The organism is Paracoccus sp. SCSIO 75233, assembly GCF_027912675.1.
In the GTDB taxonomy this organism is placed as follows: domain Bacteria; phylum Pseudomonadota; class Alphaproteobacteria; order Rhodobacterales; family Rhodobacteraceae; genus Paracoccus.
The window spans coordinates 738950-965633 of the sequence record NZ_CP115757.1 but is presented as its reverse complement, the minus strand read 5'-3'; the positions used below and the strand labels follow the sequence as shown (position 1 = coordinate 965633).

The 226684-nt window shown below is 62.2% G+C and carries 214 protein-coding genes, 3 tRNA genes and 5 pseudogenes (2 of these 222 cut by a window edge); 110 read left to right on the top strand and 112 right to left on the bottom strand.

The window, feature by feature from the left end; genetic code table 11:
• The 5 genes in view from sufC to coaBC are tightly spaced (at most 26 nt apart) and all read right to left on the bottom strand, a layout consistent with a single transcriptional unit that may run on beyond the window.
• Positions 1-101: the 5' end (the start) of a Fe-S cluster assembly ATPase SufC gene (gene sufC, locus PAF12_RS04625; protein WP_271108826.1), read on the bottom strand. It extends 655 nt beyond the left edge of the window; only the first 101 of its 756 coding nucleotides appear in the window; the start codon lies at positions 99-101; its stop codon lies off the left edge, out of view.
• A 20-nt stretch (positions 102-121) separates the two neighbouring features.
• On the bottom strand, positions 122-1765 hold the full coding sequence (locus PAF12_RS04620) for a glycosyltransferase family 2 protein (protein WP_271108825.1): 1644 nt from the start codon (positions 1763-1765) through the stop codon (positions 122-124).
• Between the two features lie 22 nt (positions 1766-1787).
• The gene (gene sufB, locus PAF12_RS04615; RefSeq protein WP_271108824.1) at positions 1788-3308 is read right to left on the bottom strand and encodes a Fe-S cluster assembly protein SufB; all 1521 of its coding nucleotides are present in this window, start codon (positions 3306-3308) and stop codon (positions 1788-1790) included.
• Between the two features lie 26 nt (positions 3309-3334).
• Positions 3335-4381 (bottom strand): cysteine desulfurase family protein, encoded by a 1047-nt coding sequence (locus PAF12_RS04610; RefSeq protein WP_271108823.1) that lies wholly within the window; start codon positions 4379-4381, stop codon positions 3335-3337.
• Positions 4381-5610 carry a bifunctional phosphopantothenoylcysteine decarboxylase/phosphopantothenate--cysteine ligase CoaBC gene (gene coaBC, locus PAF12_RS04605; RefSeq protein WP_271108822.1) on the bottom strand — a complete coding sequence of 410 codons (1230 nt, stop codon included), beginning with the start codon at positions 5608-5610 and terminating at the stop codon, positions 4381-4383. Before coaBC ends, PAF12_RS04610 begins: the two co-directional genes overlap by 1 nt.
• Positions 5611-5746: 136 nt before the next feature.
• On the opposite strand from coaBC, the gene PAF12_RS04600 reads away from it, so the two are divergent.
• On the top strand, positions 5747-7270 hold the full coding sequence (locus PAF12_RS04600) for a YifB family Mg chelatase-like AAA ATPase (RefSeq protein WP_271108821.1): 1524 nt from the start codon (positions 5747-5749) through the stop codon (positions 7268-7270).
• 12 nt (positions 7271-7282) lie between these two features.
• Here PAF12_RS04600 and gshB read toward each other — a convergent pair whose 3' ends face one another.
• The 3 genes from gshB to rsmI form a co-directional block, all read right to left on the bottom strand.
• A complete protein-coding gene (gene gshB, locus PAF12_RS04595) occupies positions 7283-8230 on the bottom strand; it encodes a glutathione synthase (protein ID WP_271108820.1) in 948 nt (315 codons plus the stop codon).
• Between the two features lie 72 nt (positions 8231-8302).
• Positions 8303-8626 (bottom strand): YraN family protein, encoded by a 324-nt coding sequence (locus PAF12_RS04590; protein WP_271109649.1) that lies wholly within the window; start codon positions 8624-8626, stop codon positions 8303-8305.
• A gap of 134 nt (positions 8627-8760) precedes the next feature.
• Positions 8761-9624 carry a 16S rRNA (cytidine(1402)-2'-O)-methyltransferase gene (gene rsmI / locus PAF12_RS04585; protein ID WP_271109648.1) on the bottom strand — a complete coding sequence of 288 codons (864 nt, stop codon included), beginning with the start codon at positions 9622-9624 and terminating at the stop codon, positions 8761-8763.
• Between the two features lie 128 nt (positions 9625-9752).
• Here rsmI and PAF12_RS04580 point away from each other — a divergent pair, with 128 nt between their 5' ends.
• The 3 genes from PAF12_RS04580 to murJ are packed head-to-tail and all read left to right on the top strand — an operon-like array spanning position 9753 to position 15271.
• Positions 9753-10943: a penicillin-binding protein activator gene (locus PAF12_RS04580; RefSeq protein ID WP_271108819.1), complete on the top strand. Its 1191-nt coding sequence runs from the start codon at positions 9753-9755 to the stop codon at positions 10941-10943.
• A gap of 43 nt (positions 10944-10986) precedes the next feature.
• A complete protein-coding gene (locus tag PAF12_RS04575) occupies positions 10987-13740 on the top strand; it encodes a [protein-PII] uridylyltransferase (protein WP_271109647.1) in 2754 nt (917 codons plus the stop codon).
• A 4-nt stretch (positions 13741-13744) separates the two neighbouring features.
• On the top strand, positions 13745-15271 hold the full coding sequence (gene murJ, locus PAF12_RS04570; RefSeq protein WP_271108818.1) for a murein biosynthesis integral membrane protein MurJ: 1527 nt from the start codon (positions 13745-13747) through the stop codon (positions 15269-15271).
• Here murJ and PAF12_RS04565 read toward each other — a convergent pair.
• The 8 genes from PAF12_RS04565 to PAF12_RS04530 form a co-directional block, all read right to left on the bottom strand.
• Positions 15268-16011 carry a cytochrome c biogenesis CcdA family protein gene (locus PAF12_RS04565; protein ID WP_271108817.1) on the bottom strand — a complete coding sequence of 248 codons (744 nt, stop codon included), beginning with the start codon at positions 16009-16011 and terminating at the stop codon, positions 15268-15270. The two genes, murJ and PAF12_RS04565, sit on opposite strands and share 4 nt — an antisense overlap.
• Before the next feature lie 105 nt (positions 16012-16116).
• Positions 16117-18969, bottom strand: coding sequence for a ribonuclease E/G (locus PAF12_RS04560; RefSeq protein ID WP_271108816.1), 2853 nt, complete (start codon positions 18967-18969; stop codon positions 16117-16119).
• Between the two features lie 435 nt (positions 18970-19404).
• Positions 19405-20733: a sigma-54 dependent transcriptional regulator gene (locus tag PAF12_RS04555; RefSeq protein WP_271108815.1), complete on the bottom strand. Its 1329-nt coding sequence runs from the start codon at positions 20731-20733 to the stop codon at positions 19405-19407.
• Between the two features lie 16 nt (positions 20734-20749).
• Positions 20750-22471: an ATP-binding protein gene (locus tag PAF12_RS04550; protein ID WP_271109646.1), complete on the bottom strand. Its 1722-nt coding sequence runs from the start codon at positions 22469-22471 to the stop codon at positions 20750-20752.
• Between the two features lie 148 nt (positions 22472-22619).
• Complete coding sequence (purQ, locus tag PAF12_RS04545) at positions 22620-23288, bottom strand: phosphoribosylformylglycinamidine synthase subunit PurQ (RefSeq protein ID WP_271108814.1); 669 nt, start codon at positions 23286-23288, stop codon at positions 22620-22622.
• Between the two features lie 276 nt (positions 23289-23564).
• Positions 23565-24725 carry a Hint domain-containing protein gene (locus PAF12_RS04540; RefSeq protein ID WP_271108813.1) on the bottom strand — a complete coding sequence of 387 codons (1161 nt, stop codon included), beginning with the start codon at positions 24723-24725 and terminating at the stop codon, positions 23565-23567.
• A 594-nt stretch (positions 24726-25319) separates the two neighbouring features.
• On the bottom strand, positions 25320-26531 hold the full coding sequence (locus PAF12_RS04535) for an NADP-dependent isocitrate dehydrogenase (protein ID WP_271108812.1): 1212 nt from the start codon (positions 26529-26531) through the stop codon (positions 25320-25322).
• Between the two features lie 149 nt (positions 26532-26680).
• Entirely contained in the window at positions 26681-27340 is a 660-nt protein-coding gene (locus PAF12_RS04530; RefSeq protein WP_271108811.1) for an alpha/beta hydrolase, read from the bottom strand.
• A gap of 165 nt (positions 27341-27505) precedes the next feature.
• Between PAF12_RS04530 and PAF12_RS04525 the strand changes: the two genes are divergently transcribed.
• From PAF12_RS04525 to ampH, 4 genes are all read left to right on the top strand, one after another.
• Positions 27506-27970: an Rrf2 family transcriptional regulator gene (locus PAF12_RS04525; protein ID WP_271108810.1), complete on the top strand. Its 465-nt coding sequence runs from the start codon at positions 27506-27508 to the stop codon at positions 27968-27970.
• 228 nt (positions 27971-28198) lie between these two features.
• On the top strand, positions 28199-29038 hold the full coding sequence (locus tag PAF12_RS04520; RefSeq protein ID WP_271108809.1) for a ferredoxin--NADP reductase: 840 nt from the start codon (positions 28199-28201) through the stop codon (positions 29036-29038).
• 301 nt (positions 29039-29339) lie between these two features.
• Positions 29340-31361 carry an OmpA family protein gene (locus PAF12_RS04515; protein ID WP_271108808.1) on the top strand — a complete coding sequence of 674 codons (2022 nt, stop codon included), beginning with the start codon at positions 29340-29342 and terminating at the stop codon, positions 31359-31361.
• A 175-nt stretch (positions 31362-31536) separates the two neighbouring features.
• Positions 31537-32676, top strand: a complete 1140-nt coding sequence (ampH, locus tag PAF12_RS04510) for a D-alanyl-D-alanine-carboxypeptidase/endopeptidase AmpH (protein WP_271108807.1) — start codon at positions 31537-31539, stop codon at positions 32674-32676.
• 30 nt (positions 32677-32706) lie between these two features.
• Here the strand turns inward: ampH and PAF12_RS04505 are convergent, their stop codons facing one another.
• The 3 genes from PAF12_RS04505 to PAF12_RS04495 form a co-directional block, all read right to left on the bottom strand.
• Complete coding sequence (locus PAF12_RS04505) at positions 32707-33330, bottom strand: DNA-3-methyladenine glycosylase (protein WP_271108806.1); 624 nt, start codon at positions 33328-33330, stop codon at positions 32707-32709.
• Positions 33327-33950, bottom strand: coding sequence for a GntR family transcriptional regulator (locus tag PAF12_RS04500; RefSeq protein ID WP_271108805.1), 624 nt, complete (start codon positions 33948-33950; stop codon positions 33327-33329). The genes PAF12_RS04505 and PAF12_RS04500 overlap by 4 nt, the downstream gene beginning before the upstream one ends.
• A gap of 78 nt (positions 33951-34028) precedes the next feature.
• Positions 34029-34493 (bottom strand): MarR family winged helix-turn-helix transcriptional regulator, encoded by a 465-nt coding sequence (locus tag PAF12_RS04495; protein ID WP_271108804.1) that lies wholly within the window; start codon positions 34491-34493, stop codon positions 34029-34031.
• A 228-nt stretch (positions 34494-34721) separates the two neighbouring features.
• Here PAF12_RS04495 and ectA point away from each other — a divergent pair, with 228 nt between their 5' ends.
• The 4 genes from ectA to PAF12_RS04475 all read left to right on the top strand — a co-directional run bounded on the left by ectA (position 34722) and on the right by PAF12_RS04475 (position 38515).
• On the top strand, positions 34722-35252 hold the full coding sequence (ectA, locus tag PAF12_RS04490; protein ID WP_271108803.1) for a diaminobutyrate acetyltransferase: 531 nt from the start codon (positions 34722-34724) through the stop codon (positions 35250-35252).
• A gap of 55 nt (positions 35253-35307) precedes the next feature.
• Entirely contained in the window at positions 35308-36597 is a 1290-nt protein-coding gene (gene ectB, locus PAF12_RS04485) for a diaminobutyrate--2-oxoglutarate transaminase (RefSeq protein WP_271108802.1), read from the top strand.
• 6 nt (positions 36598-36603) lie between these two features.
• Positions 36604-36999 (top strand): ectoine synthase, encoded by a 396-nt coding sequence (locus PAF12_RS04480; RefSeq protein WP_271108801.1) that lies wholly within the window; start codon positions 36604-36606, stop codon positions 36997-36999.
• 82 nt (positions 37000-37081) lie between these two features.
• Positions 37082-38515, top strand: a complete 1434-nt coding sequence (locus PAF12_RS04475) for an aspartate kinase (RefSeq protein ID WP_271109645.1) — start codon at positions 37082-37084, stop codon at positions 38513-38515.
• Between the two features lie 83 nt (positions 38516-38598).
• On the opposite strand, the gene PAF12_RS04470 is transcribed toward PAF12_RS04475, so the two are convergent.
• Positions 38599-39198 (bottom strand): outer-membrane lipoprotein carrier protein LolA, encoded by a 600-nt coding sequence (locus PAF12_RS04470; protein WP_271108800.1) that lies wholly within the window; start codon positions 39196-39198, stop codon positions 38599-38601.
• Positions 39199-39428: 230 nt separating this feature from the next.
• Here PAF12_RS04470 and PAF12_RS04465 point away from each other — a divergent pair, with 230 nt between their 5' ends.
• Positions 39429-40994 (top strand): alkaline phosphatase, encoded by a 1566-nt coding sequence (locus PAF12_RS04465; RefSeq protein WP_271108799.1) that lies wholly within the window; start codon positions 39429-39431, stop codon positions 40992-40994.
• 344 nt (positions 40995-41338) lie between these two features.
• Positions 41339-42199: a D-amino-acid transaminase gene (locus tag PAF12_RS04460; protein WP_271108798.1), complete on the top strand. Its 861-nt coding sequence runs from the start codon at positions 41339-41341 to the stop codon at positions 42197-42199.
• 51 nt (positions 42200-42250) lie between these two features.
• On the opposite strand, the gene PAF12_RS04455 is transcribed toward PAF12_RS04460, so the two are convergent.
• The 4 genes from PAF12_RS04455 to PAF12_RS04440 form a co-directional block, all read right to left on the bottom strand.
• Entirely contained in the window at positions 42251-42703 is a 453-nt protein-coding gene (locus tag PAF12_RS04455) for a DUF411 domain-containing protein (RefSeq protein WP_271108797.1), read from the bottom strand.
• Between the two features lie 71 nt (positions 42704-42774).
• Positions 42775-43113 carry a hypothetical protein gene (locus tag PAF12_RS04450; protein ID WP_271108796.1) on the bottom strand — a complete coding sequence of 113 codons (339 nt, stop codon included), beginning with the start codon at positions 43111-43113 and terminating at the stop codon, positions 42775-42777.
• 83 nt (positions 43114-43196) lie between these two features.
• Positions 43197-44396 (bottom strand): MFS transporter, encoded by a 1200-nt coding sequence (locus PAF12_RS04445; protein WP_271108795.1) that lies wholly within the window; start codon positions 44394-44396, stop codon positions 43197-43199.
• Between the two features lie 108 nt (positions 44397-44504).
• Positions 44505-45539 carry a LacI family DNA-binding transcriptional regulator gene (locus tag PAF12_RS04440; protein WP_271108794.1) on the bottom strand — a complete coding sequence of 345 codons (1035 nt, stop codon included), beginning with the start codon at positions 45537-45539 and terminating at the stop codon, positions 44505-44507.
• A gap of 96 nt (positions 45540-45635) precedes the next feature.
• Here PAF12_RS04440 and PAF12_RS04435 point away from each other — a divergent pair.
• Together PAF12_RS04435 and PAF12_RS04430 are read left to right on the top strand one after the other, a co-directional pair.
• A tRNA-Arg gene (locus PAF12_RS04435) sits at positions 45636-45712 on the top strand.
• 52 nt (positions 45713-45764) lie between these two features.
• On the top strand, positions 45765-46754 hold the full coding sequence (locus tag PAF12_RS04430) for a P1 family peptidase (protein WP_271108793.1): 990 nt from the start codon (positions 45765-45767) through the stop codon (positions 46752-46754).
• 162 nt (positions 46755-46916) lie between these two features.
• Here PAF12_RS04430 and PAF12_RS04425 read toward each other — a convergent pair whose 3' ends face one another.
• Positions 46917-47663, bottom strand: a complete 747-nt coding sequence (locus tag PAF12_RS04425) for a DUF1013 domain-containing protein (RefSeq protein WP_271108792.1) — start codon at positions 47661-47663, stop codon at positions 46917-46919.
• A gap of 273 nt (positions 47664-47936) precedes the next feature.
• On the opposite strand from PAF12_RS04425, the gene PAF12_RS04420 reads away from it, so the two are divergent.
• Entirely contained in the window at positions 47937-48578 is a 642-nt protein-coding gene (locus tag PAF12_RS04420; protein WP_271108791.1) for a ribonuclease T2, read from the top strand.
• Between the two features lie 12 nt (positions 48579-48590).
• Here PAF12_RS04420 and PAF12_RS04415 read toward each other — a convergent pair whose 3' ends face one another.
• Both PAF12_RS04415 and PAF12_RS04410 read right to left on the bottom strand, forming a co-directional pair.
• Positions 48591-49583, bottom strand: a complete 993-nt coding sequence (locus tag PAF12_RS04415) for an NAD(P)H-quinone oxidoreductase (protein WP_271108790.1) — start codon at positions 49581-49583, stop codon at positions 48591-48593.
• Complete coding sequence (locus PAF12_RS04410; protein WP_271108789.1) at positions 49580-50224, bottom strand: COQ9 family protein; 645 nt, start codon at positions 50222-50224, stop codon at positions 49580-49582. The genes PAF12_RS04415 and PAF12_RS04410 overlap by 4 nt, the downstream gene beginning before the upstream one ends.
• Positions 50225-50320: 96 nt before the next feature.
• Between PAF12_RS04410 and rpsU the strand changes: the two genes are divergently transcribed.
• From rpsU to PAF12_RS04395, 3 genes are all read left to right on the top strand, one after another.
• Positions 50321-50527 carry a 30S ribosomal protein S21 gene (gene rpsU, locus PAF12_RS04405; RefSeq protein ID WP_090524370.1) on the top strand — a complete coding sequence of 69 codons (207 nt, stop codon included), beginning with the start codon at positions 50321-50323 and terminating at the stop codon, positions 50525-50527.
• Positions 50528-50737: 210 nt separating this feature from the next.
• Positions 50738-51181, top strand: a complete 444-nt coding sequence (locus PAF12_RS04400; RefSeq protein ID WP_271108788.1) for an META domain-containing protein — start codon at positions 50738-50740, stop codon at positions 51179-51181.
• Between the two features lie 22 nt (positions 51182-51203).
• Positions 51204-51563, top strand: coding sequence for an META domain-containing protein (locus PAF12_RS04395; RefSeq protein ID WP_271108787.1), 360 nt, complete (start codon positions 51204-51206; stop codon positions 51561-51563).
• Here PAF12_RS04395 and recO read toward each other — a convergent pair.
• Both recO and PAF12_RS04385 read right to left on the bottom strand, forming a co-directional pair.
• Positions 51550-52263: a DNA repair protein RecO gene (recO, locus tag PAF12_RS04390; RefSeq protein ID WP_271108786.1), complete on the bottom strand. Its 714-nt coding sequence runs from the start codon at positions 52261-52263 to the stop codon at positions 51550-51552. The two genes, PAF12_RS04395 and recO, sit on opposite strands and share 14 nt — an antisense overlap.
• Positions 52263-52730, bottom strand: a complete 468-nt coding sequence (locus PAF12_RS04385) for a YbaK/EbsC family protein (protein ID WP_271108785.1) — start codon at positions 52728-52730, stop codon at positions 52263-52265. Before PAF12_RS04385 ends, recO begins: the two co-directional genes overlap by 1 nt.
• 40 nt (positions 52731-52770) lie before the next feature.
• Between PAF12_RS04385 and PAF12_RS04380 the strand changes: the two genes are divergently transcribed.
• Both PAF12_RS04380 and PAF12_RS04375 read left to right on the top strand, forming a co-directional pair.
• The gene (locus PAF12_RS04380; protein WP_271108784.1) at positions 52771-53097 is read left to right on the top strand and encodes a hypothetical protein; all 327 of its coding nucleotides are present in this window, start codon (positions 52771-52773) and stop codon (positions 53095-53097) included.
• A gap of 103 nt (positions 53098-53200) precedes the next feature.
• Positions 53201-54463, top strand: coding sequence for a lytic murein transglycosylase (locus PAF12_RS04375; protein ID WP_271108783.1), 1263 nt, complete (start codon positions 53201-53203; stop codon positions 54461-54463).
• Positions 54464-54560: 97 nt separating this feature from the next.
• On the opposite strand, the gene PAF12_RS04370 is transcribed toward PAF12_RS04375, so the two are convergent.
• The 5 genes from PAF12_RS04370 to dusB form a co-directional block, all read right to left on the bottom strand.
• Entirely contained in the window at positions 54561-55943 is a 1383-nt protein-coding gene (locus tag PAF12_RS04370) for a sigma-54 dependent transcriptional regulator (protein WP_271108782.1), read from the bottom strand.
• Complete coding sequence (locus PAF12_RS04365) at positions 55940-58204, bottom strand: PAS domain-containing sensor histidine kinase (protein WP_271108781.1); 2265 nt, start codon at positions 58202-58204, stop codon at positions 55940-55942. Before PAF12_RS04365 ends, PAF12_RS04370 begins: the two co-directional genes overlap by 4 nt.
• An 84-nt stretch (positions 58205-58288) precedes the next feature.
• Positions 58289-59725 carry a sigma-54 dependent transcriptional regulator gene (locus tag PAF12_RS04360; RefSeq protein ID WP_271108780.1) on the bottom strand — a complete coding sequence of 479 codons (1437 nt, stop codon included), beginning with the start codon at positions 59723-59725 and terminating at the stop codon, positions 58289-58291.
• 3 nt (positions 59726-59728) lie between these two features.
• Positions 59729-60838 (bottom strand): nitrogen regulation protein NR(II), encoded by a 1110-nt coding sequence (locus tag PAF12_RS04355; protein ID WP_271108779.1) that lies wholly within the window; start codon positions 60836-60838, stop codon positions 59729-59731.
• A complete protein-coding gene (gene dusB, locus PAF12_RS04350; protein WP_271108778.1) occupies positions 60835-61863 on the bottom strand; it encodes a tRNA dihydrouridine synthase DusB in 1029 nt (342 codons plus the stop codon). Before dusB ends, PAF12_RS04355 begins: the two co-directional genes overlap by 4 nt.
• A 270-nt stretch (positions 61864-62133) precedes the next feature.
• Here dusB and PAF12_RS04345 point away from each other — a divergent pair, with 270 nt between their 5' ends.
• From PAF12_RS04345 to PAF12_RS04335, 3 genes are all read left to right on the top strand, one after another.
• On the top strand, positions 62134-62739 hold the full coding sequence (locus tag PAF12_RS04345; protein ID WP_271108777.1) for a COG3650 family protein: 606 nt from the start codon (positions 62134-62136) through the stop codon (positions 62737-62739).
• Positions 62740-62889: 150 nt separating this feature from the next.
• The gene (locus tag PAF12_RS04340; RefSeq protein ID WP_271108776.1) at positions 62890-65025 is read left to right on the top strand and encodes a YjbH domain-containing protein; all 2136 of its coding nucleotides are present in this window, start codon (positions 62890-62892) and stop codon (positions 65023-65025) included.
• Entirely contained in the window at positions 65022-65732 is a 711-nt protein-coding gene (locus PAF12_RS04335) for a YjbF family lipoprotein (RefSeq protein ID WP_271108775.1), read from the top strand. Before PAF12_RS04340 ends, PAF12_RS04335 begins: the two co-directional genes overlap by 4 nt.
• A gap of 187 nt (positions 65733-65919) precedes the next feature.
• Here the strand turns inward: PAF12_RS04335 and PAF12_RS04330 are convergent, their stop codons facing one another.
• From PAF12_RS04330 to PAF12_RS04315, 4 genes are all read right to left on the bottom strand, one after another.
• Positions 65920-66135 (bottom strand): hypothetical protein, encoded by a 216-nt coding sequence (locus tag PAF12_RS04330; protein WP_271108774.1) that lies wholly within the window; start codon positions 66133-66135, stop codon positions 65920-65922.
• A 190-nt stretch (positions 66136-66325) separates the two neighbouring features.
• Positions 66326-67114: a metal ABC transporter permease gene (locus PAF12_RS04325; protein ID WP_271109644.1), complete on the bottom strand. Its 789-nt coding sequence runs from the start codon at positions 67112-67114 to the stop codon at positions 66326-66328.
• The gene (locus PAF12_RS04320; RefSeq protein WP_271108773.1) at positions 67104-67856 is read right to left on the bottom strand and encodes a metal ABC transporter ATP-binding protein; all 753 of its coding nucleotides are present in this window, start codon (positions 67854-67856) and stop codon (positions 67104-67106) included. The genes PAF12_RS04325 and PAF12_RS04320 overlap by 11 nt, the downstream gene beginning before the upstream one ends.
• On the bottom strand, positions 67856-68332 hold the full coding sequence (locus PAF12_RS04315) for a Fur family transcriptional regulator (protein WP_271108772.1): 477 nt from the start codon (positions 68330-68332) through the stop codon (positions 67856-67858). Before PAF12_RS04315 ends, PAF12_RS04320 begins: the two co-directional genes overlap by 1 nt.
• Positions 68333-68409: 77 nt before the next feature.
• On the opposite strand from PAF12_RS04315, the gene PAF12_RS04310 reads away from it, so the two are divergent.
• Together PAF12_RS04310 and hemP are read left to right on the top strand one after the other, a co-directional pair.
• Positions 68410-69345, top strand: coding sequence for a zinc ABC transporter substrate-binding protein (locus tag PAF12_RS04310; RefSeq protein WP_271108771.1), 936 nt, complete (start codon positions 68410-68412; stop codon positions 69343-69345).
• A 77-nt stretch (positions 69346-69422) separates the two neighbouring features.
• On the top strand, positions 69423-69599 hold the full coding sequence (hemP, locus tag PAF12_RS04305) for a hemin uptake protein HemP (RefSeq protein ID WP_271108770.1): 177 nt from the start codon (positions 69423-69425) through the stop codon (positions 69597-69599).
• Between the two features lie 27 nt (positions 69600-69626).
• Here hemP and PAF12_RS04300 read toward each other — a convergent pair whose 3' ends face one another.
• Positions 69627-71426, bottom strand: coding sequence for a pseudouridine synthase (locus PAF12_RS04300; protein WP_271108769.1), 1800 nt, complete (start codon positions 71424-71426; stop codon positions 69627-69629).
• 117 nt (positions 71427-71543) lie between these two features.
• Here PAF12_RS04300 and PAF12_RS04295 point away from each other — a divergent pair, with 117 nt between their 5' ends.
• Positions 71544-71996: a nucleoside deaminase gene (locus tag PAF12_RS04295; protein WP_271108768.1), complete on the top strand. Its 453-nt coding sequence runs from the start codon at positions 71544-71546 to the stop codon at positions 71994-71996.
• A gap of 477 nt (positions 71997-72473) precedes the next feature.
• Here the strand turns inward: PAF12_RS04295 and PAF12_RS04290 are convergent, their stop codons facing one another.
• Positions 72474-74663 (bottom strand): primosomal protein N', encoded by a 2190-nt coding sequence (locus PAF12_RS04290; RefSeq protein WP_271108767.1) that lies wholly within the window; start codon positions 74661-74663, stop codon positions 72474-72476.
• A 122-nt stretch (positions 74664-74785) separates the two neighbouring features.
• On the opposite strand from PAF12_RS04290, the gene fsa reads away from it, so the two are divergent.
• From fsa to PAF12_RS04265, 5 genes are all read left to right on the top strand, one after another.
• Positions 74786-75442, top strand: coding sequence for a fructose-6-phosphate aldolase (fsa, locus tag PAF12_RS04285; protein WP_271108766.1), 657 nt, complete (start codon positions 74786-74788; stop codon positions 75440-75442).
• Positions 75439-76131 carry a DUF484 family protein gene (locus tag PAF12_RS04280; protein WP_271108765.1) on the top strand — a complete coding sequence of 231 codons (693 nt, stop codon included), beginning with the start codon at positions 75439-75441 and terminating at the stop codon, positions 76129-76131. The genes fsa and PAF12_RS04280 overlap by 4 nt, the downstream gene beginning before the upstream one ends.
• Complete coding sequence (locus PAF12_RS04275) at positions 76128-77057, top strand: tyrosine recombinase XerC (RefSeq protein ID WP_271108764.1); 930 nt, start codon at positions 76128-76130, stop codon at positions 77055-77057. The genes PAF12_RS04280 and PAF12_RS04275 overlap by 4 nt, the downstream gene beginning before the upstream one ends.
• A 133-nt stretch (positions 77058-77190) precedes the next feature.
• Positions 77191-77886, top strand: coding sequence for a phosphatidylcholine/phosphatidylserine synthase (locus PAF12_RS04270; protein WP_271108763.1), 696 nt, complete (start codon positions 77191-77193; stop codon positions 77884-77886).
• A gap of 132 nt (positions 77887-78018) precedes the next feature.
• Complete coding sequence (locus PAF12_RS04265; protein WP_271108762.1) at positions 78019-79491, top strand: ABC transporter substrate-binding protein; 1473 nt, start codon at positions 78019-78021, stop codon at positions 79489-79491.
• Between the two features lie 52 nt (positions 79492-79543).
• Here the strand turns inward: PAF12_RS04265 and PAF12_RS04260 are convergent, their stop codons facing one another.
• From PAF12_RS04260 to uvrA, 4 genes are all read right to left on the bottom strand, one after another.
• The gene (locus tag PAF12_RS04260; RefSeq protein WP_271108761.1) at positions 79544-80467 is read right to left on the bottom strand and encodes a lytic transglycosylase domain-containing protein; all 924 of its coding nucleotides are present in this window, start codon (positions 80465-80467) and stop codon (positions 79544-79546) included.
• Positions 80468-80572: 105 nt separating this feature from the next.
• The gene (locus tag PAF12_RS04255; RefSeq protein ID WP_271108760.1) at positions 80573-81394 is read right to left on the bottom strand and encodes a hypothetical protein; all 822 of its coding nucleotides are present in this window, start codon (positions 81392-81394) and stop codon (positions 80573-80575) included.
• A 142-nt stretch (positions 81395-81536) separates the two neighbouring features.
• Positions 81537-82313, bottom strand: a complete 777-nt coding sequence (locus PAF12_RS04250) for a L,D-transpeptidase (protein WP_271108759.1) — start codon at positions 82311-82313, stop codon at positions 81537-81539.
• Between the two features lie 176 nt (positions 82314-82489).
• A complete protein-coding gene (uvrA, locus tag PAF12_RS04245) occupies positions 82490-85378 on the bottom strand; it encodes an excinuclease ABC subunit UvrA (RefSeq protein WP_271108758.1) in 2889 nt (962 codons plus the stop codon).
• Between the two features lie 98 nt (positions 85379-85476).
• Between uvrA and PAF12_RS04240 the strand changes: the two genes are divergently transcribed.
• Positions 85477-85827, top strand: coding sequence for a GFA family protein (locus PAF12_RS04240; RefSeq protein ID WP_271108757.1), 351 nt, complete (start codon positions 85477-85479; stop codon positions 85825-85827).
• A gap of 57 nt (positions 85828-85884) precedes the next feature.
• Here the strand turns inward: PAF12_RS04240 and lpdA are convergent, their stop codons facing one another.
• The 5 genes and pseudogenes from lpdA to map form a co-directional block, all read right to left on the bottom strand.
• Positions 85885-87276 carry a dihydrolipoyl dehydrogenase gene (lpdA, locus tag PAF12_RS04235; protein WP_271108756.1) on the bottom strand — a complete coding sequence of 464 codons (1392 nt, stop codon included), beginning with the start codon at positions 87274-87276 and terminating at the stop codon, positions 85885-85887.
• Between the two features lie 39 nt (positions 87277-87315).
• Positions 87316-87888: a DUF924 family protein gene (locus PAF12_RS04230; protein WP_271108755.1), complete on the bottom strand. Its 573-nt coding sequence runs from the start codon at positions 87886-87888 to the stop codon at positions 87316-87318.
• Between the two features lie 360 nt (positions 87889-88248).
• Positions 88249-89448 (bottom strand): annotated as a pseudogene (locus tag PAF12_RS04225) (MFS transporter); the annotation flags it as partial.
• Positions 89445-90503, bottom strand: coding sequence for a tRNA preQ1(34) S-adenosylmethionine ribosyltransferase-isomerase QueA (queA, locus tag PAF12_RS04220; protein ID WP_271108754.1), 1059 nt, complete (start codon positions 90501-90503; stop codon positions 89445-89447). The gene queA and the pseudogene PAF12_RS04225, both read right to left, overlap by 4 nt.
• 343 nt (positions 90504-90846) lie before the next feature.
• Positions 90847-91650, bottom strand: a complete 804-nt coding sequence (gene map, locus PAF12_RS04215) for a type I methionyl aminopeptidase (RefSeq protein ID WP_271108753.1) — start codon at positions 91648-91650, stop codon at positions 90847-90849.
• A 96-nt stretch (positions 91651-91746) separates the two neighbouring features.
• Between map and PAF12_RS04210 the strand changes: the two genes are divergently transcribed.
• Positions 91747-92487: a molybdopterin-binding protein gene (locus PAF12_RS04210; RefSeq protein ID WP_271108752.1), complete on the top strand. Its 741-nt coding sequence runs from the start codon at positions 91747-91749 to the stop codon at positions 92485-92487.
• Positions 92484-93194, top strand: coding sequence for an N-acetyltransferase (locus PAF12_RS04205; protein WP_271108751.1), 711 nt, complete (start codon positions 92484-92486; stop codon positions 93192-93194). Before PAF12_RS04210 ends, PAF12_RS04205 begins: the two co-directional genes overlap by 4 nt.
• Here PAF12_RS04205 and PAF12_RS04200 read toward each other — a convergent pair whose 3' ends face one another.
• The 3 genes from PAF12_RS04200 to cls form a co-directional block, all read right to left on the bottom strand.
• Entirely contained in the window at positions 93195-93572 is a 378-nt protein-coding gene (locus PAF12_RS04200; protein ID WP_271108750.1) for a hypothetical protein, read from the bottom strand.
• Between the two features lie 58 nt (positions 93573-93630).
• Entirely contained in the window at positions 93631-94416 is a 786-nt protein-coding gene (locus tag PAF12_RS04195; RefSeq protein WP_271108749.1) for a DUF6478 family protein, read from the bottom strand.
• Between the two features lie 203 nt (positions 94417-94619).
• The gene (gene cls, locus PAF12_RS04190) at positions 94620-96050 is read right to left on the bottom strand and encodes a cardiolipin synthase (protein WP_271108748.1); all 1431 of its coding nucleotides are present in this window, start codon (positions 96048-96050) and stop codon (positions 94620-94622) included.
• 94 nt (positions 96051-96144) lie between these two features.
• Between cls and accD the strand changes: the two genes are divergently transcribed.
• The gene (gene accD / locus PAF12_RS04185; protein ID WP_271108747.1) at positions 96145-97095 is read left to right on the top strand and encodes an acetyl-CoA carboxylase, carboxyltransferase subunit beta; all 951 of its coding nucleotides are present in this window, start codon (positions 96145-96147) and stop codon (positions 97093-97095) included.
• A gap of 15 nt (positions 97096-97110) precedes the next feature.
• A complete protein-coding gene (locus tag PAF12_RS04180; RefSeq protein WP_271108746.1) occupies positions 97111-98385 on the top strand; it encodes a folylpolyglutamate synthase/dihydrofolate synthase family protein in 1275 nt (424 codons plus the stop codon).
• Positions 98386-98388: 3 nt separating this feature from the next.
• Here the strand turns inward: PAF12_RS04180 and zapE are convergent, their stop codons facing one another.
• From zapE to PAF12_RS04155, 5 genes are all read right to left on the bottom strand, one after another.
• Positions 98389-99492 carry a cell division protein ZapE gene (gene zapE / locus PAF12_RS04175; RefSeq protein ID WP_271108745.1) on the bottom strand — a complete coding sequence of 368 codons (1104 nt, stop codon included), beginning with the start codon at positions 99490-99492 and terminating at the stop codon, positions 98389-98391.
• Complete coding sequence (locus PAF12_RS04170) at positions 99492-100238, bottom strand: glycerophosphodiester phosphodiesterase family protein (RefSeq protein ID WP_271108744.1); 747 nt, start codon at positions 100236-100238, stop codon at positions 99492-99494. Before PAF12_RS04170 ends, zapE begins: the two co-directional genes overlap by 1 nt.
• On the bottom strand, positions 100238-100693 hold the full coding sequence (locus tag PAF12_RS04165) for a RidA family protein (RefSeq protein WP_271108743.1): 456 nt from the start codon (positions 100691-100693) through the stop codon (positions 100238-100240). Before PAF12_RS04165 ends, PAF12_RS04170 begins: the two co-directional genes overlap by 1 nt.
• 75 nt (positions 100694-100768) lie before the next feature.
• Positions 100769-101329, bottom strand: a complete 561-nt coding sequence (locus PAF12_RS04160; protein ID WP_271108742.1) for an NADPH-dependent FMN reductase — start codon at positions 101327-101329, stop codon at positions 100769-100771.
• Between the two features lie 137 nt (positions 101330-101466).
• Positions 101467-104916, bottom strand: coding sequence for a chromosome segregation SMC family protein (locus PAF12_RS04155; RefSeq protein ID WP_271108741.1), 3450 nt, complete (start codon positions 104914-104916; stop codon positions 101467-101469).
• A gap of 255 nt (positions 104917-105171) precedes the next feature.
• Here PAF12_RS04155 and PAF12_RS04150 point away from each other — a divergent pair, with 255 nt between their 5' ends.
• The 3 genes from PAF12_RS04150 to PAF12_RS04140 are packed head-to-tail and all read left to right on the top strand — an operon-like array spanning position 105172 to position 107361.
• Complete coding sequence (locus PAF12_RS04150; RefSeq protein WP_271108740.1) at positions 105172-105525, top strand: CidA/LrgA family protein; 354 nt, start codon at positions 105172-105174, stop codon at positions 105523-105525.
• Entirely contained in the window at positions 105518-106234 is a 717-nt protein-coding gene (locus PAF12_RS04145; RefSeq protein WP_271108739.1) for an LrgB family protein, read from the top strand. Before PAF12_RS04150 ends, PAF12_RS04145 begins: the two co-directional genes overlap by 8 nt.
• Positions 106231-107361 (top strand): GNAT family N-acetyltransferase, encoded by a 1131-nt coding sequence (locus PAF12_RS04140; protein WP_271108738.1) that lies wholly within the window; start codon positions 106231-106233, stop codon positions 107359-107361. The genes PAF12_RS04145 and PAF12_RS04140 overlap by 4 nt, the downstream gene beginning before the upstream one ends.
• A gap of 3 nt (positions 107362-107364) precedes the next feature.
• On the opposite strand, the gene PAF12_RS04135 is transcribed toward PAF12_RS04140, so the two are convergent.
• A complete protein-coding gene (locus PAF12_RS04135) occupies positions 107365-108123 on the bottom strand; it encodes an N-formylglutamate amidohydrolase (protein WP_271108737.1) in 759 nt (252 codons plus the stop codon).
• A gap of 89 nt (positions 108124-108212) precedes the next feature.
• Between PAF12_RS04135 and pyk (PAF12_RS04130) the strand changes: the two genes are divergently transcribed.
• From pyk (PAF12_RS04130) to rplT, 4 genes are all read left to right on the top strand, one after another.
• Complete coding sequence (pyk, locus tag PAF12_RS04130; RefSeq protein ID WP_271108736.1) at positions 108213-109658, top strand: pyruvate kinase; 1446 nt, start codon at positions 108213-108215, stop codon at positions 109656-109658.
• Between the two features lie 30 nt (positions 109659-109688).
• Positions 109689-109898, top strand: coding sequence for a hypothetical protein (locus tag PAF12_RS04125; RefSeq protein WP_271108735.1), 210 nt, complete (start codon positions 109689-109691; stop codon positions 109896-109898).
• Positions 109899-110008: 110 nt separating this feature from the next.
• Positions 110009-110209 (top strand): 50S ribosomal protein L35, encoded by a 201-nt coding sequence (gene rpmI, locus PAF12_RS04120; protein WP_271108734.1) that lies wholly within the window; start codon positions 110009-110011, stop codon positions 110207-110209.
• 15 nt (positions 110210-110224) lie between these two features.
• Entirely contained in the window at positions 110225-110584 is a 360-nt protein-coding gene (gene rplT / locus PAF12_RS04115) for a 50S ribosomal protein L20 (RefSeq protein WP_271108733.1), read from the top strand.
• 53 nt (positions 110585-110637) lie between these two features.
• Here the strand turns inward: rplT and PAF12_RS04110 are convergent, their stop codons facing one another.
• A complete protein-coding gene (locus PAF12_RS04110) occupies positions 110638-112041 on the bottom strand; it encodes a carboxylesterase family protein (RefSeq protein ID WP_271108732.1) in 1404 nt (467 codons plus the stop codon).
• Between the two features lie 127 nt (positions 112042-112168).
• Between PAF12_RS04110 and nspC the strand changes: the two genes are divergently transcribed.
• The 5 genes from nspC to PAF12_RS04085 all read left to right on the top strand — a co-directional run bounded on the left by nspC (position 112169) and on the right by PAF12_RS04085 (position 117494).
• Positions 112169-113266, top strand: coding sequence for a carboxynorspermidine decarboxylase (gene nspC, locus PAF12_RS04105; RefSeq protein WP_271108731.1), 1098 nt, complete (start codon positions 112169-112171; stop codon positions 113264-113266).
• Between the two features lie 17 nt (positions 113267-113283).
• The gene (locus tag PAF12_RS04100; RefSeq protein WP_271108730.1) at positions 113284-114507 is read left to right on the top strand and encodes a saccharopine dehydrogenase family protein; all 1224 of its coding nucleotides are present in this window, start codon (positions 113284-113286) and stop codon (positions 114505-114507) included.
• 111 nt (positions 114508-114618) lie between these two features.
• A complete protein-coding gene (locus tag PAF12_RS04095) occupies positions 114619-115989 on the top strand; it encodes an AI-2E family transporter (RefSeq protein WP_271108729.1) in 1371 nt (456 codons plus the stop codon).
• Positions 115990-116086: 97 nt separating this feature from the next.
• Positions 116087-116440 carry a heat shock protein HspQ gene (gene hspQ, locus PAF12_RS04090; protein WP_271108728.1) on the top strand — a complete coding sequence of 118 codons (354 nt, stop codon included), beginning with the start codon at positions 116087-116089 and terminating at the stop codon, positions 116438-116440.
• A 28-nt stretch (positions 116441-116468) separates the two neighbouring features.
• Positions 116469-117494, top strand: coding sequence for a lysine-2,3-aminomutase-like protein (locus PAF12_RS04085; protein ID WP_271108727.1), 1026 nt, complete (start codon positions 116469-116471; stop codon positions 117492-117494).
• Here PAF12_RS04085 and PAF12_RS04080 read toward each other — a convergent pair.
• Positions 117491-118399: an AEC family transporter gene (locus tag PAF12_RS04080; protein WP_271108726.1), complete on the bottom strand. Its 909-nt coding sequence runs from the start codon at positions 118397-118399 to the stop codon at positions 117491-117493. The two genes, PAF12_RS04085 and PAF12_RS04080, sit on opposite strands and share 4 nt — an antisense overlap.
• Before the next feature lie 256 nt (positions 118400-118655).
• On the opposite strand from PAF12_RS04080, the gene glgX reads away from it, so the two are divergent.
• The 3 genes from glgX (at position 118656) to PAF12_RS04065 (ending at position 123111) form a co-directional block, all read left to right on the top strand.
• Entirely contained in the window at positions 118656-120779 is a 2124-nt protein-coding gene (glgX, locus tag PAF12_RS04075; protein WP_271108725.1) for a glycogen debranching protein GlgX, read from the top strand.
• Positions 120745-122376 (top strand): alpha-D-glucose phosphate-specific phosphoglucomutase, encoded by a 1632-nt coding sequence (locus PAF12_RS04070; RefSeq protein WP_271108724.1) that lies wholly within the window; start codon positions 120745-120747, stop codon positions 122374-122376. Before glgX ends, PAF12_RS04070 begins: the two co-directional genes overlap by 35 nt.
• 90 nt (positions 122377-122466) lie before the next feature.
• Positions 122467-123111 carry a trimeric intracellular cation channel family protein gene (locus PAF12_RS04065; RefSeq protein WP_271109643.1) on the top strand — a complete coding sequence of 215 codons (645 nt, stop codon included), beginning with the start codon at positions 122467-122469 and terminating at the stop codon, positions 123109-123111.
• A 194-nt stretch (positions 123112-123305) separates the two neighbouring features.
• Here the strand turns inward: PAF12_RS04065 and PAF12_RS04060 are convergent, their stop codons facing one another.
• The 7 genes from PAF12_RS04060 to PAF12_RS04030 all read right to left on the bottom strand — a co-directional run bounded on the left by PAF12_RS04060 (position 123306) and on the right by PAF12_RS04030 (position 129764).
• Entirely contained in the window at positions 123306-124529 is a 1224-nt protein-coding gene (locus PAF12_RS04060) for an NAD-dependent epimerase/dehydratase family protein (RefSeq protein WP_271108723.1), read from the bottom strand.
• A gap of 148 nt (positions 124530-124677) precedes the next feature.
• A complete protein-coding gene (locus tag PAF12_RS04055) occupies positions 124678-125337 on the bottom strand; it encodes an LUD domain-containing protein (RefSeq protein ID WP_271108722.1) in 660 nt (219 codons plus the stop codon).
• Positions 125334-126755 carry a lactate utilization protein B gene (locus PAF12_RS04050; protein WP_271108721.1) on the bottom strand — a complete coding sequence of 474 codons (1422 nt, stop codon included), beginning with the start codon at positions 126753-126755 and terminating at the stop codon, positions 125334-125336. The genes PAF12_RS04055 and PAF12_RS04050 overlap by 4 nt, the downstream gene beginning before the upstream one ends.
• Positions 126755-127510 (bottom strand): (Fe-S)-binding protein, encoded by a 756-nt coding sequence (locus PAF12_RS04045; RefSeq protein WP_271108720.1) that lies wholly within the window; start codon positions 127508-127510, stop codon positions 126755-126757. Before PAF12_RS04045 ends, PAF12_RS04050 begins: the two co-directional genes overlap by 1 nt.
• Before the next feature lie 51 nt (positions 127511-127561).
• Positions 127562-128158, bottom strand: coding sequence for a phosphoribosylglycinamide formyltransferase (purN, locus tag PAF12_RS04040; protein ID WP_271108719.1), 597 nt, complete (start codon positions 128156-128158; stop codon positions 127562-127564).
• Positions 128155-129201, bottom strand: coding sequence for a phosphoribosylformylglycinamidine cyclo-ligase (gene purM, locus PAF12_RS04035; protein ID WP_271108718.1), 1047 nt, complete (start codon positions 129199-129201; stop codon positions 128155-128157). Before purM ends, purN begins: the two co-directional genes overlap by 4 nt.
• 77 nt (positions 129202-129278) lie before the next feature.
• Positions 129279-129764 (bottom strand): hypothetical protein, encoded by a 486-nt coding sequence (locus PAF12_RS04030; protein ID WP_271108717.1) that lies wholly within the window; start codon positions 129762-129764, stop codon positions 129279-129281.
• A 121-nt stretch (positions 129765-129885) separates the two neighbouring features.
• Between PAF12_RS04030 and PAF12_RS04025 the strand changes: the two genes are divergently transcribed.
• Positions 129886-129961: transfer RNA gene (locus PAF12_RS04025), tRNA-Ile, on the top strand.
• A gap of 120 nt (positions 129962-130081) precedes the next feature.
• Here PAF12_RS04025 and clpX read toward each other — a convergent pair.
• Together clpX and PAF12_RS04015 are read right to left on the bottom strand one after the other, a co-directional pair.
• Positions 130082-131344 carry an ATP-dependent Clp protease ATP-binding subunit ClpX gene (clpX, locus tag PAF12_RS04020; protein ID WP_271108716.1) on the bottom strand — a complete coding sequence of 421 codons (1263 nt, stop codon included), beginning with the start codon at positions 131342-131344 and terminating at the stop codon, positions 130082-130084.
• Between the two features lie 127 nt (positions 131345-131471).
• Positions 131472-132104 carry an ATP-dependent Clp protease proteolytic subunit gene (locus PAF12_RS04015; RefSeq protein WP_271108715.1) on the bottom strand — a complete coding sequence of 211 codons (633 nt, stop codon included), beginning with the start codon at positions 132102-132104 and terminating at the stop codon, positions 131472-131474.
• 163 nt (positions 132105-132267) lie between these two features.
• On the opposite strand from PAF12_RS04015, the gene pth reads away from it, so the two are divergent.
• Entirely contained in the window at positions 132268-132972 is a 705-nt protein-coding gene (pth, locus tag PAF12_RS04010; protein WP_271108714.1) for an aminoacyl-tRNA hydrolase, read from the top strand.
• A gap of 112 nt (positions 132973-133084) precedes the next feature.
• A complete protein-coding gene (locus PAF12_RS04005) occupies positions 133085-133456 on the top strand; it encodes a DUF2237 family protein (RefSeq protein ID WP_271108713.1) in 372 nt (123 codons plus the stop codon).
• A 50-nt stretch (positions 133457-133506) separates the two neighbouring features.
• Here the strand turns inward: PAF12_RS04005 and trpB are convergent, their stop codons facing one another.
• Positions 133507-134736: a tryptophan synthase subunit beta gene (trpB, locus tag PAF12_RS04000; RefSeq protein ID WP_271108712.1), complete on the bottom strand. Its 1230-nt coding sequence runs from the start codon at positions 134734-134736 to the stop codon at positions 133507-133509.
• A gap of 98 nt (positions 134737-134834) precedes the next feature.
• On the opposite strand from trpB, the gene PAF12_RS03995 reads away from it, so the two are divergent.
• The 6 genes and pseudogenes from PAF12_RS03995 (at position 134835) to PAF12_RS03975 (ending at position 138421) form a co-directional block, all read left to right on the top strand.
• Positions 134835-134924: transfer RNA gene (locus tag PAF12_RS03995), tRNA-Ser, on the top strand.
• A gap of 145 nt (positions 134925-135069) precedes the next feature.
• Complete coding sequence (locus tag PAF12_RS03990; protein ID WP_271108711.1) at positions 135070-135366, top strand: Arm DNA-binding domain-containing protein; 297 nt, start codon at positions 135070-135072, stop codon at positions 135364-135366.
• Positions 135367-135462: 96 nt separating this feature from the next.
• Entirely contained in the window at positions 135463-136278 is an 816-nt protein-coding gene (locus tag PAF12_RS03985; protein ID WP_271108710.1) for a site-specific integrase, read from the top strand.
• 170 nt (positions 136279-136448) lie between these two features.
• Positions 136449-137233 (top strand): annotated as a pseudogene (locus PAF12_RS03980) (AAA family ATPase).
• Between the two features lie 272 nt (positions 137234-137505).
• Positions 137506-137601 carry a DUF3223 domain-containing protein gene (locus PAF12_RS18990; protein WP_368045161.1) on the top strand — a complete coding sequence of 32 codons (96 nt, stop codon included), beginning with the start codon at positions 137506-137508 and terminating at the stop codon, positions 137599-137601.
• Positions 137602-137663: 62 nt separating this feature from the next.
• A protein-coding gene (locus PAF12_RS03975) for an IS5 family transposase (protein WP_271107826.1) occupies positions 137664-138421 on the top strand; the annotation gives its coding sequence in 2 pieces (ribosomal slippage) (positions 137664-137988 and positions 137988-138421; 759 coding nt in all).
• Here the strand turns inward: PAF12_RS03975 and PAF12_RS18985 are convergent.
• The 3 genes from PAF12_RS18985 to PAF12_RS03970 all read right to left on the bottom strand — a co-directional run bounded on the left by PAF12_RS18985 (position 138416) and on the right by PAF12_RS03970 (position 140608).
• Positions 138416-138613: a hypothetical protein gene (locus PAF12_RS18985; protein ID WP_368045168.1), complete on the bottom strand. Its 198-nt coding sequence runs from the start codon at positions 138611-138613 to the stop codon at positions 138416-138418. The genes PAF12_RS03975 and PAF12_RS18985 overlap by 6 nt on opposite strands.
• A gap of 231 nt (positions 138614-138844) precedes the next feature.
• Positions 138845-139120 (bottom strand): hypothetical protein, encoded by a 276-nt coding sequence (locus PAF12_RS18980; RefSeq protein WP_368045160.1) that lies wholly within the window; start codon positions 139118-139120, stop codon positions 138845-138847.
• Between the two features lie 102 nt (positions 139121-139222).
• Positions 139223-140608 carry an IS1182 family transposase gene (locus tag PAF12_RS03970; RefSeq protein WP_271108708.1) on the bottom strand — a complete coding sequence of 462 codons (1386 nt, stop codon included), beginning with the start codon at positions 140606-140608 and terminating at the stop codon, positions 139223-139225.
• Between the two features lie 478 nt (positions 140609-141086).
• Here PAF12_RS03970 and PAF12_RS03965 point away from each other — a divergent pair, with 478 nt between their 5' ends.
• The 8 genes and pseudogenes from PAF12_RS03965 to PAF12_RS03930 all read left to right on the top strand — a co-directional run bounded on the left by PAF12_RS03965 (position 141087) and on the right by PAF12_RS03930 (position 148005).
• Entirely contained in the window at positions 141087-142337 is a 1251-nt protein-coding gene (locus tag PAF12_RS03965; RefSeq protein WP_017469024.1) for an IS256 family transposase, read from the top strand.
• Between the two features lie 964 nt (positions 142338-143301).
• A complete protein-coding gene (ccoS, locus tag PAF12_RS03960; protein ID WP_271108707.1) occupies positions 143302-143490 on the top strand; it encodes a cbb3-type cytochrome oxidase assembly protein CcoS in 189 nt (62 codons plus the stop codon).
• A pseudogene (ccoN, locus tag PAF12_RS03955) lies at positions 143487-145142 on the top strand (cytochrome-c oxidase, cbb3-type subunit I). The gene ccoS and the pseudogene ccoN overlap by 4 nt, the downstream one beginning before the upstream one ends.
• Positions 145143-145179: 37 nt before the next feature.
• Positions 145180-145923: a cytochrome-c oxidase, cbb3-type subunit II gene (gene ccoO / locus PAF12_RS03950; RefSeq protein WP_271108706.1), complete on the top strand. Its 744-nt coding sequence runs from the start codon at positions 145180-145182 to the stop codon at positions 145921-145923.
• A 3-nt stretch (positions 145924-145926) separates the two neighbouring features.
• Positions 145927-146097, top strand: coding sequence for a cbb3-type cytochrome c oxidase subunit 3 (locus PAF12_RS03945; RefSeq protein ID WP_271108705.1), 171 nt, complete (start codon positions 145927-145929; stop codon positions 146095-146097).
• Positions 146088-146966 (top strand): cytochrome-c oxidase, cbb3-type subunit III, encoded by an 879-nt coding sequence (gene ccoP / locus PAF12_RS03940; RefSeq protein WP_271108704.1) that lies wholly within the window; start codon positions 146088-146090, stop codon positions 146964-146966. Before PAF12_RS03945 ends, ccoP begins: the two co-directional genes overlap by 10 nt.
• A complete protein-coding gene (locus tag PAF12_RS03935; RefSeq protein WP_271108703.1) occupies positions 146963-147160 on the top strand; it encodes a hypothetical protein in 198 nt (65 codons plus the stop codon). Before ccoP ends, PAF12_RS03935 begins: the two co-directional genes overlap by 4 nt.
• The gene (locus PAF12_RS03930; protein WP_271108702.1) at positions 147154-148005 is read left to right on the top strand and encodes a DUF2189 domain-containing protein; all 852 of its coding nucleotides are present in this window, start codon (positions 147154-147156) and stop codon (positions 148003-148005) included. Before PAF12_RS03935 ends, PAF12_RS03930 begins: the two co-directional genes overlap by 7 nt.
• A 54-nt stretch (positions 148006-148059) precedes the next feature.
• On the opposite strand, the gene PAF12_RS03925 is transcribed toward PAF12_RS03930, so the two are convergent.
• A complete protein-coding gene (locus PAF12_RS03925) occupies positions 148060-148467 on the bottom strand; it encodes an Rrf2 family transcriptional regulator (RefSeq protein ID WP_271108701.1) in 408 nt (135 codons plus the stop codon).
• Between the two features lie 223 nt (positions 148468-148690).
• On the opposite strand from PAF12_RS03925, the gene PAF12_RS03920 reads away from it, so the two are divergent.
• Positions 148691-150904: a TonB-dependent receptor gene (locus tag PAF12_RS03920; protein ID WP_271108700.1), complete on the top strand. Its 2214-nt coding sequence runs from the start codon at positions 148691-148693 to the stop codon at positions 150902-150904.
• 56 nt (positions 150905-150960) lie between these two features.
• Here PAF12_RS03920 and PAF12_RS03915 read toward each other — a convergent pair whose 3' ends face one another.
• From PAF12_RS03915 to PAF12_RS03865, 11 genes and pseudogenes are all read right to left on the bottom strand, one after another.
• The gene (locus PAF12_RS03915) at positions 150961-152244 is read right to left on the bottom strand and encodes an NnrS family protein (RefSeq protein WP_271108699.1); all 1284 of its coding nucleotides are present in this window, start codon (positions 152242-152244) and stop codon (positions 150961-150963) included.
• Entirely contained in the window at positions 152241-152990 is a 750-nt protein-coding gene (locus tag PAF12_RS03910; RefSeq protein ID WP_271108698.1) for an ABC transporter ATP-binding protein, read from the bottom strand. Before PAF12_RS03910 ends, PAF12_RS03915 begins: the two co-directional genes overlap by 4 nt.
• Positions 152987-153799, bottom strand: coding sequence for an ABC transporter permease (locus PAF12_RS03905; protein ID WP_271108697.1), 813 nt, complete (start codon positions 153797-153799; stop codon positions 152987-152989). The genes PAF12_RS03910 and PAF12_RS03905 overlap by 4 nt, the downstream gene beginning before the upstream one ends.
• Before the next feature lie 8 nt (positions 153800-153807).
• Positions 153808-154803 carry an ABC transporter substrate-binding protein gene (locus tag PAF12_RS03900; RefSeq protein ID WP_271108696.1) on the bottom strand — a complete coding sequence of 332 codons (996 nt, stop codon included), beginning with the start codon at positions 154801-154803 and terminating at the stop codon, positions 153808-153810.
• Between the two features lie 347 nt (positions 154804-155150).
• Entirely contained in the window at positions 155151-155555 is a 405-nt protein-coding gene (locus tag PAF12_RS03895) for a hypothetical protein (RefSeq protein WP_271108695.1), read from the bottom strand.
• On the bottom strand, positions 155552-156874 hold the full coding sequence (locus tag PAF12_RS03890) for a recombinase family protein (protein WP_271108694.1): 1323 nt from the start codon (positions 156872-156874) through the stop codon (positions 155552-155554). The genes PAF12_RS03895 and PAF12_RS03890 overlap by 4 nt, the downstream gene beginning before the upstream one ends.
• A gap of 87 nt (positions 156875-156961) precedes the next feature.
• A pseudogene (locus PAF12_RS03885) lies at positions 156962-157409 on the bottom strand (DUF2924 domain-containing protein).
• Between the two features lie 453 nt (positions 157410-157862).
• Positions 157863-158747, bottom strand: coding sequence for a hypothetical protein (locus tag PAF12_RS03880; RefSeq protein WP_271108693.1), 885 nt, complete (start codon positions 158745-158747; stop codon positions 157863-157865).
• A complete protein-coding gene (locus PAF12_RS03875) occupies positions 158747-158857 on the bottom strand; it encodes an AlpA family transcriptional regulator (RefSeq protein ID WP_271108692.1) in 111 nt (36 codons plus the stop codon). Before PAF12_RS03875 ends, PAF12_RS03880 begins: the two co-directional genes overlap by 1 nt.
• Before the next feature lie 201 nt (positions 158858-159058).
• The gene (locus PAF12_RS03870) at positions 159059-159244 is read right to left on the bottom strand and encodes a hypothetical protein (protein ID WP_271108691.1); all 186 of its coding nucleotides are present in this window, start codon (positions 159242-159244) and stop codon (positions 159059-159061) included.
• Positions 159245-159698: 454 nt separating this feature from the next.
• Complete coding sequence (locus PAF12_RS03865; RefSeq protein WP_271108690.1) at positions 159699-160595, bottom strand: LysR substrate-binding domain-containing protein; 897 nt, start codon at positions 160593-160595, stop codon at positions 159699-159701.
• A gap of 177 nt (positions 160596-160772) precedes the next feature.
• Here PAF12_RS03865 and PAF12_RS03860 point away from each other — a divergent pair, with 177 nt between their 5' ends.
• The 11 genes from PAF12_RS03860 (at position 160773) to PAF12_RS03810 (ending at position 171267) form a co-directional block, all read left to right on the top strand.
• Positions 160773-161783, top strand: coding sequence for a hydroxyacid dehydrogenase (locus PAF12_RS03860; protein WP_271108689.1), 1011 nt, complete (start codon positions 160773-160775; stop codon positions 161781-161783).
• 2 nt (positions 161784-161785) lie between these two features.
• Positions 161786-162466 carry an RraA family protein gene (locus tag PAF12_RS03855; protein WP_271108688.1) on the top strand — a complete coding sequence of 227 codons (681 nt, stop codon included), beginning with the start codon at positions 161786-161788 and terminating at the stop codon, positions 162464-162466.
• A gap of 26 nt (positions 162467-162492) precedes the next feature.
• A complete protein-coding gene (locus PAF12_RS03850; RefSeq protein WP_271108687.1) occupies positions 162493-163446 on the top strand; it encodes a tripartite tricarboxylate transporter substrate binding protein in 954 nt (317 codons plus the stop codon).
• A 65-nt stretch (positions 163447-163511) separates the two neighbouring features.
• Positions 163512-163973 (top strand): tripartite tricarboxylate transporter TctB family protein, encoded by a 462-nt coding sequence (locus PAF12_RS03845; protein ID WP_271108686.1) that lies wholly within the window; start codon positions 163512-163514, stop codon positions 163971-163973.
• 7 nt (positions 163974-163980) lie between these two features.
• On the top strand, positions 163981-165489 hold the full coding sequence (locus PAF12_RS03840) for a tripartite tricarboxylate transporter permease (protein ID WP_271108685.1): 1509 nt from the start codon (positions 163981-163983) through the stop codon (positions 165487-165489).
• 2 nt (positions 165490-165491) lie between these two features.
• Positions 165492-166535, top strand: coding sequence for an amidohydrolase (locus PAF12_RS03835; RefSeq protein ID WP_271108684.1), 1044 nt, complete (start codon positions 165492-165494; stop codon positions 166533-166535).
• Positions 166532-167476 (top strand): tripartite tricarboxylate transporter substrate binding protein, encoded by a 945-nt coding sequence (locus tag PAF12_RS03830; RefSeq protein WP_271108683.1) that lies wholly within the window; start codon positions 166532-166534, stop codon positions 167474-167476. The genes PAF12_RS03835 and PAF12_RS03830 overlap by 4 nt, the downstream gene beginning before the upstream one ends.
• A gap of 39 nt (positions 167477-167515) precedes the next feature.
• A complete protein-coding gene (gene dctP, locus PAF12_RS03825) occupies positions 167516-168490 on the top strand; it encodes a TRAP transporter substrate-binding protein DctP (RefSeq protein WP_271108682.1) in 975 nt (324 codons plus the stop codon).
• 1 nt (position 168491) lies between these two features.
• Complete coding sequence (locus tag PAF12_RS03820) at positions 168492-169013, top strand: TRAP transporter small permease (RefSeq protein ID WP_271108681.1); 522 nt, start codon at positions 168492-168494, stop codon at positions 169011-169013.
• On the top strand, positions 169013-170305 hold the full coding sequence (locus tag PAF12_RS03815) for a TRAP transporter large permease (protein WP_271108680.1): 1293 nt from the start codon (positions 169013-169015) through the stop codon (positions 170303-170305). Before PAF12_RS03820 ends, PAF12_RS03815 begins: the two co-directional genes overlap by 1 nt.
• Positions 170306-170310: 5 nt before the next feature.
• Positions 170311-171267 (top strand): SMP-30/gluconolactonase/LRE family protein, encoded by a 957-nt coding sequence (locus PAF12_RS03810; RefSeq protein ID WP_271108679.1) that lies wholly within the window; start codon positions 170311-170313, stop codon positions 171265-171267.
• 91 nt (positions 171268-171358) lie between these two features.
• On the opposite strand, the pseudogene PAF12_RS03805 reads toward PAF12_RS03810, so the two are convergent.
• From PAF12_RS03805 to PAF12_RS03785, 6 genes and pseudogenes are all read right to left on the bottom strand, one after another.
• Positions 171359-171813 (bottom strand): annotated as a pseudogene (locus PAF12_RS03805) (IS3 family transposase); the annotation flags it as partial.
• Between the two features lie 234 nt (positions 171814-172047).
• A complete protein-coding gene (locus PAF12_RS03800; protein WP_271108678.1) occupies positions 172048-172992 on the bottom strand; it encodes an IS110 family transposase in 945 nt (314 codons plus the stop codon).
• A gap of 60 nt (positions 172993-173052) precedes the next feature.
• The gene (locus PAF12_RS18975; RefSeq protein ID WP_368045159.1) at positions 173053-173397 is read right to left on the bottom strand and encodes an IS3 family transposase; all 345 of its coding nucleotides are present in this window, start codon (positions 173395-173397) and stop codon (positions 173053-173055) included.
• Between the two features lie 42 nt (positions 173398-173439).
• Complete coding sequence (locus tag PAF12_RS03795; RefSeq protein WP_271108677.1) at positions 173440-173751, bottom strand: transposase; 312 nt, start codon at positions 173749-173751, stop codon at positions 173440-173442.
• A gap of 202 nt (positions 173752-173953) precedes the next feature.
• The gene (locus tag PAF12_RS03790) at positions 173954-174646 is read right to left on the bottom strand and encodes an anti-sigma factor (RefSeq protein WP_271108676.1); all 693 of its coding nucleotides are present in this window, start codon (positions 174644-174646) and stop codon (positions 173954-173956) included.
• Positions 174643-175188: a sigma-70 family RNA polymerase sigma factor gene (locus PAF12_RS03785; protein ID WP_271108675.1), complete on the bottom strand. Its 546-nt coding sequence runs from the start codon at positions 175186-175188 to the stop codon at positions 174643-174645. Before PAF12_RS03785 ends, PAF12_RS03790 begins: the two co-directional genes overlap by 4 nt.
• Before the next feature lie 145 nt (positions 175189-175333).
• On the opposite strand from PAF12_RS03785, the gene PAF12_RS03780 reads away from it, so the two are divergent.
• The 5 genes from PAF12_RS03780 to PAF12_RS03760 all read left to right on the top strand — a co-directional run bounded on the left by PAF12_RS03780 (position 175334) and on the right by PAF12_RS03760 (position 179917).
• Positions 175334-175855, top strand: a complete 522-nt coding sequence (locus PAF12_RS03780) for a fasciclin domain-containing protein (protein ID WP_271108674.1) — start codon at positions 175334-175336, stop codon at positions 175853-175855.
• An 86-nt stretch (positions 175856-175941) separates the two neighbouring features.
• The gene (locus tag PAF12_RS03775) at positions 175942-177228 is read left to right on the top strand and encodes an NAD(P)/FAD-dependent oxidoreductase (protein WP_271108673.1); all 1287 of its coding nucleotides are present in this window, start codon (positions 175942-175944) and stop codon (positions 177226-177228) included.
• The gene (locus PAF12_RS03770; RefSeq protein WP_271108672.1) at positions 177225-178016 is read left to right on the top strand and encodes a DUF1365 domain-containing protein; all 792 of its coding nucleotides are present in this window, start codon (positions 177225-177227) and stop codon (positions 178014-178016) included. The genes PAF12_RS03775 and PAF12_RS03770 overlap by 4 nt, the downstream gene beginning before the upstream one ends.
• Positions 178009-179166: a cyclopropane-fatty-acyl-phospholipid synthase family protein gene (locus tag PAF12_RS03765; protein WP_271108671.1), complete on the top strand. Its 1158-nt coding sequence runs from the start codon at positions 178009-178011 to the stop codon at positions 179164-179166. The genes PAF12_RS03770 and PAF12_RS03765 overlap by 8 nt, the downstream gene beginning before the upstream one ends.
• Positions 179159-179917 carry an SDR family oxidoreductase gene (locus tag PAF12_RS03760; protein ID WP_271108670.1) on the top strand — a complete coding sequence of 253 codons (759 nt, stop codon included), beginning with the start codon at positions 179159-179161 and terminating at the stop codon, positions 179915-179917. The genes PAF12_RS03765 and PAF12_RS03760 overlap by 8 nt, the downstream gene beginning before the upstream one ends.
• A 9-nt stretch (positions 179918-179926) precedes the next feature.
• Here the strand turns inward: PAF12_RS03760 and PAF12_RS03755 are convergent, their stop codons facing one another.
• From PAF12_RS03755 to PAF12_RS18950, 3 genes are all read right to left on the bottom strand, one after another.
• The gene (locus PAF12_RS03755; protein ID WP_271108669.1) at positions 179927-180589 is read right to left on the bottom strand and encodes an SDR family NAD(P)-dependent oxidoreductase; all 663 of its coding nucleotides are present in this window, start codon (positions 180587-180589) and stop codon (positions 179927-179929) included.
• Entirely contained in the window at positions 180586-180984 is a 399-nt protein-coding gene (locus tag PAF12_RS03750) for a DUF2177 family protein (protein WP_271108668.1), read from the bottom strand. The genes PAF12_RS03755 and PAF12_RS03750 overlap by 4 nt, the downstream gene beginning before the upstream one ends.
• Before the next feature lie 433 nt (positions 180985-181417).
• Entirely contained in the window at positions 181418-181549 is a 132-nt protein-coding gene (locus PAF12_RS18950; protein WP_302475058.1) for a transposase, read from the bottom strand.
• Positions 181550-182371: 822 nt separating this feature from the next.
• On the opposite strand from PAF12_RS18950, the gene PAF12_RS03745 reads away from it, so the two are divergent.
• Positions 182372-182626: an addiction module antitoxin gene (locus PAF12_RS03745; protein ID WP_271108667.1), complete on the top strand. Its 255-nt coding sequence runs from the start codon at positions 182372-182374 to the stop codon at positions 182624-182626.
• 4 nt (positions 182627-182630) lie between these two features.
• Entirely contained in the window at positions 182631-182909 is a 279-nt protein-coding gene (locus tag PAF12_RS03740) for a type II toxin-antitoxin system RelE/ParE family toxin (RefSeq protein ID WP_271108666.1), read from the top strand.
• Between the two features lie 551 nt (positions 182910-183460).
• On the opposite strand, the gene eno is transcribed toward PAF12_RS03740, so the two are convergent.
• From eno to PAF12_RS03720, 4 genes are read right to left on the bottom strand one after another with little or no spacing between them, the layout of a single operon-like run.
• Positions 183461-184735, bottom strand: a complete 1275-nt coding sequence (gene eno, locus PAF12_RS03735) for a phosphopyruvate hydratase (protein WP_271108665.1) — start codon at positions 184733-184735, stop codon at positions 183461-183463.
• A gap of 24 nt (positions 184736-184759) precedes the next feature.
• Entirely contained in the window at positions 184760-186163 is a 1404-nt protein-coding gene (pyk, locus tag PAF12_RS03730) for a pyruvate kinase (RefSeq protein WP_271108664.1), read from the bottom strand.
• Positions 186164-186181: 18 nt separating this feature from the next.
• Positions 186182-187438, bottom strand: coding sequence for a glycerate kinase (locus PAF12_RS03725; RefSeq protein WP_271108663.1), 1257 nt, complete (start codon positions 187436-187438; stop codon positions 186182-186184).
• Between the two features lie 8 nt (positions 187439-187446).
• The gene (locus tag PAF12_RS03720) at positions 187447-188520 is read right to left on the bottom strand and encodes a tartrate dehydrogenase (RefSeq protein ID WP_271108662.1); all 1074 of its coding nucleotides are present in this window, start codon (positions 188518-188520) and stop codon (positions 187447-187449) included.
• A 170-nt stretch (positions 188521-188690) separates the two neighbouring features.
• Here PAF12_RS03720 and PAF12_RS03715 point away from each other — a divergent pair, with 170 nt between their 5' ends.
• A complete protein-coding gene (locus PAF12_RS03715; protein ID WP_271108661.1) occupies positions 188691-189620 on the top strand; it encodes a LysR family transcriptional regulator in 930 nt (309 codons plus the stop codon).
• A gap of 134 nt (positions 189621-189754) precedes the next feature.
• Positions 189755-191020 carry an SLC13 family permease gene (locus PAF12_RS03710; protein ID WP_271108660.1) on the top strand — a complete coding sequence of 422 codons (1266 nt, stop codon included), beginning with the start codon at positions 189755-189757 and terminating at the stop codon, positions 191018-191020.
• 108 nt (positions 191021-191128) lie between these two features.
• Here the strand turns inward: PAF12_RS03710 and PAF12_RS03705 are convergent, their stop codons facing one another.
• From PAF12_RS03705 to PAF12_RS03665, 9 genes are all read right to left on the bottom strand, one after another.
• Positions 191129-191317: a hypothetical protein gene (locus tag PAF12_RS03705; protein ID WP_271108659.1), complete on the bottom strand. Its 189-nt coding sequence runs from the start codon at positions 191315-191317 to the stop codon at positions 191129-191131.
• Positions 191318-191668: 351 nt separating this feature from the next.
• The gene (gene pta / locus PAF12_RS03700) at positions 191669-192688 is read right to left on the bottom strand and encodes a phosphate acetyltransferase (RefSeq protein WP_271108658.1); all 1020 of its coding nucleotides are present in this window, start codon (positions 192686-192688) and stop codon (positions 191669-191671) included.
• A gap of 189 nt (positions 192689-192877) precedes the next feature.
• Positions 192878-193900 carry a YeiH family protein gene (locus PAF12_RS03695; protein WP_271108657.1) on the bottom strand — a complete coding sequence of 341 codons (1023 nt, stop codon included), beginning with the start codon at positions 193898-193900 and terminating at the stop codon, positions 192878-192880.
• Positions 193901-193963: 63 nt separating this feature from the next.
• Positions 193964-195745 (bottom strand): sulfoacetaldehyde acetyltransferase, encoded by a 1782-nt coding sequence (gene xsc, locus PAF12_RS03690; RefSeq protein WP_271108656.1) that lies wholly within the window; start codon positions 195743-195745, stop codon positions 193964-193966.
• A 12-nt stretch (positions 195746-195757) separates the two neighbouring features.
• Positions 195758-197149: an FAD-binding oxidoreductase gene (locus PAF12_RS03685; RefSeq protein WP_271108655.1), complete on the bottom strand. Its 1392-nt coding sequence runs from the start codon at positions 197147-197149 to the stop codon at positions 195758-195760.
• Between the two features lie 14 nt (positions 197150-197163).
• Positions 197164-197559 carry a nuclear transport factor 2 family protein gene (locus PAF12_RS03680; protein WP_271108654.1) on the bottom strand — a complete coding sequence of 132 codons (396 nt, stop codon included), beginning with the start codon at positions 197557-197559 and terminating at the stop codon, positions 197164-197166.
• A gap of 14 nt (positions 197560-197573) precedes the next feature.
• Entirely contained in the window at positions 197574-198914 is a 1341-nt protein-coding gene (locus tag PAF12_RS03675) for a TRAP transporter large permease (RefSeq protein ID WP_271108653.1), read from the bottom strand.
• Positions 198914-199474, bottom strand: a complete 561-nt coding sequence (locus tag PAF12_RS03670; protein ID WP_271108652.1) for a TRAP transporter small permease — start codon at positions 199472-199474, stop codon at positions 198914-198916. The genes PAF12_RS03675 and PAF12_RS03670 overlap by 1 nt, the downstream gene beginning before the upstream one ends.
• A gap of 64 nt (positions 199475-199538) precedes the next feature.
• Complete coding sequence (locus PAF12_RS03665) at positions 199539-200495, bottom strand: TRAP transporter substrate-binding protein (RefSeq protein ID WP_271109642.1); 957 nt, start codon at positions 200493-200495, stop codon at positions 199539-199541.
• A gap of 163 nt (positions 200496-200658) precedes the next feature.
• Here PAF12_RS03665 and PAF12_RS03660 point away from each other — a divergent pair, with 163 nt between their 5' ends.
• Positions 200659-202140 (top strand): PLP-dependent aminotransferase family protein, encoded by a 1482-nt coding sequence (locus tag PAF12_RS03660; protein WP_271108651.1) that lies wholly within the window; start codon positions 200659-200661, stop codon positions 202138-202140.
• 615 nt (positions 202141-202755) lie between these two features.
• Here the strand turns inward: PAF12_RS03660 and PAF12_RS03655 are convergent.
• The 5 genes from PAF12_RS03655 to PAF12_RS03635 form a co-directional block, all read right to left on the bottom strand.
• Entirely contained in the window at positions 202756-203523 is a 768-nt protein-coding gene (locus tag PAF12_RS03655) for an ABC transporter ATP-binding protein (protein WP_271108650.1), read from the bottom strand.
• On the bottom strand, positions 203520-205496 hold the full coding sequence (gene fhuB, locus PAF12_RS03650; protein ID WP_271108649.1) for a Fe(3+)-hydroxamate ABC transporter permease FhuB: 1977 nt from the start codon (positions 205494-205496) through the stop codon (positions 203520-203522). The genes PAF12_RS03655 and fhuB overlap by 4 nt, the downstream gene beginning before the upstream one ends.
• Positions 205493-206320, bottom strand: a complete 828-nt coding sequence (locus tag PAF12_RS03645) for an ABC transporter substrate-binding protein (protein ID WP_271108648.1) — start codon at positions 206318-206320, stop codon at positions 205493-205495. The genes fhuB and PAF12_RS03645 overlap by 4 nt, the downstream gene beginning before the upstream one ends.
• Positions 206321-206394: 74 nt before the next feature.
• The gene (locus PAF12_RS03640) at positions 206395-208482 is read right to left on the bottom strand and encodes a TonB-dependent siderophore receptor (protein WP_271108647.1); all 2088 of its coding nucleotides are present in this window, start codon (positions 208480-208482) and stop codon (positions 206395-206397) included.
• Between the two features lie 177 nt (positions 208483-208659).
• Positions 208660-209748 carry a siderophore-interacting protein gene (locus tag PAF12_RS03635; RefSeq protein WP_271108646.1) on the bottom strand — a complete coding sequence of 363 codons (1089 nt, stop codon included), beginning with the start codon at positions 209746-209748 and terminating at the stop codon, positions 208660-208662.
• Between the two features lie 152 nt (positions 209749-209900).
• Here PAF12_RS03635 and PAF12_RS03630 point away from each other — a divergent pair, with 152 nt between their 5' ends.
• From PAF12_RS03630 to PAF12_RS03545, 18 genes are all read left to right on the top strand, one after another.
• A complete protein-coding gene (locus PAF12_RS03630; RefSeq protein ID WP_271108645.1) occupies positions 209901-210785 on the top strand; it encodes an iron-siderophore ABC transporter substrate-binding protein in 885 nt (294 codons plus the stop codon).
• Between the two features lie 17 nt (positions 210786-210802).
• Complete coding sequence (locus PAF12_RS03625; RefSeq protein WP_271108644.1) at positions 210803-211774, top strand: iron ABC transporter permease; 972 nt, start codon at positions 210803-210805, stop codon at positions 211772-211774.
• Complete coding sequence (locus tag PAF12_RS03620; protein ID WP_271108643.1) at positions 211771-212745, top strand: iron ABC transporter permease; 975 nt, start codon at positions 211771-211773, stop codon at positions 212743-212745. Before PAF12_RS03625 ends, PAF12_RS03620 begins: the two co-directional genes overlap by 4 nt.
• Complete coding sequence (locus PAF12_RS03615) at positions 212738-213550, top strand: ABC transporter ATP-binding protein (RefSeq protein WP_271108642.1); 813 nt, start codon at positions 212738-212740, stop codon at positions 213548-213550. The genes PAF12_RS03620 and PAF12_RS03615 overlap by 8 nt, the downstream gene beginning before the upstream one ends.
• Positions 213551-213684: 134 nt before the next feature.
• A complete protein-coding gene (locus tag PAF12_RS03610; RefSeq protein ID WP_271108641.1) occupies positions 213685-215823 on the top strand; it encodes a TonB-dependent receptor in 2139 nt (712 codons plus the stop codon).
• Positions 215824-216421: 598 nt separating this feature from the next.
• Complete coding sequence (locus tag PAF12_RS03605; protein WP_271108640.1) at positions 216422-217636, top strand: hypothetical protein; 1215 nt, start codon at positions 216422-216424, stop codon at positions 217634-217636.
• Positions 217637-218102: 466 nt separating this feature from the next.
• The gene (locus PAF12_RS03600) at positions 218103-219731 is read left to right on the top strand and encodes a cytochrome ubiquinol oxidase subunit I (protein WP_271108639.1); all 1629 of its coding nucleotides are present in this window, start codon (positions 218103-218105) and stop codon (positions 219729-219731) included.
• Between the two features lie 5 nt (positions 219732-219736).
• A complete protein-coding gene (gene cydB, locus PAF12_RS03595) occupies positions 219737-220900 on the top strand; it encodes a cytochrome d ubiquinol oxidase subunit II (protein ID WP_271108638.1) in 1164 nt (387 codons plus the stop codon).
• 19 nt (positions 220901-220919) lie between these two features.
• Positions 220920-221060 (top strand): cytochrome bd-I oxidase subunit CydX, encoded by a 141-nt coding sequence (gene cydX / locus PAF12_RS03590; protein ID WP_271108637.1) that lies wholly within the window; start codon positions 220920-220922, stop codon positions 221058-221060.
• Positions 221061-221099: 39 nt separating this feature from the next.
• On the top strand, positions 221100-222401 hold the full coding sequence (locus PAF12_RS03585) for an NAD(P)/FAD-dependent oxidoreductase (protein WP_271108636.1): 1302 nt from the start codon (positions 221100-221102) through the stop codon (positions 222399-222401).
• Between the two features lie 12 nt (positions 222402-222413).
• Positions 222414-222785 carry a DUF5368 domain-containing protein gene (locus PAF12_RS03580; RefSeq protein WP_271108635.1) on the top strand — a complete coding sequence of 124 codons (372 nt, stop codon included), beginning with the start codon at positions 222414-222416 and terminating at the stop codon, positions 222783-222785.
• A gap of 27 nt (positions 222786-222812) precedes the next feature.
• Positions 222813-223298: a bacterioferritin gene (locus tag PAF12_RS03575; RefSeq protein WP_271108634.1), complete on the top strand. Its 486-nt coding sequence runs from the start codon at positions 222813-222815 to the stop codon at positions 223296-223298.
• A gap of 19 nt (positions 223299-223317) precedes the next feature.
• Positions 223318-224277, top strand: a complete 960-nt coding sequence (locus PAF12_RS03570; RefSeq protein WP_271108633.1) for an SLAC1 anion channel family protein — start codon at positions 223318-223320, stop codon at positions 224275-224277.
• A 143-nt stretch (positions 224278-224420) separates the two neighbouring features.
• Complete coding sequence (locus PAF12_RS03565) at positions 224421-225095, top strand: Crp/Fnr family transcriptional regulator (protein WP_271108632.1); 675 nt, start codon at positions 224421-224423, stop codon at positions 225093-225095.
• 102 nt (positions 225096-225197) lie between these two features.
• Positions 225198-225410, top strand: coding sequence for a DUF2892 domain-containing protein (locus PAF12_RS03560; protein WP_271108631.1), 213 nt, complete (start codon positions 225198-225200; stop codon positions 225408-225410).
• Positions 225407-225841: a YeeE/YedE family protein gene (locus PAF12_RS03555; RefSeq protein ID WP_271108630.1), complete on the top strand. Its 435-nt coding sequence runs from the start codon at positions 225407-225409 to the stop codon at positions 225839-225841. The genes PAF12_RS03560 and PAF12_RS03555 overlap by 4 nt, the downstream gene beginning before the upstream one ends.
• 4 nt (positions 225842-225845) lie before the next feature.
• Complete coding sequence (locus tag PAF12_RS03550) at positions 225846-226280, top strand: DUF6691 family protein (RefSeq protein ID WP_271108629.1); 435 nt, start codon at positions 225846-225848, stop codon at positions 226278-226280.
• A 29-nt stretch (positions 226281-226309) separates the two neighbouring features.
• A protein-coding gene (locus tag PAF12_RS03545) for an MBL fold metallo-hydrolase (protein WP_271108628.1) crosses the window boundary here: on the top strand, positions 226310-226684 show its start. 573 nt of this gene lie beyond the right edge of the window; only the first 375 of its 948 coding nucleotides appear in the window; the start codon lies at positions 226310-226312; its stop codon lies beyond the right edge, outside the window.

Here is a 226684-nt window from a genome sequence, read left to right as displayed (position 1 = left end):
ATCGCATGCACCTCACCCGCCGGAACCTCCAGCGAGACCCCTTTCAGGATCTGCTTGTCTTCGTCTTCAAGCTTGGCGTGCAGGTTGTTGATTTTCAGCATATTTTGTCCATTTTTAACATTCAGCGGGAATCCACATAGGACCCCGCGACACGAGTTAGAGCAGTGCTTGGCAGAGGCTTAGGTTCAAGCTGGAAAACCGCCATACGGCCAACCATTTTTTGCGGCGGACAGATTTCTTCGACCCAATGATAGTACGTTCTGTCTTTATAGTCGTCGAAAAGAACCGTCACCTGACGATCAATGCGAAGCGCAGTCGTTGCGAAGCAGGATGCACGGAAGCGCCCGTCAATCAGGACAATGTCCGGGTGTAAGAAGCCTGACAAATCCCATGCTGCGTTTGCGTATAGATGGTATCTGGCATACGCCTCGCCGCTCACCGGCTTACCCCAAGCTTTGGTACGACCGATATCCGCGTAAACTATCTCGTAGCGGTCACGCGAAAACTCTCCCGCAAGCGTTTCGGTAATTTTTTTTGCCCAACTCGCATCGCTTTCGGTAGAGTAGACCATCTTCGCACCGCGACGTAGTGCTTCGAAGGTTGATCCCCCACTTCCGTATTCTAGAACGACCCTGTCTTCGCCAAGCACAGACTTTACGAACTCCGCTTCTTCGTCAGGCAGCGTCAAAGGAAAGTCGCTATGAGCATTACCGGAAGCCTCGGCTGCAACCTTCGGCTCAACTAGGCGATCAGATTCTTTCTGATCAATAAGCCCAAGCGCAGATCGTGTCCGTCTCAGACCATCTTCATGGGCAAGACGAACGGCATCGATCTGGAAGATGCGTGCCATCTCTTTGCTTGTGGCATCTTCAAATCTCAGAATGGAACGATCCTCGCACTCATTGCGGTTCATGAAAGCGTAGAATTGGCTCGTGTGGCGATCATTGGAACCACTTTTCTTTAAGTTTGCGTAGCCCCGTCCGCGTTTTGCCTTCATTTTGTAAAGCGCCGGCGTTCTTACAAGATAGTGATTTATTTGAGCGGCGTTGCCTTCAGCCTCCGACAACCGAATCCGACAACTTCTACCTGTGTCGCCCCCGGCGGCCCAAAAGCGATGCGGCTTAAAACCAGCATCCAAAGGATCCCCATCCCCGTTCCTGAAGCGCTGCAGGATATCATCCCGCCTGCCCCCCCGGACAACCGGTCGATGCAAGGATTTTTCACCGAAACCTATCACGCAGTCATCCATCCGAAAAAGCGTCTTCACCTGCGCCTGTTCGGGAAATCTACCGGTCTGCTCCGGAAAATAGGAACCGGCTGCGCGAGAGAACTCTTCAGAGATAAAACGCTTGGGCAGTCCGTCGTTCCCGCCGTCTCCAAAGATCCGCCAAGGCACCAACATACCCGTATTGTCACCAAGATAAAAAATCAAATCATCAAGATGGCCGGATTCGACGTGAATATTGAGGAACTCATCCGCATCAAGCCACAAAACCCAATCACCACTGTCAGCAACCGGCAAGCCCTCATTTCGAAACCGTTCCGCGGCGACCAATTGAGGCGACTGCCCAGGCACAATCTTATTCAGGAAATGCCGGATTTCTCCGGCCTGATCCAGCGCATCCAGCAATTCAGTTGTGCCATCATCTGAATCGTTCGAACAAATATAAAACTCTTCAAAACCAATCGCACGGTGGTAGGCAATCCACTCAACAATGAATGGTGCCTCATTCTTCACCGCAGTGAAAAGTTGCTTTCTTGCCATCATAATTCTCTTTTTAATCTATCTATCCAACGGATCCTTCCAAAGAAATTGCTACCAAAGACTGTGCCTCCATCGCAAACTCCATCGGGAGCGCTTGCAGCACTTCTTTTGCGAAACCGTTTACGATTACTGCGACGGCCTCTTCCTCGCCCATGCCGCGCTGGCGGCAGTAGAAGAGCTGGTCGTCGTCGACCTTGGATGTCGTCGCCTCATGCTCCACGCGGCTGGAGCTGTTCTTGACCTCGATATAGGGCACGGTATGCGCGCCGCATTTGTCGCCGATCAGCAGGCTGTCGCACTGGGTGTAGTTCCGGCTGTTTGTCGCCCGCGGATGCATCGACACCAGACCGCGATAGGTGTTCTGCGCCTTGCCCGCAGAAATTCCTTTGGAAACAATGCGCGAGCGGGTGTTCTTGCCAAGATGGATCATCTTGGTGCCGGTATCGGCCTGCTGGTGGTTATTGGTGATCGCGATCGAGTAGAACTCACCCTGGCTGTCATCGCCGCGCAACACGCAGGACGGGTATTTCCACGTCACGGCAGAGCCGGTTTCAACCTGCGTCCACATCACCTTCGCCCGCGCCTCGCGGCAATCGGCGCGCTTGGTGACGAAGTTGTAGATGCCGCCCTTGCCCTCGTCATCGCCGGGGAACCAGTTCTGGACGGTGGAGTATTTCACCTCCGCATCCTCCAGCACCACGATCTCCACAACCGCCGCGTGAAGCTGGGCGGTGTCGCGCTTAGGCGCGGTACAACCTTCAAGATAGCTGACGTAAGAGCCCTTATCCGCGATAATCAGCGTCCGCTCGAACTGGCCGGTGTTTTCGGCGTTGATGCGGAAATAGGTGGACAACTCCATCGGGCAGGTCACGCCCGGCGGGATGTAGACGAAGCTGCCATCCGAGAACACGGCGCTGTTCAGCGTCGCATAGAAATTATCGCTCGGCGGCACGACGGAGCCGAGATATTTCTGGACGAGTTCCGGATGCTCGCGGATCGCCTCCGAGATCGAACAGAAGATGACCCCCGCCTTGGCAAGCTCGTCCTTGAAGGTGGTGCCGACGCTGACGCTGTCGAACACGGCATCGACGGCGACCTTGCGGGCATCGGCAGGGGCGGCATCCGCCCCTTCGACCCCGGCAAGGATCATCTGTTCCTTCAGCGGAATGCCCAGCTTTTCATAGGTGGCGAGCAGTTTCGGATCGACCTCGTCCAGCGATTTCGGCTTGACCTCCATCGACTTGGGACGGGCGTAGTAATACTGATCCTGAAAGTCGATTTCAGGATAATTGACCATCGCCCATTTCGGCTCGGTCATCGTGACCCAGCGACGATAGGCCGACAGACGCCACTCCGTCATCCATTCGGGCTCGTCGTTTTTCTGCGAGATCAGGCGGACGATGTCCTCGGACAGGCCTTTCGGGGCGTAGTCCATCTCGATCTCTGTATCCCAGCCATATTTATAGCTGCCCATATTGGCGACGGTTTCGACCGTTTCGCGGTCGACACCTTCGCGCACCTCAAGATCGGTGGTAGAGCTCATCTCGTGTCCTTCCTTCGGCCCGGCTTTCAGGCCTGACCATTCCTGTCGCGCCAGCGTCCATACGCGGATTCCCATGCATCCGCAAATCGGTTCATCTGATCGTCACCCAAAGCCGGGCTTATCGAGATACGGATCGCCGATTGCGCCGTTTTGTCTTCATAACCCATAGCCTGAAGCGTGCCGCTCGCCTTGACTTTTCCGGAGGAACAGGCCGAACCGGCCGAAATCGCAAATCCTGCCAGATCCATCTGCATGACCTGAGTTTCACCCTTCCAACCCGATGTAAGAATGCAGGTGGTGTTCGGCAAGCGGCGGCTGTCCTTGCCGGCAATCACCGCACCGGGCGCCGAATCGAGCAGACGTGCCTCAAGCGCATCGCGCCGCGCGGCAACCTCGTCCCACAATCCGGCCTCCAGATCGCGCTGCGCCGCCGTCGCCGCCGCCGCAAAGCCCATGATGCCGATCAGGTTTTCGGTCCCCGCACGGCGCCCCTGTTCCTGCCCGCCACCTTTCAGCATCGCCTCGATATCGGTGCCCTTGCGCAGGATCAGCGCCCCGATCCCCTTCGGGCCGCCCAGCTTATGCGCGCTGACAAAACCTGCCGTGATGCCCAGCCAGTTGAAGGCGAAGGGGATTTTCCCGAATGCCTGCGTCAGATCGCTCGATGCCAGCCCCTCGGGCAATTTCTGGATCACCCCGGTTTCGCTGTTGGCAAGCTGAAGCGTTGCCCGCGACGGGTCCGGCACGGTCACGATCCCCTGCCCGTCAACCGCCAGATCCTGCGTGCACCAGACCTTGATCGCGCTGTGTTCAACCGGCGCGCAGGAGATCTGCCGTCCGGCCAGAACCATTGCCGCAGCCTCTGTGGTGCCGGATGTGAAGATCACATCCGCCCCCTCAGCACCCAGAGCCGTCGCGATTTCTTCCCGCGCGCGCTCCATCGCCATTTTCGCCGCCCGCCCCTCGCTATGGACGGAGGAGGGGTTGCCGCTGATCTCCATCGCGTCGATCATCGCCGCCTTCACCTCCGGCCGGAGCGGCGTGGTGGCGTTCCAGTCGAGATAGCTGCGCATCACAGCGCCTCCGCAATGCGTTCGGCCAGTTTCCGCGCCACCTCATCCTTGCCCATGCGCGGCCATGCGTCGGCACCGTCCTCGGAAATCAGCGTGATCGTATTGTTTGCGCCGCCGAACGTGCCGGTTTCGGGCGAGACATCATTGGCGAGGATCCAGTCACAGCCTTTGCGGAGCCGCTTGGCTTCGGCATTGGCAACGACATCATTGGTCTCGGCAGCAAAACCGACCACGAGCGGCGGCCTGCCTTCGGCAAGCTGGCTGACCCAGGCAAGGATATCGGGGTTCTCGGCAAATTCCAGCACCGGCATGCCGTCCGCGCCCTTCTTCATCTTGCGATCGGCGGCATTCGCGACCTTCCAGTCCGCCACGGCAGCGGCCATGACGGCGGCATCGGCAGGCAGCGCGGCCTCGACCGCCGCGCGCATCTCATCGGCCGTATTGACCCGGATCACCTCCACCCCGTCAGGCGGCGCAATCCGGGCCGGGCCGGTCACGAAGCTGACCCGTGCGCCCAGATCCCGCAGCGCCTCGGCAATCGCGGTCCCTTGCGCGCCGGAGGAGTGGTTGGAGATGTAGCGCACCGGATCGATCGGCTCCCGCGTCGGGCCTGACGTGACGATCACATGCCGGTCGCGAAGCGGTTTTTCGGCAACCTCCGGCCCCAGCAGCAGCGGCCCGGAACCAGTCGACCCGAGTGCTGCGCGGATCGCACTGGCAATAGCCTCCGGTTCGGCGGCACGACCCGGACCGAACTCGCCGCAAGCCATATCGCCCTCATCCGGGCCAACGAACAGAATGCCATCCCCACGCAGCACCGTCAGATTGCGCTGCGTCGCCGGATGGGTCCACATCCGCACATTCATGGCAGGCGCGATCAGCACCTTCTTGTCGGTCGCCATCAGCAGGGTCGAGGCCAGATCGTCGGCGTGTCCGCCCGCCATCTTCGCCATCAGATCCGCCGTCGCCGGGGCCACGACGACCAGATCGGCATCACGCGACAACTGGATATGCCCCATCTGCGCCTCGCGCGTCAGATCGAACAGATCGCGATGCACCTCCTCCCCCGCCAGTGCGGCGACGGAAAGCGGGGTGACGAACTCCTCCGCCGCGCGGGTCAGCACCGGCACCACCCGTGCGCCCTCACGCTTCAAATCGCGGATCAGGGTAAGCGATTTATAGGCCGCGATCCCGCCGCCAATCACCAGAAGAATACGGCTGCCCTGCATCGGTGCCCCCTAAAAAGCTGCGCCCCTGAGATATGCGACCGGAGGCCGCGCGGCAAGGAAAGCCGTCCGAACAGGCTCATTAACCCCATCTTAATTCCGGCCCTGCTACGCTCACCCCCGTCATTCAGGGGTCAGCATGGTCGCAATCGCCTATACCGTCGCGTTCGAGGGCGTCGAGGGCCGGCTGGTCGAGGTGCAATGTTCGGTCGCGCCCGGGCTTCCCGCGTTCTCCATCGTGGGGCTCCCCGACAAGGCCGTGTCAGAGGCGCGCGAGCGGGTGCGTGCGGCCTTCACGGCACTTTCTATCGCCATGCCGTCGAAAAAGATCACGGTGAACCTGTCACCCGCCGATATTCCGAAGGAAGGCTCGCATTTCGATCTGCCGATAGCGCTGTCAATTCTGGCGGAGCTGGGAATATTGCCCGCCGAATCACTGGCCGGGGTGGTGGCTCTGGGTGAATTGTCGCTTGACGGGCGGCTTGCTCCGGTGATCGGCGCCCTGCCCGCAGCCATGACAGCGGCAGAGGATGAAAGAGCGCTGATCTGCCCGGAACAATGCGGGGCCGAGGCGGCATGGGTCGGCGCGGTCCCCGTCTTCGCAGCGGCTCAACTGAGGCAGGTCATCGACCATCTGAGCGAGCGCGCACCCCTGCCCTGCGCCAGCCCCGGCGCGATCAGCGATGCAGCACCGCGCGGCGATCTGCGCGACGTCAGGGGGCAGGAACGTGCGAAACGCGCCTTGGAAATTGCCGCCGCCGGGCGGCATCATATCCTGTTGGTCGGCCCGCCCGGCGCGGGCAAGTCGATGCTGGCGCAGCGCCTGCCGGGGCTGATGCCGCCGCTGACCCCGGCAGAGGCGCTCGAAACCGCGATGATCCACTCGCTCGCCGGGCTGCTGAAAGATGGCGGCATTCCGCGCCACGCCCCATATCGCGACCCCCATCATACCGCCTCGATGGCGGCGATTGTCGGCGGCGGGCGCGGCGCAAAACCCGGAGAAATCAGCCTCGCCCATAATGGTGTGCTGTTTCTGGACGAGTTGCCGGAATTTTCGCGCCCGGTGCTGGAAACGCTGCGCCAACCCATCGAAACCGGCGAGGTCGTCGTGGCACGGGCGAATGCGCATATCCGCTACCCGTGCCGCTTCCTGCTGGTCGCCGCCGCCAATCCCTGCCGCTGCGGCCACCTCGCCGATCCGGCTCGGGCCTGTGCGCGCGTTCCCGGCTGCGGCGAGGATTATCTCGGCCGCATATCCGGGCCGCTGATGGATCGTTTCGATCTGAGGATCGAAATCCCCGCCGTCGGCCTCAATGCGCTGGACCTGCCGCCTGCGGGCAAGTCCTCGGCTGAAGCAGCACAGCAGATCGCTGCCGCGCGGAGCCTGCAATATCAGCGATTTTCCGATCTCGAACCCGGCGGCACACTGCGCTGCAACGCCGATGCACCACCTGCCATCCTCGACCGGATCGCCACACCTGACCCGGAAGGCCGTGACCTGATCCGCCGTGCGGCTGACAGATTCGGGCTGACGGCGCGGGGCTATCATCGCATCCTGCGCACCGCCCGCACCATCGCCGATCTGGCGGGCAGTGAGCAGCTGCGCTCCGATCACATCGCCGAAGCCATCGCCTTCCGCCTGCCCTTTATAAGCGGCGGATGACCGCGCGCGGCATCACCGCGCCGCGATCTTGCGCTCGATGGCATCCCAGATCAGCGCCGCACCGTTGACCCCGTCGAACCGCTCCAACTCCTGCAGGCCGGTTGGCGAGGTCACGTTGATCTCCGTCAGCCAGCCATCGATGACGTCGATGCCCGTGAACAGCAGATTGCGTTCGCGCAACATCGGGCCAAGCCGTTCGCAAATCTGACGCTCCCGCTCGGTCAGCCCGGTTTTCTCGGGCCGCCCGCCGACATGCATATTGGACCGCGCCTCACCCTTGGCAGGCACCCGGTTGATCGCCCCGATGGGTTCGCCGTCAACCAGAATGATCCGCTTGTCACCGTGCTGAACCGCAGGCAGGTAACGCTGCGCAATCACCGGCTCACGATTGAGGCCCGAAAACATCTCCATCAGCGAGGACAGATTGGGATCGTCGGGGCGCAAATGAAATACCCCGGCCCCGCCATTGCCGTAAAGCGGCTTGAGGATGATATCGCCGTGACGCTGCCGGAAATCACGAATTTCGCCGATATCGCGCGTAATCAAGGTCTCCGGCGTCAGATCCGGGAAATCGAGCACCAGCAGCTTTTCCGGGCAGTTGCGGACCCAGAAGGAATCGTTGACCACAAAGGCCTGATCGCGCACCCGGTCGAGCAGATGGGTCGAGGTGATGTAGCCCATATCGAAAGGCGGGTCCTGCCGCAGCCAGATGACATCGAAATCGGTCAGTTCAACCGTCGCCCAGTCGCCGAAATCAACATGATTGCCCTGTTCGCGCCGAAGCGTCACCGGCCTGCCGGTGGCATAGACCGATCCCGCGCGATAGCTCAGCCGGTCAACCGTGTATTGAAACAACCGATGCCCGCGCGCCTCCGCCTCAACCGCGATCCGGAAACTGCTATCCGCATCGATTGCGACATCCTCGATAGGGTCCATCTGAAAGGCGACATTCAGGCTCATCACAGCAATCTCCGCTTTTGCGGCGTTGTGAGGCCTTATTCGCCGCGTTTCAAGCGGGATCAGCCAATCGCATCAATCCGCCGCGAAAGCGCTTTCCAGAATCTCCACGCGACCGAACTGATCTACCAGTGCCGCATCCAGCCGCATTTCGGTCATTTGACCGCTCGGCAAAGTCGCACAGAATTCACAAGCCGCATTACAGATACGATCCATCTGACGGCGATTGATCCTTTCGGCGGCGGATGAAAAATCGGCAGCAGACTTGACTTCAGCGAAGACATATTGCGCGCCACGGCGCAAAATAAGGTCGATTTCACCTGACCGGCCCCGCCAGCGCCTTGCGATCACGTCATATCCAGCCAGTCGATATTCCTCGGCAACCGACGCTTCCGCCATCAGGCCGGATTGGAAAGCGCGCTGCCCCCGCCGGCGGCGACCGGAAATCTGCGGACCGGACGGTATCGCCTGCCCGAAAGAGGCAACGGGCACAGGCGTAACCGGCACGCGGTCGAAATCGAAGCAAAGCTGCATCAGCCGTCCTTTCCGAGCGACAACGCCAGCTGATAAACATCCCGCCGCGCGATGCCGAATTTTTCTGCGGTTTCCGCAGCGGCGTCCCGCACCGACATGGTCTGCAACGCATCCCGAAGAGCGGCTTCTATCATGTCATCATCCGGGACCGCAGAAGTCGGGCGATCAAGAAGAAGCACCACTTCGCCTTTCAATCCGGCATCCGGTATGCGTTGTGCGAGTTCCACCGCGGTTCCGCGCATTGTTTCCTCGAATTTCTTCGTCAGCTCCCTGCAGATCACTGTAGTCCGATTCGGCTCATTTTCGCTCAACATTTCCACAGTATGCTTAACGCGCCTGGGGCTTTCGAAGATGATCACGGTTGCATCTATGGCCATCACCTCCTGCAACCAGCTTCGTCTTGCGCCGGCGGCCTGTGGCGGGAAGCCTGCGAACAGGAAACGGTCGCTCGGCAGACCCGCCACCGTCAGCGCCGCGAGTGCTGCGGATGCGCCGGGGACGGCATGGACCCGGATACCGTCCGCCACAGCATCCCGCGCCAGCCGGAAGCCCGGATCGGCGACCAGCGGCGTACCCGCATCCGAACAGTATGCGACAGAATGCCCGGCCTCCAGCGCCGCGTTGATGGCCGGGCGTTGCCGGTCGGCGTTATGATCGTGATAGGCAAGAATTCGCCGCCCGCGCAGCGGCACCCCGTGAATATCCATCAGGTGCCGCAGGGTCCGTGTATCCTCGGCGGCAAGCATATCGGCGGCATTCAGCACATCGAGCGCCCGCAACGTGATATCCCGCGCCGTGCCGATCGGCGTCGCGACCAGATACAGGCCGGGGTCGAGTTTCGGTGCGTCGATCCGCGCGGTCAGTTGTCTCGGGGGCTCGTTCGAATTTGTCAATTTCTGCTCGTCCTGTGTTTTCGGCAAGTTGCCAATAGCGGGCGTGTTGAATACCCTCCGGCCAAACCCATGTGACCTGACAATAGGGAATCAATTTCATGTACACCATTGCCAAGCGTTTCACGCGCCGCGCCGCGCAGGCCGGTCTTTTGGCGGCAGGAATCGCGCTTGCCGCCTGCCAGCCGACCAGCCTCGGAAGTTCCGGCCCGGCCATCGGGCCGCAGATCAATCCATCGGAACCGGTTCAGGTCGCCATGCTGGTGCCGGGCGGGACCGGCAACCCCGATCTTGACCGGCTGGGCCGGTCTCTGGCCAATGCGGGCCGGATGGCCGCAGCCGATGCGGATGGTGCAAAGATCGACCTGCGGATCTACACCGCCACGCCGGCTGAATCCTCCGCCGTGTCGGCAGCGGAACGCGCCGCATCCGAGGGTGCAAAGATCATCATCGGCCCGCTTTTCGCGGATTCGGCCAATGCGGTCGGCAATGCCATGAAGGATAACAATCTCAACGTCCTGTCCTTCTCGAACAACACCCAGATCGCAGGCGGCAATGTCTATGTGCTGGGCAACACCTTCGACAATATCGCCAATCGTTTGGTCAGCTACGGCGTGGATCAGGGCCTCAAGCGCTTCCTGATGCTGTACGAAAACGACGCCGCCGGCCAGGTCGGAGCCGCCGCCATCGAGTCCGCCATCGCCCAGAACGGTGCCACGCTCAGCGCCCGTCAGCAGCATGCCCTGTCGCAGGAAAGCATCGACGCGATCATTCCGGCCGTCACCAAGGCCGCGAAAGGCAAGGAGATCGACGCGATCTTCGTCACCGCCAACCAGCAGGCGGTTCTGCCCTACCTGACCAACCAGCTCAACAATGCAGGCGTGACCTCGGCGGATGCGCAGATGATGGGCCTGACCCGCTGGGACATTCCCGCCGCGCGGCTTCAGCTTCCGGGCGTTCAGGGCGGATGGTTCGCGCTGCCCGACACCGCGATGCAGCAGCAATTCGCAACCCGCTATCGCAGCGCCTATGGCGAGGCACCGCATGATCTGGCCTCGCTCGGCTATGACGGCGTCGCGGCGATTGCGGCGCTGGCAGGCTCGGGCAACCGCAACGCGGTCAACACGGTCGGGCTGACCCGCCCGGCAGGGTTCACCGGCGTCAACGGCGTGTTCCGCCTGCGCCCGAACGGCACCAATGAGCGCGGCATGGCCGTGGCGACCATCAATAACGGTCAGGTCGTCGTCATCGACCCGGCACCGCGCAGCTTCAGGCGCGGTTTCGGGTTCTGAGTTGAGCTCTGATAACGAGTTGCTGCCTCAGAGCGCCCCGGCACTGCCCGGGGCGCATTCCTTATTCGACCCCGAGACATTTCTGCCCGAACTCGCCGCCGAAATCGACGCCGCCCCCGATGCGCGATCCAAACGCGCAGCGACCGTCGCGGCGCTGCAAACCGCCCGGAACGCGGCACTTCAGGACATTATCGCTGGCTTTGAAACCCATCCCCGTGCGGCGCGCGAAACCGTGCGCGCCATCGCCAGCCTGACCGACGCGGTCGTCACCACGGTTCATCACGTCGCCACCACCTATCTGCATCCGCTGCAAAGCCCGACCGATGCCGAACAGCTGGCAGTGCTGGCGGTCGGCGGCTACGGGCGGGCGGAAATGGCACCGCACTCCGATGTCGACCTGCTGTTTCTGACCCCGTACAAAACCTCAGCCTGGGCAGAGAGCGTCGTTGAATCGATGCTGTATATGCTCTGGGATCTCAAGCTGAAGGTCGGCCACGCGACCCGCAGCATCGATGATTGCCTGCGGCTGGCAAAGCAGGACATGACGATCCGCACCTCGATGGTGGAGCATCGTGCCGTCGCAGGTCAACTGTCGCTGGCGGAAACCCTGCGGGAGCGGCTGTGGTCCGAGCTGTTCGAAAACTCCATCCCCGAATTCATCGAAGCGAAGCTGGCCGAGCGCGATCAGCGGCATGAAAAACAGGGCGGACAGCGCTACGTTCTCGAACCCAATGTCAAAGAGGGCAAGGGCGGGTTACGCGATCTCCAGACGCTGTATTGGATCGCCAAGTATATTCACCGTGTCGAACGTGCCGCCCAGCTTGTCGAGTTGGGTTTTTTCACCCGCGACGAGCATCTGGCCTTCTGGCAGGCGGAGGATTTCATGTGGGCCGCCCGCTGTCATCTGCACCTGATCGCAGGCCGTCCGGTCGATATTCTGAGCTTTGACATGCAGGTCGAGGTTGCGCGCCGCATGGGCTATCACGACCGTCCCGGCAGACGCGGCGTGGAGTTGTTCATGCAGGAGTATTTTCTGCACGCCACGCGCGTGGGCGAGTTGACACGGGTGTTCCTGACCGCGCTTGAACGGCAGCATGTCTTTCAGCAACCGCTGCTGAAACGTATCTTCCGCCGCCGCAAGAAACTGCGCGACGGCTTTGCCGAGGAATCCGGTCGCCTGACCTTTGCCGATTTCAACACGGCACTTGACGATCATCTCAATATCCTGCGGCTTTTCGAGGAGGCGCTGCGGACCGGCATCCTCATCCACCCCGAGGCCATGCGGCTGATCGCATCGAATCTCGACCTGATCGACGAGGAGATGCGGAGCGATCCGGAGGCCGTGCGTATCTTCCTCGACCTGCTCCTGAAACGCGGCAACCCGGAACGCGCCTTGCGCCGGATGAACGAGCTGGACGTGCTGGGCGCGTTCATCCCGGAATTTGAGCCGGTCGTGGCGATGATGCAGTTCAACGTCTATCACAGCTATACGGTGGACGAGCATACCATTCAGTGCATCGTCGCCCTGTCGGAGATCGAGCAGGGGCACGAGGTCGAGGATTTGCCGATCGCCAGCCGCATCATGGCCGGCGACATCAACCGCAGGGTTCTGTATCTGGCGCTGTTCCTGCACGATATCGGCAAGGGGCGTCCCGAGGATCATTCCATCATCGGCGCCCAGATCGCCCGGCGCGTCACCACGCGTTTCGGTCTTGCCTCCGACGAGATCGAGACCATCGAATGGCTGGTCCGCAATCACCTGCTGATGTCGGACGTAGCCCAGAAGCGCGATATTTCCGATCCGCGCACGATCCGCGACTTTGCCAAGGCGGTGAAAACGCGCAAACGGCTCGATCTGCTGCTGGTGCTGACCGTCTGCGATATTCGCGGCGTCGGGCCGGGGACATGGAACAACTGGAAAGCCGTGCTGCTGCGCCAGCTTTACGAACAGACCGCCAGCGTTCTGGAAAACGGGATGGAGGCGCTGAACCGCGATCAGCGGCGCAATGACGCGAAACGCGCGCTGCGCCACCGGCTGATTGCCGAGGGCTGGGATGCGAAGGCGATCCGCGAGGAAACCGCACGGCATTATGCGAATTACTGGCAGGGCCTGCCGACGGAGACGCACGCCGTTATCGCCGGTCTGCTCAAGGATCTGGGCGAGGATGAAATCCATATCGACCTGCACCCCGATCCCGACCGCGACGCCACCCGCGCGATTTTCGTGCTGTCGGATCACCCCGGCATCTTCTCCCGCCTCGCTGGCGCGCTGGCTCTGGTCGGGGCGAATGTCGTGGATGCGCGGACCTATACGTCGAAAGACGGGTTCGCCACGGCCGTGTTCTGGGTTCAGGACAGCGAGGGCCACCCCTATGAGGCGGAACGCCTGCCGCGCCTGCGCCGGATGATCGACCGGACGCTGAAAGGCGAGGTCGTGCCGCGTGATGCATTGGCCGACAAGGATCAGATGAAGAAGCGCGACAAGGCGTTCAAATTCCCGACCCATGTCACTTTCGACAATGAGGGCAGCGATATCTACACGATTATCGAGGTGGATACCCGCGACCGCCCCGGCCTGCTGTACGATCTGACCCGGACGCTGGCCGCAAACCATATCCGCATCGCAAGCGCCGTGATCGCGACTTACGGGGCGCAGGTCGTGGATAGTTTCTATGTAAAAGACGCCTTCGGCCTGAAACTGCAACAGCCGGGCCGCCGTGAGGCCTTGGAAAAGAAACTGCGGCAGGCCATACGCGAAGGCGCGGAGCGCGCAGGCTCGGAGCAGGCAGGAGCATAAACCGATGAAAAACGGAATGGTGCGCGGCTTTCTGGCCGTGGGAAGCTGGACATTCCTGTCCCGCCTGCTGGGCTTTGTCCGCGATCAGATCATGGCGGCATGGCTGGGTGCGGGACCGATGGCCGAAGCCTTCGCCATCGCGTTGTCGCTGCCCAATATGTTCCGCCGCTTCTTCGCGGAAGGTGCGTTCAATACCGCCTTCGTGCCGATGTTCGCCAAGCGGCTGGAGGACCGGAAAGAGGCGATGCGCTTTGCCTCCGAAGCGTTTTCGGGGCTGTTCGTCACCGTGCTGCTGCTGTCGGCCATTGCCATGATCTTCATGCCGGTCATGGTCCTGCTGATGGCGTCCGGCTTCGCGGGTGATGAGCGTTTTGCGATGACCGTCGAATATGGCCGCATCACCTTCCCTTATATCCTGCTGATCTCGCTCGCCTCGATGATCTCGGGCGTGCTGAACGCGAATGGGCGCTTCACGGCCGCCGCCGCCGCGCCGGTGATCCTGAACGTGCTGTTCATCATCGCCATGCTGCTGGGCCGCTGGCAGGGCTGGGATCTGGGGCTGACGCTGGCCTGGGCAACGCCGATCACCGGGATCGCTCAGCTTGGCCTCGTCTGGTGGGACGCGCACCGGACCGGCTGGACCTTCTTTCCGAAGCGTCCCCGGCTGTCGCCTGATATGCGCAAGCTGGTGATCGTCGCCCTGCCCGCTGCGTTCGCCGGCGGCGTCGTGCAGATCAACCTGCTGGTCGGGCGGCAGGTCGCCTCGCAATTCGATGGCGCGGTCGCGTGGCTGTATTACTCCGACCGGCTTTATCAACTGCCGCTCGGCGTGGTTGCAGGTGCCGTGGCGGTCGTGCTGCTGCCGGAACTGGCCCGGCGGCTGCGCGAAGGGGATGAGGCAGGCGGTCAGTCAGCCTTTTCACGCGCGACGGAGTTCGGGCTGTTCCTGACCATGCCCTGTGCCTTTGCCATTGCCGTCATCGCCGTGCCGATGGTCGACACGCTGTTCGGGCGCGGCCAGTTCACCGATCATGACGTGCTGCAAACCGCCCGCGCGCTTGTCGTCTATGCGCTTGGCCTGCCCGCCTTCGTGCTGCAGAAAATCCTGCAACCGCTCTATTTCGCCCGCGAGGATACCCGCTCACCCGCCCGCTACGCCCTGATCGCCATGATCGTCAATGCGGCTGTGGCCTTCGGGCTGATGGGCAGCATCGGCTTCATGGCCGCTGCAATTGCGACCTCAGTGGCGTCATGGGTGATGGTGGTGCAGCTCTGGCTGGGCACGCGCAGCATGGGTCAGGCGACCCGCTGGGATACGCGGCTGCGCCGTACCGCGCCCCGCATCATGCTGTCATCGGCGCTGATGGCCGCGGCACTCTGGGCGACGCTGCGCTGGACCGACAGTATCGGCATGGCGCGGATCCCGGAGCTTGCCTTGCTGGTGATCGGCGGTGCTGCGCTTTACTTCGCGCTCAGCTTTGCAACCGGCGCTGTGTCGCTGTCCGATCTCAAACGCAATGTGAAGCGTTAGCCCAGCGTGGCGAGGAAGGGGAACGTCTCCAGCATCCAGTAGGACAAATCCGCCATCCGCCCGCTGAGCAGCAGCACACCGACCACGATCAGCAGCACACCCATGGCCCGCTCGATCACCTTCAGATAGGGCTTGATCCGGTTCATCAGCCCCATTGCGCGGTTGATGAAGATCGCAGACAGCAGGAACGGAATCCCCAGCCCGAACGCATAGACCGCCAAAAGCCCGGTGCCGCGCCCGATCTGCGCCTCCGTCGCGGCAAGCGACAGAATCATGCCAAGCTGCGGGCCGATGCACGGCGTCCAGCCAAAGGCGAAGGCCAGCCCGAGGATATACGCCCCGAAGGCAGAACCGCCCTGATCGCCGGTTTCCAGTCGCGCTTCCTGATCCAGCATCGGGATGCGGAACACATGCAGGAAATGCAGCCCCATCACGATCACCGCGACTCCGGCGATCCGGGTCAGCCAGATCTGATATTCAAGGAACATCCGCCCAAGGGCCGATGCCGCAAACCCCATGACCAGAAACACGGTCGACAGGCCAAGCACGAACATGATCGCCGCAGGCACCGCGCTGCGCTCGCCCGATTTCAGCCCGCCGACACTGATCCCGGTCATATAGGCCAGATAGGGCGGCACCACCGGCAACACGCAGGGTGAAAGAAACGACAGCACCCCCGCCAGCAGCGCCACAATCGCCGCTGGCATGAAACCGGCATCTATCAGGTCAATTCCAAACATGCCGCGACCTTAGCCAATTTGCAGATTTACGCCAGAGGCCACCGCGTCACAGTGACGTGGGCGCTACGAAAAAGGCCCGCCGCAATCCGGCGGGCCATCTGTCTGTCAGCCGATGGACCACCAGCCGCGGCGCTTGGGACGCGACGGCTTGTCGTCGCGCGCCTCCACCACCTCTGCCGGTTCGGCAGCTTGCTCGGGTGCGGGTTCCGGTGCGGCTTCCGCCTCAACCGGCGCTTCGGTGCTGGCGACAGGCGCTTCTGCCGGGACTTCCGCGCTCTCGGACGCCTCAGCGGGCTGTGCCTGCGCCACATCATCAGCGGCATCAACAGCGACCGTATCAACGGCAACCGGCTCAGGAGAGGTCTGCGCCTCTGCCGCGTCAGGTGCCTGCATGGCGGGCGCGTCTTCCGGCTTTGCCGTAACCTCGACCGGCTCGGCAGGCTTGTCGCGCAGATCCACGACCTCCGCGCTCGCCGTTACGGCAAGATCGGCGGCAGCTTCCGCGACCGGGGCTGCGCTGTCTTGCGCCGCGTCCTCCGTCACCGGCTCTGCCTTGCGGCGCGAGCGGCTGCGGGAGCGGCTGCGCGATTTCGGCTTCTCCGCAGGCTGCCCGTCTTGCGTATTGGCGTCCTGATCGCCATTCGCCGCCTGATCGTCCTGCGCGTCATCGCCGCGATCACGCGATTTCGCGGCCACCGCCCCGTCATCGTCATTGTCGCCCTGTGCGCCATTGTCGCCCGACGACTCATTGCCGTCATTCCGATCCCGGCCACCCCGGCGACGCCGGCGGCGGCGGCGTTTGGAGCGGTTGCCGCCCTCACCCTCGCCATCACCGTTATCGCTGGCTTCGACCTCGTCGGTGCTTTCCTCCTCGACCGGGTCTTCGTCATCGTCGATCTGCGCCATAAGCTGCGCATCGACAGAGACGACCGGGCTCAGCACATCGGGCACCGTCCGGGTCGCGGTCTTGAACTTCTCAAGCGCGAAATCGGGGGAAATCAGCATCGGATCGGCCTCGACCCGCACGGACATGCCATAGCGCGCCTCGATCACGGCGATATGCTCGCGCTTGCCGTTCATCAGGAAGTTCGCGACCGCAACCGGCGCCTTGACCAGCACCTCGCGAGAGCGCTTCCGCGTCCCCTCCTCCTCGATGGCACGCAGAATGGTCAGCGCCAGGCTGTCGTCAGAGCGGATCAGCCCGGTGCCGTGGCAATGCGCGCAAGGCTGAGTCGTCGATTCCAGCATGCCCGGCCGCAAACGCTGCCGCGACATCTCCATCAGGCCGAAGCCGGAAATCTTGCCGACCTGAATCCGCGCGCGATCTGTCTTCAGCCGGTCTTTCAAACGCTTCTCGACAGCGGAGTTATTCTTCCGCTCATCCATGTCGATGAAGTCGATCACGATCAGCCCGGCAAGGTCGCGCAGGCGCAGCTGGCGGGCAATTTCATCGGCGGCTTCAAGGTTGGTCTTGGTCGCCGTATCCTCGATGGAGCCTTCCTTGGTCGCACGGCCCGAGTTCACGTCGATGGCCACAAGCGCCTCGGTCACGCCGATGACGATATAGCCGCCGGATTTCAGCTGAACGGTCGGGTTGAACATGCCGCCCAGATAGCTTTCCACCTGATAACGGGCGTAAAGTGGCATCGGATCGGTGTAGTGTTTCACATTGCGGGCATGGGACGGCATGATCATTTTCATGAAGTCCTTGGCCACGCGATAGCCCCGGTCGCCCTCGACCAGCACCTCGTCGATCTCCTTGCTGTAGAGATCGCGGATCGAGCGCTTGATCAGATCGCCTTCCTCGTAAATCGGCGCAGGTGCGGTCGATTTGAACGTCAGGTCACGGATCTGTTCCCACAGCCGCATCAGATATTCGTAGTCGCGCTTGATCTCCGTCTTGGTGCGCTGGCTGCCCGCCGTCCGGATGATCAGCCCCGCCCCCTGCGGCACTTTCAGGCTGGAGGCGATGTCTTTCAGCTTCTTGCGGTCCGAGGCATTGGTGATCTTGCGCGAAATCCCCCCGCCCCGCGCCGTATTCGGCATCAGCACGCAGTAACGTCCGGCGAGGCTGAGATAGGTCGTCAGCGCCGCGCCTTTATTGCCACGCTCTTCCTTGACCACCTGGACCAGCATGATCTGGCGGACCTTGACGACCTCCTGGATCTTGTAGCGCCGGGGCCGGGGTTTCTTGGGGACGCGAATTTCCTCGCTGACATCCTCGTCAGCCACGGATTCGATATTTTCGTCCTTGGCGGAGGCATCCGCCGGTTCGGCGTCGCTCTCGCTGTCATCGCCTTCACCGTCATCCGCGTCACCGTCATCAGCGTCACCGTCATCAGCGTCACCGTCATCAGCGTCGCCGGCCGCGTCGGCGTCCTGACGGGGGGCGTCCTGCTGATCCGACGCCTCCGCCCGATCCGCGTCCACATGACCGGCTGACGCGTCGGCTTCATCGGTCGCATCAGCAGTATCGGCGGGCGCATTCGCCACGCCCTCGTCATTGTGGTCGACGACTTCCATGCCCGGAATTTCGTCCGAGCTGACCGCCTCGTCCCCGGTCTCCACCTTTTCCGGCTGGGCCTGTTTGGAGGATCTGCGGCGGGAGGATTTGCCACCCCTGCCGGAAGATTTGCCGTTTTCCGCCTCCTCAGCCGCGACGGCCTCGGCATAGGCGCGTTCCTCGTCAAGCAGCGCCTGGCGATCCGCAGCCGGGATCTGGTAATAATCCGGGTGAATTTCCGCGAAGGCGAGGAAACCATGACGGTTTCCGCCATAATCCACGAACGCGGCCTGAAGCGAGGGTTCGACCCGCGTCACCTTCGCCAGATAAATATTGCCAGCAAGCTGCCGCTTGTTGACCGTCTCGAAATCAAATTCCTCGACTTTGGTTCCATCCACCACGACGACGCGGGTCTCTTCCGCGTGCGTCGCGTCGATTAGCATTTTCTTTGCCATTTGGTTTTCTTTCGCGCAGCATTCCGTCCCGGCCTGAGGCCGGAGGCGTGATGTTACTGCGGTGTGCTGGGGACGCGGTTGCGATGATACAGGGCGCAGCGGAGAGCGATCCCCACCTGTTTCCGGCCAAACTATATCCCGCGCGATGCATCGCGTCTGTTACCTCTTGGCCCCGGACCAAAGCCACGGGGCAGCTAATATCGGCCCCTGAGCGTATTACGCCTCGGGACGGTTTTCTCGGCAGGAGTGACGGCTTGTGGCGCGTCAGCTTCCGCTGCGAAACTGATGGCGCGGTCATTCAGTCAAATGAAAAGCTCCGCGCATAGTCCGAACATAAAGGCGAGAGGCGAGGAAGTTCAATGGGCAATCGCATTTTCCTCGCGCGCAGGTAAATTCCGGCTTAATACGCGCAGCCGCCGGAACCGCCGCCCCTGTTCAGCGATAATCGCCGCGTTGCAACCCGTATTTCGCCATTTTCTCGTTCAGCGTGCGGCGCGGCAGGCACAGCTCGTCCATCACAGCGGCTATCGAACCCTTATGGCGGCGCATGGTGTTGTCGATCAGCATTTTCTCAAAACTCTCGACATATTCCTTGAGCGGCTTGCCCTCGGTCGTGGTCGCCTGCGGCTGCTCCTCATCCCCCTCGGCCATCAGCAGGGAGGTTATGGAACCCGAGCCGCGCCGGTTTTGCAGCACCGCCCGCTCCGCGACATTGATCAGTTGCCGGACATTGCCGGGCCAAGGCGCCTGCAAAAGCTGCGCCGCCTCCTGCGCGTTCACCTGCGGCGGATCACAGCCATATTCATCAGCGAATTCCTCCGTCATGCGGGTGAACAGCGCCAGAATATCCTCGCCCCGGCTGCGCAGCGGCGGCACGGTGATCTGAAGGGCGGACAGGCGGTAAAACAGATCGGGACGCAGCGAGTCCTCGGGCTTGTGGCCCCCGCCCCTTGCATTGGAAATGGCGATGATCCGTGTCTCCGCCGGGTTACCCTGTTCTGAGATAAAGCCCAGCAGACGCGCCTGCAGCGCATCGGGCAGCGCCTCGATATCCTCCAGACACAGCGTGCCGCCCCGGGCCTCCTCAACTGCGGGAAGCCCGTCTTCCAGAGGGCCGAATAATCGCGCGCCGAGTTGCTCTGCGTCGAATGCAGCGCAGGCAATGGGGACAAATTTCTTGCCCGCGCGCGGTCCGACCGCATGAAGCGCATGGGCGACCAGCGTCTTGCCGACCCCGGTTTCCCCGTCGATCAGCACATGACCATCAGCCTGCCCGAGATCGAGAATATCCTCCCGCAGCCGCTCCATCGCCGCAGACTGGCCGACCAGCTTCGACATGACCTGCTGTCCTTCCGACAGATCGCGGCGGATGGCGCGGTTGTCCAGCGTCATCCGGCGGGCATGGGTCGCCTTCTTCGCCAGCTCGGTCATCCGGTCCGGCTTGAAGGGTTTTTCCATGAAATCCATCGCCCCGATCCGCATCGCCTCCACGGCCATCGGCACATCGCCATGTCCGGTGATCATGATGACCGGCAGTGCGGAATCGATATTCATCAGCCGCTTCAGAAACGCGATCCCGTCCATACCCGGCATGCGAATATCCGTGATCACGACGCCGGGCCAGTCCGGGCCGATTTCCTTCAGCGCATCCTCCGCCGAAGCGAAAGTCACCGTATTGAACCCCGACAATACCAGCCACTGGCTGATCGATTCACGCATATCCGGCTCGTCATCCACGACGGCAATCCGCAATGTCTTGGTCATGCTCTGCCTTTCTTTTTCATTCTGCGGCCAGAGGCGCCTGATTTCGCCCATCATCGGGATCGTAAAGTGGCAAGGTCAGTTCGAAAACCGCGCCGGTGCCATGTTCGGCATTATGCGCGGTCAGCCTGCCGCCGAAATCGGAAACGATCCCGGATGAAATCGCAAGCCCCAACCCGGTGCCCTCTCCGGGCTTCTTCGTGGTGAAGAACGGTTCGAACAGCTTGTCCAGATCGCTGACGCCGGGTCCGTTGTCACGAATCGTCACAAGGGCTTGAGCCCCGGCCTCGATCGCGATTTCAATCTCTGCATCTTCCTGCGACTTGGTGGCGTCAATCGCATTGCGCAAGAGGTTGATCAGCACCTGCTCCAGCCGGATCTGGTCGCAATACACCATCACCGGACGGCGCGGCAGGTTGCGGATGATGCGGATCGGGCGGGTGCGAAGCTGCGGCTCCATCATGGTCAGCGCGTTGGACAGGGCGTGGCGCAGATCGACCGGCTCAAACGCCTCGCCCCCCTTGCGAGCATAGGATTTGAGCTGCCGGGCAATGGCCCCCATCCGGTCGACGAGATCGTCGATACGCTGAAAACTCGACAGCGCCTCTACCGCGCGACCCCGTTCGAGCAGCAGCCGCGCGCCCGCCAGATAGGTCTTCATCGCTGCCAGAGGCTGGTTGAGTTCGTGACTGACGCCTGCCGACATCTCCCCCAAAGCGGCGAGTTTTGAGGATTGCTGGACCGTCTGCTCCGCCACCCGCAATTCGCGCTGCACCCGCTCCCGCTCCGCGATCTCGCGCGTCAGCCGGGAGTTCAGCGCCCTGAGATCGGCGGATTCGCGCATATAGGCGACACTGCGACGCTGCGCCCTTCGTGACAGCAGGTAAAACACCACAGCCGCCAGCACGGCAAATATCATCGCCTCCAGCGCCAGAACCGCCAGAATCCGCTCCCGCACCGACTCATAGGTGGTGAAGTTGAACATCCGCCAGCCACGGAACGGAATACGGGTTTCGGTCTGCATGACCGCCCGGCCCTTTACCCAAGCGTCAATCGGCGTATTCGTCCAGTCCGAGGTGACCGCAAAGGCACGCTCGATGGCGCTTGGCACCGGGCGCACCGACAGCGCCTCGTCCAGCGGCAGGCCGAGCCAGCGGCTTTCGGTCGACAGGATCACCTGCCCGGTCGAATCCGTGACCGCCACGGCTTCGGCAATCCCGGCCCAGCTTTGTTCGAGACGCGAAAGATCGGTGCTGACCACGATCACGCCAAGCGTACCGGAACTGTCCGCAATCGCGCGTGAGTAGACGAATTCATATCGCCCGCCCTGATCTTCCGGCGCGACGGTGAACACCGTATCCCGCGCCCGCATGGCGTCGACGAAATACGGTGCGGAGACATAATTCGTGCCCAGCAACTGCCGGTCCGTCGCCGCGACTGTGCGCCCCGAGGCATCCAGCAGCCGGATGGAGGCGACACCGATTTCCTTCTGCGCCGAGATCAGACGGGCGGAGGTGAACGCATAATCATCCGATGCCAGCGCCGAAATCACCGCCGGATCGCGGGCCAGCATCATCGGCACGACGGCATTGCGCTGCAATTCAGACTGCAACTGCCCGGCGTACAGCGTCGAGCGCAGTTCGGCCCTCACCCGGGTATTTTCGGAAAACCGATCGCTCAGCCAAAAACTGGTCGCCCACAAGACCAGCCCGGCGAGAATGAGAAACAGCAGCGTCGCCAGGCGCGCAACCCAGGGGCTGGGCGCAGCCTCTTTACCGGAACGAGCCGGCAGGTCATCTTCGGGCGCGTCAATTCTCACAAGGCGCAATCCGCAACGGCTTCGATACAGGAAATCTAGGCAAACCGACGCATTCTGCCAAGCTTTTCACTCAAACCGCGGCAAGCGCTCCGGCGAGGGAGGCGAACATCGCGGCCCCATCCGTGCCGCCATGATCGTCATCGACCGCGCGCTCCGGATGCGGCATCATGCCCAGAACCCGCCGGTTTTCTGACAGAATCCCCGCAATATCGTCCACCGAACCGTTGATACCGGCGGCATAGCGGAACGCGATCCGGTCCTGATCCTTCAGTTCCGCCAGCCCTTCAGAGTCGATCTGATAATTGCCGTCATGATGCGCCACCGGGACATTCAGCCGCGCGCCCGTGTTATATCCGGATGTGAAATCACATGCGGTCGTAACAACCTCCAACGGCACCTGCCGGCACAGGAAGGTCAGCCCGGCATTGCGCATCAGCGCACCGGGCAACAGACCCAGCTCGGTCAGCACCTGAAACCCGTTGCAGATGCCCAGCACATAGCCGCCCCGCTCGGCATGGGCGCGAATGGCCCGCGCAATGGGAGAGTTCGCGGCAATCGCCCCGCAGCGCAGATAGTCCCCGAAGGAGAACCCACCCGGCACCGCAACCAGATCCGTCCCCGCGGGGAAGGTTTCGTCCTTGTGCCAGACCTGCACAACCTCGGCACCGGCGCGCTGAAACGCGACGCGCAGATCACGGTCGCAATTCGAACCGGGAAAAGTGATGACGGCGGCTTTCATGCGGGCAGGCTCCGTATCAGGGCAATGATGGACAGCCGATAGCGGATTCGGTGCAGGATGGGAAGTCGCGCCGAAAACGGAAGGGCGCCCCGGCAGATTCCCTGGATCCCCAGGACCACCGGAGCGCCCGTGAAAAATGGACCGGCGCCAGATCCATTTAAAAAATATATTCCAGAAACGTCATAAAATCGACATGTACATTTTGGTGAGTTGCAACGATTCGGAATGATCGCGGCATTAATGCAACTTTCGCCGACTGTTGGTTTAAAGCGTGGCTTACTCGGGATGCGGCCAGCCCGACAGCAGCGGCTGTCCGACCTGAGATTGCCGTTCCATGAACAGCTTCAACCGTTTGCCGTCAGGGATCTGGCGAACCGGCTCGGCCAGGAAACCGGATGCGAAAAACTGCGGAAACAACATCTCGATTTCTTCCCGCGCCTCGGGGGAGAGGGTCTTCAGCATCTCAGGCCCGGTAAACAGGCTTTCCGTCGGCATGCCCTCGGAAAAGATGACCTCGTGCTGGTCAAACAGAATATGCCAATAGATGACGCCGACCCGCTGCTCTTCGATCTCGACCCCATCCAGCGCGGTCAGCTTGATGGCAGGGACCAGAATTTCATCCGCCCCGAACATGTCCGGCACCAGCGGCGAGCGGACAAGCACGCGATGCTGACGACTGACGACAAGATCGCGCTCAGGCAACCGCTGCCCCAAAGCTCCGGCCCGGATGCGGATCGGGCGCAGTTTCGGATTGGCAGTCAGATCGTCGCCCGACAGGCGTGTCGCGCCGATCCAGCGAATTCGCTGATACCCATGATCCAGCGTGCGCAACTCTGTCCCGATTTTAAGCCGCTCGACCGGCACCATACCTGCACGGGTCTCGATCAGCGTCCCGCTGGCGAAGCAGAAAATATCGCTCTGGGCCGCCATCGTTGTGTTGTCCAGGGGGTCGGCCCCGAAACTGTTCACCGTCAAAGAGACGATCTTGCGCCCCGGGGCCGCATTTTTATACGCGGTGATCGCCGTGCGAACACTGTTCACGGGGTTGACTACCACATCCCCGGTCAATGTGTTGACGCCGGTTCTGGCTATAACAAATGTACGCGCCCCGCCCGCATAGGTTTGCGAGGTGCCATCGCTGAAATTGACGGTGATATTCGTGTGGAACATCGACTGGACAAAATATGTCGTCCCGTTGATCTGCAGACGGTCGCCGTTTGTCCCCGTTTCACCACTCATTCCAGTATGGACTTGTTCGTGATCGTTCAGATCCCCGTCGCCATTGCCGTCGATGAAGTTCATCCGGTCGAGCTCCCCGGGGATCGCGTAGGTATTACCCAGGATTTGATTAGGCTGATAGTTATTGTTCTGATCAACGGCGATCGTCGGCACCACGCCACTAAGAATGAAAGTCTGGATATCGCTGATGTTTGCCATTGGCCGCGCCTGCCCGCCCTATGCTGATATACAATAATTAGATGTAATAAGATAAATATATAGTACCCTAGGTTGTTATCCCTGAACGCTAGCATGCGATTATGACGCCGGGTATCCGGACAGCGTTCGTTTAGAGAAAATTTTCAAGTGATTTAGACAAATTTACGCAAAGCAGGATGAGCCCTTCGGGACAGGGCTTCGATGATCTTCCTGTCAACATATTGATTTTAAATTATAATAATGAAGACACAGTCACGCCGAGTCGCCAGCTCCAGATATTCATCCGATCTCGTCCCGACCTGACAGAACAGCGTCGCCGCGCAGCACAACTGATTTCTGGAAGCTGCATAAGCTCGAAAAATGCGGCGATCTCGCCGCCTATTCATCCTGGTTATGAATCTGCGCAGCCTGCAAACCGTTCACGACGCAGGATCCGCCCACATCGGTAAGCGCAGGCATCCAGAGGCCCTGTCCATCCAGCAGCCACCCCGGGCCCACCTCCGACACCGCACCCGCCACACGCACGAAAAAAGGCCGGGCAGATCGCCCGGCCTTTGCCACTGTCAGTCGCTTAGCTTGCCGCCGTCAGGCGCCTCAGCTCAGCGCCTTGTTCAAATATTCATCGACCTTCTCAAGGAAGCCCATCGTCGACAGCCATTTCTGATCCGGCCCGACCAGCAGCGCGAGGTCTTTGGTCATGAACCCATCCTCGACCGCGCGCACCGTGACCTTCTCCAGCGTCTGGGCGAAAGTCATCAGCGCTTCGTTCTCATCCAGCTTGGCGCGATGCTTCAGACCGCCGCTCCACGCATAGATCGACGCGATGGAGTTGGTGGAGGTCTCATTGCCCTTCTGGTGCTCGCGATAATGGCGGGTGACGGTGCCATGCGCCGCCTCGGCTTCGACCGTTTTCCCGTCCGGCGTCATCAGAACCGAGGTCATCAGCCCCAGCGAGCCAAAGCCCTGCGCGACCGTATCCGACTGCACGTCGCCGTCATAGTTCTTGCATGCCCAGACATAGCCGCCCGACCATTTCAGCGACGCCGCCACCATGTCGTCGATCAGGCGATGTTCGTAGGTGATACCGGCCTTCTTGTATTCGTCAGCGAACTCCGCGTCGAACACCTCCTGGAACAGATCTTTGAAGCGCCCGTCATAGGCTTTCATGATCGTGTTCTTGGTTGACAGGTAAAGCGGGTATTTCCGCTGCAACGCATAGTTCATCGAGGCGCGGGCGAAATCGCGGATCGATTCGTCGAGGTTATACATCGCCATCGTCACGCCGGAGCCCGGCGCCTGGAACACCTCATGCTCGATGGTCTCGCCATCGTCACCGACGAATTTGATCGTCAGCTTGCCCTTGCCGGGGAATTTGAAATCGGTGGCGCGGTACTGATCGCCGAACGCATGACGGCCGACAACAATCGGCTTGGTCCAGTGCGGCACCAGACGCGGCACGTTCTTGCAGATGATCGGCTCACGGAAGATCACCCCGCCGAGGATGTTGCGGATCGTCCCGTTGGGCGAGCGCCACATTTTCTTGAGCCCGAATTCCTCGACCCGCGCTTCATCCGGGGTGATCGTCGCGCATTTGACGCCGACGCCGTATTCCTTGATCGCGTTCGCCGCGTCCACGGTGATCTGGTCATCGGTGCGGTCCCGCTCCTCAATGCCCAGATCGTAATATTTCAGATCGATGTCGAGATAGGGCAGGATCAGCTTCTTCTTGATGAAATCCCAGATAATCCGGGTCATCTCGTCGCCGTCCAGCTCGACGACGGGGTTGGCTACCTTGATCTTCGACATGAGGCATCCCTTCGGTTAGGTTGGCTTTGCGCGCGGTATAGCGGTTCCGGAACCGGAACGGAAGTCAGTATGCCATTGTATGCTTTTTGTCTGCATTTTCTGCGCAGGCGACCCGCATACAGATCATCCGGCACCCCGGAAAAGCGCTTCTACCGCGTCGTCTCCGTCAGCCTGCGGCGGACATAGGCCTGCACGGTGGAGATCATCGGCTCCATATGCGCCTCATCGTCGCGGAAGAAGTGGTCGGCACCCTCGATCACCTCGTGGCTGATGGTGATGCCCTTCTGCTCGCGCAGCTTGCCGACCAGCCCATCCGTGTCCTTCGGCGGCGCGACGCGGTCGGCGGTGCCGTTGATGATCAGCCCCGAGGCCGGGCATGGCGCGAGGAAGCTGAAATCATACATATTCGCCGGCGGCGCGACACTGATGAAGCCGGTGATCTCGGGCCGGCGCATCAGAAGCTGCATCCCGATCCAGGCACCGAAGCTGAACCCAGCAACCCAGCAATGCTTGGAGTTCGGGTTCATCGCCTGAAGATAATCCAGCGCGGCGGCAGCATCGGACAATTCACCGACGCCCTGATCGAACTCACCCTGCGAGCGTCCGACACCGCGGAAATTGAACCGCATCACCGTAAAGCCGATCTTGTGAAAGGCGTAATGCAGGTTATAGACGACACGATTATTCATCGTCCCGCCAAACTGCGGATGCGGGTGCAGAATGATGGCGATCGGCGCATCGGGGTTGGATTGGGTATGATACCGCCCTTCGAGGCGGCCATCGGGACCGGGAAAAATCAGTTCAGGCATCGCATTCCTTCGCGAAACGGTTTTCTTGACGCAGCCAAAGGCGGCATTTATCTCCAGTCACCGAAGATGTGGGCCAGCCCCAGCCTGCGCAAGAGCAGCCAAGTCCGGCGCAGTTAGCCCAGACCCTGCACGCTCGTCAATCTTTTCGGGCCAGAGGAGCAGAGCATGAAACTTTCCACCAAGGGCAGATATGGCATGGCAGCGCTTGTCGATCTGGCACTTCAGCCGACGGAGTCGCTGACCTCGCTGGCCGATATCGCTGAACGGCAGAGCATTTCGCTGCCCTATCTGGAACAGCTTTTCGTGCGCCTGCGCCGCGCCGGTCTGGTCGAATCCGCACGCGGTCCTGGGGGCGGCTACAAGCTGTCGCGCCCGGCGACGGAAATCCGCGTCTCCGACGTGCTGGCCGCCGTCGATGAAACCGTCAGCGCGCTGCATGTCGGCGCGGGCGCATCGGGCGGGCTGTCGGGGTCGCGCGCGCAGACGCTGTCCAACCGGCTGTGGCAAAGCCTGTCGGCGCATGTCTATGTGTTCCTGCATAATGCAACGCTGGCAGATGTGGCGCATAACCAGTTGCTGCCCTGCCCTGCGGTGCCGGATATCCTGTCGGTGGTGGACGATAAATCCTGATAAGGCGAGAGGGCTCGTCAGGCTGGTTGCGCACGACGCAGGAGAACGGGACAATTCCCCTGCGAGAGCCACACAAGCCCGATAATTTCCTTATCGACCGCGAACCCCTGCAATATTCGCGGAAAATATTCTAATTATCACGCGAACCAGCCTGATCGGGACAATCTGACGCCCCGACCGGGCTTCACCCACGCGCCGTGATGGCATAGAGAACCCGCAGGACCGCAGATGACACTGGATATTGCCGTGACCCAAGCCCCGAACCGCGAAAAGCCGACCCTGCCGGATGCGCAGACGGTGACGGCTGTGAAGCATTGGACCGACCGGCTGTTCTCTTTCCGCGTGACCCGGCCCGCCTCGCTGCGCTTCCGCTCGGGCGAATTCGTGATGATCGGGCTTCTGGGCGATAACGGCAAACCGCTGCTGCGCGCCTATTCCATTGCGTCCCCGAACTGGGATGACGAGCTGGAATTCTATTCCATCAAGGTGCCGGACGGGCCGCTGACCTCGAAGCTCCAGCATATCAAGGAAGGCGATCAGATCATCCTGCGCCCGAAACCCGTCGGCACGCTGGTCCTCGACGCGCTGCTGCCGGGCAAGCGACTGTGGTTTCTCGCCACCGGCACCGGCATCGCGCCCTTTGCCTCGCTGATGCGCGACCCGGAAAGCTATGAACGCTTCGAGCAGGTGATCATGATGCATACCTGCCGCACCGCCGACGAGCTGAATTATGGCCGCGAACTGGTCGAAAACCTGCGTAACGACCCGCTGCTGACCGAGCTTTACGGCGAAAGCTTCGCCGACCGGTTGCTCTACTACCCGACCACCACCCGCGAGGATTCGCCGCTGATGGGACGGATCACCGACAATATGACCTCCGGCAAGGTGTTCGCCGATCTCGGCCTGCCCGCGATGAACCCCGAAGAGGACCGCGCCATGATCTGCGGCAGCCTTGCCTTCAACGTCGATGTGAAAGCGGTTCTGGAAGGTTTCGGCCTGCGCGAGGGCGCAAACTCCGAGCCGAAGGAATTCGTGGTCGAGAAAGCCTTCGTCGGCGACGGCATCTGATCCTGTCGTGAGGGGCTTTGCCCCTCTTGCCGCTACGCGTCAATTCACCCCAGGATATTTCCGCCAGGCTGAAACGGCGCGGCTCTCACGCTGGCGCAAATATCCTCGGGGGAGTCCGGAGGACGGGGGCGGAAGCCCCCTTTTCGCTTGCGGCATAACCGCGTCTGTTCCTTGACAGCCAAACCCGCATCGCCCGTGCGGGATTTTTCTTTGCTCACAGATCGCTCACGCAGATTTTGGGAACGATGCGTGCGGGCTGCCGTTACTGTGCAGACCAAACCAGATCGTCAGGGAGGACCCTATGGGCCGCTTCACCGCCAATTCCACAGCCATTGCCGCATTCTTTTCCTTCGGCCTCCTCACCCCGGCCCATGCCGAGATTATCCTGCCGCCCGAGGAATTCACCGCACAGGCCGGACCACGGGCCGAGCAGATGCCGCCGCTGAACAGCATCCTTCAGGCCGAACGCCGCGCGGGGCTGACCCAGGAGCAATTGAGCTGCCTTGACGGATCGGCGCGGCCCTGTGCCGATGACATGCCGCTGATGACACCGGCTGGCGTATCGGTGCAGCTTAACTCCGATGGCCAGATGATCCTCGCACCGCAGAACCTGCAACCGTTCACGGTACAGAATGGTCAGCCGATGGTCCGTGGAAACGATCTTGCTGAACTGGCGGAAGCACGGCTGGCCGCTGCGCAGGCCCGTGCCGCGCAGGTGCAGGCTGAAGCGGATGCACCCGAGGATGAAGCCGATGACAGCGCCGCCGACGACACCGCTCAGCAGAACCAGCAGGCTGAGGCGACGGCAGAACAGACCGCCGAAGCCGCCCGGGAGGCAGCCGAACGCGAGGCCGAAATCGCAGCCCAGATCGCGGCGGCGCAGGCGGCGGAATCGGTGCTGGATGACGAACCTGCCGCACCCGCGATCAGCGACAGCTACGCCAATGACGAACACCGTGTCGAACCTCGCTTTGCCGATCAGTATCACCGGGAGCGGGCCGAACATATGCCGCAGCTTTCGGCGCTTCTTCAGCAGGAAATCTCCGAGGGCCTGACCGCCGACGATCTGGTCTGCGCGGATGGTGCCGACCGGCCTTGCGCCGAGGGGATTTCGCTGCTGAGCCCGCGCGGCGTGGCGGCGGAGGTGACCGAGGACGGACGGATCATCATGGGCCGCGCCGTCCAGCAGGTCTATGTCGTGGGCGAAGACGGAAAGATGCGCGCCCGCGGCTCCAACACCGAAGCGGCCCGCGAAGCCGCCGAGGCCGCGGCCCCGACCGCCGCCGCCCTGACCGCGCAGCAGGGTGAGGGCGAAACCGTCACCGAAACCGTGGCCGAAGACGAGGCGCGCAGTTCGTCCGAGGATTTCGCCACCACTCTGACCGATGCGATCCGTCAGGCCAGCGAAGGCGGCAGCGGGGCATCGGATGACGGCGATAACGACAGCAACGATCTCGCCCGCGCCGCTCTGGTCGGGCTTGGCGCGCTCGCCGTCGGGCAGATGCTCAACGGCAATCGCGAGGTGGCGCTGAACACCGGCGACCGGGTCATCGTCACCCGCGAGGATGGCAGCCAGCAGGTGCTGAAGGACGACAACGCCCTGCTGCGGCAGGCCGGCAACGAGATGCAAACGGAGAATTATTCCGACGGCTCCTCCCGCACTATCGTGACCCGTCCCGATGGCTCGCAGATCGTGACCATCCGCGCCGCCGATCTGTCGGTGCTGCGCCGGGTTCATATCGCCCCGGACGGGACCGAAACCGTGCTGATCGACGAATCCGTCGAAGTGCCGCCGGTCGAGCTGGCCGAGTTGCCGCAAGCGCCGGCACCAAGCGCCGATACCGCGCCGACGACCGAAGCCGCGCTGCGCGAAGCGCTGGCGCGCGAGGCCGCCATCGACCGGCGTTTCACCCTGACTCAGGTGCGCTCCATCCCCGAGGTCCGCAATCTTGTCGCCCCGGTCGATATCGACGCGATCACCTTCGACACCGGCTCTGCCGCGATCAACCCCGATCAGGCCCGCCAGCTGGCAACGCTCGGGTCGGTGCTGGAGGAAAGCATCGCGCAGAACCCCCGCGAAATCTTCCTGATCGAGGGGCACACCGATGCCGTCGGCAGCGCGACCTATAATCTGGCCCTGTCGGATCGCCGCGCGGAATCTGTGGCGCTGGCGCTGTCGGAATATTTCGATGTGCCGCCGGAGAACCTTGTCGTGCAGGGTTACGGCGAGGAATATCTGAAGATCCCGACGCTGGCGGATGAGCGGGAGAACCGCCGCGCCTCCGTCCGCCGGATCACCGATCTGCTGGCCTCGGCGCAGTAACGCAGGACAATATGAGGAAGGCCCGGCTATATCGCCGGGCCTTTCGCGTTTGAAATCCGTAACGCCATGAAGCCACGGCATTTGCCTTATTGATCATATTGTCGGATGTTACGGTATCGGCGTCGTCACCCTGTGCCGGTGCGGCATGTTCAACTTTCATCGGCAGCGATCATTCATGCAGATAAACAAATTCCTCCGGCGGGCGTTTCTTCCTGTTTTGCTGCTGGCGCATCCGGGTTGGTCCGCCCCCGCGCAGGCTCAATCGGCACTGCTCGACGACACGGTATCCTTCACCGGGCAGGTGCTGTTCCTCGAAACCGGCGTGCCGGGGCTGGTGATCGGTGCCGTGCAGGGCGGGCAGCGCGTGGTATTCGGCTTCGGCGAGACCAGACGCGGGAATGGCGAGACACCCGACGGCGACACGCAGATGCGGGTCGGCTCGATCACAAAGGTGTTCACCGGCGCAGTTCTGGCCGATATGGCGGCTGAGGGCAGCATCGGGCTGACCGACACGCTCGCCTCGCATCTGCCCGACATCGACGTTCCCCGAAAAGGCGACCGGCCGATCCGGCTGATCGACCTTGCCACCCATACATCGGGACTGCCAAGGGAGCTGGAGCGGGAGGTGGACGAGGATGATCCGTTTTCCACCATCACGCTTGACGCCTATTTCGCCGCGCTGTCCGACGACAAGCAGCTTTTCCCGGCTGGCACCGGCGGGCTTTATTCCAATTTCGGCTTCGACATGCTCGCAGCGGCACTGGGCGGGGCTGCGGGCGAGCCCTACCCCACGCTGCTGCAAAAGCGCATTCTCGATCCGCTGGGCCTCGACAGCACCGGCTTTGCGGGGATGGAGGGGCGACGCATGATGTCCGGCCACGGTTTCGACGGCGAAGCACTGCCCGATGTGCCAAGCGGCCCCGCGATGGCCGGGGCAAGCGGGCTATACTCCACGGCCAACGATATTCTGACCTGGCTGGAATGGCACCTCGATGAGGGTGACGCGTGGGCCGAAACTCGGCTTCTGGATCACGCCCCATATGTGAACCGGGACGGGCTTTCGCCGGTGTTCGGCTTCGATGAATCCGGCGAGATGGACGCTATGGCGCTTGGCTGGATCGTCATGCAGCCGGACGGCAACCGACCCCTGATCCTTCAGAAGGCGGGCGGCTTGCAGGGGATGTTCCTTTATCACGCCTTTGCACCCAGCGGGGATATCGGGGTCTTTGTGGCGGTCAATCAATTCGACTTCGCGGCATCCGCGCTGATTGCGCAATTCGCGAATGATCTGATCACCCAGCTCGCCGCGCGGTAAGCCCTTGCGACCGGCGGATGACGGTGGCGATTACGACCGCACGCCCTCGCGCCCTTTCGCGACCCGGTAATAGGCCCAGAGCCCCCGCGCCGCGACCGAGCGCCAAGGACGCCACGGCTCCGCCATCGCCTCAAGCGCCTTGGGTGCGGGGCGTTCGTCGAGGCCGTAGAGCAGCTTCGCCGCCTCCTGCAAGGCCAGATCGCCCGCCGGGAACGCGTCGCTCCGGCCCAAAGCGAAGGCGAGATAGATCTCCGCCGTCCAGCGCCCGATGCCGGGCAGCGCGACCAGTATCGCAATCGCCTCCTCATCCGGGGCGTTGCGCAGCGCGGCCCAGTCGGGTTCGTTCTCCACAATGCCCAGAAGATAGCGGATCTTCGGGCGCGACACGCCACAATCGCGCAGCCCGTCCGCGCCCGCAGCCCGGATCGCCGCCGGTTCGGTCAGCCCCGCCGCCTCCAGCCGCGTCAGGATCGCCGCCGCCGCCGCAATGGAAATCTGCTGCCCGATAATCGCATCAAGGATCGCGCCGAACCCGTCATCGCGTCGGCGAAGCGGCAGATCCAGCCCCGGCAGCGTCGCGGCCCAGACCGGACAGACGCTTGCCAGATGTGCCGCCCCCTCGGCCAGATCGGCGTTGTCCGCGATCACCCTCACCGGTCGCGCCGCGCATCCTCACGCAGCCTTGTCTCGAACGCGCGCGAGATATGGTTGCGCAGCGCCTCCTCCGCCGCCACCCCCTCGCCGGATTTCAGCGCATCGACAATCGCCTGATGCTCCGCCAGCGCGGTCTTGCTGCGCCCTTCGACCGCAAGCGAAGTACGCGCCATCAGCGCCATATTGCGATGCACCATATCAAGCTGCTGCACGAGATAGCGGTTATGCGAGGCGAGATGGATCTGATGATGAAAGCGCCGGTTCGAGCGCGCCAGCGCATCGGCATCGTCAAGCCGGGTCATGTCCTCGTCGATCATGGATTGCAGCACCCGGATTTCCTCCGGCGTCGCGTGGCGGGCGGCCAGCCGCGCGGCCAGCGCCTCCAGCTCCGTCCGCACGATATACAGCTCCGACAACTGGTTGTGATCCAGCGTCGAGACGATCAGCGAACGCCCGTCCCGCTTGACCATCGACTGAGTTTCCAGCCGCTGCAAAGCCTCGCGCACCGGGGTTCGGGACACCCCGAACCGCTCAGCCAGCTCGGCCTCCACCAGCCGGTCACCGGGCTGATACTCCCCGGCATCCATGGCATCGACAATCAGTGAATATGCGTCTTTCATAACCGAAACCTGCCGGGATTTCCAAACCGAATGCAAGCGCGAAGACCGGGCGTTTCATTCCGGCCTATTATCGCGCCTTCAGAGTTCGCCCGGATAAAGCACCGCCCCCTGCCCGCCTTCCGGCATGTCCAGCATCAGCGCGACACGTTCCAGCACCGACACGATCATCGCCTGCTCCCAATCCGGCAGCGCCTCGAAATCCGCGGCGAAGCGCTGCTGCAAGGCGTCCGGCGCTCGCTCCAGCGCCGTCCGGCCCTGTTCGGTCAGCGCAATCAGCGTCTGGCGGCGATCCGTCGGGCTGGGCTGGCGCGTGACATGGCCTGCCCGTTCCAGCTTGTCGATCATCGCCGTCACCGTCGCGGGCGCCACATGCATCCGCTTGGCGATGGCCCCGCCGGTGCTGGTCCCGGTCTCCGCCACGATCTGCACCACCCGAAGCTGCACGGGCGTCATCCCCGCCGACTGCGCCAGTTCCTTGCCATGCAACTCCGCCGCGCGCAGAATCCGCCGAAGCGCGATCAGGCAAACATCTATGCGGTCCAAGCAGTTAACCCCTCCGATAACCAGCCTGACCATATTCCGCATTCTTCCGGCCCGGTCAATCACCGCGTTAATCATTCGAGTTACAAAAAATTAACTTTCCGAAACATCCAGCAATAGCTGCACGAAATCGCCTTTAAACCTGCTGTGAACGCGTGAAATGCGGTTCTGCGGTTGCAAAATACGCGCGGAATGTTATTTAGCTACTCGAAGTAATTTGAGGCTCACGGCATGAAAGACATGATCGACAGCAACACCCCTGACACGCTGACCTTCCGCAAGCCGGAATCGGAGGACGGCAGCAATATCTGGGAGCTGATCAAGTCCTGCAAGCCGCTGGACGAAAACAGCATGTACTGCAATCTGATCCAGTGCGATCATTTCGCAGATACCTGCATCCTGGCAGAGCGTAACGGCGTAGCGGTCGGCTGGATCTCCGGCTATCTTCTGCCCGATGCGCCGGACACGCTGTTCGTCTGGCAGGTCGCCGTTTCGGAAGAGGCGCGCGGTCTCGGCCTTGCTGGCCGGATGCTGGACAAGCTTCTGTCGCGCGACGACATGGCGGGCGTGCTGCATCTCAAGACCACGATCACCCGCGACAATGATGCAAGCTGGGGCCTGTTCCGCAGCCTTGCGGAGCGGCACAATGCGCGGCTGACCGACGAGCCGCATTTCAGGAAAGACGACCATTTCGACGGCGAGCACGCCACCGAACACATGGTCACGATCCACTTTCCGGCCCCGGTGGCGCAGGCGGCCTGATCCGGCCCCGCCGCCGATTACTCCTCCCCCTTTTCAAAACTCCCGAGGTAACTCCATGCCGACTGACAAGACGGCCGACACCGCTATTTTCGAGCGCCGCGAATCCGAGGCGCGTTCCTATTGCCGCAGCTTTCCGACCGTGTTTACCCGCGCGAGCGGATCGGTGATGACGGATGCGGACGGGCGTGATTATATCGACTTCCTCGCCGGGTGTTCTTCGCTGAATTACGGCCATAACGACCCCGACATGAAAGCCGCGCTGATCGAACATGTCAGCCAGGACGGAATCGCGCATGGGCTGGACATGTTCACCACCCAGAAGGCCGCATTTCTTGAAACCTTCGAACGGCTGATCCTGAAGCCACGCGGCATGGACTACAAGGTCATGATGACCGGCCCGACCGGCACCAATGCGGTTGAGGCCGCAATCAAGCTGGCCCGCAAGGTGACGGAGCGGCGCAATATCATCGCCTTCACCAATGCGTTCCACGGCATGACGATGGGCAGCCTCGCCCTGACCGGCAATGCCGGCAAGCGCGAGGGCGCGGGCGGCGGCAGTCTGGCCGATGTGACCCATATGCCGTTTGAGAACGCAATGGGCGAGAATGACACGCTGGAATATATCGAATGGGCGCTCGACAACCCGTCAAGCGGCATCGATGCGCCCGCCGCCTTTATCGTTGAGCCGGTGCAGGGCGAAGGCGGGCTGAACGCCGCCAGCCGCGACTGGCTGCAAGGCATTCAGCGCATCGCCCGCAAGCATGGCGCGCTGTTCATCATCGACGATATTCAGGCCGGGATCGGCCGGACCGGGACGTATTTTTCGACCGAGGAATACGGGCTCGACCCCGACATGATCACGCAGGCCAAGTCGTTCTCCGGCATGGGCCTGCCCTTCGCGGCACTGCTCATCAAGCCGGAACATGACATCTGGAAACCGGCGGAGCATAACGGCACCTTCCGCGGCAACACCCATGCCTTCGTGACCGCCCGCGTCGCGCTAGAGAAGTTCTGGGCCGACGATGCCTTCGCCGCCGAGGTGCAGCGCAAGGGCGATCATCTGCGCGACCGGCTGGAGGCGATGGCCACGCTGATTCCGGGTGCTGCGCTGAAAGGCCGTGGCATGATGCGCGGCATCGACGTCGGCAGCGGCGATCTGGCCGGCGAGATCTGCGCGATTTGTTTCGAAAACGGTCTCATCATCGAAACATCCGGCGCGCATGACGAGGTGGTCAAGGTGCTCGCCGCCCTGACCATCCCTGACGAGATTTTCACCAAGGGTCTGGATATTCTGGAGGCCGCGATCCGCGCCGCCACCAACAAAAACCAGATCGCAGCGGAGTAAACCGATATGATTATTCGTGATTTCAACAAGCTGAAGAACACCGATCGCGACGTGAAGGATGCTCAGTGGTCCTCGGTCCGCATGCTGCTGGCCGATGATAAGATGGGCTTCTCCTTCCACATCACCACGCTGGAAGCCGGTTCGGAACACACGTTCCATTACAAGAACCATTTCGAAAGCGTCTATTGCATGTCCGGCAAGGGCTCGATCACCGATCTGGCCACGGGCGAGACGCATGAGATCACCCCCGGCGTCATGTATGCGCTGAACCTGCACGACAAGCACACGCTGCGGGCCGAGGAAGAGCTGGTCATGGCCTGCTGCTTCAACCCGCCCGTGACCGGGACCGAGGTGCATCAGGCCGACGGCTCCTACGCCGCACCCGCGACCGAAGACGCCTGAACCCGCGCTCCGGCGCGCAATAACAATAACACCATCAGAGGCCCGGCCCCGGCAACGCGGGCCGGGAGAGCGATTGACCGATCTGAATTTCCCCGCGCATACCGTCGAGAAAATCGGCGGCACCTCGATGAGCCGCCTGAACGAACTGCGCGACACGCTGCTGATCGGCGGGCGGAAAGGCGAGGATCTGTATCACCGGATCTTCGTCGTCTCGGCCTTCGGCGGCATCACCAATCTGCTGCTCGAACACAAGAAAACCGGCGAGCCGGGCGTCTATGCCAGCTTCGCCAATGCCGCCGACGATCAGGGAGGCTGGCAGAACGCGCTCAACCGCGTCTCGGACGCCATGCGCGCGGCGAATGCCGATCTGCTGACGCATTCCGCCGACCGCAATCAGGCCGATGAATTCGTCCGCGAACGGATCGAGGGCGCGCGCTCCTGCCTGTTCGATTTGCAGCGCCTGTGCAGCTACGGCCATTTCCGGCTGTCGAAACATATGATGGTGTTTCGCGAATTGCTGTCCGGTCTGGGCGAGGCACATTCCGCCTTCGTCGCCACGCTGATGCTGAACCGCGCCGGTGTCGCCGCGCGCTATGTCGATCTGACCGGCTGGCGGGACGAACGTGAACTGACGCTGAACGAACGCCTGCATGCCGGGATGGAGGGCATCGACCTGACCACCGAGCTGCCTATCGTCACCGGCTATGCGCAATGCACCGAGGGGCTGATGGCTGAATTCGACCGCGGCTATTCCGAGGTGACGTTCTCGCGGCTGGCAGCGCTGATCGGCGCGAAGGAGGCGATCATTCACAAGGAATTCCACCTCTCCTCCGCCGATCCGGGGCTGGTCGGGCTGGATGCGGTGCGCACGCTCGGTCACACGAATTACGACGTGGCCGACCAGCTTGCCAATCTGGGGATGGAGGCGATCCACCCGAAAGCCGCCAAGACCCTGCGCCAGAACCAGATCCCGCTGCGGGTGACAAACGCGTTCGAGCCGGACCACCCCGGCACGCTGATCGACGAGGCCCCGGCGGATGCCCCCGGCGCAGAGATCGTGACCGGCCTGCCCGTGGTGGTTCTGGAACTGTTTGAACAGGACATGGTCGGCGTGAAGGGCTATGACGCGAAAATCCTTGAGGTGCTGGCGCGGCACAAGGCGTTCATCGTCTCCAAATCCTCGAACGCGAACACCGTCACCCACCATCTCGCTACCTCGCATAAGCGCGCCCGCCGGATCGAGGCGGAACTGGCGGAGATCTATCCCGCCGCACAGGTCGCCGCCCGCCCTGCCGCCATCGCCTCCGTCATCGGGCGCGACCTGAACGGCCAGCATATCCTGATGCGGGGGCTTCAGGCGCTTGCCGATGCCGGGATCGAGGTGCAGGCGGCACAGCAGCCCAGCCGAAATGTCGACGCGCAATTCGTGCTCAGCCGCGACGATCTCGACGCCGCAATCGCGGCGCTGCACAGCGCCCTGATCGCACCCGAGCAAACCGGCAGGATCGCCGCCTGACTCGGCAGACAACGCCATGACAAAAGGGCCTCCGAAAAACCGGAGGCCCTTTCGCATCTCAGCCTGTCATGTCGTGGCGCGGATCAGTTCCCGCGACGGGCGATCTCGTTCTCCACCACGAAGGTCGAGGAGCTGAAGCGCACGCCCTTTTTCATCTCGCCCAGAATAACCGTGGTTTTCTTGCCCGCATCGTCGGTCACGACCCATTGCCGCAACTCCGTCGGGGAGGTGAAGACCATCTGGATATTGCCGTATTCCGGATGCGCCGGGTCCTGCGCGGTCACGACCGTGGTATTTTTCACCTCGCTATGCCCGGTCACCATCCCCGCCTGCGCAAGGTTCACATTCGCCGCCAGAATGATCGACAGCGGGGTTTTCGACAGCGGATAGATCTGCGGCCCCTGATTCGACTTGGCGTCAAACACGGCTACCTGCCCGCCGGAGGCCAGCATGAGCTGGTTGGAATTCTTGTACTCGAACCGGACCCGGCCCGGTCGCTGGATGTAAACCGTCCCGGCCGAAATCGTGCCATCCGGGTTCACCTGCGTGAATTCCGATTGCAGCGTGCTGAGGCCGTTCAGGTAGTTCGAGATATTGTTGAGCGGTATCTTCTCGGCCAGAGCCGCCGGGGCGGAGACCAGAAGTGCGATGACGGGCGCGAGTGCGAGTGCGAGTTTTTTCATGCGTCCTTTATGACCATCTTTCCAATGACATGCACATCACCTGTTGGCGATTTTCGCAAGCCGAACGCACACGGCTGGTTGAACGTTCCGACACGGTTTCGGGAATGGGTTGTGAACGGCACCGAATGCCGGCAAGACCCCGCCCGCCGTTACCGAAGCGCCACATTCGCGACCTATCCTTGCCCATGCCCGCCTTTGTTTTCGGGCAGTTAGTCAGCAAGGAGCCAGCTATGTCGTCCCGCCTCATCCTGCCCCGCCTGTCGCGCCGCGCCGTTCTCGGCACCGGCGCCGCCTTCGCCGCATCGCTCGCCATGCCCGCCATCTCGCGGGCGCAAAACCGCCCGGTCTTCGGTCATGGCGTGCAATCCGGCGATCCGACCGCCTCCAGCGGCGTCGTCTGGACCCGGCCCGACCGCCCCTCTCGCGTGGTGCTGGAAATGGCCACCACCGAAAGCTTCGACAACGCCACCCGCGTCGCCGCGATGGACGCGCTGCCCGATTCGGACATGGCGGTCAAAGCCATGCTGACCGACCTGCCCGCCGATCAGCGGATCTTCTACCGCTTCACCGCCGCCGATCTGTCCGACATCAACAATGTCTCCGAACCCGTCATCGGCCAGTTCCGCACCGCGCCGACCGAAAAGCGCAATATCCGCTTCGTCTGGTCGGGCGACACCGCCGGTCAGGGCTGGGGCATCGACGAAAACGGCATGCGTACCTACGCCACCATGTCGCAGCACGAGCCCGACTTTATGATCCATTCCGGCGACACCATCTATGCCGACGGCCCGATGACTGAGGAACAGGAATATGACGGCGGCGTATGGAAGAACACCGTCCTGACCGACGAGGTCCGCAAGGTTGCCGAAACCCTCGACGAATATCGCGGGCGCTACAAATACAACATGCTGGACGAACATGTCCGCGCCTTCAACGCCATGACCCCAATCTACTACCAGTGGGACGACCACGAGGTCACCAATAACTGGTCCCCGGGCAAGGATCTGTCGGGCGACGACCGCTATACGGAAAAATCCATCGCCCTGCTCTCGGCCCGCGGCGGCCGCGCCTTCCACGAGATGAACCCGATCTCCTACACCCCGGCGGAACCGGGCCGCGTCTTCCGCAAGATGTCCTACGGCCCCTCGCTCGACATCTTCTTCCTCGACCTGCGCAGCTACCGCCCGGCCAATAATGACGGCATGCAGGAAGAGATCACGCCGGAAGCCATCGTGCTGGGCCAGCGTCAGGTCGCCTGGCTGAAGGATGCGCTGAAGACCTCCACCGCGACGTGGAAAGTCATCGCCTGCGACATGCCGATCAGCATCGTCGTCTGGGACAATTTTGCCGATGCCTCGGGCGTCGAAGCCGTCGCCAATGGCGAGGATGGTCCCGCCAAAGGCCGTGAGCTGGAATTCGCCGATTTGCTGCGCTTCATCCGCGACGAAAGCATCCGCAACACGGTCTGGCTGACCGCAGATGTCCACTACACTGCCGCGAATCACTACAGCCCGGACCGCGCCCAGTTCCAGGAATTCAATCCGTTCTGGGAATTTGTCTCCGGCCCGTTGCACGCCGGCACCTTCGGCCCGAACGCGATGGACATGACTTTCGGCCCGAAAGTGGAGTTCGTGAAGGCCCCTGAGGAGGGTCAGGTCAACCTGCCGCCCTCCGCCGGTTTGCAGTTTTTCGGCATCGTCGACATTGACGGCGAGAGCGAACAAATGACCGTTCGCCTCATGGATGTCGCGGATTCGGAGCTGTGGTCGATCACGCTAGACCCTGAAATGGCGTAACTTTTCTACCCTCAGCCGTCCCCGCCCGGTGCGGGGGCGACCCCTGCGGACAGCGCGCAAATCCGCGCCACCCGACCGGCCCGGCCCTGCCCGCAGGCCGCGTCCGCCAAAACGAAACAGACCCTCCGCCGTAAAGCGAAGGGTCTGTCTCCTCCCGCATTCGGGTGTCGGGCCTCCCCGCCTGAACACCCTGCGTTTTTCGTGGCCGGACATTTTGTCGCCCGACAATGGATCACTTCTGCATGATCCAAGGGCAAGCTGTCAACTATCTGTCAAAATCTCGCCGCTTGACGGAGGCCGGGCAGCAGCGCATGACAGGCCCCAGGTCAGAGAAGGAGCCCGCCATGTCCCGCATCGTCTATCTCAACGGCGACTATCTTCCCGAACAGGACGCCAGGATTTCGATCTTCGACCGTGGCTTCGTCATGGCCGATGCCGTCTACGAAGTTGTCAGCGTGCTCGGCGGCAAGCTGATCGATTTCGCCGGCCATCAGGCGCGGCTCAAACGCTCCCTCGACGCGCTGGAGATCGGCAATCCGCTTCCCGATGACGACTATCTGGCGATGTTCCGCGAGCTCGTCACCCGGAACGAGATCACCGACGGCATGATCTATCTTCAGGTCACGCGCGGCAATCCCGGCGACCGCGATTTCGCCTACCCGCCCGCCGACACCCCGCAGACCGTCGTTGCCTTCACCCAATCGAAACCCGGACTTGCCGACAGCCCTGCTGCGGCAAAAGGCTGGAAGGTCGTGACCGAGCCCGACGAACGCTGGGGCCGCCGCGACATCAAGACGACCCAGCTCCTCTACCCCTCGATGGCGAAGATGGCGGCCAAGGCAAAAGGCGCTGACGACGCTTGGCTGGTGGAGGACGGCAAGATCACCGAAGGCACCTCCAACAACGCCTATATCGTCAAGGGCAACACCATCATCACCCGCGAACTCAGCCGCGACATCCTGCACGGCATCACCCGTGCCGCCGTGCTGCGCCTCGCCCGCGAGGCCCAGATGCAGGTGGAGGAACGCGGCTTCACCCCCGAAGAAGCAAGCGAGGCGGACGAGGCTTTCGTCACCTCCGCCTCCGCCTTCGTGATGCCGGTCGTCGCCATCGACGGCAAACAGATCGGCAATGGCGCACCGGGCAAAATCGCCGCCCGGCTGCGCGAAATCTATCTCGATGAGATGCGCAAAACCGCAATCTGACCGTCAGAAACGGCAAGCAGCGGCGGGGCAACAGACCCCGCCGCCGCCCGATTACTTGCCGACCCGCTGATAAAGCGCGCCCCGGCCCGCATCGCCGCCAAAGGCGACCACGTCATAGCGCGCGGCAGGGTCATCCCCCATCCCCGGCGATCCGGCAGGCATGCCCGGAACCGCGATCCCGGTGATCTCCGGGCGCTCTTCCAGCAGGCGCGCCACGGCGTCGAACGGCACATGACCTTCGATCACATAGCCGTCGATCTCGACCGTGTGGCAGGACCAGAACTCCTCCGGCACGTCCAGCCCGTCCTTGATCGAGACCATGTCGTTTTCCACGACGGTCTCGACCGCGTAACCGGCCTCCTCCGCCAGATCGGCCCATGCGGTGCAGCAGCCGCAATACGGGTCTTTATGCACCACCATCTCGGTCGCCTCATCCTCGGCACCGAACACAGGCATCGCCAGAACGACCAGAACAGCCGCGATTCCAACAGTTTTCTTTGTCATGTCATTTTTCCCATAGATTTGACTTCACATGCGCCACACCGGGCGCAGATCATATTTTTATGATTTCAAAATCAGATCGTTATGGGCGGTTTCTGCGGAAAATCCGGGTTGCGTCCCGCCAGATTTTCTTCCGAGAACCGAAGCCGCGCCGCGCCCTTGGCGGCGATCCGCAACGATGCCGTGTTATCAAGGCTCAGCCCGGTCAGCAAATGACAGGACACGCTTTGATGCGACGCCGCCTCGCAGCAATCCTGTGCAACCTCCGTCAGCCCGGCGATCATGTCATCCGGGACAGCCGTCGCCTCAGCGCCGCCATCCATGCCCGCCATGCCGGTTTCCCCGGCACTCATCAGATGAGCCGGGGCCAGCATCAGCGTCACAACAAGGATCAGGCGCAGGATCAAGGTCATGGGCGTTATGTAGCGTCGGCACAGCGCCCCGGCAACGCCTCCGATGTCGCACCCGGTCACGGTTGGGAGAGTTCGCCGCGACGTTACTTCCCCGAATGCGCCGGTGCCACCCGCAAAAGCGGCGCCATCAGCACCGCCCCCAATACCAGCAGCGCCAGCAACCCGAAGGACGCCCGCAACCCGGCAAGCTGGGCCACGAAGCCGACCACAGGCGGCCCCAGCAGCAAGCCGCCATATCCCACGGTCGCAACACTCGCCAGCGCCGGACCGGGCGCAATCTCGGGATCGTTCGCGGCGCGGGAAAACACCAGCGGCATCAGCACCGCATAGCCGATCCCGACCAGCGCAAACCCGGCCAGCGCCACCCACAGATTGCCGGTCAGCATCACGATCACCAGCCCGATACAGGCGATGATCCCGCTTGCCCTTGTCGCGCCGACCGGCCCGAAGCGCTGCACGACCGCGCCCCCGGCCAGCCGAGTCAGCACCATCGTCACGCTGAACACGGCATAGCCAAGTGCTGCCTGCGCCTCGGTCGCCGTGGTGAAGGCTTCCAAAAACACCGCACTCCAATCCGCCATCGCCCCCTCTCCCATCGAAGAGGCAAATGCGATCAGCCCGACCAGCAGAAGCCGCCCCTTCGGCAGGATGAAGATATTGCGTGTCCCGTCCTCTGCCGCGCGCCGCGCGGGCATCTCGCCGCGCTGCGGGATCATCAGGAGCAGCGCGGATACCCCGCCGATCAGCGCGACGAACAGGAAATGCGGAAACGGGGCGAGCCCCATTTGAACCGCGACAAACCCGCTCGCCGCACCCAAGCCGGCGCCGAGGCTGAACATGGCGTGAAAGATCGACATGACGGATTGTTCCAGCCGCCGCTCCACCCGCGCCGCCCAGCCATTCATCGCCACATCCATCGCCCCATGCATGGCCCCGAAAACGAACAGCGCAGCACCGAAGAGCAGCGGCGTCGGCGCAAGCGACAGCCCGACCAGCGCCGGGCAATAAATCATCGCGCAGCCGATGGTGACCCGCTCCGGCCCCCAGCGTTCCGTCAGCGCGCCGGAAAACGGAAACGCCACAATAGCGCCACCCGCCAGCGCCAGCAGCAACAGCCCGAGCGTGGCGGGATCAAGCGCAAAGCCCTCCTTGAACACCGGCACCCGCGCGGCCCATGCCCCGAACAGCAAACCGTTCAGCATGAAGGCCGCGGTGACCGCCCACCAGCCCGCATCTCTCCAGAACCGGGCTTTCGCGCCGGGCCGCGTCGTCCTGTCTGACATGAATGCTCCCCTTCGCGCTTGGCGACCCGGCAGGCTGGCCGGAGGCGGCGCGGTGTACGATCTGTGTACGTCCTGTGTACAGGCTGTGTACGCGCTGTGCGGCGGTTTTCAGCCCGGCTGACGGTCCCCTCTGCGGATCGTGTCGCCCGGCAGGAAATGCGGCGTCAGCGCGATTTTTCCATCCTCCGGACGCGGATCGCGCCCCGCCACAATCCGCGCCGCGCGGCGACCGATATCGTCCCGCCTTGCATCTGTCGTCGCCAGCCGGATCGGCAATCCGTCCAGCAAATCCACGCCATTAAAGCCCGCAAGCCCCAGATTTCCGGGGATGTCGTAACCTTGTTCAAGGCACCAGATCAGCCCGCCCGCGCCAATCATGTCGTTGGAGTAATACAGGAAATCCAGATCCGGCACGCGGGTCAGGATCCGCTCCGTCAGCTCCCGCCCCTTCGCCAGCGACGAACCACCCTGATAAAACTCCCGCGCCGCCAGTTTCACCCCCGCCTCCGCCAGCGATTCTTCCAGCCCCGCAAGGCGTTTCTTGGCCCGATGGTCCTCCGGCATATGGGTGCCGATAAAGCCGATCCGGCGGTATCCCGCGCCCAGAATCTCCGCCGCCATCTGCCGCCCTGCCGCGAGATGCGAAATCCCGACCGCACAGTCGATCGCATCGCCATCGACATCCATGATCTCCACCACCGGCACCGAAGCCGCCGCCAGCATCGCCCGCGACGCCTCGTTATGCTCCAGCCCCGCCAGGATCACGCCCGAGGGCCGCCAGGACAGCATGTCATAAAGCACCGATTCCTCGCGCGAGAGCGAGTAATTCGTGACCCCGATCACAGGTTGCAGCGGCGTATCGTCCAGCTCGGCGGAAATCCCGGTCAGCACATCAGGAAACACCAGATTGGACAGCGACGGGATGACGATGGCAACCAGATTGACGCGCTGACTGGCCAGCCCGCCGGCGATCATATTCGGCACATAACCAAGCGCCTTCGCCGCATTCAGCACCTTCTCGCGCGTCGTGGCAGAGACATCCCCGCGATTGCGCAAGACCCGGCTGACCGTCATTTCCGACACACCCGAGGCCTCGGACACGTCACGAAGCGTCAGCGGGCGATTTTTATTGCGTGGCGACATGTTAATGATCCAGTTGACCAGCCAGAGTTAGCGCATGACATGCCAACAGGGCAAGCATCTTGCCAAACGCCGCCGAGACCGTCAGAAAGCACCCAAGGCCCCGTGGCTCAACTGGATAGAGCAGCCCCCTCCTAAGGGGCAGGTTGCAGGTTCAAATCCTGCCGGGGTCACCAACGCTATTCCTGAGCCGCCCTCAAGGACGCCACCTATCCAGACGGAGCGCATATGAAGCCCGGAGCACGAAATCTGATCACCGATGTCGCAGGCCTGCGGGTCGGGAATGCCGGTGACGGCGATTTGCGGTCGGGGAGCACGGTTCTGACCGCTGACGAGCCCTTCGCGGCCTCGGTGCATGTGATGGGTGGGGCGCCAGGCAGCCGGGAGACGGATCTGCTCGCACCCGACAAGCTTGTCGAAGGGGTGGACGCGATTTTCCTGTCCGGCGGTTCGGCCTTCGGGTTGTCAGCGGGCGATGGCGTGATGGAGGGGCTGCGGGCCATGGGGCGCGGCTTTGCCGTCGGTGATGTCCGGGTGCCGATCGTGCCGGGCGCGATTGTGTTCGACCTGTTGAATGGTGGCGACAAGGCATGGCGGCAGAACCCCTACCCCGCACTTGGCCGGGCGGCCCTTGACGCGGCGGCGAGTGATTTCAGCATCGGCAGCGCCGGTGCCGGGATCGGCGCGATGACCGGGCGGCTGAAAGGCGGGCTGGGCTCTGCCTCTGCCGTGCTGGACAGCGGCATCACGGTCGGGGCGCTTGTGGTGGTGAACGCGCTCGGCTCCGCGACGGTCGGGGGCGGGCGGCATTTCTGGGCCGCACCGTGGGAGATGGACGGGGAGTTCGGCGGTCTTGGTCCGGCGCAGCAGCACATGCCGCAAACCGAACCCTTGCCGGAGAAACGGCTGGGCGAGGCCACCACCATCGCCATTGTCGCGACCGATGCAGCACTCAGCAAACCGGCGCTGAAGCGGCTCGCGACCGTGGCCCATGACGGCATGGCCCGTGCCTTGGTGCCCAGCCATACGCCGTTGGACGGCGATCTGATCTTTGCGGTTTCGACCGGGGCGCGGCAGATGCAGGACCCGCTGGCCGATCAGTTCGGCCTCGGCCACGCCGCGGCAAGCTGTCTGGCGCGCGCGATTGCGCGCGGCGTTCATGCGGCGACATCAGCCCCGGGCGACCTGCAACCTTGCTGGGGTGATCTTCAAACCTAAAAAGACGGGACCGGTGGCCCCGCCTTTCCGAGACGCTAAGAGGGAACTCAGCGTTGCCATAATAACGCATACCGGCGAGATCGGGTTCAAAATATGCAGAAAATTTAACATATCCGAACGGTTACGCGGCGTTTCTTACCCTCCGACTCAGTTATAACGATCTTAATCCTCGTCTTCGTCGTCCTCGTCCTTGTTCGGAAGCGAGAAGAAGCTTTCGGCATCCAGTTCACGCTCTGGCTGCTGATCCTCGTCATCCTTGGACAGCGAGAAATTCTCCAGCCCGGCGATGGCGCTTGGCAGGCGCGGCTCGTCCTCCATCGAGAGCGAGGTTTCCGTGGACACCAGCTTGCGCCGCTCGTCATCGGACATCACGCCGCCCTCGGCCTCGCGCTTCTTCGCGGCTTTCTGAACCGCCGCATCAAGCTCCGTCTGCTTCGCCAGTCCAAGCGCGACCGGGTCGATCGGCTGGATATTCTGGATGTTCCAGTGGGTCCGCTCGCGGATCGCCTGAATGGTCGGTTTGGTCGTTCCGACCAGCTTGGCGATCTGGGAATCGGCCAGTTCGGGATGGAACTTGACCAGCCACAGGATCGCCGCAGGGCGGTCCTGGCGCTTCGACAGCGGCGTATAGCGCGGGCCGCGACGCTTTTCCTCGCCCTCGGCTGCGGGGTTGTGCTTCAGTCTCAGCTTGTAGGCGGGGTCCTTCTCGCCCTTGTCGATCTCCGCCTGATCGAGCTGGTGCGAGGCGATCGGATCGAAGCCTTTCACACCCGTTGCCACGTCGCCATCGGCAATGCCCTGCACCTCAAGCTCATGCAGCCCGCAGAAATCGGCGATCTGCTTGAAGCTGAGCGTGGTGTTATCTATCAGCCAGACGGCGGTGGCTTTGGCCATCAGCGGTTTGTTCATCGGATCACTCCTTACGCATATCTCTCCCGGCCGGGAAAACGGCTTTTTGGCGGCTGCCAGTCCACGTTTTCGGAGGGAATTGCGCGACTATATACGCGCTCACCCGGTCGAGGAAAAGGCCCTTTCGCGCTTAAAACGCCGCTTTTGCCCGTTCATCCTGGCACAAATATCCATCTCGCCAGCACAACCCGTCTTGTGCATAAACCACATCAGACAGCGATAGCCACAAGCCCCTTCTGCCGCTAAGACGACAATGCCCGACCGGAGTTTCCCATGCGTTTGCCCGCCCTGATCGTCGCCCTGACCGCCATGCTGACCCTGCCCGCCATCGGGCAGTCGCACCGGGCGGGGGAGTTCGATTACTACGTCATGGCGCTGAGCTGGTCGCCAAGCTGGTGCCGCTCCGCCGGGGATCAGCGCGAGGCGACGCAATGCGATGCGGGCCGCAAGGTCGATTTCGTGCTGCACGGGCTGTGGCCGCAATACGAGGACGGCTGGCCGGAGAATTGCCGCACCAGTGAACGCGACCCGTCACGCCGCGACAGCCAGGCAATGGAGGATATCATGGGCTCTGGCGGGCTGGCCTGGTATCAGTGGCAGAAGCATGGGCGTTGCAGCGGGTTGTCGGCCTCCGGCTATTACGCGGCATCGCGCGAGGCGTTCAACTCCATCACCCTGCCGGAATATTTCGTCGATCTCGACAAGGATATCTCTATCCCGCCGGAACTGATCGAGCAGGCATTCATCGAGTACAACCCCGATCTGACCGCCGACGGCATCACCGTGACCTGCCGCAACGAGGACCTGCAGGAGGTCCGCATCTGCCTGACCCGCGATCTGGAGCCGCGCGAATGCGGGCAGGATGTGCGGACCGATTGCAGCCGCGACGCGGTCATCATGGAAAAGGTGCGTTAAGCCTCCCCCGGATCAGTCGCCAGCCACGCGCAGCAGGATCTTGCCGATGTGATCGCTGCTTTCCATCCGGCGATGCGCTTCGGCGGCGTCTGCCAGATCGAATTCGCTGTCGATCAGCACCCGGACCTTCCCGGCCGCGATCAACGGCCAGAGATTGCCGCGAAGCTCCCGCGCGATCCGCGCCTTGGCCGCATCCGACTGGGGCCGCAGGGTGGAGCCGGTGATGGTCAGCCGCCGCATCATCAGATGGGCGAAATTGATCTCCGCTTTCGGGCCTTGCAGGAAGGCGATCTGCACCAGCCTGCCGTCCATATCCAGCGATTTCAGGTTTTTCGCGATATAGTCGCCCCCGACCATGTCGAGGATCAGGTTTGCGCCCCCCGCATCGCGCATGATCTTGACGAAATCCTGCGTGCGGTAGTTGATTGCCGTCGCACCCAGCCCCTCGCAGGCGGCGCATTTTTCGTCGGAACCCGCCGTCGCCCACACCCTTGCACCAAGCGCGACCGCGACCTGTATCGCCATCGTGCCGATCCCCGATGATCCGCCATGGACCAGAAACCGTTCCCCGGCCTGCAACCCGCCGCGCATGACCACGTTTGACCAGACCGTGTATGCCGTCTCCGGCAGGGCGGCGGCGTCCTTCAGCGTCATACTGTCCGGGATGGGCAGCGCATGGCTGTGGTGGCAGGCGACATATTCCGCATAGCCCCCGCCCGGCAGCAGCGCACAGACCTTGTCGCCGGGCTTCCAGCCGCTGACGCCGCTGCCGATGGCGACGATTTCGCCCGCCCCTTCCAGCCCCGGCAGATCGGAGGCACCGGGCGGCGGCGCGTAATTCCCCTGCCGCTGCGCCACATCGGGACGGTTCACCCCGGCATAAGCCAGCCGGATGACGATCTGGCCGTGACCGGGCATCGGGACAGGCCGCCGGACCTCCTTCAGCACATCCGGCGCGCCCGGCTGAGTTATTTCGATGGCACGCATGGAATCGGGCAGGCTCATGATTTCGGCTCCGTCCCGGTCGATTTGGGGGCACGGATCCAGCCGGTTGCCAGATCCGCCATCATCGCGACGCCGGGGATTTTACGCGCCGAGGCCTTTATTTTTTCGAACCGCATCACCCCGTCAATCCGGCGGTCGATGAATCCGCGCGTGTCGGCATGATCCTCCGACAGATCGCCCAGCCAATAGAGCACGCTGGCCGAATAGACCGCCGACAGCGTCGCCCGTTTGGAATACCAGTTCACATCGCGCGAGGTGTCGTCCAGCCCGCTCCAGATCGTATCGGCGGTTTCCCAGACCAGCTTCGCCGCAAGCGGCTGGTTCTGCGGCAGCGCCAGCAGCGATGAGGCCGCGCGCACCAGCTCGGCATCCGCAATCGCCAGCCGCTGCCAGATGGCAGAAGCGATCCGCTCCCGTATCTTGCCGGGCGGGGCGGTTTCCATCCACGCCGCCAGTTCCGCATCGCCGCGACGGTGGATCCACGCCGCCAGATCCGGCCCGCCATTCGGAAAGAAGGCGGGGACCACATCTTCGGACATCCCCAGATCACGCGCCGCCGCCCGCAAGGCAGCCGCATTCATTCCATCAAAGGGCACATGCGCAATCGCGGCCTCGGCAAGTCTGTCGCGTGTGTCGGTCATCGTTATCTCCGGACTGGACAAGCAGGGATATTCGCACTATATGAGCGCTTCCTGCAATTTCGATCAACTCTAACCTAGGAAGGTGGTGACAACCACATGCAGGTGAACGTTCGCGACAACAACGTCGAACAGGCGATGCGCGCCCTGAAGAAGAAACTTCAGCGCGAAGGCGTGTTCCGTGAGATGAAGCTTCGGCAGCATTTCGAGAAACCGTCCGTCAAGAAGGCCCGTGAAAAGGCCGAGGCCGTGCGCCGCGCCCGCAAGCTGGCCCGTAAAAAGGCACAGCGCGAAGGCGCTCTGTAAGGCGAAGCGAACCGATTTGAGGTTCAAAGACCCCCGCTGGCCCGGCCTGCGGGGGTCTTGCTTTTGTGGCCGGATGGCTGGGCAGCGTCTACCCTTGCGGGCGGTCGGACGCTGACCGGCGGCGCGTGCCGCGCCTTGTTACCGGGCGAGGAGAATCCCGGGCGGGGCAAATCACGGGTGATCTGGTTTTCCCCCGCAGGCGAAGCGGCTATGATCCGCCAAACGACTGGATACCGCATGACCCGCCTGACCTGCCTTGCAACCGCCGCGCTGTTGAGCGCCTGCACCGCCGCGACCGTGCCGGAGGGCGAGCGTATCGACGGGATCGACTGGAAAATGACAAGGCTCAACGGCTTACCTTGGGGGCATGACGTCTCGTTGCGCATCGACGGCGACCGGCTGACCGGGGTTCTGCCCTGCAATGTCTATTCCGGCGCGCAATCCGGAACCCCGCCCGCTTTCGGGGCGCGCGCGCTTTCGGTGACGGAACTCGCCTGCGCCGATCCGGCGCGACAACGGGCAGAGGCGGAGTATCTGGCGCTTTTGCCGCGCGCGGAGGTGATCGAACGTGACGGCAACCGCCTTGTGCTCAGCGGTCCCGATCTGCAAATGACATTTGAACCAAGAGAGGCAAGAGGCGATGACGTTTTTTAAACTGACAGCAGCAATTGGCATTATGGCTTTGGCAGCATGCAGCGACACCGACACGACCAGCGGTCCGACAGCGGCCGATCTTCAGGGCAGTTTCAATCTGGTCGATATCGACGGCGCACCGATCACCGGCTCCGCGACGCTGGAGATCGAGGGCGCGCGGCTTGGCGGTCAGGGGCCGTGCAACGTCTATGGCGCGGATAATATGGCGGAATGGCCCGCCGTCGACCTCGGCCCGATTGCCGTGACGCGCCGCGCCTGCATCGACATGACCGGCGAGGCGATTTTCCTCAACGCGCTTGAGCAGGTGGATAAGGTCGAACTCGGCGCAGACGGGCTGACGCTGTCCGGCCCCGATCACGTCATGCGGTTCAGCCCCGCGTAAGCCGGGCCACCAGCCGGTCACGGGCGGCTGGCAGGGGTTTGCCAACATGCGACCCCGCCAGCCAGCCATGCAAAAAATGCCCGGTCAGGCGCAGCGCATGTGACATATCGTCATTGCTGGGCGGCCCGCCGAGCATTTGCGGCAGGCGCAGCAGGCGCGGCGCATATTCGCCTGCCGCCTCAGCCGTGACGGCGCGCCCGGAATTGGGGCTGACATAGGACAGCCCCTGCCGCGCGCCGGTCACCGCGCATTGCGTGAGGTCGAGACCGAAGCCCATCTCCTCCAGCAGCCGCATTTCCCAATGCACATAATCCCCCGCCCAGTCGGCCCCGGCATCCATTGCGTCCCAGAGCGCCTCTGACGTTCGGGCCAAAACCGGATGCGGATCGCGTTCCGGCAGGGCAAAGCGCAGCAGGGCTGCGGTCGCGTTCATCCCGTCCAGAGCCGCGGCATTTTGCAGCAGCCCCGGCCGCGCCCCGGCGGGTTCGGCGGAGAATGTGCCAAGCTGATCCTCGTTCCGTGCCCGCCAGGTGACGGCAACGCGGTTTCCCGGCTGCAACACGGCCGCCCGCTTCCGCGAGGCCCCGCCCGGCACCATGCCGCTGACCCGCCCGGCGTCCTCGGTGAGAATATCCAGCAGCACCGCATGTTCCCCATGCGGCCGGCGCGAGATCACCGTGCCCTCGCCCCGCCACTCCATCAGGCGGTGAAATCCGCCATTTGCGCGGCGCTGACGCGGATCAGATCGGCGGGCGAGATCGCAAAGACATGTCGCGGGGTTCCGGCAGCGGCCCAGACCACGTCGAACTCGGTCAGGCGCGGGTCAAGATAGGCGGCGATTTCGGACAGATGCCCAAGCGGCGCGACCCCGCCAATGGCAAAGCCGGTCTCCGCCCGGATCAGCGCGGCATCCGCCTTGCCAAGCTTCTGACCCGCAATCGCTGTCGCCTTCTCCGCATCGACCCGGTTGCCGCCAGCAGTCAGAAACAGCACGACATGGCCGCTGTCTTCACCACGGAAAATGATCGACTTGGCGATCTGGTCGATCCCGCAACCAACCGCCGCCGCCGCATCCGCAGCCGTGCGCGCATCGCCCACCTCGCGGATTTCGGTCTCGATCCCCGCATCCTTCAGGGCCGCTTCGACCCTTGCCAAACTCTTGCTCATCCAGCACTCCCTTGTTGAGGGCGAAGTTAAGGGGACGCGGATGGCGCAACAAGTCTATACGCTGCTGGTGCAGGTCGGGCGCACGAAAGAGGACGGCCTGCCGAAAGGCGCGACCGGGGCGGCGCTGCTGTGCTACGCCTCCGGCATCGACGAGGAGGAGGCGGTGCGCGAAACCGTCGCCATACTGAAACAGGCCGATCTGGCCCCGCTGGAGGTCACCGGCTACGGCACTGTCGCGGAACGCGAGGCCGAGGGGCACGAGATCGGCGCGGAGGATCGCGACCTCATGCAGCGGGCATTGGATGAAAATTCCGTCATCATCGCGCAGATGGACCCGCTCTTCGACAGGCCGGACAAGCAAAAGTGATACGCGGCATTCCGCCCGGCGGGCCTCAGCCGAACCAGAGTGTTTTCCTTGTGACGCGGCTGCGCTATCGTGGCGGCAAATCACCTTCAACGGGCAGGAAGCAATGAAAACAACCTATCTCAGACTGACGATGTCGGCGGCAGCCGTCGCTGTTCTGGCAGCATGTGGCGCAGCACCGGTCGGCTCCGTCTCCACAACCGGCGCGGGCACGGTGCCGGACCCGATCCCGCAGGCCTCCCCGGCGTCCGAGGCCGGTTTGCAGAACTGGATCCGGGGCTTCCGGTCGCGCGCCATCTCCTCCGGGGTCAGCCCGGCGGTGTATGACAACGCCATGAGCATCGCGCGCTACAACCCCGAGGTTATCCGGCTGGATCGCCGTCAGGCCGAGTTCAACCGACCCGTCTGGGAATATCTCGACAGCGCCGCCTCTGACAGCCGCACGACGAAGGGTCGCGGGCTGGCCGGGACCTATGCCGGGCTGCTGAACCAGATCGAAAACCGCTACGGCGTCGATAAATATATCGTCATGGCGATCTGGGGCATGGAGTCCAATTTCGGCGGCAATCGCGGCAAGATGCAGATCATCCCGTCGCTGGCAACGCTGGCCTATGACGGACGGCGGGGCGAGATGTTCTCGAACCAGCTGATCGCGGCGCTGAAGATCATTCAGGCGGGCGATGTGAACCCCTCGGGCATGTTGGGAAGCTGGGCCGGGGCCATGGGGCACACCCAGTTCATGCCGACCTCCTATCTGGCCTATGCGGTCGATTTCAACGGCGACGGACGCCGCGACATCTGGTCGGACGACCCGACGGATTCGCTGGCCTCGACCGCTGCCTATCTGAAACGCTCCGGCTGGGTCACCGGCCTTCCCGCTGTCGTCGAGGTGCGCTTGCCGCAAGGCTTCAATTACGGCCAGACCGGGCGCAGCAACACCAAATCGGGCAGCGCATGGGCGGCTCAGGGCGTGCGCGCCATCGACGGGCGCAGCCTGCCCTCGGGCGGGATCATCGCACCGGCGGGGCAGCAGGGTCCGGCCTTCCTCGTGACCCGCAACTTCATGGCGCTGCGGGCCTATAACGCCTCCGACAATTATTCGCTGGGCGTGGCCATGCTGGCCAACCGGATCAGCGGCGGGCCCGGCATCGTCGGCAGCTTCCCGCGCGCGGCGGGCTCGCTCACCCATAACCAGAAGGAAGAGGTGCAGCGGCGGCTGAACCGTCTGGGTTATAATGTCGGTGAACCGGACGGGGCCATCGGTGAAAACACGATTGCCGGGATCAAGGCATTCCAGCGCCGGATCGGGGTGGAGCCGGATGGTTACGCCAACACAACCCTGCTGAAGCAATTGCAGGACCGGACCTGAGACCGCAGGACCGGGGGCGCTGCCCCCGGACCCCCGGGATATTTCCGCCAGGATGAAGAGCGAAACCGGCGCGGCGTCATTGCCGCGCCGGTTTCGTTCAGGCGTTTTCTTCTTCCATGGCGCGGCCACCGACCACGCCGAGCGATTTCAGCTTGCGATGCAGCGCGCTGCGCTCCATGCCGACAAACTGGGCGGTGCGGCTGATATTGCCGCCGAAACGGTTGATCTGGTTGACCAGATATTCCCGCTCAAACAATTCGCGCGCTTCACGCAGCGGCAGGGCGGTGATGCGCGGACCGAGGGTGAGCGTATCCGCGCCCTCGCCCTCGGCGCTTTGTCCCTGCAACTCGGCGGGCTGGATCGGGCCGCTGTCTTCGGCCAGGATCAGCACCCGTTCGATCACGTTGCGAAGCTGGCGGATATTGCCGGGCCAATCCATTGCCTGAAGCGCGGTTTCGCTGTCCTCGGTCAGTTCGCGCACCGGCAGGCCCTGCTCCTCATGCACAAGCTGCATGAAGTGGCGGGCGAGCGACGGAATATCCTCGCGCCGTTCCGACAGCGACGGCACTGCGAGCGGGACGACATTCAACCGGTCATAAAGCTCCTGCCGGAACCGGCCCGCGGCGATTTCCGCGGGCAGGTCGCGATTGGTCGAGGAGATCACCCGCAGATCGACCCGCACCTTGTCGGAGCCGCCGGCGCGGGCAAATTGCTGTTCGGTCAGCACGCGCAGGATCTTGGGCTGGGTGCCGAGCGGCATATCGGCGACCTCGTCGAAATAGATCACGCCGCCATGCGCCTGTTCCAGCAGCCCCGGCTCCACCCCGCGATCGGGGGTTTCGCGGCCGAACAGCACCTCCTCCATCCGCTCCGGCTCGATCGTGGCGCAAGGGACGACGACAAAGGGGGCCTCTGCGCGCGGGCTGTGGGCGTGGATATAGCGGGCCGAGAGCTCCTTGCCCGCGCCGGGCTGGCCGGTCAGCATCACCCTGCCATTCGATTTCGACAGCTTGTCGAGCTGATCGCGCAGCCGCCGGAACGCCGCCGACGCGCCGAGCATCTCTGCCGGTTTCACATCGCCGCGCTTAAGCTGGGTGTTTTCGCGGCGAAGCCGGTTCGCCTCCATCGCGCGATTGATGACGACGAGAAGCTGGTCGATGTTGAAGGGTTTCTCGATGAAGTCATAGGCGCCCTGCCGGATGGCGGCGACGGCGATCTCGATATTGCCGTGGCCGGAGATGATGATCACCGGCACATCGGGGTTGTTGCGTTTGACCTGTTTGAGAATGTCGATCCCGTCCATCCGGCTGTCCTTCAGCCAGATATCGAGGATCATCAGCGCCGGTTCGGCCTCGTTCAGCGCCTCGACCGCCTCGTCGGAATTGGCGGCGAGGCGGGTGGCGAAGCCCTCGTCCTGAAGAATATCCGCAATCAGCTCACGGATATCCTTTTCGTCATCCACGATCAGAATATCGCTCATGTCACGTCCTGCTCTTTGTTTTTGCGCGCAATACGCACGGGGTTGCGTTCACGGGGCAGGCGCAGTTCGGCCAGCGCGCCGCGTTCTGGTGCATCGGTCAGAACAAAGCTGCCGCCATGTTCCTCGACGATCTTCTTGACGATTGGCAGACCCAGCCCGGTGCCGCCGGATTTCAGCGTCACATAAGGCTCGAACAGCCGGGTGCGGTCCTCGGGCAGTCCGGGGCCGTTATCGGTGATGCGGATCGCAACCGCATCGGGGCTTTCTTCCAGCGTGATATCGATGCGCGGCGACCACCCCTCCGGCGGTTCATCGCGCAGATCGTCAATCGCTTCGGAGGCGTTTTTCAGCAGATTGGTAAAGACCTGCGCCATCATCGTCGCATCGCAGTCGATCCGCACCGGGTCGGTCGGAATATCGGTGACCAGTTCGGCCCGCAGCGCGTCCTCCTGCAACAGCACGGTGTCGCGCAGCAGCTTGGCAATGTCGGTCTCGCGCCGGTCGGGTTCGGGCATCCGTGCGAAGCGGGAGAATTCGTCGATGATCCGGCGCAGATCGTTGGTCTGTCGGATAATCACTTCGACATAGGAATCGACCGACGCGCGTTCTTCCCCCTCGGGCACGATCTTGCTGAATTTGCGCCGCATCCGTTCGGCGGAAAGCTGGATCGGGGTCAGCGGGTTCTTGATCTCATGCGCAACCCGGCGGGCGACATCGCCCCAGGCCGCCATGCGCTGCGCGCTGACCAGTTCGGTCACATCGTCGAAGGCGACCACATAGCCCTCCAGCCCGCCATCGGCACCGTGACGCATCGCCAGCCGCACCAGCAGGCTTTCCATATGCCCGTCACGGACCAGCCGGATTTCGTCCTGCACCGAGTCGTTGACCGTGCCGGACAGCCGTTCCAGAAGCGGCGCGAATTCCGGCACGACCTCCCCCAGCGGACGGTCATGATCCCGCGCCGGATCGACCCCGACCATCCGCATGGCGGAGCGGTTCATGAAATCGACCTCGCCATTTTCATCCAGCCCGATAACGCCGGCGGTGATGCTGGACAGAACGGAATCGAACAGCCGCCGCTGTTCTTCGCTGGCCCGGTGCCCTTCGACAAGCTGATCGCGCTGCGCCTTGAGCTGGCGGGTCATGCGGTTGAAGCTTTGCCCGAGGGTCTGGATTTCATCGCCGGTATCCGCCTCGGGGATTTGCAGATCGAGATCGCCCTCACCGACACGCTCCGACGCCTCCGCCAGCCGCCCGATGGGCCGCGACAGCCGTTCGGCAAACCACAGCGCCAGCCACATGGCCGCCGCGATCAGCAGCAAAGCGAAACCCAGATAGACCAGCGAGAACTCGAACAGCAGCCGCCCGCGATCCTGCTCAAGCTGGCGGTATTCGCTGATGGTCTCGCGCGTGTCATCAAGCAGGCTCAGCAGCCGCCCGTCCACGTCACGCGCGACATACAGGAACCGGTCCGCCAAAGGCGGCAGCGCGACGAGGGCGCGGAAGGCGTTCTGGTCCCAATCCTCGATCAGCACCAGCCCGTCAGCCCGCGCACGGTCGAATTCCTCCGGCGAGGGACGCACATACCAGAAATCATAGGACCGCTCGCCGCGCGCATGAATGCTGCCCGCTGCATCGATCACATAGGCCTCGCGCAGGCCGCGCTGCGTGCCGGATTGCTGGGCGGTCATGATGACCCGCAATTCGCCATCGTCGATCAGCGGGTCAGCCGTGGCCGCGCGGCGCAGGACGGCGGCAATGTTCAGCGCGTCCTCGCTCAGGTCCTCGCGGTGCTCCTGCTGATAGGCAATCGCGGCGGATTGGGCGTTCGTCACCACCTCGCGCACGCGGTTGGAGAACCAGCCCTCCAGCCCGATATTGATGACCAGCCCGGCAAACAGCGCCACCAGCACCGTCGGCACCATTGCGATCAGCGCAAAAATCCCGACCAGCCGCGAATGCAGCCGCGATCCCGCGCGGGAGCGCCGCCGCGCCGCCGCCATCTGCGCCAGCCGCATCAGCACCAGCCCGAGAAGCACCAGCATATAAGCGAAATCGAGCACCAGCACGAAGCTGAGCCAGCGCGAACCGCCGGTGATCCCGACCGTGCCAAGCACGATGATCGTCAGCAAAGCCAGCACCGGCGCAGCAACGACCAGCACCAATGTCGCAGCGGTTCTCAGCCGCCGCTGGGCCGCGACCCGCGCCAGACGGTCAGCCAGACGCGATGCGCGCAATGTTGTCAGGCCGGATGCCGCCATGCCCCACTCTGCTCGGTTCTGCGCCGCTTCGGACCGGCGTCTTGTTGCAAAGGAGCGACGGATTACACGCCCCCTGTGACCGTTTTACATCACTCGGCGGCGGCGTGTCACCTGAATATTCAGTTCGCTGAGTTTCTTACGCAGCGTGTTCCGGTTGATCCCCAACAACTCGGCGCAGCGAAGCTGATTTCCCCCGGTCGCATCGAGCGAGATTTCCAGCAGCGGCACCTCGATTTCGCGGAGGATCCGGTCGTAAAGCCCCGGCGGCGGCAGGGAATCTCCGTGCAGGTCGAAATAGCGCTGCAGATGCTCCGCCACCGATCCCGAAAGCTGCGAGGCGCTGCCGCCCTGACCATCTGCTGCCTGCCGCGCCGCCGGATGACGCTGGGTGGACACGGTTTTGTGAAAAGCCGGCGGCGCGTCCTGCGCGCGCAGCTCATTCAGCTCCGCCAGCGTGACCGGCCCGGAACCTGTCAGGGCGAGCCGCCGGATCAGGTTTTCAAGCTGCCGGACATTGCCCGGGTAATCCATGTTGCGCAGTTCGGCCAGCGTGTCTTCCGGCAATTCCCGCGCCGCCAGCCCCTGACCGGCCGTGCGGGTCATCAGGTGCTGGGCCAGTGCGGGAATGTCATCGCGTCGGGCCGAGAGAGGTGGCACCGGGACCGTCGCCCCGGCGAGGCGGTAATAGAGATCGGGACGCAGCCGGTCCTCCTGCACATCGTCTTGCGGATCGGGTCCGGCGGTCGAGATCAGCCTTGGCCCGGTGCCGCGCCCGTCGGATTGCTCCAGCAACGCCAGCAATCTGGTCTGGGCGGTCGGTGAAAACCCCGCCGGGTTCTCGACCAGAAGCGTGCCGCCCTCAGCCTCGGCCAGGGCAGCGGACAGGCTGTCCGGCGCGCCGTCGGCTGGCGTGATGACGACAAGATTGGCATGGCTGCGTTCGGAAAACTCATGCAGGGCGCGCGCGATCGTCGTCTTGCCGACACCCGCCTGCCCGATCACCATGACCGGCAGATCGGCGTTGAGCAGCTTGGCCACCAGCCGGAACAGCGCCTGCATGGACGCCGCATGACCGATCAGCGGGAATTCGGGGTCGGCGGTTTCGGGATTGCGTGGCTGGGTCGGTTTCGGCTCCACCGTTAGTTCCGATTTCCGGGGGCGGCGCGACAGCGCCTCGCGCGCGCGCGCCAAAAGATCCGGCAGATCGAACGGTTTGGGCAGGTAATCGAACGCCTCCGCCTCCGTCGCGCGGATGGCCGTCACGATGGTGTTCTGCGCCGAGATCACGATGACCGGCAATTCGGGGCGCACACGGCGAATGCCCGGTATCAGGTCGATCCCGTTGCCATCCGGCATCATCACATCGGTGACGACCAGATCGCCCCGGCCCTCCTCGACCCATTTCATCAGTTGCTGAAGACTTCCTGTCGCATGAACCCGGCACCCGGCGCGGCTCAGCGCCTGGGTCAGCACGGTCCGGATGCTCCGGTCGTCATCTGCGATAAGAATGGTTCCGTCCATCGGTCAAGCCTTTGCCAGAGAGATGCGAAATACCGTCCGGCCCGGTCGCGACTCCACGCGCAACCAACCGCCATGATCGGTGATGATTTTGGAGACGAGGGCGAGGCCCAGCCCGGTGCCGTTTTCCCGCCCCGATACGAAGGGTTCGAAGATCTGCGCGGCGATGGCGTCGGGAATGCCGGGACCGTCATCCTCGATCTCCACCTGAAGCGGCAGCGCGCGGCCACGCGGACACTCGGCACTCGGCGCCAGCCTCAGCGCCCCGTCATAGAAGCTGCGGATGCGGATCAGCCGCCCATGACCGCCCTGCCCAAGGGCTTCTGCCGCGTTCTTGAGCAGGTTCAGCGCCACCTGCATAAGCTGATCGTCATCGCCAAGCGCGTGCGGCAGGGACGGATCATACTCCGTCACCACCTCAAGATTGCGGGCAAAGCCCAGCTCTGCCGAGCGGCGTGCGCGCTCCAGCACATCATGGAGATTGACCGGGCGGAGATCGGGGGCCGTGGTGTCCCCGAACCGCTCCACCTGATCGAGAAGCGAGACGATGCGCCGCGATTCCGCCACGATCAGATCGGTGAATTCGCGATCCTCCTCCGCCGCGCTCATCGACAGAAGCTGCGCCGCGCCGCGTATCCCGGCCAGCGGGTTCTTGATTTCATGGGCCAGCATATCCGCCATGCCGATGGCCTGACGCGCGGCCTTGCGGGCGGCATGTCCCGGCTCCATCCCGTCGGCGGCATCGGTCGGCGCAATCAGCACCGTAACGCCGTTTTCAACCTGATCCGGCGCGGGGCCAAGATGCACATCCCCGAAACGCGGGCTGTGACCGCCTGCCCGGTCGCCAAGCTCGAACCGGACGCGGGGCCGTCCCATCTGGCCCTGCTCCGCCCGCACACGTTCGATCAGCGGGCACAGGGCGGGGGTGACACGCATCCGCTGCTCGATCACCTCGTCACGCAGCCGATGACCAAGTGCGACGCGCCGCGACAGGTTCAGCCAAAGCTCGGCGGCATCGTTGATCCCGACCAGCCGGTCATCGCCGTCCAGCATCAGCCCGGGCAACGGAAGCGCATCGAAGCTGGGACCGGGCAGAAATGTCGCAGGCGTCGTCATGCGGCAACTTCCGCGCAAACAGAGGTCCCCGCACCCGGAGCATCCGCAAAGACATCCCGGATCAGGCGCAATGTTGCCGCCGGGGACGGCGCGCGGAACAGGGCCTGCTTGCCATCCGCCACGCCATTGGCGTCCGCATACCAGCCCAGATGCTTGCGCGCGACGCGCAGCCCCGGATCGGTGCCGTAGAACCCGATCATATCCTCGTAATGCGCCGCCACCAGGTCAGCGAGTGCAGCACCCCGCGGCACCTCCGGCGCTGCCGTGCCATGCAGCAGATGCGAAATCTCTGCCAGTTTCCACGGCGCACCCTGCGTGCCGCGCCCGATCATCACCGCCTCCGCCCCGGAGGCCGCAAGCGCCGCGCGGGCAGATTTCGCATCAACAATATCGCCATTCGCAACCAGCGGCGGACGACCGGGCAAATTCGCCACCTCCCGGATCGCCGCCCAGTCAGCCCGCCCCTTGTAGAACTGCGCCCGCGTCCGCCCGTGAACGGTCAGCATCTGCACACCCGCATCGCGCGCCCGCGACGCCAGCTCCGCCGCGTTCCGGCAATCGTCGTCCCAGCCAAGCCGCATCTTCAGCGTTACCGGCAGATCGACAGCGCCGACCACGGCGTCTATCAGCCCAAGCGCATGATCCAGATCCCGCATCAGCGCCGCACCGGACAGCCCGCCGGTCACCTTCTTGGCGGGGCAGCCCATATTGATGTCAATGATCCGCGCGCCCATTCCGGCGACGATCCGCGCCGTCTCGGCCATCGCGGCGGCCTCGCGCCCGGCGATCTGGACCGAGACCGCCGTTTCACCCTCCGTCAGCGCCTTTGCCCGCACGGAGGCGCGCGGCGAAGGCCGGCTGGTCACCATCTCGGTCGAGGCGACCATCTCGCTCACCACCAGACCGGCCCCGAAACGGGACACCACCCGGCGGAACGGCAGATCCGTGATCCCGGCCATCGGTGCCAGAAAAACCGGCGCGCCGAGTGTCACCTCCCCCAGGCTGATCGCGTGAAAACCGTTCATAGAACCCCTTGACCTATAGTTTACCTAACGCAGCCTGATGGGCGCGGTTGCAAGTTTATCGTGCAAATAACAGCAATCATGCCTGAGCAAACGCATATAAGTGATGAATATATGTGCAATTCAGGCAAATTGCACCCATCTTGTGCAGCGGCGAATTGCCGGACGTGCTATGGCGGAACCCGACCCGCTTGCCGGAACCGCCGGTTTAACGCTATTGCGGTAGAGAACAATGCGATGCACCGCCAACGAGATAAACCGAAGGACAGAATCATGAAGTTCCGCCTTGCCATAGCGCTTCTGCCGCTCGCGCTCGCCGCCTGCGACGAACAGGCCATGCAGGATATTCGCCTGCCCTGGGACCGGCCGCTCGACGCAACGCCGGCGACCGGCGACGCGGCGGCAGCTGCTGAAGCCGCCCCTGCCGCCGATGCCCCGCTGGTGGCGCCCGCCGTTGCGCCCACGGATGTCCCGATCGAGGCCGAGGGCACACGCACCCGCGTCGCGACGGCGGAGTCGGAGACGTTGAACACGATGGCCTTTACCGCCCGCGGGAACGAGCCTTTCTGGCGCGTCGACATCGCCAATGGCGTTGCCCAGTACAAGACGCCGGAAAACCAGTCCGGGCGGAATATCCCGGTCAATCGGATCGTCTACCGCTATGGCGTCGAATATATCGGCGTGCTGAACGGTCAGCCCTTCAGCGTGAAGATCAATTCCAGCGATTGCGCCGACACCATGTCGGGCGAGCGTTTCCCGATGACGGCAAGCCTGCGCGCCGGCTCCACCCGTGTGAATGGTTGCGCCGGACCGGCGGAACCGGCGGCAAGCGCCAGCGACACCGTATCATCCGAACAGCGGCCACCGTCGCGGGGATGATGACAATATGGGCGGGCAGATGCCCCGCCCATGTCCCGAACCGGAGCATTCTCAACGGCGACCAGCAGTTTCCGCAGACAAAAATCAATCTGCCCTTTTCTCAGTCGTAGTGCATTACAGTCGTCAAAACCTATCGCAGAGGAAACATCCATGCGCAGCCATCTCCGCCCGCTGCTTATGACCTCCACAGCGCTGCTGACCGCTTCGGTCACGGCACTGGGTGGGGCGTCGCAGTCGCAGGGCCAGACACTCAACAGCTACGGCATGCCCGGCGCAATCGACACACCGATCGCAGCCCCCCTGCCCGAGGCCGAACTCGTCGGCACGATCAGCTACAGCGATTACGGTCGCCGCCTGACCATGAGCTTTCAGCCGGTCCCCCGCCTGACCACGACCCTGCGCTATTCCAAGATCGAGGGGATCGACACCAAGCGCGACGCGCTGAAGGACCGCAGCTTCGATCTGCAATACCAGCTTCTGAACGAAGCTCAGGGCTGGCAACCCGCCCTGGCCGTGGGCCTGCGCGACTTCATGGGAACCGGGGTTTATTCCAGCGAATATATCGTCGCCACCAAATCCCTGTCGCCGCGACTGCGTGTGACGGGCGGCGTCGGCTGGGGCCGGCTGGCAGGTGCATGGCGGCGCACCGACTACACCGACGAGGGCGGCAAGCCGAACGTCGATGACTGGTTTACCGGCGACGCCAAACCCTTCGCCTCGGTCGAGTGGCAGGCGACGGATAACCTTTCGCTCCTGGCCGAATATTCGCATGACGACTATCAGCCGGAGGTCGAGGGCGGCGGCGCGGATGCACCGGACGCGAAATGGAATCTCGGCGTCAATTACAAGATCGGCGATGTCTATCAGGTCGGGGCCTATACCGTCGGCGGAGAGGTCTTCGGCATTCGCGGCTCGGTGGCGCTGAACGCACGGGAATCGCAATTCCCCTCCGGGCTTGAACCGGCACCGGCACCCGTCCGCCCGCGGCCCGCGCCGTCGGCCGATCCTGACGGCTGGTCGGGCGCATGGACCGCCGATGCGACCGCGCGGCCGGTGATCCAGAACGCACTCAGCAAGGCGCTCGCCAATGAGGGGCAGACGCTGGAATCCCTTGCGCTGTCCGCCAACCGGGCCGAGGTTCGGATCCGCAATGGCCGTTACAATCTCCAGCCCGAGGCGATTGGCCGCACCGCTCGGCTGATGACCCGTGCCCTGCCCCCTTCGGTCGAAACCTTCGTCATAACATCGATCGAATCCGGCATGCCGGCATCGTCGGTCGTGTTGCAGCGCTCCGACATCGAGCGTCTGGAAAACACCGCCGCTGCCCGGATCGCGCAGGAAGCACAAATCCTGAACGCCGATCCCCGCCCCGGCGATCTGGTCATGACCGAGGGGCTGTATCCGAAATTCTCCTGGAGCCTGCGGCCCTTCGCCAGCCTTGGGCTTTGGGATCCCGACGAGTCCTGGCGCTACGAACTCGGTGCCGAAGCCAAGGCGCGTTATGAAATCCGTCCGGGTCTGGTCCTGTCGGGATCGCTGCGCCAACGCCTCGTCGGTTCCGCCGATCAGGAGGCACCGGATGAGCTTACCCCGGCGGAATATCTCGCCGATGGCAGCGACACCAACGAAGCGGGCGTGCCGCGCGTCCGCTCTGACGGGCGCATGTATTCCGGCAACAGCGACCCGTTTATCCCGGAACTGACGCTGGCCTGGTACGCCAAGCCGACGCCGACCACCTATAGCCGGGTCACGGTCGGCCTGATCGAACGCGCCTATGGCGGCATCTCGGCAGAGGCGCTGTGGAAGCCGGTCGATAGCCGGCTCGCACTCGGCGTCGAGGTCAACCGCGTCCGCAAGCGCGATTTCGACCAGCTCTTCAAGTTCCGCGACTATGAGGTCACCACGGGCCATGTCTCCGCCTATTACGACTTCGGCGGCGGCGTTTGGGGACAGCTCGACGCGGGCAAATATCTCGCCGGAGATGTCGGCGCGACGGTCACGCTGCATCGCGAGTTCGAGAATGGCTGGCGCATCGGTGCCTATGCCACCAAGACCGATCTCAGCGAGGAAGAATTCGGCGAGGGCTCCTTCGACAAGGGCGTCCTGATCTCGATCCCGTTGAACTGGGCCACCGGCACGCCATCGACGAAAACGGTCAAGGCCGATATCCGCTCGCTTTCACGCGACGGCGGGGCGCGGCTGCGCGTGGACGGACGGCTGTATAACGCGGTCCGCGACAGCCACACTGGAGAACTTTACGACGGATGGGGGAAATTCTGGCGATGACTCGCGTAATCAAGACCGGGCTGGCGCTTGCTGCCGCTGCATTGGCACTGACCGCCTGCGGCTCGCCGGATCAGGAGGCGGATAACACCGTCCTCGGACAACTCCGCCAGACAGCGGCCCCGGCCCTGTCGCGGGTGACAGGTGGCGGCGATGGCGGCCAACAGGCAGCCGCCGCCCCCCGCACGGCCGAGGAGATGGCCGCCCGCGCGCTCGCCGCGAACCCGGCGCCGCTGATCCTGGTCAATCTGGAAAGCACCGGCGCCACACAGGTGATGGCGATGGTGGGCGAAAACAACGGGATGCGCACCTATATGACGCCGAACGAGCAGGCGTTGATCATGCGCAACGGTATGCTGATCGGCACCAAGGGGCTGGGCAATGACCTCTCCGTCGCCGAGGCGGGGAATTCCGCCGCCCTGATCCGCTCCCGCCGTTCGGGCAACGCCAGCCGCACCAATCGCTATATCGGCGGGGACTCGGTCGAGCGCCCGCTGCCGATGAGCTGTACGGTCGCTTCGGGCGAAACCAAAAGCTTCGCTTTCGCCGGGCGCAACTGGTCGGCCACGCAGATGGTTGAAAGCTGTGAGGCGGGCGGCGTGTCGGTGCAGAACAGCTATCTGGTGTCACCGTCGGGTCAGATCCCGGTGTCGCGCCAGTGGATCAGCCCGGATCTGGGGTATGCCACGATCCAGACCATCCGTCCCTGACAGGGTCGCAATCACAGGAATGACAAGGGCGCCCGTCGTAAGACCGGCGCCCTTTGTATTTTATCATGACCGTATCGCGAAAACGGATCGGGCCGGCAGCACATCCTTGCCAAGAAAGAAGGACCGCCAAAAGGAAAAGGGCTGACCAATGGCCAGCCCTTCGCAATCAAGTCCTTTCGGACAGCGATTACGAGTCGTCGTCGTCGTCCGAAGCGACAGCGGCGATAACGCCGAGCAGCAGCAGGGCCGGGACAACCAGGCCAGCGTTCGAGGAAGCCGGCTCAGCGGCGTCAACGACAACCGGCTCGACTTCAACAACGGGTTCAACATAGCCGCCGGCCAGAGCCGAAGAAGCGGTGAGGCCCAGGGCCGCAGCGAAGGTAGCAAATTTGGTCATGATCATGCTCCGTTTGGTCTTGTGAAAGCTGCCGTTCAAAGCAGCATCGCAGCGACAGTCTCACAATACGCAGTGGTTTGAAAGCAGGATTAATCCTAATGAAGCGCGGCTTTGTGTGAACTGTTGCATATTTCACAACATAATGCGCATTGCCCCGCGATTACCGGCCCCGTCCCGCCATTGCCCTATATCAAGGCTAGGCAGAAACCCGCCGCAGGCCCAGCATACACAGGAAAATAACTGCGGAGGACGCGATGATCGACGGGCCTGCCGGGGTATCGGCCAACAGGCTCGCAACCAGTCCTGACGCTACGGAAACCGCGCCGATCAGCGTCGCAATCACAGCCATGTGTTCCGGATTGCGTGCAATCGGCCGCGCGCTGGCCGCCGGAATCACCATCAGCGCCGACACCAGAAGCGCCCCAACCACTCGAATCGCGATTGCCACGGTCACCGCCATCGCAAGCGTCAGGATCAGCCTTTCCCGCGCCGGAGAGATGCCCGAGGCCATCGCCAGTTCCTCATTCACCGTGGCCGTCACCATCCCCTGCCAGCGCCAGATCAGCAGCGCCAAAACCAGCAGCGCGCCGGTCCAGACCCAGACCAGATCGCCGCGCTGCACCATCAGAATATCACCGAACAGCCAGATATTCAGATCGCTGCGCAGCCCCGGCACGAAGCTCGCAGCCACCAGCCCGAAAGCCAGCGCCCCATGCGCCAGCACCCCAAGCGCCGTATCAACCGCCTCGCCCCGCCCGGCCAGATGGGCGACAAACCAACCCATGGCCAAGGCGACGGCCAGCGTCCCGACATAGACCGGGGCCGATACCGCAATGCTCAGCGCGACACCGAGGATCGCGGCATGGGCCGTCGCATCCCCGAAATAGGCCATCCGCCGCCAGACCACGAAACAGCCCAGCGGTCCCGCTGCCAGCACGACGCCCAGCCCGGCCAGCAGGGCGCGGATCATGAAATCATCCAGCATGGTCATGCGCCTCGCCGTGGATATGACCGTGATCGTGGTCGTGGTGATGACGGTAAAGCGCCAGCGTCTGCGCCGAATCCGCGCCGAATAACGCCTGATATTCTGGTGCCTCGCTGACCGCCTGCGGGGTGCCGTGGCAGCAGACATGCCCGTTCAGGCAGATGACATGGTCCGAGGCCCGCATCACCACTAGCAAATCGTGGCTGACCATCAGAACCGCCGCCCCGGTCTCGCGCCGGATGTCTTCGATCAACTGATAGAAGGCGACGATCCCCGGCTGATCCAGCCCCTGCGTCGGCTCGTCCAGAACCAGCAATTCGGGCGTATGCAGCAGCGCCCGCGACAGCAGGACGCGCTGGAACTGCCCGCCCGACAGCCGGGTGATCTGGCGGTTCTGCAACCCGTCCACCCCGGTCCGCGCCAGCGCCGCCGAGGCCTCCGCATCGCTGACCCGGCGCGGCAATGACATGAAGCGCCGCACCCGCATCGGGATGCGATCATCGACATGAACCCGCTGCGGGACATAGCCGATACGCAGCCCCGGCTTGCGCATCACCTCCCCCGCCTCGGTCGCGACATGGCCCAGAACGGCGCGCACCAGCGTCGATTTGCCGGACCCGTTCGGGCCGACCACGGTGACGATCTCACCGGGGGAAATCTGAAAATCCACATTCTGAAGGATCGGCACATCCGCGCCCGGATGACGGACGGTCAGCCCGCGCGCCGTAATCAAAGCCGCCATCATCCCGCCTCCGCACAGGCGCTGCACAGCCCGAGCGCCTCGAAAGTTGCACGCTCCAGCCGGAACCCTGAGGGCGCGGCCTGCTGCGCCATGCTCTCGCGCAGCGCCGCTGCATCCAGCTCCGCCACACTCTGGCATTCGCGGCAGATCAGAAAGGCCGGGGGCGCACCCGCGTCATGATGCGCCTGACAGGCGGTAAAGGCGTTCAGCCGCTGCACCCGATGCGCCAGCCCGTGTTCCACAAGGAACTCAAGCGCGCGATAGGCGACCGGCGGCTGCTTGCCCAACCCCTCCGCCGCAAGCCGCTCCAGCACCTCATATGCGCCAAGCGCCCGATGGCCCTCGAGCAATATCTCCAGAACCCGACGGCGCACCGGCGTCAGACGCAGCCCTTGCGCCGCCGCCAATTCATCGGCGCGGGCCAGCGCCTGACCGGCGCATTCGCTGTGATCGTGGCGTTCGAATGCTTTTTCCATGTTATGATATAACATTCCTCTTGACCTGTTATGTTATTACATACAGTTTCCCGCGAGTTTCACAAGGAAGACCTCACATGCACCTCACCCGCCCCGTTCTCGCCGGTTTCTTCACCCTCAGCCTGACGGCATCACCCGTCGCAGCAGAGCCGCCGCAGATCCTCGCCGACATGCCCGTCACCGCATCGCTCATCCAGCAGGTGCTGGGCGATCTGGGCACGGTTGAATTGCTGCTCGACGAAGGCAGCGATCCCCATGATTTCCAGCTTCGGCCCTCACAGGCCCGGGCGCTTGACGATGCGGATCTGCTGATCTGGGTCGGCCCGGAGCTGACACCGTGGCTGACCCGTGCGGCGGAACAGCGTGACCCGGCAAGCAGCCTGTCGCTGCTGCACCTTCCCGGCACGCATCTGCGCTCATTCGAGGACGATGACGCAGATGATCACGATCACGATCATGCAGAAGACCACCACGATCACAGCCATGACGGCACCGATCCCCATGCGTGGCTGGACCCGGAAAACGGCGCCTACTGGCTCAACGCCATAGCGGACAGGCTCGCAACCGCCGATCCGCAGAATGCCGAAACCTACAGCGCCAACGCCGCCAGCGCCATTTCCGCACTGGAGACGGACATCACCGCCATTCGCGACACACTGACCCCGGCCCGCGACAAGCCGATTGTCGTGCTTCATGACGCCTATGGCTATTTCACCGAGAGCTTTGATCTGCCCGACGCCATCGCCGTCTCGCTGGGCGACGCCACATCCCCGTCCGCCGCGCGGCTGCGCGACGTTCAGGCCGAGATCGCAGCCTCGGACGCCCTCTGCGCATTCCCGGAGGTCAACCAGCCACCGCGCATGATCGAATCGGCGATTGAGGGGACCGGGCTTGCCGTCGGTGCGCCGCTATCGCCCTCGGGCCTCGGCCTCCCGGCAGGAAAAGACCTTTATAACAATGTCCTGACAGAAATCGGACGGGCGATTTCCGCCTGTATCAGCGCGGAAAATTAATTTCCAACAAAAATACTTTGACATCGGACGCAGGGTCACGCAGTTTAGCGTCGACAGGTACTTAGAAAGGAAACGCGATGACTGCGACCCGCCCAGCCGAGTTCGACCGCGCCGGTATCACCCCGGTGAATAATCTGCCCGTCCACGAAGCTATTGAGCTGACAAAGGGCGGCAATCAGGCCCTGATCGCATTGAACGATCAGGTTTATAACCTGCGCATCACCCGTGCCGGTAAGCTGATCCTGACCAAGTAAGCCACCCGCCATTCCTGCGGGCTGAGATCAGTCTTTCGGCCTGCGGGGCCCTTTCGGGCCAGTCCCGCCCGGTCGCCCGCCGCCCGGGCGCGCGAATCCGCCGCCGGGCTTGCCGGTCCCTCCGGGCTTACCGGAACGCGGCCGGTCGCCGGGCTTGCCGCCGCGCTTCGGTCCCGGACCGCTGGACTTGAACCCATCACGATCCCGGAAACTGCGCGGCCCATTGCCCGCACCCTCGCCGCGGGGTCTGTCACTGCGCGGACCGTCCCCACGGGGCCCGTCACCACGCGGGCGGTCGCCGCGCTTGCCGAAGGGCTTGTCGCCGCGAGGCCCATCACCACGCGGTCCATTGCTGCGCGGTCCATCACCCCGAGGACGCTCGCCGCGCTTTTCAAACGGTTTATCACTGCGCGAGCGGAACGGCCTATCGCCCCGATCAGCCCCGTCCCGCGCCGGTTGCGCATCGGGTTTGCGTTTCATGCGCGGTTTGCGGCCCTCGGGCTTTCCGCCCTCGAAACGCCGCCCCTCGCCACGCTCGCCATCCTCGGCGCGACGGCCATAGGGTTTGCGCTCGCCGCGCGCATCGCCACCCGCCTCGTCCCGGCGACCGTAAGGCCTGCGCTCACCGTCATCGCGACGGCCAAAACCGCGACCCTCGCCATCGCCGCGGCGCGCGAAAGGTTTCCGCCCGCCGTCATCATCCCGCCGGAACGGCTTCCGCTCGCCGCGCGCATCGCCGCCCGCCTCGTCACGGCGACCGTAGGGCTTGCGCTCGCCGTCATCGCGACGGCCAAAACCACGGCCCTCGCCATCGCCACGGCGCGCGAAAGGCTTCCGCCCGCCTTCATCATCACGCCGGAACGGTTTCCGGTCGCCGCGCGCCTCACGCGGGCCGCCATCCCGGCCCGTATCGTCGCCACGGCGTCCGCCGAATTTGCGCGGCCCGCCCTCGCGGCGTTCATCGTCACGACGACCGCCCCGCCGGTCATCACCACGCCGGTCATCGCCACGCCTGCCGCGCTCGTCATCATCAGCACCGCGCGCGCGGAATGGCCGTTCCTTTTCCTCCATCTCGCCGGTCAGCAAACCACCCAGCTGATCCTTCAGCACCCGGCGTTTGACCTCACGAACCTCGTTCTCCTCCATCCCGGTCAGCTTGAACGGACCGTAACCGATGCGGATCAGCCGGTTCACCTGCAACCCGACATGGGCCATCGCCCGCCGGATCTCCCGGTTGCGGCCTTCGCGGATGCCGACCGTCAGCCACGCATTCGCGCCCTGCTGGCTGTCCAGCTTGATTTCCATCGGGGCGAATTCCTCGCCCTCGATGGTCACACCACGGCGCAGCGGATCGAAGGTCAGATCGTTCGGCTGACCGTTCACCCGCACCCGGTAGCGGCGCAGCCAGCCGGTTTCCGGCAATTCCAGCCGCCGCTTCAACTCACCATCATTGGTCAGCAGCAGCAGCCCCTCGGAGGTCAGGTCGAGCCGCCCGACGCTCATCACCCGTGGCAAATCGCGCGGCAGCGCATCGAAAACCGTCTGCCGCCCCTTCTCGTCACTCTCGGATGTGACCAGCCCGACCGGCTTGTAATAGAGCCAGAGCCGCGTCTCCTGCGGGTCCTCCAGCTTCTTGCCATCAACGGTAATCCTGTCCGACGGCAGCACGTCAAGCGCCGGGCTGTCGATTTTCTGCCCGTTCACGGTCACGCGACCCTCGACGATCATGCGCTCCGCCTCACGGCGCGAGGCCACGCCTGCACGCGCAATCACCTTGGCGATGCGGTCAGCTTCTGCGGGTTTTTCGGGATTCGGGGTGTCGGTCATGGCGATTCTCCTGTGGCGCATCTCTGCGGCAAAAAACGCTGTCTAATCGCAACCGGCGGCAAAGGAAAGAACTTCCGCACCGCTTGCCAGAAATGCCGTGCCGCGCGACAAGAGGATATGACCGCCTTCACCTCACATATGCCGCTCGCACTGGAAGAAGCCCGCGCCGCCGCCAAGCGGGGCGAGGTGCCCGTGGGCGCTGTGATCACAAACCCCGAGGGCCGCATCGTCGCCCGCGCCGGCAACCGCACGCGTGAGTTGCACGACCCGACCGCCCATGCCGAGATCCTCGCCATCCGCGACGCCTGCGCCCTGCTGGGCAGCGAGCGCCTGCCGGGCCATCGCCTCTGGGTCACGCTGGAGCCCTGCCCGATGTGCGCCGCCGCCATCTCAGCCGCGCGGATCGAGGTGCTGTATTTCGGCGCAGATGATCCCCGCATGGGCGGGGTACGGCATGGGGCGAAGGTGTTCGACCACCCCCAATGCCATCACCGGCCAGAGATCCATGACGGCATTGCCGCTGCGGAAAGCAGCGCGATATTGCGCGAGTTTTTTGCTGAGAGGCGCTAACACCGCTTAACAATGGGCCAAGTGCTTCGCTGTGAGCGCGAAAAGCCAATCCCTCCGGTTTCCCTCAAACAGATCAACACAGGGTAGCGCCCGACCGCGGGCGGGCGTATCCAGCAGTCCACGCAAAGCGCTTTATCCCTCAGCCCCGCTGAACAACCGCACGGCACGGACCGGCAAAGAAGCGCCCGCCCCTGGGGCGGTCGGGCGCTGCCCGGCGGCGCTGCGCGCCTTGATTCCGGGCGTGTCGCAGCGGCCAACATGCGAAGCCTGCACGCCGCCACATCGCCCCAAAAGCCTAACACAGGGCAGCGTCTGGCCGTCGGGTGGACGTTGCGGCCTTCGAGCGTTGCGCTTTATCCCGCATCCCCGCTGAACAACCGTCCAGCACGGATCGGCACAAAAGCGTCCGCCCGAGGGGGCGGCCGGACGCTGCCCGGCGGGGCTACGCCCCTTGATTCCGGGCCGGGATAACGCCTCTCAAAGAAAACTCTGCGGATCAATATCCACCGACAGCCGCATATTCACCGGCAGCTTCACCGGCCCCAGCCAGTCGGAGATCGCCCGTTGTAGCGCCGCCTGACGTGGCGCGCGGATCAGCATCCGCACCCGGTGCCGTCCCCGGATGCGCGCGATCGGCGCGGGCGCAGGCCCCCACAGCTCCGCGCCCGCCTCCCGGATCGGCGCGGCGCGGCCCGCCAGATGCCGCGCGAATTCCGTCACCACACCCGCCTCCGGATGCGACAGGATGATCCCGGCCAGCCGCCCGAAAGGCGGCATGCCAGCCTGCTGGCGCATCGCCGCCTCGGCATCCCAGAAACCTTCGTCATCCCCGGCCAGAATTGCCCGGATCACCGGATGATCCGGCTGATGGGTCTGAAGCAGCGCCAGACCCGGCCGCGCCCCCGCCACGCGCCCCGCACGTCCCGCCACCTGCCGCATCAGCTGAAACGACCGCTCGGCAGCGCGCAGATCCGCGCCCTGCAACCCCAGATCGGCATCGATCACCCCGACCAGAGTCAGACGCGGGAAATTATGCCCCTTCGCCACCAATTGCGTGCCGATGATGATGTCGGTGTCACCCCCGGCAATTTCGGCAATCGTCTCCTTCAGCGCGCGGGCTGAGCCGAACAGATCCGATGACAGCACCGTCGCCTTGGCATCGGGAAACCGCGCCGCAACCTCCTCCGCCAGCCGTTCGACCCCGGGCCCGACAGGGGCGAGCTTGCCCTCCGCCCCGCAGGACGGGCATTCAACCGGAATAGGCCGCGATTCCCCGCATTGGTGACAGACCAGCCGGTTCTGAAACCGATGCTCCACCATCCGCGCATCGCATTGCTGACAGCCGATCTGCTCGCCACAGGCGCGGCACACCGTCACCGGCGCGTAGCCCCGGCGGTTCAGGAACAGCAGCGACTGTTCGCCGCGCGCCCGCCGTGCCTCGACCGCGCTTGCCAGCGTCGGAGAGATCCACTGACCGCCCGGCATATCCTCCGCCCGCAGATCGACAGTCGCCATCTCCGGCAACTCCGCCTCGCCATAACGCGCGCGCAGATCCAGCCGGTGGTATTTCCCCGACGCCGCATTCACCCAGCTTTCGAGGCTGGGCGTGGCCGAGGCCAGCACCACCTGCGCCGAGGCCACGGCCCCGCGAAGCACCGCCATATCGCGGGCTGAATAATAAACCGTATCTTCCTGTTTATACGATGAATCATGCTCCTCATCGACCACGATCAGCCCCAGATCGCGAAACGGCAGGAACAGGGCCGAGCGCGCGCCGACCACCAGCGAAACCTCACCCTGCCCGGCCATATGCCACAGCCGCCGCCGCTCCGTCCGGCTGATCCCGGAATGCCATTCGCCGGGGCGCGCACCGAACCGCGCCTCCACCCGGTCGAGGAACTCCGCCGACAGCGCAATCTCCGGCAGCAGCACGAGCGCCTGCCGCCCGGCACGCAGACAGGCCGCGACCGCCTCCAGATAAACCTCGGTCTTGCCGGAACCGGTCACCCCCCGCAGCAGCGTCGTCCCATAGCTGCCAGTGCCGACCGCGACGCTGAGCGCCGCTGCCGCTGCCGCCTGATCGGGGGCGAGCAGCTTGCCCGGCAGATCGGGGTCAAGCCGTGGATAGGGCGTATCGCGTGGTGCCGTCACCTCGACCAGCGTTCCCGCCGCCACCAGCCCCTTGACCACGCCCGCACCGACCCCGGCCAGCTGCGCCAGCTCCCCCGGTGCAAACCCCGCCCCGCCGTGATCGTCCAGCACCCGCAGGACAGCCGACCGCGCCTCCGTCATCCGCGACGGCTCCGGCCCGGCACGATGGATGATCTTGCGCTCGGCGGGCGGCTTGCCCAGATCCGGGGCGCGCATCGCCATGCGCAGCATCGCGGGCATCGGCGTCAGCGTATACTCCGCCGCCCGCGTCAGAAACTCCCGCAACTCAGCCGACAGCGGCGCCGCATCGACCGCGCGCACGACCGGGCGCAGCCTGGCCAGATCGAACGACCCTTCGCCCGGCCCCCAGACCACACCCATGACCCGGCGCGGACCCAGCGGACAGATCACCACCTGCCCCTCGGTCACCCCGCCATCGGGTGCCAGATAGTCAAGCAGACCGACCGGCTCCGTCGTCATGACCCCGATGCGCTGGCCCTGTTCGTAAAACCCCAAATCCTGCCCTCTCGCGAAGTCCCGCAGACTTGGCCCGTCCGGGCGCGAAAAACAAGCGCCGACACCTTCCTGTGCGGGACAGATTGCGCTATCACTCGGCCAACGCAAATCTGGAGAGCACCATGAAATTCTTTGTTGATACCGCCGATGTCGATGCGATCCGCGAACTGAACGATCTGGGCATGGTCGATGGCGTGACCACCAACCCGTCGCTGATCCTCAAATCCGGCCGCGACATTACCGAGGTCACCCGCGAGATCTGCGAGATGGTCGATGGCCCCGTCTCTGCCGAAGTCGTGGCCGAAAAAGCCGACGACATGATCCGCGAAGGCAAGATCCTTGCCGAGATCGCACCGAACATCGCCATCAAGGTTCCGCTGACCTGGGACGGGCTGCGGGCCTGCCGCGCCTTCGCCGATGACGGCCATATGGTCAACGTGACGCTCTGCTTCTCTCCGGCGCAGGCGATCCTGGCCGCGAAAGCCGGTGCGACCTTCATCAGCCCGTTCATCGGTCGTCTGGACGACATCCATCTGGACGGGATGGAGCTGATCGCCGATATCCGCGAAATCTACGACAATTACGGGTATGAGACGCAGATCCTCGGCGCCTCCATCCGCTCCGTGAACCATATTGTCGAGGCAGGCCGGATCGGTGCCGATGTCATCACCGCCCCGCCCGCGGTCATCAAGTCGATGGCAAACCATCCGCTGACCGATAAGGGTCTGGCGCAGTTCAATGCCGATTGGGCGAAAACCGGCCAGAAGATCGGGCAATGACGGAAACCGGCCTCAGCCCGGAACAGCGTCAGGCCCTGCTGGACGATCCCAGTGCGATCCTGATGGACCGCGATCTGATGCGCGCCATTGTCGGCGCGCATGAGGACGGCGTCGGCGCGAATGTCATCGACATTCGCGGCCGCGCCATGACGGCGCTTGAGGCGCGGCTGGACCGTCTGGAAGCGGCGCATGAAAACGTCATCGCCGCTGCCTATGAAAACCAGTCGGGGATGAACACCATTCATCGCGCCGTGCTGTCACTGCTTCAGCCGGTCAGCTTTGACGATTTCCTCGACAATATGCAGGCCGATCTGGCCGATATACTGCGCGTCGACACGCTGGTGCTGGTCATGGAAACCGCGACCAAGGAAGGCGCGCCGGAGCTTGGCGGGCCGTTGACGATGGTGCCGGAAGGCACGGTCAGCCGCGCCATCGCCGCAGGCCGCCGCGGCCAGCAATCGGGCGAGGTGATCCTGCGCCGCGCCACCCAGATCTGTTCCGGCCTGCACGGGGCAGAGGTGGCCTCCGAAGCCCTGATCCCGATCGATCTCGGCCCGACCCGGATGCCCGCACTGCTGCTGATGGGCTCTGCCGAGCCGGGGCGGTTTTCCGCCGCGCATGGCACCGATCTGCTGCGCTTCTTCGGGCAAAGCTTCCGGCTGGTCCTGCTTCGCTGGCTGGAGGAATGAGCCAGCCGCTCGCGCTTGCCCCCGCGATGGCGGATGCGCTGGCGCTCTGGCTGGAGGTGGAGGCGGGCACCCGCGACCGCTCGCCCCACACAATCACCGCCTATCGCGACGACACGATTGCCTTTCTGTCCTTCCTCGGCGGCTATAACGGCCAGCCTGCGACGCCGAAATCGCTGGCCGCGCTGAAACAACCGGATATGCGCGCATTCGCCGCAGCCGAGCGGGCGCGCGGCCTGTCGGCCCGGTCGCTGGCCCGCAGGCTGTCCGCCGTGCGCAGCTTCCTGCGCTGGATCTCGGATCGGGAGGGATATGACCTCTCCGCCGCGCTCTCGGCCCGCAGCCCGAAATATCAGCGCTCCCTGCCCCGCCCGCTTGCGCGGGATCAGGCGCGGGACCTGCTGGACTACGCCGGCACCCATCACCCCGAACCCTGGATCGCCGCCCGCGATGCCGCCGTGCTGACCCTGCTTTACGGCTGTGGCCTGCGCATATCGGAGGCGCTGTCGCTTCAGGGGCGTGACTGGCCGCTTGGCGAGGCGCTGAGGATCACCGGCAAGGGCGGGCGCGAGCGTATGGTCCCGGTCCTGCCCGTCACGCGGGAAGCCATCGCCGAATATCTGCGCCTCTGCCCGTGGCCATCCGAACCCGACGCCCCGCTGTTTCGCGGCAAGCGCGGCGGCCCGCTGCGTGCCGGGGTGTTTGAAAAGGCGATGGTCCAGATGCGACAGGCGCTCGGCCTGCCGCCAAGCGCCACCCCCCACGCCATGCGCCACAGCTTCGCCACACATCTGCTGTCGGCGGGCGGCGATCTGCGCAGCATTCAGGAACTGCTCGGCCATGCCAGCCTTGCGACCACGCAGGTCTATACCGGGGTCGACGACGCGCATCTGATGGAAGTCTACCGCAAGGCCCATCCCCGGAAGTGACCCTGCCCCTGCGGCAGCGACCCGCAGAGTTATCCACAGCCTGCCTGTGTACATCCGGTGTACAGGCTGTGTACGCCCTGTGTACGGTCTGTGCGTGCTTGCACAGGCCGGGCGCTGATGCGAAAACCCCGGCATGGAAATTCGCTTCAAGGCCCTTTTCGTCCACCTGCTGACCGCCAGCGGTGCCGTATTTTCAATGCTCGCCATGCTCGCCGCCGTCGAGGATCGCTGGTCGCTGATGTTTTTCTGGCTGATCGTCGCGCTTGTCGTCGACGGCATCGACGGCCCCCTTGCAAGGCGCTATCGGGTGAAGGAAAACTGGCCGAACTATGACGGCGTTCTTATGGACCTGATCATAGATTTCCTGACCTATGTTTTCATTCCGGCATTCGCCCTGTTCAAATCCGACCTGCTGCCCGGCTGGACGGGATGGTTTGCGATCATCGTCATCACCTATGGCTCGATCCTGTATTTCTCCGACACGCGGATGAAGACGCTCGACAACTCATTCGCCGGATTTCCCGCCTGCTGGAATATGGTCGTGCTGGTCCTCTTTGCGCTGAAGCCGAATTTCTGGGTCATTCTGGCGATTGTCTCGGTGCTGACCGTCGCCATGTTCACCAATGTCAAATTCATCCACCCGGTCAGGACCGAACGCTGGCGGGCGATCTCCCTGCCGATGGCGGCAGCTTGGGTGTTTTTCAGCGTCTGGGCCATAGCGGTCAATTTCCATCCGGCAAGCTGGGCGAATTGGGGGCTGGTCATAAGCAGCCTGTGGTTGCTTCTGGCGGGCCCTGCCCAGCAGCTGACCGAAAGAAACAGCCGCTAGTTATGCCCCCGCACGGACGCCCCGCCCCCGGCACCCGCCAAGGTAAGTCGCGTCAAACTTGAGGAATAACCTTGATCGCCGGGGATTTCCGACCATTATCGGCCCGGTCAACTTTACCGTCCGGGGGGAAATATGAACCGCTACTGGAAAACCACGACCGCAGCCCTGGCGCTGCTCGCCTCGCCTGCGCTTGCCGCCGAAGACACGATCACCCTCGGCATGGTCCTCGAACCACCCAGCCTCGACCCGACCGGCAACGCCGCCGCCGCCATTGACGAGATCGTTTATGCCAATGTTTTCCAAGGCCTGACGCGTTTCGGCCCGGATGGTGCGATCCTGCCTGCGCTGGCCGAAAGCTGGGAAACGGAGGAGGACGGCAAGGTTTACGTCTTCAAGCTGCGGCAGGACGTGACCTATCACGACGGCGCGGAATTCGGGGCCGATGATGTGGTCTTCTCGCTCGACCGGGCACGGGCTGAGGATTCGACCAACCCGCAGAAAACCCTGTTCGCAGGTATCGAATCCGTCGAAGCCGTCGACCCGCTGACCGTGCGCGTCACGCTGAGCTCGCCGGACGGGATGTTCCCGTTCAAGATGGCCGCGGGCGATGCGATCATTCTCGACGAAGCCTCCGCCGCCGACGCCGCCACCAACCCGGTCGGCACCGGCCCGTTCCGCTTTGCCAACTGGCGGCAGGGCGATTCGATTTCGCTGGAGGCGTTCGATGGCTATTGGGGCGAAAAACCGGCCCTGACCTCCGCCACGTTCCGCTTCATCGGCGATCCGACCGCCGCCTTTGCCTCGCTGATGGCGGGGGATGTCGACGCCTTCCCGATCTACCCGGCCCCGGAAACGCTGGCCCAGATCGAGGCCGATCCGCGTTTCAATGTCATCGTCGGCACGACCGAGGGCGAGACGATCCTGACCATGAACAAGGCCTCAGCGCCGCTCGACAACGTGCAGGTGCGCGAGGCGATTGCCCATGCGATCAACCGGCAGGAGCTGATCGACGGGGCCATGTTCGGCTACGGCACCCCGATCGGCACGCATTTCGCGCCGCATCACCCGGATTATGTCGATCTGACGGAGCAATCCGCCTATGACCCGGAGCGGTCGCGGGAGTTGCTGGAGGAAGCCGGGATCAGCGACCTGACGCTGCGCCTCGCCCTGCCACCGACGCCCTATGCCCGCCGTGGCGGCGAATTGCTGGCAGCCCAGCTTCGCGAAGTCGGGATCGAGACCGAGGCGACGAATATGGAGTGGGCGCAATGGCTGGAGACCGTGTTCACCGGCAAAGATTACGACCTGACCATCATCAGCCATGTCGAGCCGATGGATATCGGGATTTACGCGCGCGATGACTATTATTTCAACTACAGCAATGACGAGATGAAAGAGGTCATGGCGGAGGTCAATCTGACCACAGATGACGCCGAGCGTTCCGAGTTGCTGAAGCGCGCACAGCGGATCATCGCTGATGATTTCTCGAACGGCTACCTGTTCCAGCTTGCCAAGACCGGCGTCGCGGATGCCCGGATCGAGGGGCTGTGGGAGAACGCGCCGACGCCCGCGAATGACCTGTCGGAGGTCCGCTGGACCGAGTGATCTGATTGCACCGGGCGTGGAGGGGGATGCGTCCCGCCACGCCCGGTTGCGTTCAGTTTCGCAGGACGATGCAGTTGATCCCGACCGTGCGTGCCTTTTGGCAGAAGCGGTTCGCCTCACCACGCGAGTTCCAGCCGACCTGTGCGGTATAGACCCGACGACCGCTGAGCGGACGGCGGACATAGCCGACCTGTTTGCCGCCGAGGATCGGGCCCAAGGCACGATTGAGCCGGTTGATCTTGCCCTGCACCCCGTTGCGGGTCGGATGCGAGGCGAGGATCACGCCCCACGGCAGAACCGGCGCGCCCCGCCCGGTGGTTCCGAATTCGCGCAATTCGCGGTTGCCAGCCAGCCGCGTGCAAGCCTCAAGGAACGGCGCATCGCCATCCAGCCGCAAGTCCAGCTTGTCGTCACCCGGCGGGTCTTCGCGCCAGCGCCAGGCGTTGAACCCGGTGATCGCCTCGACATAATCCTGCGTTTCATAGGGCAAGGTTCCGCCCGATTGCAGGAAATTCGCGGCACGGGTCTCCCCACCATTATAGGCAACCGCAGCCAGCCCGATGGAGCCATAAACGTCGCGCAGGTGGCGCAGATATCGGGCGGAAACCTGTATGGCTTCGGCGGGGTTGAACGGGTCGTGCAGCCCAACGATCTGCGCGGTGCTGGGGATGAACTGGGCGATACCCTCGGCTCCGGCGGGGGAAATCGCGCTCGGCTCAAACCGGCTTTCCTTCCACAGCAGGCGGGCGAAGAAATTCTTGTCCAGCCCCTCGCGCGTCGCCGCCCGCTCGATGGAGCGGCAGACATCGGCCACATAGCTCTGGCGATAGATGCAGTAAAGCCCGTCCGACGTACAGCGCCAGTCGTCGCTTTGCCCGGTCGGCGCAAGCCCGTAGACCGCGTCGACAGCCGGACGCGCAGATGCCGAATTCGCGGCCAGAAGTGCCGCCGCAATCATAGTGAGAAATCTGCGCATCCGCCCGCACCAGTCTGCCATCACGCCCCAAACCGAATAGCAAATCGGAGGGGCGGACGGAACCGCCAATAGGCGCATTCGGCGGGTTCAGGCCCGCCGGAACGATCAATGCAGTTCGGCTTCGGCCTTGCGCGCCTGACGCGCCACCTTGCGGGCCTTGCGCCGTGCCTTGAGGGCTTTCTCCTCAGCTTTCTCGGCCTCTTTCCGCAGCTTCTTGCCGCCTTTCTTTTCGGCCCGCTGCGCCGCTTTTTCAGCTCTCAGCAGCGCCTTTTCAGCCTTCTCCGCCCGCTCCGCCGCTTTCTGCGACAATTTCTGGACGCGGGCTGTGGCCGGATCGACCGGATTCGGCGGAACCTGCGACACTATGGCAGCCTCAGCGGCAACGCCGTTATCCGGGGCGGGATCGGCAGGCTTGGCCTGTGCCGCTTCGGAGGGCTGGCCGGGCTGGGTGTCCTCATCTGGTGTCGACGGTATTTCCGCGAACACCACCAGCGGGCCATCGCCGAGCCGGATCGGGCCGGGCTTCGCAGCCTCGCCCGAATCGGGTTTACCGGCCGCCTTTGGTTTCGTGGCAGGTTTATCGCCCTGAGTCGCTTCCGGAGCTGGCTGTTTGTCCGCAGTGTTCTTTCGCTGGCGGCGCTCGGCCGTGGCGCGGCGCAGTGCGGCGTTCAGGTATTTTTCCCTGCTGTCCTTGCCTGCGTCCTCCGCTGCGGATGCCGCTTCGGGCTGGGCATCCTCACCCTGCGCAACAGTCGCCTGTTCATTGCCACGCGCCCGTGCCTTTTCCCGTGCCGCACGCAGCCGGTCGATGAGCCTGGATAGTCCTGAGTTCTGTAACATTCCCAATCGCGGCTGACGCGCCTCCGTCACCAGATCCAATTCCTCGCCCGAAAGGGCATGGCGTTCTTCCTTTGAAAAATTGGGCATGATTAACCTCTGTAATTCTTGTGCATTATATTAAACAAAACTGACATGTATGAAAAGTTTCTTTTTAAAACAACATTTTAGCACGACAAACCCCGGCAAAGCGCCGGGGTTAATGACGTTGCAACTGTAGGTCCGGCTTAAATCAGCCCGCGACAGCGCTTTCGACCGGGCTGACCGCTGTGCCGTCGACCGTGGTGGTCTGGGTCTGGTTGACCGGGATCGCGTAACCTTCGGGCGATTCCGAAACCGGGCCTTCATAGCGGACGCTTTCCGCTTCGGAGCGGACATGGACGAGCGTGCCGTTCGGGACGCGGTTGAACAGATCCATGATGTCCTGGTTGAACATGCGGATACAGCCAGCCGAGGTCGCCTTGCCGATGGAGGACGGGTCCATCGTGCCGTGGATGCGGTAATAGGTGTCACGACCGCCACGATACAGATACAGCGCGCGCGAGCCCAGCGGGTTGTCCAGACCACCGGCGACACCGCCACGCAGCGGGCCGTAGAGTTCCGGCTGTTCGGAGACCATGTTGGCGGTCGGCGTCCAGCTTGGCCACGCCACCTTGCGCTGGATCGTCGCATCGCCGGTCAGGGTCTTGCCGGCCTTGCCGACCGCCACACCGTAACGCTCTGCCATGCCGCCCTGCTGAACGTAGTAGAGCAGGCGCGCATAGGGGTCGACAACGATGGTGCCGGGGCCTTCGGGACCGTTATAGGGGACATTTGTCCGCATCGTCCGCTCGTTCAGATAGGCGGATTTGACGGCGGTGATGTCGACGGGCTCCCCGTTCGGGCCGGTATCGGTCCGGCCTTCGTAATAGGACGGCACGAATTTCGACGGCGCGGAAACCACGGTTTCGGTCGGGGTACAGGCCGCAACGCCGAGCAGGGCAGCGAGCGCGATTGGAATGATGCGCATCATGAGTTCCTTCCTTTGCGCCGCGGGAGCAGCCCGGCGACGAACGAGATCAGAGAGGGCGTTTGGTGACGCCATATATTAACGGGCTATCGCCCTGTGACGGGGTCAAAAGCAAGTTAACCGCCTGCGAGTTCCCGAATATGTGAAGAATTTTCGTAGTTTGCAGCCTATGCGTGTCACTTTTGCCGCACTCGCTTTCGGGATGTGCGTTCCGGCAGCATCGGGGCCAGATAACGCCCGGTATGGCTTTCCTGAACCAGCGCCACATCCTCCGGCGTGCCGGTCGCCACGATCCGTCCGCCGCCATCGCCGCCTTCGGGGCCGATATCGATGATCCAGTCGGCGGTTTTTATCACGTCAAGATTGTGTTCGATCACCACGACCGTATTGCCCTGCTCGACGAGGTGATGCAGCACTTCCAGCAGCTTGCGCACATCCTCGAAATGCAGCCCGGTCGTCGGTTCATCAAGGATATACAATGTCTTGCCGGTCGACGCACGGCTGAGTTCCTTGGCCAGCTTGACCCGCTGCGCCTCGCCGCCCGACAGCGTCGTCGCCTGCTGACCAACCTTCACATAGCCCAGACCGACCTGCATCAGCGCATCCATCTTGCGCCGGATAGAGGGCACCGCCTTGAAGAATTCCTGCGCCTCTTCGATGGTCATCGCCAGCACATCGGCGATGGATTTGCCCTTGAACAGCACCTCCAGCGTTTCGCGATTATAGCGCTTGCCGTGGCAGGTTTCGCATTCGACGTAGACATCGGGCAGGAAATGCATCTCGATCTTGATGACGCCGTCGCCCTGACAGGCCTCGCAGCGCCCGCCCTTGACGTTGAAGCTGAACCGGCCGGGTTTATAGCCACGCGCTTTAGACTCCGGCAGGTTGGCGAACCAGTCGCGGATATGGTCATAAGCGCCGGTATAGGTGGCCGGGTTCGACCGGGGTGTCCGCCCAATGGGGCGTTGGTCGATGTCGATGACCTTGTCGAGGTTTTCCAGCCCCTTGATCGTCTCACAAGGAGCCGGTGCCTGCCGCGCGCCGTTCAGCCGTTGCGAGGCGGTCTTGAACAGGGTTTCAATCGTCAGCGTGGACTTGCCGCCGCCTGAGACGCCGGTGACGCAGACGAATTTGCCGAGCGGGAACTCGGCTGTGACGTTCTTGAGGTTGTTGCCGGTCGCGCCGACCACGGTGACGGATTTGCCGGTGCCGTCGCGGCGTTCCTGCGGGACGGCGATTTCGCGGATCCCGGCCAGATATTGCCCGGTCAGGCTGGCGCTGTCGGCGGCGATTTCCTCTGGCGTTCCCTTGGCGACGACCCCCCCGCCATGCACACCCGCACCCGGCCCCATGTCGAAGACGTAATCAGCGTTGCGGATCGCGTCCTCGTCATGTTCGACCACGATCACCGAATTACCCTGATCCCGCAGCCCTTTCAGCGTGGTAATCAGCCGGTCATTGTCCCGCTGATGCAGGCCGATGGAGGGCTCGTCCAGCACATAGAGCACCCCGGTCAACCCGGACCCGATCTGGCTCGCCAGCCGGATCCGCTGGCTTTCACCACCCGACAGCGTGCCCGCCGCACGGCTGAGCGTCAGGTAATCCAGCCCGACATTGACCAGAAAGCCCAAACGCTCGCGGATCTCCTTCAGGATCGCGGCGGCGATTTCGTTTTTCTGCTTGCCCAGATGGTTCGGCGCATCGGTGATCCAGTCAAGCGCCTCGTGGATGGATTTCTCCACCACCTGCCCGACATGGTGATCGGCGATCTTGACCGACAGCGCCTCGGGCCGCAGGCGATAGCCCTGACAGGCGGCGCAGTGACGGTTGTTCTGATACCTCTCCATCTCCTCGCGGACCCAGTTGCTGTCGCTCTCGCGCAGGCGGCGCTGCATATTGGGGATGACGCCTTCGAACTGACGCGTCACCTCGTAGATGCGGCCGGCATCGTCGAAGCGGAATTTGATCTCCTCCTTGCCGGAGCCATAGAGGAACAGCTTGCGGATATTATCCGGCAGGTCGCGCCACGGGGTTTTCTTGTCGAAGCCGTAATGCTTGGCGAGCGCGTTGATGGTCTGGGTCAGATAGGCGGATTTCGACTTGGCCCAGGGCGCAATCGCCCCGCCCGCAATCGACAACGCCTGATCCGGCACGACGAGATGTTCGTCGAAGAACAGCTCCACCCCCAGCCCGTCACATTCCGGGCAGGCACCCATTGGGGCGTTGAAGGAAAACAGCCGCGGTTCGATCTCCGGCAGGGTGAAGCCGCTGACCGGGCAAGCGAAATTCTCGCTGAAGGTGATGCGTTCGGGTTCGCCCCCGCTCTCCTCATCCCCGGACCCGCCCGGAGCGGTTTCCAGAATGGCGATGCCGCTGGCCAGATCGAGCGCGGTGCGCAGTGAATCCGCCAGCCGCGTCTCCATCCCCTTACGCACGACAAGGCGGTCGACGACCACGTCGATATTGTGACGATATTTCTTGTCCAGCTCTGGCGGGGTGTCGATTTCGTAGAACTCGCCATCGACCTTGACCCGCTGGAAGCCCTGTTTGCGAAGCTCCAGAAACTCCTTCTTATATTCCCCCTTCCGGTCGCGCACGATCGGGGCCAGAAGGTAGCCCCGCGTCCCCTCCTCCATCGCCATGATGCGGTCCACCATGTCCTGCACCTGCTGCGCCTCGATGGGCAGGCCGGTGGCGGGGCTGTAAGGGGTGCCGACGCGGGCAAAAAGCAGGCGCAGATAATCGTAGATCTCCGTCACCGTGCCGACGGTGGAACGCGGGTTTTTGCTGGTCGTCTTCTGCTCGATGGAGATCGCCGGGCTTAGGCCGCTGATATGGTCCACATCCGGCTTGCCCGCCATGTCGAGGAACTGCCGCGCATAGGCCGAAAGGCTTTCGACATAGCGCCGCTGCCCTTCGGCATAGATCGTGTCGAAGGCCAGCGAGGATTTCCCCGACCCCGACAGCCCTGTGATGACCACAAGCTGATCGCGTGGAATATCCATATCCACGTCTTTAAGGTTGTGCTCGCGCGCGCCGCGAATTTCGATGAACTTCTGTTCCATGGACATGTCCCGCCGTTCTGGCCCCAGCCGCATCAGATAATCATGGCGTCGGAAAGCACAAGCTGTTAGAACATTAGCAGAACAAGCGGGAGAGTAAAATGGCTGTTCAGCATTATTCAGGAAGCTGCCAATGCGGCGCCATCGCGTTCGAGGTGGATGCCGATCTGGATCAGATAAATGCGTGCAATTGTTCACGCTGTCGCAGGCTTGGCTGGGTACTGACCTTCGTGCCCGAATCGGCGGTGAAGATAATCAAGGACGGGCCGACGACCGAATATCTGTTCAATAGCGAGAATATTTCGCATCGCTTCTGCCCGACCTGCGGGATCGAACCCTATGCGAAGGGCGAACAGGGCGACAACATGATCTATGCGATCAACGTCAACTGCCTTGACGGGGTCGATTCGCGCGCCCTTTCACCGAATCTGGTGGACGGGGCAAGCAAATAACGTCAAAGGGCGGCCGGAAAACCCGCCGCCCTTTTTTGGCTCTGACGCAAACGCGCCTCAGAAATGGATGGCGCGTCCGTAGGCGTCCAGAACCGATTCGTGCATCATCTCCGACAATGTCGGGTGCGCGAAGATGGTTTCCATCAGTTCCGCCTCTGTCGTTTCCAGCGTCTTGCCGACGACATAGCCCTGAATGAGCTCCGTCACCTCGGCCCCGACCATATGCGCGCCCAGAAGCTCGCCCGTCTTGGCATCGAACACGGTCTTGATCATGCCCTCGGGTTCGCCCAGTGCGATGGCCTTGCCGTTGCCGATGAAGGGGAAGCGACCGACCTTGATGTCGTAGCCCGCCTCCTTCGCCTTGGCTTCCGTCAGCCCGACAGAGGCGACCTGCGGGTTGCAATAAGTGCAGCCGGGGATGGAGTTCGGCTTGATCGCGTGGACTTTCTGCCCCGCCACCAGTTCCGCCACCATCACGCCTTCATGGCTGGCCTTATGCGCAAGCCACGGTGCGCCGGCCACATCGCCAATCGCATACAGCCCGTCAACACCGGTGCGGCAATATTCATCGGTCACGACATGGGTGCGGTCGATCTTCACACCCAGCTTTTCAAGGCCGAGATTTTCGACATTGCCGACAATCCCCACGGCAGAGATCACCGTGTCGAATTCCATCTTCTCGGTCTTGCCGCCGGTTTCGATGTCGGCAATGACCTTGTCTGCCTTGCGGTCCAGCGACTTGACCGTCGCCTTCTCCATGATCTTCATGCCCTGTTTTTCGAACTGCTTCTTGGCGAGTTTGCTGATTTCGGCATCCTCGACCGGCAGAACGCGGTCCATCACCTCGACCACGGTGGTATCCGCGCCGAGCGTGTTGAAGAAGCTAGCAAATTCGATCCCGATGGCACCCGAGCCGATCACCAGCAGTTTTTTCGGCATATGCGGCGGCTTGAGCGCATGTTTGTAGTTCCAGACCCGCTTGCCATCCGGCTCCAGCCCCGGCAGTTCCCGCGCCCGTGCGCCAGTAGCCAGAACGATATTCTTCGCGGTCAGCTCCTCGCTGCCCTTGTCGGTTTTCACCGATACCTTGCCGGGGGCGGGAATATTCGCCTCCCCCATGATGACGGTGACCTTGTTCTTCTTCAGCAGATGTCCGACGCCATTCGACAATTGCTTGGCGACACCGCGGGAGCGGTCGACAACCTTGTCGATGTCGTAGCCCAGCTTTTCGGCAGACAGGCCGAAATCCTTCGCCCGCTCCATCAGATGATATACCTCGGCAGAGCGCAGCAGCGCCTTGGTCGGGATACAGCCCCAGTTGAGGCATATCCCGCCGAGATGTTCGCGTTCGACGCAGGCGACCTTCAGGCCCAGTTGCGCGCCACGGATCGCCGCGACATAGCCGCCCGGCCCTGCCCCGATCACGATCAAGTCGAAATTCTGCGCCATAAGCACCTCCTCGGCAAATATAGTTCAGCGTTAAACCAATTATTCAGGGTCAGCAAGCGACAGGCTGCCCTTGACCATCGCCGCATAGCCGCCTTGCGCCAGAAACTCCGCCTCCTGCTCGGTCGTCTCGCGCCCAACGACCGCGTTTCGCCACGGGAAGCGGCCGAATCTGCGGATCACGTCGCGATGCATCTTCGCGTGGCGGATATTGTCGCCGGGCTGTCGTTCTTCGAACAGCGCCACTGCACGGTTCTGATCGCTCATTTCCTCGGAATGCATGAACGGCATGTAGAAGAACTGCCGCGCCGGCCCATCCGTCTGCATATCGAACCCGGCGGAAATCGCATCATCCGCCACCTGCCGCGCCAGCTTGTCGGTTGCGAAGCTGCGCGGATCGTCGCGGAACATATTGCGGGGCAGTTGATCGGTCAGGATCAGTGTCGCAAGCGCGCCCTCGGCCGTGCCGGACCATTCACCGGCAAGCGCCTCTGCACGTTCCCAGGGCTCAAGAAACCTGTCGCGACATTGCGCGTCGAGCGCGTCGGTCGCGTTATACCAGCCCTTCTCGCCGACCTCGTCCAACCAGAAACTGTTTACCTCTTGCGGCGTCATGGCAGCACCTCCTGTGAGCGCCTGCATGGTTGCAGCGCCCGGGACAGACCGCAAGCGGGTTTTGCGTCGGGATCAGCGCAGCGTGCCGGGGCCCGATGGGCCGTGACCAGGTTCGTCGCTTGTCGCGGCGTCGTCACCCTCCGAGGCGGAGATGGGCGCCTGTTCGCCGCCGGCCTCCGCGCCGTCGTCCTGATCGCTGATGCCATAATCCTCGGGCGCGATCAGCTCGTCCTCATCTACGGCATCCGGCGTTTCATCGCCGAGCGTCATGTCACCTGAGTCCAGTGCCGCATCATCAGTCGCCGGAATATCTTCGCTGCCAGCCTCTTCCTCATCCTGCACCGCATCAAAGGAGTACTCGACCGCAACCGGGCTGGCGGACGGGGTGATGACCGCAAAGCCGCCGGTTTCCGTCAGCGTTCTGGTGTCGCGTTGCAGCATCCGCCATCCGGTATAGATCGCCAGCAGGGACAGCAGCAGGCCGACATAAATCCAGTATCCGTCAGGCCCGACCACGCCCATCAGACGCCCCACGATCAGCGGCCCGCCGACGGAGCCGAGCCCGTTGAGGAACATCAGACCGGCGGAGGCCGAGGCCATATCCTCCGCATCAACAAGGTCATTGGTATGCGCCAGCAGCAAGGCATAAACCGGGTTCGCAACCCCGCCGATGACCGCCGCCGCCGCCAGCGTGCCCCAGATCCCGAAATCGAAGCTCAGCACCAGTGTCACGGCCAGAACGCCGACCAGCAGAAGCTGCAGCACCAGCCGCCGCCGGTCCATCCGGTCCGACAGCCAGCCAATCGGAAACTGCGCCACCAGCCCGCCAAGATAGATCGCCGCGACGATGCCGGAGATCTCGCGCACCGAAAGCCCCTCAAGCGTGCCCCAGACCGAGGTCATGCCGAGCAGGGCGGAAAACACGCTGCCCATCAGGAAAATCCCCATGCAGCCAAGGGGCGAGACGTCGTAGAGGCGCCGGAAGCTCATCCGTTTCAGCGTGCCGAAGGCCGGGGCGGGCTGAACCGATAGCAAAATCGGGGTAAACGCCAGCGAAACCAGCACCGAGGGCAGGATGAACAGCATGAACCCGCCGGGATCGCCGATATTGATCAGAAACTGCGCGCTGACCAGTCCCAGCATCTGGACGATCATGTAAAGCGACATCGCCTGCCCGCGATTCTCGTTGCCGGTCGAGGCGTTCAGCCAGCTTTCCGCCGTGATATAGACGCCCGAGAAGCTGAACCCGATCAGCAGCCGCAGTAAAGCCCACGCGATCCAGTTCGGCACCACAGGATACAGGATCAGTACCGCCGAGATCAGCGAGCCGAGCGCCGCAAAGACTCGCACATGCCCGACCCGCTGGATCATGCGCGAAGCCGTCAGACTGCCGATCAGGAAGCCGCCGAAATAGGCCGACATGACCACGGCGAGCCGGTCGGTCGACATATGCTCGATCCCGCCCCGGATACCCAGAAGCGTTCCCTGCATGCCGTTGCCGACGAGCAGAAGCATGATGCCGAGCAGCAGCGGCCAGGTAGAGCGCAGAACCGTGATCATTCGGACCTCTCGGGGATCAGCAGGGAAGCGTCGCCATAGGAAAAGAAGCGATAGCCGCTGTCTACGGCGTGATCGTAAATCTTGCGTATACGCGCCTGACCCATCAGCGCGGAAACCAGCATCAGCAGCGTCGATTTCGGCAGGTGGAAATTGGTCATCAGCGCGTCGGTGACGCGGAAGCGGTAGCCGGGATAGATGAAAATATCCGTGGCCTTGGCGAAGGGATGCACGATCCCGGCTTCATCCGCCGCCGATTCGATCAGGCGCAGCGCGGTCGTGCCGACGGGGATGACCCGGCCGCCCGATTCTCTGGCGTCGTTAATGGCAGCGGCGGCCTCGGCAGAGACTTCCCCCCATTCGGCATGCATCCGGTGCGTGGTCACGTCCTCGACCTTGACCGGCAGAAACGTGCCCGCACCGACATGCAGGGTGACATGGGCAAAGCGGACACCCGCCTTGCGCAGCGCCGCCAGCAGCTCCTCGTCAAAATGCAGGCTCGCGGTCGGTGCCGCGACAGCGCCGGAGTTCTTGGCCCAGACGGTCTGATAGTCAGCGCGATCCGCCGCATCAGGCGCCCGCTGCGCGGCGATATAGGGCGGCAGAGGCATTGCCCCGACCTTGTCGAGTGCTGCGTCAAGCTGATCGCCTTCCGCATCGAAGCGCAGTGTCAATTCCGCCTCGCCCATGTCGACGACCTTCGCGGACAGTTCATCGCCGAACCGGATTACCTCGCCGGGCTTCAGCTTGCGCAGCGGTTTCGCCAGCGCGCGCCACCCGTCCGCTGCGGGTTCCAGCAAGGTGATCTCGATCGTCGCCGTCGCCTCGCCCTGTGCGGTCTGCCGGGTGCGCCGCCCGGTCAGCCGCGCCGGAATGACCTTAGTGTCGTTCAGCACCAGCAGATCGCCCGCCCGCAAAATACCCGTCAGATCGCGGACATGGCGGTCCGCAATCCCGTCCCCCTCGGCCAGCAACAACCGCGCGGCACTGCGCGGTCGAACGGGGCGGGTGGCGATCAGGCCATCGGGCAGGTCAAAGTCGAAATCAGACAGCTTCATGCGGCGGCTTCTCTGCCGACGCAATCAACAAATCAAGCCACGAAATCGCAGCACAAACACAAATTTTCGCCACCGGGCCACTGCCAACACAGGCAGCACGAACAGGGTCAGCCCCGCCAAGCGTCCTGCGCATTCCCGATCCGCCAAAGATGAACCCAAGATGAAGGGGGCCGGGCCAATCCCGGACCCCCTTCTCCCGCGCATCCACACCACTGCACGAGATTGGAAAGTTCCGGCCTTCTGGCCTCTGATCGAAGTTAGGCGGAAACGCCGATTCGACGCAAAGCGGAAATGCGTAGGATTTTAGTCAAACCAGAGGCAAACGCCCGGTCATCGCCCGGTCTCAGCCAAGCGCTGGCATGTAGACGTTACCCGGCGACAGGGTGAAAATCTCAGCCCCGGTTGCCGTGACACCCAGCGAATGCTCGAACTGCGCCGACAGCGATTTGTCGCGTGTCACCGCCGTCCAGTCATCCGACAGAACCTTGGTTTCGGGTCGGCCCAGATTGATCATCGGCTCGATGGTGAAGAACATGCCTTCCTCCAGCACCGGACCTTTGCCCGGATGGCCAAAGTGCAACACATTCGGCGGCGCGTGGAACACTCGGCCCAGACCGTGACCGCAGAAATCCCGCACCACGGACATGCGATGGCTTTCGGCATATTCCTGAATGGCCCAGCCGATATCCCCGAAAGTCGCGCCCGGGCGCACCGCCTCGATCCCGCGCATCAGGGAATCATAGGTGACCTGAATCAGCCGCCGCGCCTTCACCGAGGGCTTGCCCGCGACATACATGCGCGAGGTATCCCCGAACCAGCCATCGACGATCACGGTGACGTCGATATTCAGAATATCGCCGTCCTTCAGCACTTTATCGCCCGGAATGCCGTGGCAGACGACATGGTTCACGCTGATACAGCTCGCATGCTGATACCCGCGATACCCGATCGTCGCAGAGGTTGCCCCGGCTTCCTCGATCTTGCCGCGGATCATGTCGTCAAGCGCGCCGGTCGTGACGCCCGGCTGAACCAGCGGGCCGACCTGATCGAGGATTTCCGCGGCAAGCGCGCCAGCCTTGTGCATCCCGGCGAAATCGCCGGGTTCGTGGAGGCGAATGCCTTCGCGCGTCACAGATGCTTCATTCATGGGGCAGACCTTTTCTTTGCGCATCACATAAACATACCCGCCATCTTGTTCCACCCCTGCGGCAAGCGTAAGCTTTGCCGGCGAATGGAGGCTCTCATGAAATCGGACAACAAGACCGCCGCAATTCTCGTGATCGGTGACGAAATCCTGTCCGGCCGCACGCGGGAGGGCAATGCCCATCACCTCGCCGGTGTGCTGAACGCGGTCGGCATCGATCTGAAGGAAATCCGGGTGGTGGCCGATGAGCAGCCCCTGATTGTCGAGGCGATCCGGTCCTTGGATGCCTCGCTTGGCGGGCGCTACGATCTGCTGTTCACCTCCGGCGGGATCGGGCCGACCCATGACGACGTCACCGCCGACGCCGTGGCCGAGGCGTTCGGCGTGGGTATCGAGATGAACGAGGACGCACTTGCCGTCATGCGCGCGAGATGGGAGGCACGCGGGGTGCCCGTCACCGGCAACCGGACCCGCATGGCGCGGATCCCGCTGGGCGCGGCCTTGATCCCCAACAGTGTCAGCGCCGCGCCGGGTTTTCATATCGGGCAGACTTACGTCATGGCCGGTGTGCCTGAGGTGTTTCGCGCCATGATTGACGCCGTGCTGCCGGATTTGCCGACCGGGCGGCCGCCGATCAGCGAGTCGCTGGATGTCGGGCGCGGCGAATCCGATGTGGCGGAGGATCTGAAGGCGGTCGCGGAGGCTTATGCGGACCTCTCTCTCGGGTCCTATCCGTGGCACCGGGATGGCACCTATGGCACGGTTCTGGTCGTGCGCGGCATCGATCCTGACCGCGTCGCAGCCGCCATGACGGAGCTGAAGCAGCGGATTCACGCATGACCGCAAACCCCCTTCTGGACGCGCTGGAGGCAAGCTGGCCCGCCAGCGACTATGCCCAGGCGGGGCCGTTTCGCATCGGTCGCGGGCTTGGGGCCGGGCGGCGGGTCAGCGCCGCGATTGCGACGGCCGAAAGCTGGACGGAGGATCACATCGCGCAGGCAATCGGCATTCAGGCGGGCTGGGATCAGCAACCCCTGTTCAGGGCAGACCCGGAATCGCGCCTTGCCATCCATCTGCGTGCGCAAGGCTGGCGGCCTGACGCGCTGACCCTTGTCATGACGGCTCCTGTCGATGCGCTGACCGATCAGGAGGTCCCGCCGATCACCTGTTTCCCGATCTGGCCGCCAATGGCAATCCAGCGCGACATCTGGACGGAGCGGGGGATCAATGCTGCACGGCAAGCCGTGATGGGCCGCGTCAAACTGCCAAAGACCAGCCTGCTTGGCCGGACCGACGACCGGGCTGCAGCAACTGCGTTTCTGGCGGCTGACCGCAACTATGCCGTGCTGCAGGCGCTCGAAGTCCTGCCGGACAGGCGCCGTCGCGGGCTTGCAAAGCTGATGTTGCGAGAGGCGGCATTCTGGGCCGAAGCACAGGGCTGCGATACGCTGGCGCTTGCCGTGACGGCGGAGAACGCAGCCGCTATCGCCCTGTATGAGGGGCTCGGCTTTTCCCGCGTCGGTCATTACGAATATTACCTCGGCTGATCAGGACGACGACATCCGGCGAATCTCGCGCTTGATCAATTCGACCTCGCCGCGCAGCAGGGTCAGTTCGGCCTGAATATCGGCATTCAGCAAACCGCCGGTGATCAGGGTCAGGGTGGCGAGCCGTTCCGCACCGGGATCGGGTGCGTCCCCTTCGTCGTCATCAGCCAGCAGCAACAGGGTCTGTATCCCGTCCGACAGGCTGCTCGGCGGGATTTCCGCTTCAATGCGCCAGACCCCCTCGCCCGCAGCCGAGACATTGCCCATGGCGACAACCCGGCCCAGATGAACCAGAGAGACCCGGCCCGGCCTCTCGTCACGATTCAGCAGCCCGGACCAGACCCCGGCCTTCACACCCAGCGATTCGAAATCTGCCATATCGTTCCTTTCAGACATCCTGTGCGACAAGCCGCATCATACGGCGCGGGGTTCAGCGTCAGATATTGGCGCGCGGGTGGCGGGAGAAAATCATCTCCCGCAGGCTGATCTTGTTCGCGGTCGGTTGTTCGACGATGAAATCGAGCCAGATATTATCCAGCCGCTTTTCGTTCATTTCCGTCGTTGCCAGATCGAATTCAATGACGCTGGTCATTAACTCGCCCGCCTTCGGATCGCCGATATGGCGCAGCAATGTCTCGGTGTTCGGGCCATTTCCGATATTCAGCCGCACATAAACATCCGCCTCGCTCTCGACGAGGATCACCGATTCCAGCCGGATGATATGATTGCTGGTCAGGCCTTGCAGCGCCGCATCTGGCAGGCCAATCGCAAGCGACATGAAGCTGCCGCCGAAGCCGATGGTTTCCAGCGTAAGACCGAAATTCGCAAGATCGATGGTCGAGAGGTTCTGAACCTGCCGCAAGATCAGCCCGCAATGCTCGCAATCATGCCAGAGCGTCGCAGAATCGTTCAGCTTGGCCCCGCTTTGCGGACCCGCAAGCCCCGCCAGGCTGATCGGAACGGACAACATCTCCGGTCGCCAGCGCCAGTCGGTGCCGCCGGGCAAGGGCAGCGCCTCCAGTTCCAGCCGGGAGGCGGAGACACGCGAATCCGATGCGTGCAGAAACCGGGTCAGTTCCTGCCGAAGTCCGGTGGCCTCCTGTTGCAGATCACGGATCTGGCCCTTGCTCAGACGGTTTGCCCCCTTGCGGAGGTCGGCCCAGTGAGACCGGGCACGCTGCCGCAAGGTTCGCTTTGACCAGCTGCTGGGGCGAAAAGCCATTGACGCTTACCTGCCTCTCATCGGTGTTGACGGAACCGTGCATAACCAAGCTGTTAAAGCTGAACAAGGGAATGAGTTTCGCCGCAATGACCCAGCCACGGCTGCGACGGATTCGTTTTGGTTAAACTGCGCACAAATTGCACAAAGCCGCCGGACAGATGCCACAACCGCTATCATCCTGCCTTCTTTTGCCCCCAGAGCCGTCAGAGCAGCGGCGTGGCCAGCGACAGCGTATTGTTGCGGATCTTGCGCCAGAACGGCCAGTGCTCCACCTCCTCCAGCGTCACCTCGCGGGCGCGGGCCACATAGCTTGCCTGTCTTTGGTCAATCTCCGCCGTTTTTTCGCGGTCGACGACGATCAGATTGATCTCGTAGTTAAGCTCAAAGCTGCGCCGGTCGAGATTGCCGCTGCCCAGCAGCGTCACCTCGCCATCGACCGTCATGAGTTTCGCGTGGAGCAATCCCGGCTCGAACAGCATCAGCCGGACCCCGGCCCGCAACAGCCCGCGATAAAACACTTCCGAACTCGCCGCGACGAGCATCGAATCGTTATTCGCCGGCAGAATCAGCGTCACATCCACGCCGCGTCGCGCGCAGGCTTGGATCGCGTTGTCCAAGGCTGCGGTCGGCACATAATACGGTGTTGTGATCACGATATTTTTTCGCGCCATTGCCAGAAGCGCCATAATGCAGTCGGACACGCTGCCCGCCCGGCGATCCGGTCCGGTCGCGATAACCTGTGCAACGGCGCCGGGTGTTTCCGCGGCAGGCACCGTTTTCAGCAGTTCCTTGCCAAGATCCGCGCCGGTATAGGTCATCCAATCGGCCAGAAAGACGCCCTGCATCTGGCGGACCACCGGACCTTCCACGGCAAACCACACATCATACCAGGGCGCATAACGGGGTTTCACGGCAAAGGCCATGTCCGCGGCATTCCGGCTGCCTGTAAAGGCAATGCGGTTGTCGATCAGGACAATCTTGCGGTGATTGCGCAGGTCCAGCCTTCGGGTCAGTGCGCGTAGCGGGACGTTGCCGGTCGGCATGGCCCGGACCAGTTCCACCCCGGCCTCATCCATGATCCGCCAGTTCTCCGAACGCAGGAAACGCCGCGATCCCAGGTCGTCAACCACGATCCGGCACGCAACGCCCCGCCTCGCCGCGCGAGAGACGGCATCCACCATGCGCCCGCCGAGCTTGTCGTCGAGCCAGATATAAAACAGCACATGAACGTGATCCTGCGCCCCGTCGATGGCCGCAATCATCTCGTCAAAGGCATCGTCGCCCTCGGGTTCCAGCCGCAGCCTGTTGCCCGCGACCGGGACCATGCCACCCACGGCCAGCGCCGTCGCGGTCAGGCCCGCGATCCGCTCCGGCGGGTCGGCCACGGCATCCGGACTGGGCGTCCACATCCCGCTGAGCTTCGCGCGAATATCGGCGGCCCGCTGTCGTTCGGCCCGTTCGATGCGAATCTCGCCGAACATCAGATAGCCGCAGATACCCAGTACCGGCACGGCCTCAACCAGCATGATCCAGACCAGCCGGATCGTCGGTTCCATCCCCGACCGGGTCAGAACCCGCAACACGACCAGCGTGGCGGCGATATAATGGAGCACTACGAGATAAGATGTCGTCATTCTGACATGAAACCCTTTACACTGCCGCAGTGCAATTGCATTTCCGCGACGCAGCGCATATCTGTGCCGCGACCCTGGTCAGGAGCAGCCGCATATGAACTGGATCACCAACTACGTTCGCCCGCGTATCAACTCTTTCTTCACGCGCCGCGACACGCCGGAGAATTTGTGGACCAAATGTCCCGAATGCGGCACCATGCGGTTCCATCGCGAGCTGGCGGAAAATCTTCAGGTCTGCACCAATTGCGGCCATCACCTGCCGATCACGCCGCGCGAGCGTTTTTCGGCGCTGTTCGATGGCGGTATCTTCCGCGAGGTGGCGGTGCCGGAACCCATCTCCGACCCGCTGCAGTTCCGCGACCAGAAGAAATATCCCGACCGGATGAAAGCCGCACAGAAGGCCACCGGCGAGAAAGAGGCGATGCTGGTCGCCGAGGGCGAAATGGGCCGCACCGGGATCGTTGCCGCCGCGCAGGATTTTTCGTTCATGGGCGGATCAATGGGGATGTATGTCGGCAACGCCATCATCGCTGCGGCCGAACGCGCGGTTGAACTGAAACGCCCCCTCGTGCTGTTCTCCGCCGCTGGCGGGGCGCGGATGCAGGAGGGGATTCTCAGCCTCATGCAGATGCCGCGCACGACGGTCGCCGTGGAAATGCTGAAAGAGGCCGGGCTGCCCTATGTCGTCGTGCTGACCCACCCGACCACGGGCGGGGTGACGGCGTCTTACGCGATGCTGGGCGACGTCCAGATCGCAGAACCCAATGCCCTGATCTGCTTTGCCGGTCCGCGCGTGATCGAACAGACCATCCGCGAGAAACTGCCCGAAGGCTTCCAGCGGGCGGAGTATCTGCTGGAACACGGCATGCTCGACCGGGTGACCCCGCGTGGCGCACTGCGCGACGAGTTGATCGCCATTCTGCGGATGCTGACCGGGCTGCCCCCGGCAGTGATCGGCGATCTGCCCGCGCCTGCCACACCGGACAGCGCCGCCCTGCCCCCGCAAGATGCAGAAGCCGAAGCGGGCGAAGCGGTCAAGACCTGAAGAACAACCCCGTAAATGAGCCACTCCGACGCCATTTTGCAGCGCGTGATGGGGCTGCATCCGAAGGTCATCGACCTGTCGCTTGACCGGCTGATGCGGCTTCTTGACGCGCTCGGCAACCCGCAGGACCAATTGCCGCCGGTCGTCCATATCGCCGGGACCAACGGCAAAGGCTCGACGCTTGCCATGATCCGGGCCGGACTGGAAGCGGCAGGCAAGCGGGTTCACGCCTATACTTCGCCGCATCTGGCGCGGTTTCACGAACGCATCCGCCTTGCGGGTGCGTTGATCCCCGAAGACGAACTCTCCGCCCTGCTGACCGAGATCGAAGCGGTGAATGCCGGTCAGCCGATCACCTTCTTTGAACTGACCACGGCGGCGGCGTTTCTGGCCTTCTCCGGTCACGAGGCCGATTATACGCTGCTGGAGGTCGGGCTGGGCGGCAGGCTCGACGCCACCAATGTCGTCGCGCGCCCTGCCCTGACCGTCATCACCCCGGTCAGCATTGACCACACCCAGTTCCTTGGCGACACGCTGGCGCAGATCGCGGGCGAAAAAGCCGGGATCATCAAGCGCGGCGTCCCCCTGGTCGTATCGCCGCAGCAGGACGAGGCCTTGCAGGTGATCGAGGCACGCGCGACGCGTCTCGGCGCGCCGCTGATCGTCGCGGGACAGCATTGGCACGCGGCGCCGGAGCCGGGCGGCATGGTGTTTCAGGACGATCACGGGCTGATCGACCTGCCTCTGCCCAATCTCGCCGGGCCGCATCAGGTCGAAAACGCCGGTACGGCCATTGCCGCCCTGCGTGCACTTGGCTTCGGCGCGGCAGAGGCTCTGGCAGCCGTCACCAAGGCCGAATGGCCCGCGCGGATGCAGCGGCTCGGGCATGGTCGACTGGTCGAGATCGCACAAACGCAGGGCTGCGAGCTATGGCTTGATGGCGGGCATAACGCCGCAGGCGGGCAGGCCATTGCCGCGACGCTGGCAGCGATGCCGAAACGTCCGGTGCATCTGATCTGCGGGATGCTGAACACCAAGGATGTCGCCGGTTATCTGCGCCCGCTGGCAAGGGTGGCACAGTCGCTGACCGCCGTTTCCATTCCGGGCGAGGAAAACACGCTGCCTGCCGAGGCGACAAAAAATGCCGCGGCCTCCGTCGGGTTACAGGCCACCACATCGGATGATGTCGCTGACGCCGTCCAATCGCTCGCCACAGCGCATCCCGGCGCGCGGCTGTTGATCTGCGGTTCGCTGTATCTCGCCGGGCAGGTGCTGCGGGATAACGGCTGAGGGTTACTCCCGAACGCCCCAGTTCACGTCCTGCATTTCGCGCAACCGCGATGCCGTGCGCTCGAACTCGAAACTGCCTTCGCCCTCGACATAAAGCCGCTCCGGCTCGGCGGCGGCAGAGGCGATGACGCGGATTTTTGCCTCGTAAAGCGCATCTATCAGCGTCACAAAACGCTTCGCCTCGTTGAAATTCGACGATGACAGCAGCGGAATATCTTCCAGCATCAGCACATCGACGGCCTTCGCCAGTGCCAGATAATCCGCGGCACCAAGCGCACGCCCGCAAAGCTCCCAGAAACCGGCGCGGCCGATCCGGTCGGCATGTTCCGAAATCTCCACCTTGCGGCCCTGCACCTCCAGCACCAGCGGTTCGGTGTGCAGCCCTTCGGTCAGATCGGCCCAAACCTCTTTCATCGCCGCACGGGTGTCGCGGTTCAGCGGCGAGAACCAGACCTGATCGCCCGCGGACCTGCCCTGACGGTGATCCTGATCGCTGTCGAGCGCATGAACCCGCATCTTTTCGCGGATCAGTTCGATAAACGGCACGAAACGCTGACGGTTCAGCCCGTTCTTGTACAAATCCTCCGGCACCCGGTTGGAGGTGGTGACGATGCAGACGCCACGTTCGAACAACACCTGAAACAGCCGCCCCACAATCATGGCATCGGCAATATCGGTGATCTGCATTTCATCGAAGCAAAGCAGCCGCGCCTGATCGGCCACGCCCTCGGCAACCGGACGGATCGCATCTCGTTCGCCGCGCTTGCGGACCTCGTTCAGGCCGGCCTGAATTTCCTGCATGAATTCGTGGAAATGCACCCGGCGCTTCGCCTTCAGCGGCGCGGCCTCCATCACCAGATCCATGAGCATGGATTTGCCGCGACCGACCCCGCCCCAAAGATAAAGCCCGCGCGGCCCCTCCGGCGCCGCCACATCGTCACCGCCGCCGAACCAGCTTCGCCAGCCGGAGCGTTCCTGCTTCGGGGCTTCATCCTTCAGCGTCGCGACAAGCTCGTCCAGCAAAGGCAGAACCGCGCGCTGTGCCGCGTCATCCTTCAGTTGCCCGGCCAGAACGCGGGCATCATATAACGCGGTGACCGTCGCCATCAGGGCCGGTAATTCTCGAAGGTAATGCCGCCAGCAAGCTTGCGGGCCTCAGCCTCCTCATCGGCGGAGCGGATCGTCCAGCAGAGCAAGGGAACACCCCGATCCGCAAGCGCCGCAACGGCGGGGTTTGCAAGGTCGATCCAGTGATGCGACAGAAATTCCGAACCCGACGACCCGAAATCCGAAAGCGAACCGAGGCTCTCGCGATCCTCGTCATCCAGCATCGGCCAATGCTCCTTGTCGAAGGCACAGCTGGTCAAGCCGCGCGTGATCTCGGGCGCGGCCTTGCCGAAGGCTTTCACCGTATGCGGGTTGAAGGACATGACCGCGACCGGACCGTCATAGCCCTCTAGCTGGGCAGCAACGCGGTCGTGAAGCTCACCGATATTGTCGCCAAGACGCCCGTCCTGATCCTTGATCTCGATCAGCAGCGGCACCCTGCCCGCAACCTCGCGCAGCGTTTCTGCAAGCGTCGGGATTTTCTCATCCGTGCCCGCCAGCCGCTGCTCGGCCAGATCGTCCAGATCCATATCGTTGATATAGCCCTCATCCCCGCACATGCGGTTGAGGTCATAGTCGTGAAACACCATCGGGGTGCCGTCGGCAGCGGGCTGAATATCCAGTTCGATCCCATATCCGGCCTCGATCGCGGCGCGGAACGACGCCAGCGAGTTTTCTGGCACCTCCTCGGAATGCAGGCCGCGATGCGCGATTGGAAGGCGAATAAAATCCGGATGCAGTGCCATCAGCTCACCTCAAATATTGCCTCGATCTCCACGGCGACGCCGCGCGGCAGCGCCGGGGCAGAGACCGCCGCACGGGCATGACGCCCCGCCTCTCCGAACACTTCGACCATCAGATCGGAACACCCGTTCACCACCTCCGGCTGATCTCCGAAATCGGGGGTGGAGTTGACGAAGGCACCCAGCTTCACCACACGCTTGACCCGGTCGAGAGACCCCAATGCGGCGCGCGCCTGCGCCAGCAGCCCCAGCCCGCAGCGACGCGCGGCCTCGGCCCCTGCCGCGACATCCATGTCATCGCCCAGCTTGCCGCAGATCAGCCCGTCCGCGCCGGCCGAAATCTGGCCCGAAATGAACAGCAGGTTTCCGCTTTGCTGATAGGGGACGTAATTCGCCACGGGGGCAAGCGCCTCCGGCAATGTGATATTCAGCTCTTTCAGCCGGGCATCTATGGACATGCGTCCCTCCGTCATAATTCGGGCCGATCCTAGGACGGATCGGCCCGGTTGTGGAAGCCCATTCTGCGACCGGCGTCAACGCAGGGTTTTCAGCGCCGTCGCCCATTTCGCAAGCTCGGCAATCATCGTATCGGCACTTTCCTTCACGATCTGCGGCGCCTCGAACTTGCCGTCCTTCAGGTGATCGAACACCATCGGCACCGCGACCTGTTCCGGCAGCGGCATGACTTTCAGCGTCGTCAGGATCTCTTTCGCACCGTGGCTGGAGCGCATGCCGCCGGTGATGCCGCCATAGGTCACGAAGCTGGCGGGCTTGTAGTTCCATTCGACCGCAAGATAGTCCAGCGCGTTGAAAAAGCTCGGCGGCGGCGCGTAGTTATACTCGGGCAGCACGAACACAAACGCATCCGAGCCTTTCACCAGATCGGACCATCTCTTGGTATGATCCTTGGTGTATTGCTGCGCACGCGGGTGATGCGGCTCGTCCAGCAGAGGCAGATCAATGTCGAGCAGATCCGACAGGATCACCTCGTCAAAACCGCCGGGATTGGCCTTGGCGTGATCGAAAAACCACTGCCCGACAGGCTCGCCATTGCGGCCGGGACGGGTGCTGGTGATGATGACATTCAGCTTCATGCGACATTCCTTTGCATTTTCTTGCCGCAGACCTATGCCGCATGCTGCACTGCCGCAAGGGCGGGCGACCATTCCGACAAAAATAAGAAAATCGCATTCTTCCGGGCAGGGAACCGCCCGCAAAACCCGGTCAGATGTCAGGCCACCAGTTGTTCCGCCCGTTGCAGGTCGACGCTGACAAGCTGGCTCACCCCCTGCTCGACCATCGTGACCCCGAACAGCCGGTCCATCCGGGCCATTGTGACGGCATGGTGGGTGATGATCAGGAACCGCGTGTCGGTGCGCCGGGTCATCTCATCCAGCAGATCGCAGAAGCGTCCGACATTGGCGTCGTCGAGCGGCGCGTCAACCTCGTCTAGCACGCAGATCGGCGCGGGATTGGCAAGGAACACGGCGAAGATCAGAGCAAGCGCGGTCAGCGTCTGCTCCCCCCCCGACAGCAGCGACAGCGTCGACAGCTTCTTGCCCGGCGGCTGGCACATGATTTCCAGCCCGGCATCCAGCGGGTCATCGGATTCGACCAGCACCAGCTTTGCCTCGCCCCCGCCGAAAAGATGTTTGAACAGCGTCGTGAAATTGCCGTTCACCGTATCGAAAGCCGCCAGCAGACGCTCACGCCCCTCACGGTTCAGGCTGGCGATACCGGCGCGCAGCTTGCGGATCGCCTCTTCCAGATCGGATTTTTCACCGGCCAGCTTGGCGCGTTCCTCTTCCAGTTCCCGCTTGTCCTCATCGGCCCGCAAATTGACGGGACCGAGCGCATCGCGACTGGCCCGCAGCCGGGCAATCTGATCCTCAAGCTGCGCCGCCGCCTGCTCCGTCACCTCATCGCCAAGGCTGTCGCGCAGCGCCTGCGGGGTCAGTTCGACCTCCTCCATGATCCGTGCCCGCGCGGCTTCCTCAGCCTCGCGCGATGCCTCGGCCCTTGCCTGACGAGCGGCCCTGAGTTCGCGCGATTCCGATGCGGCGCGTTCCGCATCCCGCTCCGCCATCGCCGCAGCTCGCAGCGCGGCTTCGGCTGTGCCGAGCGCTTCGCGCGCCTTGACAACCCGGCCTTCTGCGGCAGCTTCGGCCTCACGCAACTGGTCGCGCTTCTCGGCCAAGGCAGCGGGCTGGCCTTCGGCCCCGGCGAGTTCGCCCTCGGTCGCCTCCAGCCGCGCGGTCAGTTCCCCCGCACGGGTGCCTGCCTGCTCAAGCCGCAGTTTCCAGCCGGATTCCTCTTTGGCGATTTCCTGCAAGCGTTTCGTGCGGGCATTCGCCTCGCGCCGGAGTTCGTCCAATGCGCTGCGCCGACTCATCGTCGCGATGCGCGCGGCCTCCACCCCGGTGCGCGCGGCCTCAACGGCCGCCGCAGCCGCCCCGCGATCCGGCAGCGCATCAAGCTGACGCTGCGCCTCCGCCAGCCGTGACCGGGCAGCCGCCGCATCCTCGCGGTGCCGGACCAGTTCCGCGCGCGCCGATTCAGCACGCGCCCGCGCCATGGAGAGATCGCTCTCGGCCCGCGTCGCGGCGCGCGCGGTCTCCGACAGGCTGCGCTCCGCCTCCCGCCTTGCCTCGCGCGCGGTCCTTTCCGCCGCATTCGCCGCCGCAAGCTGGCCGCGCGCCTGCTCATGCGCCTCCGACGCCTGTGCCGCCCGCGCAATCACGGCCTCCGTCGTGCCGCGCATATCCGCCAGACGGTTCACCTGCTCCAGATGCCGCGCGGCAGCCGAAGACGCCTCGCCCGGCATGACGCGCATTCCGTCCCATCTCCACAACCCGCCATCGCGGGTCACGAGGCATTGACCGGGCAGAAGCGCGGCCTGCGATGCCTCCGCCGAGGCGGCTCCCCCGACCACGGCGATCTGCGACAGGCGGCGCAGCAAAACGGGCGGCGCGGTCACTTGCGCAGCCAAAGGCTCCGCCCCGGCGGGTAAAGCTGCGGTTTCATCATAGCCCGGCAGCTCCGCCCAGCCCGAGCCGCCATCCGCCAGCCCGATCCCCAGATCATCGCCAAGCGCCGCGCCAAGCGCAGCCTCATACCCCTTGGCAACCGAAATCCGGTCCAGCAGCGACGAGCCGTCGCCAGCGGCGCGCGCGACGAGCTTCTCAAGCGCGTTCATCTCCGCGCGCAGCGCACCCGCCTCACCCTCGATCTCGGCACGGGTTGCGCGCGCCGTGGCCTCCGCCGTCTCTGCCGTGCCGCGCTTTTCCTCCGCCTCCGTCAGCGTCTTTTCCGCATGTTCCACGGCGGCTGCGGCATTCTTCTGCGCCGCCTCCGCCGACCGCAGGGCCTGCTCCGCCTCAGTGCCGGTTGCATCTGCGCGTGACGCGGTCTGCTCCGCCTCCTGCGCGGCTTTTTCCGAGCGGTCCCGCATCGAGGTCAGGTCGGACACCAACCGCTCCGCCGATTGCGCCTGCGCGGCCAGTCGCGCCGATTCATCGGTCAGCTCCGCCAGCTTGACCTCAACCTCGCGCAAGGCGGCAGCGGCTTCCTGCGCGGCGAGATCGGCCTGCTCCTGCTTTGCCTCATGGCCCTGCCCGGCTTTTTGCAGTTCGCGCTTTTCCCATTCCAGCCGCTCCACCACCCCGGCGGCATCGCGGTTGAGTTGGCCCTCGCGCTCAATATCCTTGCTCAGCTGTGCGATCCGTCCACGCAGCGCCTCGATCGCAGCCGCAGCGCGGGCCTCCGCCTCGTCCAGCGCCTCGCGATCCACCACGACGCGGGACAGGACCGCCGCTGCCACCTGTTCCTCTTCACGCAAGGGCGGCAGCGCCGCCTCCGCCGCTTCCCGCGCTGCAAGCGCCTGTTTCGCTGCCCCTTCCGCCGCTGCGGCTGCCGCAATCGCCTCCTGCAAAGCCGTGGCTGCGGCGGCACGCGCCTCGTCAGCCTCGGCCCAGCGGCGATAGAGCAGCAGCCCTTCCGCCTGCCGGAGCGCCGCGCCGATCTCGCGATATTTCGCCGCCGCCCGCGCCTGCCGGGTCAGCGAAGCCGCCTGCGTCGCAAGCTGGTCCAGCGTGTCATCGACGCGGGTCAGGTTGTTTTCCGCCCCGTTCAGCTTCAGCTCAGCCTCGTGACGGCGCGCATAGAGGCCGGAGATCCCTGCCGCCTCCTCCAGAATCCGCCGCCGCGCCTTGGGTTTGGCGTTGATCAGCTCCGAAATCTGCCCCTGCCGGACGAGTGCGGGCGAATGCGAGCCTGTGGAGGCATCCGCGAACAGCATCTGCACATCGCGGGCGCGGGCTTCCTTGCCGCCGATCTTGTAGGCAGAGCCTGCATCCCGCGTGATCCGCCGAACGATGTCAAACCCGTCGCTGTCATTCACCGAGGCCGGGGCCAGCCGCTGCCGGTTGTCGATTGTCAGCGTCACTTCGGCATGGGCGCGCGCGCCGCGACGGGACGTGCCAGCGAAAATCACATCCTCCATTCCGCCGCCACGCATGGCGCTTGGCCGGTTTTCACCCATGACCCAGCGAAGCGCCTCCAGCAAATTCGACTTGCCGCAGCCATTCGGCCCGACGACGCCCGTCAGCCCCTCGCGGATCACCAGATCAGTGGGATCGACGAAAGATTTGAAGCCGTTGAGCCTGAGTCGGTCGAATTTCACGCGTGGGGTCCGGGAATCGTTTCTGGTTACCGGATTTTTGTGCCACAGCCCTATGAAGTCAAATCAAAACCGCAATATGTAGCTATCAGCCTTTGGTTATCCACAAGATTTCAGCAATACCCCTATGATTTCCGGTTCAGCGACTTCGCCCGACAGAATGCTGATTCGCCGCGTCCCGTCTGCCACGGCAAAACAGAAATATCCGGAACGTGATCGCCACTGGAAAGCGTCACAAATCCTGCTTACCTTGCCGGCATGATCCCGGCATTGACCATCATTCTGAGCTTTCAGCTTATCGGCGAGATTGCCTCGCGCGGCCTCACCCTGCCCTTGCCCGGCCCGGTGGTCGGGCTGGTGCTGCTGGTGCTGTGCTGCACCGTTTACCCCCGCCTTGCGGAGATGCTGCGCCCGGTTGCACAGGGGCTGCTCGGGCATCTGTCGCTGTTCTTCGTGCCCGCCGGGGTCGGCATCGTCGCGCATCTGCCGGTGCTGGCCGAACATGGGCTGGGGCTGGGACTGGCCCTTGTCGTGTCGACCGTGCTGGCGATTGCCGCAGGCGCGCTGACCTTCGCCGCCGTGGCCCGCTGGATCGGATCGCCAGATGAGTGACGCGGCATTGATCTGGTCCTATCTCGCCAGCCAGCCCTTGCTGTGGCTGACGGCCACACTCGCCGCCTATCTGGCCGGGGACGCGATTTTCCGCCTGTCGGGACGCGCCAGCTATGCCAATTCAGTGCTGATCGCGATCATCATCCTCGGCGCTGTGCTGTGGATCAGCGGCACCAGCTATCAGACCTATTTCGAGGGCGCGCAATTCGTTCACTTCATGCTCGGCCCGGCGACGGTCTGTCTGGCGCTGCCGCTTTACGACAATCTCAAGCGGATACGGCACGCGCTGCTGCCGGTTATCGCGGCGCTTCTGGTCGGATCGCTGACGGCGGTCGTCTCTGCCCTGCTGATCGGCAGGTTTTTCGGGCTGGACGAGACGCTGCTGGCCTCGCTCGCGCCGAAATCGACCACGGCACCCGTGGCAATCGGCATTGCAGAGCGGATTGGCGGGCAGCCGACACTGACCGCCGTAATGGTCCTGCTGACCGGGATTTTCGGGGCCATCATCGTCACCCCGCTGCTGAACGCGCTGCGCGTGACAGACTGGCGGGCGCGCGGTTTCTCGGTCGGGGTTGCCGCGCATGGGATCGGCACCGCCCGCGCCTTTCAGGTCAATGAGACCGCCGGGGCCTTCGCGGGGATCGGCATGGGGCTGAATGCCGTCCTGACCGCAATTGTCGCCCCGCTGGTGCTGAGGCTGTTCGCATGAACATCACCATCACGGTCCATCAGGCCCTGTCCGAGATTGACGCGGATGCATGGGATCTGACAGGTGCGGGGGCGAACCCGTTTACCAGTCACCGCTTCCTGTCGGCGCTCGAAGCCTCCGGCTCTGTCGGGGACGGCACGGGCTGGCATCCGGCCCATCTGGCGGCGCGCGATGATGGCGGCACCCTGCACGGTGTCGCGCCGAGCTATATCAAGCTGCACAGCCAGGGGGAGTATATCTTCGATCACGCCTGGGCCGATGCGTTCGAACGCGCAGGCGGGCAGTATTACCCCAAGCTGCAATGCGCCGTCCCCTTCACCCCTGTTACCGGGCCAAGGCTGATTGCCGCCGCGCCGGAGGTGCAGGCGGCGCTGCTGTCCGGCATGGCGCAGCTTTGCACGCAGAACGGGCTGTCGGGCGCGCATGTGACCTTCTGCACCGAGGCAGAGGCGGAGATCGGGCGCGAGGCCGGTTTCATGCCCCGAACGACACAGCAATTTCACTGGGTGAATGACGGTTTCGCCGACTATGACGACTTCCTGTCGAAGCTGTCGTCCCGCAAGCGCAAAAATCTGCGCAAGGAACGTGAGCGGGCGCAGGGTTTCGGCGGCACCATCCGCCAGCTTCGCGGCGCAGAGATCCAGCCCCGGCATTGGGATGCGTTCTGGGAATTTTATCAACATACCGGCGCACGCAAATGGGGGCGGCCTTATCTGACGCGGGCATTCTTCGATCTGCTCCACGACACAATGCGCGACGATTGCCTGCTGGTCTTGGCCGAGCGCGACGGCCAGCCGATAGCGGGCGCGCTGAACCTGATCGGGCCGGATGCGATCTATGGCCGTTACTGGGGCGCGGTCGAGGAACACCCGTTCCTGCATTTCGAGATGTGCTATCATCAGGCCATCGACTTCGCCATCAATCAGGGCCTGTCCCGTGTCGAGGCTGGCGCGCAAGGCGAACATAAGCTCGCCCGCGGCTATCTTCCGACACAGACCTATTCGCTGCACTGGGTCGCCGATCCGGGGTTCCGCCGCGCCCTGGAAGACTATCTGGAGCGCGAGCGGAATGCCGTCGATGAAGAGATCGACTTCCTGCGCGATTGGGGTCCGTTCAAGCGCGGCTGATCGTCAGACCCCGGCAGCCTCAAGCAGCCCATCCAGCACCCCCGCCAGCCGCTCGGCCCATTCCGCCTGCCCGGTTTCGTCCGCAATCAGATCGTTGCGGACCTCGATCAGCACATTGGGGCGATGATGGGCAAGCGCATGGCGGTCGACGGAGTCACCGTCGAGATGACCCGAATAAGGCTCGTTATCGCCGGTTTCCCAGCCTGCCGCCCGGCAACGCTCGATCAGCAGCGGGGCCAGACGTTCGTCCTTTTGGGAATAGAGAACCCCCACGGCCCAGGGGCGCGGCGGACGCCCGCGAAGCTGCGGCGTAAAGCTGTGGATCGCACAAATGGCGCGGCTGGAATGCGCTGAAGATATACGCTCCAAGGCATTGTGATAGGGTCGATAAAGCCCGTCCAGACGCCGCTTTTTTTCCGCGGCATCCGCATCCTTGTTGGCGGGAATGACCGTCCCGTCATACAGCCGCATCAACAGTGTCGGATCGTCCTCGCCCCGGTTCGGATCAATCACCAGACGCGAGAAATCGGATCCGACGACCGGCGCGCCCATCACCCTGCCAAGATGCCGCGCAACCCCGGCGGCACCGACATCATAGGCGATATGCCGCGCCATATCCGCAGCCGCTATCCCCAGATCGCCGCCGCCCACCCAATCCGGCACCCGGTTGGTGGCGTGATCGCAGGTGATCAGCCAGCGGCTGTCCCTGTCCTCTCCCTCGGTCCAGAAGGCTTCATGGCGGATTATGCTGTCATCTTTCATACACGCGACATACGTCAATTCTTCACGCTCTGCCAGTTGTCGCCGCCGTCCCTTTCCGCCATGATAGCGGAAACATCTGGAGGGACCGTATGAGACGTCACCGCAATATCAAGATCGTCGCGACGCTGGGTCCGTCGTCGTCGGATTACGACACCATCCGCGCCTTGTTCGAGGCCGGGGCCGACGTATTCCGCCTGAATATGAGCCACGGCGACCACGCCGACCACAAGGCCCGCTACGACGCGATTCGTCAGATCGAACAGGATCTTAACCGCCCGATTGCCATTCTCGCCGACCTTCAGGGTCCGAAACTGCGTGTCGGCGTCTTCGCCGCAGGTGAACATGAGCTTGAGGAAGGGCAAAAATTCCGCTTCGATCTCGACAAGGCCGAGGGCGACGCCACCCGCGTCACCCTGCCCCATGCGGAGATCTTTGCAGCACTTGAGCCGGGATCGGAACTGCTGGTCAATGACGGCAAGATCCGGCTGAAAGTCGATGAATGCGGCAAGGATTTCGCCGATTGCACGGTGACGGTCGGCGGCACGATTTCGAACCGTAAGGGCGTGAACGTACCGGACGTGGTCCTGCCGCTTGCCGCGCTTTCGGAAAAGGACCGGGGCGATCTGGAATTCGCTTGTGAGCTGGGCGTGGACTGGCTGGCCCTGTCCTTCGTGCAGCGCCCCGAGGACGTGCTGGAGGCGCGCCAACTGGCCAAGGGCCGCGCCGCGATCCTGTCGAAGATCGAAAAACCCGCAGCGGTTCGCTCTTTCGCGGATATCTTGCAGGTCTCTGACGGGATCATGGTCGCACGCGGCGATCTTGGCGTCGAGTTGCCGGTCCAATCCGTGCCGCCGATCCAGAAACGCCTCGTCCGCCAGTGCCGCGCCGCCGCTAAGCCGGTGATCGTCGCGACGCAGATGCTTGAATCCATGATCGAAAGCCCGGTGCCGACCCGCGCGGAAGTCTCTGACGTGGCGAATGCGATCTATGAGGGCGCGGATGCGATCATGCTGTCGGCGGAATCGGCGGCGGGCGACTACCCCATCGAGGCGGTGACGACGATGGATCACGTCGCCCGCTCCGTCGAGAGCGATCCGACCTATCGCGAGGTGATCGAGGCATCGCGCCGCGCCGACCGCAAGACCGTGGCCGACGGCATCGTCGCCGCCGCCCGCGAAATTGCCGAGACGACGGATATTTCCGCCATCTGCGCCCATACCCAATCCGGCACCACGGTCAGCCTTGTCGCGCGGGAACGGCCACGGGTGCCGATCATTGCGCTGTCGCCGATCTCCACCGTGCTGCGCCGGCTCTGCCTGACATGGGGCACGCATTGCGTCGTCACCGCGCCGCTCAGCCGGTTCCGCGAGGCGGTCATCAGCGGCGTGCGCATCTCCAAGGAGTTCGGCTTCGCGACGGAGGCCCAGCAGATCGTCATTACCGCAGGTGTTCCCTTCAACGTCGCAGGCACAACCAATATTCTGCGCGTGGCGACCTGCGACGAACGCTTGATCAACCGCGACGAAACGGAGTAACTCAGCCCCCGGATACGAAGGGACTGATTTATGGCCGATATTCTTCTTTTGCTGGGCGTGTTTTTCTGCGCGCTCTCCGTTGTTGCAGCGATTATTTCGGTATTGAGAACCCAGGCTCCGCGCGGTGCCGCCATCATGCTCTGCGCGGGACTGATCATGCTGGCGGTCGCCGCGTGGATGGCACCGGGCGCGGTCGGCGTCGATCAGCTCGGCGCGGCCTGGGCGCGGGTTTTCGGCTGATCGTGCTTGCAATCCGGCGCCTCTGGTCGTATAGGGGCGCCTTCAAACCTGCGCGGCCGGCCGATATGGCATTGCCGAGTCGCGCTTAAACCTCTGACAAGGAGCGTAAAATGCCGAAGATGAAGACCAAAGCAGCCGCGAAGAAGCGGTTCTCCAGCACGGCCTCTGGCAAGATCAAATCGGCTCAGGCCGGTAAGCGCCACGGCATGATCAAGCGCACGACGAAGTTCATTCGCGACGCGCGCGGCACCACTGTCCTGTGCGACGCGGATGCCAAGATCGTCAAGAAATACATGCCTTATAACCGCTGATCGGAGGACTGAGATATGGCACGCGTTAAATCCGGCAAGGTGACTCACGCCCGTCACAAGAAAGTTCTCGAACAGGCCAAAGGTTACTATGGCAACCGTTCGCGCAACTTCCGCACCGCAACCCAGGCTGTCGACAAGGCGAACCAATACGCCACCCGCGACCGCAAGAACCGCAAGCGCAATTTCCGCGCCCTGTGGATTCAGCGGATCAACGCGGCTGTCCGCGCCGTCGACGCCGACATGACCTATTCGCGCTTCATCAATGCGCTGAACAAGGCGGGGATCGAGGTTGACCGCAAGGTTCTGGCCGATCTGGCCGTTCACGAGCCCGAGGCATTCGGTGCAATCGTCGAAAAGGCGAAAGCCGCAGCCTGATCGGTTTCGGATAAAGCTTCAGGAACCCGCGCCCGGCGCGGGTTCTTTGCGTTTCAGGGCTGCGGCACGAAGCGGATCAGGCCGGGCAGCGTTTCCCCGGTGACACCGTTGCGGGCGAATCCGGCCCAGATGCGCCGCAGCGCCGCGCCGGTTCGGGTGAGTTCGTCCAGATCCATCTCCTCCGGCACAAGCGGCGTCCCGATCCAGTCCGGCCCCGGAAACAGCAGCGGCAATTCCGACAGATGCGCCCGTCCGAACGCGCCCCCGCCCCATTCGATCACAAATCGTGTTGCCTGCCCGCCCGCAGCCATGTGACGCCAGGCGAAATGACGCGCGGGGTGACCATAAAGCCGCGATGTCAATGCCGACACGACGATGCGTCGCGCCGGATCCGCCAGACGTCCCAGCAGCCTTTCGGGCGGCGGCAGAAAAAGCGCCGCCTCGTCACGGGTATGGCCGATCAGGACGGGCAGGCGGGGGGCCACGGCGGCATGCGCCGCTTTCAGCTCGGGCTCGGCGGGAAACGGTGCCAGACCGAATTCCGGCCCGAACGGCATCTGACCGCCCAGCCCGAAACGCCGCGCGGCCCGCAGCACGGCACTTTGCCGCGCAAGCACCGCCCCAACCGGCGCATCAGTGGCGATTTCTCCGGCTGTTCTTTGCATCGCACGCCGCATCCGCGAGCGGCCCAGCGGCAGGGCGAGCGGCGCGCTTTGGATGATAACCCGATGGAAAAGACCCTCAGCACCATCCGCCACCATCAGCCGTGCAGCCATATCCCCGCCAGAGCTTTGGCCGAACAGGGTGACATTGCCCGGATCACCCCCGAACGACGCGATATTGCGGCTGATCCATCGCAGCGCAGCAATCACATCCAGAGCGCCAAGATTGCCCGGCCTGCCCCCATCTGACAGCCAGCCGAGCAGACCGAGCCGATAGGTTACGGCAACAACAATAACCTGTTGTTCGCGCACAAGGGCCGCCGGGTCGAACACGGCCATATCACCCGCGCCGGATTCGTAGCTGCCGCCATGCAGCCAGACCATCACCGGAAGATCGCGCCCCCCGGACGGAGCGGTCACCGAAAGGTTGAGGCAGTTTTCATCGAAGCTCAGCTGCCCGAACGGATCGGGCAAGGCTGCCTCAAGGCGCGGAATCCGAAGCTGCGGACATGCCGGCGACCAGCCCTTTGCGGCATCTCTATCCGCCGCCTCAACCGGCTGAGGGGGTTGCCATCGCCCTGCCCTCGCATAGGGAATCGCCGTGGCGCGGATCAGCCCGTCATGCATCCGCGCCAGAATGCGCCCCGACGGGGTCTCGACCAGGCGGCGCTCATGCCGCGGCATCATGGCGGCATTGCGTTCAGGCTCGACCGGGGAATATGCGGCGGGATCGGACAGGCGTGACCTCTGTTCAGGATAATTCGGACCGTAAGCGCTTCCGGCGACGGTTTCCATACAACAGCATGGCGGCATATATGAAAATGAAATGCGATTTTATGCCGCTCCGTCGTCAGATCGTCACCATTCCTTGCGAAACCGGACTCCGGGGGATATATCGTCGCCCTCATTGCCCGAGGAACCCATGACGATTCAGACGCCCTATTACCTGATGGACAAGGCCGCGTTGCGCCGGAACATGGAAACCGTCGCGCGGCTTCGTGATGCCTCGGGTGCCAAGGCGCTGCTGGCGCTAAAATGTTTTGCGACATGGTCGGTCTTCGATCTGATGCGCGACTATATGGACGGCACGACCTCTTCGTCGCTGTTCGAGTTGCGGCTCGGGCGGGAGAAATTCGGTAAGGAAACCCATGCCTATTCCGTCGCCTGGGCCGATCACGAGATTGACGAGGCCATCGGTTACGCCGACAAGATCATCTTCAACTCGCTGACCCAGCTTGACCGTTTCGCGGAGAAGGCCGGTCATATCGAACGCGGGCTGCGACTCAATCCGCGCTTTTCGACCTCGGGTTTCGATCTGGCCGATCCCGCCCGCCCCTTCTCGCGGCTTGGCGAATGGGACATGGCGCGGCTGGAACAGGCCGAGGGGCGCATCGGCGGCGTCATGATCCACTATAATTGCGAGAATGACGATTTCGATCTGTTCTCCACCCAGCTAGACCGGATCGAGGCGGAGTTCGGCGGCTTCCTCAAGCGGCTCGACTGGGTCTCGCTTGGCGGCGGCATCCACTTCACCGGCGAGGGCTATCCGCTGGACCGGCTCGCCGACCGGCTGAAGGCGTTCAGCGACCAGATGGGCGTGCAGGTCTATCTGGAACCGGGCGAGGCCAGCATCACCCGCAGCGCCACTCTGGAGGTCAGCGTGCTGGACATCATCGACAACGGCAAACAGGTCGCCATCGTCGATTCCAGCATCGAGGCGCATATGCTCGACCTGCTGATCTATCGCGAAACCGCGAAACTGCCGATGACCGGCAGCCATGCCTATCAGATCGCCGGAAAGACCTGCCTCGCGGGCGATATCTTTGGCGATGCGCAGTTTGACCGCCCGCTGGAGATCGGCGACCGGATCAGCATCGCCGACGCCGCAGGCTATACGATGGTCAAGAAAAACTGGTTTAACGGGGTGAACATGCCCTCGATCGCCATTCGTGAAGAGGACGGAAGTATTCGTCTTGTCCGCGAATTTACCTATGATGATTATCGGGACAGCCTGTCCTGACACCGAAGGGGGAAATGTTGACGAAGAACGTTCTCATCATCGGCGCCGGAGGCGTCGCGAAGGTTACTGCACATAAGGTCGCGCAATGGGCGGGCGAGTTTGGCACGCTGCATATCGCATCGCGCACAAAGCCGAAGGCCGACGCGATTATTGCGTCGCTGCGTGAAAAAGGCCACCAGATGGACTTCACCAGCCACGCGGTCGACGCTTTGGACAGCGCCGCCGTGGCCGAGTTGATCCGGCAGATCGATGCGGGCATCTGCATCAATGTCGGCTCTGCCTTCATCAATATGACCGTTCTTCAGGCCTGCATCGACACGAAATGCGCCTATATCGACACGGCCATCCATGAGGAGCCGGACAAGATCTGCGAGACCCCGCCGTGGTATGCCAATTACGAATGGAAACGTCGGGATGCGGTCGAAAAAGCCGGGATGACGGCGATCCTCGGTGCGGGTTTCGATCCGGGCGTGGTCAATTCCTATGCGCGTCTGGCGGAGGATGAATATTTCGACGAGATCACCTCCATCGACATCGTCGACATCAATGCCGGCAGCCACGGCCGTTACTTTGCCACCAATTTCGACCCGGAGATCAATTTCCGCGAATTCACCGGCACGGTTTACGCCTGGCAGGGTGGCAAATGGACCGAGAACAAGATGTTCGAGGTCGGTCGCGAATGGGATCTGCCCGTCGTCGGCAAACAGACCGCCTATATGTCCGGCCATGATGAGGTTCACAGCCTGTCGGCCCGCTACAGCAGCGCCGATGTGCGGTTCTGGATGGGCTTCGGCGCGCATTACATCAACGTGTTCACGGTGCTGAACTCGCTGGGCCTCCTGTCGGAGCAGCCGGTGACCACAGCCGAGGGGCAGGAGGTCGTGCCGCTGAAAGTGGTCAAGGCGGTCCTGCCCGATCCGTCCAGCCTCGCCCCCGATTACACCGGCAAGACCTGCATCGGCGATCTGGTGAAGGGCAAGCGCGACGGCAAGGAAGGCGAGGTGTTCATCTATAACGTCGCCGACCACAAGGACGCCTATAACGAGGTAGGGAGTCAGGGCATCAGCTATACCGCCGGTGTGCCGCCCGTGGCTGCGGCCATCCTGATCGCGCGCGGCATCTGGGACGTGAAACGCATGGTCAATGTCGAGGACCTGCCAGCGCGCCCCTTCCTTGAACTGCTGGGCGAAATGGGCCTGCCGACCCGCGTGATCGACGCACAGGGCGACAACCCGATCTGAGCGGTTTTCAGCGGGCTAACATAGTTTAGCGGCAATTATGAACGCGGCGCGGACCCCACGCGCCGCGTTCTGCGTTATGTGCGGATATGACGCGCGAACAGCAGGAACCCCATGCCGCCCAAGCAGCGATACAATCCGGAACACCGGTTTCCCTCCGTCAACCGGGACCAGAAGCGAAGCGCGGTGCCGGGCTGGGCCATTGTCGGGATTTTCCTGATCCTGCTGTTCCATTTCATCACGATGGCGGCGGCATTCCTGATGCCTGTGACGTTGGCCATGTTGCTGTTCTTCGTGTTCTCCCCCTTCCGGCGCATGATGAGCAGGCGCGGCTTCAACGCCGGGATCAGCGCCGTCATTGTCACCATCGGCCTGATCGCGGTTGTCGGGGGTTTGGGTTACTTCGTTTCCGGCCCGATCAGCGAAATTGTCGAGGACAGTCCGCGCATCACGCAAAGGCTGGAGGAACGGTTCTCCTCGCTGCGTGAAAGCGTCAAGCCACTGGAGGAAGCGGCCAAGCAAATTGACGAGGTGACGGGCGGCGGCGATGAAGCCGAGATTGCAGCCGACGCCACCGGCGAGGCCGCGCCGGATGTCATCGGAACGCTGCCGGACGGGGCGCTGCCCGGGCAGGAAACCGCCGTCACGATGGAAGCCGATAGCGGGGGCGGCACGGGCGGCGAGCAGGAAATCCGCGTCCGTGTCGACACCGAAGAAACATCGACGCTGCAAACCCTCGCCTCTGCAGGCCCCTCGGTCGCGGGCCAGATCGTGTTCACCATCTTCCTGCTGTTCTTCCTGATCGCATCGGGCGATCTTCTGTATCTCAAGACCGTGCAAAGCTTCGACAATCTCAGGGAAAAACGCGCCGCCTATATGGCGCTGCGCGAGATTGAGGCTTCTCTGGGTTCGTATCTCGGGGCGATCACGCTGATCAATGCCGGACTCGGGATCGGGATCGGGATGGGGATGTGGTTCTGGGGCATGCCGCAGCCGCTGCTGTGGGGCATTGCCGCGTTCATCCTGAATTTCATCCCCTATCTCGGCGCGGTCACAGGCGTCGCGGCAGCCTTCATCGTGGCACTGATAAGCTTTGACGATTTCTATACGCCGGTCATGGTCGCCGCGACCTATTTCGCGTTCACCTCGCTTGAGGGGCAGCTTGTCACGCCCTATTTCGTCTCCCGCAGGCTTCAGTTGAATACGGTTGTCGTGTTTATCACCGTGGCGCTTTGGGCCTGGCTCTGGTCAGTTCTCGGAATGGTCGTTGCCGTGCCGCTCTTGGTGGTGCTGAAGGTGTTGGCCGACCATATTCCGGGGCTTGAACGGCTGGGCAACTTCCTCGCCGGGGAATCCCCGCCAGCACTTGAGGACGAGGACGAAACCGAGGCGCGCGACATCGTCGAAACCGGCGACGACGCGGAATATGTGCCTGAAACCGAAAATGGCGAGGCCAGCCTGAAACGCCGCAATCCGGCCGAATAAGGCCGATAAATCCGGTTTTCGGACGCTTTCCCCGGCGTTATCTGCCAAAATTGTGAGCAACCCGTCCATAGACAGGGTCACCCGAAAGGCGTAGAAGATGGGGATTCCGTTAGAGGGGCATATGGAAGCGCGTATAGCGAAATTCATGATCGGGCAGGTTGTGCGTCATCGGTTACACCCGTTTCGCGGGGTGGTTTTCGACATTGACCCGGAATTCGCCAATTCGGAGGAGTGGTACGAATCCATCCCCGAGGACAGCCGTCCCGACAAGGAACAACCCTTCTATCACCTCTATGCCGAGGCTGAGACGACCTATTACGTCGCCTATGTGTCGGAACAGAACCTGATCCCCGACAATTCCGGCGAGCCGGTCGAGCATCCGGAACTGGATGAGCAGTTCGGGGAGTTTCGCGATGGCTACTATCCGCTGCATCACGCGGCGCTGAACTGATCCGCGCAACCTTATTCTGCCAAGCGCCATGACCGCGACGAGACAACGCGCCATCACCTCGGTCAGCGAGCTTGTGTCTGCTGGCCTCGCCGATGCGGCGCAGCGACCGGCGCTGGAGCAGGTGGCGCAGGATTTCCGCATCCTCATCACGCCGGAGATGCAGCAGGCATCGCCGGGCATCTCGGCGCAATTCGTCCCCGACGCGCGGGAGCAGGAAACCCGGCCGGAGGAATTGCGCGATCCCATCGGCGATCAGGCGCACAGCCCGGTGCCGGGGCTGACACATCGCTACCCGGATCGGGTGATCCTGCATGTGACGCAAAGCTGCGACGTCTATTGCCGCTTCTGCTTCCGGCGAGAGGTGGTCGGGGCTGCGGGTCCGCTGGCGCAGGACGCACTGGCTGGCGCGCTTGACTATATCGCCCGGACCCCGGCGATCCGCGAGGTGATCCTGACCGGCGGCGACCCGATGACGCTGTCGCCGCGGCGTTTGGGGCCGATCCTCGACCGAATTGACGGGATGGATCATGTGGAGGTGATCCGGTTTCACAGCCGCGTTCCGGTGGTCGCGCCCGCGCGGGTGGCGAGCCTTTTGCCGCTTCTCAAGCGTCGGGCGGCGGTCTTTGTCGTCATCCACAGCAATCACCCCGATGAGCTGACCGATCAGGCCTGTCAGGCAATCCGCGCTCTGGCGGATGAGGGGGTTCCGCTGCTGTCGCAATCGGTGCTTCTCAGGGGCGTGAACGACGATGCGGAGACGCTCAGCGATCTGTTCCGCCGCCTGACCGCGCTCCGGGTGACGCCGTATTACCTGCATCACTGCGACCTCGCCCGCGGCACCAGCCATTTCCGCACCACGATCGACCACGGCTTGCAGATCATGGATGCGCTGCGGGGGCATATCTCCGGCGTGGCGCTGCCCTCCTATATGCTGGACCTGCCCGGCGGTTTCGGCAAGGTCGCGCTTGAAAGCCGGAATGCGGTCCGCGTCGGCGCGGGACAATGGCGGCTGCGCGACTGGCGCGGCCAGTGGCACGACTATCGCGACATCTAAAACCCTGCGAACAGGAACAGGCACAGCGGAAGGGTCAGCACGGCAAGCAGCGTCTGCGCGGTGATGATCCCGGCCATGAACGGCCCGTCCCCGCCAAGCTGCCGGGTCAGCACATAGGCAGTCGGTGCCGTCGGAATTGCCGAGAACACCATCAGGATCAGCGCCTCTGCCCCGCTCAGCCCGAACAGCCCGCCGACCACAACGGCAAGAACGGGCATACACAGAAGCCGCAAAACGCTGACGCCCGCCAGCCCCTTCAGATCGTGCCGCAATGTCGCCGGTTGCAGCGCCGCGCCCACGCAAAGCAAACCGAGCGGCAGGCTGCCCTGTGCCAGCAGCCGGAAGAACGCATCGGAGCCAAATGGCAGGCCAAGCCCGCTCAGGGCGACAACGATACCGGCAAGGCAGGCCAGAATAAGCGGGTTTCTGAAAATCGTTTTCAGAAGCAGCAGCGATTTTCCGCCCGCCGGGTTATCCGACAAGGCCATGATGGACAGCACATTCACCAGCGGAACCGCGACAGCCAGATAAACAGCGGCTTGGGTGATCCCCTCAGCCCCGGCGACGCTCGCAATGACGGCGACGCCGAGATAGGTGTTGAACCGGATGACGCCCTGTAGCGCCGGACCGAAACGCGCCGCCGGGATCGGCCTGAAATATCGCATGAGGCTCAGCCCCAAAGCCGCGATCACAATGGTCGCCGCCGCCGCACCGCCAAGCCGGTAGACGCCGGGGTCACGGATGGGCGCATCGGCAAGGCTGGAAAACAGCAGCGCCGGGAACAGGACGAAGTAATTCAGCCGCTCCGACGCGGGCCAGAACGCGGCGGACGGAAAACCCGACCGCGCGAGGACGAACCCGAGGCAAATCAGGGCAAAAAGGGGCCAGATCGTGAAAAAGATCATCTCAGCGGAACCGTTAACCATTCAGCCATATCCGTTCATATCAGATCAGGAAAGACTATTCGGATGGGCTGAGAACCGCTTTTGCAGCAGTGAGAAGGCAAGAGAACCGGGCAGGCCATCCGCTTTGATACCTTTACCATCGCGGCACAATCTGGCAGCGAAGGCGCCACCGGTTCCGGCGCGTCCCTGCTGGCGCGCCAAAGAAGGGCCGGACGCAAGACCGATTTAGAAAACCTGACCGAATACTGAAGATCAGATGATTTCCAACTACAAGATCACCGGCGGCAATGCCGAGCGGCTCGGGGCTGTTCCCGTGCAAGGCGGCGTCAACTTCGCCGTCTTCTCCGCCCATGCCGAACGGATCGAGATTTGCCTGTTCTCGCCCGACGGCAAGACCGAGACACAGCGGCTGAGCCTGCCCAACCGGCTTGGCGACATCTGGCACGGATTTATCCCCGGCCTTCTGGAAGGGGCGCTTTACGGGCTGCGCGCCCACGGCCCTTATACGCCGCAATCCGGTCACAGGTTCAACCCGGCCAAGCTGCTGATCGACCCTTACGCCCGCAGGCTGGCCGGAAAGCTGATCCATGACGACGCGATCCTCGGCTATGACGCAGACGCGGCGCAGGCGGATCTGTCGCTCGACCAGCGCGATTCAGCGGCTTTCGTGCCGAAATGCGTCGTCACCGCCGATCCAGCCCGCCTGCCCCTTATGGCGCGGCATCAGCGGGATCAGATCGTGATTTACGAGGCCCATCCCAAGGGTCTAACCGCCGCCATGCCGGAGATTGACGAGGCTTTACGGGGCCGTTTCGCGGGGCTGGCCACCGATGCGGTCATCGGCCATCTGCAAAGTCTGGGCATCACCACGCTGGAATTGCTGCCGGTGCAGGCCCATGCCGATGAAAGCTTCCTTCAGCGCAAGGGCCTCAGCAATTACTGGGGTTATAACACGCTGGCCTTCTTCGCCCCGGAGATGGACTATACCGCAGAAGGCGACCCGGCGGAGTTCCGCGACATGGTGCGCCGCCTTCATGACGCCGGGATCGAGGTGATCCTTGACGTGGTCTATAACCACACGGCTGAGGGAAATGAGCTTGGCCCGACCCTGTCCTTCCGAGGCCTCGACAATGCCAGCTATTACCAGCTTCGCGCCGATGATCCGCGCTACTATGTGAACGACACCGGCACCGGCAACACGGTGAATTGCGCGCATCCGATGGTGATCCGCCTGATCCTCGATTCGCTGCGCTACTGGGTGGAGATCATGGGCGTGGACGGGTTCCGCTTCGATCTGGCCCCGGTGCTGGGGCGGGAGGCGAACGGGTTTGCGCGTGACGGGCGTTTCCTCTCTGCCCTGCGTCAGGACCCGGTGCTGGCCAATATCCGCCTGATCGCAGAGCCGTGGGATGTCGGGCCGGGCGGCTACCAGCTTGGCGCGTTCCCGCCACCCTTTCTGGAATGGAACGACAAGTTCCGCGACACCGCCCGCAGCTTCTGGCGCGGCGATGGCGGGATCGCGCAGCTTGCCGAGCGGCTGACCGGCTCTGCCCCGATCTTCGATCACAGTGGCCGCGCCCCACAGGCCAGCGTCAATTTCATCACGGCGCATGACGGGTTCACGCTGGCCGATCTGACCTCCTATAACGACAAGCACAACCTGCCCAATCAGGAAGGCAACCGGGACGGGCATAACGACAACCATTCCGACAATCTCGGCCATGAGGGCCCGACCGACGACCCCGCGATCAACGAAGCCCGCGCGCTGCGCCGCCGCAACCTGCTGGCAACGCTGTTCTTGTCGCAGGGCACCCCGATGCTGCTGGCGGGCGACGAGATCGCCAATACGCAGGACGGCAACAACAACGCCTATTGCCAGGACAACCCGACCGGCTGGATCGGCTGGGCGAATCGGGACCGGGCGCTTGAGGATTTCACCGCCCGGCTGATCGCCCTTCGGCGCGCGCACCCGGTCCTGCGGCAACGGCATTTCCTGCACAGCTCGGTCATCCCCGATGGCGGGCGCGATCTGGTCTGGCATCTGCCGGACGGGGCCGAGCCGACACCGGGCGACTGGCAGAACCCGGCGCTGCGCACGCTCGGGCTGGAACTGCGCATGGCCGCCGATCTTCCCGAACGCGACGGCTACGCCGAGGACGCGGCATTCGTGGTCATCAACGGCGGACAGACCGGGGCAGACATGGTTCTGCCCGCACTGCCGGGTCGCGAATGGAACCGGGTTCTCGACACAGCCGATCCCTTGACGCAGGATCGGACAGAGCCCGGCCCATCTGTCCGGGTCGCCGCCGATTCTATCACCCTGTTCGTCCCGAGGGAGAGCGCGCATGACCGCCACGACCGTCAAGACCAGCCCGATTGAAGGCCAGAAACCCGGAACCTCCGGCCTGCGCAAGAAGACCAAGGTCTTTATGGAGCCGCATTTTCTGGAAAACTTCGTGCAGTCGATCATCGACGCGATTGGCGGCGCAACGGGCAAGACGCTGATCTTGGGCGGCGACGGTCGCTATTTCAACGACCGGGCGGCGCAGGTCATTCTGCGCATGTGCGCGGCGAATGGCGCGAAGAAGGTTATCGTCGGCACCAATGCGCTTCTGTCGACGCCCGCCGCCTCCAACCTGATCCGCAAGCGTGACGCGGATGGCGGTTTCATCATGTCCGCCAGCCACAACCCCGGCGGCGAGTTCGAGGATTTCGGGCTGAAATTCAACGGCGCGAATGGCGGTCCGGCCCCGGAAAGCGTGACCGACAAGATTTACAACCGCAGCCGGGAAATCACGGAATACCGCATTATCGAGACGCAGGATGCCGATCTGTCGAAGCCCGGCGCGGCGAAGATGGGCGATATGGAGATCGAGATCGTCAACCCGGTCACCGATTACGCCGATCTGATGGAAACGCTGTTCGATTTCGGTGCCATCCGCGACCTGTTCGCCGCGGGCTTCTCGATCCGCTTCGACGCCATGCACGCCATCACCGGCCCCTATGCGCGCGAAATTCTGGAGCGCCGTCTGGGTGCCAAACCCGGCAGCGTGGTGAACGGCCAGCCGCTGCCCGATTTCGGGCGCGGTCATCCCGATCCGAACCCGGTCTGGGCGAAAGATCTGATGGATGTGATGATGGGGCCGGATGCGCCCGATTTCGGCGCGGCCTCCGATGGTGACGGCGACCGCAATATGATCGTCGGGCGCAGCATCTATGTGACGCCCTCGGACAGTCTCGCCGTGCTGGCCGCCAATGCCCATCACGCGCCGGGATATGCGGCGGGCCTGTCAGGTGTGGCACGGTCCATGCCCACATCCCGCGCCGCCGATCTGGTGGCGGACAAGGCCGGTATCGGCAGCTATGAAACGCCAACCGGCTGGAAATTCTTCGGCAATCTGCTGGATGCGGGCCGGGTGACGCTGTGTGGCGAGGAATCCGCCGGCACCGGCTCTGACCATGTGCGGGAGAAAGACGGGCTTTGGGCGGTGCTGCTCTGGCTCAATATCCTTGCCGCCCGTCGGCAATCCGTGGCGGAGATCATGGCGGCGCATTGGGCGGAATATGGCCGCAACTACTACTCCCGCCACGATTATGAGGCGGTGCCGAAGGACCGGGCAAATGATCTCGTCACCCGAATGCGTGGTCTGCTGAACGAATTGCCGGGCAAGGAATTCGCCGGGCTGACCGTCGGGGCGGCGGATGATTTTGCCTATACCGACCCGGTCGATGGCTCCGTTTCGGAACGTCAGGGGCTGCGCATCGCCTTCACCGACGGCTCGCGCATCGTCATGCGCCTCTCGGGCACGGGAACGGAGGGCGCGACGCTGCGGGTCTATCTGGAGCGTTACCAGCCCGCGAATGGCGAACTGAACCTGCCGGTGGAGGATGCGCTTGCCCCGGTCATTCAGGCCGCTGAGGAGATCGCGAAAATCCGCGAATATACCGGCAAGGACGCCCCCGACGTCACCACCTGACCGCCTGCGAAGCCGCGGGCTTTCGCGCTGCGGCATTTCGTGGCATGTCGCGCGCAGTCAGGGCGACAGGAGATCGACGTGAACCCGGAAATGTTCGACACGCTGAGCGGCTATGTCTGGGCGCTCGATTACGGCTCGGCGCTCGTCTTTGCGCTGACAGGTGCGCTCGTCGCCAGCCGGGCGCAGCTTGACATTATCGGGTTCATCTTCATGGCCTCGCTGACCGCCGTGGGGGGTGGCACGGTGCGTGATCTGGTGCTGGGCCGCGATCCGGTGTTCTGGGTGGCGCAGCCGGAACTGATCCTGATTGCCGCCGCTGCCGCGTTTCTGGTCTACTGGACCGCGCCGATGCTGGAGAGCCGCTATCGCTGGCTTCTGTGGCTCGACGCCGTGGCACTGGCAGTCGCGGTTCCTGCGGGCGTGGGCGTGGCGCTCTATGGCGGATACGGGCCGGTGATCGTGGTGATTGCCGGTGTGATCACAGGCACAATGGGCGGGTTGATCCGCGATGTCGTCGGCAATGAGGTGCCGATGATCCTGAAGGGCAGTGAACTGTATCTGACCTGCACATTCGGCGGCGCGGTCATGGCGCTGGCGTTGATCTGGCTGGGCCTGCCGCGCCCCTTCGCGCTGACGGGCGGCGGCCTCGCCGTGTTCCTGCTCCGCGCCGGGACACTGATCTGGGGCTGGTCCCTGCCCGCCTATAAGCCGAGACCGCCGCGCACCCGGGGCTGATGCTGGTTATGGCCTGGGGCAGCGTCCGACCGCCGGGTGGACGCTGCTGCCTGCTGGCTTTTCGCTTTATCGCGCATCCCCGCCGAACAGATGTTCAGCGCCGACCGGCAGCAAGGCGTCCGCCCGAGCGGGCGGTCGGGCGCTGCCCGGCGGGGCTGCGCCCCTTGCTTCCGGGCAATGTCCTCCGATGGACCTCAGCTCGCTTCCTTGGCGTCCTGAACATGCGCCTCCGGGTCGTGATCGACCTTTTCCGCGATGTCCTTGGTCCAGGCGGAGACGGCCGGCACCCGTGACCGGTCGATCCGATGGGCGTATTTCTTCGCCACCTCGACCACCTCGGACAGCAGCCCCTCTTCCAGCGTGATCGGGTTGAGGCCAAGCGACAGGAACTGGTCGTTCTTCACGATCAGATCGTTCTCCGCCGCCTCCTTGCGCGGGTTGGGCAGGTTCATCACCTTCGCGCCGGTCATCTTCGCGATCAGCGCCGCCAGATCGCGGACCCGGTGCGTCTCCGTCATCTGGTTGAAGATCTTCACCCGCTCGCCCGCCTCCGGCGCATCGGCCAGGGCCAGTTCGATGCAGCGCACACAGTCCTGAATATGAATGAAGGCGCGCGTCTGCCCGCCCGTGCCATGCACCGTCAGCGGATAGCCGATCGCCGCCTGAATCAGGAAACGGTTCAGCACCGTGCCGTAATCGCCGTCATAGTCGAAACGGTTGATAAGCTGCTCGTTACGGCGGGTCTGGTCGGTATGGGTGCCCCAGACGATGCCCTGATGCAGATCGGTGATCCTGAGCCCGTCATTCTGGGCAAAGAACTGGAACATGATCTGATCGAGGCTCTTGGTCATGTGGTAGACCGAGCCGGGGCGCGTCGGATACAGCACCTGCTGCTGCTTCTTGCCGGTCGGCGTTTCGATCTCGATATCCAGATAGCCTTCCGGGATCGGCGCACCGACGCTGGAGTAGCCGTAAACCCCCATCGTGCCAAGATGGACCAGATGCGCGTCTATGCCGGTTTCAACCATTGCCGCCAGCAGGTTATGCGTGGCGTTCACGTTGTTATCGACAGTGTAAACCTTGTGCCGGTCGGTTTTCATCGAATAGGGCGCGGCCCGCTGTTCAGCGAAATGGATGATGGCGTCGGGCTTGTTATCGGCCAGCCATTTCTTCAGCCGCTCGAACTCCTTGGCCAGATCGAGCAGGTGGAAATGGATCTGGTTGCCCGTCTCCTGCTTCCAGATGCGGCAGCGCTCCTGGATCGAGTCCATCGGGGTCAGCGACTGCACGCCCAGCTCGGTGTCGATCCAGCGGCGCGAGAGGTTGTCGAGGATATGGACCTCGTGACCCAGATTGGACAGATGAAGCGAGGTTGGCCAGCCGACAAATCCGTCGCCACCGAGAACCGCTATACGCATGGGATGCCTTTCCTTACCGTAGCCCCCGGCCATCGGGCCGGGCAGGTGCCGTTAACGCACCGTTTGAGTACTGGTCGCCTATCATTGCTGCAAGACAGTTTTACGACAACAATAAGACGCCGCTATTTGTTGCCGATATTGCACAGCGTCATGCGCCGATCAGCAACACATGGACAGAACCGGGACCATGCGCGCCACGGACGAAATAGCCCTCGATATCCGTTGTGCCGGAGGCCCCCGTTATCATGACCGCATTCCGGGGCCGCGCGGCGGCGTAGGTCGCATAATCCTCCAGCCAGGGAAGAACCCGGGCCTCTTCGACGACAACCAGCCAGTGCCGGGGCAGAAGCGCGTTCAGGACCGGCTGATCGGGGGCGGAATGGATCACGACCGATCCGGTTTCCGCGATCCCCCAAAGCGCCACGCTGATCGCCGCATCCTCGTCCGGCGCACAGCTGTCATGCGGCTCGATCCCCGCTTCGGCCAGTCCTGCCAGCCTTGGATCGGCGGTCACCGCCAGACGGCGCGGCAGATCGTTACGGTCCAGATAGGCCGCGACCGCCGCAGGTAAATTCTGCCAGCCCGCAACCCGGTCAAGCGTTACCCCAAGCACCGGGTTGGCGCATTTCTCGATAAAGGCCGAAACCGGGTCCGGTCCCGCCGGATCAGGCCGGATCTGGTCCAGACCGGCCAGAAGGCTCGCAGCCTCTGCCCCGATGTCATCCGCCGTACGCAGCGGCAGCGTACCGTCACGGCCACGGGTCAGCCCCTGCCGGACAGCGGCGAAAATATCGTCGCGCGCACTCATTCCGGACCCCCGTTTCCGTATTTCCGGTGCTGGCTCATGAAGCTGGACTTCGCCGGGCGCGGCAGGTCGCGGGTTGCCGTCCACCCGCCCGCAAGCGGCATTTTCGACACCCATCCTTCCCGCCCGAACAGCCGCATGACCGGCAGCGCCAGCCGCGTGCCGAAATGGTAGAGTCGCGGACGCAGCGCAGCGAATTTCCAAACCCCGATCCCGAAGCGCGTCGTGCCGACTTCCTGCTGGCTGTCCCAGCTTCGCACCCGCCACGCCTTCAGCAAGGTCTTGAGCGGGATACGCACCGGGCAGACCTCTTCGCAGCGCCCATTCAGGGTACAGGCATGGGGCAGGTCGCGGTTCTCTGGCAGGCCTTCCAGCACCGGGGTCAGCACCGCGCCCATCGGGCCGGGATAGGTGCCGCCATAGGCGTGGCCACCGATCTGGCGGTAAACGACGCAGTGATTCATGCAGGCCCCGCAGCGGATGCAGCGGAGCATGGTGCGAAACTCGTCGCCCACCATCCGCGAGCGGCCGTTATCGACCAGCACGATATGCATCTCCTCCGGCCCGTCGGCATCGCCCGCGCGCTTCGGTCCGCAATGGAAGGTCGTGTATTGCGTCATCTCCCCGCCCGTGGCGGAGCGGACCAGAATGCGCAACAGCGCCATTGCATGGGCTGTGGAGGGCACCAGCTTCTCGATCCCGGCGGTCACGATATGAACGCGGGGCGGGGTCGTGGTCAGCTCGGCATTGCCCTCATTGGTGACGGTGCAGGTCGCGCCGGTATCAGCCACGAGGAAATTCGCCCCCGATATGCCGACATCCGCCGCAAGGAATTTCTCACGCAGGACACGACGGGCCGAGGCGACCATGGAGCCCGCATCATCCGCATCCGGGGGCGGATTGTGATCGCGGTAGAACAGTTCCGCCACGTCCTCGCGCGTGCGATGCATTGCCGCCCAGATGATATGGCTCGGGGGTTCCTGCGCAAGCTGGATGATATGCTCCGCCAGATCCGTCTCCACACGCTCGAACCCGGCATCTTCAAGCGTATGGGGCAGGCCGATTTCCTCACCCAGCATGGATTTTGAGCGGGTCACGACCTTCGCACCGGCATCCCGGCAAATCCGGTTCACGATCTCCGCCGCCTCGGCAGCGTCGCGTGCCCAGTGAACCCTGGCCCCTGACGCGGTCGCGTTCTTTTCGAACTCGATCAGGTAGTGATCCATATTGGCGATAACATGATCCTTGATCGCCTGCCCTCGTGTCCGCGCCGCCTGAAAACGGGGAAACGCCTCAACCGCCGCCGCCCGCTTGGTCTGGCCGGTATTCGTGGTCCGGTCGATGGCGATTTTCAGGCGCGGATTGGCGATCGCCGCCCGCGCGCGGGATTTGAAGCCGGGGCCGGGTTGCGCGGCGGTCATCAGCCCCCCTCCCCGATGGCGGGACCGTCAGCCATGCCAGCCAACACCTCGGCGGTATGGAAACAGCGGGTCTGCGAACCTTCCCGATGCAGGCGGCCCGCCATGTTCATCAGACACCCCAGATCGCCCGCCAACAGCAGATCAGCCCCGCTCTGCCGGATATTCTCGGTCTTATCCGAAACGATGGCGGTCGAGATTTCGGGATATTTCACGCAGAATGTCCCGCCAAACCCACAGCAGACATTGGCATCCTTCAGCGGCCGCATCTCCAGCCCGTCGACCGCCGCCAGCAGCGCGCGCGGCTGCGCCTCCACCCCAAGCTCACGCAGACCGGAGCAACTGTCGTGATAAGTGGCCGTCGCATCAAGGCGCAAACCCTCGGGACGCCAGTTCATGACATCATGCAGGAAGCTGACGATTTCATAGGATTTATCCGCCAGCGCCTCCGCGCGGGCACGCCAGCCGGGATCACTCATCAGCGAAGGATAACCCCGGATCTGCCCGATGCAGGAGCCGGACGGACCGACGAGGTAATCATAGCCCTCGAAAACCTCGATCACCTGCCGCGCAAGCGCCGCTGCGCCACGCTGATCGCCGCTGTTTCCGCCCGGCTGACCGCAGCAGGTCTGGGCGCGCGGCACCTCCACCTCACACCCCGCCTGCTCCAGCAGCCTGATCGTGGCAAAGCCGATCTGAGGGCGCATGGCATCGACAAGACAGGTTACGAACAGACCGACTTTCGGAGGATTATTCATCTGGCTTTCCCGGCTCGAATGGAGCGAGCCTGCCGGAAACCGCGCGGGGTTTCAATGGCAGGCCAGATCCAGCCGCGCCCGGCACCCTTCGGCAAAACGCCGCAGCACCGCCGGGTAAAGCCGATGTTCCTGCACCAGCACCCGCCCGGCCAGCCTGTCCGGCGTATCATCGGGCAGAACCGGCACCCGCACCTGACCGAGGATCGGACCCGCATCTAGATCGGCGATGACCTCATGCACGGTCGCGCCCGCCTCCATATCTCCGGCCTCGATGGCGCGGGCATGGGTGTTCAGCCCGGGATATTTCGGCAACAGCGAGGGGTGAATGTTCAGCATCCGGCCCTCATAATGCCGGACAAAACCCGGCGTCAGGATCCGCATGAACCCGGCAAGCGCGATAATATCGGGCTCCGCCGCATCGAGATTGCGGATCAGCTCGGCCTCGAACGCGGCGCGATCCCCGCCGAAGGGGCGATGATCGACCGCAAATGTGGCGATGCCCAGATCACGGGCTTTCCCCAGCCCCGCCGCCGCCGGATCGTTGGACCCGACCAGAACCGGCCGTGCGGGGTGATCGCCGCTCATGCTCTCGGCCAGACGAACCATATTCGATCCGCCGCCAGAGATCAGAATGGCAACCCGCTTCACGCCAGCGAATCCCGGTATTCCACGCCCTGCCCGGCGACAACGCGGCCAAGCTGCACCACGGTTTCGCCAGCCTCCGTCAACAATCCGGCGATGGCGTCTGCCCGGTCCTGATCGACGACCAGCACCATGCCGATGCCGCAATTGAAGGTCTTGAGCATCTCCGGTGCGGCGATCCCGCCCGCCTCCGCAAGCCAGCGGAACACCGGCGGCAACGCCCATGCGGACAGATCGACCTCTGCGCCCAGCCCGTCCGGCAGGATGCGCGGCAGGTTCTCGGTCAGCCCGCCGCCGGTGATATGGGCCAGCCCATGCACCCCGCCCGCGCGAATGGCGGCCATTGCGGGCTTGACGTAAAGCCGCGTCGGCACCAGCAGCGCCTGACCGAGCGTCCCGTCCGCGAACGGAGCCGGGTCCATCCAGCCCAGCCCGGCAGCCTCCGCCACGCGCCGCACGAGGGAGAAGCCGTTGGAATGCACCCCGTCAGAGGCGAGGCCGAGCAGCACGTCCCCTTCCGCCACGCCGCGCGGCAGTTCCGTCCCCCGCTCCATCGCGCCGACGGAGAAACCGGCGAGATCGAAATCACCGTCGTGATACATCCCCGGCATTTCTGCCGTCTCACCACCGATCAGCGCGCAGCCGGAGCGTTTGCAGCCCTCCGCAATGCCGGTCACGACGCGCGCCGCCTCATCGACCGACAGCTTGCCAGTCGCGAAGTAATCGAGGAAAAACAGCGGCTCGGCCCCCTGACAGACCAGATCGTTGACGCACATCGCCACCAGATCAATGCCCAGCCCGTCCAGCTCGCCCGTGTCGATCCCGATCCGCAGCTTAGTCCCGACCCCATCGGTCGCGGCAACCAGAACCGGATCGCTGTAGCCCGCAGCCTTCACGTCGAAAAGCGCCCCGAAACCGCCCAAGCCCGCCATCACGCCGGGACGGTTGGTCGCAGCGGCAGCGGGCTTGATGCGGTCGACAAGCGCGTTACCTGCATCAATGTCGACCCCTGCCTCCGCATAAGACAGACCGTTCCTGCGCTCAGCCATCGGAATCCCTTTCCCTAAAACTGGCCCTCCGATATAGCACCGGCCGCGCGCAGGCAATCCGGGCCGGGCAGGTCAGATCAGCGTGTCTTCCGGTTGCGCAGCCCGCGAGACATCCCGCAGAGAAACCCGGCGCGACATCCGAGCAGCCAGAAAAGGGCGAGCACCGGATATACGATCAGACTGGATATGCCGATGCCCCGGCTTGGTCCTATTGGCGGCACTGTGCCGGGCAGCCAAGACAATAACTGCGAGGCGGCCAGCGTCACGACGCAAGCCACCACCACGAAACAGACTGAAACCCGCCAAACATAGCCCGACGGCGGCGCCACCCCGACCCGCTTGCCATAGAACACACCGCAGATCGCCGCGCTTGCGACCGGCAGAAGCGCGTTCACGGCCAGCAGGGAAATCGCAACTCCGGACAGGCTGCTCAGAATGCTGCTCAGAATATAGACAAAGATCAGACAGAGCCCCGCCAGCGCAAGGTGAACCCCCGCAAAGCGGCGAAGAATATCCGAAAGCGCGAGATGCGGCTGGTCGATAAAGTAATCCCGGTTGATCATCGCCCCATTATGCCCCAGCAAGCGCCGCGCTTACCGTTATCCGCGCGTTTTGCGCTGCGCAACCGACAACTAAGCTTGACCCCTGCCGCGCCGCTGACTAGTCAGGTCAGGATCACTGGCTGGGCCTGTAGCTCAATGGTCAGAGCAGGGCGCTCATAACGCCTTGGTTGGGGGTTCAAATCCCTCCGGGCCTACCAAACCCCACCTTTGATGCGTCTTCACGACATATGCCGGTTTTTTGGGGTGCCGCCGAAATCACGGCGCATCTTCACCCCTGCACGACGGACCCGCAGCCGCGCAGAGGCAAAACGGCAATCTCAGCCGGCGGTCTTGGCCGCTTCCTTCTTCTGGTCGGCGTGAATAATCAGCGGCTTGGCCGTCGCGTTATCGACCGCCTCTTCATTGACCACGACTTCCTCAACGCTTTCCATGCCCGGCAATTCGAACATGGTATCGAGCAGAATGTCTTCCATGATCGACCGCAGGCCACGCGCCCCGGTCTTGCGCTTGATGGCGCGGCGCGCAATCGCGGACAGCGCATCCTCGGTAAAGGTCAGCGCCACATCTTCGAGGTCGAACAGACGCTGATACTGCTTGACCAGCGCGTTTTTCGGCTTGGTCAGAATGGTAATCAGCGCATCTTCATCCAGATCGGTCAGGGTCGCGATCACCGGCAGACGGCCGACAAATTCCGGGATCAGACCGAATTTCAGCAGGTCTTCCGGCTCAAGCTCAGCAAATAGATCGCCGACACCGCGATCATCGCTTTCCTTCACATCGGCGCCGAAACCCATGGCCGTGCCCTTGTTGCGCTGCGCAATGATCCGGTCCAGCCCGGCGAAGGCCCCCCCACACACGAAAAGGATATTCGTCGTGTCGACCTGCAGGAATTCCTGCTGCGGATGCTTGCGCCCGCCCTGCGGCGGCACGCTGGCAACGGTGCCTTCCATGATCTTCAGCAGCGCCTGCTGCACCCCCTCGCCCGAGACGTCGCGGGTGATCGAGGGGTTGTCGGATTTGCGGGTGATCTTGTCGACCTCGTCGATATAGACGATGCCGCGCTGCGCCCGCTCCACGTTATATTCCGATGCCTGAAGCAGCTTGAGGATGATGTTTTCCACATCCTCACCGACATAACCCGCCTCCGTCAGCGTCGTCGCATCGGCCATGGTGAACGGCACATCAAGGATGCGGGCCAGCGTCTGGGCGAGCAGCGTCTTGCCGCAGCCGGTCGGGCCGATCAGCAGGATATTAGACTTCGCCAGCTCGATATCCGATTTCCCGGCATGGTTCAGGCGCTTGTAGTGGTTGTGGACGGCCACGGACAGCACACGCTTCGCGCGCTCCTGCCCGATGACGTAATCGTCCAGCACATTGCAGATTTCCTGCGGGCTCGGCACGCCCTCGCCGGATTTCAGGCCGGAGGATTTCGTCTCCTCGCGGATAATGTCCATACACAGCTCGACACATTCATCGCAGATGAACACGGTCGGGCCCGCGATGAGTTTGCGGACCTCGTGCTGGCTCTTGCCGCAAAAGCTGCAATAGAGCGTGTTCTTGCTGTCGGTCTCTGTCGCCATGCTATGTCCTTAAAGTCCGGGGCGGAAAACCCGCCTTGTCTCCGCCAGAAGCGGTCCGCCCATGTTAGGGGTCAATCCCCCCTGTCTCAATCCCCAAACCGCATGGTTCCCGTAAGGATAAGACCTGCTATTTTTCCTCGGCCTCAGCCTTGCCGCGCGGGCTGAGCACCTCGTCGATCAGGCCCCAGTCCTTGGCTTCCTCCGGCGCCATGAAACGGTCGCGTTCAAGTGCATTTTCCACATCTTCCAGCGACTGACCAGTATGATGTACATAAATTTCGTTCAATCGCCGCTTCAACTTTTCAGTTTCGCGCGCGTGGATCATGATATCGGTCGCCTGACCCTGGAACCCGCCCGAGGGCTGGTGGACCATGATCCGGCTGTTCGGCAGCGCGAAACGCTGCCCCTTCTCGCCCGCTGCGAGCAGCAGAGACCCCATCGAGGCCGCCTGCCCGATCACCAGCGTCGTCACCCGCGGGCGAATATACTGCATGGTGTCATAAATCGACAGACCCGAGGTCACCACGCCGCCGGGGCTGTTGATATACATCGAAATTTCCTTGGACGGGTTTTCCGCCTCAAGGAACAGAAGCTGCGCGCAGATCAGCGTCGACATGCCGTCATGGACCGGGCCGGAGACGAAAATGATCCGCTCCTTCAGCAGCCGCGAGAAAATATCGTAGGCCCGTTCGCCGCGCGAGGTCTGTTCGACCACCATCGGAACAAGCGTGTTCATGTAAAATTCTGCCGGATCGCTCATCAATCTTTCCTGCCCGATTATGCTTGCCCCACCCGTCCGGGCCATCGCCCGACCGCATCAGAGCGGTGTTCTACCTTCCAGAGGTTGACAGAGTCTTAGTAACGCCCGATCTCATCCGCAAGGGATGCATCGAAATTGAAGCACTTGGCGGGAAGGGACAGCGATGAAACTGATCGTGGGACTGGGCAATCCGGGCACGAAATACGCGCGAAACCGGCATAATATCGGTTTCATGGCCGTGAATCGTATTGCCGAGGATCACGGTTTCTCGCCGTGGAGGGCCCGGTTTCGCGGCGAAACCGCCGAGGGGCGGTTGGGATCGGCGCGCGTGACACTGCTGAAACCGTCGACTTTCATGAATCTCTCGGGCCAATCGGTTGGCGAGGCGATGCGCTATCTGAAAATCGAGCCCGAGGATGTGATCGTGTTCCATGACGAGTTGGATCTCGCGCCGGGAAAATGCCGCGTGAAGGTCGGGGGCGGCCATGCCGGGCATAACGGGCTGCGATCCCTGCATCAGCATATCGGTGAAAGCTATCACCGTGTTCGTCTGGGAATCGGTCATCCCGGCCACAAGGACAGGGTCGCCCCTTATGTGCTGTCGGATTTCGCGAAAGCCGATGCGGAGTGGCTGGACGATCTGATGCGGGGGATATCGGACGGGGCCGAGGCTCTGGCGGCGGGTGACGGTCCGGGATTTCAGAACAAGGTCGCACAGCGCATGGCCCCGGCCCGCAATCAGGGAAGATCGGCGGGCGAGGCTGCGCCGCGCCCTGCCCCGTCCCCGAAACCGAAAAAACCGCAAGAGGAACCCGCGGCGCAAAGCCTTTCGGAGCGACTGCAGTCACTGGCCAATCGGTTCAGGTAGCCCCGCAGCTATCGCCTGCGCAAGGCAATCCGGCCCGACAGGAAAGCTGGCTGACGCGTCTCTGCAGAGGTGATACGCTGTCGCGAGAAGCTATCTTTCCGGGGGCCGCGCGATGGAGCCATCTCTGAACGTCTTGGGGCAGCCATTGCAGCCCTGCTCGACCGACCCGATGACAGGATTTTTCCGCGACGGGTGCTGCAATACCGCGCCCGAGGATCGCGGCGGTCACACCGTCTGCGTCATCGTCACGGCCGAGTTTCTGGCCGTTTCAAAATATCTCGGCAACGATCTTTCAACCCCCCGCCCGGAGTTTCGCTTCCCCGGTCTGAAACCCGGTGATCGCTGGTGCGTCTGCGCAGCGCGCTTCCTGCAGGCCACGCAGGAATTTGCCGCGCCGAAAGTGGTGCTGGAGGCGACACATGCGCGCGCAACCGACATCGTACCTTTGGAGCTGTTGCGCGCCCATGCCGTGGAAGCGGAATAATTCACGCCAACCACAGCGCAGATCGCCAAGGCATCACGGCACCCGACGGGCTAGCCGCCCGCCTGCACCTCGACGCCCAAATGTTTGGCCACGGTGAAAATATCCTTGTCCCCCCGCCCCGACAGGTTGATGACCATCAGGTGATCTTTCGGCAGGTCCGGCGCGATTTTCATCACATGCGCAAGCGCGTGGCTGGGTTCGAGCGCGGGAATAATCCCCTCGGTCCGGCACAGAAGCTGAAATGCCTCCAGCGCCTCCTGATCGGTGACATAGACATATTCCGCCCGCTTTTGCTCATGCAGCCAGGCATGTTCCGGCCCGATGCCCGGATAATCCAGACCGGCACTGATCGAGTGGCCGTCGAGGATCTGCCCTTCAGCATCCTGCAACAGATAGGTGCGGTTCCCATGCAGAACGCCGGGCCGCCCGCCGGTCAGGGATGCGCAATGCTCCATCCGGTCGTCCACGCCATGACCACCCGCCTCGACACCGATGATCCGCACCTCCGGATCGTCGATAAACGGGTGAAACAAACCCATTGCGTTCGAGCCGCCGCCGATGCAGGCGATGACACTGTCCGGCAGCCGCCCTTCGGCCTGCATCATCTGATCGCGGGTTTCCCTCCCGATGACACATTGGAAATCGCGCACCATCTGCGGATAAGGATGCGGCCCGGCAACGGTGCCGATGCAATAAAACGTGTCGCGCACATTCGTGACCCAGTCGCGCAGCGCGTCATTCATCGCGTCCTTGAGCGTGCCCTTGCCGGAGGTCACCGGCACCACCTTCGCCCCCAGAAGCCGCATCCGGAACACGTTCGGCGCCTGCCGCTCGACATCCGTCGCCCCCATATAGACCACGCATTTCAGCCCGAACCGCGCGCAGACCGTCGCCGTCGCCACGCCGTGCTGCCCGGCCCCGGTTTCCGCGATGATCCGGGTCTTGCCCATGCGCCGCGCCAGCAGGATCTGACCCAGCACATTGTTGATCTTGTGGCTACCGGTGTGGTTGAGTTCCTCGCGTTTCAGATAAATCTTCGCCCCGCCAAGTTCTTCGGTCAGGCGCGGCGCGAAATAAAGCGGGCTGGGCCGGCCCACATAATGCCGCCACAGATCGTCCATCTGCGCGGTATATTCGGGATCGGCCTTGGCCCGTTCATATTCCGCCTGAAGATCGAGGATCAGCGGCATCAGCGTCTCGCTGACAAAGCGGCCACCGAAAATCCCGAAGCGCCCCTGCTCGTCCGGACCCTGGCTGAGAGAATTGATGCGATCTTCCATGCTGACCTCCTGTCGCTGCCCCATCTCGTAACGAAGCCCGCCCCGCCCGGCAAGCAGGGCTTGCAGAGTTCCCCGCCAACAGCTAATCCACCCCGACCGGAGGAGTGGCAGAGTGGTTTAATGCACCGGTCTTGAAAACCGACGTGGGTGAAAGTCCACCGTGGGTTCGAATCCCACCTCCTCCGCCACACTCAATTTTCCTGACATTTCCAGAAATTTACAACACGCTGAAATAAAGCAATATTTCAAGCATTCTCAGAGATTCACCATTCCCAACATTGCCTCAAAGTGTCTTCCAATGCATCATGTTAGGTGGATATATTGGTGGGCAGAATGTCACGACCGGCAAAGCCTCTGACGGCACGACAGGTCAGAACCTATCCGCCGGGACGATATGCCGATGGCAATGGATTATATCTGATTGTCGATGACTCCGGCGCAAGACGCTGGGTCGCGCGGGTGCAGGTCAGAGGCATGGTGACGGCAAGCGGGACACCGAAGCGGATGGAAATCGGTCTCGGCAACACGCAGATGCTGTCCCTGGACGAAGCCCGTGGCGAAGCGCTGAACCTTAAGAAGCTCGCGCGGGCTGGGGTGAACCCGCTTCAGGAAGAAATCCGCGACATCTAGGTTGGAGCAACTGATGCGAGACTGGGGGCACAGAACCAATCGACATGGCACAATGCGGAACATGCGCAGCAATGGATCAACACGCTTCAGACCTATGTGTTTCCGCTGATCGGTGGCATCCGCGTCGATCAGATCGAACAGCAGCATGTGCTGAACTGTGTCGAGCCGATCTGGACCACCAAGAATGAAACCGCACAGCGGGTCATGCAACGGATCGGCAAGGTGTTGGATGTTGCCTGTGCCAGACAGTATCGCAGCGGCGAGAACCCTGTGGATGTGATCAAGCGCGCCAATATTCTCCAGCGGGGGGCTGGCGGCAGTCGCGGCAATCACTCTGCCCTGCCTTGGGCCGAGCTTCCGGCTTTCTGGGACCAGTTGCGCGAACAGGATGGGACAGCAGCGCTGGCGCTGCAATTTACCATCCTGACAACGGCACGAACCAGCGAGACGCTTGGGGCGGTCTGGTCGGAGATCGATCTGGAGGCGCGGACATGGACGGTTCCCGCCAGCCGCATGAAGGCGAAGAAACCCCACACCGCGCCGCTCTGCGAGGCGGTCATCGATCTTCTGAACCGCATGCACAACACAAGGCGTGGCGACCTGCTTTTCGAAGGGCAGAAGGCCGGAAGGCCGATGTCGAATATGACCATGGCCGCGCTGTTACGCCGTATGGGACGATCCGACATCACGGTTCACGGTTTTCGCTCCAGCTTCCGGGACTGGTGCGGCGATCACGGGGTTGACCGGACATTGGCGGAATTATCGCTCGCCCATACGGTTGGCAATGCCGTGGAGCAAGCCTATGCGCGCTCTGAAATGCTTGAGCGGCGGCGTGAGGTCATGGAAGATTGGGGACAATTCGTGACGGGAGCCGATCACGGGCGAACAGGACACCGCGCAGCGCTGGCCTGACATGCTGGTGTTCTGGGAAATCTCTGCAATCTTGCAGAGAAAAGTGGTGCAAAGGTGGCCGAAATTCATAGGAAACACAAAATAATGAACAATCAACCTGTACACTTGTTTAGCTTCAATTCTGTCGCTGCGAATGCTCTCATGAGCAAGGAATTCCCTCCACGGGTTTTATGATTGAAGGAATACAACCAAAGGGCCTCAGCCTGCTGGCAGCGAAGCCCAAGGAGGGAAAATCATGGCTCGGTCTGGATAAGGCACAAGCTGTCGCGCAGGCAGAGCTTTGGAACGGGCTTGCAACCAAGCAAGGCGACGTTCTCTACCTCGCCCTCGAAGACAACGAGCGACGTCTTCAGCAGCGTCTTATAGATTGGGATTGCAAGACGCTGATCTGTCTTCGCTGTCGTTTGCGACAGAAAGTCCGCAGATCGGCAGTGATTTCGAAAGCGCGGCCGCAAGTTGGGTAGAAACTTCCGAGAACACACAGTTTTTGATTATCGACACATATTCTAAGGTTAAACCGCCAAAAACCGGTGCCACCGACGACAATGAGCGTGAATACAAAATCTTGTCTCAACTCAAAGCAATGACCGACCAGCATGGTCTGGCAACTGTGCTGGTACACCACCAAAATAAGAGCTTCACAGAAGACCCCTATGACTCTGTTCTTGGATCAACCGCAATCACCGGTGCCGTCGACTCGATTATCCTACTCCACGGAACACCCTCGGGAACCGTTCTCATGGGCAAGGGCCGTGACATCGAGTCATTCGAATATGCAGTTGATTTTGAAGATTTCCGCTGGAAAATTCTGGGACGTCCAAACGAAGTTTACATTGCTGCGACGCGGCAGAAGATTCTTGATGGCATCGGAGATGAGGTCGTAGGTCCGAAAGAACTGGCTGAGACGCTTGGCTTGGATCACGAAAATGTTAGAAAAAACTGCAGAGAATGGTAAAGGACGGCCAGTTAACGAAAGAAAATCGCGGACGCTACGCAAAAGCAAAACTACAATGATAGAGGTTAAAAATGTATGAAATCGGGACAAAATCATTCCGCACAAAAAAGAAATATCAAATTTTGTATTAGAAATCCTTCATAGAACCGAAATTGGTGAAGATGTTTCTTTAGCAGATAGGTTATTTGTAGAAGAACTCTTCAAATTCCATCCGTACTATTTGAAGTGAATACGAGAATTTGAAATTATCGGCGTCACGGTTGATTTGAACAATGGGGGGAACAAGGTCTTTTTACATAACTTATAGTGATGGACACAAAGAGAATTTCAGCACCAAGAAGTGTATTAAAAATCTTCGAAAAACCTAGGCTCCAGACCCATTGATTTCGTGCGTTTGACGTGATTCAGGCTCCGCAAGGAGATCTGATGAATGTGCAATCTTTTCTGGCTGACGGACGCGCAGATGGCGCGTCTGAAACCGTTCTTTCCCAAAAGTCACGGCAAGCCACGCGTTGATGACCGTCGCGTGTTGAGTGGAATAATATTCATCAATCGCAACGGGTTGCGATGGTGCGATGCGCCGAGGGAATACGGCCCGGCAAAGACGCTCTATAACCGCTGGAAGCGCTGGTGCGAGAACGGCGTCTTCGCCCGGATCATGATGGGCCTGGCCGCTGAGAGTGCCGAACACAAGACGATCATGATCGATGCGACTTACCTGAAAGCACATCGCACGGCCTCAAGCCTGCGGGTCAAAAAGGGGGGCGCGCGCGCCAGATAGGGCGCACGAAAGGCGGCATGAACACGAAACTGCATGCCGTCACCGATGCGAAAGGACGCCCAATCCAGTTCTTCATGTCGGCCGGGCAAGTGAGCGACTACACTGGCGCGGCAGCGCTGCTGGGCAGTTTGCCAAAGGCCGGCTGGATGCTTGCGGACAGGGGCTATGACGCCGATTGGTTTCGGGAAGCGTTGAAAGACAAGGGGATAAAGGTTTGCATCCCCGGCCGAAAGTCCCGCAAGAAGGCGATCAAATACGACAAGCGGCGCTACAAACGTCGCAACCGCATCGAGATCATGTTCGGTCGCCTCAAGGACTGGCGCCGCGTGGCCACTCGATACGACCGATGCCCCGAAACATTCTTCTCTGCAATCCTGCTCGCCGCCACCGTCATCTTCTGGTTATGATCGGGAACGAGTCCTGACCCTAGAAACTTGGGCATCAGAAATCGTTTGTGGGCACTTGGAGCGATATTCGTTGGAAAAGTGCTTGATCCTGTGCTCAGTAAACCGACGCTGCCATCTGCAGACCATGTGTTCAAAATGCCCGAGCTCGACAGCGGCCTCATTGCTTGTCCGACCATCAGCACATCTCAGAATAATCCGGCGCCTGTCTTACCGAGATCGCTCCGCGTTTTGCTTACGAAACAGCAAGCCCAAAACCGCATGTCTCATCGCTAAGTTCAATCTCCACTGATCTCCGGCCGCGGATTTTCATCACCGTAGTTTATTAACTATATGATAAAAAATATTTATGATGACCCACACTTTCGCAGGAAGCCTTCTCGCTGCTGCTCTCGGATCTCGCGAGATGGACGATGGGTTGGTCCATCAGCGGTATAGCCGGTCAGACTCGCTTCGGGCGTTCGAATCCTGATCTTGCTGCTTATCAGTCCTGTAGAATTCCTCGAAGAACCGCGCCAAACCAGCCAAAGCGACATAATGGACGCGACCGAGTGAAATACAGTGATGAGTACCGGGGCCAAGCGTTCTTAGTTTATTCGAAGCCTTATCGAAGAATCCCGAGCGCCGCTCCAGAACGTGCAATCTTGCCCATATGCAGTTTTTGGTAGAATGATCGCGAAGCAGGGCGACAGAAACAGTCATCTCGGTGAATTCCGGCGTCTGCTTATAGCCGATTCTGTTGAAAAACCCGGCGTGTTGAGCGGTTTGTTTGCGTGGTGACTTTGGCCGCAAGCCTTTCTGGTGTCAGGCTTTTCGCGGATGCTGCGGTGCGGGAAAGATCTTGGCGAGTTTTCGGAGGTTCTGGGCTGCGGCTGCGAGGAGGAATTCGTCGCTTGCGCCGCATGGTCCTCGCAGTCGGAGCCGTCCGAGGCCGAGGATGCGCTTGAGGTGGGCAAACAGCATCTCGACCTTCTTTCGCAGCTTCATCGAGATCTCGTATTGGCGGGTCTTGGCGATGTCCCGGGCGATCTGGCGCGCATCTTCGTGCTCCTCGCGGGTGATGGATCTGGCATCGGCGTTCGGGCAGCACTTCTGTTTCGATGGGCAGGCCTGGCAGGTCAGTTTCAGCGCGCGGTATTTGGCGGTTCCCTTGCCGGTCGGGCCGCGGTTCGGGTCCGAATAGTTGCGGCGGAACTGTTTGAGCGCATGTCCTTCCGGGCAGATATACTGGTCGTTCTCGGCTTCCCATTCAAAGTCGGCCCGGGTCCATGTTCCATTGGGGCGGCCGGATTTGTCGAAGACAGGGATGTGTGGTGCGATGCCTTGGTCAGCCAGCCAGCCCAGCATCGGCCCTGTGCCATAGGCGGTGTCGGCGATCAGGCGTTCAGGGCGAAGATCGAACCTGTCCCTCACCCGCTTCAGCATGGTTTTGGTTGATCCGACTTCGGCCTGCCGGATTGATCGTGTCGCCTCGACATCGACAATCACGCCATGATCCGTGTCGATCAGGTAATTGTCGGAATAGCTGAAGAATGCCGGTCCCTTACGCGCCGCCGTCCACTGGCTGGCCGGATCGGAATGCGAGGTGAATTTCGGCCGGACCTCGCTGGCGGCGCCAAATGCGGCCTTGTCCAACGTGTCAAGGTATTCACGCACGGCGCGGGGCGCGTCCGACGGGTCTATCAGCGTTGCATCCCAATCTTCCTTCGCTGTCGAGTTCTGCTTATTGGCATCCGCCTCGATCAGGCTGGCATCCACGGCCAGTCGGTGCCCGCTCACCAACCCCTCCGCGATACAGCGCGCGACGGTGGTTTCAAACAGATGCCGCAGCAACTCGCTCTCGCGGAACCGCCCGTGCCGGTTCTTGGAGAACGTCGAGTGATCCGACACCCGGTCGGTCAGGTCCAAACGGCAGAACCAGCGATAGGCGAGGTTCAGATGCACCTCTTCGCACAGCCGCCGCTCGGACCGGATGCCGAAGCAATAGCCGACCAGAAGCATGCGGATCAGAAGTTCGGGATCGACCGAGGGGCGGCCCGTATGGCTATAGAAATCCGCCAGGTGAGCCCGAATACTGTCCAGATCGACAAAGCGATCAATCGACCGCAGCAGATGGTCCTGCGGGACATGATCCTCAAGCGAAAACTCGTAAAACAGCGCCCCTTGCGATTCCTGCCGTGAACCCATCATCGACGATCCTCCCGCCCAACAACGGAATTGAATCAGCGACCAGTCCACCAATCAAGCAGAGTTTTTCAACAAAATAAGCCGAAAACTCTTTTTGGCAGACAGGATCGCCGATCCTGCCACAATTCGCCAAACCGGGCCGGTTCACAGGGACTGGCCTCGCCAACCACTGCCTTTTGGAGAAGCCCTTTCAGTTCGTGGCTCATGGGTACAGTCTGACGCGTGCCGTCTAACAATATGCCCGCGCCGGTATCACAGTGACGCATACCAACCAGAGCATTGATATCCGCACCAAAGAACATCAGGTTACGGCGGGCGAAGCAGTGCTTTGTGCCGATGCTGTGAAAACCGCTGGGGCCGGACACGCCCGTTGCGCACCTAGGTACGAGTAACGCGCGAAAGTTGGTGATGCCCTGAGGGGCGGCATATCATGGCGGTGTTCAGACGCCGTCAATTCTCAGCCGAGAAAGGGATATGCCACATGTCGGAGACTACCATCAGCACGCTGCCCGATCCATCGGGGTTTTCGCCGGATCCGCTGACGGACCTCATCCGGGAGGGTGCGCGCAAGCTGATCGAACAAGCGGTTGAGGCCGAGCTGGCAACGCTCCTCGCCGCGTTCGCTGAGGAAAGGCTCGATGACGGTCGGGCCAGGCTGGTGCGGCACGGACATTTGCCGGAGCGCGAAATCCTGACCGGGATCGGTCCGGTCGCCGTGAAGGTGCCGCGGGTGCGGGATCGCAAGCCGGGAGCGGAGAGGATCTCCTTCACGCCCAGCATCCTGCCGCGCTACCTGCGCAAGGCCAAATCGGTCGAGGAACTGCTGCCCTGGCTCTACCTCAAGGGGGTCTCCACCGGCGATTTCGGCGAGGCGCTGGCCGCCCTTCTGGGGCCGGACGCCAAGGGCCTGTCGGCCAAGACCGTCACCCGCCTGAAAGCCAACTGGTGGTCCGAATACGAGGCTTGGGAGAAGCGCGACCTCGGAACCCGGCGGTTCCTCTACATCTGGGCCGACGGTGTCTACTTCAAGCCGCGCATGGCCGAGGAAAAGCAATGCGTTCTGGTCATCGTCGGGGCGGATGAATACGGCCGGAAGGAACTGCTGGCCATGACCGACGGCTTCCGCGAGAGCACCCAGAGCTGGCGCGAGGTGCTGCTCGATCTCAAGCGGCGCGGCCTCACGCAGGATCCCAAGCTCGCGATCGGCGACGGTGCCCTCGGCTTCTGGACGGCCCTGCGCGAAGTCTTCCCCACGACGCAGGAGCAGCGGTGCTGGCTGCACAAGACCATGAACGTGCTGAACGCGCTGCCGAAATCGGCGCAGGCCAGGGCCAAAGGACACCTGCACGACATCTGGCAGGCCGGGACAAAGGCCGAAGCCAACGTCGCCTTCAACTTCTTCGTCGAAACCTACGGCGTGAAATGGGACAAGGCGGTGGCCAAGCTGGTCAAGGACCGGGACGCGCTGCTGACCCTCTACGACTATCCGGCCGAGCACTGGAAACATATCCGGACGTCAAATCCGATCGAGAGCACCTTCGCCACCGTCCGGCACCGCACCCGGCGAACCAAGGGCTGCCTGAGCCGAAAGACCGGGCTCGCCATGGCCTTCCGGCTGATGATGTCGGCGCAGAAGAAATGGCGGAGGCTCGACGGCCGGAACCGCCTGCCAGAGGTCATCAGCGGGGTTGAGTTCCGCGACGGCGTCCGCCACATTCAAGCTGCCGCCTGATCAAGCGTCACCAACTTTCGAGCATATCTCCCTAGGTACCGCCGCCGTGGCACCGATCGTGCCTTAGTTCTGAGCGTTGCGCAGATGCACCTCGATGCCCCACCCCCGCTCGGGGGCTCATCCGGGTAGAGCGCCGGCAATCCGGCGCAAGCAATCAGCCATGCGGTCGCCACCACGCCACAGGAATGCCCGGAGAGGCGCACCGCATCTCCATAACGATAATGAAGAGTGCCGTTTTCTGCTGCGCCAAAAAAAACCGCAAGATGATCATGCAAACCGATTGCTGGAACCTCAGCTAAACATAGCGGGAATGTCACTTCATTTTCTCCATAGTTGCCATCGCTTAACCGGCGACGGTCCTTCGGCCAATAATCTGCAGACATTCAGCGAAACCGGGCGCATCGGTTCTCGAAACTGTAACGCATGCAAGGACATGGCTCCAAGCCTGCCTGACCGCTTTGGAAAAGAGTTCAGCTCCGGCATCACCGCCGCGAACCATCAAACCCGCGCGGATCGCTTAACTTCAGCGACCGCCACTTGAATAAGTATTTAAAATACCATTTAATGTTTGAGACAGGCGCCTACCCATCCTGAACGAGTGATCGAGTTTAACCATGACAAAATCAGGCGGCCAAATATCAGCCAATAGGCTGTATTTGAATATTAATTATGATTACAGACCATCGCTTTCCAGGGGAGACCGACACCGCAAGTTGACGCATCTTCCGGTCAAAACGGATCCCCAAAATGTAACGCCGAATCCCATGCAACCTGTTTCCGGCAAGGTCGGGACGAAGTTGGCCATCTTTACCAGCGTGCAACTTTTTCGATTATTTTTAAGGTCAACAACGCTGGCCGCGCCCAAAATCAGCGACATCAGGCCTGACTGCACAACCTTATTGGATCATGCGCGCGGCAGATGGTCGCATCACGCTGGAAAAGTGCCGTACTGCGGGGGCCGAGCATGAGTTACTTTTTCCTGATCCCGATCACTCTCTTTATGGGCAGTGTCGGGCTGCTGGCGTTTTTCTGGAGCCTCCGTACCGGCCAGTATGAAGATCTGACCGGCGACGCACAGCGCATCCTTTTCGATGATGACGACAGACCTCTCCCGTCCGGGCTTCCGCCGGAAAAGAAGGAGCCACGGCAATGATATCAAAACTTACGCAAGCAGAGCGACAATACGCCCTTGCGATCTGCATCATGGTGACGTTGACCGGGCTGTTGATGGCTGCGGTCGGGAATGGCGATCTGATGGGTTCGCAGGGTTGGGTCGTTCTCATTTATGGCGCCGTTCTGTCGTTGATTTTGCTGCGACGCATCGGAGAGCCAGAACCTCCGTACGAAAATCGCATCGAGAGCTATTACGACGACCCAACCAAAGTCGGCATCATTCTTTCCCTGATTTGGGCGGTGATCGGCATGGGTGTGGGGGTCTGGGTTGCCGCCATGCTGGCCTGGCCGGAACTGCGCTTCGATGCTGCATGGTCCAGTTTTGGCAGAATACGACCGGTTCATACCTCTGGCGTCATCTTTGGCTTTGGCGGCAATGCGCTGATTGCCACGTCGTTCCATATCATGCAGCGAACCTCGCGGGCACGGATGCCCAGCCAACTCATGCCGTGGTTCGTGCTGTTGGGCTACAACCTGTTCTGCGTCGTCGCTGCTAGCGGATATGTCATGGGGGTTACCCAATCCAAGGAATATGCAGAGCCGGAGTGGTATGCCGATATCTGGCTGGTGGTGGTCTGGGTGACCTACTTCGTCCTTTACATCCGAACGCTGGCCCGCCGGAACGAGCCGCATATCTATGTCGCCAACTGGTACTACATGGCTTTCATTCTGGTCGTGGCGATGCTGCATATCGTCAATAACCTCGCCGTTCCGGCCAGCCTGACAGGGGCGAAAAGCTACTCGCTGTTTTCAGGTGTGCAGGACGCCATGACACAGTGGTGGTATGGCCATAATGCCGTGGCCTTCTTCCTGACATCGGGCTTTCTGGGCATGCTGTATTATTTCCTGCCCAAGCGGGCCGAACGTCCGATCTATTCTTATCGTTTGTCGATCCTGTCCTTCTGGGGGATTACCTTCTTTTACATGTGGGCGGGTTCGCACCATCTGCATTACACGGCGCTGCCACATTGGGTTCAGACATTGGGAATGACCTTCTCGGTCATGCTGCTGGTGCCGTCATGGGCCTCGGCCGGGAACGCCCTGCTGACACTGAACGGGGCATGGCACAAGGTGCGCGACGACGCCACTTTGCGTTTCATGATGGTCGCCGCCGTCTTCTATGGTCTGTCCACATTCGAAGGGTCCTTCATGGCGATCCGTCCAGTCAACAGCCTGTCGCATTATACTGACTGGACCGTCGGCCACGTCCATGCCGGGGCAATGGGCTGGGTTGCACTGATCAGCTTCGGGTCGATTTACGCGGTTGTCCCGCTGCTCTGGCGGCGGGAAGGCATGTATTCGCGGAAAGCGGTAGAATGACATTTCTGGCTGGCCCTTGCGGGAACCGTTATCTACGTCTTCGCGATGTGGAACAGCGGGGTCATACAGGGCCTGATGTGGCGGACCTATACCGAGGCAGGCACACTGCAATACTCGTTCCTCCAAAGCATGATGGCAATGCATCCCTACTATATCGCGCGGGCATTCGGCGGGCTGTTGTTCCTGACCGGCGCATGCATCGCATTGTGGAATGTCACCATGACAGTCCGCCAGGCGCCGCAATTTGTGCCAAAGCGGGATCACCCGACACCATCCAAAACAAGTGAACCGGCGCTGCCGGCTGCGGAGTAACGCAATGCTGGACAGATTGCTAAAACCGTTTAAGCGCATGTTCGATTTTCAGGCGCGAACCCACTACCGGACAGAGCGGCATTCAATGGCGTTGGCATTGGGCATCATCGCCGTGGCAAGCGTTGGCGGCATGGTCGAGATCGCGCCGCTGTTCACCATAGACGAAACCGTTGAAACCGCCGCCGATATGCGGCTCTATACACCGTTGGAACAGGCCGGGCGCGATATCTATATCCGTGAGGGTTGCTATGCCTGTCACAGCCAGATGATCCGGACACTTCGCGATGAGGTAGAACGCTACGGACCTTATTCACTCGCCGCCGAAAGCCAATACGATCATCCAATGCTGTGGGGCTCAAAGAGGACCGGACCCGATCTGGCACGGATCGGCGGAAAATATTCGGATGACTGGCAGAGCCGTCACCTGATCGATCCACGCTCCGTCGTGCCGCAATCAGTCATGCCCAGCTACGCTTTCCTGCAGCGTGAAGTTCTGGAGACCGCCAGCCTTCCGCCGCGGCTTGCAGCCTTACGGACGGTTGGCGTGCCGTATTCGGAAGAACAGATCGCCAATGCAACCACAGACGCATTGGCACAAGCCCGGCCTGATGGCGGTGCTGTCGATGGCGTCATCGACCGCTACGGCGAGGCGACCAATATCCGGGTGTTCGATGGCGATCCGGGTCGGGTGACGGAAATGGATGCGCTGGTCGCCTATCTCCAGATCCTCGGACGGCTGACCAGTCTACCCTACGAAATTGAGCAGATTGTGGAGAATTAACCGATGGAGATCACGCATGACCTTCTGGTCGGTCTCGCCAAATCACTCGGGCTTTTTTACCTGATGGCAATGTTCATCGCAGCCGCGATCTACGCTTTCTGGCCGTCTTTGCAGGGACGCTTCGACCGTGCCGCCAACAGTGTTCTCGATGATGAGGACGGGCCATGTCGGTGAAGGAGCGCGATCCGCTGACCGGGCATCTGACCACCGGGCATGAATGGGACGGGATTGTCGAGCTGAACACACCGGTTCCTCGCCCGGTGTGGTTTTTCATCGCCACGACGGCCATCTGGTCCTTTATCATCTGGCTATTGCTGCCGACATGGCCGCTGGTCTCGACCTATACCAAGGGCTTGTTGTCCACTGATCAGCGAAAGGAGGTCGAGCAGGCCGTTCTGGAAGCTGACGAAGCGCGCGCTGACTGGGCCGCCCGGATCACCGATCTTCCGGTCGAGAAGATACTGGCCGACCCGGATCTGGCCGAGATCGTCCGCACCTCCGGACCGCAGCTTTTCGGTGACAATTGTGCCGCCTGTCATGGCCTCGATGCCAATGGCGGTCCCGGATTTCCGAGCCTGACCGACTCCGCATGGCTATGGGGCGGCGAGTTCGACACGGTGATGGAGACCATTCGCGTCGGAATCAACAGCGATCATCCGGAGACCCGTTTCGGCCAGATGATGGCGTTCGGACGCGACGGCATCCTGTCACGAGACGATATACGCGCGGTCGCAGCCTATGTCCGAAGCCTGTCAGGGACCTCCGGCCTCTCCGCCCAGGCGGAGCAGGGAAAATCGCTGTTTGCCGATAATTGCGTGACCTGCCATGCCGAGGACGGCAGCGGCGACATTGCAATGGGCGCGCCGGATCTGACCGATGATTTCTGGATCTATGGCGGGAGCAGCAGGGAGTTGTTCGACACGATTTTCGGTGGCCGCCAAGGGTGGATGCCCGCATGGGAAGAACGTCTGCCTGAAACGGAACGAAAGATATTGGCGATTTATTTGGAAGAGCTCGGCCAGCAGGACGGTAACCCTCAATGAGACAGGTATTCTATCGCGATTTCTGGACGGGTTCACGGCTGTTTGCGCTGGCAGCGACCGCCCTGACCATCGCAATCTTCATTGGGGCGAATATTCATCTGATCTCTGTCGCCTTCTCGTCGCGACCGGATTGCGTCCTTCAACCCAAACTGGAAGGCGTCGCGACACTGCGTGCGGCGAAGCCATCATGTTAAGTGATCATACCGCTCCTCCGCCGCCTGAAGCCAGCGATAACCCCGGTCTTATTCCCGATGTCGTCCCGCCTCTGCCCGTCGAGAACCGGATGGCGCGGGACCTGCCCTGGCAGACAGCAGGGCAATGGCTGAATCTGGGGTGGTCGGACCTGCGCACCAACCCGTTGCCAAGTCTGATTTACGGATTCGGGGTTTTCCTGACCTCGGCCCTTGTCGTCTGGCTTCTGTATCGGTTTCGCCTGGACTATGCGTTGTTCCCTGCCCTTGCCGGTTTTCTGGTCATAGGTCCGCTAGTGGCAAACGGGCTTTATATCAAAAGCCGAAACCTCGAAGCGGGGCGCAGGACATCGATCGGAGAAATGGTATTTGTAAAACCGCGCTCGACTGTTTCGACCTTTTTCATGGGCGTGATCCTGCTTCTGCTGTTTCTCTTGTGGAACCGCGCCGCCGTTCTGCTATGGGCACTGTTTTTTGGTGTGCAGCCTTTTCCCGGCATGGATGAAATTGTCCAAACGCTTTTCACCACGCCGAGAGGTCTGTCGCTGCTGCTGGTCGGCGGCGCTGTGGGCGCACTCTTCGCAGCGTTTTCCTTTGCGATAAGTGTGTTCGCCGTGCCTATGCTGCTTGATGAACGGACCGATGCACTCTCTGCCCTTGGGACCAGTATGGCGATGGTTTGGAACAATCGGCCGGTCATGATCGCCTGGGGTGCAATCGTGCTAACGCTGTTTATCCTCTGTATCACCACAGCGCTGCTTGGCCTGATTATTGTCTTTCCATTGCTCGGTCACGGGACATGGCATGCCTATCGCGCGCTGAGACCACGGGACGAGCATCCTCAATAAGCGCCGCGAGTGTTTGTTGGTCCCGCCTGATCCGCCAACCCGATCTTACCGCCATCACATCGGTTGCGGGACGATATCCGCCAGCGTTGAGCGGTCGAGATCGGCAAGGAACGCAGTTTCAGCCAATCGCAACCGCGTTTTCAGACCGCAGCAGCCTGCGAAGATGCAGTCGCTGCCGCCGGGCCGGAAACACTCGACCAGCGGCTGCTTTTCCTCAAGCAGACGAACCAGCCCTCCCAACCGTAGCTGGTCCGGTGCCTGTTTCAACGTCGCCCCTCCGCCGCCGCCGCGCCGCGTCTGAACAATTCCGGCACGGGCGAGATGCTGCATGATCTTGGTCAGGTGATTACGCGGTAGCTGCAGTTCTTCGGCCAGTTCAGCCGTGGAGACAGATTCTCCCGGCTGCTTGGCCAAAACCATCAGCATCCGCAAACCGTAATCGGTGAAAGACGTCAGACGCATTAATCGATCCAATTGTTGAATTAACATACGCAGTGCATATTAAAGCAGGCGGCGGAAGTGATGGCCAGAAGTTAGCGCTATGCCGAACTGACGAAAGTCAAGTCGCCTAAACAAATGCCGAACTAGTATCTTCCTGCGCCGGTCCCAATTTGACCAGGTTTGGCGCAATATCCGCCAGCAATTGCCAGCCGCCCCCTGCCACCGCATTGCTGAAGGTCTGCTTATGGCAAATGATATAAGACGTTTTTACAGCCGGAAAGGCCTTGCGCTTTCCAAGCTGCTCGCTGGTGCAGCCCTGATCTGTTCCCCTGCTTTTTCGCAATCCGTCGCGCCGGGCGCGGTCATCGTGCTCGATCCGATCATCTTGCACGCCGAGAACCCGGACGATTTACGTTTCGCCGTGACCCCTGGCGGCGTTACCCGTATTGATCGCGGTGATACCCCGCGAAGCGAGGTCGCACCAAAACTATCCGATGCGCTCTCTTCTGTGCCCGGCGTCGTCACGCAGGAATTCTTTGGCGGAAACGATCAGCCGCGAATTCAGATCCGCGGCTCGGGTCAGCAGCAGAACCCTGCAGAGCGGGGTCTTTTGGTGTTAATGGATGGGATGCCGGTCAACCGCGCCGATGGAGCTTATGTTGTCGGCCTTGCCTCACCCGGACAGGCAGAAACGCTTGAAATCCTGCGCGGCAGCAGCGCCAACCGGCTTGGCGCAACCGTGCTGGGCGGTGCGATCAACCTCGTCTCCCCTTCCGGAGCATCGGCACCGGGTATGCGGCTTTCATTCGGCGGCGGCAGTTTCGAACGCAGCGATCTGGTTGCGAGCTATGGTGTCGACGGTCCTCGCGCCGATACGCTGCTGCGGTTTGAGCATTCGCAAAGCGACGGTTATCGCGATTACAATTCCTCCGCGCGGACCAGCATCGGCGGTAATGTCAGCCTGCAGACCGGGGCGGCGACCACCCGACTGTTCCTCAGCCATACCAGCCTTGAATTCGACATTGCCGGACCGCTGACATGGAACGCGGTGCAGAACGACCCGGAATCGAACCATACCGGCCCGGTGATCGTCGCTGGCAGGCCGACCAATCCCGGCCCCAATGTCCTGCGCGACCGCCCCAAACGCAAAACCGATCAGACGATGGCCGGGATGCGCAGCACTTGGGAGGACGGCCCGCATACATATGATCTCGGGTTCAGCCTGTCGCGCACGGATGACAGTTTCGGTTTCCCCGTTTCGGCCGGTTTCCGAGATACGGACAGCACCGACGCCACACTGATCGCGCGCTATACAATGCAAGGGAAAGGCGATCTGCCGCTATTTGAGGCGGGATTGAGTTGGTCGCGTGGCGAGGCGGATCGGGACTACTACCACAATCTGAATGGCCGTCGCGGGCCTGCCTTTGGCAGCAACCGGCTCAAATCAGGTTCACTGTCGCTCTATGCGGGTGGTAACATGGAGCTTGGCGAGTTCACCCTGTCCCCGTCATTGGCGTATATTTATGCCACGCGGGAAAACGACGATCTCTGGAATGCCGCGACAAGACCGACTGCGGGTTTCAACCCAATGAACCCAAGCCTGCCGCTTCCGGCGATCCCTGTCCCGAGCGCGAAAACAGATTATGACCGGAGCTATTCCGGGCTGGCTCCGTCAGTTGCGCTGTCATGGCGGCCCGCCGAGCGACAATTGGCCTGGGTGTCGCTGTCAAAGAGCTTTGAGCCGCCAACCCATGATGACCTGTTGGGCACGATAAACGGCACTGCGAATACGGGACCGGGTCGCCCCTCGCCCGTCAGCACCGGGGCGCTTTTCGCAACCCCCGATCTGGACGCGCAGGAATCGGTCACTCTGGAAATCGGCTGGCGGGGCGAAACCGACCGCTTCGCATGGGATGCCACAGCCTATCACTCTCGCCTGAAGAACGAATTGCTCTCTCTGCGTGATGTAACCGGCGCGGCAAGGGCATCGGTCAATGCCGACCGGACGATCCATAGCGGGATCGAGCTTGGTTTAAGCGGTGAACTGACCCCCGATCTCTCGACCCGGCTGGCATGGACATGGCAGGATTTCCGTTTCGATGACGATCCGATGCGTGGCGACAACCGGCTGGCAGGCGCACCGCGCAACGTCATCAGTCTGGCAATGGATTGGCAGGCAACGGAACGCTTCGCCGTTGGCGGCAAGCTGCATTGGGTGCCGGAGGAAACACCTGTGGATAACATGAACACCGTGTTTAACGACCCGTATGCTCTTGTCGATGTCAGCGCCTCCTATGCACTTTCCGATCAGGCAGAGATTTTTGGACGCGTCACCAATCTGTTCGATGAACGTTATGCGTCTTCGACACTGGTGGTCGATCAGGCCATGCCTCAGCAAGCCGCCTTCATCCCGGGTGAGGGTCGCGCCTTCTATCTGGGTACAAGGCTACGGTTCTAAGGAAGAGGATCACCAAAACAAAGACATCGCTGCCGGCTTGCACCATGCAACATGCATTATTCGGCGGCAGCGATTTCACATTCCCGTTCATCGGACGACAGCGGCATCATTGCGTCGCCCGACGCAGCTTCGGCAGGCGGGCTCGCGACAGATGCCAGATAAGGCCAGTATGCGCAGAGCCATATGAGGAAACCGAGCGCCCAGGCCAACGAAGAATACGCATATACCGAGCCGGGAAGAGCGATTCCAATATCCGGCATAATCCGAAGAATAACCGAGAGCAGAAGCATCAGAGCGCCCAATCGCACCGGCAATGAAAGGCCCAGGGACGGGTTGGTGTGCAAAAGACCGGCAATGCAGAAAACTGCATAGACACCCAGACCCAGCCCACCCATGAAGGTCACATGCAGCCCCGTCACCTCCGGCCAGGGCGCACCCAGCTTGGCCGCCCCGACCATCATCAGGCCCACCCCGGCCAAACCGCTGGAGCCCGCGAGAATCAAAATCTCCGCTCTGAACGCCTTCACCCCGATAAAGGCCTCCGCAACACGGTCCATGAAGGCAGCACCCGCGGCAAAAACCAGAAAGCCCGCAACTGCTGGCGATAGCCCCGCTGCCTGCCCAAATATCGCAACCAGAACCAAGCCAGCCGCCAGGTTCAGTCGTCCTGGATGGGGCCGGAACGGCGAGGTCGTCTCGGATGGATCAAGCACAAGATTGGTCACAGGCACAGTAATACGCGCCAATGCAAGGCCCAGAAGGCCAAGAAAGGCAAACCCAGAAAGTTGAATTGCGGTCGAGGCGCGCGCAATATCTCCGGTCAGAAACGAGATCCGCGCGACGGCGACACACCCCCACAACAGGAGCAGCCAAAAGGCAAAGGACAGCAAGTTGTCGGAGCGTTGCCTGACGGAAAGGCGGATGACATACAAGATAAGCGCAGCGATCCAGACCAGATCAGCAAGCGCACCGACAGCGCTCATTCCATCCCAGCCAAGCAGCCCAATCACGCGCCCACCACCCCATAAGGCTGCCAAGAGCCAAAGTGGGCGACCGCGCAGAGGCTCGGTATCCGTCCATTCCGGTATCGCCGTCGTCAGAAATCCGATCAGGGCCGCGCCAAATGCACCGACCAGCATTTCATGCGCATGCCAAAGCGAACTCGGGACCGTATGTGCAAGAGGCAATCCCAACTTCATCGCCAGCACCCAGAAGACTGGAAATAGCGCCGCATATGCTGCCGAAAGCGGAAAAAACAGACGAAACCCCTCATCCGCGAGCCTTCCGGGCAGCGTTTCCGGCATGATACGATGCCGCTTGCTATCGGGCTCATCATTCATGCCGTCTGCCTCTCGTCCACATCATGAATGTGCCGAAATATCGGATCCTGTCTGAGTGCCGCTTTTACCCAGTCATGCACGGTTTCGTCGGTTCTACCCGAAGGGGTGCCTTTCAATGACCTCGTACCCAAGACACCTCGACCGCGTGTGTCGAGTACCGCAATCCGATGCGAAAGCCGCGCTGCCTCCTCCAGATCATGGGTAATAAACAATCCGGCAATACCCTTATCCGCGCAGGTCGCAATCACCAGATCCTGCATGCGCCGCCTGAGCGCCACGTCAAGCGCGGTAAAGGGCTCATCGAAGAAGATGAAGTCCGGATTGGCCGCAAGCGCCCGCGCAATCGCGACGCGCTGTTTCATCCCGCCTGACAACTCACCGGGATATTTCTTCAGATCGTCGGGATCTAGTGCGACCTCTTCAGCAACTTCCGCGACACGTCTGCGCCTCATCGACCGCGACCAGCCTGCCCGCACAAGAGAATAGCCGATATTCGACGATGCCGTGCGCCACGGCATCAGCCGAGGTTCCTGAAACACCATCGCATGCCGGGTATAGCCGCGCAGGACACGACCGGTACGCGGCTCCGACAGCCCGGCAGAAAGATGTGCGAGTGTGGATTTGCCGCAGCCCGAAGGACCGACCAGCGCCAAGATCTCGCCTGCCGCAATGTCGATATTTATACGGTCAAGCACCGTGCGCCCGAAATAGGACTGCCCGATATTTTCAAGACGCAGAACACTCATCTCTTGACGCCCCACGGACGGGTCGCGCGCCGCCATCGCTCCAACTCGCCACGCAGCGGCTGTATCAGCGAGTATTCGACCACCACCAGCAGCGTCACGGCCACTGCGACCCATGCGAGCGCCTGCGCAATGTCGAGTTGAACCCGTGCGTCGCCAAGCGCGCCACCAATTCCCCCCGCATTGGCCAGCAATTCTGACATCACAGCGACTTTGAACGCCATCCCAAGCGCCAGGCTGAGCGCGGGAAAAATCGCGCTGGCAGCCTGCGGCAATGCCGCGTCAAGGAACCGGTGCAGCGGTCCGGCACCGAAAACCCGCGCCATCGCGTCCAGTCCGCGATCACGCGTCGCAATACCTTCAGCCGCTCCGGCAAATATGATCGGCAGGGCAGAAACAAGAATGACCACTCTCACCGTAGCGTCGGTGCCTCCGAACCAGATCATCGCCAGCACGATCCAGGCAATAGGCGGGACCCCAAGCAGCACTGTCAGCAAAGGCTGACATAAACGCAGCACGGCCGGACAGTACCCTGCAACGACACCGGCGATGATGCCGGTGACGGCGGCCAGAAAAAATCCAGTGACCGCGCGCTGCAGTGTCAGCAGTGCAATGTCCCAAGATGAGGGATCTGCAGCAAGAACCCCCATTGCCCGCAGCGTATCGAGCGGTGCCGTCAGAATGAACGGGCCGTAAGCCTCATGGCCCGCCTGCCAGAGCGCCGCCAACAGGCAAAGTGCAGCCAGGCCTGCCCAGCCGGACCAGAGGGCACGCAGAACGACGCCCAGCCTGTCCAGAAGCGCGGCCCCCATCATCGGCTTCAGAGATAAAATTCTTCGCCGGGCATTTTACCGCCGATGCGGCCCAGATCATCGCCAGCCATGGCGCGGAACATCGCCTCGATTTCACTCCGGACCTCCGAGGCGTTTCGCGCAACAAGGCGGGAGTTTGGCACGGATTCCGCGATAACTGGGACCGGCAGACCCAGCACCCCTGTCGCATTTGCCGCTGCAGCCTCCGGATCGGCCAGCACCTCCGGCAGCGTCTCGCGAATTGCGGCGCGTATCGGTTCCACCAAACCGGAAGCCTCGGCATAGATTGCTTCGGTCAATGCCAGACCGGCCATGGGCAGAACTGCGGGTCCGCCCGTCATCGCCCCCCACTCTGCGGTGATGTCGATCACGCGGGTTACATCCTTGCCTGCTTGCCGACCTTGTATCACCGCGGCACTCGCAGCAGGCTCCACCACCATTGCGGCTTCAACCCGGCCCGCAAGCAAAAGTTGCACCGCCTCAACCGGCGTACCGGCATAGCTCACCGTCAGATCCTCCTCGCCGAGGCCGTGATGGCGCAGCAATTGTGTGAATAGGATTTCCGGCGTGTCCCCGCGGAACGGAACCGCGACGCTGCGCCCGGCGAGGTCGGGGATCGCCCCGATCTCGCGATCCTCCGAAAGAACATAAAGCAGGCCTTCCGTCATGATATTGGCCAGACGAATCGGAAAGCCGCGGTTATAAAGATTCGCTGCAAGCTGCGCTGGCACCACCGATGCGACGATCTGCCCAGAGGTCAGGCCTGCACGCAACTCATCCGGCGTGCGCCAGGCCGTCATCGTTGCGGCTGTAGCGATGTCAGCGAAACGATCCGTCGCAACCGCATGAGCCAGTGTTACCGAGGGTCCTGCGGGCGGCCCGAAAAGCGCAAGCTGGTCAAGTCGATCTTGCGCACGCAGCAGCCCAGGAAGCGCCACAGCAGATGCCGAAACCACTGCACCCCTCAGGAGGGCCCGGCGATTGAGGGACTGTCTTGATGTCATGAGTTGCTCCTTCAGAATGGAACCGGGGGATAATGACCAAACCCTCGGGTAGTTTGGAGGGGTACGGGTTCATATCCGATTGCACCTGCGGCGACGATAAACCCTGCAGCACCAAGGATAGACCAAAGCCAAACCGCATTAGGCTGGGTATCTCTGGGGCTGGATTGCTTTGCAAATCACCCAGAATTGGAATTGTAAATACCTATTATCGCGGCCAAGGACGCCCTGCAATAGAAATCCTATAAAATTACTCTGAATACAATATAAATTTATTATTTTCAATTGATTAAGCCGATATTTTAGAATTCGCTGTCATGACAAACCGCTTTGTCCTCTGCGAGTTTAGTTTAGCCTAGGTTTCGTTCGATGCTGCCAAAGCCCTTTCGCTGTTTTGCCCATTCCATCGCAAACGGTTCCAGCACCTGCGCGAGCGTCAACTCCGGCCCCTGCTTTCCTTCCAGGATTGCCTCGACGATGTCGGGTGCGAGCAGCGTCAGGCGCAGCACGCGGGTCGTGTAGGACAGCGCGATCCCCTCGCGTTCGGCCAGTTCGGCGATGGTGGTGAACTCTCCGGACTCCAGCATCTGCTTCCAGCGGAAGGCGCGGGCCAGTGCCTTGATCACTGTGTTGTCGGGTGCGCGTTTCTGTTTCGCATTCTCAGGCAGCTGGAATTCCTTCCTCCCGCCGCGTTTTACAATGTGGAACGGAACATGGATGGTAACGGTCTCCGGGACCGGGGTGGTCCGGGTCATGCGGCGGCTTCGACGTCTTGCGCGATTTCGCGGGCCAGTGCCGTCATCCCGTTGACCCGCAGCCGGACATTCAGGGCCTCGGTGCCGATGTCCACACGCTCGACCAGCAGCGCCACGATGCGCGCCTGTTCGGCGGGGAAGAGCTCATCCCACAGCGAGTCGAACTGCTGCAGGGCTTCGCGGATGTCATTTTCGGTGATGTCCCCATCCTGCATCCGCACAGCCTTCCCTGTCCCTGCGACGATCTCGGGCTGGCGGAAGACAGCGCGCAGCTGGTCGATGACCGCAGCCTCGATCTCGCCCGCTGGCACACGGCCGTCCGGGCATGATCCGGCACCATGTTTCAGCACGGTCTGGCTGACATAATAGCGATAGAGCCGGCCACCCTTGCGCGTATGGGTCGGCGAGAAGGCCGCGCCATCGGGACCGAACAGCAGCCCCTTCAGCAGCGCAGGCGTATCGGCGCGAGTCCGGGCGGCGCGCTTGCGGGGACTTTCCTGCAAGATGGCGTGGACGCGCTCCCATGTCTCGCGGTCGATGATGGCGTCGTGCTCGCCGGGATAGCTGTTACCCTTGTGGACCGCCTCGCCGATATAGGCGCGGTTGTTGAGCATGCGGTAGAGGTATTTCTTGTCGATCCGGTTGCCGCGCGGCGAGCGGATGCCCCGCGTTGCGACCTCCCGCGCCAGTTCCGTGCAGGACCCGACCTCGAGGAAACGGGCGAAGATCCAGCGGACATGTTCGGCGCGTTTCTGGTCAACCAGCAATTTCCGGTTTTCCACCCGGTAGCCGTAGGGCGGCACCCCGCCCATCCACATGCCCTTCTTGCGGCTGGCGGCGACCTTGTCGCGGATCCTCTCGGCGGTCACCTCCCGCTCGAACTGAGCGAAGCTGCGCAGAATGTTCAGCGTCAGCCGGCCCATTGAGGTGGTGGTGTTGAAGGATTGCGTGACGCTGACGAACGTCACGCCGTTGCGGTCGAAGACCTCGACCAGCCTGGCGAAGTCGGCCAGCGACTGGCTGAGGCGGTCGATCTTGTAGACCACGACGACATCGACCAGCCCGTCCTCGATGTCTTCCAGCAGCCGCTTCAGGCCGGGGCGGTCCAGCGTGCCGCCGGAGATACCTCCATCGTCATACTGATCCCGGACCGGCACCCAGCCCTCGGAGCGCTGGCTGGCAATGTATGCCTCGCAGGCCTCTCGCTGGGCGTGAAGCGAGTTGAACTCCTGCTCCAACCCTTCCTCGGAGGATTTCCGGGTGTAGACCGCGCAGCGCAGCTTGCGAACGATCTTCGATTTTTCCGGAGCCATCGTCATCCCCGTCCCCTGTGGTTCCTTTGCCGGCCCGATGCTTGCGCATCGTGCGTACGGCGCTGCGGAGGCTCCACCGGAGCCTCCGCTGGCCTACGGCCACCGCGCCTTAACCCCAAAGAACACCCAGCCGTTCCAACGCATCCCGGTGATGGCCCGCGCAATGGCGGAGAGCGATCTGTAGGGCCGCCCCTGCCATTCGAAGCCGTCAGTAGGACGGTGACGACATGCTCGACCCCCTGCCATTCGCGCAGCAGCCGCGTGCCGGTAATGGGACGGTCGCGGTCGGCGCGGATACCGCGTTTCGTCTTGTCTCCGCCGTCGAGCTCCTCGCCCAGCCGCTCCAGCCGCCGGATGGTCTCCGGCTTCAGCCCGCCATAGGCCAGTTCCTGAATGCGGTAAGCCAGCCGGGCTTCGAGATAGCGCCGGTTGAACGGGGCGGTTCGCTGTCGAACAGGTCACGCCATTGCCGCTTCAGATCGGCCGTGGGAGTCGCCTTGAGCGCGGCCAGCCGCGCGGGAATGGGATCATGCGTCGTCATCGGGACCTCCGGTTCGTCGTGTCGGAGTACCGCTCTCCGGCGGCAGATTGTGTAGTCGAACGATCTCTGATCATGCCGGCTGTCTCATATTGGTCGCGGTCGCGGCAGCGCAGGCGCAACAGACCCAGCGCCAACAGGTGACAGAGGGTGCGGAGGCGCTCACTTGTGTCCATCCGGTCGGGGGGCAGCGGATTGGGACGTTTCACCGGACCGGCACCGTCAGCCAGCTGCGGGCGCTGAGCCGGACGTGCAACTCATCTGGCCTCTCACAACTGCGAACCTCCCTGCGAACCCGGGTGCGAACCCGCGAACCCAACTGCGAACCCAAAAAAATTCCCTGGAACTGGTGATCTCGCGCGCTTCCGCCCCCCGCATGGGATATGCCCCCGGAAGGACCCGTAACCTCGGCTGCATCCCGTACCTTGATGTGCACCGCTGGTGCTTGATGGATCATCAGCATGCCGGGCCCCCCTCCAAAGCGCCACGCTGCCGGGCCAGTTCCTCCAGCGCGCGTTGCAGCGCCCGCCGGGTCTCTGCCGTGGCCAGATCGGCCGTTGTCGGACCAGACGGCACCGGTTGCGGCGCTTGCGCCGCCTCAGGCAACTCCACCGCTGCCCTTCTTCGGCTACCCGCATATTCCGCAATGGCATCCTCGAAATAGCGCCAGCTTCGTATGGCCCTGGGCCGGTAGCGCGACGCCGCCTTCCGGCGCAACACCGGCAGGATATCGGCCTCAGGCGAGTACCCTTCCCCCACAAGGTCGATCAACGTCAGATGATCGCAGCGCAGCCGTTCCAGATCGGCATCGCCGGGCCAGTTTCCCAGCGCCCGGATGCAAAGCTCCAGAATCTCTTCTTCAGCAGAAGTCGTATTTAATTCAGAGTCTTTATTATGCGCTGCAATCCGTTCCGCATCACGCAGCAGGATTTGCGCCCTCTCGATCTCAAGCCGATCCCGCCCGCCGGGCTCCTTGACATATCGCCCGAAGACCGGGTGGCCGGAAATCGGAATCGCCTTGCGTTCGCCCCAGCCGACCAGGTGATAGACGCTGCTGATCCTCTGAAAATCCGTCTGCCTGCCGATCAGCCTGACCAGACCGAAATGGCGCAGAATGCGGAGGTCGTTCGACACACTGCGCTTCGAGCATCCGAGTTCTCTGGCCAGCACCTCCTGGCGATAGCTGCAGCAGCCGAATTCATCGCTGCGGCGGGCAAGCAATTGCAGCAGGGATCTGGGGCCGAGTTGCAGGCAGCAGATGTCTTCAGCCCAGCGCAGTGGTCGCAGGTTGACGTAAGAACCACGGCCGGTCTGCGGGAATTTACCAACCCTGCCAGCCATCACAGCGCCCTTCGCGCGCGGCTTTCCAGCCATGCACCCACGTCCGAGCGTTTCCAGCCGACAGCACGTTTGCCGAGCCTGATCGGCACCGGGAAATCTCCCTCGGCCATCGCCTTGTAGATTCAGCTGCGGCCCATGCCGACGGCCTGCATCACCCGCGGCAGTCTCCAGATTTCTTCGGTCATTTCAGTCCTTCTCTCGCTTTATCTGCGCTGAGTCGGACCCTGACGGAAACTGTGGAAACGGTCGTGGATGATTTAATCGGGCGATTTAATCATCTACCCGCGAACCCAGGGTTCGCACCCCGGGTTTCAATCCGGCTTGTCCCGGTTGAACCAGATGTACTTGATCATGGAATAGCTCTGAGGCCGCATCCGCAGCCGAACCATCGCATCTGCAACGATGGCACAGGCGCTGATGTCTTTCTCCAGAGCTTCGTTATGCGTCAGGCGGAGGCCATGGATGACGATCAGATCCTCGATCACACTGCAGATCATCTATGCCCATAGCGGCAGCGCCGTCGCGCTGCGACTAGTCCTATCGCCGAAACCGAGGTAAGGCGGTATCGAAGCTGTTCGACAGGATCGGGAGGCTTATGACCTGCCGCCTAGGTCTTCACGGCCCCCGGCGCTGTCGCAGATATGATGGTCCCGGCCTGGCTCCGGCACCGCCTCTCGGGCCGATTTCTCATTCTGTCTCCAGTCTTTTGACCTTGCCCAGCGCCTCCTTCTTGCGTTCCACATGAGGCTGAGCCTCGCGCGCATATCAAGTCACACATTGCCGGTCAGAGCGGCAGAAAAGCGGAAGGGGGCGGAAGTCGCGGAGAAGAGTGCCACTATGATCTTAGCAGATCTGCAGAGATCCAGAAATTAATCAACTCTTGGTAATTTGATACTCGATCTCAGCTCTGTCGCTCAGACCCTGTATTATCGATAAATGACAACTTTGTTTTTACGGAGTTAACTCTCTTTCAACGCCATATTCACCGCAGAAACCGGCCAGAACCTCGTGCATTTGAGCAATGATCTCCGTGCGGGGCGCGACAGTTCGTTCGACGATGCCGATCTGCCTTGTGATCTGGGGGTGTCCGAAGGGAAGCTTCAGTAAGTCCTGATCTTCCACCTCTTGCAAGGCGACATGTGGGACAACGGAGATACCCATACCTTGGCGTACGCAGGTCACGATTGCACCGACTGTATCAATTTCTGCAACGTCGTTCGGCACAACGCCCAATCGCGATATCTCGGTGTCAATCATATTGGCCAAGGGAACGGCACTGCGAAAGCGGACATAGGGCCTGGAATTCAATAAAGCGATGGGATCAGCACCTTCGGTGCCTTTAGGCGCAATCAGCCAGAGCGGTTCTCGCAGAAACGGGCTCCACCTCAGCGCGGACGGAAATCCGACATGCTCAGCCACGACGGCAGCATCCAGACGACCTGCGGCGACATCAGCAATCAGGATTGACGAAAGCGAGACCCGGAGATTCGTCTTCAGATCTGGGAAAAGGCTACGCATTTTCACAATGGCTTGGGGAAGCAGGTTCAAAGCACTGGACCTGACGGAACCAAGCATCAAAGTGCCTGAGATCCTGTCGCCCTTCAGACTCGCCTTGGTGTCGTCTTCCAGTCGCAGGATATCCTTGGCCATCTCCAGAACCTGCAGTCCATTTGGCGTCAGCTTAGGCGGGCGCGAACTGCGCTCGAAGAGCGAGGTATTCAGCTCCTGTTCAAGCGCATGCACCTGCTGACTGACGGCTGATGGAGTCAGGCCGACAATATCGGCAGCCCTTGCGAAAGTGCCGTGGGTTGAGATTGCGATCAGGGTTTTTAGCTGGCGCGTGTCCATTCATAAATCCAGATTTTCTTAATTTATAGATGATAATTATTCGCTGTCATTAAGCAAGACTATTCTTTATTTCGATAAAGAGGAGATAACCGCGTCCGCTGGAGGGCTGCGCGGAGCACAAGCAAAAAATGATTACAACTCACGCCCTGCGCCGCAGGGTGCATGGAGACGAATGCGATGAGCAAAGCGATCCTGGTTACCGGTCCCGATCTGGACCCAAGTGCTGCGAAATTTGTTGCCGAGCGCGGCTATAGGACGGTTCACACGCCCGCCTACGCCGACAGCGAGGTGATCTCTGCTCATCTTCGGGAATCCGGGGCAGTCGGCATCGTATCGCGTATGGGCCGGGTGGATGCCAGTGTCATGGATGCGGCACCACAGTTGCGGGTGATTTCAAAACATGGTGTCGGCGTCGACAATATCGACCTGAAGGCCGCGGCCGAGCGGAATATACCTGTCCTTGTCGCGACGGGCGCAAATGCCGTTTCCGTGGCCGAGCATGCGATTGCCTTGATGCTGGCGAGCATTAAGAAGATCCTGCCACTTGATGCCAGCCTGCGTGCGGGTCGCTGGGACAAGCCGGGTTTTCAGGGTCGTGAGCTGAGAGGCTCGACCCTTGCGTTGCTGGGCATGGGTTCGATCGCACAAGCAACGGGCGAAATTGCCAAGGGCCTGGGCCTTAATCTCGTCGGCTATGATCCCTACGCACCCGATGATGCTTTTGAACGGCTGGGAGCTGAGCGCTTTGAGACATTCGAAGAGATTCTGCCCCGCGCCGATATACTTAGCCTGCACAGCCCGCTGACCGATCAAACGCGCCAGATCATCAATGCCAAGGCCATCGCGGCGATGCCTGAGGGCAGCTATGTCATCAACACCGCACGCGGGGGCCTCATCGATGAGGACGCGCTGCTCGCGGCTGTGCAATCGGGGCATCTGGCGGGGGCTGGACTTGATTCCTTTGCGGTCGAACCGCCTTCCTCAGACCATCCGTTCTGGGCGGAGCCGCGAATTGTCGTAACCCCTCATATCGGCGGGGTCACTCGCGAGGCCGGTGCCCGTGTTGGCGTCGATGCGGTCAGTGGGATCTTTCAGATACTCGAAGGTCAGCCGGTTCCTGCCGCACGCATTGCCAATCGCGACATGCTGACTGATGCCGCCAAATCTCTTGTCACATCGGAGGAATGAATATGTCCGTAGGGTTTCGTATCTTGAACCGAAAATCGACTGCGCCAAAAAAACTTGTCGACGCCTTTGCCAAGCTGCCGGTCGCCAATGTCTCCGACGCCATGAACAGGGTGACGGCGGCAGGGCCTAGACTGCGTCCGATGCACGCCTCAGGCGGCATGGCTGGCGTGGCGCTGACGGTGCGGTCTCGCCCCGGTGACAACCTGATGCTGCATAAAGCCATCGACCTTGCCGAGCCCGGCGACGTGATCGTTGTCGATGCTGGCGGTGATCTGACCAACGCGCTGATGGGCGAGTTGATGCTGGCCTATGCCGTCAAGCGCGGCGTGGCTGGCTTCGTGTTGAACGGAGCGATCCGAGATGTGGACGCGTTTGTTTCGACAAACCTGCCGACCTTTGCGGCAGGCGTAACGCATCGCGGTCCCTACAAGGACGGACCGGGCGAGATCAACGTACCGATCAGTCTGGACGGCATGGTGATCGAGCCCGGCGATATTGTCATAGGCGATTCCGACGGAGTGCTGGCCGTGCCGCTGGCCGATGCTGAGGAGATCCTGAAAAAGACGTTGGCCAAACAGGATGCCGAGGCGCGCCAAATGAAGGCCATCTCGGAAGGCACCAATGACCGTGCCTGGGTTGATGCAGCGCTGAATGAGCGTGGCTGCACATTTCCACAAGACTAACCAAGCGAAGGAAAGGGAGGACCAACATGTTTCGCAACTTGAAGAAGACCGCACTGATCGGTGCGCTGATCATGACTGCCGGCACCGCTGCCGCTGAATACCCGGAAAAGCCTATTGAGGTGATCGTCGGCTTTTCGGCCGGGGGCGGCACCGATGTGATGGCGCGCACTGTCGCGCCGTTCCTTGAGAAATACCTAGGCGACGGCGCCAGCGTTGTCGTCAAGAACGTGCCGGGTGCCAGCGGGCAGATCGGCGTTACAGAAACCGCCGAGGCTGATCCCGACGGCTATACCATCGGCACCTATAACCTGCCGGGCATGATGGCGCGGACGCTGGATCGCGAGGCGGGCTATGATGCCGACAGCTTCACCTATCTCGCTAACGTGGTGAACGATCCGAACGTCATCGTGACCTCGAAAGCCAGTGGGCTGGACACGTTCGACAAGCTTCTGGAAGCGGCTAAGGCTGAACCCGGCGCGGTGACGGTGGGCATGTCCAGCCTTGGCGGCGACGACCATTTCATGCTGACCAAGCTGCAGAACCTGACCGAAACCGAATTCACCATCGTCCCGTTCCGCGGTTCGGCACCGGCCCGCACGGCGCTGATGGGCGGTCATGTCGCGATGGGCATTCTGAACATCTCTGAGGTCGCCAGCTTTAAGGATGAGATCAACATCCTTGGGATCGCTCAGAACGAGCGTTCGGACTTCGCGCCTGATGTAGCGACCTTCAAGGAGCAGGGCGTCGATTTGATCAACGGTTCGATGCGTGGCTTCGTTGCCCCTGCGGGTCTGCCCGAGGATGTATCGGCCAAGCTGCTGGAGGCGTTCGGCCAATTGGCCAGCGACGAAGAATTTGCCGCCGCCATGACCGCCACAGCCAACCCGGTCGAAGTCGTCGTCGGCGCAGACTTCCAGTCGCTGAATGCCGAGACGCTCGATCTGGCAAAAACGGTCTGGGACGAAACTCCCTGGCAGTAATACTTGCGCGGCGCGGGTGCGAAGTCCCGCGCTGCCAACTCACCCCGAGACAAGGAGCTGAAATAATGTCCAATCCGGACCGTTCTCGCCTGCTGAGGCCCGAGACACTGACGGCCATCGGGATTTTCGTCGCGGCTGCTGTATTTATCGTTCCGACCTTCGATCTGCCACCTATGGCGGCGCTGCTTCCGGCCGCAATGCTGGTTTCGCTAATGATCCTCGCGGCCTTTCTGCTGGTCAATGATCAACGCAAGGCTGCCGCAGGTGAACCCGCAGAGACAATGACCCGGTCGCCGAAACGGGTCGCCTTGGCCTTCGGACTGGTTGTCCTGTACGCACTATCGGTCGATTTCATAGGGTTTTATGTCAGCACAGCAATCTCGGTACCTCTGGTTGCCTATGTCTTTGGCTTTCGCAACCCCGTCGGGTTGGCAACTGCGACGGTAATTGTGCTGGCCGCTATCTATCTGATCTTCAGCATTGCGATGTCGCAGGAATTCCCTGCAGGTCGCCTTTGGGGAAATTGAGGGCGCCATGTATTCCGATCTTCTTCAATCACTTCCTGCGGTCCTGACCTTCGCGAACTTCGCGGCAGTCATCATCGGCGTGGTGGCAGGTATCGTTGTCGGCGCCCTGCCTGGGCTGAGCGCGACGATGGCGATCTCGGTTCTGGTGCCTTTCACCTTCGGGCTCGACCCATTGGTCGCGCTTGGCCTGATGGCTGGCATCTATAATGGCGCCATGTATGGCGGGGCAATTCCGGCCGTTCTCTTGCGCATTCCCGGTACGCCGGCTGCCGTCGCAACCAGTTTTGACGGCTATCCGATGGCCCAAAAAGGTGAGGGCGGATTTGCGTTGCAGGTCGCGGTCGTTTCATCCGCGATTGGCGGCATTGCAAGTGCATTCGCCCTGATGCTGCTCGCCCCGCCACTCTCCAAGGTCACGCTGCTCTTCGGCCCCGCGGAGGTGTTTTGGGTCGCGGTTTTCGGGCTCTGCAGCATCATCTTCCTGCTGGGTGGCAGCGTCGTCAAAGGCCTGATCAGTGCCTGTTTCGGGGTTTTCGTCTCGGTTATCGGTTCGGATCCGATCCTCGGTGTCGACCGCTACACCTTCGGCAAGCTGGAGATGCTGGACGGCATCAATATCGTCATCCTGCTGGTTGGGCTTTACGCACTGCCGCCGGTGATCGACCTGCTGGAAACGCCGCTGAAAACCGATGGTTCGGCCAGCGACAATCTGGGGACCGAGCCGATCTGGAAGGCCCTGCCTCGCATGTTCGGTTTCTGGAAAACCTGGCTGCGCGGATCGCTGATCGGCATCTGGATCGGCATTCTCCCCGGCGCGGGCGGTTCAATGGCGGCCTTCATGTCCTATAACGAGGCGCGCCGCACCAGCAAGACACCCGAAACCTGGGGGAACGGCGAGCCCGAGGGCGTGGCTGCGGCTGAGACTGCGAATAATGCCGACACGGCATCAGCACTGATCCCGGCACTCACACTGGGCATTCCAGGCACCGCGGTCGCCGCAGTCATGCTGGGTGGCCTGCTGATCCACGGGTTGCAGCCGGGGCCGATGCTGTTCCGCGACAACCCCGATGTGGTTTTTGGCTTCATGTGGCAGTTCCTCTTCGGGGCGATCCTATTGATCTTCGTGGGCGGCAGCCTTGCGACGAACAGCTTTGCAAAACTGCTGAAACTGCCGCGTCCGCTTCTGGGATCGGTCATCATCGTACTGATGCTGATCGGCGTCTATTCGATCAATGGCCGCATGTTCGACGTCTACCTGATGCTGGGCTTCGGCGCGATCGGCTATGTCATGGACAAGCTGAAATTCCCGCTGCCGCCAGTGGTGCTGGGACTGATCCTAGGTGCCTTCGCCGAGGAAAACCTGCGCCTCGCGCTTAGAATCGGTCGCGGCAACTGGGGCGTTCTGTTCCAGAATACGACCAGCTTGATCCTTGTCGCGATGACGCTGGCCGTGGTCTTCGGCCCGTCCCTGAAGCGCCGTTTCTTCAAGGGCAAGAAGATCGAGGGGGAGGGCTGAGCATGGTCCTTTCCACCCCACATCACGCGGTACGGGAAGACTGGCTCGCTCTGGCGCGGGAAGAGGTTCTCGCGCCAGACCAACCCATCCTCGACGCGCATCATCACCTGTGGGACCGCCCCGAGGGGCGCTATATTGCCAATGATTTTCAGCAGGATGCGCAGGACGGACACGACATCCGCGCCAGCATCTATGTGCAGTGCCGGACGGGATACCGCAGCGACGGGCCGGTCGAGTTCCAACCGCTGGGAGAGGTCGAGACGATCCTCGACTGGTCAGCGAACCGGCCCGCGCATCCCGTCGGGATCGTCGGCTTTGCCGATCTGCAGCTTGGCGACGCGGTGCGCCCAGTGTTAGAGGAGCTGGTCGCGGCCGGGCGCGGCAAACTTCGCGGAATTCGCAACACCACGGCCTATCATCCCGACCCTGCCGTCCGCTCGAACCCGCGGCCCGCACCGGACGGCCTTCTGCGCAGCGATGCGTTTCACGCAGGCGCCGCAGCGGTGGCCGAGTCGGGGTTGGTGCTAGACGTCTGGGCCTATCAGACGCAACTGGACGAGGTTCAGACCCTCGCGCTCGCCGTGCCCGATCTGACCATTGTCGTCGATCATTGCGGAGGCCCGCTTGGCGTCGGACCGTTCCGGCGGGACGACCCTGACAGCTTCAGGAGCTGGCGCGACGGACTGGCGCGAGTTGCCGCGCTTCCCAACACCCGGATCAAGATCGGCGGCTTCGGTCTGTCGGTCATCGGTTACGACTATGCCGCGCTCCCGGCCCCACCCTCTTCGCAGGACCTCGTGGCGGATTGGCGCGCGCATGTCGACACCTGCCTCGACCTCTTCACGCCAGAGCGTGCCATGTTCGAAAGCAACTTTCCCGTGGACAAGGGACAATTCGGCTATCGCACGCTCTGGAACGCCTTCAAGCGCCTGGCCGAACCCCTCGGCTGCGACGAACGCAACGCGCTTTTCTGGCACAGTGCCGCGTGCTGTTACGGCATCGACGCAGCACTTTTTTCCACTGATAACAGGAGGACACTATCATGACATGGAACGTCATCACGGCCCTGGCCGTCACGCTCGCGGCGACACCGGCGCTGGCGGAGTTCCCCGAAAAACCCATTGAGATTGTCGTCGGTTATGCGGCGGGCGGCGGCACCGATGTGCTGGCCCGGACGGTCGGGCAGTTCCTGGAGGGTGCGCTTGGCGACGGCGCCGCGGTCGTGGTCAAGAACGTGCCAGGCGCAGGCGGCCAGATCGGCTTTACCGAAGTCGCCACAGCGGATCCCGATGGCTATACGCTGGGCACCTTCAATCTGCCGGCGGCGCTGGCGCTGACCTATGACCGTAATGCCGATTATGATGAGGGCAGCTTTACCTATCTGGCAAATTTCGTAGACGATCCCAACACCATCGTTGTCGGTGCCGATTCCGAATTCACCACGCTGGACGATTTCCTGACCGCAGCCGAGGCCGAGCCTGGCGCGATCACGGTCGGGTTGTCCTCGCTGGGCGGCAACGACCATTTCGCAGCGATCATGATCGAACAGGCAGCTGGTGCCGAATTCACGCTGGTCCCGTTCAAGGGCGCGGCGCTGGCACGGACCGCGCTGATGGGCGGCCATGTCGCGGCGGGCACCATGGCGCTCAGCCAGACCACCTCTTTCGGGGACGACATCAAAGTGCTCGCGGTGCTTGCTGATGAACGATCCAGCTTCGCGCCTGATGTGCCGACTGCAAAGGAACTGGGATATGACGTTGAGATGTCATCGTTGCGCGGCATCGTCGGGCCGGCAGGGATGGATCCCGCACTCGCCGACCAGCTTCGCCAGGCGCTGAGCGCCGTCAACGACAACCCCGAGTTTCAGGCCATGATGGCCGAGCAGGGCAACCCGATGGCCTTCGTGACCGGCGATGATTTTGCAAAACTCGCCGCCGAACAATCCGCCATCGCGAAATCCATCTGGGAACCGACGCCCTGGCAATAGGCCGGGCTGACCCTATTCAATCAATCGGAGGGAAGACACATGAAGTTGTTTACGATGACAGCAATCGCTACTCTTGCCGCGACGGTCGTCACGGCGCAGGCCGATGACTGGACCGGCTATACCTATTCGGCGGTCTCGACCACCGCCGCCGTCAAGGGCATGAACCGCATCGCCGAGCGTGTCGCCGAGGAAACTGGCGGTGATCTGACGATCACCATCCATCTGGGCAAGACGCTGCAGATCTCGTCCGAGGATATCACTCAGGCCACGGGCGACGGGATCGTCGATTTCGCCGCCGACTTTTTCTTCTCGGGCAATGTGCCCATCGCGCGGGTGCTGAACCTGCCGATGCTGATCGAGAATGACGAGGAATGGAACAAGGCCTATGCCGCGATGGAGCCGATCCTGACAGAGGCCTTTGCCGAACAGAACGTCACCCTGCTGGGCGGCTATCGCTATCCACAGCAGGTGCTGTTCACCACCTTTGAAATGAGCAGTCTTGATGATCTGTCCGGCCACAAAATACGCGTGACCTCCCCCGAACAGGGCCGCTTTGTCGAGGAGTTCAGCGGTGCGCCTATCACGCTGTCGGGCAGCGAGGTACCCACCTCGCTGGAGCGCGGCGTCATTGACGGGGTGCTGACGGCAAGTGCGGGCGGGGCCAAGAACTGGCACGAGTTTTTGCCCTATAACTATCGCTTCGCGGTGAATTACGGCAATTCGGTGATCATCGCGAATACCGATGTCTTCGACGCGCTCAGCCCGGAAAATCAGGACGTCCTGCGCAATATCGTTGCCGAGGAAGGTCAGTCGATCACGGCGGAATTCCTGACCGATGAAGAAACCCAGAAAACCGCGCAGGCCGAAGCGGGGATGAAAATCACCGAAGCCGCGGATGGTGATGCCGCTGTCGCGCGCGAAAAGCTGGCGCCGTTCTGGGAAGCCTGGGCGAATGACAACGGCCCGGAGTATGTAGAGGCCCTGTCGCTTGTGCGCGAAGCGATCGGCAAGTGAGATGAGCGCGCATAGTGAAAGCAGAGGACCGGTATCAGCCGGTCCCATCTTCGACCTGATAGCCCGGCTGGTGCAAATCGCAACCGGGCTGGTTCTGGTGGCGCTGGTCATGCTGGTCTGCGGCGAGGCATTTCTGCGCGGCGCGGTGAATTACTCGCTTGGCTTTGCCGAGGAACTAACGGGCTATTTCGTCGTCATGCTGACCTTCTTCGGCGCCGCCCTCGCCCTGCGTGCGGGCGCTCTGTTCCAGGTCGATTTTCTCTTTGATGCCTTGCCCGCCAGTACAAGAGCCAAGCTTCACATCGCCTTTGCCGCGATTGCACTGTTCATCTGCATTATCTTCGTCTGGAAGACCGCAGATGTCGCAATGAGTTCGCTGGAGCGTGGGAAGTTCGCGCCCACGGTGCTGCGCACGCCGCTGTGGATCCCGCAGCTGCTGATGCCGACGGGCTTTGCGATGATCGCGATATTCCTCGTCGAGAAACTGCTGCTGGCCGTTCGCAAACCGAAGGGAGCTGCGTGATGGAAGGTATTCTTGCATTCGGTCTTTTGATCGGGCTGATCATTGGCGGCATGTGGGTGCAATTCGCCGTCGCCGGCGCCGGGCTGCTCTATATCTGGTTGCTCAAGGGGTTCGCCGGTTGGAAAGCCATCGGCATCGTCAGCTGGGGGTCGGCCAACAGCTTTACGCTTGCGGCGATACCTCTGTTTGTTCTGATGGCGGAAATCCTTCTTGGGTCGGGGCTCAGCACCCGGCTTTACAATGGTGTGGCGCCGTTCATGCGGCGACTGCCGGGCGGGCTCTTACACACCAATATCGCGGGCAGCGGCATCTTCGCGGCGATCTCGGGCGGGTCTGCACCGACCGCCGCCGCCATGTCGACCGTGGCTCTGCCGGAGCTTTCCGCGCGCGGCTACAACAAGCGGCTGGTCGCGGGTTCGCTGGCGGCAGGTGGCACGCTGGGGATCCTGATCCCGCCCTCGATCACGATGATTATCTATGCGACCTTCACCGAAACCTCGATCGCGCGTCTGTTCGCGGCAGGGCTGATCCCCGGCATCGTTCTGGCGTTGCTTTATATGGGCTTCATTGTCATTCGCGCGCTGATCAACCCCGATCTCGCGCCGCGATCAGACACCAAGGCCACCCCGGCAGATCTCGGCCGCGCGTTGCTGGATATCGTGCCCTTCCTGCTTCTGATCATCATCGTGCTGGGCAGCATCTATGGCGGCTACGCGACCCCGACCGAGGCTGGCGCCGTCGGCGTTGTCGGCGCGATCCTTATCACCGGCATCTATCGCTGCCTCAGCCTGCGGCTGCTGACGGAGGCCATGGCGCGCACGGTCACGATGAGCGGCAATATCCTGTTCATCGTCTTCACATCGATGATCTTTGCCTATGCAACGGCGCTGTCTGGTATGGGTGAACAGCTTGTGTCGTTTCTTGAAGGAGCAAATGTATCGCGCCTGGCATTCCTGCTGATTATCATGGTGATCTTCGCGATCCTCGGCTGCTTCATGGAAGGCCTGGGTATGATTGCTATCATTGTTCCGGTGATCTTCCCGGCGCTGCTGGCATTTGGTGTAGATCCGATCTGGTTCGGCGTTTTCGTCGTTATCCTGGTCGAGCTGGGTCAGCTGACGCCGCCGCTTGGGGTGATCCTGTTCGTCGTCGCCAGCTCCTCCGACGAGGTGAAGGTCGAGGATGTGATCATGGGCACCTTGCCCTTCTTCGGGATCATCGTCCTGTTCATGCTGCTGCTGATCGCCTTCCCGCAGATCGCGTTGTTCCTGCCCTCGCTGACGATAGGATGACAACCATGACATATCCTTTCCCCGATCCGGTGGTTATTGATGCCGAGGTTTTCACCGAACTGCCGCCCGAACTGCGTCGGCCCGGCGTGCCGTCCTATTGGGCAGAACGCAACAGGCGCGGGGCGACCGTCGACAGCTTCATCGAAGGTCCGTCATTCGATCGTCAGGGCAACCTGTGGTTCGTCGACATTCCGTTCGGCCGCATCTTCCGGGCCGATCCTGCGGGCAATGTCACGCAGATCGCCGAATATGACGGCCAGCCGAACGGGCTGAAGATCCATGCCGATGGCCGGGTCTTCATCGCTGATTTTCAGAACGGCATCATGCAGCTTGATCCGGAGACCGGCGCGGTGACCCCCGCGCTGCGCGACTGCGATACCGAGGGCTTCAAAGGTTGCAACGACCTGCATTTCGGCGCGGATGGGTCGCTTTACTTTACCGACCAGGGCCAGACCGGATTGCAGGACCCGACCGGCCGCGTCTTCCGCTGGCAGCCTGAAACCGGCGCTCTGACTTGTCTGATCGACAAGGTGCCCAGCCCCAACGGACTGGTCCTCGACGTGAACGAACATGTTCTTTTTCTGGCCGTGACCCGCGCGAATGCCGTCTGGCGGCTGCCAATTTCGCCGAGTGGGAGGGTCAACAAGGCCGGGCTGTTCCTACAGTTTTCCGGCGGTCGGGCCGGGCCCGACGGTCTGGCGCTGACAGCAGCGAACGGTGTTGTCGTCTGCCAGACGGGGATGGGGCTCGTCTGGGTGCATGATGCACTCGGTCGGCCAATTGCTGTGGTTCGTTCACCGAGCGGATTGGGCACCACAAACTGTGCCTTCGGCGGCGCGGATGGCCGGACACTCTATATCACGGAATCCGACAGTGGCACGATCCTTAAGGCGGAATTCGATTTGGCACTCGATATAAAGGGCGCCTCTATGTTTTCAGGCGTAGGTGCGCACGGCGAATGAAGTATGAGTGTGACAACATGTATGATTTCTTGTAAGCCGATGAGCCGCTGCAGTGGACCTGCACCGGTTTTGTTCCGGTCAGGTGCTCATGTTAAGCGGCCCTCTGTTCGAAGGCGACGGGTGATTTCCAGCCAAGGGCTGAGTGTTTTCTGCGTGGGTTATAGAAGCCGTTGATGTATTCGAAGAGGGCGATCTCGGCATCACGCCGGGTGCACCAGTCGCGCCTCCAGACCAATCCTACCTTCAGGGACTTGAAGACGCGCTCGACGGCCGAGTTATCATAGCAATTGCCCTTGCCGCTCATCGATACGCGGAACCCGTGGCTGCGAAGTATCTTCTGGTATTCACGGGCACAGTATTGTGACCCGCGATCCGTGTGGTGAATCCAGCCCGAAGCCGGGGGCGCAGGGCAACGGCCATATTCAGCGCGCGGATTGCCAGATACTGCTTCATGCGGTTGCTGATGGCCCAGCCAATGACGCGCCGTGAAAAAAGATCGATGAGGACCGCCAGATAAACCCAGCCCTCGCGGGTCCAGACATAAGTTCTTTAATTGATGATCCGCGCTCGCTGTAGTTTGGTGCTCTGGTCGACCGCCTGCAAGGTTCTTTTCTAAGTCATCCATGTTTGGCGCTTCATCTCGGCATCCAAGGCTCTGGCCTCCGGCAGGTGATATTCGCGATGTTTGGAGGCTCGCAGGTAGATATCTCGGGCTTGGTCAGCGTCCTGCCGCTGTGGTCGACACGGCAACTGGTGAGGGTTCAGCGGCAGCGTTTCATGTCACGCCTCCGTGCTTTGGAATGTCGTACCGTTCCTCCAGATCGCATGCATGATCACGGCCAGTTTTAGGGCTAGGGCAACGACAGCCTTCTTGTGGCTCGTCCGCTGTTTTAAGACCGTCGCCCATTCTTTCATGCCTTGCCCTGCCTCAGCCTTCATGCCGCATAAGAGGCTGTTCGCCGCCTCATAAAGCACCGGTCGCAGCATTCGGTCCCCTCTGCCCGAGATGCGCCCGCCGTAGTCCATGTCGCCCGATTGGTATCGCCGGGATGTCAGGCCGGCATAGGCGCCGACCGATCTTGATCGCCGAAATCGCTGCGGGTCATCAACGGTCGCAACAAAGGTCACGGCGCTCACTGCGCCCACGCCTGGAATGGTCATTAAGCGCTGGCAGACCTGGTCCTCCCGCGCATGTCGCAACATCGCCTTCGACAATTCGGCCGCTTGGTGAAACACCTCGGTGCGCAGGTGGCGAGGCAGGCGCACACCGAAGCTGGCCAGCAGCCCGCGGATCGTGTTCTCGGTGTTCATACGCATCTTGATCGCCGTCTCTCTTGCGCGCAGCAGGGCGCGGCGGCGCTGCGCCAGAGGGCTCTTCACGGTCACTTTTCGATAAAAGCCCGTCCTGGCCAACTCGGCAAGCATGGCTGCGTCATTCGCGTCCGTCTTGTTGTGCATCTGGCTCAGCACGGCATAGGCATGAAGCGCGTCGACGCAGACAACGGGCGGCGCACGCCTCATGAGTTTATGATAGAGCCAATTGGCCATCCGCCCGGTTTCCATGACAACTGCGCCAAAGTTCCAGCCACCACAGGACAGGGCACCGGCAATTGCATCGGGGTCCGTTGGCATCTTCCGCGCCAGCAGGACCTTACCATCGCCGGACTTGACACAGATCGCGGTCTCATCTTTCGGGACATCAAGGCCAACATAATATCTTTCCAACTTGTTCTCCTTTCAACGACGACCAACAGGGTCTGCCGGAGAGCACGGACGATCAATTACTCAGAGTGATGTCGGCAACCCAAAGCGCATTCGGCGTGTCCGCATAAAAGTTGCGGTCCACGAGGTCAGCGGAAGGACGCACAAGCTCATCGCGGCTCGTCGTGCGAGCACTTCGGCGACGGCTACGCCGGCCAGCCCTACAGCTTTCATCAACCGCTCCACGCGCTCGCGGCCGACATGGGTGCCGCTATCAGCCAGTTCAGCGTGGATGCGCGGTGCACCGTAGCTGTCCCTTGAGGCTGCATGGATCTGGCGGATCAGCTCCGTCAGTTCCCGGTCTGCGATGTCCCGCGCTGACGGCTCTCCTGCTTGACACGCATGGAAGCCGCTGCGCGACACGCCCATGCTGCGCGATGATCTCGATGGGATAGTCGGCCTGGTTCGCGGTCATGAATTCGAAGACATCGACAGCGTCGCGTCGTTCTGAGCAAACCAGGCCGCGGCTTTTGCAAGGATGTCTCTCTCCTGTCGTGGCTGCTTGTTCTCACGGCGAAGACGACGCAGTTCATCACGTTCCTCGCTGCTCAGGATGTCGGCTCGCTTGCCGTCGTCCCGCTCCGCCTGCCTGATGCAGGCATGGATCGTCGCGACGCAGGGTTCGAATTCCCGCGCGAGGTCTTCGGCGCTCCGGCCAGTTCGATGCAGCTCAGCAATCTCTTCCCGGAAAGCCGCCGGGTAAGGGTCCTTCGTTCGTGGCATGTGAACATCTTTCGACTTCAGTCAATGGGTGTCCACGAAATCAGGGGAACTCCAACTCCAAATACCAACCCTCAGAGGATTGATATAACCACTTATTTTGACGCGTGTTGCAAATCACTACAGCGGTCGGAATAGATCCCTCTTTCCGAGATTTATACCGCAACGGGCTAACCGGCGTGTTGCTCCAAATAAACTAATATCCTCAAATCCGCTGCATTTCCGCCAAGGCAACGACAGGACCGGTGGCGACACCGCCCGGTGCGCCGCCTGCAGGCTCATCCGTTATCGCCAGCGTGGCGTTTGCCACCAGCACCCGAAGTTCCTCCGGCACCGACATGGCGGCCTGACCCTCATGCGGCATCACACCGAGAGAAATCGGCGCGCGGTCGCCCTGTATCAGCCATAATTCGAAATCCCTGCCCTCAGCCGGTGGTGCGCCCGCGACGGAGACGCGCATTTCGCCATCGCTGTCATCGTAAAGCGCCGTCAGCCGGACGGTGCTGTCGGCCGAAACCATGTCGGACACCCAGAGTTCGGGATCGCCGCCAGGGTCCGGCGCGCTTGTCCAGAGCATCACCGCCAGCACAGCAGATGTACACAGGGAACCAAACGCCAGCCAACGCCAGAGCGTGTTGTTGCCGCCAGACGTTTCCGACGGCTCGAACAGCGTTTTTTCCAGCTTATCCCAAACGCGTGCTGGCGGGCTCACCGGTCGGACCTCTTCGGCGAGCGGATCGAAATGCGTTTCCCAGCGGATGATCTCGGCGGTCAGCGCGGGTTCTTTCAGCATGCGGCGGCGGAAAGCCTCGCGTTCCGCCAGCGGCAACGTGCCAAGCACATATTCTCCGGCTGTCACGGCATCGCGCGGATCGGATACGGGGGTATCATCGGTCATCGCGCCAGACACTCCCTCAGTTGAATGAGGCTGCGCCGAAGCCAGCTTCGCATGGTGTTCAGAGGAACCGAAAACCGCTCGGCCAATTCCAGATAGCTGTCGCCTTCGACGTAAGCCCGGTGGACGGCTTCGGCGCGGTCCGGCGCGAGTTCCTTCATGCAGTTGTCGATACGCCGCCCCTCAGAGCGCAGCTCTGCATTCTGCTCGGGTGTCGGATCATCGCTTGCCAGTCTTTCCGCCGCGTCGAGATCGCCGCCGCCCGGCTTGCGCTTCCGCAAGATATCGATGGCATGATTTCTGGCCACAGTGTTCATCCAGGCTTGCGGGCTGGCGACGTCCGGGAAATAGCGGTCTGCATTATGCCAGATCCGGACGAAGACCTCCTGCAACGCGTCCTCCGCCTCTTGCTTGTCCTTGAGGATACGGAGGCAGATGGCAAAAAGTTTCGGTGCTGCCAGACGATATAGATCACCGAACGCTGCCCGATCCCGCAAGGCCACCCGCCCCAGCAGATCTGTCAGTTCTGCGGCGGGTGAGGTCATGACACAGGCTCCGGGAACAGTTTCTCTGAGCATGCATGAACCCAGGATGCGCCGCAAGATGTCGCTTATGTTCACGAAACCGTGATCTCTGCAACTCAACTGCCGGGTCATTTCGTCCCTAAGTCACCGACCACAGGAGGATAGAATGAAAATCTTGAGCTTTGCGATGACCACTGCCTTTGCATTCGCAGCCTCTGCCTCTCTTGCGCAGGACGCCATGCAAGACATGCCCGCAACAGTTGTCGACATTGTTGTAGGTTCCGAAGATCACGAAACCCTCGAAGCGGCAGTCATCGCCGCTGGCCTGGCGGAGGCACTGTCCGGTGACGGACCTCTGACGGTGTTCGCACCGACGGACGCGGCATTCGCGGCCTTGCCTGAAGGCGCTCTGGAGACGGCACTCATGCCCGAAAATCAGGATCAGCTCGTTCAGATCCTTGGCTGCCATGTCGTCGAGACAAAAGCGCTCGCGGCCGATGTGGTGCAGATGATCGCGGATGACGGCGGCATGCATGAGGTTATCACGATGGGCAATTGCAGCCTGAACCTGTCACTTGATGGCGACATGGTGAAAATCAATGATGTCGTCACTGTGACCGCGGCGGATCTCGAAGCCGGAAACGGCGTTGTTCATGTCGTGGACGGGGTACTTTTGCCAGCGATGTGATCTGCCACGGAGAGTGGCCCGGCCGGGCGGTTGCTGAAATCGCCCGGTCCTTTTGTGAGCGATAATGACGAGTGACGGAATAAAACGTGAATAACACTGGCAGACGCCGCATTGCGATCATCGGAAGCGGCATTTCGGGGCTTGGCGCCGCCTGGCTGCTTGACCCCCACCATGACATAACTCTGTTCGAGGCAGCGCCGCGGGCCGGGGGCCATGCGCGGACCGTCCGGGCCGAAGGGGTCGATGTCGATACCGGGTTCATTGTCTGCAACCGGCGTACCTATCCGTTGTTCATTCCGTTGCTGGAGAAACTCGGCGTCCCGCTGGAGCCGAGCGATATGTCATTCTCCGCCAGCTTCGGCGGCGGACGTTACGAATACGGCACGTTTTCGACCCGTGCCATGTTCGCGCAGCCGATGTGCCTGATGGATGCTGGCCACTGGCGGCTTATCCGCGACATTTTACGGTTTTTCCGGCACGCGCCCTCACATCAATCGCATCAGGGCAGCATAGGCGAACTGATCCGCTCGCTCAGGCTGGGGGATGAGTTCCGCGACCGCTTTCTGCTGCCGATCTCGGGCGCAATCTGGTCGACACCACCCGCCGACATGATGAAATTTCCAGCGGGTACGTTCGTTCGCTTCTTTGACAATCACGGTCTGCTGTCGGTCAAGGGCCAGCCGCAATGGCTGACGATCACAGGCGGCTCAAGGCGCTACGTCGATGCGATCCTGTCGGGGCTGAGGGGGAAGGTTCGGCTGTCATCCCCGGTTCACGAGGTTCGGCGCGGCGACGAAAGCGTGACCGTGGTAAGCCCGCGCGGCGCGGAGCAATTTGACCGTGTGATCTTCGCCACCCACGCCCCGCAGGCGCTTGCCACACTCGAAAGGCCCGACAGGGACGAGACCGCGATCCTCGGCGCGATGCGCACCCAGCCGAACCGGATGGTTCTGCATTCCGACCCCCGGCTGATGCCGCGGCGACGCTCTGCCTGGGCATCGTGGAATTATGTGACCCAGAACGACATGCCCGCAACCGACCGTCCGATCAGCCTGTCCTATTGGATGAACCGGTTGCAAAACCTGACAACGCCGCGCCCATTGATTGTCACCCTCAACCCGGAGATTGAGCCGATGCGCATCCATGACGAGGCCGTCTTTGCGCATCCGCAATTCGACGCCGCCGCAATCTCGGCTCAGGGGCGGCTGCACGAGATTCAGGGCCGTGGCGGTGTGTATTATGCGGGTGCGTGGACACGGTATGGTTTTCACGAGGATGGTTTGCTGTCGGCCCTGCGTGTCGCTCAGGCTTTGGGAGTGGAGTGGCCGCTCGGTCCCGATCCGTGGACTGCCCCGCGACGGATCGCGGCATGACGGTCGATTTATGGGACGGCGCATTGATCGACGCGTCGGTCTGGCATGGTCGCGCAGGCGCCACCTCGCGACAGTTCCGGTATCGCACCACCTACGCAGCGCTTCCCGTGGGCGCGCTTGAGGCAGGGAATCTGGCCTTGCGCCCGGACCGGCACGGGCTATGGCGATTGCGGCGGCGCGATTATGGCTGGCGGGATGGCCGCTCGCTGTCCGAATTCATCGACGCGCAGCTTGCCCCGGCGGGCCTCGATCATTGTAAGACGACGCTTGTGACCATGCCGCGCGGCCTGCTGCATGGGTTCAACCCGGTCAGCTTCTGGCTGGCCCGTGACGTTGGCGGATTGCGGGCGGTTCTGGCGGAGGTCTCCAACACATTCGGCGAGTGCCACCTGTATCTGGTCCGCCACCAAGACAACCGCGTCATCGCCCCCCCCGACCGGTTGTCGGGGGACAAGCTGTTTCATGTCTCCCCGTTCTTGCCACGTTCCGGGCGTTATGTGTTCCGCTTCGATACCGGACCGGGTCGCTTCGGCGCGTGGATCGACTGGCTGGCTGCGGATGGCAGCACGGTTCTGCGCACCTCCATGACGGGCCATGCGCGCGCATTGACGACTGCCAGCCTGCGGGGTGCGGCCATCCGCAGCCCCTTGCAGCCCGCCCGTGTCAGTAGTCTGATACACTGGCAGGCGGCGAAACTGTTCTCGCGAGGTGTCCGCTACCGGACCAAGCCCGAGCAGATCCGCCAGAGACGGTCCGAAGTTACACGAACGGAGGATGAAAATGTTTGAACAGAGGATCCGGTCAGAATTTCTTCGCACGCTGGACGGGCTCAGCGTCGGTCGCCTTCGGCTCACCATGCCAGACGGCGTCGAGCGGATATTCGAGGGGGCCGCTTCAGGCCCGGAAGCCGCGCTTGAGATCCGCGATTGGCGCATGTTGCCAGCCCTGGCGGCCAAGGGCGATATCGGCCTGACAGAGGCTTATCGGGACGGCTGGTGCGATACGCCCGACCTTACCGCGCTGCTGACACTCGCATTGCTGAACGAAGAGGCGCTCGACCGCTATATCTACGGCAAACCCCTGCAAGCGCTGGCAATGCGCATGCTGTATCTGTTCAACCGCAACACCAAGGCGGGCTCGCGGCGAAATATCTCGGCGCATTACGATCTGGGTAACGGGTTTTACCGGCTCTGGCTGGATGAAACCATGACCTATTCTTCCGCGCTATTCCGTGAGGGGGATGATCTGGCGGCAGCGCAGCGGCGCAAATATGACCGGATCATTGACGGGCTGTCAGGCGCATCCGGCAGGTTGCTGGAAATCGGCTGTGGATGGGGCGGCTTTGCCGAACGCGCCCTGCAACGGGGCGACTTTGCGCCTAAGGGGCTGACGCTCTCGACGGAGCAGGCCCGCTACGCCCGCGACCGGCTTGGCCCGGGGGCGGAGATCGCCTTGCAGGACTATCGCGATGAAAAGGGGCGCTTCGATCACATCGTCTCCATCGAGATGTTCGAGGCGGTCGGGGAAAAATTCTGGCCGGTCTATTTCGGCAAGCTGGCCGAGGCGCTTTCAGAACAGGGCCGCGCCATGATCCAGACGATCACCGTCGCCGACCGATATTTCGAGCGTTACCGCAAGGGCGGTGACATGATCCGCAGCTTCATCTTCCCGGGCGGGATGCTGCCCTCTCCATCGCGTTTTCAAGCCCAGGCGGAGCGCGCCGGGCTGCGGATCGAGGACGCTTTCGGCTTCGGGCGCGATTATGTGCGCACCCTGACCGACTGGCTGGACCGTTTCGACGCGCGCCGCGAAGATGTCCTGCAAATGGGTTTCGATGACGGCTTTATCCGCGTCTGGCGGTTTTATCTGGCAGCCTGCGCCGCGTCATTCTCTGTCGGGCGAACCGATGTCGTACAGTACCGGCTCGCCCATGTCTGAGCGGGCCCCATCCGAGCAAGGTCAGGGTCAGCGGATCTGGATCATGGGGGCCTCAGACGGGATCGGCGCGGCGCTTGCGCGCAGCTGGGCCCGGCGTGGGGCCCGGCTGATATTGTCGGCGAGATCCGGGGAAAAGCTGAACGATCTCGTTCGCGAACTCGGAACCGCTGAAGCGCTGCCCTGCGACGTGACCGACGGCGACAGCCTCCGCGATGCGGCAGAACGGATCACGACCGGCGGTCCGCTCGATCGCGCGATAACGCTCGCGGCAGCCTATGATCCGGGCAAGGTCATGCAAGTTGATCCGCAGATGGCTGCGCAGATCGTGACCGCGAACCTGACCGGCTGTTTCAACTTCGTCCGGGCCGCCGTGCCGTTGCTGAAACCGGCCGGGCAGTTGGCGCTGACCGGCTCAGTCGCGGGATATGTCGGCCTTCCACAAGGACAGATCTATTCCGCAACGAAGGCCGGGGTCATCAATCTGGCCGAAACCCTGCGGGCGGAGCTGGCACCTGCTGTGGATGTCCGGCTGATCAGCCCGGGTTTTGTCGATACCCGACTGACGCAGAAGAACGATTTCGACATGCCTGCCATCCTGCAACCAGATGCCGCCGCCGAGGCGATCATCCGGGGGCTGAACGGGCGCGGTTTCGAGGTGCATTTCCCGCGCCGCTTGACCCTTGCGATAAAGCTGCTTCGTGCGCTGCCCTATCCGCTTTCCCTGCGCCTCACCCGACGGCTGGTCCGGTAGCGATCTCTTTCACCACGGCACCTGCTTACCTTTCCAGTCGAAAAATCCCCCGTTATCCTCAGGCGTCAGCCCCTCGATGACAGAGAGCAGCGCTTCGGCTGAATGCCGTGCCGTGATGGTCGGATAGCGATCCGCGTAATCTCGGGTTAAGCTGGTCTCGACCGTTCCGGGATGCAGCGCGACCACGATCCTCTGCGGGTAACGCCGCGCAATTTCGATGGATGCCGTCCGGATGATCTGATTTTGCGCCGCCTTCGCAGCGCGATAGCCGATCCAGCCGCCGAACCCGTTGTCACCGATAGAGCCGACCCGCGCCGACAACGACGCGAACACCGCCCGACCCTGCTCCCTCAAAAGCGGGCTGAAATATCTCAGCAACAGCGCCACGCCGGTGGCATTCAGCGCAAACTGCGCAGCCATAGCCTGCGCATCGATCTGCCGGATGGTCTTTTCCGGCTCATTTCCGTCGATCACCAGAGCGCCGGTTGCGTTAAAGATCAGATCGAAGCTTTGACCGTTCAGCCGCCCCGCCTGATTTTCAACACGCTGCTGATCGGTTAATTCCAGCCCGTCGCGCCGGGACAGTCCGATCACGTCCGCTCCGCGCGCCACCAATGTGTCACGCACAGCGCCGCCAATGCCCCCGCTGTCGCCGAGGACAAGCGCCTTCATGTGATCCAGCGGGTCAGAACCACACCTGCCCAGGCCGAGAACCCCGTCAGGAACCCGCCCCAGATCGTATCCGTCACGACCTGCTGGACCGACCAGTCACGCAGCGTCGCATAATTGGTGAACTCATACGTCCCGTAGCACATGAGGCCAATCAGAACCCCGTTGATCAAAGCCTTGAGGGGCCGGTCCTCCGCCATCGCTGGCACCGACACGAAGTAAAGCACGCCCACGATATACGCGCTGTAGAACAACGCCGCAGGCAACATGCGGAACGGATCGGCCAGCAGATCATCGACGTGACGCTCGAAAACCGGACGAATGATCTGCGTTATGCCAACAATGTCGATGACAAGGAAAATCACCAGCGTGGCGACGTAGAGAATGGCGGTCTGCATGGGCGGCTCCGATTATTGTGTCTGAGTGATACGCAGGAACCGCCTGGTGAGTTGCAAGAACAGCCCCCAATGTGGCGTTAGTGTTGGACACCCATGTCGAATAAAACCAGAGCTGTTTCGTCGCGAGCGAACATCATGGTCAATGTGACCGAGCTGCATTGCAGTGCCCAAAACGCTACCAGTTGATCGCGTGTCAGAGGTCCGGAACGTAACCGGGGACGCATTACGCGCGTCCGTTAGCCTTTATAGTGAATGCCGATCAGCCCAGCCAACTGGTCTGGAGCGTGATTTCGTAAACTCTGCCTTCGAGCGGCACATATGCCGGTGCCTTGCTGCCTCCCCGGGGGTGGTTGCCGCTCCTTCCCTTACATGACCAAGGTCGCGCAACGCCCTCAGGTCAGTGGCTGCCGACGTCCCAAGCAGGCCTTTGAGTTCATCCATCTTCATGAAGATTCGCGTCGATCGGCCCCACCGACAGGAACATGTGGACGTGATCGCTCGATAGCACCCCGCGCAAGATGTCGACCCCGTTCTCACGGCGGACCTGACGGCAGATGTCGCGCACTCACAGCCGCAAAGGATCGCTCAGCACCTTGTGGCTGTACTTCGTCGACCAGACGATGTGATCGCGGTGATAGAAAACGTAGTGCTTGCCGGTGTCACATACCGCTTCTTAGCGATGAAGCAGGTCCGACTGGAAGTCGGAGGGTTTGCTCCAAAGCGTGGTTACAGAAAAGCCATGGCCTTTTTCGCGGGTCAGAAGCGATGAGGTTTACGTTTATTGATGACTATCGCGTCCTGCTTTCCCACGCACGGCTGTGCAATTTATTTGATTTCACCCCCGCGCGGGCTGCGGACGTAGCGACAGCGATCGCCCAGCCAGCGTCAGCTCATTGACATGCTGTTTCTGGCCCATAACCGCGAACAGCAGCGTTTGAGCTTAGGCAACTGTGGCAGCCCACGCATGACAGTGAAACTTCAGGAACTGGGATTTTCTGTCGGCGAGCGGCAGGTTGCTTGACTAATGAAGGAAAAATGGTTTTTGTTCTGTTCGAGCAAGGAAATACGAGCGCAGCACAGACAGCAATCATGCTTTCAACATTGCCCCGAACCTGCGTCATCAGGATTTCTCGGCAACAGGTCAAGTAAGCCTTCAGCACTCCGCCATTCTCGTATCCCTTCATAGGTTTGGAATACACCTTGGCAGACCGCCCAGTTTTCCGGGGGCACTTCAGTTTCAGATGGTCCTGTTACAGGCGGGCCGCATTGACCCGGAGTAGAGGTAAACCGCAAGGACGCTGCGCGGCGCAGTCTGGTGCGGGTCGTTACCGCCACCCCTGATGTTTATTGTTTATATTGAATATATGCCGCAGGGGAGGAACCAACAATGCCTCGCAGCACGACCATGATCGTCCGCCTAAGCTGCGCACTCAGCGACTTTGTTGCGGCCGAGGTCGGCGAGAACGGAGCCTACGAAAACATCAGCAAATATGTCCGCAACGTGATCCGGCGTGACAAGGAGCGGGCGGAGCAAGAAAGCTACGACAGGCTGAAGGCCGAACTGACCCGCGCCTTCGCTGCGCCCGAAACCAGCTACAGACCGCTGACGGCGGCGGAGGTCATCGCCCGAAACCGGGCCTGACCAGATGCCGATCCGAGTTCAGGGGGCGGCTTCGATCCGCCTCGATAACATCTACCGCCATACGCGCGACAGATGGGGCAAGGTTCAGGCCGACCACTACATTACCGGCATGTTCGAGACGTTCGACCGGATGGAGGCCCATGGCGTCGCCTCAAAGCCGATCCCGGCAGAGTTCGGCGTCGAAGGGTTCTTCTTCCGGGACGAGTACCACTTCATCTATTGGTGCCGACAGTCCGACGGCAATATCGGTATCGTCACGGTACTGCATGAGCGGATGCATTAGTTCGATAGGTTCAAGGAGGATTTTCACGACTGAAACGCCCAACAGCTATGTCGGTAGCGCTTATACAGGTCAGTCTGAGCTTCTACTGCCGGAGAAGGTTGGACTTCACGCCTGTTCCCTCCGCCAATAGCCCTTGCGAAAGCGTTCTCTCGATCCGATCGGACCGAAACTTTCTTTTTATGTTAGATGGTTATACGGGAAGAACTGAGCACTGCGCCATGCGCCTAACTGTCCGAAACATTATCTTATGGCCGATATTCTCCTGACCTGTTAACTGCTTCAGTTTGGTGAATTTTTCGCGATATATTGTAATCATTTGATTGTTATTACGGCTACGTTGAGGGATTCAACGTCATAGGCATTCGTTCCACGGAACCTAGATCGAACCTTCGTTAATGTTCGCGCTTCAACTTAAGTAAAGACATTGAACTGCCGAGGGCACCTTTCTCAACACCGCCGTTCACGATGAGACTGTTACCCAACGTGCGGTGAACCTTCTTGACCTGAAACAGGTCAACCGAAAACACGGCCCTGAGCAGAGATTCCGCTCATTACCGCAAGATCGTCTTGCCCGCATAAACGGCAGCTTCACCCAGCGTTTCCTCGATGCGGATCAGCTGGTTGTATTTCGCCAGCCGGTCGGAACGCGCCAGCGAACCCGTCTTGATCTGACCGCAATTGGTGGCAACGGCGAGGTCGGCAATCGTCGCATCCTCGGTCTCGCCCGAACGGTGCGACATCACCGAAGTAAACCCGGCGCGGGTGGCCATCGCGACTGCATCCAGCGTCTCGGTCAGCGTGCCGATCTGGTTCACCTTGACCAGCAGCGAGTTGCCGCAGCCCTTCTCGATCCCCTCGGCCAGCCGCTTCGGGTTGGTCACGAACAGATCGTCGCCGACAAGCTGAACCGAGCCGCCCAGTTTCTCGGTGAGCAGCTTCCAGCCTTCCCAGTCGTCTTCGGAGCAGCCATCCTCGATGGACAGGATCGGATAATCGCCGCAGAGCGCCGCGAGGTAATCCACGTTCTCCGCCGGGCTCAGCGATTTGCCCTCGCCCGCCATCTCGTATTTGCCGCCCTTGAAATACTCGGTCGAGGCGCAGTCGAGCGCCAGCATGATGTCGTCGCCGGGCTTGTATCCGGCTTTTTCGACCGCCTTCAGGATGAAATCCAGCGCATCGCGGGTGCTGGACAAGTTCGGCGCGAAGCCGCCTTCGTCACCGATCCCGGTCGACAGACCTGCCGCCGACAGCTCTTTCTTCAGCGTGTGGAAGATTTCGGACCCCATGCGGACGGCGTCGCGGATATTCTCCGCCGAGACCGGCATGATCATGAATTCCTGGATATCGATCGGATTGTCGGCATGTTCGCCGCCATTGATGATATTCATCATCGGCACCGGCAGCACATGCGCCGAGGTGCCGCCGACATAGCGGTAAAGCGGCAGGCCGGAAGCATCCGCCGCCGCCTTCGCCACGGCAAGGCTGACGCCAAGGATCGCATTTGCGCCCAGACGGCCCTTGTTCTCGGTCCCGTCCAACTCGATCATCAGCCCGTCAATGGCGCGCTGATCGGTGGAATCCTCGCCGATCAACTGCTCGATAATCTCGGTATTGACGCTCTCAACCGCCTCCAGCACACCCTTACCGAGATAGCGCCCCTTGTCGCCATCGCGCTTTTCCACAGCCTCATGCGCCCCGGTCGACGCGCCAGAGGGCACTGCGGCACGGCCCAGCGTGCCGTCTTCCAGCGTGACATCGACCTCAACGGTCGGATTGCCCCGGCTGTCGAGAATTTCGCGGGCGTAAATATCGATAATGGCGGTCATGGGCTGTTCCTTTTACCAGAGGCGTCATGCGAATGTCGCGATGCGGATATTATTGGTGCTGCCGGATTGGCCGAAGGGCACGCCGGACAGGATGACAAGGCTGTCGCCGGAATTTGCGGACAGAAGCGGGCGGCTTTCACGCAGGGCGGTCTCAACCATGCTGTCATAGTTGTGAACCGAATCTTCGGTCAGCGCCTGCGCACCCCAGAGCAGCGCCATCCGCCGGGCAACATGAGGATCGCGGGTCAGGACGATCAACGGCAGGAAGGGCCTGCGGGCGGAAATCCGGGCGGCGGTGCTGCCGCTGCGCGAATAGGCGACGACAGCGCGCGCATTCAGCGCCGAGGCCAGCATCGCACCATGATCGGCAATTGCATCGGCGGGTGTTTTTGCTGCCTCGCGTGAAGCAGTGATGACGCGGGCGTAATGGGCATGTACCTCGGTGCTGCGGATGATGCGGTCCATCACCGCGACGGCCTCGGCCGGATAGGCGCCCGCCGCGCTTTCGGCCGACAGCATCACAGCATCCGCGCCATCATAAATCGCCGTCGCGACGTCCGAGGCCTCGGCCCGGGTCGGTGCGGGCGAAGCGGTCATGGATTCCAGCATCTGCGTCGCCACGATCACCGGACGGCTTTCACGACGACAGAGTGCGATCAGTTCCTTCTGGCGGGCTGGTACCTCCTCGGGCGGGATCTCGACGCCCAGATCACCACGCGCGATCATGATCGCATCGGACCGCGCTACGATGGCGTCGATATCGTCCAGAGCCGAAGGTTTTTCGATCTTGGCAACCAGACCGGCGCGACCGTCGATAATGCGCGTAATTTCGTCCAGATCACTGGCGTTTTGGACGAAAGAAAGCGCCACCCAATCGACACCATGCACCAGCCCGAATGCCAGATCGCGGCGGTCCTTTTCGGTCAGGACGGGCAGGTCCAGCAGCGTGTCGGGCAGGTTGACGCCCTTGCGGTCACTGATTTTGCCGCCCTCCTCCACCTCTGCCTCGATCCGGTTGGGCGAGACACTGCGCGCCACCAACCGCACCCGCCCGTCATCGATGAACAGGCGGTGGCCGGGCTGAATTGCCCCGAAAATTTCCGGATGCGGAAGAGGAAGAGCATCTGCGCTTTCGTCAGGCGAAAGGACGACCGTCTGACTGCGTTCCAGAACTTGCGGTCCGCCGCTGAGTTTGCCCAGACGGATTTTCGGACCCTGCAGGTCTTGCAGGATGCCTATGGGAACGCCCATATCCGCCTCCAGCGCGCGGATCGCGGCGATCACCCCGGCATGGGTCTCGTGTTCACCGTGACTGAAGTTCAGCCGGAAGGTATCGACACCGTTCTGGAAAAGCTGGCGCAGCATGTCGGGCGCGGCACTGGCAGGGCCTACCGTCGCTACGATCCTGGCGCGTCTGTCTCGCATCATGGGATATTCCTTTCGGGTTCAGGCGATCAGGATTGCCCTGAAATCATTCACATTGGTCAGGGTCGGGCCAGTGCGGATCAGCGCACCAACCTCGTCGAACAGGCTGTAGCTGTCGTGACCGTTCAGGAAATCACGCGGGTTCAGCCCCGCTTTGCGGGCCGCACCCAGCGTGTTGGGTGCGATGACCGCACCGGCGGCATCTTCGGTGCCGTCAATGCCGTCGGTGTCGGCAGCCAGTGCGTGGACGCCGGGATGGCCGTCTAGCGCGACCGCGAGGCTCAGCAGGAATTCTGTGTTGCGACCGCCACGCCCCGGTTTTTTGTCGCCGATGGTGACGGTGGTTTCGCCGCCCGACAGCAGAACTGCAGGCGGTTTGACCGGCGTGGCATGAGCGGCAGCGGCACGAGCAATCCCGGCCATTGCGATGCCAAGCTGGGACGCCTCCCCTTCCAATGCATCTCCCAGCAGCAGCGGTGTCACACCTGCCTTGCGCGCGACCTCGGCGGCGGCTTCCAGCGACATTTGCGGGGTGGCAATCAAGCGGTAGTCAGGCGTGAAATCGGGTTGAGGTTCAGCGGGACGCAGCAGGATTTCCCGCGCAGCCTCCGGCAGGTTCGGACCCAGCTTCACGACCAGATGCGACAGATCCTCGCCCGCTGTCGGATCAGGCACGGTCGGCCCCGATGCGATGGCGGCCGGATCGTCCCCCGGCACGTCGGAGATTGCCAGCGTCACCAGCCGCGCCGGGCTTGCCGCCCGCGCCAGCCCGCCACCCTTGACCAGGGACAGGCGACGACGGATCTTGTTCATATCCTCAATGGTCAGGCCCGAGGCCAGCAGAAGCCGGTTGACCCGCATTTTTTCGTCCAGCGTCAGCGGCGGTGCCGGCAGGGTCATCAGCGCCGATCCTCCGCCCGAGATCAGTGCAAGGACCAGATCATCCGGTCCCGCCGATTGCGCGGTCGCAAGGATTTCGGCGGCGGCCCTGTGCCCGGCCTCATCCGGCACCGGATGCGAGGCTTCGCGCACCACGATCCGGTCTGTCTCGATGGCGTGACCGTAGCGGGTCACCACCACGCCCGACAGATCGACATCGGGCCAGGCGCGTTCAACGGCGCGGGCCATTGCAGCGGCGGATTTTCCGGCCCCCACCACGATGCAGCGGCCAGCCGGCTTCTCGGGCAGATGCCGGGCGAGGACGGCGGCGGGGTCTGCCGCCGCAATCCCCGCATTCAGCATCCGCGTCAGCAGGTCTTTCGCGTCCTCCTCCCTCATGGCGGACCTCAGATATTCTCGCCGCGGATCGCCTCGACGACGGCATCCGTGACCTGTTGCGTCGTGGCGCTGCCACCGACATCCGGGGTCAGCACACCATCGGCGCAGACCTTTTCGACGGCCCGCATCAGCCGGTCGGCGGCGGCGGGCTCGCCCAGATGGTCCAGCATCTGCGCGGCGGTCCAGAAGGTCGCGACCGGGTTCGCGATGCCCTTGCCGGTGATGTCGAAGGCTGAGCCGTGGATCGGTTCGAACATGGACGGAAAGCGCTTTTCCGGGTCGATATTGCCGGTCGGGGCGACACCCAGACTGCCCGCCAGCGCGCCCGCAAGGTCCGACAGGATGTCGGCATGCAGGTTGGTCGCGACGATGGTGTCGAGGCTCTGCGGGTTCTTGACCATGCGCACGGTCATCGCATCGACCAGCATCTTGTCCCAGGTCACGTCCGGGAATTCCTTCGACACCTCAGCGGCGATATCGTCCCACATGACCATGCCATGCCGCTGCGCATTGGATTTCGTGACCACCGTCAGCAATTTGCGGGGCCGCGACTGCGCCAGTTTGAACGCATAGCGCATGATCCGGGTGACGCCGGCGCGGGTAAAGATCGAGACCTCGGTGCCGACCTCTTCGGGCAACCCTTTATGGGCGCGGCCGCCATGGCCGGAATATTCGCCCTCGGAGTTTTCGCGCACGATCACCCAGTCCAGATCGCCGGGGCCGACGCCTTCCAGCGGCGATTTGATGCCCGGCAGGATCTTGGTGGGGCGGACATTGGCGTATTGGTCAAAGCCCTGACAGATCGGCAAACGCAGCCCCCACAGCGTGACATGATCCGGCACATCCGGCGCACCGACAGCACCGAAAAAGATGGCGTCGAAGGCTTTCAGCTGTTCCGCGCCATCCTCAGGCATCAGCGCGCCGGTCTTCTTGTAGCGATCCGAGCTCCAATCGAATTCGGTCACGTCAAACTGGAAGCCGCCGTCGCGACGCGCCAGAGCTTCCAGCGCCTGCAACCCGGCGGCGATGACTTCCGGGCCGATACCATCGGCAGGGATCGAGGCAATTTTGTAGGTTTTCATGGGCTTTCTCCTCATTCGGTTTCAATGGGCCGAATGCGTCGCCGGGCGGGCCGTTAAAGCCCCTTATATCTCCTCCCTTACGACGCCCTGCGGCATCACAACACGAAATTGCGCCTGCCCGAACGATTTCTCAATTTGCGTAGAATTATATACATAAATGAGATAATCTGATGGCGGAGGAGATGATGAATATTCAACAGATCAGATGTTTTCTGGCCGTCGCGGAGGAGTTGCATTTCGGGCGCGCCGCGCAGGCAATGGACATGCTGCCCGCCTCGCTGAGCCGACAGATCAGGCTGCTGGAGGATCGGTTTGAGACGCGGCTGTTTCTGCGCACCACCCGCAATGTCGCGCTGACCGAGGCTGGCATGGCGATCCTCGACGACGCCCGTACGCTTGTCGCGCAGGCCGATCTGTTCGATCAGCACATCCGCGCGGTTAGGCGGAACGAGACAGCGGTGCTGAAGGTCGGGGCCATCGACAGCGCGGCGGCGGGGTTGATGCCGCAACTTCTGCAACTTCTGCGGGCGCAAAGGCCCGAGATCGAGGTGCAACTGGTCGAGCAGAAGACCATTCACCTGTTGCCGCGCATTCTCAGCGGCAGTCTGGACATTGCCTTTTGCCGTCCGCCGGACATCCGCGACCCTAAAATTCACTTCCAGACATTGTTCTTCGAAACCGCCGTCGTCGCGCTGCCCGAAAATCATGCTTTGGCGGATCGTTCGGAACTGACGGTGCAAGATATAGCGGATGAGCCGCTGATCGTGCCCGATCGCCGCTCGCGACCGCATTCGCATGATCTGACCATAAAACTGTTCACAGATGCCGGGCTGACAGCGCGGATTGCGCAGATCGCCGAGGAAAAGCACACGATTGTCAATCTGGTGGCGACCGGCACGGGGCTGGCCATCGTGCCCCGTTGGGCGTCCCGCATTGCGATCCCCGGCGTCAACTTCGTGCCCCTGATCCTTCCCGAGGGGAACACGCGTGGCAAATTGATCCTCGCCGCCGCTTGGGCACGGGGCACCCGCGACGATCAGCGCGACGCGCTGCTCGCGGTGCTGGAAGAAAATTTGCAAGCGATCGAAGCGAGTGCCTGATAGTTGCATCTGCTTATTATCTCGAAAATTAATATAATTTATGGCAAGTTCATTGCCGGCCCCCTTCCGCCTATCCCAGTTCTGATCTGTGCCCTCGTCATCAGGGCCGGAACTGCAAACTCTGGGAGGAGACCATGAACCCTGCAACGATTACCCTTCTGCTTCTGCTCTTTGCGATCATCATGTTCGTGTGGGAGCGGATACCGCTGGCGCTGACCGCGATGATTGTCTGCGTCGGCCTAGTGCTGACCGGCGTTCTTGACGCGGGCGAGGCCTTCAACGGCTTCGTCAACAGCAATGTCATCCTGTTCGTCGACATGTTCATTATCGGTGGTGCGCTGTTCCAGACCGGCATGGCGGCCGAGATCGGCGGGCTGGTCACGCGCTTTGCCCGGACCGAACGGCAGTTGGTCGTCGCGATCATGCTTATTACCGGGCTGATGTCGGGCGTTCTGTCGAATACCGGCACGGCTGCGGTCCTGATCCCGGTCGTGATCGGTATCGCCGCGAAATCGGGCTTCGCCCGCTCGCGCTTGCTGATGCCGATTGTCTTTGCGGCCGCCATGGGCGGCAATCTCAGCCTGATCGGCGCACCGGGCAATATGATCGCTCAGGCCGCGTTGCAGGAACAGGGGCTCAGCTTCGGCTTCTTTGAATATGCGCTTGTCGGCCTGCCGATCTTGCTTGCGGGTATCCTGTTCATTGCCACCATCGGCTTCCGGCTGCTGCCCGATCACAAGACCGAGGAGATGGCGGCGGACAGCCTGAACCAAGCCAGCCTCTCGGTTCCGCAATGGAAAAAGAACGCATCGCTGATCGTTCTGGTCCTGACCATTCTCGCAATGGTGTTTGAAAAGCAGATCGGCATCCGTCTGCACATTACCGGCGCCATCGGTGCCATCGCGCTGATCCTGCTGGGCGTCATCAGCGAGGAGCAGGCCTATCGCTCCATCGACGCCAAGACCATATTCCTTTTCGGCGGCATCCTGTCGCTGGCAACCGCGATGCAGAAAACCGGTGCGGGTCAGATTATCGCCGAAACCGTGCTTGGCTTTACCGGACCCGAGACCCCGATCTTCGTCTTCATGCTGGTGATCTTCCTTCTGGCCGTTGTCATGACGAACTTCATGTCGAACACCGCCACGACCGCGCTGCTGGTCCCGATCAGCCTGTCGATCTCGGCCCAGATCGGCGCTGACCCACGAGCGGTTCTGATGGCAACGGTGATCGGCGGATCGCTGGCCTATGCCACACCCATCGGCATGCCCGCGAACGTCATGGTGCTGGGGCCGGGCAAATACACGTTCATGGATTACACCAAGGCCGGCCTGCCGCTGATTGTGGTCTCGACCATCGTCGCCATGATCCTGCTGCCGATCCTGTTCCCGTTCTTCCCGTAGGTCGGGGCACAGCGCAGCAAATGATATGGGCCCGCAGGGAAACTTGCGGGCCTTCGGCTGATCAGACACGAAAGGCCGAAACGAACCGCTGACAATAAACTGATGATGCTAGTGGGATCCAATATTAAACATTGCAGCGTTATTTTTTTGCAAGGGGCGGCCCTTCAGGCAAGACGCAGTTGATTTTGGCTCTAGAGCCTTTCCTGCCGCAGCCCACAGGCGCAGCATTTGCGGGCAAAGATTGAAAGCAAAAAAGATGCTTCCCAAGCTGACCTTCAGAATGTCGGTCGGCCGCATTCATCAGACCGGCTAGCCGCAGACACAAAGGGCAGGGTCGCCTAAATCTTTGTAATGCAGGACCATTTATGATTGTGAAGGTGTCAGATCCATCTACTCCCACAACAGCGCAGCCGACGGGAGTTTTGCGGCTTTCCGCGGCTCCATGACATTTGGTATAATATGTGCGCTCGCGGACAGTATCTTCGCGTAGAGTAGCGAAAATCCAAAGAGAAGGAGCCAGAAGTTTACGGCGTTGCTTTCGCAAGTGATGAGGCCGTGGCGTTTGACAAGAAAACGGTGAGTTGTGCCGATGTGGCAGAGATAACGACTGGCAAGCCGCCAGGCTACGCAATTGACAATTCACGCCCGTCAGTCCTTCAGCTCCGGAAGTATCGGTACACAGGTCTCATAAGCGCGTGGCATTGGAGGGCTGGCAAACGACTGCACTGTCGTGACGGCTGTCGCGGCGACGATGTCGTCGACGGAACAACCGCGTGAGAGATCGTTTGCCGGTTTGGCGAGACCTTGCAGGATTGGTCCGATGGCGCTCAGGCCGCCCAAGCGTTGTGCGATCTTGTAGCCGATATTTCCCGACGCGAGGTCAGGAAAAATGAACACGTTCGGGCGGCCCGACAGCCGGCTGCGTGGGGCTTTGCTTGCACGGATCGCATCGTCCAGCGCCGCGTCGAACTGCAGTTCGCCGTCGACCTCCAGGTCCGGTTCGGCGGCGCGGATCAGTGCCAGTGCTTCGCGCAGTTTTCCGAGGCTGGGGTGATCCGCCGAACCCGCAGTCGAAAAGGAAAGCAGTGCAACGCGCGGTGTTTCGGCCAGCAATTTCTGGCAGGATTGCGCGGCCGAGCGGGCGATGGCGGCGAGTTGGGCGGCATCGGGGTCGACCACGAGGCCACAATCGGCGAAGATCAATCCGCCCTTGATCGGGGCATCAGGACCACAGGACAGCATCAGGAAAAAACTGCTGACGATACCTGCATCGGGCGCCTTCCCGATCACCTGCAACGCCGCGCGCACAGTGTCGGCGGTGGTCGCCACGGCGCCCCCAACCGTGCCGTCCGCTTGTCCCAGTCGTACCCGCATCGCGGCCTGTCGGATCGGGTCTTGCATCTCTTCAAGCGCGCGTTCGGCGGTCATGCCCCGGGCCGCCCGCATCTTGTGCCAAAGGGTAGCAAGCTCCGCCAGATCAGGGGCTTCGGAGGGTGCAATTGAGGCTATACCAGGCAGGTCGGGGCCGTTCATCAGGGTCACGCGCGCCAACCCCTCGGAGGTCAGGCGCAGTGCTGCCTCGACCACGCGGGGATCATCGCCCTCGGGCAGGATGATATGGCGCGGATTATCGCGGGCGATCTGAAAGATGCGGTTGAGCGGCTTCATTGTACTGGCCTTTCGACTGGGCAACAGCTGCGTGCGTTGCGTATTGCGCATAAAAAGAAGAGGGATGCGATCCAGCCCGCAAATGCTGGTGTTTCGGGCCGCACCGGGCGTGCACGGGCCGCGCACAGCGCGTACACAGCATGTACACAGGCAGCGAACGTTGCGCCCGTGCCCGCACCGACCGGCGGTCTAGGCCAGCAGATGCAGCCCGGCGACAACGAAAACGCCCAGAAAGACCGTCTCGGCGATCATGATGGCGATGGCACCGCCACCTACCTCGACCATACGGCCAAGCGAGGTCTTGATGCCGACCGCGGCGATGGCGATCAGTAGCGCCCAGCGGCTGAGCGCACCCGCAAGATCCGCGACAAAAGCCGGGATCAGCCCGATGGAATTCGCTGCCGCCAGAAGTAGAAAGCCCAGGACGAAGCCCGGCAGCAAGGGTGGTCGCTTGCCCGCGACGGTGTCAGCCAGCCCGCGCACGCGGATGATCAGCGAGAAGGACAGAACCACCGGCGCCAGCATCGAGACGCGGATCAGCTTGACCAATGTCGCGGTTTCGCCGGTCTCGGGGCTGATCGAGAAGCCCGCGCCGACCACCTGAGCCACGTCATGGATGGTGCCCCCGATGAACACGCCGGAATCGCGCGGGGTGAATCCGAAGGCGTTCGAGATCATCGGATAAAGGACCATTGCCACAGTCGAAAGCACCGTCACCGACAGCACCGTGAACACCAGATCGCGCTCGGATTTTTCATGCCGGGGCAGCACGGCAGCGATGGCCATTGCTGCCGAGGCACCGCAGATCGCAACAGAGCCGCCGGTCAGCAGCGCGAAACGCCAGCCCCGCCCGACAAAGCGAGTCATCACTAGTGCAAACAGGATGGTCAGCACGACGCCTGAGACGACCAGCGCGATGGCAGGCGCGCCCAGACCGGCGAGCATGTCGACGCTGATCCGCGCACCCAGCAGCGCCACCCCCAGCCGAAGAACGGTTCGGGCAGTAAATTCGATCCCCGGTGCCGTTCGCGTGCCAGCCTCGGACAGGAAGTTCAGGGCGAGCCCTAACAGCAGCGCCAGAAGCATCGCTGGCGCGCCGTAATGATCGGACAGAAATTGCGCACTGACCGCGACCAAAGCGGAAACTGCGAAGCCCGGAAACATTGGTTTCAGCCATTCAAGATCGGGCGTTCGCATGGCAATGCTGCTCATAGCAATCTCCACAAGATGTCATGGCTCCGACGCATTGGGGCGCCGGAGCCGTTTGGGCAGTGCTCAGGCAGCACCTTTCTGCGGACGCATATCACCGGCATCTATACCGGCGACGATGACGGGCTTTTTCATCGCATCACGGCGGAAAGGCTTCCCCAGTTCCTGATTCAGCAGAACCTCAATGAACGTGGTCTTGCCCTCTTTCATCTGCCGCTCAACCGCATCATGGAGCGCGGTCGTCAGTTCCTCGGTCGAGCGCACCTGAACCCCGGTCGAGCCGCAAGCCTCGGCGATCCCGGCATAGGAGGTGCCGCGGTCCAGTTCGGTGCCGACGAAGTTGTTGTCATACCACAGCGTCGTATTCCGCTTTTCCGCGCCCCACTGGTAGTTGCGGAAGACGACCATTGTGATCGCGGGCCAGTCGTCACGGCCACAGGCGGTCATCTCGTTCATGGAGATCCCGAAGGCACCGTCCCCGGCAAAACCGATCACCGGCGTGTCGGGATTACCGATCTTGGCACCAAGGATCGCCGGGAAACCATAGCCGCAGGGGCCGAACAGACCAGGTGCAAGGTATTTCCGGCCCGCTTCAAAGGTCGGATAGGCATTGCCGATGGCGCAGTTATTGCCGATGTCGGAGGATACGATGGCATCAGTAGGCACCGCCTGCATGATTGCGCGCCATGCCTGACGCGGGCTCATCATATCGGCGTCACGGCTGCGCGCGTCCGAGTTCCATTCGCTGCCGGGATCGTCGTCTTCGTGATCGAGGCTGGAAAGCTCTTGTGCCCAGCGGGATTTGGTATGTGCGACCAGTGCCTTCCGATCCGCACGGCCGGCATCGCCCGCGGACGGTGAGAGTTGTGCCAGAATACCGCGCGCAACCTTGCCCGCGTCGCCCTGAATGCCGACGGTCACGCGCTTGGTCAGCCCGATCCGGTCGGCATTGATATCGACCTGAATGATTTTCGCATCCTTGGGCCAGTAGTCGATGCCGTATCCCGGCAAGGTCGAGAACGGGTTGAGCCGGGTGCCGAGCGCCAGCACGACATCGGCCTTGGCGATGATCTCCATCCCCGCTTTGCTGCCGTTATATCCCAACGGGCCAAGCGCCAGCGGGTGCGAGCCCGGGAAGCTGTCATTGTGCTGGTAGTTCGAGGCGACGGGCGCATCCAGACGCTCGGCCAGTTTCACCAGATCGGGAATCGCGCCCGACAGGACGACGCCCGCGCCGGACAGGATAACCGGGAAATTCGCATCGGAAAGCAGTCTCGCGGCCTCGGCCACGGCGTCTTCGCCGCCAGCGGGGCGTTCAAACGCCACGACCTGTGGCAGGTCCACGTCGATCACCTGGGTCCAGAAGTCGCGCGGGATGTTCATCTGCGCGGGCGCGGAGTTACGCCAGGCCATCATGATAACGCGGTTCAGGACCTCGGGGATGCGCGTCGCGTCGCGAACTTCCTCCTGATAGCAGACCGCATCGGCAAACAGCCGCATCTGCTCCATCTCCTGGAACCCGCCCTGGCCGATGGTCTTGTTGGCGGCCTGCGGTGTGACCAGCAACAGCGGCGTGTGGTTCCAGTAGGCGGTCTTCACGGGCGTGACGAAGCCGGTGACGCCCGGCCCGTTCTGGGCGATCGCCATCGACATCTTGCCGGTTGAGCGGGTGAAGCCGTCCGCCATCAGCCCGGCATTGGTTTCATGCGCGCAGTCCCAGAAGGTGATGCCCGCCTTGGGAAACAGGTCGCTGACCGGCATCATGGCCGAGCCTATAATGCCAAAGGCATGTTCGATCCCGTGCATCTGCAAGGTTTTGACGAAGGCTTCTTCAGTGGTCATTTTCATGGGCGTCGCTCCTTATTTGCGCTCGTCACGGAAGTGGTAGTAGTGGTAGAGGCCCCTCTGCCCCAGCCGCCGGAAGGGCGTCTTCCAGCCCTCATGCGGCAATTCGGTATTGAAGATCGGCAGTTTGGGGATGGCTTCACCCGCCACCAGCTGCGCCATGCGCCGGCCGGCCATTGCGGAATACATCACCCCATTGCCGCCATAGCCGAGCGCGTAATATGCGCCGGGCAAGTCGGGCATGCCGGTGATGCGGGGCATCATGTCATGGCTGACATCGACCCAGCCCCACCAGCTATGGTCCAGCTCTATCCCGCGCAGCGCCGGGAACTTACGTGCCATACCGTCGCGCAGCGCGTTGAGATGCGCCGGGTTGGCGGCATCGCGACCGGTAATCGCGGCGCGCGAGCCGATTTGCAGCCGGTTGTCGGGCAGCAGCCGATAATAATGGCGAAGCGTCCGCGTATCGGTCAACGGCGAGCCGGTGCGGATGCCGATGGCTTCACGCTCGTCCCCGGTCAGTTCGCGGGTGACGATGCTGTTTGACATGATCGGCATCAGCCGGTCGCGCAACTGCGGGTGCAGGCTGCGCGGCGCATAGGCCGCCGTTGCCACAGCCACGCGACGCGCACGGACCGTGCCGCCGGGCGTGCGCAGATGGTGGATGCCGTCCCGATACTCCCATCCCTCAACCGGGCTGTCGGTATGGACCTTGGCGCCCAGTTCGCGCGCGACACGCAAATAGCCGAAGGCGAGTTTCGCGGCGTGAACTGCGGTACCGTCGGGTTCCCACATCGCACCATGTGCTTCCATGTCGCGGGCGACGCTGTCGTGCAGTTCCTCGCGCGACATCATCCGGGCGGCATAACCGAAGGTATCGTTGAGCAGGCGGGTTTCGCTTTCCAGTGAAGGCATCACCGAAGCCTTGTGCGCGATATAGTAGTGCCCGCCTTCCTGCGGTTCACAGGCAATGGCGTGATCACGAATGAGACCGGTGAACAGGGCAAATGCCTCGACCACCTCGGCATGCAGCCGCTTTGCGACATCCAGACCCCAGCGATCGATCCACTGGCTGCGCTTGAGCCGGCCTGAGCTGATCTGCGCCTGACCGCCATTGCGGGTCGAGCAGCCATAGGCCACCCCGTTCGCCTCCAGCACCGTGGCCTTGATGCCGTGTTCCTTGGCCAGATGAATGGCACAGGACAGGCCGGTATAGCCCGAACCGATCACCACCACATCGGCATCAAGATCGCTTGTGACCGGGCCATCATCCTGCGGCGCGTCGTCGGCGGTCGCGATCCAGTAGGTCGGCGCATAGTCGTTGCCCGGCCCCAGCCCCTTGGCGGTCATCGGGTCATAGAGCGGGTCATAGGGCTTCGAGGCCCTGCGTTGCTGTGATAATTGCATGAACGCGCCCCTTCTCAGCTTGCCGGAATTGCGGGGCGCTGCTTGCGGATCGCCTGTTTCTCAACGATCTTGCCGTCGCGGATGCGGAACAGATCGGCACCCTGCACTTCGGTCCGGGTGCCGTCCGGATTGGTGGCGCGGAATGTCCACTGGCTGACGCCACGGCTGCCGTCTTCGGACATGAAATGCGAGTGTTCAGCCCATTCGACATCCGGCATGGCCGTCCAGACGCCCTCGAATGCCCTGGCAATTTCTGCCTTGCCTTCGATCCGGTTGCCGTATTCGTGGTCTCCGGCGACGGTGAAGAACACGCAATCATCGGCGAAATGCGCCATCACGGCATCTATGTCGTGGCGGTTAAACGCCTCGAATGTCGCCTTCAGATCGGCTTCGGTAAGTTTGTTGGACATGAATTGCTCCTGCATTAGTAGCCGAGGATCCGGGGCAGCCACAAAGCGATGCCCGGGAATGCGGCGATGACGAAAATTGCGGTGACAGAGGCGATCGCAAAGGGGATTGCGCGCAGGCTGATCCGTTCGATCGAGACGCCCGAGATGCCCGAGGCGATAAACAGGTTTTCCCCCAGCGGCGGCGTCTGGAAGCCCACAGACAGCGTGCAGATCATCACGATGCCGAAATGGATCGGGTCGATGCCCATCGTATAGGCCACCGGCAGCATCACCGGGACCAGGATCATAATGGCGGCCAGCGTCTCCATGAACATGCCGACGATCAGCAGCAGCGCGATGACCATGGCCCAGATCAAATATAGATTGGTGGTCACGCCCAGTATGCTGTCGGCGATGACGCCGGGAATGTTGTTCTCGACCAGCAGTCGACCAAAGATCGTCGCGGTAAAGAGAACCAGGAGAACCCGACCGGACAGCCATGTCGTGGTATCCAGCGATTTGATCACCTCGCGCAAGTCCAACTCACGATAGATCACGACGCCGACGAACAGCGTGTAGAAAATCGCGACAATGGCGGCCTCGGTCGGTGTGAAATAGCCGGTATAGATGCCGCCAAGGATCACGACCGGAGCCATCAGCGCCCAGAACCCCTGAAAACATGCCCGGGTAACATTGCGCATGGACAGCGAATGGCTTGAGCCGTGAAAACCGCGCATCCGGCAGCGGATATAGTTCATGGTCAGCAGCCCGCCGGCCATGACGACACCAGGCAGAAAACCGGCGATGAACAGCTTTGAGATCGAGACCGACTGGAAGCTGCCGTAGGTCTCGACCGCTTCGGGCGGCGGCTGCATGCCCATAGCCGAGATGCCATAGATGACCATCGGGATCGAAGGCGGGATGACAATGCCCAGCCCCCCGGCCGCAGCCGTGACCGAGGCCGCGTAGCCCGCGCCGTAACCCTGCCGGACCATTGCCGGTATCATCAGCATGCCAACGGCGGCGGTCGTGGCGGGCCCTGAGCCCGAGATGGCGCCAAAGAACAGGCAGGCCATGACGGTCGCGGCAGAAAGCCCGCCGGTGAACGGCCCTGCCAGACTTTCGGCCACATTGATCAGGCGGCGGCTGAGGCCCGCGGCCTCCATCAGCGCACCTGCGAGGATGAAGGCCGGCAGCGCCATCAGCGGGAATGACCCGACAGAGGACCATGCCATCTGCACCATCTTGATCGGGTTGTCGCCGAGGTACAACATCGCTGCCAGCGACGAGACGCCAAGCGCCACGGTGATCGGCGCGCCCAGCAGCATCAGCAGTGCGAATGTGCCGAACAGGATTTCAATGAGCAGGTCTTCCATCAGCGGCGCTCCTGCTGTTCAAAGGCGCGTTTTTCGTCCTCGGCCAGCTCCAGCACAGCCTCGACGGTGACGCGATCAGGATCACTGGGGTCGATCCCCCGGACCAGCTTGAGGTAGTTCACCTGCAAGATGCGAAGCGTCATCAGCACGAAGGCAATGGGCAGGGCCATGTAGACATAGCGCATTTCCCAGCCCAGCGTCTGCGCCTTGACGAAGGGTTTGAGACGGCTGATGAACTCGACCGCATTCCAGATGAACACCAGGTTGAAGCCGATCCAGAACAGATCGCCTAAAGCCTCGATCATGCGGGCGCGTTCACGCGGCAGCTTGTTGAGGTGGAATGTCACCCGGTTATGGGCCGCCATCCGTGCGGCATAGGACGCCCCGAAATAGGCGAACCAGACGAACAGGATCACCGACAATTCCTCGATCCAGGTGATCGAAGTGCCGAATATCTGGCGGGAAATGATCTGCACGAACAGCAGCGTGACGAAGATCGCCAGCAGGATACGGCAGACATGGCTTTCAAATCGGTCGAGAAACGACCAGAGCGCAGTCATGACGGACCTCGGGAAGGTTCTGGCGCGCGAACCCGTCGCGCGCCGTTTGCAAAGATGGACGGGATTACTCGGCGGTCGGTTCGCGGCCGAGCGAGGTCAGGACGTTGTCCAGCACCTCTTTGCCGCCGATCTGGTCATAGAATTTGGGCCAGACATTGCTGGTGGCCAGTTCGATGAACTCGGCTTCCTCATCGGCCGGATCGGTGATCTCCATCCCGCGCGAGACCAGCTCATCACGGATTTTGGTCTCCTCTGCGCGCAGGAATTCTGCCGAGGCTTCGGTCGCGGCCTCGCCTGCGGCCAGAACCTGCTGCTGCTGTTCCTCGCTCATGCTTTCGAACAGCGCTTCCGAGATAACCAGCGGCTCGATCGAGAAGAGGTAGCGCAGATTGGTGATATATTTCTGCACCTCGTCGAATTTCATCGCATAGACAGTCATGTAGGGGTTGTCCTGCCCATCTACGACTTTTTGCTGAAGCGCGGCGAAGGTTTCGCCCCAGGCCATCGGGGTCGGGTTGATGCCCCAGCTTTTATAGGTCTCGATCATGATCTCGTTCTTGGGGACGCGGATGACCAGACCTTGCAGGTCCTCCACGGTCGAAACCGGCTTGCTGGAATTGGTCAGCACGCGGAAGCCGGAATAACCCCAACCGATGATGCGGACCCCGGCATCTTCAATGGTTTGCTCGATCATCTGCTGACCGATTTCGCCCTGTGTCACAGTTTCAGCGTCATCCTGGCTGAGAATAACATAAGGAAGCGTCAACGTCCCGACAGAGGGCGAGAACGGGGTGATATTATTGATCGCGAGGATCGAGAAATCCAGCGTGCCGGTGGCAGCGGCGGTCACGGTGTCCTGTTCATCGCCCAGCTGGCCGTTCAGAAACAGCTTGCCGGTCATTTCACCGCCCGATTGCTCCTCCAGCGCGGCGATGAAGGCGTTGCCAAGTGCTTCCTGCGTACCGCCAGCGCCATCGCCAACTGCGATGCGGTATTCGGCCGCGTGAACAGCAGTTGTCATGGCCAGTGAAAACGTCAGTCCGGTCACGATTTTCGTGTTTATATACATATTTTTATCCTCCCTTTTATCCGGTCATGCCGGATTTAAGCCACGCGGCTGGCGGCCAATCTTGCGCAAATGTCAGGCGTTTTGTATGTCCAGTTTCGGAGGAGTTTAGGTCCAGATGCGCAGCCGTATCCCAGCCGAGGCAATCTTTCTGCGCGAAGCAGAGGCACCGACGCTGCAAGGCCGGTTGGCAGCTGCCGTCGTGCGCGCCATTCTGGAAAGCCAGGCCCGGCCCGGGACGCTGCTGCCGTCCAGCCGCAAGCTTGCCCGGGAGCTTGGTCTGTCGCGGATGACGGTGACGCTGGTTTATCAGGATCTCATCAGCCAGGGTTATCTGAGCGCCGCCCCGCGTTCAGGGGTTTCGGTGGCCGAAACCGTGCCGCATCGCCGGCTACGCGCCTCGCGCCCCGCCGCGCAGTCCGGCAAGCCGCCCGACTGGCAGGACTGGCTGGCCGATCACCAGATGCCGAGGAGGGTGATCCGCAAGCCGGCAGACTGGCGCGACTTTCGCTATCCGTTCATTTACGGTCAGGCCGACCCCGCCCTGTTTGACCATAACGCCTGGCGCGATTGCGCGAGAAGGGCGCTTGGCACCCGGGATTTCGCCGATCTCGCTGCCGACCGGTTTGGTGCCGACGATCCGCTGTTGATCGACTACATCTGTTCCAACACACTGCCCCGACGCGGTATTCGGGCTGGCCCGGACGAGGTTCTGGTCACGCTGGGTGCACAAAATGCGTTGTATCTGGCGGTTGAATTGCTGTCGCGCGTGGACCGGCTGGCCGTTGCCGAGGAACCGGGTTATCCCGATTTCGCCGAGACACTGCGCCGCGCTCGTAGCCCGACCACCTTTCTGCCGGTCGATGACATGGGACTGGACCCGGCAGCCTTGCCCGACAAGACGCGGTTGGTGATCGTTACGCCCAGCCACCACATCCCGACCGGCGCTTCGATGCCGACGGCGCGGCGGCGTGATCTCATCGCCCGCGCCTCGGCGCAGGATTTCCTGATAATCGAGGACGATTACGATTTCGGCATGTCTCACCTGTCGCCGCCCGCCCCGGCGCTGAAATCAATGGACCCAGATGATCGCGTCATCTATCTGGGCAGCTTCTCCAAATCTCTGTTTCCGGGGTTGCGGATCGGATACATGGTCGCGCCGACCGCGCTGATCGAACAGGCACGGATGCTGCGTCGGATAATGCTGCGCCACGCCCCCAGCCACCTGCAACGGATCACGGCTTATTTCCTCGCCTTGGGACATTACGACGCCCATCTGGTGCGGTTGCGCGAAACCCTGAAGCAACGCCGCCGGGTGCTGGAGCGGGCGTTACACGAAACGACATTACAGATCGCCGGCGCGCCTGTCGATGGCGGCTCAAGCATATGGGTCCGGGGTCAGAACGGCACGGACAGCGCCGCGTTGGCACGGGTTCTGCGCAAGGACAGCGTGCTGATAGAGCCCGGCGCCGTGTTCTTCGAGGAGCCGCCCCTGCCCTGTCCATTCTTCCGTCTGGGCTACGGTTCGATCCGGGAGGACAGGATCGAAGAGGGCATTCGGCTGATTGCCAGGCGAGCCGAACAGGCAGGCGAAATATAGGATCTCAACTTTGGTCGTTTTTTGCTTCGCCGGGGAAGCAGCCAATGCGTCGGAGGCACCAGCGAGTTCGCAGGATGGTGGTTAACCGTGGCGAAAGCATGACAGTCCGGTTCCTGCGGCATCGTTTTGTCGAAGGCTCTTGGGAGCGTCCTGAACTTTGTGTATCTGACCCGGTTCATGCGGTTTCAGATACTTACGCGTCGAAACGGTCGCCGAACATTATGATGCACTGATCGCGGGCTGCAAACCATTCCCGGACATTTCGGCCATCCTTTCTAAATTTTTGGATCGCCAGATGGGTCGGCCTAGTTGCTGTAAATCCATCGCAGATCGGCGGCAACGGCCTCGCGGTCCCTCCAGAAGTAGAAGTCCGAAAATGGCGCACCAGATGCATAATGCAGGTCTGAACCTTAACGTCCGGAACGCGGCACTGACAGGGCTAAACAGGTCTGACGATAACTTCAGCCCATAGAGTTCGAGCAGATGCGCCTTGGATGTCTTGCAGTGTTAACCCGTCAGCGAATAACCCGACGATCTTGTCGTCTATCCCGTCGATCCGGGCAGACCTTTCTTCACCAATTCTGAATCGCAAAAGAATTCGCGCAGCATGGGGCCTCAGGCGGGGATGGCAACGGGGGTGCCGTCCGGTTTTGTCAGAACCTGCATCGGCAGGCCATAGATCTTGTGCAGGGTCTCGGGCCGCATCAGGTCGGCGGGGCTGCCCTGCATGGCCAGACCCCCGCCCTTGATCGCGACGATATGGTCGCAGAACCGGGCGGCCATGTTCACCTCATGCAGCACGATGATGGCGCTGCGGCCCTGATCGCGGCACATGCGCTGGACCAGCGCCAGAACCTCGACCTGATGGGCGATGTCCAGCGCGCTGATCGGTTCGTCCAGCAGCAGGGTGCCGGCCTCCTGCGCGACCATCATCGCAAGCCAGACCCGCTGACGCTCGCCCCCCGACAAGGTATCGACCAGCCGGTCGGCAAAGGCGGTGACGCCGCATTCCTGCATCGCGCGATCCACCGCCGCGTGATCGTCCGGCCCGAAACGGCCAAGCGCGCCATGCCAGGGATAGCGGCCAAGCGCGACCAGTTCGCGGACCAGCATCCCCTCGGCCGGGGGCGTGGTCTGGGGCAGAAAGGCCAGACGGCGGGCATAGTCGCGGGCGGGCCAGTCGGCCAGCGCGCGGCCTTCGAAACGGACCGCGCCCGAGGCCGCGATCTGCCGTGCCAGCACCTTCAGCAGCGTGGATTTGCCCGAGCCGTTATGCCCGATCAGCGCAATCGCCTGACCGGCGGGCAAATCCAGCGTGATCCCGTCAAGCAGGCGGCGGCCCGGAACATCCACGCTCAGGTTTTGCAGGGAGAACAGAGTCATCGCGCAGACCTCATCATCAGCCAGATCAGCCAGGGCGCCCCGATCAGCGAGGCGAACAGCCCAAGCGGCAATTCATAGGGGAAACCGGCCATGCGCGCGCCGAAATCGGCCAGCAGCATCAGCGCCGCCCCGATCAGGGCCGCGCCGGTGATGTGATCGGACGCGCGGGCCAGCCCCAGACGCCGGGCCATATGCGGGGCCATCAGACCGACGAAGGACAAGGGCCCGACCAGCACCGTCGCCGCCCCCGTCGCCAGTCCCGCCAACAGGATCAGCGCCAGCCGTGCGCGGCTCAGCGGCAGGCCAAGTCCGCCCGAAACGCCCGCGCCCAGCGGCAGCACCGCCAGCCAGCGCCGCGCGGCAAGGGCAAAGCCCCACAGCGCCAAAGCCACCGCCGCCAGCATCAGCGCGCCCGGCATCTGCACCGCCGAGGACGACCCGCTCAGCCAGCTGAGGATCGCCCAGCCCCGCGCATCGCCCCGCGCCATCATCGCCGACAGCACCGCCGAGGCCAGCGCCGATACCGCGATCCCGGCCAGCAGTATCCGCTCGGGCGGCATGTCGCGGCGGGTGACATAGGCCGCGACCAGCGCCAGCGCAGCCGCGCCGCCCGCCATGGTGCCTGCGGCCAGCATTGGCGCGGTCGGCGCGGCCACCACATAGACCGCGCAGGCAAAGCCCAGCGAGGCACCACCCGACACGCCCAGCACCTCGGGCGAGGCCAGAGGGTTGGCGGTCAGCCGTTGCAGGATCGCCCCGGCAAGGCCAAGCGCCGCCCCGGCAGATATGGCGGCGATCAAACGCGGCAGGCGCATGGACAGGAAGGCGGCGAAACTGTCACGGTCCAGCACCGCCCAGCCATCCGGCACGCGCCCGATCCAGACAAGGATCAGCGCCGATACGACGAGCCCAAGCGCCAGCCCGATCAGCAAGCGACGGGGATGGGCGCGTCTCGGGGCGGGACCCTCGGCGGCCTCGGTTCCCGGCGGGGTCGATCCGCGCAGACGCGGCAGCAGCCAGATCAGCAGCGGGCCGCCGATCAGCCCGGTCAGCGCGCCGGTCGGGAACATCTCGCCCGCCTGACCGGCGATCAGCAGGACCAGCCCGTCGCAGATCGACAGGATCAGCGCCCCGATCAGCGGCGACAGCGCCAGCAAAGGCCCGATCCCGCGCGCGCCCATGGTCCGGGCAAGCGCGGGCGCGGCAAGACCGACAAAGGCGATCAGCCCCAGTTCTGCTGAAACGCTGGCCGCGATCCAGACCGCCAGCGCGACCGCCGCCAGCCGCACCAGCGCCACGTTCATGCCAAGCCCAGACGCGCCCTCGGCCCCCAGCGAGAGCACCCGCAGAGGCCGGGCGAGGACCGCCGCCCCGGCACCTCCGATCACCAGCACCAGCGCCAGCACGCGGACGCCCGACCAGTCCTGCTGGACCAGAGAGCCGCCGTTCCAGATCACCAGCGACAGCAGATATTGCCCCTGAGCCAGCGTGACGGCGGTGGCGATGGCGCTGGCGGTCATCGCGACCAGCATCCCGGCGATCACCATCGTCACCGGCGCAAATGCCCGCCGCGCGCCGATGGCCAGCACCAGCGCGGCGGCCAGCCCGGCGCCTGCCATCGCGACCGGCCAGCGGCCAAATTCCAGCAGCCCCGGCGCAAGGATCGTCGCCAGAACCAGCGCCAGTTGCGCACCGGATGAGATCCCCAGCGTCGTCGGATCGGCGACCGGATTGCGCAGCACCGCCTGCAGGATCGCGCCCGACAGGCCAAGCGCGGCCCCCGCCAAGGCCGCGATCACCCCACGCGGCATCAGGCCAAAGCCCAGCATGATCTGCTGCAGGCTCATCGCATCGGGCCGCATCGGCAGCGCGGGCCATTGGGCCAGTGGCAGCAGCGACAGGGCCGCGACCAGCCACAGCGCCACCGCCATCAGTGCGGCCAGCGGCAGCCAAAGACGCAGCCCCCCGATCACAGCGCCGCCACCGGGCCGGAGGCCATCGCCCCCGCCAGCAGCCGCGCGAAACGCAGCGCCGAGGGCACGGCCCCGAAGGCATTGATGTCGGGCAGTTGATGGACGCGCCCTTCGGCCACCTGCGGCAAGGCCTGCCACAGCACGCTGCGGCGAAGGCCGCGCTGCGCCTCGGGCGGGATCGTGCCGATGTTGATCAGCCGCGCCTCGGGCATCTCGGCAAGCCGCTGGATCGGGACCGGGGCCATGAAGCTGAAACTTGTCCCGCCCTGCCACGCATTCGCCAGCCCCAGCCGATCAAGCGTGCTGCCGAACAGGCTGTCGAACCCGAAGACCCGCATATGCCGCGCATCGCCGATATTGACCAGACAGACGGGGCGGTCCTGCCACGGGGTCAGCTCGCGCGCGATGGCGTCCAGCGCGGCATTCGCATCGTCTGAGGCACGGCGCGCTGCGGGCAGATCGTCAATGGCCGCAGCCAGCCCATCCAGCGCCGCGAAGGCTTTGGGCAAGGGCGGCTGGCCGGGCTCGAAAAAGGGCAGGTTCACTACCGGGGCCAGTCGCTCCAGCCGCGTCTGATACTGCGTGTAGTAGGGCGAGGTCAGGATCAGGTCGGGCCGCGTCAGTTGCAGCAATTCGAAATTCGGCGCTCCGCGCAGACCCAGATCGGTGACGTTTTCGGGGATTACCGGCTCGACCGCGTCCTGTCGAAAGCGGATCAGTTCGCAGGCAGCGACCGGCATATGCCCCAAGGCAACTGCGGTTTCCAGCATCGCCCAGTCGATGGCGGCGAGCCGTGGCGCAGGTCTGGCGGCACGCAAAGGCAAGCCCGCCGCCAGCGTGATGCTGGCGGAAGTCAGAAAATGGCGGCGGTTGAGCCGACAGGCTGGGGCCTGCAATCTCACCACTTATAAGCGACTTTGGCCGACACTGTCCGCCCTTCGCCATAAGAGCAATATGAGTAACCACATGCGCCCACATAAACCTCATCGGTGAGGTTCGTGGCATTCAGCGACATCTCGATATTGTCGCGGGTGTAGCTTGCCCCAAGATCGACCAGGGTCACGCTGTCCAGCTCAGCCGAATTTGCGGCATCGATGAAGCGCTCACCGATATACCGGATACCGCCCCCGACCCGCAGGCCATTCGCAAAGTCGCGGTCGAGCCAGATGCTGGCGATATGGTTCGGCGCATCTGCCAGTTCATTGCCGTTCAAGGGATCATCGGAGGGCGCGACCTGTTCGGTCTCATTATAGGAATAGCCGCCCCGCAGCTTCCAGCCATCCGCGATTTCGGCTGTCGCCTCGATCTCAAAGCCGCGCGATTTGACCTCGCCGATCTGGCGGGTGCCACGGATCCCGCCTTCCTCGACGGTCCGGTTAACATTGGTCTGACGCATATCGTAAAGCGAGGCCGTGATCAGCCCGTCGAAAGCCGTGGGCTGATATTTGACGCCAAGCTCCCACTGTTCGCCCTCGGTCGGCAGCAGGGCATCGCCGTCGATATTCTGCCCGGCCTGCGGATCGAAGGATGTGGAATAGCTGAGATAAGGCGTGACACCATTTGCCATGGCATAGGCCAGACCGACCCGGCCTGTGACCTGATTGTCCTTGTATTCGGACACGCGGCCATAGCGTTCGCCGGTCTGCTCGACCCAATCGTAACGCAGGCCCAGCGAGCCGCGCCAGTTGCCATATTCGATTTCATCCTGCGCATAGACGCCAGCCTGACGCAGCAGCGAACTGCCGGCGTTTGGCGTTCCGAAGAAGCTGCGGGCACCGGCGTGATAATCCGGATTGCGCCAGTTCAATTCGGCCGCAGTGCCAAACTGGCTGCTCTCAAAGGCATCGTAGTGACGGATATCGAGACCGAACAGCAGCTTGTGAACGGCCTGCCCCGTCATGGCCTCGCCCGACAGGCGGGTGTCCACGCTGATCGTTTCGCTGTCCTCGCTCTGCCGACTGGAACCGCGGCTGAACGTATCGGCGCCGGTGACCGCGCTGGCATAGGTGCTGCGATAGTCCCAGTCGAGTTTCTCGTAGCGGAAGCCCTGGCTCAGCTTCCAGCCGTTATCCATCTCGTGGCTGAGTTCCAGGCTGACGCTTGCCGATGTCCGGTCGCTGTCATCCCAGTCCTTTTGCCCGGTGTAGAGATCGCGCAGATCGTCACCGTCGGCGGTCTGCGTCAGGGCAAACGGCACACCGGTCGGCGAGCTGGGCGCATCCTTGGAGTAGTTTGCCATCAGGTCGATGGTCGTCGCGCCATCGGGCGACCAGCGAAGCGCACCGGCGAGGTAGCCGCGTTCGTTCGTCAGATCCTCGATCTGCGTGCTGTCGTCACGTCCGATGCCCGTCAGTCGCCAGGACAGCACGTCGGACGGCGCCCGGTTCACGTCGAAAAACACCTGACTGCTCTGATTGCTGTCATAGCCGATACCGGCCTCGGCAAAATCATAAGCCTGGGCGCGTTTCTGCACCATGTTCACCACGCCAAGCGGAGACCCGGCACCATAGAGCGACGATGACGGTCCGCGCAGAACTTCGATCTGCTGCATCCCGTAGAGTTCCTGACCGATCGCGCCGAAGTAGCGGCCCTGACGCAAACCGTTCACATATTGCGCGTTGTCAGCCCGGAAGCCCCGGATATAGGGCGTGTCAAAGCGGGGGTCGATACCGAAGGGCTGGGCATGAACGCCAGCGGTGTAGCCCAATGCCTGACCCAGATTCTGCGCCCCCTGATCTTCGATCTGATCGGTCGTGATGACGGAAACGGATTGTTGCATCTCGGCAATCGGTGTGTCGGACTTGGTCGCCGCCTGTGCATAAGGGGCAACGTAGCCTTCGGGCTGTACCGAAACGCCGGTCGTTGCCGTCAGCGTGATTGTATCAAGGACAATGACATCCTGCATATCCTGAGCGCCCGCCGAAGCGGCCAGCAGGGCCACCATGCTTGCGCCATAAAGCGGAAGAGAATGAGATTTGAGCATCATGGTAACCTGTCACTTTTTTATCGGCGGATACCTGACAAAATTACTTTGGTAAATCAATTGCGCAATTTTGACGCAGACATCCATGTTGCCGAAATGTTTCACTCGCGGCGATGTCTTCACCCGGCACCGCCGAAACACCATTTTTTTCAGATGGATGCCGACCGCCCTGCCCTACGGTTATGGAACTTGCGCCGTTCGTCTTTGCAGTCTCGCCACCTGTGTTGATGGCGGGACCCAGGCTTCGGTCCAATAGGCCGCAGCGTGGTACTCGCCTCGCTCAAACCCGTTTCGCGACAAATATTCCCTGGCGGCGATGGATGCCGCGCGTTCTGCGGCGAAGAAGACAAAGCGGTCCACCTCTGGCGGGTTCAGCATGTTCAGCGCGTCCAGAGGTGTGCCATGCTCACCATGAACCATCCAGCGAAGGTCCACACCCTCGGGATGTCTGATATCCTGAGCATCTTTCGGATCCTGCACAAAGATCAGCGCTTGTCCGGTGGTGTCGGCGGGCAGCCCTTCCAGCATGCGTGCAATGACCGGCAAGGCGGTTTCGTCGCCGATATATCCAATCCAGCCCGCAACGCCCGGAACCTTGCCGCCCGGGCCTGTTATAGCCACGATATCGCCGATTGCGGCACGGGTCAGCCATTCAGTGACCCGACCGCCATCATGCAGAAACACGTCGATGTCGATCCAGCCACAGTCCGGATCAATGGCGCGCACCGTATAGGGCGGACGGTGCCAGCTATCGATCCCGCCCGGCCAATGGGTGGCACCGGTTGCATCCGCCGAAGGCCAGTCCGCGCCCTCTGGGCCGAAAATCAGGCGAAAATGCAGACCCTCCGAGGCGAACCGGCTGAAATCACCGCTGATCCGCAACCGCTGGAACGAGGGCGACAGGCGATCATTGGCGATGATGGTCCCTATCATGAGGTTCGCCGGACGCCCGCCGGTTCTGTCCGCAGCCCATTGCAGAGATACGGGCAGTTTAAGCTGCTCGAAATAGAAATTGACCGTTTCTCGCAGGGTGGCCAGCCGCGCATCTGAAGTCGCCGCGATTGTAACCAGACTTGTGTCACGCGCCGCCGCCACGGTCAGCGTCGCGTCTTCCAGTGCGATCTCGGCGCGATCCTTCTTCTGCGCCAGCGGCAGTCCCATCACTTCCGCAGCCGGACGAAGCGCGCTCAGCAAATTCTCCAAGGGCATGGCCACGGTCGCGGAATGCCGCGTCAATTTGTGCAAGCTTTCTTGCTGATCGGTCGCCATGAGGGCTATTCCTTACTTGAATACTTGGTTATTTCTTGCCACGTCTCGCGCGGTATTTGCAAGACGCGCCGCACTGATAGAGGTCAGCAGGATTGGGAAAGAACATGTGCAGATGGCTGTTGATCGGGGCCGCAACTCTGTTGGCAGGCGCGATGCCGGCTCTCGCCTGCGACGGGCGCTTGCTGGAGGATGAGGGCGTCTATGCCGGCCCGCTCTGCGTGCCATCGGCGCCTCAGCGTGTGGTGGTGCTGGATGCCAGCTTTGGCCTTGGTATCGGTATGGATGTCGGCCTGCCGATCATCGGTGCGCCGCTGGACCGGATGAGCGATGACGGGCTGAAATCCCGTGCCGAAGCGGCCGATGTGACCAGCATCGGCTTTGTCACCGAACCGAGCCTTGAGACCATCGTCGCGTTGCAGCCGGACATGATCCTCGCCTTTGTCGGCAGTGAATCGATGGCGAGCGGGGTTTATCCGCAGCTTTCCCAGCTTGCGCCGACGCTGCTTTATACGGATATCGACTGGCGGGCGTTTTACTCCTTGCTGGCCGAATTCACCGGCCGGGAAGACGAGATTGCAGAAAAGATGCAGGCTTATGACGCAAGGCTTGCCGATATCCGCGACCGGATGCCCGACAAGACGGTTTCCGTGCTGCGGATCACCTCTTGGGACTTTCAGGTCTATCTGGATGCGCCGCAAAGCTATGCCCCCTTCGAGGTGATGAAACAGGCGGGCGTCACCCGCACCGAATACGAAACGACGGATGATCCCTCGCTGTCGATGAAGCGCCCGGACTGGGAAGAACTGGCGGAGCTGGATGGTGATGTGTTGCTTTACATCGTGGGCGGCACCAATGATTCCGACAAGGACGGCCGTCATGAAGAGGTGCTGTCCAACCCGCTTTGGCAGATGCTGCCTGCGGTTCAGTCCGGCAATGTGCATCGCGTCGACGCTGCGACATGGATGGAGTTCAGCGGCCTCGCCTCGGCCAATCGGGTGCTGGACGATCTGGAAAAATATGTGATCGACGCTCCGTGAGACCTGGATACGCTGCTTTGACTGCACTGTCGCTGTTTGCGCTGGTGGTGCTGGCGCTTTGGGCGCTCACCGTCGGGTCGTCCGATATCTCGCTGCACCGGGCGATGCAGGCGCTTTTATCGCCTGCGGACGAGCGCGCTGACATCGTCATCCGAACCGTTCGCCTGCCGCGCGTCATCGCGGCGATCTCGGCAGGTGCGGCGCTCGCTGTCGCGGGCGCAATCATGCAGGCCGTCACCGGCAATCCACTGGCCGAACCGGGCTTGCTGGGTGTCAATGCCGGGGCGAGCTTTGCCGTGGTGCTGGCGATCTCGCTCATCGGGATCAGCGGGGGCGGACAGCTGATGTGGGCGGCGTTTCTGGGGGCGGCACTTGCCGCCGTCGCCGTCTACACCCTCGGCGCCGCGGGTCGGAGCGGCGCCACGCCGCTGAAACTGGTGCTGGCGGGCGTCGTGGTCGCAACATTTCTGGGCGCGCTGACCATGTCGGTGCTGATCCTTGATGCCCAGACGATGGATGTGGTGCGGCTTTGGACGGCGGGCAGCCTGCGGAACCGGCAGATGTCGCAAATCCTTCCGGTCCTGCCGTGGCTCATGGCTGCGCTGATCGCCGCCCTGCTGTTGCGGGAGCAGTTCACCGCGCTGAGCCTTGGGGCGGAGACCTCGCAGGCGCTTGGTCAAAACCCGGCAATGTGGCGTATCCTGTCGGCGGTTCTGGTCGTCGGGCTGGCCGGTGGATCGGTGGCCATCGCCGGGCCGCTTGGTTTTGTCGGACTGGTCGTTCCCCATATCGTGCGGCTGAGCGTCGGGCCGGATTACCGCCTGATCCTGCCATTCGCCGCGCTTGGTGGCGCCGGGCTGGCATTGATCGGGGATACGCTGCCACGCGCGGCATTGGGCGTGGATGTGCCGCTGGGCATCACGATGGCGCTGATCGGTGCGCCCTTCTTTATCTGGCTGGCACGCCGCCGAAGCGGAGCCGCCGCATGAAGGTCGTCTGGGCAAGCCTGATCCTTATGACCTCGGCGATCTTTCTGCTGGCCCTGATGCTGGGCAATCAGCCGGTGCCGCTGACCGATGTGCTGGCGGCCTTGCGCGGAGAGGCCCTGCCCGCGCCGCAAATGATCGTCACCGGGCTACGGCTGCCACGCGCCGTGATGGCCACGCTCGTCGGGGCGGCACTCGGTACGGCGGGCGCGGTCTGTCAGGCGGTGATGCGGAACCCGCTGGCAGAGCCGGGATTGCTGGGCATCAACGCAGGTGCGGCACTCGCGGCGGTTCTGGTCATCGTCCAGATCCGGGCTTTGCCCGAAAGTCTGCTGCCCTGGCTGACCTTTGCCGGGGCGCTCGGCATGGCTGTGGCGATCTACCTGCTGTCCTGGCGGGACGGGGCAAGCTCGATGCGGATCATCCTGATCGGGGTCGGGCTGTCTGCAATGGCCGGGGCGGCGGCCAGCTTCATTTCAACCTTTGGCGACGCGGCAGCGGTGCAGCGCGCGATGATCTGGCTGGCGGGCAGTCTGCAGGACAGCCGCTGGGAACGGGTGCAGATGCTGGCGATATGGGCCCTGCCCGGTCTGCTGGCGGCATGGCTGCTGGCGCGAGAGTTGGATCTGATCGCCTTCGGGGACACCGTCGCGCAAGGTCTGGGCCAGCGCGTCGACACGGTGCGAGGGCTGGCCGTGCTGATCTGCGCCTTGCTGTCGGGTGCGGCGGTTGCGGCGGCAGGTCTGATAGCCTTTGTCGGCCTTGCCGCGCCGCATATCGCACGACGTCTGGTCGGGCATCCGCATCGGCGGCTCATACCGGCATCGGCCCTGATCGGCGCGCTTCTGGTGCTGAGTGCTGATCTTGCCGCAAGGCGGATCATGCCACCCATTCAACTGCCGGTCGGGCTGTTCACCGCTTTGCTTGGCGCCCCGTTCTTTGGCTATCTTCTCTGGAGGCGACGGCATGACTGATCCCGCCTATCCCCTTGAATTGCGGGATGTCCGTATCGGCTATGGGGGCAAGCCGGTCGTGGATTCCCTGAGCCTAGGGATTCCGCGCGGGCAGTTCACGGCGCTTCTGGGGCCGAACGGTTCGGGCAAATCCACCATTCTGCGCAGTCTGGCAGGGCTTCAACGGCTGGAAAGCGGCACGGTCTTGCTGGACGGGACGGAACTGGCACGGCTTTCGCCGAAAGCCATCGCGCGGCGCATCGGATATCTGGCTCAGGGCGCACAGGCACCGGAAGGGATGACCGTCTGCGACCTCGTTCGTCAGGGCCGCTACCCACATCGCCCCCTGTTCGGCGGCTGGCGGGAAGAGGATAGCGCCGCCGTCGAAGACGCGCTGAACCTGACCTCAGTTGCGCATTTGCGGGACCGTCGGCTGGACAGCCTGTCCGGCGGACAGCGACAGCGCGCATGGATTGCAATGACACTCGCCCAGCAGGGCGAAGTCCTGCTGCTGGATGAGCCGACGACCTATCTCGACCTCGCCCATCAGATCGAGTTGCTGGAATTGCTGCGGCGCCTTGTCGAGGAACGTGGCAATACGGTGATCGCCGTTCTGCACGACCTCAATCAGGCCTCGCGATATGCAGATCGGCTTGTCCTGCTGCGCGATGGCAGGCTTCAAGGTGAGGGCCGGCCCGAGGAGGTGATGACCTCCGCATCGGTGCTGGAGGTGTTCGGCGTCTCCGTCACCGTCATCACGGACCCCGAAAGCGGCGCACCCTTATGTGTACCGCGTCAGACGCAAACGCCCCGCATGGCTATGTGATTTTCGCAACAACAAGTGCTTCTTTGACCCCGCATTTCCGAAAGGGGGATTACCTGAAGCTAATTCCATGTATTTTTGTCAGGAATCTGTCACTCCGCCGGAGCGAGACGCTATTTCAGACAGGAGAGCTTAATTTGGACCGCAAACTTCGCCTTACGATCATTCTCGGAACTGTGTCCGCGCTCGCAATCGGACAGGCCCATGCGCAGGTAGGAGAGCCTATTCTACTCGACACCATCGTGATCTATGGCGACCGGACGACCACGGTTGCGGAGGACAGCAATTCAAGCGTTGCCATCGCCGATGCAAGGCAGCTGGAGCGGCCGACGACGCAGACCGTGACCGATGCTTTCCGCAACATGGCCAATGTCAGCACGGGTGACTGGACCGATACCGGCTTCGTGCTGCGCGGCGTGAATTCCGAAGGATTGACGCCGGGCGGGCTGGGTGCGCCGCTGGCGTCGTTCTATGTCGACGGTGTGCAGCAGACGGTTCAGGGCACAAGGCGCGGCGTGCGCGGCACGTTCGACACCGAACAGCTGGAAGTCTACCGCGGTCCGCAATCCACCCTTTCCGGACGCGCGGCGCTGGCGGGCGCGGTCTATCTGCGCACGAAAGACCCGGAATTTGCCCGGTCCGGCGCGGCGCAGGTGACCTATGGCTCCGACAACCACAAGCAGATCGGTCTGGCCTTCGGCGATGCGATCGGCGACCGCCTTGCCTACCGCGTGCGGGGCGAATGGTCCGAGAAGGACAGCGATCTGAATTATCCGTCCTACCGCGCCTTCGACAGCTATGACGACTATGTCACGGATGATTACTGGACGCTGGGTGGCAAGCTGCTGTGGCTGCCGACACAGGATAATAACACGCAGGTCATCGTCAGCTATTCGCGCAGCTTCGACGGACAGACGCAGAATGACATCGCTGGCCCCTACTGGTCGACCGGCGCGCCATCCTATGATGCGCGGCGCGGCGATATCTGGGGCGATATCCTGCCGGATTATTATCGCGGTTTCGGATTGACCACGCTGCCGGTCTTTCAGGAAGTGCGCGAGGGCTACGTCAATAATTTCGGCATCGAGCTTACCCATGACTTCAGCGATGTTCTGCGGTTGACCGCACAAACCGGCTGGACAGAATCCACCATCACCCGCAATTCGATCAATTTCGGCATGAAGAACGAATCCCTGACGACCGAGGGCGCGTTCACGGACAAGCTTTACAGTCAGGAAATCCGGCTGAATTACGATGACGGCGCGCTTCGCTGGGTCGCTGGCGGCTATGCGGCGCGCGAAACTCAGGATGCGTTCCGCAACCAGACCCTGCTGAGCTTCGCGCAGACCGAAAACGAGGCGAAGCTGACCAATTACGCGCTTTTCGGCGAGGCGGAATATCGCTTTGCGTCGGGTCTTCGGGTGATTGCTGGCGGACGTCTCGATAAGTTCGAGCAGGAACAGTCCGGCGTGGTCTATGACAATGGCGCGCTTGTGTCGGATATCAGCAATGATTTCAGCGATACGGTTTTCATTCCGAAGATCGGCGTCGGCTATGATTTCGGCGCAAATCAGTCGGTGACCCTGATCTATCAGGAAGGTTATCGCCCGGGTGGAGCGGGCATTCGCGCCTCTGACGGGTCGGAATATGAATATGACGCCGAGCGAACCGGCAATATCGAACTGGCATGGCGTGGCCGCTTCATGGATGACCGGCTGCGGGTCGGGGCGAATATCTTCCACCAGAGCTGGGACGATCAGCAGGTCGAACTGCGTCAGGACCCGAACAGTTCGGCGTCGGCAATCATTGCCAATGCGGGCGAGTCCAAATCCTATGGTGCCGAGGTCGAGCTTGCTTACGCGGCAACCGATATGCTGGACATCACCGCCTCGCTGGGTCTGCTGCAGACCGAGTTCAAGGATTTCCGCGTCGGCAATGACGATTTCACCGGCCTCGATTTTCCCGGCGCGCCGTCGCGCAATCTGGCGCTTGGCTTCGCCTGGGGCGGAGATACCGGATGGTTCGCAAACGGCAATCTGCGAATGCAGAGCAGTTCGCTCTCGCGGCTGGAAACCGGTGTCCCGCAGCCTGTCGAGTTGAGCGGTTTCGGAACCGTCGATCTCGCAGCAGGGTATGGCTGGGACAATGCGAAGCTGACAGCCTACGCAACCAATCTGTTCGACAAGGAATACTACACCTATGAATACGGCCCCGGAGCCTTTGCCTCTGTCGGAGATCGTCGCGAAATCGGGATGAGGCTGGAAACCCGCTTCTGATACCGGCCAAAGCGATTTGCGATGCGAGGTTAAGGTCCGTGGCAGAGGTGAACTTAACAGTTCACCTCTGCCCTAGCATTCCTACATCAACCTGAGACGAAGGGTTGATTTACCGACGATGCCTTTCTCAATGTTGCCATCCATGATGGGATAATGGATGACCGGGCAGTGAACCTTTCCGATCTAGACCAGGTCAGCCTAACCAAACATGACCGGGCATTTCCTGAGTCGCCGGAAACTCACGATGCTGCGTGGCAATCCGCCGAGGCGGCAATTCTTCAGTGAGGCAGCATTTCGACCGGGCTTCACAGACCTCCAGTCGAATGGCTGCGCGCAATCTGGCCACTATCCCCAAAACTCGCAGAAGCTTCGTACAGCCCCGCTTGCTGACACTAAGATCGACGAACGAAGGCGAAGATAGCTGCACCCGGTCGCTTTGCGGCGTAACAACAGCCAAGTCTGGGATTCCGTGGCCGGGCCGGCTCTATGACCAGTCGTGCATCCCGACCCTACGGCTCCGCCCCTTGTTTGGTGACCATGTCACCGTCGCCCGGCGCAATGGCGTGGCATCAATATCCATCATCGATGGAGAACTGCCATGACAACAGCCAATCATCGACCTGCTGACAACTGGTCCCCGCAATATTTTCTCGCGTCGCTCGGAGCGGGCGGGCTTGCCGTTTCCTTCTTCATGTTTCTGATGTTCTGGATACCGCATCCCGGCCAGCCTGTTCCGGTATTCGAGGACATCGCAGCCGCCTTTTCAGGCGGCCCGCTGCCGTTAAAGGCCACCATCACCGTTGCCATCGTCGGAATTGCCGGCTTTGCGTTCCTGAATATCAAGCTGTTGATCTGGAACCTGGCCCGTTTTGCGGAATTCCGGAGAACGGAGGCCTTTGCGAAATTGGCCGTTTCCAACGGCGAAACCCAGCTTCTGGCAATGCCGCTGGCGCTGGCGATGACGGTGAATGCCGGGTTCATTCTGGCCCTTGTCTTTGTGCCCGGACTATGGAGCGTCGTTGAGTATCTTTTCCCGTTGGCAATGATCGCATTCACGCTGATCGCCTGGCTGGCGTTTCGCCGCATCGGCCGTTTTCTCGTCCGGGTGCTCAGCAATGGCGGCGCCTTTGATCTTGCTGCGAAAAACTCTTTTGCCCAGCTTCTGCCTGCTTTTGCACTGGCCATGATCGCTGTGGGTCTCTCGGCTCCGGCGGCGATGAGTACCGTTCCGGCGACCGTGGGCGTTTCGCTGGTGTTGTCGATAGCACTCGGCACGATTGCGGGCCTTTACGCGCTGATCGCGGCAATCGTCGCGGTCGGCCCAATGTTGCGCTATGGAATTTCACGGGAAAGCGCGCCCACGCTGATGGTTGTCGTTCCGATCCTGACGGTTCTGGGGATCATGACCACGCGGCAGGAACATGGGCTGCATACCAGCTTTGACGCCCATTCCGGCCTTGCGGACAACCTGCAGCTGACCACAACGATCCTTGCGGTTCAGTTGGCATTCGTGGCGCTTGGCCTGTCAGTTCTTAAGCGGCAGAGCTATGCCGGGACCTACTTGCGCAAGGGGCAAAGCTCCGCTGGCTCCTACGCGCTGGTTTGTCCCGGTGTTGCCGTCAGTGTCATGCTGCATTTTTGGGTTAACAAGGGCTTGGTAGGTGCCGGGCTGATTGACCAATTCGGCGCTGTCTACTGGGCGCTGACCTCGCTGGCGATTGCCAGCCAGATCGCGATGATCCTTTTGCTGTTCATGCTGAACCGGCGCCATTTTGGCAGGCTCCCCGCCAGTCAATTCGTTCCCGCGGAATGAGATAGAGACCTAATCCGGCCCCCAAAAAGGGGCCGGAAAACACCTCGTCATGCACAGTCAGGCCGGATCATTGCCGCGGGCATCAGGCATTGACCCGACAAATTTGACAGGTGTTTCTATTTAAATGGGCAAGGCAGGCCCCAAGGCCGATTTTGCATTGGCCTTTCACCCATCATTTTCAAGCATTGTGCCATAGCACGCGACGAGGCGGGTTCGGCGCGCCTTACCGAAAACTCTGATCGTTATGGCCCGGCAACACGGAACAGATCACCTGATGTTCGGAAAAATATCCGGTTGATCCCCGATATTGGTGACGAAGTCACCAAAGCTTTCCCTTAGGCCGATCTATCTTGCCGCCCGAAGTGTTGGGACGCCGGAATCGGACTTGATGACAGGCAGATCCAACGCTGCCTTCGCGCCCGCACACATCAGAACAGAGGCCGGGCGCCTGTCAGGAGAGTTTCGTATGGAACTGGATATTGTCGAGCTATCGCGCCTGCAATTCGCGATGACGGCTATGTATCACTTTTTGTTTGTCCCGCTGACGCTGGGCTTGTCGGTCATCGTGGCGATCATGGAGACCGTCTATGTCATGACCGGCCGTCCGGTCTGGCGGCAGATGACCAAATTCTGGGGCATGTTGTTCGGGATCAATTTTGCCATCGGCGTCGCCACCGGGATCACCATGGAATTCCAGTTCGGGATGAACTGGAGCTATTACAGCCATTATGTGGGCGACATCTTCGGGGCGCCGCTGGCCATTGAAGGGCTGATGGCTTTCTTCCTTGAGGCCACCTTCGTCGGGCTGTTCTTTTTCGGCTGGGACAGGCTCAGCAAGGTTCAGCATCTGGTCGTGGCGTGGCTTGTCGCGCTTGGTTCGAATTTCTCGGCGCTCTGGATCCTGATCGCGAATGGCTGGATGCAGAACCCGGTCGGTGCGGAATTCAACCCCGAAACCATGCGCATGGAAATGACCTCCTTTTCCGAAGTTCTCTTCAATGAGGTGGCACAGGCGAAGTTCGTGCATACAGTTTCGGCGGGCTATGTCACGGCAGCAGTCTTCGTTCTGGGGGTTTCCGCCTGGTATCTGCTGAAGAACCGCCATGTGGAACTGGCGCGCCGGTCGGTCACCATCGCCGCATCATTCGGCCTTGCCTCGGCACTCTCCGTGGTCGTCCTTGGCGACGAATCCGGCTATTCCGCAAGCCACACCCAGCGTATGAAACTGGCCGCGATCGAGGCCATGTGGGAGACCCACGACGCCCCCGCACCTTTTACGCTGATCGGGTTTCCCGATCAGGCGGCGCGCGAAACACATTATGCCGTGGAAATCCCCTGGGTCATGGGGCTGATCGGAACGCGTTCGCTGACACGGGAAATGCCGGGAATAAGCGATCTGACCGCAGAGGCGCAGGCGCGCATCGACAGCGGTATCATCGCCTATGACGCGCTTCAGACCATCCGGGAACAGCGCGCCGCCACACCGCCAGAGATACGGGCGCGTTTCGAAGAACATTCCGCCGATCTTGGATTTGCGTATCTTCTTTTGCGCTATGTGGACGATCCGCGCGATGCGACACCCGAACAGATTTCCCGGGCCGCCGGTGATACCGTCCCGACCGTCTGGCCGTTGTTCTGGTCCTTCCGGATCATGGTCGGCCTTGGCTTCGCATTCATCGGCGTGATGGCATATTTCGTCTATCGCTCATCCTTCAGGGGGCAGACCTATCCGGGATGGGCGTTATGGGCCGCCGTCGTGGCGATCCCGACACCGTGGATCGCGGCAGAAATGGGGTGGTTCGTTGCGGAATATGGCCGCCAGCCCTGGACCGTCGACGGCGTCCTGCCCACGGCCCTGTCTGTCAGCCATCTGAGCATTCAGGATCTTCTGATCACGCTGGCGGGCTTCATGCTGTTCTACTCGGTCCTGTTCGTGGTCGAGATGGGCCTGATGCTGAAATACATCCGCAAGGGTCCGTTCCAGGATGTGGCCGAGACGGAGGCCTGGGAGGCCCGTCACACACATCGCCTGCGCACCCATGATGGGCAGGGACCCTTTGCCCCCGTCGACAAAACTGCAACCCCAGCGGAGTAAGACCGATGATCCTCTATGAATTGATCGACTACGAGATTCTGCGCGTGATCTGGTGGGGGCTTCTGGGCGTTCTGCTGATCGGCTTTGCCCTGACCGACGGGTTTGACATGGGCGTCGGCGCGCTTCTGCCCTTCGTCGCAAAAACCAACGTGGAGCGGCGGGTGGCCATCAACACGGTCGGCCCCGTCTGGGAAGGAAATCAGGTCTGGTTCGTCCTTGGCGGCGGCGCGATCTTTGCTGCTTGGCCGCCGCTTTATGCGGTCAGTTTCTCAGGGTTCTATCTGGCGATGTTCGTCCTGCTTGCGGCGTTTATCGTGCGGCCCGTGGCCTTCAAGTACCGCTCCAAACGCGAAGGCACGGCATGGCGGAGCCGATGGGATTGGGCGTTGTTCGCAGGCGGCGCCGTTCCGGCACTGCTTTTCGGGGTGGCTGTGGGCAATGTCCTTCTGGGCGTGCCGTTCTACCTGACCGACATGCTGATGCCACGCTATGACGGCAATTTCCTGATGAAGTTCATTGGATTGTTGCACCCCTTCGCGCTTCTGGCGGGCGTCGTGTCTTTCTCAATGCTGCTGATGCATGGCGCGGCCTGGCTGAACCTCAAGGCTGAGGGTGCCGTCGCAGTCCGGGCGCGGCATATCGGCGTTGTCGCGGGCCTTGTGGCAATGGGCGGCTATGCTCTGGCGGGCCTCTGGCTGGCCTTCGGGGTCGATGGCTTTGTGCTGGCAGGGGAGGTTGTCACTGACGGGCCATCAAACCCCCTGTATTCCGAGGTGAGCCGTGGCGGATCCTGGTTATCAGCCTATGGCGCGCGCCCGTGGATCGTGATCGCGCCGGTGATGGGCTTCGCAGGTATCGCAATGGCTCTGCGTGGTCTGACCGCCGGGCGCGAGGTTTCAACGCTGCTCTGGTCGAAACTGGGGATTACCGGCATCATTTCTTCCGTCGGTTTGACGATGTTCCCCTTCATCCTGCCGTCATCTGCCGACCCGAACAGTTCGCTGACCGTCTGGGATTCATCGTCATCGCATCAGACGCTTTTCATCATGCTGATCTGCACGGTGATCTTCATGCCGCTGATCCTCGCCTACACCGCCTGGGTCTACAAAGTGCTCTGGGGCAAGGTCACCGAGGCCGATGTCACCGAGAACTCCGACACCGCCTACTAAGAAAAAAGGAACTCAGATCATGTGGTATTTCGCCTGGCTGCTTGGCCTTCCGCTCGCGGCGATTTTCGCGGTCATGAACGCAATGTGGCTGGAAATCCGGCGCGACCGAGAACTCGCGGATGAGACCGATGCGCCTGTCGGTGCAGGCGCCAGCAAATAAGGCACCCCCGGCAGAGCCTGCCGGAGGAGGAGGAAGAGAATGGACAGAAGGCAATTCCTGACCGCAGCAATGGCGGGTAGCATGTCAGCGACACTGGTCGTGGCGGAGGACGCGACCAGTACCACCCCGATCCGGACATCGGCACGGATCGTCATCATCGGGGCGGGTGCCGCTGGCACCGCCCTAACGAACCGGCTGATGCGCCGCCTTGACGGTGCAAAGATCACGGTGATCGACCCCCGGCAGGACCATCTTTATCAGCCTGGTCTGACGCTGGTGGCAGCGGGTCTGAAACCTTCGGGCTACGTGGTGTCGAAGACGTCGCAATGGCTGCCGGAGGGTGTCACCTGGCTGCGTGAAAGCGTGACAGCCGTGGACCCGGAGGCCAGGACCGTTTCGACCGATAACGGGCAAACGCTGGGCTATGACTGGCTGGTCGTCGCACCGGGGCTGGTTCTGGATCATGGGGCTATCGATGGCTTCAGCCTCGATATGGTGGGTGAGAACGGGATCGGCGCGCTTTATGCAGGACCCGACTATGCTGCGCGCACATGGAACGCAGCGGGCCGCTTTGCCGAAGAGGGCGGCACCGGGATTTTTACCCGGCCCGCAACCGAAATGAAATGCGCCGGCGCGCCGCTCAAACATACGTTCCTGATCGACGACATTGCCCGCCGGGCGGGTAACGCGGCGCAAACGAACATGATCTATGCCGCGCCGCAATCTTCGCTGTTTGGCGTTCCCATCGTGGCCGAGAAGGTTCGGATGCTGTTCAACGATCGCGGCATCGACACTTTGATGAACCGGAGTCTGATCGGGATCGACGCCGGGGCGAAACGCGCCATTTTCGCCACAGAGACCGGGCAGGAAGATATGGATTACGACTATATCCATATCGTTCCGCCGCAGCGGGCGCCGGAATTTGTTCCCCAATCGGGCCTCGCCTGGGCGGATCGCTGGACCGATCAGGGTTGGGTCGAAGCGGATATGCAGACCCTGCGACATCTTCGCTACCCCGAGGTTTTCGCCCTGGGCGACGTTGCCGGTGTGCCGAAGGGCAAGACCGCCGCATCGGTCAAATGGCAGGTGCCGGTCGTCGAAGACCACCTTGTCGCCGCCATTCAGGGACGCGACGGCACGTTGACCTATGACGGCTACACCTCCTGCCCGCTCATCACCCGTATCGGTCGCGCCATGCTCGTGGAGTTCGACTATCATGATAATCTCGTGCCCTCCTTTCCCGGCGTCATCGCACCGCTGGAGGAACTCTGGATCAGTTGGCTGATGAAAGAGGTGGCGCTGAAAGCCACCTATAACGCCATGCTGCGCGGCCGGGCCTGAGGAGGGCAGAATATGCAAGACCTGACATTTGAAACCCTGATCGCGGTTTTTGAAGAGATATTTGGCCGTGGGCTCTTCTGGGCAATGGTCGTCGGGGCCAGCTTGGTGACGCTGGCCTATCTTTACGTTCTGATCCGCGACCGGGCGGTCAGCTGGAGAAAATTCCTGTTTGCCCAGCTTTCCATGCCTGTCGGCGCGGTTCTGGCGGTCTGGTTCGTGATGGCGATGACGAAATCCCGCCTGTCGGATATCGGCGGGCCGATCGACGTCACCGTTTTGTCCTGCATCGCCTTGGTGGGCGCAATCGGTATGGCGATCCTTGTCTATACGCTTGAATCGCTGATCGGCAGCAACCGGACACGCGATGACCTCGGAAAACCGTAGCTTCAGATCAGAAAGGATATGACATCCATGACAAACGCAAAGATCATCGCGTATCTGCAACGCGCCGTGAACATGGAGATGACCGCCGCGCATCAATACCAGCTTCACGCCCATACGCTCGACGATTGGGGGCTGACGAAACTGGCCGGGAATATGCGCGAGGAAATGGCGGAGGAGATCGGCCATTCCGACCGTTTCCTCGAACGCCTGATGTTTCTCAAGGCGGTGCCCGAGCTGCAATTCGACAAACCGCCGCAAATGGCGGAAACGCTGCCCGGTATGTTCCGCGCGGACCTTGCAGACGAAGAAGAAGCAATTCAGGTCTATACAGAAGCCGCGCAGCATGCCGCCGAACTTGGCGATATCGGAACGCGGGTTCTTTTCGAACAGATTGTCCTTGATGAAGAGGGGCATAAGGCCTGGCTTGAACTGCAACTCGATCTGATCGACCGGCTGGGTGAGAAAACCTATGCCGCCAAACTGGTTTCGTTTGCGGATGATGCTGAAACCTGATCCGACAAGGAACCGTGCCATGCAGGTTGCCGAAGGCATCACCACCAGCCGTCTTGCCCATTTCCCGATCACGTTTTTCGGCGTGACAATGGGTATCTTCGGGCTCGCCCTGTCGCTGCGTGCGGGCGGGTTGGAGATGGCGTCAGCCTTCACCACAGGGATCGGCGCAGTCGTGCTGGTGGTGCTTTTCACCCTGTATGGTTTGAAATCGCTCCGTTTTCCGGAAGAAATCGCCGGGGAGTGGAGCCATCCCGTACGGCTGTCCTTCTTTCCCGCAGCGAATATCTCAATCCTGCTGCTGTCACTTTTGCTTCAAGACAGCATACCTGCCCTGTCGGCCCTGTTATGGGGCTTCGGCGCGATTGCTCAGGCAGTGCTGACAGTGGTCATCGTCTCGGCCTGGATTTCGCATCGCGCGTTTGGCCCGGCCATTCTGTCACCTGCCTGGTTCATCCCGGCAGTCGCCAATGTGATCGTGCCGCTGGGTGGGGCGCATCTTGGCCTGTTCGCGGCCAGTTGGTATTTCTTCTCCGTCGGGTTGTTGTTCTGGATCATTCTGCTGACGCTTGTGTTCAACCGCCTGATCTTTCACGATCCATTGCCCGAAAAACTGCGCCCGACACTCGTGATCCTGATCGCGCCGCCCTCTGTCGCATTCCTCGCCTGGATCGAACTCAACGGCGGGCAGATCGACGCTTTGGCGCAGTTCCTGATCAATATCGGCCTGTTCTTTGCAGCGATTGTCGCTGTGCAAATACCTGCGCTGCTGCGGCTTCCCTTTGCGATGTCGTTCTGGGCGCTGTCCTTTCCGCTGGCCGCATTGACGACAGCCCTGTTCAGATACGGGGCGCTTGGCGGGTCCGGCGCGTCCCGTCTGGCAGGCGCCGCGATGCTTGCCCTGCTTGTCGCCACGATAGTCGTGCTCACCGTCCGAACTCTCCGGGCGGTCCGGGCCGGAGGTATTTGCCAGCCGGAGTAACTCAGGGGGCTTTGGAAGCGGATCGGAAGAAAGGCTGGCCTTTTCCGACCTAATCGCTCTAACATCCGGGAAATCTGCGGTTGCTGTGCATCATTCGCCGTGCCGTATTACTATGTTCAGTCGGCGGCCCGGAATACAAAATCATGAGCGAATCCTGGATCAGCAAGTTCAAGGGGTTGAGCCGCCTGCCGGACGGAATTCGCGCGGAACTGGAAGCAGGAAGCAAGATCGTATCGGTTCCGGCCGGAACCCAGGTCTTTGCGCCGGGTCAATCCGCCGACAACCTGCTGCTGCTGCTTGAAGGAACGGTCCGCGTTCAGCAAAGATCGGAAACCGGGCGCGAGGTTTTTCTCTACCGCGTACATGCCGGGGAAAGCTGCGTGCTGACCACGGCCTGCATGCTGGCCTTCGAGGATTATTCTGCCGACGGCATCGCGGAAACCGATGTGCGCGCCGTTGCCATTCCACGATCGACCTTCGACAGCCTTGTCGCCAAATCATCCGTTTTTCGGGAGTTCGTCTTTGCGGCCTATTCGCGGCGGATAACGGATCTGTTTACGCTTGTGGACGATATCGTATTCCAGCGCATGGATGTCCGTCTTGCGGCGCGGCTGCTTGAACTGGCCGACCAGAACGATATCGTTCATGCAACCCATGCCTTTCTGGCGACAGAGCTAGGGACCGCCCGAGAGGTGATTTCGAGAACCCTGTCAGAGTTTCACCGCCGCGGCTGGATCGAACAATCCCGTGGGGAGGTCCGTCTTACAGGCCGGGCCGGGCTTGAGCGGCTGGTAAGGTCTGCGGGCGCGCAGGCCTGAGTATATTTTCCGTCGTCATGGCGCCCGGTTCGGTGACCTAGTCACACAGGAAATCGCCGGGGTGTGCAAGATTGCCTGCATCGGCTTTCGATGGAGTGTGACATGACCGCCAATATGGGGAACATCGACCGGAGCGTGCGACTCGTGATCGCCGTCATCCTTTTGGGCGTAGCCTTCGGGACGAGCTGGCTGGGGTCGGGCATCCTGTTCTGGCTGGCGTTGATCGTTGCCGCTGTATTTGCCCTGACGGCGTTGATTGGGCACTGCCCGCTTTACACCATGATCGGCATCAAAACCTGTCAGGACCATGCATGATCGAAACGAGTTTTACGCCCTGGGTGTCGCTTGCGGGCGGGGTCATGATCGGGTTTGCCTCAACCCTGCTGATGCTGTTTGCCGGTCGTATCATGGGCGCGACCGGCGTTCTGGCCGGGCTGTTCAGCCCCATATCGGTGCAGGATTTTACCTGGCGCGCGGCGCTGTTGGCCGGAATGGTCACCGGACCCGTTGCCGTCTGGGCGGTTTCGGGCCAGATGCCCGCAATTGAGGTGCCGGTATCCGACGCCGCGCTTGTTGTCGGCGGGCTGCTTGTTGGTGTCGGGGTCACCTGGGGCGGCGGTTGCACCTCCGGGCACGGCGTCTGCGGCATGGCCCGGCTGAGCCCGCGCTCAGTCGTAGCTACGCTGGTCTTCATGACCTGCGCTGCGTTTACCGTTTTCATTATTCGCCATGTGATCGGAGGCTGATCTTATGAAATTGATCCTGATCTATCTGATCGGGTTGGTCTTCGGGATCGGCATCTCGATTTCAGGCATGGCCAACCCGGCCAAGGTCCTGAATTTTTTCGACGTCGCCGGATCATGGGATGCTTCGCTGATTTTCGTGATGGGCGGCGCGCTTGTCACCACCTTTATCGGTTACAAACTGGTCTTTGGCCGCGATGCACCGGTCTTCGAAAAGACATTCAGCCTGCCAGAGACACGCCGGATTGACGCCCGGCTGGTGGCTGGCTCAACCATCTTTGGCATCGGCTGGGGGATCGCAGGCTTCTGTCCGGGCGGCGCCCTGCCCGCACTTGGCAGCGGCGAACCAAAGGTCTTTCTTTTTACCGCCGCACTTGTCGCGGGGGTTTTCATCGCCCGATTTCTGCAAAACAGAACTGCGTGCAAACAGGCTTCGGCCTGACGGCGCCGCAGCAAGACAGGAGACATTTCATGCAGTTTTACCCCGCATCCAACAATCCCGGCAGCGCGAATGTCGCGGCCTTTTACGAAAAAGCGACCGGCTCCTGGCAATATGTGGCCTGGTGCCCGGACAGCAGGAAAGCGATCATCATTGATCCGGTCATGGATTTCGACCCCGCCGCCGGTGCGACCTGGACCCACAGCGCCGATGAAATTCTGGCCTATGTGCGGGAAGAGGGTCTTGATGTCGAATGGGTGCTCGACACCCATCCCCATGCAGATCACTTTTCAGCCGCGCGTTACATCAAGGAGCAGCTCGGCGGCGCACCAAAGCAGGCCATTGGGGAGCTTGTCCTGCGGGTGCAGGAAATCTGGGCTGACATGTATGCGGATGACGGCCTGAAA

What these genes read in the sequence shown, in the direction of transcription:
- PAF12_RS04005 (WP_271108713.1), top strand. Translation starts at nt 133,085, where the DNA reads ATGGAGCCATCTCTGAACGTCTTGGGGCAGCCATTGCAGCCCTGCTCG.
- PAF12_RS03900 (WP_271108696.1), bottom strand. Translation starts at nt 154,803, where the DNA reads ATGACATCAAGACAGTCCCTCAATCGCCGGGCCCTCCTGAGGGGTGCA.
- PAF12_RS03835 (WP_271108684.1), top strand. Translation starts at nt 165,492, where the DNA reads ATGGTCCTTTCCACCCCACATCACGCGGTACGGGAAGACTGGCTCGCT.
- PAF12_RS03660 (WP_271108651.1), top strand. Translation starts at nt 200,659, where the DNA reads ATGCGCAGCCGTATCCCAGCCGAGGCAATCTTTCTGCGCGAAGCAGAG.
- PAF12_RS04145 (WP_271108739.1), top strand. Translation starts at nt 105,518, where the DNA reads ATGAGTGACGCGGCATTGATCTGGTCCTATCTCGCCAGCCAGCCCTTG.
- PAF12_RS04080 (WP_271108726.1), bottom strand. Translation starts at nt 118,399, where the DNA reads ATGATCTTTTTCACGATCTGGCCCCTTTTTGCCCTGATTTGCCTCGGG.
- pyk (WP_271108664.1), bottom strand. Translation starts at nt 186,163, where the DNA reads ATGATGCGAGACAGACGCGCCAGGATCGTAGCGACGGTAGGCCCTGCC.
- lpdA (WP_271108756.1), bottom strand. Translation starts at nt 87,276, where the DNA reads ATGGCGCAGAATTTCGACTTGATCGTGATCGGGGCAGGGCCGGGCGGC.
- PAF12_RS04200 (WP_271108750.1), bottom strand. Translation starts at nt 93,572, where the DNA reads ATGGCAGATTTCGAATCGCTGGGTGTGAAGGCCGGGGTCTGGTCCGGG.
- PAF12_RS04070 (WP_271108724.1), top strand. Translation starts at nt 120,745, where the DNA reads ATGACCGCCACGACCGTCAAGACCAGCCCGATTGAAGGCCAGAAACCC.
- PAF12_RS04385 (WP_271108785.1), bottom strand. Translation starts at nt 52,730, where the DNA reads ATGAGCAAGAGTTTGGCAAGGGTCGAAGCGGCCCTGAAGGATGCGGGG.
- PAF12_RS04095 (WP_271108729.1), top strand. Translation starts at nt 114,619, where the DNA reads ATGCCGCCCAAGCAGCGATACAATCCGGAACACCGGTTTCCCTCCGTC.
- PAF12_RS03600 (WP_271108639.1), top strand. Translation starts at nt 218,103, where the DNA reads ATGGAACTGGATATTGTCGAGCTATCGCGCCTGCAATTCGCGATGACG.
- PAF12_RS04375 (WP_271108783.1), top strand. Translation starts at nt 53,201, where the DNA reads ATGAAAACAACCTATCTCAGACTGACGATGTCGGCGGCAGCCGTCGCT.
- PAF12_RS04580 (WP_271108819.1), top strand. Translation starts at nt 9,753, where the DNA reads ATGTACACCATTGCCAAGCGTTTCACGCGCCGCGCCGCGCAGGCCGGT.
- PAF12_RS04380 (WP_271108784.1), top strand. Translation starts at nt 52,771, where the DNA reads ATGGCGCAACAAGTCTATACGCTGCTGGTGCAGGTCGGGCGCACGAAA.
- PAF12_RS03555 (WP_271108630.1), top strand. Translation starts at nt 225,407, where the DNA reads ATGATCGAAACGAGTTTTACGCCCTGGGTGTCGCTTGCGGGCGGGGTC.
- uvrA (WP_271108758.1), bottom strand. Translation starts at nt 85,378, where the DNA reads ATGGAACAGAAGTTCATCGAAATTCGCGGCGCGCGCGAGCACAACCTT.
- PAF12_RS04520 (WP_271108809.1), top strand. Translation starts at nt 28,199, where the DNA reads ATGACACTGGATATTGCCGTGACCCAAGCCCCGAACCGCGAAAAGCCG.
- PAF12_RS04045 (WP_271108720.1), bottom strand. Translation starts at nt 127,510, where the DNA reads ATGAATAATCCTCCGAAAGTCGGTCTGTTCGTAACCTGTCTTGTCGAT.
- PAF12_RS04250 (WP_271108759.1), bottom strand. Translation starts at nt 82,313, where the DNA reads ATGCGCATCATTCCAATCGCGCTCGCTGCCCTGCTCGGCGTTGCGGCC.
- PAF12_RS03895 (WP_271108695.1), bottom strand. Translation starts at nt 155,555, where the DNA reads ATGACCCGGACCACCCCGGTCCCGGAGACCGTTACCATCCATGTTCCG.
- sufB (WP_271108824.1), bottom strand. Translation starts at nt 3,308, where the DNA reads ATGAGCTCTACCACCGATCTTGAGGTGCGCGAAGGTGTCGACCGCGAA.
- PAF12_RS03845 (WP_271108686.1), top strand. Translation starts at nt 163,512, where the DNA reads ATGTCCAATCCGGACCGTTCTCGCCTGCTGAGGCCCGAGACACTGACG.
- eno (WP_271108665.1), bottom strand. Translation starts at nt 184,735, where the DNA reads ATGACCGCCATTATCGATATTTACGCCCGCGAAATTCTCGACAGCCGG.
- PAF12_RS04355 (WP_271108779.1), bottom strand. Translation starts at nt 60,838, where the DNA reads ATGACGACGCCTGCGACATTTCTGCCCGGTCCCAGCTTCGATGCGCTT.
- PAF12_RS04300 (WP_271108769.1), bottom strand. Translation starts at nt 71,426, where the DNA reads ATGACCGACACCCCGAATCCCGAAAAACCCGCAGAAGCTGACCGCATC.
- rpmI (WP_271108734.1), top strand. Translation starts at nt 110,009, where the DNA reads ATGCCGAAGATGAAGACCAAAGCAGCCGCGAAGAAGCGGTTCTCCAGC.
- pyk (WP_271108736.1), top strand. Translation starts at nt 108,213, where the DNA reads ATGAGACGTCACCGCAATATCAAGATCGTCGCGACGCTGGGTCCGTCG.
- PAF12_RS04555 (WP_271108815.1), bottom strand. Translation starts at nt 20,733, where the DNA reads ATGACCAAGACATTGCGGATTGCCGTCGTGGATGACGAGCCGGATATG.
- PAF12_RS04055 (WP_271108722.1), bottom strand. Translation starts at nt 125,337, where the DNA reads ATGAGTGCGCGCGACGATATTTTCGCCGCTGTCCGGCAGGGGCTGACC.
- PAF12_RS03875 (WP_271108692.1), bottom strand. Translation starts at nt 158,857, where the DNA reads ATGGCCGAGGGAGATTTCCCGGTGCCGATCAGGCTCGGCAAACGTGCT.
- PAF12_RS04565 (WP_271108817.1), bottom strand. Translation starts at nt 16,011, where the DNA reads ATGTTTGGAATTGACCTGATAGATGCCGGTTTCATGCCAGCGGCGATT.
- PAF12_RS03710 (WP_271108660.1), top strand. Translation starts at nt 189,755, where the DNA reads ATGAACCCTGCAACGATTACCCTTCTGCTTCTGCTCTTTGCGATCATC.
- nspC (WP_271108731.1), top strand. Translation starts at nt 112,169, where the DNA reads ATGACGATTCAGACGCCCTATTACCTGATGGACAAGGCCGCGTTGCGC.
- PAF12_RS03965 (WP_017469024.1), top strand. Translation starts at nt 141,087, where the DNA reads ATGTCGGAGACTACCATCAGCACGCTGCCCGATCCATCGGGGTTTTCG.
- PAF12_RS04150 (WP_271108740.1), top strand. Translation starts at nt 105,172, where the DNA reads ATGATCCCGGCATTGACCATCATTCTGAGCTTTCAGCTTATCGGCGAG.
- cydX (WP_271108637.1), top strand. Translation starts at nt 220,920, where the DNA reads ATGTGGTATTTCGCCTGGCTGCTTGGCCTTCCGCTCGCGGCGATTTTC.
- PAF12_RS04060 (WP_271108723.1), bottom strand. Translation starts at nt 124,529, where the DNA reads ATGCGTATAGCGGTTCTCGGTGGCGACGGATTTGTCGGCTGGCCAACC.
- PAF12_RS03770 (WP_271108672.1), top strand. Translation starts at nt 177,225, where the DNA reads ATGACGGTCGATTTATGGGACGGCGCATTGATCGACGCGTCGGTCTGG.
- PAF12_RS03905 (WP_271108697.1), bottom strand. Translation starts at nt 153,799, where the DNA reads ATGGGGGCCGCGCTTCTGGACAGGCTGGGCGTCGTTCTGCGTGCCCTC.
- PAF12_RS03870 (WP_271108691.1), bottom strand. Translation starts at nt 159,244, where the DNA reads ATGATCTGCAGTGTGATCGAGGATCTGATCGTCATCCATGGCCTCCGC.
- PAF12_RS04280 (WP_271108765.1), top strand. Translation starts at nt 75,439, where the DNA reads ATGACGGAAACCGGCCTCAGCCCGGAACAGCGTCAGGCCCTGCTGGAC.
- PAF12_RS04310 (WP_271108771.1), top strand. Translation starts at nt 68,410, where the DNA reads ATGCACCTCACCCGCCCCGTTCTCGCCGGTTTCTTCACCCTCAGCCTG.
- PAF12_RS03580 (WP_271108635.1), top strand. Translation starts at nt 222,414, where the DNA reads ATGCAAGACCTGACATTTGAAACCCTGATCGCGGTTTTTGAAGAGATA.
- PAF12_RS04260 (WP_271108761.1), bottom strand. Translation starts at nt 80,467, where the DNA reads ATGCGCAGATTTCTCACTATGATTGCGGCGGCACTTCTGGCCGCGAAT.
- PAF12_RS04015 (WP_271108715.1), bottom strand. Translation starts at nt 132,104, where the DNA reads ATGAGCGATCCGGCAGAATTTTACATGAACACGCTTGTTCCGATGGTG.
- map (WP_271108753.1), bottom strand. Translation starts at nt 91,650, where the DNA reads ATGAATGAAGCATCTGTGACGCGCGAAGGCATTCGCCTCCACGAACCC.
- ccoO (WP_271108706.1), top strand. Translation starts at nt 145,180, where the DNA reads ATGTTCGATTTTCAGGCGCGAACCCACTACCGGACAGAGCGGCATTCA.
- dusB (WP_271108778.1), bottom strand. Translation starts at nt 61,863, where the DNA reads ATGAACGGTTTTCACGCGATCAGCCTGGGGGAGGTGACACTCGGCGCG.
- PAF12_RS03990 (WP_271108711.1), top strand. Translation starts at nt 135,070, where the DNA reads ATGTCACGACCGGCAAAGCCTCTGACGGCACGACAGGTCAGAACCTAT.
- PAF12_RS04165 (WP_271108743.1), bottom strand. Translation starts at nt 100,693, where the DNA reads ATGTCCATAGATGCCCGGCTGAAAGAGCTGAATATCACATTGCCGGAG.
- PAF12_RS04050 (WP_271108721.1), bottom strand. Translation starts at nt 126,755, where the DNA reads ATGACCGCCGCGCAACCCGGCCCCGGCTTCAAATCCCGCGCGCGGGCG.
- PAF12_RS04560 (WP_271108816.1), bottom strand. Translation starts at nt 18,969, where the DNA reads ATGGCAAAGAAAATGCTAATCGACGCGACGCACGCGGAAGAGACCCGC.
- PAF12_RS18980 (WP_368045160.1), bottom strand. Translation starts at nt 139,120, where the DNA reads ATGACTGTTTCTGTCGCCCTGCTTCGCGATCATTCTACCAAAAACTGC.
- PAF12_RS03745 (WP_271108667.1), top strand. Translation starts at nt 182,372, where the DNA reads ATGCCTCGCAGCACGACCATGATCGTCCGCCTAAGCTGCGCACTCAGC.
- PAF12_RS04320 (WP_271108773.1), bottom strand. Translation starts at nt 67,856, where the DNA reads ATGGCGGCTTTGATTACGGCGCGCGGGCTGACCGTCCGTCATCCGGGC.
- PAF12_RS04450 (WP_271108796.1), bottom strand. Translation starts at nt 43,113, where the DNA reads ATGACCTTGATCCTGCGCCTGATCCTTGTTGTGACGCTGATGCTGGCC.
- PAF12_RS03565 (WP_271108632.1), top strand. Translation starts at nt 224,421, where the DNA reads ATGAGCGAATCCTGGATCAGCAAGTTCAAGGGGTTGAGCCGCCTGCCG.
- PAF12_RS03865 (WP_271108690.1), bottom strand. Translation starts at nt 160,595, where the DNA reads ATGGACACGCGCCAGCTAAAAACCCTGATCGCAATCTCAACCCACGGC.
- PAF12_RS04030 (WP_271108717.1), bottom strand. Translation starts at nt 129,764, where the DNA reads ATGATCAACCGGGATTACTTTATCGACCAGCCGCATCTCGCGCTTTCG.
- rplT (WP_271108733.1), top strand. Translation starts at nt 110,225, where the DNA reads ATGGCACGCGTTAAATCCGGCAAGGTGACTCACGCCCGTCACAAGAAA.
- PAF12_RS03585 (WP_271108636.1), top strand. Translation starts at nt 221,100, where the DNA reads ATGGACAGAAGGCAATTCCTGACCGCAGCAATGGCGGGTAGCATGTCA.
- PAF12_RS04365 (WP_271108781.1), bottom strand. Translation starts at nt 58,204, where the DNA reads ATGGCGGCATCCGGCCTGACAACATTGCGCGCATCGCGTCTGGCTGAC.
- PAF12_RS03910 (WP_271108698.1), bottom strand. Translation starts at nt 152,990, where the DNA reads ATGAGTGTTCTGCGTCTTGAAAATATCGGGCAGTCCTATTTCGGGCGC.
- PAF12_RS03575 (WP_271108634.1), top strand. Translation starts at nt 222,813, where the DNA reads ATGACAAACGCAAAGATCATCGCGTATCTGCAACGCGCCGTGAACATG.
- pta (WP_271108658.1), bottom strand. Translation starts at nt 192,688, where the DNA reads ATGAAGCCGCTCAACCGCATCTTTCAGATCGCCCGCGATAATCCGCGC.
- trpB (WP_271108712.1), bottom strand. Translation starts at nt 134,736, where the DNA reads ATGGAAGATCGCATCAATTCTCTCAGCCAGGGTCCGGACGAGCAGGGG.
- PAF12_RS04445 (WP_271108795.1), bottom strand. Translation starts at nt 44,396, where the DNA reads ATGTCAGACAGGACGACGCGGCCCGGCGCGAAAGCCCGGTTCTGGAGA.
- PAF12_RS03930 (WP_271108702.1), top strand. Translation starts at nt 147,154, where the DNA reads ATGTTAAGTGATCATACCGCTCCTCCGCCGCCTGAAGCCAGCGATAAC.
- ectA (WP_271108803.1), top strand. Translation starts at nt 34,722, where the DNA reads ATGAAAGACATGATCGACAGCAACACCCCTGACACGCTGACCTTCCGC.
- PAF12_RS03890 (WP_271108694.1), bottom strand. Translation starts at nt 156,874, where the DNA reads ATGACGATGGCTCCGGAAAAATCGAAGATCGTTCGCAAGCTGCGCTGC.
- PAF12_RS04440 (WP_271108794.1), bottom strand. Translation starts at nt 45,539, where the DNA reads ATGTCGCCACGCAATAAAAATCGCCCGCTGACGCTTCGTGACGTGTCC.
- coaBC (WP_271108822.1), bottom strand. Translation starts at nt 5,610, where the DNA reads ATGCAGGGCAGCCGTATTCTTCTGGTGATTGGCGGCGGGATCGCGGCC.
- ccoS (WP_271108707.1), top strand. Translation starts at nt 143,302, where the DNA reads ATGAGTTACTTTTTCCTGATCCCGATCACTCTCTTTATGGGCAGTGTC.
- PAF12_RS03935 (WP_271108703.1), top strand. Translation starts at nt 146,963, where the DNA reads ATGAGACAGGTATTCTATCGCGATTTCTGGACGGGTTCACGGCTGTTT.
- PAF12_RS04230 (WP_271108755.1), bottom strand. Translation starts at nt 87,888, where the DNA reads ATGACGCCGCAAGAGGTAAACAGTTTCTGGTTGGACGAGGTCGGCGAG.
- PAF12_RS04410 (WP_271108789.1), bottom strand. Translation starts at nt 50,224, where the DNA reads ATGACCGACACACGCGACAGACTTGCCGAGGCCGCGATTGCGCATGTG.
- PAF12_RS04425 (WP_271108792.1), bottom strand. Translation starts at nt 47,663, where the DNA reads ATGAACAAACCGCTGATGGCCAAAGCCACCGCCGTCTGGCTGATAGAT.
- PAF12_RS04470 (WP_271108800.1), bottom strand. Translation starts at nt 39,198, where the DNA reads ATGAAAAAACTCGCACTCGCACTCGCGCCCGTCATCGCACTTCTGGTC.
- purQ (WP_271108814.1), bottom strand. Translation starts at nt 23,288, where the DNA reads ATGAAAGCCGCCGTCATCACTTTTCCCGGTTCGAATTGCGACCGTGAT.
- PAF12_RS04420 (WP_271108791.1), top strand. Translation starts at nt 47,937, where the DNA reads ATGCGTTTGCCCGCCCTGATCGTCGCCCTGACCGCCATGCTGACCCTG.
- PAF12_RS04525 (WP_271108810.1), top strand. Translation starts at nt 27,506, where the DNA reads ATGAAACTTTCCACCAAGGGCAGATATGGCATGGCAGCGCTTGTCGAT.
- PAF12_RS04360 (WP_271108780.1), bottom strand. Translation starts at nt 59,725, where the DNA reads ATGGACGGAACCATTCTTATCGCAGATGACGACCGGAGCATCCGGACC.
- PAF12_RS04345 (WP_271108777.1), top strand. Translation starts at nt 62,134, where the DNA reads ATGAAGTTCCGCCTTGCCATAGCGCTTCTGCCGCTCGCGCTCGCCGCC.
- PAF12_RS03755 (WP_271108669.1), bottom strand. Translation starts at nt 180,589, where the DNA reads ATGAAGGCGCTTGTCCTCGGCGACAGCGGGGGCATTGGCGGCGCTGTG.
- purM (WP_271108718.1), bottom strand. Translation starts at nt 129,201, where the DNA reads ATGGCTGAGCGCAGGAACGGTCTGTCTTATGCGGAGGCAGGGGTCGAC.
- PAF12_RS04135 (WP_271108737.1), bottom strand. Translation starts at nt 108,123, where the DNA reads ATGAAAGATGACAGCATAATCCGCCATGAAGCCTTCTGGACCGAGGGA.
- cydB (WP_271108638.1), top strand. Translation starts at nt 219,737, where the DNA reads ATGATCCTCTATGAATTGATCGACTACGAGATTCTGCGCGTGATCTGG.
- PAF12_RS03970 (WP_271108708.1), bottom strand. Translation starts at nt 140,608, where the DNA reads ATGATGGGTTCACGGCAGGAATCGCAAGGGGCGCTGTTTTACGAGTTT.
- PAF12_RS03605 (WP_271108640.1), top strand. Translation starts at nt 216,422, where the DNA reads ATGACAACAGCCAATCATCGACCTGCTGACAACTGGTCCCCGCAATAT.
- PAF12_RS04265 (WP_271108762.1), top strand. Translation starts at nt 78,019, where the DNA reads ATGAACCGCTACTGGAAAACCACGACCGCAGCCCTGGCGCTGCTCGCC.
- PAF12_RS03925 (WP_271108701.1), bottom strand. Translation starts at nt 148,467, where the DNA reads ATGCGTCTGACGTCTTTCACCGATTACGGTTTGCGGATGCTGATGGTT.
- PAF12_RS04140 (WP_271108738.1), top strand. Translation starts at nt 106,231, where the DNA reads ATGAACATCACCATCACGGTCCATCAGGCCCTGTCCGAGATTGACGCG.
- PAF12_RS04465 (WP_271108799.1), top strand. Translation starts at nt 39,429, where the DNA reads ATGTCGTCCCGCCTCATCCTGCCCCGCCTGTCGCGCCGCGCCGTTCTC.
- PAF12_RS03640 (WP_271108647.1), bottom strand. Translation starts at nt 208,482, where the DNA reads ATGATGCTCAAATCTCATTCTCTTCCGCTTTATGGCGCAAGCATGGTG.
- PAF12_RS03630 (WP_271108645.1), top strand. Translation starts at nt 209,901, where the DNA reads ATGCCGGCTCTCGCCTGCGACGGGCGCTTGCTGGAGGATGAGGGCGTC.
- PAF12_RS04065 (WP_271109643.1), top strand. Translation starts at nt 122,467, where the DNA reads ATGTTCGACACGCTGAGCGGCTATGTCTGGGCGCTCGATTACGGCTCG.
- PAF12_RS04370 (WP_271108782.1), bottom strand. Translation starts at nt 55,943, where the DNA reads ATGAGCGATATTCTGATCGTGGATGACGAAAAGGATATCCGTGAGCTG.
- PAF12_RS03635 (WP_271108646.1), bottom strand. Translation starts at nt 209,748, where the DNA reads ATGGCGACCGATCAGCAAGAAAGCTTGCACAAATTGACGCGGCATTCC.
- PAF12_RS03715 (WP_271108661.1), top strand. Translation starts at nt 188,691, where the DNA reads ATGGCGGAGGAGATGATGAATATTCAACAGATCAGATGTTTTCTGGCC.
- recO (WP_271108786.1), bottom strand. Translation starts at nt 52,263, where the DNA reads ATGGAGTGGCGGGGCGAGGGCACGGTGATCTCGCGCCGGCCGCATGGG.
- PAF12_RS03780 (WP_271108674.1), top strand. Translation starts at nt 175,334, where the DNA reads ATGAAAATCTTGAGCTTTGCGATGACCACTGCCTTTGCATTCGCAGCC.
- ampH (WP_271108807.1), top strand. Translation starts at nt 31,537, where the DNA reads ATGCAGATAAACAAATTCCTCCGGCGGGCGTTTCTTCCTGTTTTGCTG.
- PAF12_RS03810 (WP_271108679.1), top strand. Translation starts at nt 170,311, where the DNA reads ATGACATATCCTTTCCCCGATCCGGTGGTTATTGATGCCGAGGTTTTC.
- PAF12_RS03560 (WP_271108631.1), top strand. Translation starts at nt 225,198, where the DNA reads ATGACCGCCAATATGGGGAACATCGACCGGAGCGTGCGACTCGTGATC.
- PAF12_RS03920 (WP_271108700.1), top strand. Translation starts at nt 148,691, where the DNA reads ATGGCAAATGATATAAGACGTTTTTACAGCCGGAAAGGCCTTGCGCTT.
- PAF12_RS03855 (WP_271108688.1), top strand. Translation starts at nt 161,786, where the DNA reads ATGTCCGTAGGGTTTCGTATCTTGAACCGAAAATCGACTGCGCCAAAA.
- PAF12_RS03915 (WP_271108699.1), bottom strand. Translation starts at nt 152,244, where the DNA reads ATGAATGATGAGCCCGATAGCAAGCGGCATCGTATCATGCCGGAAACG.
- PAF12_RS04125 (WP_271108735.1), top strand. Translation starts at nt 109,689, where the DNA reads ATGGCCGATATTCTTCTTTTGCTGGGCGTGTTTTTCTGCGCGCTCTCC.
- fsa (WP_271108766.1), top strand. Translation starts at nt 74,786, where the DNA reads ATGAAATTCTTTGTTGATACCGCCGATGTCGATGCGATCCGCGAACTG.
- PAF12_RS04400 (WP_271108788.1), top strand. Translation starts at nt 50,738, where the DNA reads ATGATCCGCCAAACGACTGGATACCGCATGACCCGCCTGACCTGCCTT.
- PAF12_RS03550 (WP_271108629.1), top strand. Translation starts at nt 225,846, where the DNA reads ATGAAATTGATCCTGATCTATCTGATCGGGTTGGTCTTCGGGATCGGC.
- xsc (WP_271108656.1), bottom strand. Translation starts at nt 195,745, where the DNA reads ATGAAAATGACCACTGAAGAAGCCTTCGTCAAAACCTTGCAGATGCAC.
- murJ (WP_271108818.1), top strand. Translation starts at nt 13,745, where the DNA reads ATGAAAAACGGAATGGTGCGCGGCTTTCTGGCCGTGGGAAGCTGGACA.
- PAF12_RS04395 (WP_271108787.1), top strand. Translation starts at nt 51,204, where the DNA reads ATGGCTTTGGCAGCATGCAGCGACACCGACACGACCAGCGGTCCGACA.
- PAF12_RS04620 (WP_271108825.1), bottom strand. Translation starts at nt 1,765, where the DNA reads ATGGCAAGAAAGCAACTTTTCACTGCGGTGAAGAATGAGGCACCATTC.
- pth (WP_271108714.1), top strand. Translation starts at nt 132,268, where the DNA reads ATGAAACTGATCGTGGGACTGGGCAATCCGGGCACGAAATACGCGCGA.
- PAF12_RS03850 (WP_271108687.1), top strand. Translation starts at nt 162,493, where the DNA reads ATGTTTCGCAACTTGAAGAAGACCGCACTGATCGGTGCGCTGATCATG.
- PAF12_RS04110 (WP_271108732.1), bottom strand. Translation starts at nt 112,041, where the DNA reads ATGGAAACCGTCGCCGGAAGCGCTTACGGTCCGAATTATCCTGAACAG.
- queA (WP_271108754.1), bottom strand. Translation starts at nt 90,503, where the DNA reads ATGAAGCTGTCTGATTTCGACTTTGACCTGCCCGATGGCCTGATCGCC.
- PAF12_RS03685 (WP_271108655.1), bottom strand. Translation starts at nt 197,149, where the DNA reads ATGCAATTATCACAGCAACGCAGGGCCTCGAAGCCCTATGACCCGCTC.
- PAF12_RS03725 (WP_271108663.1), bottom strand. Translation starts at nt 187,438, where the DNA reads ATGAGGGAGGAGGACGCGAAAGACCTGCTGACGCGGATGCTGAATGCG.
- PAF12_RS04535 (WP_271108812.1), bottom strand. Translation starts at nt 26,531, where the DNA reads ATGTCGAAGATCAAGGTAGCCAACCCCGTCGTCGAGCTGGACGGCGAC.
- PAF12_RS03760 (WP_271108670.1), top strand. Translation starts at nt 179,159, where the DNA reads ATGTCTGAGCGGGCCCCATCCGAGCAAGGTCAGGGTCAGCGGATCTGG.
- PAF12_RS04270 (WP_271108763.1), top strand. Translation starts at nt 77,191, where the DNA reads ATGGAAATTCGCTTCAAGGCCCTTTTCGTCCACCTGCTGACCGCCAGC.
- PAF12_RS04530 (WP_271108811.1), bottom strand. Translation starts at nt 27,340, where the DNA reads ATGCCTGAACTGATTTTTCCCGGTCCCGATGGCCGCCTCGAAGGGCGG.
- PAF12_RS03655 (WP_271108650.1), bottom strand. Translation starts at nt 203,523, where the DNA reads ATGACTCTGTTCTCCCTGCAAAACCTGAGCGTGGATGTTCCGGGCCGC.
- PAF12_RS04610 (WP_271108823.1), bottom strand. Translation starts at nt 4,381, where the DNA reads ATGCGCAGCTATCTCGACTGGAACGCCACCACGCCGCTCCGGCCGGAG.
- PAF12_RS03615 (WP_271108642.1), top strand. Translation starts at nt 212,738, where the DNA reads ATGACTGATCCCGCCTATCCCCTTGAATTGCGGGATGTCCGTATCGGC.
- accD (WP_271108747.1), top strand. Translation starts at nt 96,145, where the DNA reads ATGAACTGGATCACCAACTACGTTCGCCCGCGTATCAACTCTTTCTTC.
- PAF12_RS03830 (WP_271108683.1), top strand. Translation starts at nt 166,532, where the DNA reads ATGACATGGAACGTCATCACGGCCCTGGCCGTCACGCTCGCGGCGACA.
- PAF12_RS03695 (WP_271108657.1), bottom strand. Translation starts at nt 193,900, where the DNA reads ATGAGCAGCATTGCCATGCGAACGCCCGATCTTGAATGGCTGAAACCA.
- PAF12_RS03665 (WP_271109642.1), bottom strand. Translation starts at nt 200,495, where the DNA reads ATGACAACTGCTGTTCACGCGGCCGAATACCGCATCGCAGTTGGCGAT.
- PAF12_RS04295 (WP_271108768.1), top strand. Translation starts at nt 71,544, where the DNA reads ATGACCGCCTTCACCTCACATATGCCGCTCGCACTGGAAGAAGCCCGC.
- PAF12_RS04460 (WP_271108798.1), top strand. Translation starts at nt 41,339, where the DNA reads ATGTCCCGCATCGTCTATCTCAACGGCGACTATCTTCCCGAACAGGAC.
- PAF12_RS04590 (WP_271109649.1), bottom strand. Translation starts at nt 8,626, where the DNA reads ATGGCGGAAGCGTCGGTTGCCGAGGAATATCGACTGGCTGGATATGAC.
- PAF12_RS03680 (WP_271108654.1), bottom strand. Translation starts at nt 197,559, where the DNA reads ATGTCCAACAAACTTACCGAAGCCGATCTGAAGGCGACATTCGAGGCG.
- ccoP (WP_271108704.1), top strand. Translation starts at nt 146,088, where the DNA reads ATGTCGGTGAAGGAGCGCGATCCGCTGACCGGGCATCTGACCACCGGG.
- hspQ (WP_271108728.1), top strand. Translation starts at nt 116,087, where the DNA reads ATGGGGATTCCGTTAGAGGGGCATATGGAAGCGCGTATAGCGAAATTC.
- PAF12_RS04540 (WP_271108813.1), bottom strand. Translation starts at nt 24,725, where the DNA reads ATGGCAAACATCAGCGATATCCAGACTTTCATTCTTAGTGGCGTGGTG.
- PAF12_RS03785 (WP_271108675.1), bottom strand. Translation starts at nt 175,188, where the DNA reads ATGACCTCACCCGCCGCAGAACTGACAGATCTGCTGGGGCGGGTGGCC.
- cls (WP_271108748.1), bottom strand. Translation starts at nt 96,050, where the DNA reads ATGACGACATCTTATCTCGTAGTGCTCCATTATATCGCCGCCACGCTG.
- rpsU (WP_090524370.1), top strand. Translation starts at nt 50,321, where the DNA reads ATGCAGGTGAACGTTCGCGACAACAACGTCGAACAGGCGATGCGCGCC.
- PAF12_RS04330 (WP_271108774.1), bottom strand. Translation starts at nt 66,135, where the DNA reads ATGATCATGACCAAATTTGCTACCTTCGCTGCGGCCCTGGGCCTCACC.
- PAF12_RS04315 (WP_271108772.1), bottom strand. Translation starts at nt 68,332, where the DNA reads ATGGAAAAAGCATTCGAACGCCACGATCACAGCGAATGCGCCGGTCAG.
- PAF12_RS03750 (WP_271108668.1), bottom strand. Translation starts at nt 180,984, where the DNA reads ATGCAGACCGCCATTCTCTACGTCGCCACGCTGGTGATTTTCCTTGTC.
- zapE (WP_271108745.1), bottom strand. Translation starts at nt 99,492, where the DNA reads ATGGCGACGGTCACCGCGTTATATGATGCCCGCGTTCTGGCCGGGCAA.
- PAF12_RS03720 (WP_271108662.1), bottom strand. Translation starts at nt 188,520, where the DNA reads ATGAAAACCTACAAAATTGCCTCGATCCCTGCCGATGGTATCGGCCCG.
- PAF12_RS03740 (WP_271108666.1), top strand. Translation starts at nt 182,631, where the DNA reads ATGCCGATCCGAGTTCAGGGGGCGGCTTCGATCCGCCTCGATAACATC.
- PAF12_RS04515 (WP_271108808.1), top strand. Translation starts at nt 29,340, where the DNA reads ATGGGCCGCTTCACCGCCAATTCCACAGCCATTGCCGCATTCTTTTCC.
- PAF12_RS04600 (WP_271108821.1), top strand. Translation starts at nt 5,747, where the DNA reads ATGGTCGCAATCGCCTATACCGTCGCGTTCGAGGGCGTCGAGGGCCGG.
- PAF12_RS18975 (WP_368045159.1), bottom strand. Translation starts at nt 173,397, where the DNA reads ATGGGCGTGTCGCGCAGCGGCTTCCATGCGTGTCAAGCAGGAGAGCCG.
- PAF12_RS04170 (WP_271108744.1), bottom strand. Translation starts at nt 100,238, where the DNA reads ATGGCACTGCATCCGGATTTTATTCGCCTTCCAATCGCGCATCGCGGC.
- PAF12_RS03860 (WP_271108689.1), top strand. Translation starts at nt 160,773, where the DNA reads ATGAGCAAAGCGATCCTGGTTACCGGTCCCGATCTGGACCCAAGTGCT.
- PAF12_RS04160 (WP_271108742.1), bottom strand. Translation starts at nt 101,329, where the DNA reads ATGAAGCTGAATGTCATCATCACCAGCACCCGTCCCGGCCGCAATGGC.
- PAF12_RS04180 (WP_271108746.1), top strand. Translation starts at nt 97,111, where the DNA reads ATGAGCCACTCCGACGCCATTTTGCAGCGCGTGATGGGGCTGCATCCG.
- PAF12_RS18990 (WP_368045161.1), top strand. Translation starts at nt 137,506, where the DNA reads ATGGGGGGAACAAGGTCTTTTTACATAACTTATAGTGATGGACACAAA.
- PAF12_RS04415 (WP_271108790.1), bottom strand. Translation starts at nt 49,583, where the DNA reads ATGAGCCTGCCCGATTCCATGCGTGCCATCGAAATAACTCAGCCGGGC.
- PAF12_RS04340 (WP_271108776.1), top strand. Translation starts at nt 62,890, where the DNA reads ATGCGCAGCCATCTCCGCCCGCTGCTTATGACCTCCACAGCGCTGCTG.
- PAF12_RS04240 (WP_271108757.1), top strand. Translation starts at nt 85,477, where the DNA reads ATGGCTGTTCAGCATTATTCAGGAAGCTGCCAATGCGGCGCCATCGCG.
- PAF12_RS04325 (WP_271109644.1), bottom strand. Translation starts at nt 67,114, where the DNA reads ATGCTGGATGATTTCATGATCCGCGCCCTGCTGGCCGGGCTGGGCGTC.
- PAF12_RS04455 (WP_271108797.1), bottom strand. Translation starts at nt 42,703, where the DNA reads ATGACAAAGAAAACTGTTGGAATCGCGGCTGTTCTGGTCGTTCTGGCG.
- hemP (WP_271108770.1), top strand. Translation starts at nt 69,423, where the DNA reads ATGACTGCGACCCGCCCAGCCGAGTTCGACCGCGCCGGTATCACCCCG.
- dctP (WP_271108682.1), top strand. Translation starts at nt 167,516, where the DNA reads ATGAAGTTGTTTACGATGACAGCAATCGCTACTCTTGCCGCGACGGTC.
- PAF12_RS03670 (WP_271108652.1), bottom strand. Translation starts at nt 199,474, where the DNA reads ATGACTGCGCTCTGGTCGTTTCTCGACCGATTTGAAAGCCATGTCTGC.
- PAF12_RS03675 (WP_271108653.1), bottom strand. Translation starts at nt 198,914, where the DNA reads ATGGAAGACCTGCTCATTGAAATCCTGTTCGGCACATTCGCACTGCTG.
- gshB (WP_271108820.1), bottom strand. Translation starts at nt 8,230, where the DNA reads ATGAGCCTGAATGTCGCCTTTCAGATGGACCCTATCGAGGATGTCGCA.
- PAF12_RS04335 (WP_271108775.1), top strand. Translation starts at nt 65,022, where the DNA reads ATGACTCGCGTAATCAAGACCGGGCTGGCGCTTGCTGCCGCTGCATTG.
- PAF12_RS03945 (WP_271108705.1), top strand. Translation starts at nt 145,927, where the DNA reads ATGGAGATCACGCATGACCTTCTGGTCGGTCTCGCCAAATCACTCGGG.
- PAF12_RS04500 (WP_271108805.1), bottom strand. Translation starts at nt 33,950, where the DNA reads ATGAAAGACGCATATTCACTGATTGTCGATGCCATGGATGCCGGGGAG.
- PAF12_RS03570 (WP_271108633.1), top strand. Translation starts at nt 223,318, where the DNA reads ATGCAGGTTGCCGAAGGCATCACCACCAGCCGTCTTGCCCATTTCCCG.
- PAF12_RS04480 (WP_271108801.1), top strand. Translation starts at nt 36,604, where the DNA reads ATGATTATTCGTGATTTCAACAAGCTGAAGAACACCGATCGCGACGTG.
- PAF12_RS03765 (WP_271108671.1), top strand. Translation starts at nt 178,009, where the DNA reads ATGTTTGAACAGAGGATCCGGTCAGAATTTCTTCGCACGCTGGACGGG.
- ectB (WP_271108802.1), top strand. Translation starts at nt 35,308, where the DNA reads ATGCCGACTGACAAGACGGCCGACACCGCTATTTTCGAGCGCCGCGAA.
- glgX (WP_271108725.1), top strand. Translation starts at nt 118,656, where the DNA reads ATGATTTCCAACTACAAGATCACCGGCGGCAATGCCGAGCGGCTCGGG.
- PAF12_RS03840 (WP_271108685.1), top strand. Translation starts at nt 163,981, where the DNA reads ATGTATTCCGATCTTCTTCAATCACTTCCTGCGGTCCTGACCTTCGCG.
- PAF12_RS03820 (WP_271108681.1), top strand. Translation starts at nt 168,492, where the DNA reads ATGAGCGCGCATAGTGAAAGCAGAGGACCGGTATCAGCCGGTCCCATC.
- clpX (WP_271108716.1), bottom strand. Translation starts at nt 131,344, where the DNA reads ATGGCGACAGAGACCGACAGCAAGAACACGCTCTATTGCAGCTTTTGC.
- PAF12_RS03620 (WP_271108643.1), top strand. Translation starts at nt 211,771, where the DNA reads ATGAAGGTCGTCTGGGCAAGCCTGATCCTTATGACCTCGGCGATCTTT.
- PAF12_RS04210 (WP_271108752.1), top strand. Translation starts at nt 91,747, where the DNA reads ATGAAATCGGACAACAAGACCGCCGCAATTCTCGTGATCGGTGACGAA.
- PAF12_RS04255 (WP_271108760.1), bottom strand. Translation starts at nt 81,394, where the DNA reads ATGCCCAATTTTTCAAAGGAAGAACGCCATGCCCTTTCGGGCGAGGAA.
- PAF12_RS03790 (WP_271108676.1), bottom strand. Translation starts at nt 174,646, where the DNA reads ATGACCGATGATACCCCCGTATCCGATCCGCGCGATGCCGTGACAGCC.
- PAF12_RS03705 (WP_271108659.1), bottom strand. Translation starts at nt 191,317, where the DNA reads ATGCGGCCGACCGACATTCTGAAGGTCAGCTTGGGAAGCATCTTTTTT.
- PAF12_RS04205 (WP_271108751.1), top strand. Translation starts at nt 92,484, where the DNA reads ATGACCGCAAACCCCCTTCTGGACGCGCTGGAGGCAAGCTGGCCCGCC.
- PAF12_RS03815 (WP_271108680.1), top strand. Translation starts at nt 169,013, where the DNA reads ATGGAAGGTATTCTTGCATTCGGTCTTTTGATCGGGCTGATCATTGGC.
- PAF12_RS04195 (WP_271108749.1), bottom strand. Translation starts at nt 94,416, where the DNA reads ATGGCTTTTCGCCCCAGCAGCTGGTCAAAGCGAACCTTGCGGCAGCGT.
- PAF12_RS04275 (WP_271108764.1), top strand. Translation starts at nt 76,128, where the DNA reads ATGAGCCAGCCGCTCGCGCTTGCCCCCGCGATGGCGGATGCGCTGGCG.
- PAF12_RS04430 (WP_271108793.1), top strand. Translation starts at nt 45,765, where the DNA reads ATGAAGCCCGGAGCACGAAATCTGATCACCGATGTCGCAGGCCTGCGG.
- PAF12_RS03795 (WP_271108677.1), bottom strand. Translation starts at nt 173,751, where the DNA reads ATGCCACGAACGAAGGACCCTTACCCGGCGGCTTTCCGGGAAGAGATT.
- PAF12_RS04085 (WP_271108727.1), top strand. Translation starts at nt 116,469, where the DNA reads ATGACCGCGACGAGACAACGCGCCATCACCTCGGTCAGCGAGCTTGTG.
- PAF12_RS03880 (WP_271108693.1), bottom strand. Translation starts at nt 158,747, where the DNA reads ATGGCTGGCAGGGTTGGTAAATTCCCGCAGACCGGCCGTGGTTCTTAC.